At 69.7% G+C, this 229,723-nt stretch carries 202 protein-coding genes, 8 tRNA genes, 3 rRNA genes and 2 pseudogenes (1 of these 215 cut by a window edge); 124 read left to right on the forward strand and 91 right to left on the reverse strand.

Annotated elements, in window-relative coordinates; genetic code table 11:
- Window positions 1-163: 163 nt before the first annotated feature.
- The 6 genes from dnaA (at window position 164) to AMIS_RS00030 (ending at window position 7,786) form a co-directional block, all read left to right on the forward strand.
- Window positions 164-1,945 (forward strand): chromosomal replication initiator protein DnaA, encoded by a 1,782-nt coding sequence (gene dnaA / locus AMIS_RS00005; protein ID WP_014440121.1) that lies wholly within the window; start codon window positions 164-166, stop codon window positions 1,943-1,945.
- 1,222 nt (window positions 1,946-3,167) lie between these two features.
- A complete protein-coding gene (dnaN, locus tag AMIS_RS00010) occupies window positions 3,168-4,301 on the forward strand; it encodes a DNA polymerase III subunit beta (protein ID WP_014440122.1) in 1,134 nt (377 codons plus the stop codon).
- Window positions 4,302-4,340: 39 nt separating this feature from the next.
- Entirely contained in the window at window positions 4,341-5,213 is an 873-nt protein-coding gene (gnd, locus tag AMIS_RS00015; RefSeq protein WP_014440123.1) for a phosphogluconate dehydrogenase (NAD(+)-dependent, decarboxylating), read from the forward strand.
- A 3-nt stretch (window positions 5,214-5,216) separates the two neighbouring features.
- Window positions 5,217-6,347 (forward strand): DNA replication/repair protein RecF, encoded by a 1,131-nt coding sequence (gene recF / locus AMIS_RS00020; RefSeq protein WP_014440124.1) that lies wholly within the window; start codon window positions 5,217-5,219, stop codon window positions 6,345-6,347.
- Window positions 6,348-6,558: 211 nt separating this feature from the next.
- A complete protein-coding gene (locus tag AMIS_RS00025; protein ID WP_041830363.1) occupies window positions 6,559-7,161 on the forward strand; it encodes a DUF721 domain-containing protein in 603 nt (200 codons plus the stop codon).
- A 115-nt stretch (window positions 7,162-7,276) separates the two neighbouring features.
- Entirely contained in the window at window positions 7,277-7,786 is a 510-nt protein-coding gene (locus tag AMIS_RS00030; RefSeq protein WP_157434692.1) for a hypothetical protein, read from the forward strand.
- A gap of 126 nt (window positions 7,787-7,912) precedes the next feature.
- Here the strand turns inward: AMIS_RS00030 and AMIS_RS00035 are convergent, their stop codons facing one another.
- Complete coding sequence (locus AMIS_RS00035) at window positions 7,913-8,479, reverse strand: hypothetical protein (RefSeq protein ID WP_041829472.1); 567 nt, start codon at window positions 8,477-8,479, stop codon at window positions 7,913-7,915.
- Window positions 8,480-8,995: 516 nt separating this feature from the next.
- Between AMIS_RS00035 and gyrB the strand changes: the two genes are divergently transcribed.
- The 8 genes and pseudogenes from gyrB to AMIS_RS44905 form a co-directional block, all read left to right on the forward strand.
- Window positions 8,996-10,948: a DNA topoisomerase (ATP-hydrolyzing) subunit B gene (gene gyrB / locus AMIS_RS00040; RefSeq protein ID WP_014440128.1), complete on the forward strand. Its 1,953-nt coding sequence runs from the start codon at window positions 8,996-8,998 to the stop codon at window positions 10,946-10,948.
- Window positions 10,949-11,053: 105 nt separating this feature from the next.
- Window positions 11,054-13,567, forward strand: a complete 2,514-nt coding sequence (gene gyrA, locus AMIS_RS00045; RefSeq protein ID WP_014440129.1) for a DNA gyrase subunit A — start codon at window positions 11,054-11,056, stop codon at window positions 13,565-13,567.
- A 3-nt stretch (window positions 13,568-13,570) separates the two neighbouring features.
- Window positions 13,571-14,437 (forward strand): DUF3566 domain-containing protein, encoded by an 867-nt coding sequence (locus AMIS_RS00050; protein WP_041830365.1) that lies wholly within the window; start codon window positions 13,571-13,573, stop codon window positions 14,435-14,437.
- 79 nt (window positions 14,438-14,516) lie between these two features.
- Window positions 14,517-14,590: transfer RNA gene (locus tag AMIS_RS00055), tRNA-Ile, on the forward strand.
- 177 nt (window positions 14,591-14,767) lie between these two features.
- Window positions 14,768-14,896 (forward strand): DLW-39 family protein, encoded by a 129-nt coding sequence (locus AMIS_RS43825; RefSeq protein ID WP_014440131.1) that lies wholly within the window; start codon window positions 14,768-14,770, stop codon window positions 14,894-14,896.
- Between the two features lie 10 nt (window positions 14,897-14,906).
- A tRNA-Ala gene (locus AMIS_RS00060) sits at window positions 14,907-14,979 on the forward strand.
- Window positions 14,980-15,273: 294 nt separating this feature from the next.
- Window positions 15,274-15,945: a DUF6461 domain-containing protein gene (locus AMIS_RS00065; RefSeq protein ID WP_014440132.1), complete on the forward strand. Its 672-nt coding sequence runs from the start codon at window positions 15,274-15,276 to the stop codon at window positions 15,943-15,945.
- Window positions 15,946-16,041: 96 nt separating this feature from the next.
- Window positions 16,042-16,374: pseudogene (locus tag AMIS_RS44905) on the forward strand (NUDIX domain-containing protein); the annotation flags it as partial.
- Window positions 16,375-16,442: 68 nt separating this feature from the next.
- Here the strand turns inward: AMIS_RS44905 and AMIS_RS44910 are convergent.
- Window positions 16,443-16,862, reverse strand: coding sequence for a hypothetical protein (locus tag AMIS_RS44910; protein ID WP_269447701.1), 420 nt, complete (start codon window positions 16,860-16,862; stop codon window positions 16,443-16,445).
- A gap of 125 nt (window positions 16,863-16,987) precedes the next feature.
- Between AMIS_RS44910 and AMIS_RS00080 the strand changes: the two genes are divergently transcribed.
- Window positions 16,988-17,539: a YbaK/EbsC family protein gene (locus AMIS_RS00080; RefSeq protein ID WP_041830367.1), complete on the forward strand. Its 552-nt coding sequence runs from the start codon at window positions 16,988-16,990 to the stop codon at window positions 17,537-17,539.
- Between the two features lie 42 nt (window positions 17,540-17,581).
- Here the strand turns inward: AMIS_RS00080 and AMIS_RS00085 are convergent, their stop codons facing one another.
- The 4 genes from AMIS_RS00085 to AMIS_RS00100 form a co-directional block, all read right to left on the reverse strand.
- Window positions 17,582-18,223: a DsbA family oxidoreductase gene (locus AMIS_RS00085; protein WP_014440136.1), complete on the reverse strand. Its 642-nt coding sequence runs from the start codon at window positions 18,221-18,223 to the stop codon at window positions 17,582-17,584.
- Window position 18,224: 1 nt separating this feature from the next.
- Window positions 18,225-18,659, reverse strand: a complete 435-nt coding sequence (locus tag AMIS_RS00090) for a SufE family protein (RefSeq protein ID WP_014440137.1) — start codon at window positions 18,657-18,659, stop codon at window positions 18,225-18,227.
- Window positions 18,660-18,684: 25 nt separating this feature from the next.
- Window positions 18,685-19,050 (reverse strand): CBS domain-containing protein, encoded by a 366-nt coding sequence (locus AMIS_RS00095; RefSeq protein WP_041830368.1) that lies wholly within the window; start codon window positions 19,048-19,050, stop codon window positions 18,685-18,687.
- A gap of 91 nt (window positions 19,051-19,141) precedes the next feature.
- A complete protein-coding gene (locus AMIS_RS00100) occupies window positions 19,142-20,872 on the reverse strand; it encodes a proline--tRNA ligase (protein WP_014440139.1) in 1,731 nt (576 codons plus the stop codon).
- A 135-nt stretch (window positions 20,873-21,007) separates the two neighbouring features.
- On the opposite strand from AMIS_RS00100, the gene AMIS_RS00105 reads away from it, so the two are divergent.
- The 7 genes from AMIS_RS00105 to AMIS_RS00135 all read left to right on the forward strand — a co-directional run bounded on the left by AMIS_RS00105 (window position 21,008) and on the right by AMIS_RS00135 (window position 30,418).
- Window positions 21,008-21,778 carry an SGNH/GDSL hydrolase family protein gene (locus AMIS_RS00105; protein WP_014440140.1) on the forward strand — a complete coding sequence of 257 codons (771 nt, stop codon included), beginning with the start codon at window positions 21,008-21,010 and terminating at the stop codon, window positions 21,776-21,778.
- A 65-nt stretch (window positions 21,779-21,843) separates the two neighbouring features.
- A complete protein-coding gene (locus AMIS_RS00110; protein WP_014440141.1) occupies window positions 21,844-22,743 on the forward strand; it encodes a sulfurtransferase in 900 nt (299 codons plus the stop codon).
- A gap of 99 nt (window positions 22,744-22,842) precedes the next feature.
- The gene (locus AMIS_RS00115) at window positions 22,843-24,576 is read left to right on the forward strand and encodes an HSP90 family protein (protein ID WP_014440142.1); all 1,734 of its coding nucleotides are present in this window, start codon (window positions 22,843-22,845) and stop codon (window positions 24,574-24,576) included.
- A 3-nt stretch (window positions 24,577-24,579) separates the two neighbouring features.
- Window positions 24,580-27,384 carry a hypothetical protein gene (locus AMIS_RS00120; protein WP_014440143.1) on the forward strand — a complete coding sequence of 935 codons (2,805 nt, stop codon included), beginning with the start codon at window positions 24,580-24,582 and terminating at the stop codon, window positions 27,382-27,384.
- 32 nt (window positions 27,385-27,416) lie between these two features.
- On the forward strand, window positions 27,417-28,022 hold the full coding sequence (locus tag AMIS_RS00125) for a TetR/AcrR family transcriptional regulator (protein WP_014440144.1): 606 nt from the start codon (window positions 27,417-27,419) through the stop codon (window positions 28,020-28,022).
- 185 nt (window positions 28,023-28,207) lie between these two features.
- Complete coding sequence (locus AMIS_RS00130) at window positions 28,208-29,536, forward strand: acetyl-CoA carboxylase biotin carboxylase subunit (protein ID WP_014440145.1); 1,329 nt, start codon at window positions 28,208-28,210, stop codon at window positions 29,534-29,536.
- Window positions 29,537-29,539: 3 nt separating this feature from the next.
- Window positions 29,540-30,418, forward strand: a complete 879-nt coding sequence (locus tag AMIS_RS00135; RefSeq protein ID WP_014440146.1) for a hydroxymethylglutaryl-CoA lyase — start codon at window positions 29,540-29,542, stop codon at window positions 30,416-30,418.
- A gap of 896 nt (window positions 30,419-31,314) precedes the next feature.
- On the opposite strand, the gene AMIS_RS42190 is transcribed toward AMIS_RS00135, so the two are convergent.
- Complete coding sequence (locus AMIS_RS42190; protein ID WP_157434694.1) at window positions 31,315-31,455, reverse strand: hypothetical protein; 141 nt, start codon at window positions 31,453-31,455, stop codon at window positions 31,315-31,317.
- Window positions 31,456-31,840: 385 nt separating this feature from the next.
- Between AMIS_RS42190 and AMIS_RS00145 the strand changes: the two genes are divergently transcribed.
- From AMIS_RS00145 to AMIS_RS00155, 3 genes are all read left to right on the forward strand, one after another.
- Window positions 31,841-33,025: a hypothetical protein gene (locus tag AMIS_RS00145; RefSeq protein ID WP_014440148.1), complete on the forward strand. Its 1,185-nt coding sequence runs from the start codon at window positions 31,841-31,843 to the stop codon at window positions 33,023-33,025.
- Between the two features lie 194 nt (window positions 33,026-33,219).
- Window positions 33,220-34,743 (forward strand): acyl-CoA carboxylase subunit beta, encoded by a 1,524-nt coding sequence (locus AMIS_RS00150; RefSeq protein WP_014440149.1) that lies wholly within the window; start codon window positions 33,220-33,222, stop codon window positions 34,741-34,743.
- Between the two features lie 18 nt (window positions 34,744-34,761).
- Window positions 34,762-35,919 (forward strand): acyl-CoA dehydrogenase family protein, encoded by a 1,158-nt coding sequence (locus tag AMIS_RS00155; protein WP_014440150.1) that lies wholly within the window; start codon window positions 34,762-34,764, stop codon window positions 35,917-35,919.
- 3 nt (window positions 35,920-35,922) lie between these two features.
- Here the strand turns inward: AMIS_RS00155 and AMIS_RS00160 are convergent, their stop codons facing one another.
- Complete coding sequence (locus tag AMIS_RS00160) at window positions 35,923-36,402, reverse strand: MarR family winged helix-turn-helix transcriptional regulator (RefSeq protein ID WP_014440151.1); 480 nt, start codon at window positions 36,400-36,402, stop codon at window positions 35,923-35,925.
- A gap of 115 nt (window positions 36,403-36,517) precedes the next feature.
- On the opposite strand from AMIS_RS00160, the gene AMIS_RS00165 reads away from it, so the two are divergent.
- Both AMIS_RS00165 and AMIS_RS00170 read left to right on the forward strand, forming a co-directional pair.
- Window positions 36,518-37,087, forward strand: a complete 570-nt coding sequence (locus AMIS_RS00165) for a YceI family protein (protein ID WP_014440152.1) — start codon at window positions 36,518-36,520, stop codon at window positions 37,085-37,087.
- 178 nt (window positions 37,088-37,265) lie between these two features.
- Entirely contained in the window at window positions 37,266-38,735 is a 1,470-nt protein-coding gene (locus AMIS_RS00170; protein WP_014440153.1) for a glutamate-cysteine ligase family protein, read from the forward strand.
- 5 nt (window positions 38,736-38,740) lie between these two features.
- Here AMIS_RS00170 and AMIS_RS00175 read toward each other — a convergent pair whose 3' ends face one another.
- Window positions 38,741-40,219 (reverse strand): hypothetical protein, encoded by a 1,479-nt coding sequence (locus AMIS_RS00175; RefSeq protein WP_014440154.1) that lies wholly within the window; start codon window positions 40,217-40,219, stop codon window positions 38,741-38,743.
- A gap of 142 nt (window positions 40,220-40,361) precedes the next feature.
- On the opposite strand from AMIS_RS00175, the gene AMIS_RS00180 reads away from it, so the two are divergent.
- Window positions 40,362-41,198: a PASTA domain-containing protein gene (locus tag AMIS_RS00180; protein WP_014440155.1), complete on the forward strand. Its 837-nt coding sequence runs from the start codon at window positions 40,362-40,364 to the stop codon at window positions 41,196-41,198.
- A gap of 9 nt (window positions 41,199-41,207) precedes the next feature.
- Here AMIS_RS00180 and AMIS_RS00185 read toward each other — a convergent pair whose 3' ends face one another.
- Window positions 41,208-41,510: a hypothetical protein gene (locus tag AMIS_RS00185; protein WP_014440156.1), complete on the reverse strand. Its 303-nt coding sequence runs from the start codon at window positions 41,508-41,510 to the stop codon at window positions 41,208-41,210.
- A 504-nt stretch (window positions 41,511-42,014) separates the two neighbouring features.
- On the opposite strand from AMIS_RS00185, the gene AMIS_RS00190 reads away from it, so the two are divergent.
- Window positions 42,015-42,239 (forward strand): DUF397 domain-containing protein, encoded by a 225-nt coding sequence (locus AMIS_RS00190; RefSeq protein ID WP_014440157.1) that lies wholly within the window; start codon window positions 42,015-42,017, stop codon window positions 42,237-42,239.
- 148 nt (window positions 42,240-42,387) lie between these two features.
- The gene (locus tag AMIS_RS00195; protein WP_014440158.1) at window positions 42,388-42,831 is read left to right on the forward strand and encodes a hypothetical protein; all 444 of its coding nucleotides are present in this window, start codon (window positions 42,388-42,390) and stop codon (window positions 42,829-42,831) included.
- A 69-nt stretch (window positions 42,832-42,900) separates the two neighbouring features.
- Here the strand turns inward: AMIS_RS00195 and AMIS_RS00200 are convergent, their stop codons facing one another.
- From AMIS_RS00200 to AMIS_RS00210, 3 genes are all read right to left on the reverse strand, one after another.
- Complete coding sequence (locus AMIS_RS00200) at window positions 42,901-43,515, reverse strand: hypothetical protein (RefSeq protein ID WP_231859193.1); 615 nt, start codon at window positions 43,513-43,515, stop codon at window positions 42,901-42,903.
- Between the two features lie 191 nt (window positions 43,516-43,706).
- Complete coding sequence (locus AMIS_RS00205) at window positions 43,707-44,525, reverse strand: WecB/TagA/CpsF family glycosyltransferase (protein ID WP_014440160.1); 819 nt, start codon at window positions 44,523-44,525, stop codon at window positions 43,707-43,709.
- A gap of 228 nt (window positions 44,526-44,753) precedes the next feature.
- Window positions 44,754-44,836, reverse strand: a tRNA-Leu gene (locus tag AMIS_RS00210).
- Between the two features lie 233 nt (window positions 44,837-45,069).
- Here AMIS_RS00210 and AMIS_RS00215 point away from each other — a divergent pair.
- From AMIS_RS00215 to pknB, 7 genes are read left to right on the forward strand one after another with little or no spacing between them, the layout of a single operon-like run.
- Entirely contained in the window at window positions 45,070-45,855 is a 786-nt protein-coding gene (locus tag AMIS_RS00215; protein WP_014440161.1) for an FhaA domain-containing protein, read from the forward strand.
- A gap of 5 nt (window positions 45,856-45,860) precedes the next feature.
- On the forward strand, window positions 45,861-46,343 hold the full coding sequence (locus AMIS_RS00220) for an FHA domain-containing protein FhaB/FipA (protein WP_014440162.1): 483 nt from the start codon (window positions 45,861-45,863) through the stop codon (window positions 46,341-46,343).
- Window positions 46,340-47,749 carry a PP2C family protein-serine/threonine phosphatase gene (locus AMIS_RS00225; RefSeq protein ID WP_014440163.1) on the forward strand — a complete coding sequence of 470 codons (1,410 nt, stop codon included), beginning with the start codon at window positions 46,340-46,342 and terminating at the stop codon, window positions 47,747-47,749. Before AMIS_RS00220 ends, AMIS_RS00225 begins: the two co-directional genes overlap by 4 nt.
- A 30-nt stretch (window positions 47,750-47,779) precedes the next feature.
- On the forward strand, window positions 47,780-49,285 hold the full coding sequence (locus AMIS_RS00230; RefSeq protein WP_041829475.1) for an FtsW/RodA/SpoVE family cell cycle protein: 1,506 nt from the start codon (window positions 47,780-47,782) through the stop codon (window positions 49,283-49,285).
- Window positions 49,282-50,781, forward strand: coding sequence for a peptidoglycan D,D-transpeptidase FtsI family protein (locus tag AMIS_RS00235; protein WP_014440165.1), 1,500 nt, complete (start codon window positions 49,282-49,284; stop codon window positions 50,779-50,781). The genes AMIS_RS00230 and AMIS_RS00235 overlap by 4 nt, the downstream gene beginning before the upstream one ends.
- Window position 50,782: 1 nt before the next feature.
- Entirely contained in the window at window positions 50,783-52,144 is a 1,362-nt protein-coding gene (locus AMIS_RS00240; protein ID WP_014440166.1) for a serine/threonine-protein kinase, read from the forward strand.
- On the forward strand, window positions 52,141-53,943 hold the full coding sequence (pknB, locus tag AMIS_RS00245; protein ID WP_014440167.1) for a Stk1 family PASTA domain-containing Ser/Thr kinase: 1,803 nt from the start codon (window positions 52,141-52,143) through the stop codon (window positions 53,941-53,943). Before AMIS_RS00240 ends, pknB begins: the two co-directional genes overlap by 4 nt.
- Window positions 53,944-54,035: 92 nt before the next feature.
- Here pknB and AMIS_RS00250 read toward each other — a convergent pair whose 3' ends face one another.
- The 4 genes from AMIS_RS00250 to AMIS_RS00265 all read right to left on the reverse strand — a co-directional run bounded on the left by AMIS_RS00250 (window position 54,036) and on the right by AMIS_RS00265 (window position 58,175).
- Entirely contained in the window at window positions 54,036-54,686 is a 651-nt protein-coding gene (locus AMIS_RS00250; protein ID WP_014440168.1) for an aminodeoxychorismate/anthranilate synthase component II, read from the reverse strand.
- A 4-nt stretch (window positions 54,687-54,690) separates the two neighbouring features.
- Entirely contained in the window at window positions 54,691-54,963 is a 273-nt protein-coding gene (locus AMIS_RS00255; protein ID WP_014440169.1) for a hypothetical protein, read from the reverse strand.
- Between the two features lie 3 nt (window positions 54,964-54,966).
- A complete protein-coding gene (locus tag AMIS_RS44530) occupies window positions 54,967-56,259 on the reverse strand; it encodes a class E sortase (RefSeq protein ID WP_269447702.1) in 1,293 nt (430 codons plus the stop codon).
- 1,085 nt (window positions 56,260-57,344) lie between these two features.
- Entirely contained in the window at window positions 57,345-58,175 is an 831-nt protein-coding gene (locus AMIS_RS00265; protein ID WP_231859194.1) for a DUF881 domain-containing protein, read from the reverse strand.
- A 175-nt stretch (window positions 58,176-58,350) separates the two neighbouring features.
- Between AMIS_RS00265 and AMIS_RS00270 the strand changes: the two genes are divergently transcribed.
- Complete coding sequence (locus AMIS_RS00270) at window positions 58,351-58,614, forward strand: cell division protein CrgA (RefSeq protein WP_014440172.1); 264 nt, start codon at window positions 58,351-58,353, stop codon at window positions 58,612-58,614.
- Window positions 58,615-58,772: 158 nt separating this feature from the next.
- A complete protein-coding gene (locus tag AMIS_RS00275; RefSeq protein ID WP_014440173.1) occupies window positions 58,773-60,920 on the forward strand; it encodes a (Fe-S)-binding protein in 2,148 nt (715 codons plus the stop codon).
- Window positions 60,921-60,964: 44 nt separating this feature from the next.
- Here AMIS_RS00275 and AMIS_RS00280 read toward each other — a convergent pair whose 3' ends face one another.
- The gene (locus AMIS_RS00280) at window positions 60,965-61,657 is read right to left on the reverse strand and encodes a GOLPH3/VPS74 family protein (RefSeq protein WP_014440174.1); all 693 of its coding nucleotides are present in this window, start codon (window positions 61,655-61,657) and stop codon (window positions 60,965-60,967) included.
- 86 nt (window positions 61,658-61,743) lie between these two features.
- On the opposite strand from AMIS_RS00280, the gene AMIS_RS00285 reads away from it, so the two are divergent.
- From AMIS_RS00285 to AMIS_RS00295, 3 genes are all read left to right on the forward strand, one after another.
- Window positions 61,744-63,078, forward strand: coding sequence for a hemolysin family protein (locus AMIS_RS00285; RefSeq protein WP_041829476.1), 1,335 nt, complete (start codon window positions 61,744-61,746; stop codon window positions 63,076-63,078).
- Window positions 63,071-64,129 carry a hemolysin family protein gene (locus AMIS_RS00290; protein ID WP_014440176.1) on the forward strand — a complete coding sequence of 353 codons (1,059 nt, stop codon included), beginning with the start codon at window positions 63,071-63,073 and terminating at the stop codon, window positions 64,127-64,129. The genes AMIS_RS00285 and AMIS_RS00290 overlap by 8 nt, the downstream gene beginning before the upstream one ends.
- A 123-nt stretch (window positions 64,130-64,252) precedes the next feature.
- Window positions 64,253-65,110 (forward strand): LamG domain-containing protein, encoded by an 858-nt coding sequence (locus AMIS_RS00295; protein WP_157434696.1) that lies wholly within the window; start codon window positions 64,253-64,255, stop codon window positions 65,108-65,110.
- 516 nt (window positions 65,111-65,626) lie between these two features.
- On the opposite strand, the gene AMIS_RS00300 is transcribed toward AMIS_RS00295, so the two are convergent.
- Together AMIS_RS00300 and AMIS_RS00305 are read right to left on the reverse strand one after the other, a co-directional pair.
- Window positions 65,627-65,697, reverse strand: a tRNA-Gly gene (locus tag AMIS_RS00300).
- Between the two features lie 54 nt (window positions 65,698-65,751).
- Window positions 65,752-66,258, reverse strand: a complete 507-nt coding sequence (locus AMIS_RS00305) for a pyridoxamine 5'-phosphate oxidase family protein (RefSeq protein WP_014440178.1) — start codon at window positions 66,256-66,258, stop codon at window positions 65,752-65,754.
- 75 nt (window positions 66,259-66,333) lie between these two features.
- Between AMIS_RS00305 and dcd the strand changes: the two genes are divergently transcribed.
- Window positions 66,334-66,915, forward strand: coding sequence for a dCTP deaminase (dcd, locus tag AMIS_RS00310; protein ID WP_014440179.1), 582 nt, complete (start codon window positions 66,334-66,336; stop codon window positions 66,913-66,915).
- A 17-nt stretch (window positions 66,916-66,932) separates the two neighbouring features.
- On the opposite strand, the gene AMIS_RS00315 is transcribed toward dcd, so the two are convergent.
- Complete coding sequence (locus AMIS_RS00315) at window positions 66,933-67,415, reverse strand: YcxB family protein (RefSeq protein WP_014440180.1); 483 nt, start codon at window positions 67,413-67,415, stop codon at window positions 66,933-66,935.
- A 116-nt stretch (window positions 67,416-67,531) separates the two neighbouring features.
- Between AMIS_RS00315 and AMIS_RS00320 the strand changes: the two genes are divergently transcribed.
- Window positions 67,532-67,813, forward strand: coding sequence for a YciI family protein (locus AMIS_RS00320; RefSeq protein WP_157435218.1), 282 nt, complete (start codon window positions 67,532-67,534; stop codon window positions 67,811-67,813).
- Here the strand turns inward: AMIS_RS00320 and AMIS_RS00325 are convergent.
- Window positions 67,810-68,352 (reverse strand): phosphoribosyltransferase family protein, encoded by a 543-nt coding sequence (locus tag AMIS_RS00325; protein ID WP_014440182.1) that lies wholly within the window; start codon window positions 68,350-68,352, stop codon window positions 67,810-67,812. The two genes, AMIS_RS00320 and AMIS_RS00325, sit on opposite strands and share 4 nt — an antisense overlap.
- Window positions 68,353-68,476: 124 nt before the next feature.
- On the opposite strand from AMIS_RS00325, the gene AMIS_RS00330 reads away from it, so the two are divergent.
- Window positions 68,477-69,604 (forward strand): PP2C family protein-serine/threonine phosphatase, encoded by a 1,128-nt coding sequence (locus tag AMIS_RS00330; protein WP_014440183.1) that lies wholly within the window; start codon window positions 68,477-68,479, stop codon window positions 69,602-69,604.
- A gap of 4 nt (window positions 69,605-69,608) precedes the next feature.
- Here the strand turns inward: AMIS_RS00330 and AMIS_RS42195 are convergent, their stop codons facing one another.
- The gene (locus AMIS_RS42195; RefSeq protein ID WP_157434697.1) at window positions 69,609-69,764 is read right to left on the reverse strand and encodes a hypothetical protein; all 156 of its coding nucleotides are present in this window, start codon (window positions 69,762-69,764) and stop codon (window positions 69,609-69,611) included.
- A 281-nt stretch (window positions 69,765-70,045) separates the two neighbouring features.
- On the opposite strand from AMIS_RS42195, the gene AMIS_RS00335 reads away from it, so the two are divergent.
- Window positions 70,046-71,902, forward strand: coding sequence for an acyl-CoA dehydrogenase (locus AMIS_RS00335; RefSeq protein ID WP_014440185.1), 1,857 nt, complete (start codon window positions 70,046-70,048; stop codon window positions 71,900-71,902).
- Between the two features lie 266 nt (window positions 71,903-72,168).
- A complete protein-coding gene (locus tag AMIS_RS40150) occupies window positions 72,169-74,379 on the forward strand; it encodes a S8 family serine peptidase (protein ID WP_172666553.1) in 2,211 nt (736 codons plus the stop codon).
- 7 nt (window positions 74,380-74,386) lie between these two features.
- On the opposite strand, the gene AMIS_RS00345 is transcribed toward AMIS_RS40150, so the two are convergent.
- Window positions 74,387-74,905: a SixA phosphatase family protein gene (locus tag AMIS_RS00345; protein ID WP_014440187.1), complete on the reverse strand. Its 519-nt coding sequence runs from the start codon at window positions 74,903-74,905 to the stop codon at window positions 74,387-74,389.
- A 115-nt stretch (window positions 74,906-75,020) separates the two neighbouring features.
- Between AMIS_RS00345 and AMIS_RS00350 the strand changes: the two genes are divergently transcribed.
- Window positions 75,021-75,299: a DUF6458 family protein gene (locus tag AMIS_RS00350; protein ID WP_014440188.1), complete on the forward strand. Its 279-nt coding sequence runs from the start codon at window positions 75,021-75,023 to the stop codon at window positions 75,297-75,299.
- A 40-nt stretch (window positions 75,300-75,339) separates the two neighbouring features.
- Here the strand turns inward: AMIS_RS00350 and trhA are convergent, their stop codons facing one another.
- Window positions 75,340-75,990, reverse strand: a complete 651-nt coding sequence (gene trhA / locus AMIS_RS00355) for a PAQR family membrane homeostasis protein TrhA (protein ID WP_386933781.1) — start codon at window positions 75,988-75,990, stop codon at window positions 75,340-75,342.
- A 102-nt stretch (window positions 75,991-76,092) separates the two neighbouring features.
- On the opposite strand from trhA, the gene AMIS_RS00360 reads away from it, so the two are divergent.
- Genes AMIS_RS00360 through AMIS_RS00370 form a run of 3 tightly spaced genes read left to right on the forward strand, consistent with a single transcriptional unit; the run spans window position 76,093 to window position 78,267 of the window.
- Window positions 76,093-76,698, forward strand: a complete 606-nt coding sequence (locus AMIS_RS00360) for a 5-oxoprolinase subunit B family protein (protein WP_014440190.1) — start codon at window positions 76,093-76,095, stop codon at window positions 76,696-76,698.
- A complete protein-coding gene (locus AMIS_RS00365) occupies window positions 76,695-77,525 on the forward strand; it encodes a 5-oxoprolinase subunit C family protein (protein ID WP_014440191.1) in 831 nt (276 codons plus the stop codon). The genes AMIS_RS00360 and AMIS_RS00365 overlap by 4 nt, the downstream gene beginning before the upstream one ends.
- A complete protein-coding gene (locus AMIS_RS00370) occupies window positions 77,521-78,267 on the forward strand; it encodes a LamB/YcsF family protein (RefSeq protein WP_041830373.1) in 747 nt (248 codons plus the stop codon). Before AMIS_RS00365 ends, AMIS_RS00370 begins: the two co-directional genes overlap by 5 nt.
- Here AMIS_RS00370 and AMIS_RS00375 read toward each other — a convergent pair.
- From AMIS_RS00375 to pdhA, 6 genes are all read right to left on the reverse strand, one after another.
- Window positions 78,264-80,060, reverse strand: coding sequence for an NHL domain-containing thioredoxin family protein (locus AMIS_RS00375; protein ID WP_041829477.1), 1,797 nt, complete (start codon window positions 80,058-80,060; stop codon window positions 78,264-78,266). The genes AMIS_RS00370 and AMIS_RS00375 overlap by 4 nt on opposite strands.
- 68 nt (window positions 80,061-80,128) lie before the next feature.
- The gene (locus AMIS_RS00380) at window positions 80,129-83,560 is read right to left on the reverse strand and encodes an LppU/SCO3897 family protein (RefSeq protein WP_014440194.1); all 3,432 of its coding nucleotides are present in this window, start codon (window positions 83,558-83,560) and stop codon (window positions 80,129-80,131) included.
- 336 nt (window positions 83,561-83,896) lie between these two features.
- On the reverse strand, window positions 83,897-84,034 hold the full coding sequence (locus AMIS_RS43240; protein ID WP_172666554.1) for a hypothetical protein: 138 nt from the start codon (window positions 84,032-84,034) through the stop codon (window positions 83,897-83,899).
- A gap of 201 nt (window positions 84,035-84,235) precedes the next feature.
- Window positions 84,236-85,693, reverse strand: coding sequence for a dihydrolipoamide acetyltransferase family protein (locus tag AMIS_RS00385; protein WP_014440196.1), 1,458 nt, complete (start codon window positions 85,691-85,693; stop codon window positions 84,236-84,238).
- On the reverse strand, window positions 85,690-86,679 hold the full coding sequence (locus AMIS_RS00390; protein WP_041830374.1) for an alpha-ketoacid dehydrogenase subunit beta: 990 nt from the start codon (window positions 86,677-86,679) through the stop codon (window positions 85,690-85,692). Before AMIS_RS00390 ends, AMIS_RS00385 begins: the two co-directional genes overlap by 4 nt.
- Window positions 86,676-87,818 (reverse strand): pyruvate dehydrogenase (acetyl-transferring) E1 component subunit alpha, encoded by a 1,143-nt coding sequence (pdhA, locus tag AMIS_RS00395; protein WP_014440198.1) that lies wholly within the window; start codon window positions 87,816-87,818, stop codon window positions 86,676-86,678. Before pdhA ends, AMIS_RS00390 begins: the two co-directional genes overlap by 4 nt.
- A gap of 1,278 nt (window positions 87,819-89,096) precedes the next feature.
- On the opposite strand from pdhA, the gene AMIS_RS00400 reads away from it, so the two are divergent.
- On the forward strand, window positions 89,097-89,354 hold the full coding sequence (locus AMIS_RS00400) for a hypothetical protein (protein WP_014440199.1): 258 nt from the start codon (window positions 89,097-89,099) through the stop codon (window positions 89,352-89,354).
- A 20-nt stretch (window positions 89,355-89,374) separates the two neighbouring features.
- On the opposite strand, the gene AMIS_RS00405 is transcribed toward AMIS_RS00400, so the two are convergent.
- From AMIS_RS00405 to AMIS_RS00415, 3 genes are read right to left on the reverse strand one after another with little or no spacing between them, the layout of a single operon-like run.
- Entirely contained in the window at window positions 89,375-90,559 is a 1,185-nt protein-coding gene (locus tag AMIS_RS00405) for a hypothetical protein (RefSeq protein ID WP_014440200.1), read from the reverse strand.
- Window positions 90,560-90,592: 33 nt separating this feature from the next.
- Window positions 90,593-92,245: a GTPase gene (locus AMIS_RS00410; RefSeq protein ID WP_014440201.1), complete on the reverse strand. Its 1,653-nt coding sequence runs from the start codon at window positions 92,243-92,245 to the stop codon at window positions 90,593-90,595.
- The gene (locus AMIS_RS00415; protein ID WP_041829480.1) at window positions 92,242-94,107 is read right to left on the reverse strand and encodes a GTPase domain-containing protein; all 1,866 of its coding nucleotides are present in this window, start codon (window positions 94,105-94,107) and stop codon (window positions 92,242-92,244) included. The genes AMIS_RS00410 and AMIS_RS00415 overlap by 4 nt, the downstream gene beginning before the upstream one ends.
- A 217-nt stretch (window positions 94,108-94,324) precedes the next feature.
- Between AMIS_RS00415 and dnaK the strand changes: the two genes are divergently transcribed.
- The 4 genes from dnaK (at window position 94,325) to AMIS_RS00435 (ending at window position 98,566) form a co-directional block, all read left to right on the forward strand.
- Window positions 94,325-96,181: a molecular chaperone DnaK gene (gene dnaK / locus AMIS_RS00420; RefSeq protein WP_014440203.1), complete on the forward strand. Its 1,857-nt coding sequence runs from the start codon at window positions 94,325-94,327 to the stop codon at window positions 96,179-96,181.
- Window positions 96,178-96,798: a nucleotide exchange factor GrpE gene (gene grpE, locus AMIS_RS00425; protein ID WP_014440204.1), complete on the forward strand. Its 621-nt coding sequence runs from the start codon at window positions 96,178-96,180 to the stop codon at window positions 96,796-96,798. The genes dnaK and grpE overlap by 4 nt, the downstream gene beginning before the upstream one ends.
- A gap of 103 nt (window positions 96,799-96,901) precedes the next feature.
- Entirely contained in the window at window positions 96,902-98,104 is a 1,203-nt protein-coding gene (gene dnaJ, locus AMIS_RS00430) for a molecular chaperone DnaJ (RefSeq protein WP_014440205.1), read from the forward strand.
- A gap of 21 nt (window positions 98,105-98,125) precedes the next feature.
- On the forward strand, window positions 98,126-98,566 hold the full coding sequence (locus AMIS_RS00435; protein WP_014440206.1) for a heat shock protein transcriptional repressor HspR: 441 nt from the start codon (window positions 98,126-98,128) through the stop codon (window positions 98,564-98,566).
- Between the two features lie 54 nt (window positions 98,567-98,620).
- Here AMIS_RS00435 and AMIS_RS00440 read toward each other — a convergent pair whose 3' ends face one another.
- The 4 genes from AMIS_RS00440 to AMIS_RS00455 form a co-directional block, all read right to left on the reverse strand.
- The gene (locus AMIS_RS00440) at window positions 98,621-99,067 is read right to left on the reverse strand and encodes a hypothetical protein (protein ID WP_041829481.1); all 447 of its coding nucleotides are present in this window, start codon (window positions 99,065-99,067) and stop codon (window positions 98,621-98,623) included.
- Between the two features lie 188 nt (window positions 99,068-99,255).
- Window positions 99,256-100,407 (reverse strand): cation:proton antiporter, encoded by a 1,152-nt coding sequence (locus tag AMIS_RS00445; protein WP_051042350.1) that lies wholly within the window; start codon window positions 100,405-100,407, stop codon window positions 99,256-99,258.
- A 64-nt stretch (window positions 100,408-100,471) separates the two neighbouring features.
- Window positions 100,472-100,966 carry a cation:proton antiporter regulatory subunit gene (locus AMIS_RS00450; protein ID WP_014440209.1) on the reverse strand — a complete coding sequence of 165 codons (495 nt, stop codon included), beginning with the start codon at window positions 100,964-100,966 and terminating at the stop codon, window positions 100,472-100,474.
- 55 nt (window positions 100,967-101,021) lie between these two features.
- Window positions 101,022-102,242 (reverse strand): sugar efflux transporter, encoded by a 1,221-nt coding sequence (locus AMIS_RS00455; protein WP_014440210.1) that lies wholly within the window; start codon window positions 102,240-102,242, stop codon window positions 101,022-101,024.
- Between the two features lie 131 nt (window positions 102,243-102,373).
- Between AMIS_RS00455 and clpB the strand changes: the two genes are divergently transcribed.
- Entirely contained in the window at window positions 102,374-104,962 is a 2,589-nt protein-coding gene (gene clpB / locus AMIS_RS00460) for an ATP-dependent chaperone ClpB (RefSeq protein WP_014440211.1), read from the forward strand.
- A 50-nt stretch (window positions 104,963-105,012) separates the two neighbouring features.
- On the opposite strand, the gene AMIS_RS43245 is transcribed toward clpB, so the two are convergent.
- Window positions 105,013-105,189 carry a hypothetical protein gene (locus tag AMIS_RS43245; protein WP_014440212.1) on the reverse strand — a complete coding sequence of 59 codons (177 nt, stop codon included), beginning with the start codon at window positions 105,187-105,189 and terminating at the stop codon, window positions 105,013-105,015.
- A 363-nt stretch (window positions 105,190-105,552) separates the two neighbouring features.
- Between AMIS_RS43245 and AMIS_RS40155 the strand changes: the two genes are divergently transcribed.
- From AMIS_RS40155 to AMIS_RS00485, 5 genes are all read left to right on the forward strand, one after another.
- On the forward strand, window positions 105,553-107,190 hold the full coding sequence (locus tag AMIS_RS40155; RefSeq protein WP_157434698.1) for a hypothetical protein: 1,638 nt from the start codon (window positions 105,553-105,555) through the stop codon (window positions 107,188-107,190).
- Window positions 107,191-107,401: 211 nt separating this feature from the next.
- Window positions 107,402-108,217, forward strand: a complete 816-nt coding sequence (locus tag AMIS_RS40160) for a hypothetical protein (protein ID WP_014440214.1) — start codon at window positions 107,402-107,404, stop codon at window positions 108,215-108,217.
- Window positions 108,218-108,610: 393 nt separating this feature from the next.
- Window positions 108,611-109,015, forward strand: coding sequence for a hypothetical protein (locus AMIS_RS42200; protein WP_157434699.1), 405 nt, complete (start codon window positions 108,611-108,613; stop codon window positions 109,013-109,015).
- Between the two features lie 57 nt (window positions 109,016-109,072).
- Window positions 109,073-109,450, forward strand: coding sequence for an ArsR/SmtB family transcription factor (locus tag AMIS_RS00480; protein ID WP_014440216.1), 378 nt, complete (start codon window positions 109,073-109,075; stop codon window positions 109,448-109,450).
- 70 nt (window positions 109,451-109,520) lie between these two features.
- Window positions 109,521-110,195, forward strand: coding sequence for a class II aldolase/adducin family protein (locus AMIS_RS00485; protein ID WP_014440217.1), 675 nt, complete (start codon window positions 109,521-109,523; stop codon window positions 110,193-110,195).
- A gap of 59 nt (window positions 110,196-110,254) precedes the next feature.
- Here AMIS_RS00485 and AMIS_RS00490 read toward each other — a convergent pair whose 3' ends face one another.
- The 5 genes from AMIS_RS00490 to AMIS_RS00510 form a co-directional block, all read right to left on the reverse strand.
- Window positions 110,255-111,343, reverse strand: a complete 1,089-nt coding sequence (locus AMIS_RS00490; RefSeq protein WP_014440218.1) for a DedA family protein — start codon at window positions 111,341-111,343, stop codon at window positions 110,255-110,257.
- A gap of 85 nt (window positions 111,344-111,428) precedes the next feature.
- Entirely contained in the window at window positions 111,429-113,927 is a 2,499-nt protein-coding gene (locus AMIS_RS00495) for a polynucleotide kinase-phosphatase (RefSeq protein WP_014440219.1), read from the reverse strand.
- Entirely contained in the window at window positions 113,924-115,402 is a 1,479-nt protein-coding gene (locus AMIS_RS00500; RefSeq protein ID WP_014440220.1) for a 3' terminal RNA ribose 2'-O-methyltransferase Hen1, read from the reverse strand. Before AMIS_RS00500 ends, AMIS_RS00495 begins: the two co-directional genes overlap by 4 nt.
- A 55-nt stretch (window positions 115,403-115,457) precedes the next feature.
- Window positions 115,458-115,643 (reverse strand): hypothetical protein, encoded by a 186-nt coding sequence (locus AMIS_RS00505; protein WP_014440221.1) that lies wholly within the window; start codon window positions 115,641-115,643, stop codon window positions 115,458-115,460.
- Window positions 115,644-115,765: 122 nt separating this feature from the next.
- Window positions 115,766-117,319, reverse strand: a complete 1,554-nt coding sequence (locus AMIS_RS00510; protein ID WP_014440222.1) for a COG1361 family protein — start codon at window positions 117,317-117,319, stop codon at window positions 115,766-115,768.
- Window positions 117,320-117,476: 157 nt separating this feature from the next.
- Between AMIS_RS00510 and fbaA the strand changes: the two genes are divergently transcribed.
- Window positions 117,477-118,502: a class II fructose-bisphosphate aldolase gene (fbaA, locus tag AMIS_RS00515; protein WP_014440223.1), complete on the forward strand. Its 1,026-nt coding sequence runs from the start codon at window positions 117,477-117,479 to the stop codon at window positions 118,500-118,502.
- 184 nt (window positions 118,503-118,686) lie between these two features.
- Window positions 118,687-119,130 (forward strand): hypothetical protein, encoded by a 444-nt coding sequence (locus tag AMIS_RS00520; RefSeq protein ID WP_231859195.1) that lies wholly within the window; start codon window positions 118,687-118,689, stop codon window positions 119,128-119,130.
- 65 nt (window positions 119,131-119,195) lie between these two features.
- On the opposite strand, the gene AMIS_RS00525 is transcribed toward AMIS_RS00520, so the two are convergent.
- The gene (locus tag AMIS_RS00525) at window positions 119,196-119,477 is read right to left on the reverse strand and encodes a hypothetical protein (RefSeq protein ID WP_041830379.1); all 282 of its coding nucleotides are present in this window, start codon (window positions 119,475-119,477) and stop codon (window positions 119,196-119,198) included.
- A gap of 28 nt (window positions 119,478-119,505) precedes the next feature.
- Complete coding sequence (locus tag AMIS_RS00530; RefSeq protein ID WP_041830380.1) at window positions 119,506-120,693, reverse strand: LOG family protein; 1,188 nt, start codon at window positions 120,691-120,693, stop codon at window positions 119,506-119,508.
- Window positions 120,694-120,747: 54 nt separating this feature from the next.
- On the opposite strand from AMIS_RS00530, the gene AMIS_RS00535 reads away from it, so the two are divergent.
- Window positions 120,748-121,740, forward strand: a complete 993-nt coding sequence (locus tag AMIS_RS00535) for an ADP-ribosylglycohydrolase family protein (RefSeq protein ID WP_014440227.1) — start codon at window positions 120,748-120,750, stop codon at window positions 121,738-121,740.
- Between the two features lie 68 nt (window positions 121,741-121,808).
- A complete protein-coding gene (locus AMIS_RS00540) occupies window positions 121,809-122,231 on the forward strand; it encodes a DUF3151 domain-containing protein (protein WP_014440228.1) in 423 nt (140 codons plus the stop codon).
- 3 nt (window positions 122,232-122,234) lie between these two features.
- Here the strand turns inward: AMIS_RS00540 and AMIS_RS00545 are convergent.
- The 3 genes and pseudogenes from AMIS_RS00545 to AMIS_RS00555 all read right to left on the reverse strand — a co-directional run.
- Window positions 122,235-123,413: pseudogene (locus tag AMIS_RS00545) on the reverse strand (MinD/ParA family ATP-binding protein); the annotation flags it as partial.
- Window positions 123,414-123,479: 66 nt separating this feature from the next.
- Window positions 123,480-124,445: a diacylglycerol kinase family protein gene (locus tag AMIS_RS00550; protein WP_014440230.1), complete on the reverse strand. Its 966-nt coding sequence runs from the start codon at window positions 124,443-124,445 to the stop codon at window positions 123,480-123,482.
- A gap of 1 nt (window position 124,446) precedes the next feature.
- Window positions 124,447-125,736 (reverse strand): adenylosuccinate synthase, encoded by a 1,290-nt coding sequence (locus AMIS_RS00555; RefSeq protein ID WP_014440231.1) that lies wholly within the window; start codon window positions 125,734-125,736, stop codon window positions 124,447-124,449.
- 92 nt (window positions 125,737-125,828) lie between these two features.
- Here AMIS_RS00555 and purD point away from each other — a divergent pair, with 92 nt between their 5' ends.
- Window positions 125,829-127,070, forward strand: coding sequence for a phosphoribosylamine--glycine ligase (gene purD / locus AMIS_RS00560; RefSeq protein ID WP_014440232.1), 1,242 nt, complete (start codon window positions 125,829-125,831; stop codon window positions 127,068-127,070).
- Window positions 127,071-127,184: 114 nt separating this feature from the next.
- Here the strand turns inward: purD and AMIS_RS00565 are convergent, their stop codons facing one another.
- Window positions 127,185-127,700 (reverse strand): DUF3800 domain-containing protein, encoded by a 516-nt coding sequence (locus AMIS_RS00565; protein WP_014440233.1) that lies wholly within the window; start codon window positions 127,698-127,700, stop codon window positions 127,185-127,187.
- 109 nt (window positions 127,701-127,809) lie between these two features.
- On the reverse strand, window positions 127,810-128,262 hold the full coding sequence (locus AMIS_RS00570) for an SCP2 sterol-binding domain-containing protein (protein WP_014440234.1): 453 nt from the start codon (window positions 128,260-128,262) through the stop codon (window positions 127,810-127,812).
- Window positions 128,263-128,414: 152 nt separating this feature from the next.
- Here AMIS_RS00570 and purB point away from each other — a divergent pair, with 152 nt between their 5' ends.
- The gene (gene purB, locus AMIS_RS00575; RefSeq protein WP_014440235.1) at window positions 128,415-129,836 is read left to right on the forward strand and encodes an adenylosuccinate lyase; all 1,422 of its coding nucleotides are present in this window, start codon (window positions 128,415-128,417) and stop codon (window positions 129,834-129,836) included.
- A 73-nt stretch (window positions 129,837-129,909) separates the two neighbouring features.
- On the opposite strand, the gene AMIS_RS00580 is transcribed toward purB, so the two are convergent.
- The gene (locus AMIS_RS00580; protein ID WP_014440236.1) at window positions 129,910-130,587 is read right to left on the reverse strand and encodes a S1 family peptidase; all 678 of its coding nucleotides are present in this window, start codon (window positions 130,585-130,587) and stop codon (window positions 129,910-129,912) included.
- 258 nt (window positions 130,588-130,845) lie between these two features.
- Between AMIS_RS00580 and purS the strand changes: the two genes are divergently transcribed.
- Genes purS through purL form a run of 3 tightly spaced genes read left to right on the forward strand, consistent with a single transcriptional unit; the run spans window position 130,846 to window position 134,260 of the window.
- Complete coding sequence (purS, locus tag AMIS_RS00585) at window positions 130,846-131,103, forward strand: phosphoribosylformylglycinamidine synthase subunit PurS (RefSeq protein WP_041829483.1); 258 nt, start codon at window positions 130,846-130,848, stop codon at window positions 131,101-131,103.
- Window positions 131,100-131,813 carry a phosphoribosylformylglycinamidine synthase subunit PurQ gene (gene purQ, locus AMIS_RS00590; RefSeq protein WP_041829484.1) on the forward strand — a complete coding sequence of 238 codons (714 nt, stop codon included), beginning with the start codon at window positions 131,100-131,102 and terminating at the stop codon, window positions 131,811-131,813. Before purS ends, purQ begins: the two co-directional genes overlap by 4 nt.
- Window positions 131,810-134,260, forward strand: coding sequence for a phosphoribosylformylglycinamidine synthase subunit PurL (purL, locus tag AMIS_RS00595; RefSeq protein ID WP_041829485.1), 2,451 nt, complete (start codon window positions 131,810-131,812; stop codon window positions 134,258-134,260). Before purQ ends, purL begins: the two co-directional genes overlap by 4 nt.
- A gap of 103 nt (window positions 134,261-134,363) precedes the next feature.
- Here the strand turns inward: purL and AMIS_RS00600 are convergent, their stop codons facing one another.
- Window positions 134,364-136,148, reverse strand: a complete 1,785-nt coding sequence (locus AMIS_RS00600) for a carboxypeptidase regulatory-like domain-containing protein (protein WP_157434700.1) — start codon at window positions 136,146-136,148, stop codon at window positions 134,364-134,366.
- A gap of 152 nt (window positions 136,149-136,300) precedes the next feature.
- Between AMIS_RS00600 and AMIS_RS00605 the strand changes: the two genes are divergently transcribed.
- The 5 genes from AMIS_RS00605 (at window position 136,301) to amcA (ending at window position 140,946) form a co-directional block, all read left to right on the forward strand.
- Entirely contained in the window at window positions 136,301-136,663 is a 363-nt protein-coding gene (locus tag AMIS_RS00605) for a sterol carrier family protein (RefSeq protein WP_083888552.1), read from the forward strand.
- 127 nt (window positions 136,664-136,790) lie between these two features.
- Complete coding sequence (gene purF, locus AMIS_RS00610) at window positions 136,791-138,344, forward strand: amidophosphoribosyltransferase (RefSeq protein WP_014440242.1); 1,554 nt, start codon at window positions 136,791-136,793, stop codon at window positions 138,342-138,344.
- A 34-nt stretch (window positions 138,345-138,378) separates the two neighbouring features.
- Window positions 138,379-139,530 carry a phosphoribosylformylglycinamidine cyclo-ligase gene (gene purM, locus AMIS_RS00615; RefSeq protein ID WP_014440243.1) on the forward strand — a complete coding sequence of 384 codons (1,152 nt, stop codon included), beginning with the start codon at window positions 138,379-138,381 and terminating at the stop codon, window positions 139,528-139,530.
- A 116-nt stretch (window positions 139,531-139,646) separates the two neighbouring features.
- Window positions 139,647-140,753 (forward strand): cyclophane-forming radical SAM peptide maturase AmcB, encoded by a 1,107-nt coding sequence (amcB, locus tag AMIS_RS00620; protein ID WP_041829486.1) that lies wholly within the window; start codon window positions 139,647-139,649, stop codon window positions 140,751-140,753.
- The gene (gene amcA / locus AMIS_RS00625) at window positions 140,722-140,946 is read left to right on the forward strand and encodes a multiple cyclophane-containing RiPP AmcA (RefSeq protein WP_041830383.1); all 225 of its coding nucleotides are present in this window, start codon (window positions 140,722-140,724) and stop codon (window positions 140,944-140,946) included. Before amcB ends, amcA begins: the two co-directional genes overlap by 32 nt.
- Window positions 140,947-141,065: 119 nt before the next feature.
- Here the strand turns inward: amcA and AMIS_RS00630 are convergent, their stop codons facing one another.
- Together AMIS_RS00630 and AMIS_RS00635 are read right to left on the reverse strand one after the other, a co-directional pair.
- A complete protein-coding gene (locus AMIS_RS00630) occupies window positions 141,066-141,281 on the reverse strand; it encodes a DUF3073 domain-containing protein (RefSeq protein WP_014440246.1) in 216 nt (71 codons plus the stop codon).
- Window positions 141,282-141,473: 192 nt separating this feature from the next.
- Window positions 141,474-142,538: a Glu/Leu/Phe/Val family dehydrogenase gene (locus tag AMIS_RS00635; RefSeq protein ID WP_014440247.1), complete on the reverse strand. Its 1,065-nt coding sequence runs from the start codon at window positions 142,536-142,538 to the stop codon at window positions 141,474-141,476.
- 152 nt (window positions 142,539-142,690) lie between these two features.
- Here AMIS_RS00635 and AMIS_RS00640 point away from each other — a divergent pair, with 152 nt between their 5' ends.
- Together AMIS_RS00640 and AMIS_RS41395 are read left to right on the forward strand one after the other, a co-directional pair.
- On the forward strand, window positions 142,691-143,530 hold the full coding sequence (locus AMIS_RS00640; protein ID WP_014440248.1) for a hypothetical protein: 840 nt from the start codon (window positions 142,691-142,693) through the stop codon (window positions 143,528-143,530).
- Window positions 143,531-143,811: 281 nt separating this feature from the next.
- Complete coding sequence (locus AMIS_RS41395) at window positions 143,812-144,021, forward strand: BldC family transcriptional regulator (RefSeq protein ID WP_014687221.1); 210 nt, start codon at window positions 143,812-143,814, stop codon at window positions 144,019-144,021.
- Between the two features lie 108 nt (window positions 144,022-144,129).
- Here the strand turns inward: AMIS_RS41395 and AMIS_RS00650 are convergent, their stop codons facing one another.
- Complete coding sequence (locus AMIS_RS00650; protein ID WP_014440249.1) at window positions 144,130-144,501, reverse strand: PPOX class F420-dependent oxidoreductase; 372 nt, start codon at window positions 144,499-144,501, stop codon at window positions 144,130-144,132.
- Between the two features lie 19 nt (window positions 144,502-144,520).
- On the opposite strand from AMIS_RS00650, the gene AMIS_RS00655 reads away from it, so the two are divergent.
- The 6 genes from AMIS_RS00655 (at window position 144,521) to AMIS_RS00680 (ending at window position 149,954) form a co-directional block, all read left to right on the forward strand.
- Window positions 144,521-145,297 (forward strand): class I SAM-dependent methyltransferase, encoded by a 777-nt coding sequence (locus AMIS_RS00655; RefSeq protein WP_386933769.1) that lies wholly within the window; start codon window positions 144,521-144,523, stop codon window positions 145,295-145,297.
- Window positions 145,294-145,860 (forward strand): RNA 2'-phosphotransferase, encoded by a 567-nt coding sequence (locus AMIS_RS00660; RefSeq protein ID WP_014440251.1) that lies wholly within the window; start codon window positions 145,294-145,296, stop codon window positions 145,858-145,860. The genes AMIS_RS00655 and AMIS_RS00660 overlap by 4 nt, the downstream gene beginning before the upstream one ends.
- 82 nt (window positions 145,861-145,942) lie before the next feature.
- Window positions 145,943-146,524, forward strand: coding sequence for a hypothetical protein (locus AMIS_RS00665; RefSeq protein ID WP_014440252.1), 582 nt, complete (start codon window positions 145,943-145,945; stop codon window positions 146,522-146,524).
- A complete protein-coding gene (locus AMIS_RS00670) occupies window positions 146,521-147,786 on the forward strand; it encodes a PrsW family intramembrane metalloprotease (RefSeq protein WP_014440253.1) in 1,266 nt (421 codons plus the stop codon). The genes AMIS_RS00665 and AMIS_RS00670 overlap by 4 nt, the downstream gene beginning before the upstream one ends.
- 388 nt (window positions 147,787-148,174) lie before the next feature.
- Window positions 148,175-148,696, forward strand: a complete 522-nt coding sequence (locus AMIS_RS00675) for a SigE family RNA polymerase sigma factor (RefSeq protein WP_014440254.1) — start codon at window positions 148,175-148,177, stop codon at window positions 148,694-148,696.
- Entirely contained in the window at window positions 148,689-149,954 is a 1,266-nt protein-coding gene (locus AMIS_RS00680; RefSeq protein ID WP_014440255.1) for a rod shape-determining protein MreC, read from the forward strand. Before AMIS_RS00675 ends, AMIS_RS00680 begins: the two co-directional genes overlap by 8 nt.
- Window positions 149,955-150,149: 195 nt before the next feature.
- Here AMIS_RS00680 and AMIS_RS40165 read toward each other — a convergent pair whose 3' ends face one another.
- The 4 genes from AMIS_RS40165 to AMIS_RS42205 form a co-directional block, all read right to left on the reverse strand.
- Entirely contained in the window at window positions 150,150-151,643 is a 1,494-nt protein-coding gene (locus AMIS_RS40165) for a calcium-binding protein (RefSeq protein WP_014440256.1), read from the reverse strand.
- Window positions 151,644-151,666: 23 nt separating this feature from the next.
- Window positions 151,667-151,795 (reverse strand): hypothetical protein, encoded by a 129-nt coding sequence (locus tag AMIS_RS44535; RefSeq protein ID WP_269447703.1) that lies wholly within the window; start codon window positions 151,793-151,795, stop codon window positions 151,667-151,669.
- 167 nt (window positions 151,796-151,962) lie between these two features.
- A complete protein-coding gene (locus AMIS_RS00690) occupies window positions 151,963-152,385 on the reverse strand; it encodes a permease-like cell division protein FtsX (protein WP_231859451.1) in 423 nt (140 codons plus the stop codon).
- Window positions 152,386-152,411: 26 nt separating this feature from the next.
- The gene (locus AMIS_RS42205; RefSeq protein ID WP_041829488.1) at window positions 152,412-155,120 is read right to left on the reverse strand and encodes a hypothetical protein; all 2,709 of its coding nucleotides are present in this window, start codon (window positions 155,118-155,120) and stop codon (window positions 152,412-152,414) included.
- 179 nt (window positions 155,121-155,299) lie between these two features.
- Here AMIS_RS42205 and AMIS_RS00700 point away from each other — a divergent pair, with 179 nt between their 5' ends.
- Entirely contained in the window at window positions 155,300-155,608 is a 309-nt protein-coding gene (locus AMIS_RS00700) for a hypothetical protein (protein WP_014440259.1), read from the forward strand.
- On the opposite strand, the gene AMIS_RS00705 is transcribed toward AMIS_RS00700, so the two are convergent.
- From AMIS_RS00705 to AMIS_RS00715, 3 genes are read right to left on the reverse strand one after another with little or no spacing between them, the layout of a single operon-like run.
- A complete protein-coding gene (locus AMIS_RS00705; RefSeq protein ID WP_014440260.1) occupies window positions 155,595-156,275 on the reverse strand; it encodes a DUF2786 domain-containing protein in 681 nt (226 codons plus the stop codon). The two genes, AMIS_RS00700 and AMIS_RS00705, sit on opposite strands and share 14 nt — an antisense overlap.
- 21 nt (window positions 156,276-156,296) lie before the next feature.
- The gene (locus AMIS_RS00710; RefSeq protein ID WP_014440261.1) at window positions 156,297-156,686 is read right to left on the reverse strand and encodes a hypothetical protein; all 390 of its coding nucleotides are present in this window, start codon (window positions 156,684-156,686) and stop codon (window positions 156,297-156,299) included.
- A gap of 51 nt (window positions 156,687-156,737) precedes the next feature.
- Window positions 156,738-157,136, reverse strand: a complete 399-nt coding sequence (locus AMIS_RS00715; RefSeq protein ID WP_014440262.1) for a hotdog fold thioesterase — start codon at window positions 157,134-157,136, stop codon at window positions 156,738-156,740.
- Between the two features lie 131 nt (window positions 157,137-157,267).
- Between AMIS_RS00715 and AMIS_RS00720 the strand changes: the two genes are divergently transcribed.
- Window positions 157,268-157,516 (forward strand): hypothetical protein, encoded by a 249-nt coding sequence (locus AMIS_RS00720; protein ID WP_014440263.1) that lies wholly within the window; start codon window positions 157,268-157,270, stop codon window positions 157,514-157,516.
- A 435-nt stretch (window positions 157,517-157,951) separates the two neighbouring features.
- Here AMIS_RS00720 and AMIS_RS00725 read toward each other — a convergent pair.
- The 7 genes from AMIS_RS00725 to AMIS_RS00755 all read right to left on the reverse strand — a co-directional run bounded on the left by AMIS_RS00725 (window position 157,952) and on the right by AMIS_RS00755 (window position 162,705).
- Window positions 157,952-158,028: transfer RNA gene (locus AMIS_RS00725), tRNA-Phe, on the reverse strand.
- 13 nt (window positions 158,029-158,041) lie between these two features.
- Window positions 158,042-158,115: transfer RNA gene (locus AMIS_RS00730), tRNA-Asp, on the reverse strand.
- 41 nt (window positions 158,116-158,156) lie between these two features.
- Window positions 158,157-158,229: transfer RNA gene (locus AMIS_RS00735), tRNA-Glu, on the reverse strand.
- Between the two features lie 170 nt (window positions 158,230-158,399).
- Window positions 158,400-159,554: a MerR family transcriptional regulator gene (locus AMIS_RS44915; RefSeq protein ID WP_386933785.1), complete on the reverse strand. Its 1,155-nt coding sequence runs from the start codon at window positions 159,552-159,554 to the stop codon at window positions 158,400-158,402.
- Window positions 159,555-159,558: 4 nt separating this feature from the next.
- Window positions 159,559-160,128 carry an isopentenyl-diphosphate Delta-isomerase gene (gene idi / locus AMIS_RS00745; RefSeq protein ID WP_014440265.1) on the reverse strand — a complete coding sequence of 190 codons (570 nt, stop codon included), beginning with the start codon at window positions 160,126-160,128 and terminating at the stop codon, window positions 159,559-159,561.
- Window positions 160,125-161,606 (reverse strand): phytoene desaturase family protein, encoded by a 1,482-nt coding sequence (gene crtI, locus AMIS_RS00750; protein ID WP_014440266.1) that lies wholly within the window; start codon window positions 161,604-161,606, stop codon window positions 160,125-160,127. Before crtI ends, idi begins: the two co-directional genes overlap by 4 nt.
- Before the next feature lie 31 nt (window positions 161,607-161,637).
- Window positions 161,638-162,705, reverse strand: coding sequence for a polyprenyl synthetase family protein (locus AMIS_RS00755; RefSeq protein ID WP_014440267.1), 1,068 nt, complete (start codon window positions 162,703-162,705; stop codon window positions 161,638-161,640).
- Between the two features lie 68 nt (window positions 162,706-162,773).
- Between AMIS_RS00755 and AMIS_RS00760 the strand changes: the two genes are divergently transcribed.
- The 7 genes from AMIS_RS00760 to rrf all read left to right on the forward strand — a co-directional run bounded on the left by AMIS_RS00760 (window position 162,774) and on the right by rrf (window position 173,015).
- Complete coding sequence (locus AMIS_RS00760) at window positions 162,774-163,661, forward strand: phytoene/squalene synthase family protein (RefSeq protein ID WP_014440268.1); 888 nt, start codon at window positions 162,774-162,776, stop codon at window positions 163,659-163,661.
- Complete coding sequence (locus AMIS_RS00765; protein ID WP_014440269.1) at window positions 163,661-164,992, forward strand: cryptochrome/photolyase family protein; 1,332 nt, start codon at window positions 163,661-163,663, stop codon at window positions 164,990-164,992. The genes AMIS_RS00760 and AMIS_RS00765 overlap by 1 nt, the downstream gene beginning before the upstream one ends.
- A gap of 115 nt (window positions 164,993-165,107) precedes the next feature.
- On the forward strand, window positions 165,108-166,457 hold the full coding sequence (locus AMIS_RS00770; RefSeq protein ID WP_014440270.1) for a dihydrolipoyl dehydrogenase family protein: 1,350 nt from the start codon (window positions 165,108-165,110) through the stop codon (window positions 166,455-166,457).
- Between the two features lie 35 nt (window positions 166,458-166,492).
- Window positions 166,493-167,347 (forward strand): Rieske 2Fe-2S domain-containing protein, encoded by an 855-nt coding sequence (locus tag AMIS_RS00775; protein ID WP_014440271.1) that lies wholly within the window; start codon window positions 166,493-166,495, stop codon window positions 167,345-167,347.
- A gap of 457 nt (window positions 167,348-167,804) precedes the next feature.
- Window positions 167,805-169,319 (forward strand): 16S ribosomal RNA (locus AMIS_RS00780).
- A 356-nt stretch (window positions 169,320-169,675) separates the two neighbouring features.
- Window positions 169,676-172,798, forward strand: a 23S ribosomal RNA gene (locus AMIS_RS00785).
- 100 nt (window positions 172,799-172,898) lie between these two features.
- A 5S ribosomal RNA gene (gene rrf, locus AMIS_RS00790) occupies window positions 172,899-173,015 on the forward strand.
- The 16S, 23S and 5S rRNA genes sit together here, the layout of an rRNA operon.
- A gap of 112 nt (window positions 173,016-173,127) precedes the next feature.
- On the opposite strand, the gene AMIS_RS00795 is transcribed toward rrf, so the two are convergent.
- Complete coding sequence (locus AMIS_RS00795; RefSeq protein WP_231859197.1) at window positions 173,128-174,285, reverse strand: phytase; 1,158 nt, start codon at window positions 174,283-174,285, stop codon at window positions 173,128-173,130.
- 175 nt (window positions 174,286-174,460) lie between these two features.
- On the opposite strand from AMIS_RS00795, the gene AMIS_RS00800 reads away from it, so the two are divergent.
- Window positions 174,461-174,532, forward strand: a tRNA-Lys gene (locus AMIS_RS00800).
- A gap of 492 nt (window positions 174,533-175,024) precedes the next feature.
- Here the strand turns inward: AMIS_RS00800 and AMIS_RS00805 are convergent.
- The 5 genes from AMIS_RS00805 to AMIS_RS00825 form a co-directional block, all read right to left on the reverse strand.
- Window positions 175,025-175,243, reverse strand: a complete 219-nt coding sequence (locus tag AMIS_RS00805; protein WP_014440274.1) for a type II toxin-antitoxin system HicA family toxin — start codon at window positions 175,241-175,243, stop codon at window positions 175,025-175,027.
- Window positions 175,243-175,455, reverse strand: coding sequence for a type II toxin-antitoxin system HicB family antitoxin (locus AMIS_RS00810; protein WP_014440275.1), 213 nt, complete (start codon window positions 175,453-175,455; stop codon window positions 175,243-175,245). Before AMIS_RS00810 ends, AMIS_RS00805 begins: the two co-directional genes overlap by 1 nt.
- A 211-nt stretch (window positions 175,456-175,666) precedes the next feature.
- Complete coding sequence (locus tag AMIS_RS00815; protein WP_014440276.1) at window positions 175,667-178,492, reverse strand: stealth conserved region 3 domain-containing protein; 2,826 nt, start codon at window positions 178,490-178,492, stop codon at window positions 175,667-175,669.
- Window positions 178,489-179,472, reverse strand: a complete 984-nt coding sequence (locus tag AMIS_RS00820) for a hypothetical protein (RefSeq protein WP_014440277.1) — start codon at window positions 179,470-179,472, stop codon at window positions 178,489-178,491. The genes AMIS_RS00815 and AMIS_RS00820 overlap by 4 nt, the downstream gene beginning before the upstream one ends.
- Window positions 179,465-180,100, reverse strand: a complete 636-nt coding sequence (locus AMIS_RS00825; protein ID WP_014440278.1) for a hypothetical protein — start codon at window positions 180,098-180,100, stop codon at window positions 179,465-179,467. The genes AMIS_RS00820 and AMIS_RS00825 overlap by 8 nt, the downstream gene beginning before the upstream one ends.
- 87 nt (window positions 180,101-180,187) lie before the next feature.
- Between AMIS_RS00825 and AMIS_RS00830 the strand changes: the two genes are divergently transcribed.
- Together AMIS_RS00830 and AMIS_RS00835 are read left to right on the forward strand one after the other, a co-directional pair.
- Window positions 180,188-181,780 carry a stealth family protein gene (locus AMIS_RS00830; RefSeq protein WP_231859199.1) on the forward strand — a complete coding sequence of 531 codons (1,593 nt, stop codon included), beginning with the start codon at window positions 180,188-180,190 and terminating at the stop codon, window positions 181,778-181,780.
- 148 nt (window positions 181,781-181,928) lie between these two features.
- A complete protein-coding gene (locus tag AMIS_RS00835) occupies window positions 181,929-183,401 on the forward strand; it encodes a PIG-L family deacetylase (RefSeq protein ID WP_014440280.1) in 1,473 nt (490 codons plus the stop codon).
- A gap of 252 nt (window positions 183,402-183,653) precedes the next feature.
- Here AMIS_RS00835 and AMIS_RS00840 read toward each other — a convergent pair whose 3' ends face one another.
- Window positions 183,654-184,460, reverse strand: coding sequence for a L,D-transpeptidase family protein (locus AMIS_RS00840; RefSeq protein WP_014440281.1), 807 nt, complete (start codon window positions 184,458-184,460; stop codon window positions 183,654-183,656).
- 129 nt (window positions 184,461-184,589) lie between these two features.
- On the opposite strand from AMIS_RS00840, the gene AMIS_RS00845 reads away from it, so the two are divergent.
- Both AMIS_RS00845 and AMIS_RS00850 read left to right on the forward strand, forming a co-directional pair.
- The gene (locus AMIS_RS00845; protein ID WP_014440282.1) at window positions 184,590-185,219 is read left to right on the forward strand and encodes a CGNR zinc finger domain-containing protein; all 630 of its coding nucleotides are present in this window, start codon (window positions 184,590-184,592) and stop codon (window positions 185,217-185,219) included.
- A 227-nt stretch (window positions 185,220-185,446) separates the two neighbouring features.
- A complete protein-coding gene (locus AMIS_RS00850; protein WP_014440283.1) occupies window positions 185,447-186,361 on the forward strand; it encodes a zf-HC2 domain-containing protein in 915 nt (304 codons plus the stop codon).
- Window positions 186,362-186,422: 61 nt separating this feature from the next.
- On the opposite strand, the gene AMIS_RS00855 is transcribed toward AMIS_RS00850, so the two are convergent.
- The 3 genes from AMIS_RS00855 to AMIS_RS00865 all read right to left on the reverse strand — a co-directional run bounded on the left by AMIS_RS00855 (window position 186,423) and on the right by AMIS_RS00865 (window position 187,643).
- A complete protein-coding gene (locus tag AMIS_RS00855; protein WP_014440284.1) occupies window positions 186,423-186,656 on the reverse strand; it encodes a hypothetical protein in 234 nt (77 codons plus the stop codon).
- 63 nt (window positions 186,657-186,719) lie between these two features.
- Window positions 186,720-187,169 (reverse strand): large conductance mechanosensitive channel protein MscL, encoded by a 450-nt coding sequence (mscL, locus tag AMIS_RS00860; RefSeq protein ID WP_041830387.1) that lies wholly within the window; start codon window positions 187,167-187,169, stop codon window positions 186,720-186,722.
- Between the two features lie 120 nt (window positions 187,170-187,289).
- Window positions 187,290-187,643, reverse strand: a complete 354-nt coding sequence (locus AMIS_RS00865; protein WP_014440286.1) for an STAS domain-containing protein — start codon at window positions 187,641-187,643, stop codon at window positions 187,290-187,292.
- Between the two features lie 174 nt (window positions 187,644-187,817).
- Between AMIS_RS00865 and AMIS_RS00870 the strand changes: the two genes are divergently transcribed.
- The 9 genes from AMIS_RS00870 (at window position 187,818) to AMIS_RS00910 (ending at window position 196,252) form a co-directional block, all read left to right on the forward strand.
- Window positions 187,818-188,675, forward strand: a complete 858-nt coding sequence (locus tag AMIS_RS00870) for an STAS domain-containing protein (RefSeq protein WP_014440287.1) — start codon at window positions 187,818-187,820, stop codon at window positions 188,673-188,675.
- Between the two features lies 1 nt (window position 188,676).
- On the forward strand, window positions 188,677-189,096 hold the full coding sequence (locus AMIS_RS00875) for an STAS domain-containing protein (RefSeq protein ID WP_014440288.1): 420 nt from the start codon (window positions 188,677-188,679) through the stop codon (window positions 189,094-189,096).
- Window positions 189,093-189,497 carry an ATP-binding protein gene (locus tag AMIS_RS00880; RefSeq protein ID WP_014440289.1) on the forward strand — a complete coding sequence of 135 codons (405 nt, stop codon included), beginning with the start codon at window positions 189,093-189,095 and terminating at the stop codon, window positions 189,495-189,497. The genes AMIS_RS00875 and AMIS_RS00880 overlap by 4 nt, the downstream gene beginning before the upstream one ends.
- On the forward strand, window positions 189,494-190,525 hold the full coding sequence (locus AMIS_RS00885; protein ID WP_014440290.1) for a SpoIIE family protein phosphatase: 1,032 nt from the start codon (window positions 189,494-189,496) through the stop codon (window positions 190,523-190,525). The genes AMIS_RS00880 and AMIS_RS00885 overlap by 4 nt, the downstream gene beginning before the upstream one ends.
- Window positions 190,522-191,874 (forward strand): sensor histidine kinase, encoded by a 1,353-nt coding sequence (locus AMIS_RS00890; protein ID WP_014440291.1) that lies wholly within the window; start codon window positions 190,522-190,524, stop codon window positions 191,872-191,874. The genes AMIS_RS00885 and AMIS_RS00890 overlap by 4 nt, the downstream gene beginning before the upstream one ends.
- Window positions 191,871-193,424 carry a fused response regulator/phosphatase gene (locus tag AMIS_RS00895; RefSeq protein WP_014440292.1) on the forward strand — a complete coding sequence of 518 codons (1,554 nt, stop codon included), beginning with the start codon at window positions 191,871-191,873 and terminating at the stop codon, window positions 193,422-193,424. Before AMIS_RS00890 ends, AMIS_RS00895 begins: the two co-directional genes overlap by 4 nt.
- 64 nt (window positions 193,425-193,488) lie before the next feature.
- The gene (locus AMIS_RS00900) at window positions 193,489-194,028 is read left to right on the forward strand and encodes a PadR family transcriptional regulator (protein ID WP_014440293.1); all 540 of its coding nucleotides are present in this window, start codon (window positions 193,489-193,491) and stop codon (window positions 194,026-194,028) included.
- Window positions 194,025-194,711 (forward strand): ABC transporter ATP-binding protein, encoded by a 687-nt coding sequence (locus AMIS_RS00905; RefSeq protein ID WP_014440294.1) that lies wholly within the window; start codon window positions 194,025-194,027, stop codon window positions 194,709-194,711. The genes AMIS_RS00900 and AMIS_RS00905 overlap by 4 nt, the downstream gene beginning before the upstream one ends.
- Entirely contained in the window at window positions 194,708-196,252 is a 1,545-nt protein-coding gene (locus AMIS_RS00910; RefSeq protein ID WP_014440295.1) for an FtsX-like permease family protein, read from the forward strand. Before AMIS_RS00905 ends, AMIS_RS00910 begins: the two co-directional genes overlap by 4 nt.
- 132 nt (window positions 196,253-196,384) lie before the next feature.
- On the opposite strand, the gene AMIS_RS00915 is transcribed toward AMIS_RS00910, so the two are convergent.
- A complete protein-coding gene (locus AMIS_RS00915) occupies window positions 196,385-198,448 on the reverse strand; it encodes a S9 family peptidase (RefSeq protein ID WP_014440296.1) in 2,064 nt (687 codons plus the stop codon).
- A 137-nt stretch (window positions 198,449-198,585) separates the two neighbouring features.
- On the opposite strand from AMIS_RS00915, the gene AMIS_RS00920 reads away from it, so the two are divergent.
- Window positions 198,586-199,713 (forward strand): FAD-binding oxidoreductase, encoded by a 1,128-nt coding sequence (locus AMIS_RS00920; protein ID WP_157434701.1) that lies wholly within the window; start codon window positions 198,586-198,588, stop codon window positions 199,711-199,713.
- A gap of 167 nt (window positions 199,714-199,880) precedes the next feature.
- On the opposite strand, the gene AMIS_RS00925 is transcribed toward AMIS_RS00920, so the two are convergent.
- From AMIS_RS00925 to AMIS_RS00935, 3 genes are all read right to left on the reverse strand, one after another.
- Complete coding sequence (locus tag AMIS_RS00925) at window positions 199,881-200,495, reverse strand: dihydrofolate reductase family protein (protein ID WP_014440298.1); 615 nt, start codon at window positions 200,493-200,495, stop codon at window positions 199,881-199,883.
- A gap of 61 nt (window positions 200,496-200,556) precedes the next feature.
- Window positions 200,557-201,114 carry a dihydrofolate reductase family protein gene (locus AMIS_RS00930; RefSeq protein ID WP_014440299.1) on the reverse strand — a complete coding sequence of 186 codons (558 nt, stop codon included), beginning with the start codon at window positions 201,112-201,114 and terminating at the stop codon, window positions 200,557-200,559.
- A 35-nt stretch (window positions 201,115-201,149) separates the two neighbouring features.
- Window positions 201,150-203,228 carry a SpoIIE family protein phosphatase gene (locus tag AMIS_RS00935; protein ID WP_157434702.1) on the reverse strand — a complete coding sequence of 693 codons (2,079 nt, stop codon included), beginning with the start codon at window positions 203,226-203,228 and terminating at the stop codon, window positions 201,150-201,152.
- Between the two features lie 60 nt (window positions 203,229-203,288).
- On the opposite strand from AMIS_RS00935, the gene AMIS_RS00940 reads away from it, so the two are divergent.
- From AMIS_RS00940 to AMIS_RS00955, 4 genes are all read left to right on the forward strand, one after another.
- On the forward strand, window positions 203,289-207,692 hold the full coding sequence (locus tag AMIS_RS00940) for a HAMP domain-containing protein (RefSeq protein ID WP_014440301.1): 4,404 nt from the start codon (window positions 203,289-203,291) through the stop codon (window positions 207,690-207,692).
- Window positions 207,693-207,740: 48 nt separating this feature from the next.
- Window positions 207,741-208,289, forward strand: a complete 549-nt coding sequence (locus tag AMIS_RS00945; protein WP_014440302.1) for a response regulator — start codon at window positions 207,741-207,743, stop codon at window positions 208,287-208,289.
- 121 nt (window positions 208,290-208,410) lie between these two features.
- The gene (locus AMIS_RS00950) at window positions 208,411-209,949 is read left to right on the forward strand and encodes a pectate lyase (RefSeq protein ID WP_231859200.1); all 1,539 of its coding nucleotides are present in this window, start codon (window positions 208,411-208,413) and stop codon (window positions 209,947-209,949) included.
- A 105-nt stretch (window positions 209,950-210,054) separates the two neighbouring features.
- Window positions 210,055-210,927, forward strand: a complete 873-nt coding sequence (locus AMIS_RS00955; RefSeq protein WP_014440304.1) for a hypothetical protein — start codon at window positions 210,055-210,057, stop codon at window positions 210,925-210,927.
- A gap of 73 nt (window positions 210,928-211,000) precedes the next feature.
- On the opposite strand, the gene AMIS_RS00960 is transcribed toward AMIS_RS00955, so the two are convergent.
- Window positions 211,001-211,327 (reverse strand): STAS domain-containing protein, encoded by a 327-nt coding sequence (locus AMIS_RS00960; RefSeq protein ID WP_014440305.1) that lies wholly within the window; start codon window positions 211,325-211,327, stop codon window positions 211,001-211,003.
- A gap of 124 nt (window positions 211,328-211,451) precedes the next feature.
- Between AMIS_RS00960 and hemL the strand changes: the two genes are divergently transcribed.
- From hemL to ccsB, 6 genes are read left to right on the forward strand one after another with little or no spacing between them, the layout of a single operon-like run.
- Window positions 211,452-212,789: a glutamate-1-semialdehyde 2,1-aminomutase gene (gene hemL / locus AMIS_RS00965; RefSeq protein ID WP_014440306.1), complete on the forward strand. Its 1,338-nt coding sequence runs from the start codon at window positions 211,452-211,454 to the stop codon at window positions 212,787-212,789.
- A gap of 2 nt (window positions 212,790-212,791) precedes the next feature.
- Window positions 212,792-213,448 (forward strand): histidine phosphatase family protein, encoded by a 657-nt coding sequence (locus AMIS_RS00970; RefSeq protein ID WP_014440307.1) that lies wholly within the window; start codon window positions 212,792-212,794, stop codon window positions 213,446-213,448.
- On the forward strand, window positions 213,445-214,053 hold the full coding sequence (locus tag AMIS_RS00975; RefSeq protein WP_041830389.1) for a TlpA disulfide reductase family protein: 609 nt from the start codon (window positions 213,445-213,447) through the stop codon (window positions 214,051-214,053). Before AMIS_RS00970 ends, AMIS_RS00975 begins: the two co-directional genes overlap by 4 nt.
- The gene (locus tag AMIS_RS00980; RefSeq protein WP_014440309.1) at window positions 214,053-214,862 is read left to right on the forward strand and encodes a cytochrome c biogenesis CcdA family protein; all 810 of its coding nucleotides are present in this window, start codon (window positions 214,053-214,055) and stop codon (window positions 214,860-214,862) included. Before AMIS_RS00975 ends, AMIS_RS00980 begins: the two co-directional genes overlap by 1 nt.
- Entirely contained in the window at window positions 214,859-216,466 is a 1,608-nt protein-coding gene (gene resB, locus AMIS_RS00985) for a cytochrome c biogenesis protein ResB (protein WP_014440310.1), read from the forward strand. Before AMIS_RS00980 ends, resB begins: the two co-directional genes overlap by 4 nt.
- Window position 216,467: 1 nt before the next feature.
- A complete protein-coding gene (gene ccsB / locus AMIS_RS00990) occupies window positions 216,468-217,430 on the forward strand; it encodes a c-type cytochrome biogenesis protein CcsB (RefSeq protein ID WP_014440311.1) in 963 nt (320 codons plus the stop codon).
- Between the two features lie 90 nt (window positions 217,431-217,520).
- Here ccsB and AMIS_RS00995 read toward each other — a convergent pair whose 3' ends face one another.
- Window positions 217,521-218,195 (reverse strand): hypothetical protein, encoded by a 675-nt coding sequence (locus AMIS_RS00995; RefSeq protein ID WP_014440312.1) that lies wholly within the window; start codon window positions 218,193-218,195, stop codon window positions 217,521-217,523.
- A gap of 82 nt (window positions 218,196-218,277) precedes the next feature.
- On the opposite strand from AMIS_RS00995, the gene AMIS_RS01000 reads away from it, so the two are divergent.
- The 5 genes from AMIS_RS01000 to AMIS_RS01020 are packed head-to-tail and all read left to right on the forward strand — an operon-like array spanning window position 218,278 to window position 222,833.
- Window positions 218,278-219,738, forward strand: a complete 1,461-nt coding sequence (locus AMIS_RS01000; protein WP_014440313.1) for a menaquinone biosynthesis decarboxylase — start codon at window positions 218,278-218,280, stop codon at window positions 219,736-219,738.
- On the forward strand, window positions 219,735-220,622 hold the full coding sequence (mqnP, locus tag AMIS_RS01005; RefSeq protein ID WP_014440314.1) for a menaquinone biosynthesis prenyltransferase MqnP: 888 nt from the start codon (window positions 219,735-219,737) through the stop codon (window positions 220,620-220,622). The genes AMIS_RS01000 and mqnP overlap by 4 nt, the downstream gene beginning before the upstream one ends.
- A 31-nt stretch (window positions 220,623-220,653) precedes the next feature.
- Entirely contained in the window at window positions 220,654-221,160 is a 507-nt protein-coding gene (locus AMIS_RS01010) for a SigE family RNA polymerase sigma factor (RefSeq protein ID WP_014440315.1), read from the forward strand.
- On the forward strand, window positions 221,147-222,193 hold the full coding sequence (locus AMIS_RS01015; protein WP_014440316.1) for a hypothetical protein: 1,047 nt from the start codon (window positions 221,147-221,149) through the stop codon (window positions 222,191-222,193). Before AMIS_RS01010 ends, AMIS_RS01015 begins: the two co-directional genes overlap by 14 nt.
- A gap of 16 nt (window positions 222,194-222,209) precedes the next feature.
- Window positions 222,210-222,833 (forward strand): UbiX family flavin prenyltransferase, encoded by a 624-nt coding sequence (locus AMIS_RS01020; protein WP_014440317.1) that lies wholly within the window; start codon window positions 222,210-222,212, stop codon window positions 222,831-222,833.
- On the opposite strand, the gene AMIS_RS01025 is transcribed toward AMIS_RS01020, so the two are convergent.
- Complete coding sequence (locus tag AMIS_RS01025; RefSeq protein WP_014440318.1) at window positions 222,830-223,105, reverse strand: BldC family transcriptional regulator; 276 nt, start codon at window positions 223,103-223,105, stop codon at window positions 222,830-222,832. The genes AMIS_RS01020 and AMIS_RS01025 overlap by 4 nt on opposite strands.
- A 211-nt stretch (window positions 223,106-223,316) precedes the next feature.
- Here AMIS_RS01025 and AMIS_RS01030 point away from each other — a divergent pair, with 211 nt between their 5' ends.
- Window positions 223,317-223,766: an Lrp/AsnC family transcriptional regulator gene (locus AMIS_RS01030; protein WP_014440319.1), complete on the forward strand. Its 450-nt coding sequence runs from the start codon at window positions 223,317-223,319 to the stop codon at window positions 223,764-223,766.
- A 9-nt stretch (window positions 223,767-223,775) separates the two neighbouring features.
- Here AMIS_RS01030 and AMIS_RS01035 read toward each other — a convergent pair whose 3' ends face one another.
- The 4 genes from AMIS_RS01035 to AMIS_RS01060 form a co-directional block, all read right to left on the reverse strand.
- Window positions 223,776-224,393 (reverse strand): putative glycolipid-binding domain-containing protein, encoded by a 618-nt coding sequence (locus AMIS_RS01035; protein ID WP_014440320.1) that lies wholly within the window; start codon window positions 224,391-224,393, stop codon window positions 223,776-223,778.
- 268 nt (window positions 224,394-224,661) lie between these two features.
- Complete coding sequence (locus AMIS_RS01040; RefSeq protein ID WP_231859201.1) at window positions 224,662-226,473, reverse strand: DEAD/DEAH box helicase; 1,812 nt, start codon at window positions 226,471-226,473, stop codon at window positions 224,662-224,664.
- A gap of 297 nt (window positions 226,474-226,770) precedes the next feature.
- The gene (locus AMIS_RS41405) at window positions 226,771-227,367 is read right to left on the reverse strand and encodes a hypothetical protein (protein ID WP_051041786.1); all 597 of its coding nucleotides are present in this window, start codon (window positions 227,365-227,367) and stop codon (window positions 226,771-226,773) included.
- A 1,281-nt stretch (window positions 227,368-228,648) separates the two neighbouring features.
- Window positions 228,649-229,723, reverse strand: the 3' portion of a protein-coding gene (locus AMIS_RS01060; RefSeq protein WP_014440324.1) for a C40 family peptidase. 710 nt of this gene lie beyond the right edge of the window; the window shows 1,075 of its 1,785 coding nt (coding positions 711-1,785); its start codon lies beyond the right edge, outside the window; the stop codon is at window positions 228,649-228,651.

Here is a 229,723-nt window from a genome sequence, read left to right on the forward strand (position 1 = left end):
TGTGGATAACCTGTGGATAGCCGGTGGCGCCGTGCGTGTTCAGCACCTTGACTGGACATGGTTGAGGGCCGAGCGGTGCCTGTACGGGGCGTCGTCAGCGTCCAGGCGGAAAGGCCGGATACAAGGTCCACCGGGGGTCGGTGGCGATGGGGGTGGCGCGGCGGTGGCCGATCAGGTCGACCTTGGTGAGGTGTGGAAGGCAACTCTGGGTGAGTTGTCCGACGAGATCGCCTCACCGCAGCAGCGCGCCTACCTTCAGCTGGTCCGTCTCCGAGCGATCGTCGAGGACACCGCTCTGTTGTCGGTTCCGGACGCGTTCACCCGTGACGTCATCGAGTCCCGGATGCGAGGCGCGATCACCGAGGTGCTGACCCGCCGGCTGAGCCGGCCGATACAGGTCGCGGTCACGGTGCGCCCGCCGGAGGACGGCTCGGGCATCCCCGGCACGGTCTACGGCACGCCGATAGACGCCGCGCCGACGCCGCTGGAACCGCAGCCACGTCACTACGCCGACCCGCCCCGGTATGACGACCAGCCGCGGTATGACGACGCCGGCCCGTACCAGCCCGAGCTCCCCGGATATCCGGGACAGCAGCGGTCCCCGGAGCCGTACCCGACCGGTTCCGCGCAGCATTCGCGTACCGTGCCCGCCGCCCGCGACGGCCAGGAGACGCTGTTCGCCGACCCGATGCCGCCGCAGCTCCCGCAGCCGCCGATGAACCGGCCGCCCACCCGCCCGGTGGAGAAGGCCGCGGAACCGCAGGCGCCGGACGACTCGGCCCTGCCGCGCGCCACACCCGACGCGGCGCAGCGCCGGCCGGAGATGATGCCGCCGACCCGCGGTGACAACGGTCCCGGCCGCCCGCCGGTCGACCTGCGCGGTCCCGGCGCCTCGCCGCGTCCCGGTGGCAACGACGGCAACCGTCTCAACCCGAAGTACATGTTCGAGACGTTCGTCATCGGCTCGTCCAACCGGTTCGCGCACGCCGCGGCGGTCGCCGTCGCGGAGTCACCGGCGAAGGCGTACAACCCGCTGTTCATCTACGGCAGCTCGGGGCTGGGCAAGACGCATCTCCTGCACGCGATCGGCCACTACGCCACCACACTGGGCCACGCCCGCTCGGTGCGCTACGTGTCGACCGAGGAGTTCACCAACGATTTCATCAACAGCCTGCGCGACGACAAGACCCAGGCGTTCCAGCGCCGGTACCGCGACGTCGACATCCTGCTGATCGACGACATCCAGTTCCTGGAGAACCGCGAGCGGACCCAGGAGGAGTTCTTCCACACCTTCAACACGCTGCACAACGCGAACAAGCAGATCGTGATCAGCTCGGACCGCTCCCCGCGCCAGCTGGCCACTCTGGAGGACCGGATGCGCACCCGCTTCGAGTGGGGCCTGCTCGCCGACATCCAGCCACCCGATCTCGAGACCCGCATCGCGATTCTGCAGAAGAAGGCCGCCCAGGAGCGGATGTACGCCCCCGACGACGTCCTCGAGTTCATCGCCTCGCGCGTCTCGAGCTCGATCCGCGAGCTCGAGGGTGCTCTCATCCGGGTCACCGCGTTCGCCAGCCTCACCCGGTCCCCGGTGCAGCTCTCCCTGGCCGAGGAGGTCCTCCGCGACTTCATGCCGGACGGCGCCGGACCGGAGATCACCGCCGACCAGATCATGGTCTCCACCGCGGACTACTTCGGTGTCTCCCTCGAAGACCTCCGCGGACACTCCCGCAGCCGGGTCCTGGTCAACGCCCGCCAGGTGGCGATGTACCTCTGCCGCGAACTGACCGACCTCTCGCTGCCCCGCATCGGCCAGGCGTTCGGCGGCCGCGACCACACCACCGTCATGCACGCCGACCGCAAGATCCGTCAGCACATGGCCGAGCGCCGCTCGCTCTACAACCAGATCGCCGAGCTGACGAACCGTATCAAGCAGAACACCTGACCCATCCGGTACGAGCGGATCCGGCCGGCCAACCGCAGCGTGACGGCTGGACGGCCACTCCGGCAGGGACCTCAGGGTCGGTCCGGCCCTCACCCGGCTTCCGGCGGGCCTGCCCACTCCGGCGTTCCGAGCCCCCGCGTTTCCACAGAGCCCGGCACACCGATGCCCGGCCCGTAAGCCGCCGCCCACAGGCCGCGCGACAACGCCGCTCTCGTGGGCCGCGCGACAACGCCGCCCACAGGGCCGCTCAACGCTCCCCACATGGTTGTGCACAACCCACAATTCCCAGCTCAGCGCCCATCGGGAACGAGTTGTCCACAGGCTGTGCGCCACCGATCGTCCCTGTTGATCACCAGGTTTGGGGACAGCCACCACGGTCGGCCACGCCCCGACGCGTTACCCACAGGCCCCACGAACCACATTGGCCACATATACACAGGCCCTTGACCAGCGCCTATGGCAAAACCGGTCGAGTTATCCACCGCTTATGCACCGGGTTCTCCACAAGTTATACCCAGATCATCCCAGCTCAGCCCGGATATCGACGCTCATCACAGTTAGTTTTCACGCCTGCCAAAACACGACTTGTCAACGTCGGAACGGGTCAGTTTCGTGCCAACGTTGTCCACACTAATCCACAGGCGTCCACAGGCTCTGTCCCCAACCGGTGGACAACAGGCGACACCGGAATCCACAGATGTGGACCGACCCTGTGGAAATCGATGTGGACAGACACTGTGCGTCACAAACTTGTCCACTGCCTGTGGACGCCTGTGGATTTCCTGTTGAAGGTTCTGGGGACAACGACACGGTCGCGTCCCAGCGTTATCAACAGGGCGGTGGATGAAACCGGTGGACAACCTGGGGACAGCCTGGGGACAACGGTGGACAACCGTCGGTCAGGTCCACGACTGTGGACACAGACCGGGGTTTGTACCCTGGTTACCCACATGTGAATCACCGGTGGATAACTCTCTCACCAGCGAAAACGCCGGTTCTCCACAGAATCCACAGCACCGATGAAGACGACTAGTTATCTCTTTAATAGAGAACAAAAAACAATCATCAGCGTTGGGGAAGGTGTGGATGAGCCGGATCCGGCTCTGAAGCCCCATCCGCTCGACTGCTCGGCACCGAGGGTCGGGCGCGCACGAAGACGACCCGAGCCATAGAGTTCAGTGGGGTCTACGCCCCCGTAAGAGGAAGCATCGCGGAGGACAGCATGAAGTTCCGGGTGGAGCGAGACGCGCTTGCCGACGCCGTGGCCTGGACAGCCAAGAGCCTGCCGAGCCGGCCGTCGGTTCCGGTGCTCGCCGGTGTCCTGCTGCGGGTCACGGACGGGCGGCTGCAGGTCTCAGGATTCGACTACGAGGTCTCGAGCCAGGTGAGTGTCGAGGTTCAGGCGGACGCCGACGGCGCCGCGTTGGTCTCCGGCCGCCTGCTCGCCGAGATCACCAAGGCACTGCCCGGCAAGCCGGTGGACATCGCCGCTGTCGGCGCGCATCTGGAGCTGGTCTGCGGCAGCGCCCGTTTCACGCTGCCCACGATGCCGGTGGAGGACTACCCGACGCTTCCGGAGATGCCGTCCAGCACCGGCACCGTCGACGCCGCTACGTTCGCCTCAGCGGTCGCCCAGGTGGCCATCGCGGCCGGGCGTGACGAGACGCTGCCGATGATGACCGGTGTGCGGATCGAGCTGAACGGCACCTCGATGGCGATGCTGGCGACCGACCGCTACCGGCTCGCGATGCGCGAGATCGAGTGGAACCCGGACGACCCGGAGATCAGCATCAACGCTCTGGTCCCGGCGAAGACCCTCAACGACACCGCCAAGACGCTCGGCCCGCTCGGTGGCTCGGTGACCCTGGCTCTCGCGCAGGGCAGCGCCGGTGAGGGCATGATCGGTTTCGCCGGTGGCACCCGCCGCACCACGAGCCGCCTGCTGGACGGCGCGAACTACCCGCCGGTGCGCTCGCTCTTCCCCGCCTCGCACAACGCCGAGGCCCGGGTCGCCGTCTCCGCCCTGGTCGAGGTCGTGCGCCGCGTCGCGCTCGTCGCCGAGCGCACCACCCCGGTGCTGCTGAGCTTCAGCGAGGACGGCCTGGTGGTCGAGGCCGGCGGCACCGAGGAGGCGCGCGCGAGCGAGGCCATGGAGGCCACCTTCACCGGTGAGCCGCTGACGATCGGGTTCAACCCGCAGTACCTGATCGACGGCCTGCAGAACCTCGGCGCACCGACCGCGGTGCTCTCCTTCGTCGACGCCTTCAAACCCGCTGTGATCTCCCCCGCTGCCGAAAGTGGCGAAATCATCTCGGGTTACCGCTATCTGATCATGCCGATCCGGGTGACTCGCTGATACTGGGCTTGAAGCAATCGCACATCTAGGGAGAACACCATGCAACTCGGCCTGATCGGTCTCGGCCGAATGGGTGGCAACATGCGGGAACGACTGCGTGCCGCGGGGCACGAAGTCGTCGGATTCGACCACCATCCGGACAAGCGCGACGTCGCCAGCCTGGCCGAGATGGTCGAGAAGCTCGCTGCGCCTCGCGTGATCTGGACCATGGTGCCCGCCGGCCAGATCACCGAAGACACCATCAACGAGCTCTCGGGGCTGCTCTCCGAGGGCGACATCATCATCGACGGCGGGAACTCGAAGTTCACCGACGACGGGCCCCGCGCCGAGCGCCTGAAGGCCAAGGGCATCCACTACCTCGACGTCGGCGTCTCCGGCGGCGTCTGGGGCATCACCAACGGCTACGCGCTGATGGTCGGCGGTGAGGCCGCCCAGGTCGAGCACTGCAAGCCGATCTTCGAGGCGCTCAAGCCGGCCGGTGAGTTCGGCTTCGCGCATGCCGGCACGCACGGCGCCGGCCACTACGCCAAGATGATTCACAACGGCATCGAGTACGGGATGATGCAGGCGTACGGCGAGGGTTACGAGATCCTCCTGGCGTCCGAGCTGGTCGACAACGTGCCGGCGGTCATCAAGAGCTGGCGCGAGGGCAGCGTCGTCAAGTCCTGGCTGCTCGACCTGCTCGACCGTGCGCTCGACGAGGACCCGACGCTGGCCAACCTCAAGGGCTACGTCGAGGACACCGGCGAGGGCCGCTGGACCGTCGACGAGGCCGTCCGCCTCGCCGTGCCCGCCCATGTCCTGGCCGCCTCGATCTTCACGCGTTTCGAGTCCCGCCAGGACGACTCGCCCGCGATGAAGGCCGTCGCCGCGCTGCGTCAGCAGTTCGGCGGCCACGCCGTCAAGCGCTGATCCATGCACGTACGCCGGGTCGAGCTCACCGACTTCCGTTCCTACGAGCGGGTGGCCGTGGATCTCGAACCCGGCGTGTCCGTGCTGGTCGGCCAGAACGGCATGGGCAAGACCAACCTCATCGAGGCTCTCGGCTACGTGGCCACCCTGGACAGCCATCGGGTGGCCACCGACGCGCCCCTGGTCCGGGCCGGTGCGACCTCGGCCGTGATCCGGTGCGCGATCGTCCACGATGGACGTGAGCTCCTCGTCGAGCTGGAGATCGTCCCGGGCAAGGCCAACCGCGCCCGCCTCAACCGCTCACCGGTGCGCCGCCCGCGCGAGGTGCTCGGCGCGCTGCGCATGGTGCTGTTCGCCCCCGAGGACCTGGAGCTGGTCCGCGGTGACCCGTCCGAGCGCCGCCGTTACCTCGACGACCTGCTCGTCGCCCGCCAGCCCCGGTTCGCCGGGGTGCGCGCCGACTACGACCGGGTGGTGAAGCAGCGCAACGCCCTGCTGCGGACCGCGTACCTGACCCGCAAGGTCGGCGGTTCGCGCGGCCAGGACCTGTCCACGCTCGCCGTCTGGGACCAGCACCTGGCCCACCACGGCGCCGAGCTGCTGGCCGGTCGCCTGGAGCTGGCCGCTGCGCTGGGGCCGCACCTGACCAAGGCCTACGACGCGGTGGCGGCCGGGCGGACGTCGGCGTCGATCGCGTACGCGTCCCGGCTCGGCGAGTCACTCACCGCCGACCGGCCGGCGCTGCAGGAGGCGCTGCTGGCCTCGCTGGAGGAGCGCCGCACCGCGGAGATCGAGCGGGGCACCACCCTGGTCGGCCCGCACCGCGACGACCTGTCGCTGAACCTCGGCGACCTGCCGGCGAAGGGCTACGCGAGCCACGGGGAGTCGTGGTCGTTCGCGCTGGCGCTCCGGCTGGCCGCCTACGACCTGCTGCGATCGGATGGGATCGAGCCGGTGCTGGTCCTCGACGACGTCTTCGCCGAACTCGACTCGGGCCGCCGCGAACGCCTCGCCGCGCTCGTCTCCGACGCCGCGCAGCTGCTGGTGACCTGCGCCGTCGCGGAGGACGTGCCGGCGTCGCTGCGCGGCGCCCGCTACGACGTGACGATCGGGGCGGTGGACCGTGCCGGCTGACCAGGAACGGTCATCAGGGTCCGGCAAGAACTGGCCCGACGAGGAGTGGCCCGAGGAGGAGTGGGCGACCGAGGAGCCGGACGTGCCCTACGAGCCGCCTCAGCTCTTCGGTGAGGCTCTCAGCGATCTCCGGGGCGGGTCGGGTCCGGGTCGGCGGCCCACCGGACGCTCCAGTGCGGCTGAGGGCGAAAAGCGCAGTCATGCACAGCCTGTGGACAACTCAGCGGGCCCGTCCACGGCGGTTCCGGGCGGCGAGGGGCAGCCCGGGACGGTTCGGGATGGGGAAGGGCAGCCCGGGACGGTTCCGGACGGGGAAGCGCTGGCCGGGCCGGAACTCGCCCGGGCTGTGCTGGACGCGGCGCTGGCGCGGCGGCGGGAAGCGGCGAGCAAGCCCCGCAAGCGCCGGACCGGCGGTGGCGAGCGGCGGCTGCGCGGCTATTCCGGGCCGGGACCCGACCCGCGCGACCCGCAGCTCTTCGGCGACATGCTGGAACGGCTGATGAAGGCCCGGGGCTGGGAGAAACCGAAGGCCGAGGCGACGGTCTTCGGCTCGTGGGAGAAGGTCGTCGGCCCGGACATCGCCTCGCACAGCCGTCCGGTGAAGCTGGAGAACGGCGTGCTCACCGTCGAGGCGGAGTCCACGGCCTGGGCCACCCAGCTGCGCATGCTCGCCGCGCGGCTGCTGCGCCAGATCGCCGGCGAGGTGGGCAACAACGTCGTCACGAAACTGAACATCCACGGTCCGGCGGCGCCCTCCTGGAGCCGCGGTCCGCGCCGGGTGCAGGGCCGGGGACCGCGCGACACCTACGGCTGAGACCCACCCGCGTGGGGAGGTGGGGCGCGCTCCGCACCCGCGATCCACACGCGGCCGGGCTTCCCGGCTGTGTGCGGAACCCGGGACGCGCGGCAAGCGTCGGAGATGCATGATCATGCGTCGGATTCTGGTTCTGCTGCTCCTGGTGATCGGGCCCGTGCCGTTCGCGGCGGAGGCGGCCTGGGCGTGTTCCTGCGGTGGCGACGGCGGGATCGCGAAAGCCCAGCTGGCGTTCGACGGAGTGGTCCGCTCGGTGGAGTCCGGCGACGGCCTGCAGCGGGTGCGGTTCGCCGTCGGCACGGTTCTGAAGGGTGAGGCGGGCGCCGAGGTGACACTGACCACTTCGGACAACGAGGCGTCCTGTGGATATCGGTTCGACGAGGGCAAGCGGTACCGGGTCTATGCATTCTCCGGGACCACGTCGCTGTGCAGCGGGAACGAGATCCTGGCCGCCGCGCCCGCAACGACAGCGCCTGCAACGACAGCCCTCGCGACGACAGCGGCCGCCGAGGACCCGAGCGGCACCGATCGCACCCTCGTCTTCGGGATCGGTGCCGGACTGGTCGCACTCTTCGTCGGGTTCGGGGTGACGATGCTGGTGCGATACCCGCGTGGCAGGGACTGAGAGGAGAGGGAGCGCAACCGCTCACTCAGGTCGCGCGGCCCGGCGAGCGCAGCGATGCCGTGCCGCGCCCTCGGCGGGAGCGACGGTCTGTACGCCCCACCCCGCTACGACAGCCAGATTTTGATCTCAGTAATCGGCGAAGACGGCGAAGCCTCGCTCGGCGCAGCGGCGGTAGAAACCGGCCAGGATGACGAGCTCGGTGCGGGCGAAACTCCAGTGCGGGGCGTTCCCGGCGTCGTCGCGCAGGGCGGCGAGACGGTGCTCGAGCCAGCGCAACTGCTGGTCGGCGAGGCGGCCGCCGGCGATCGCGGTGCGCATGACGGCCGCGACCGTGTCGAAGGTGACGAGGTCGCCGAACTGGTCGTGACCCTCGACGAAGCGCTCCAGGCCGCCGGCGATCCAGGCGCACCCGTCCGGGTCGATCACCGGGTCCTCGTCCTCGGCGGCCGCGTCGGTTGCGTAGAGCACGCCTTCCAGGCCCAGGAGCAGGTCGACCAGTTCGGTGTACGCGGTCGCGCGCACCGTGCCGGTCTTGGCGATGTGCAGCGCCAGGGCACCGGTCGGCGCGGCGATCTCGGGCCGGTCGGCGATGCTGGCGAAGTCGACGAACTCAGCGGGCGCGACCGGGTCGTAGTACTGATTGGTTCGCGGCCAGTGCACGGCGACGTTGTCCAGGCCCTTGTCGTGAGCCATCGGGGCCACCCCTCCTCGGACTGTCATGCGGCTTTCCGGCGTAACCGGCCCGCGCGGGCGAGGTTACGACACCAGCCCCTGCCGCTGTCGAGCAGTGTCGCAGTGAGTGCCCGTCCGGCACGGCAGCCACGCCCTACACATGAGGCAGCCGCAGCACTTGCCATTGCGGTGGGCGGTAGTTCCGTGTAGGGGAACACGTGGGATCGGGCTCAAATCGCGCTACGGGACTCTCAGGCACCCTGAAGGGGTGCCGCACCCTCGCCAACTCGTGTCGGCGGAGTAGAATCGACAGCGACCGGGAAAACTGTGCTCGACGGAGCTTCGTCACTCTGCGCGGTTTTTCCAGCCGATCACGATCCGCGGGCCGTCCGCGGCGACCGGCGCGCACGGTTCCACCGGTGGTCCGCTTCTTCCCCGCGGGTGTTTTCCCTGGTGCCACGCGTGCGCGCGGCTGCTGCCGACGCCTGCCAACCCCGCTGCGGGGCCGATGGGTCCGCAGCGAGAAAGTGGCCGAGGGTGTCAGAGAAGAAGCAGGAGTACGGTGCCGAGTCGATCACCGTGCTCGAGGGCCTCGAGGCAGTCCGCAAACGTCCCGGTATGTACATCGGTTCCACCGGTGAGCGCGGTCTGCACCACCTGGTCTGGGAGGTCGTGGACAACGCCATCGACGAGGCGCTGGCCGGCTACTGCGACACCATCGATGTCGTCCTGTTCGCCGACGGCGGGGTCTCGGTCACCGACAACGGCCGTGGCTTCCCGGTCGACCTCCATCCGAAGCTGAAGAAGCCGGGTGTCGAGGTTGCGCTGACCGTGCTGCACGCGGGCGGCAAGTTCGACAACCAGGCCTACAAGGTCTCCGGTGGTCTGCACGGCGTCGGCGTCTCGGTGGTCAACGCGCTCTCCACGAAGATGGCCGTCGAGATCCACAAGGCCGGCTTCGTGTGGCGGCAGAAGTACGACAACTCCAAGCCCGGCCCGCTGGACAAGGGCGAGACGACCGACAAGACCGGTTCGACCGTGCAGTTCTGGCCGGACCCGGACGTCTTCGAGACCGTCGAGTTCGACTTCCAGACGATCTACCGCCGCCTCCAGGAGATGGCCTTCCTGAACCGCGGGCTGACCATCAACTTCACCGACGAGCGGCCGGTCTCGGCCGACGAGAACGGTGAGGCCCGCAAGGTCACCTTCATGTACGCGGGCGGCATCGCCGACTTCGTCCGGCACCTCAACGCCACGAAGAGCCCGATCCACAAGTCGGTGATCGAGTTCGGCGCCGAGGACGACGCCGCAGGCATGGGCGTCGAGGTCGCGATGCAGTGGAACGAGTCGTACGGCGAGTCGGTCTACACGTTCGCGAACCGGATCAACACGCACGAGGGCGGAACCCACGAGGAGGGCTTCCGCGCCGCGCTGACGACGATCGTCAACAAGTACGGCATCGAGAAGAAGTTCCTCAAGGGCGACCAGAAACTGTCCGGTGAGGACATCCGCGAGGGTCTCGCCGCGATCATCTCGGTGACTCTGCGGGAGCCGCAGTTCGAGGGCCAGACCAAGACGAAGCTCGGTAACACCGACATGAAGAGCTTCGTGCAGAAGGTCGCGAACGAGCAGCTCGCCGACTGGTTCGACCGCAACCCGGCGGACGCCAAGCTGATCATCACGAAGGCGGACCAGGCGGCTCGCGCCCGGATCGCCGCGCAGCAGGCGCGCAAGCTGGCCCGGCGCAAGTCGCTGCTGGAGTCCGGTTCGATGCCGGGCAAGCTGGCCGACTGCCAGTCCACCGACCCGCGCGAGACCGAGCTGTTCATCGTCGAGGGCGACTCGGCCGGCGGCTCGGCCAAGTCCGGCCGGGAGAGTCGCATCCAGGCGATCCTGCCGATCCGCGGCAAGATCCTGAACGTGGAGAAGGCCCGGATCGATCGGGTGCTGAAGAACAACGAGGTCCAGGCGCTGATCACGGCGATGGGCACCGGCATCCACGACGAGTTCGACCTCACGAAGCTGCGCTACCACAAGATCATCCTGATGGCCGACGCCGACGTCGACGGCCAGCACATCCAGACGCTGCTGCTCACGCTGCTGTTCCGATTCGTGCGGCCGCTGGTCGAGCATGGTCACGTCTACCTGGCCTCCCCGCCGCTCTACAAGATCAAATGGAACAAGCGGGGTGACGACGCGCAGTACGCGTACTCGGACCGCGAGCGGGACGGCCTGATCGCGCTGCGCCAGCAGAAGAAGCCGAACGCGAAGCCGGACGACATCCAGCGGTTCAAGGGTCTCGGCGAGATGAACTTCCAGGAACTCTGGGACACCACGATGAACCCCGACACCCGCACGCTGCGCCAGGTCACCCTGGACGACGCCGCGGTGGCGGACGAGTTGTTCAGCGTGCTGATGGGTGAGGACGTCGAGGCGCGGCGCTCGTTCATTCAACGCAACGCCAAGGACGTTCGCTTCCTGGACATCTGAGCCGGCGCGTATCCACAGCGTGTAGGTACTTTCCACAGTGTTATCCACAGCAGTTTGTCGGTTTTTGCCGCACTTGCCTGGAATCACCTTGAGTAAGGGTTAACAGTGACTGACACTCCCGAGCCCCCGGACGGCGACGAGACCCAGGACGATGCCGTAGGCGGTGTGGCCCAGCGCGTCGAGCCCGTCGGCCTCGAAGTCGAGATGCAGCGCTCGTACCTCGACTACGCCATGAGCGTGATCGTCGGCCGTGCGCTGCCCGACGTCCGCGACGGTCTCAAGCCCGTCCACCGCAAGATCTTGTATGCGATGTACGACTCCGGCTTCCGCCCGGACCGCGGCTACGTGAAGTGCGCGCGTGTCGTCGGCGACGTGATGGGCAACTACCACCCGCACGGCGACTCGTCGATCTACGACGCCCTGGTCCGGATGGGCCAGCCGTGGTCGCTGCGTTACCGGCTGATCGACGGCAACGGCAACTTCGGTTCACCGGGTAACGACCCGGCGGCCGCCATGCGGTACACCGAGGCGAAGCTGTCCCCGCTGGCGATGGAGATGCTGCGGGATATCGACGAGGACACCGTCGATATGCAGGACAACTACGACGGGCGTACCAAGGAGCCGACGATCCTGCCGGCTCGGTTCCCGAACCTGCTGGTAAACGGCTCCGAGGGCATCGCGGTGGGCATGGCCACCAAGATCCCGCCGCACAATCTGCGCGAGGTCGCGGCGGCCGTGCAGTGGTGCCTGGACAACCCGGAGGCCGACGAGGTCACGACGCTCGAGGCGCTGCTCGAGTTCGTCAAGGGTCCTGACTTCCCGACCTACGGCCTGATCGTCGGCCAGCAGGCGATCCAGGACGCATACCGCACCGGTCGTGGTTCGATCCGGATGCGTGCGGTCGTCGAGGTCGAGGAGGACGCACGTGGTCGTCCCTGCCTCGTGGTGACCGAGCTGCCGTACCAGGTGAACCCGGACAACCTGGCCGAGCGGATCGCGGAGCTGGTCAAGGAGGGCAAGCTCACCGGCATCGCCGACATCCGGGACGAGTCCTCCGGCCGTACCGGTATGCGGCTGATCCTGGTTCTCAAGCGCGACGCGGTGGCCAAGGTCGTGCTGAACAACCTCTACAAGCACACCCAGCTGCAGGAGACGTTCGGCGCCAACATGCTGGCGCTGGTCGACGGCGTGCCGCGCACGCTGAACCTGGCGCAGTTCATCAGGTACTACGTCGAGCACCAGATCGAGGTCATCCGCCGGCGGACCGCGTACCGCCTGCGCAAGGCCGAGGAGCGCGCGCACATCCTGCGCGGTCTGGCCAAGGCGCTCGACATGCTCGACGAGGTCATCGCCCTGATCCGGCGCTCGCCCACTGTGGAGGACTCCCGTCAGGGCCTGATGCAGCTGCTCGACGTGGACGAGGTGCAGGCCACCGCGATCCTCGACATGCAGCTGCGCCGCCTGGCCGCCCTGGAGCGGCAGCGGATCGTCGACGAGCTCGCGAAAATCGAGATCGAGATCGCCGACCTCAAGGACATCCTCGCGAAGCCGGAGCGGCAGCGGGCGATCGTGTCGGACGAGCTCGGCGAAATCGTTCAGAAGTACGGCGACGACCGGCGCACCCAGATCATCCCGTTCGACGGCGAGGTCTCCATGGAGGACCTCATCGCGCGCGAGGACGTTGTGGTGACGATCACACGTACCGGTTATGCAAAGCGCACGAAGACCGATATGTACCGTTCGCAGAAGCGCGGCGGCAAGGGTGTGAGCGGCGCGACGCTGCGCCAGGACGACATCGTCTCGCACTTCTTCGTGATCTCGACCCACGACTGGATCCTGTTCTTCACGAACAAGGGCCGCGTGTACAGGGCAAAGGCGTACGAGCTGCCCGAGGCGAGCCGGGTGGCGAAGGGTCAGCACGTCGCGAACCTGCTGGCGTTCCAGCCGGATGAGCAGATTGCCCAGATTATCCAGATTCCGAACTACGGGGTGGCACCGTACCTTGTGCTCGCCACTAAGAATGGTCTCGTGAAGAAGACCCGCCTGGAGGAATTTGACTCCAACCGCAGCGGTGGCATCATCGCCATCAACCTGCGGGAGGATGACGAATTGGTGGGCGCGGCGCTGGCTGCTTCCGAGGACGACCTGTTGCTGGTCTCCAAGAAGGCGCAGGCCATCCGCTTCAACGCGACCGATGAGGCCCTGCGGCCGATGGGCCGCGCGACCTCCGGTGTGATCGGCATGCGGTTCGGTGACAACGACGAGCTCCTCGCCATGGAAGTGGTGCGCGAGGGCATGGATGTGTTGGTCGCCACGAACGGTGGGTATGCGAAACGCACGCCGATCGAGGAGTATCCGGTACAGGGCCGTGGCGGCAAGGGTGTCCTGACCGCCAAGATCACGGAGCGTCGTGGTGGACTTGTCGGTGCTCTGGTGATCAGCCCGGAGGATGAACTGTTTGCCATCACCAGCAATGGTGGTGTCATCCGGACTCCCGTGAAGCCTGTACGGCGCACGAGGGATCGGAACACAATGGGGGTCAAGCTGATGGACCTCCCTGAAGGTGTAACCATCGTGGCGCTTGCTCGCAATGCCGACGAGCCTGACGAACAGGACTAGTTGATGCCGGAGACACAGGCGAAGTCGGGGGGCCCGGGGAGCTCAGCGACTCCGGACGATGCGGCGAAAAAGGACGCAGCCGCACCGAACGGGCGTGAGAGCACAGGGCGCGCCGCTGTCCCCGCCGATGCCCAGTCCCCGCCGAAATTCACCCGGGCGCCCGGCATGCCGCCGCCGCCCGGTGAGCCGGCCGGAGACGGGAAAGCGGCGGGCGGCCCCTCCGTGGTGAAGGGCTCCGCCGCCGTGCCGGTCGTCACCAAGGGCAAGGGCGCCGCACCGGCCGCCAGCCGGCCCGCGACCGCCGCACCGGGCCAGGGGCAGGGCCAGACCGGCCCGCAGCAGCGCCCGTCCGGGACTGCCGCACCGGCCGCGCCCGGCGCTGCCAAACAGCGCTCCGGTCCGCCGGCCGCGGGGTCGGCAGCCGTCGGCGCCGCCCGTGTCTCCGAGGCGGTTCGCTCCGCGCGTTCCACGGTCTCCTCGGCCGCCGCGCGTGGCCCCCGCCGGGCCCGCCTGAACCTCAAGCGGATCGACCCGTGGTCCGTGATGAAGTTCGCATTCGCGGTCTCCATCGTGCTGTTCATCGTGGTCGTGGTGGCGACGTCGGTGCTCTACCTCGCCCTCGACACGATGGGCGTGTGGAGCTCGGTCAACACCAGCCTCAAGGACCTGGTGACCGCCAGCGGTGGCACGGAGAGCAGCTCCGGCGGCTCGTTCCGGATCACCGCCTGGGGCGTGATCGGCACGTCGATGCTGATCGGGGCGGTCAACGTCGTCCTGTTCACCGCGCTCGCCACCCTGAGCGCGTTCATCTACAACGTCTGCGCCGACCTCGTCGGCGGCATCGAGCTGACGCTCGCCGAACGGGACTGACGACCCTGGGTCGGGTTGCGAGCCACCCCGCTTTGGAGGCTCGCAACCCGATGCGGTAACGTTCCTCTCGCAGTTGAGCGGGGCTATAGCTCAGTCGGTTAGAGCGCAGAGCTGATAACTCTGAGGTCGATGGTTCGATTCCATCTAGCCCCACGAGCGGCAAGGGGTCCTGTGTTCGCGGAAAGCGCGAGCCAGGACCGCTCGTCATTCTGCCGGGGGGCCGAGCCCCCCGAACCCCCACGGTGCGTTCTGGTTGCGCTGGCCGGTTGGTTGCGCTTTCCTTTGGTACGGGGGGAAGTCTGCTCGACGCCTTCTTAGGGGGATGTGCTCGTGCTGAAGAAGCTTCTGATCGTGGCCGGCGTTGCTGGGGCGGCTTACCTGGTCGTCAAGAAGGTCAAGGAGTCCAGCGACGAGCGCGCTCTCTGGCACGAGGCCACCACTTCGCCTGATCTTCGCTAGTTCGTAGCGAGGGGCCCTAGCTCAACTGGCAGAGCACCGCCTTTGCAAGGCGGGGGTTAGGGGTTCAAGTCCCCTGGGCTCCACTTTCAAGTTTGGTTGGCCGGCTCGGCATCTCTCGTCGAGAGCGTGCAGCCGTGTTCAACGATCAATTCGGGTCGTCGCGCGCTGTGGGGTTCTCCGGCGCTGTTCTGATCAGTGCGGGGGGTTCGCGGACGGCGGCGTCCCGGGTGCTCTGGTTCGAGGCGCTCTGGGACACCGGACGGGTCCGCAAACCGGAAACGAGTCGATGGACGGCATGGTCGCCCGCCTGGACGGGTCTTGACGCCGCCGTTGAGTGCGGGTCAGCCCCGCGAGCGGACCTTTGGTTGACTGTCGCCGTGAAACGCCGCTCAGCCCTCCTGCTGCTCACCCTCACCGGCCTGGCCGGCTGCGCCGACGCGGAAGCGGTCGTGCCCGACGCCGGCGCCTCGGCGATGCCGTCCGCCGATCTCCGCTGGCCGCTTCGGGAGCCCGACCTGGCTGCCGGTTTCTGCTTCACGCTGGTCCAGGGCTTCACGCCGAAACAGGTGATCGACCGGCTCGGCGGCAAGGAACTGGAACGGGTCAAGTGGGCGCAGCTCGTCGGGCCCGGTGACGGCGAGGCCGGCGCCGCGCGGCGCTACTTCGTCGGGCTGACCCGGTTCGACGACTGGACGCTCATCGCGGAGGACGCCGGTGACCTCGGCGTCACCGAGGAGATCGTGCGCCCGCTCTCGGAGGGCCGCCGCGTGCTGGCCTACCGCAGCGACGCCACCGGGCGGGGACGCCTGCTGGTGATCGAGGACGGGGAGGTGCTCCTCGACTTCGACTCCGGAACCCCGGAACGCTGGGGCGGCAGCCAGCCGGGCGACTTCGTGCCGGCCATGCGGACGGCAGGCCTTCTCGGGGGTACGGACGTGACGGAACCCACGGGACCCGCGTTGTCGTTCCTGGCTGACCGAACGGGCGTCACGTTGACTCGGGAACAGCTCAACGAGCGTACATATCTGCTGGTCACCGTCCCTAAGTAGAAGATGACCATTTGCCCTTTCTTCGATGGATGAAGTTATCCACAGGGGAATGAATGAGTTCTGCGGGGCACGGTGTCTCCGGTTAGCCTGCGATTCGTGAGCGAACGAAGACGGGCAGCTGCCGTGATCGTGCGGGAGGGTCGTGTGCTGATGGTGCACGAGCGCAGCCGGCGATTCGGTGGCGGCGAGTGGTGGACCCTGCCGGGAGGCGGTCTGCGACCCGGTGAGACGGCCGAGGAAGCGGTGCGGCGCGAGGTCTTCGAGGAGACCGGGCTGATCGTCGGCGACGCCCGCTACGTGCTGGAGATGCCCTATCCCTCGGGCATGACGTCGGTCTTCGCGGTGACGGTGGCGGACGGCGAGCCACGTGTCGGCCACGACGACGGGTTCGGGCCGGAGCCGCTCGGGGTGGACTGGTTGCCGGTCCCCGAGCTGCCGATCGAGACGCACGGTGTGCCGGTGCCACCGCTCATGGTGGTGCTGCCCACCATCGCCGATCACACGGACGGCGTGACGTCCGCCGGTGACGGCTCGGCGACGGGCGCCGAGTCGGCTGCCGGGGCCGGCGAGGGGACGAACGGCGCGGCAAGCGTGCGCAGGCGCTCCACGACGAAGTAGGCGCTCGACGCTGCGTACCCGGGGGCCAGCACGCAGCCGAGGATCAGCACCGGCCGGGAACCGACGGCGATCAGAGCCGCGGCGCACGCGGCCCAGCAGGCGAGCAGCACCGCGTTGACGGTGTCGTGCCGCGCCCAGCCCCGGGCCCGGCGGCGTGCCTGGCGCTGGATCTCGACGACGAGGGCGTGCGCCATCCCGGCAGCCAGCAGAGCCAGCAGCGCGGTGGCGAAGTACGAACGATGGCCGCCGGCGACGGCGACCAGGGCAGTGGCACCGGTGAGCAGGGCGAGGCCACTCACGGTCCCGACGCGTGCTTTCCGACGGTCCTCCACAAACCCATTAGCTCGGCATGATCAGCCGAAATCTGAGGAGTCCCGCCCCGACTGTTGGAGATCCACTGTCCGGGGCAAGGATGTCCGACATGATGGGAAGTTTGCAGACCGAATCCGCACAGTCCCGCCTCGACCTGCTCGCCCCTCCGGTCGCGAAGGCCCTGGAGGTCTGGCCGGTGGAGGCACCGATCGACGCCGATCAGGTGCTGGTCGCCCCGATCGACCCGACGCTGGCGGACACGGCCGCCTTCTGCGAGGCGTACGGCGTAGGGCTGCCCGAGTCCGCGAACTGCGTGATCGTCGCCGGTCGTCGTGGCGACGTCACCCGCTACGCCGCCTGCGTCGTCCTCGCCACCACCCGCGCTGACGTGAACGGTGTCGTGCGCAAGTACCTCGACGTCCGGAAGGCGAGCTTCGCGCCGATGGACGAGGCGGTGTCGCTGACCGGCATGGAGTACGGCGGTATCACGCCGATCGGCCTCCCGGCGTCCTGGCCGATCCTGGTCGACTCCCGGGTGATCGCCACCCCGCACGTGATCATCGGTTCCGGTGTGCGGCACAGCAAGATCGCGATCGCCGGCCCGGCTCTCGGCGCCCTGCCCGGCGCCGAGGTCATCGATGGCCTGGCCCGCGAGGTCGGGTGATCCCCGTCGATGTCGTTCCACGTGAAACGACATCGACAAACGTCATGCTGCGGCGTCGGCCGCCTCGCGTCGGGTGATCTCCTCGAACGCGGCGAGCAGCGTCGGCGTCTCCTGTGCGCCCTGCACCGCGTACTTCCCGTCGATGACGAACGAGGGGACGCTCGTGATGCCGAGCTCCCGCGCCTCGGTCAGATCGACCTGCACCGCGGCGCTGCCGGCATCGGTCATCAGGTAGTCCCGCGCCGCGCCCTCGTCCAGGCCGATCGAGCCGGCCACCGCGGCGAGCGCGTCCGCCGAGCCGATGTCGACGCCGTGGGTGAAGTGAGCGGCCTGAAGGGCGTCGAGCATGTCGGCCTGCCGCTCCCGGGTCGCCGCCCACGCGATCAGCCGATGCGCGGTGAACGTGTTGGCGGCGATCGCCCGATCGAAGTCCAGGGTCAGACCCTCGCCGGCGGCGATCGCGGTGACGTGCGCGAACATCTCCTCCGCGCGCTGCCACCCACCGAACTTGCCGGCCATCACCTGCTTGATCGGCAGCGGCTCCGGCACCGGGCTCGGGTCCAGCTGGTAGGCGCGATAGGTCACCGTGACACTGCCGTCGAACGCGTGCACGGCCTTCTCGAGCCGGCGCTTGCCGATGTAGCACCACGGGCAGATCACATCGGACCAGACCTGGATGTCCACGTCACCCCTCCGCGGAAGAAGCGGCCACCTGACGCTTGAGCCGCGCCAGGATCGCCGTGCCACCCCGGATCCGCAGCGGGCTGATCGCCTGAGCCAGCCCCATCCGAGCATAAAGATCATCGGGTACGGCCAGAACCTCGTCAGCGGTCGCCCCGGCGAGGCCCTCGGCGAGGATGCCGGCGAAGGCGCGCGTGGTCGGCGCCTCCGGCGGGCAGTCGAAGTGGGTCACCACCGAACCGTCGGCCTGCACGGTCGCCTGGAGGAAGAACTGCGTCTGGCACTCCGGCACCTGTTCCATGCCCTCGTGACCGGCAAGCTCGGCGGGCAGCGGCGGGACCGCGTCCGCGAACTCCAGCAACATCTCCAGGACCACGTCCCGGGGAGCGGAGGCGAACTCGTCGACGATTTCGGCAAGCTTCGGTGGCATGTCAGTCACAGGACCGACCCTACGCGTGCGATCTTCAGGCCGCGGCCGACGTGGGCAGGAGTGCCACGTCACTCAGGCTGAGGATGCCCACCACCTTGCGGTCCGCGTCACAGACCAGCAGCCGGCGCACGCCCCGGTTGCGCATGGCCTGCACCGCCTCCTCCACAGTGGCGCTCTGCTCGATCATGATGAGTTCCCGGGTGGCGATGTCGCCGAGCCGGGTGGTGGCCGGCGGCAGGTGCTCGGCTATCGCCCGGACCACGATGTCGCGGTCGGTCACGATCCCGGCCATGGTCGGGCCGTGGGTCACCACGACGTCGCCGATCCCCTGGTCGCGCATCGCCTGCGCGGCCTCGTCGAGGGGGGTGTCCTCGGGCAGGTAGACCACCTGCCGTGTCATCGCATCCGCGACCAGCCTGACCACGTCTCGCCCCGATCCGCCTCGTCGTTGCTCAAGCTTCCGCTTCACCCAGCTCCCGGTCACGAAACGGTTACCCGAGCCTTGCGGTGATTACACCCGCGATGTCCACAAGGGGCAATTCCCGTCGCTCTCCGGTGCGCCGGTCGCGAAGTTCGCCGTACCCGTCGGTGAGCCGGCGGCCGACCACGACGGCCTGCGGGATCCCGATCAGCTCGGCGTCGGTGAACTTCACGCCGGCCGAGATGTTCGCCCGGTCGTCGACGAGCACCCGCAGGCCCGCCCGGGACAGCGTCGCGCCGAGGGTGAGCGCGGCATCGACCTGCCCGTCCTTGCCGGCCGCCACCACGTGCACGTCGGCCGGAGCCATCGACCGCGGCCAGACCAGCCCGCGCCCGTCGTGGTGCTGCTCGGCGATCGCCGCCACGGCTCGGGACAGCCCGATGCCGTAACTGCCCATGGTCGGGCGGACCGGCTTGCCGTCGGCGGCCAGGACGTCGAGCTTGAAGGCATCGGTGTACCGGCGGCCGAGCTGGAAGATGTGCCCGATCTCGATGCCGCGCCGGATGGTGAGCGTGCCGTCCGCGCACCGGGGGCAGGGATCGCCGGCCCGCACCTCGGCGGCCTCGATCGTGCCGTCCGGCGTGAAATCGCGGCCCGCTACCACGCCTGTCGCGTGCCGGCCGGGCTCGTTGGCGCCGGTCAGCCACGCGGTGCCGTCGGCGACGCGCGGGTCGGCCAGGTAGCGGACCTTCAGGCCCTGCGGGCCGATGTAGCCCTTGACCAGGTCGGGCCGTGCCGCGAAGTCGTCGAAGAGGGTGGCGGTGGCCGGGGCGAGCGCGGCGTTGAGCCGCTTCATGTCGACCTCCCGGTCACCGGGCACGCCGATCGCCAGCAGCTCCGGCTCGCGGCCGGGGTGGTGGACGGTCACCACCACGTTCTTCAGGGTGTCCGCCGCGGTCCAGTCCGCCCGTCCCCGGAGCCGGTGGGCGTTGGCGTGATCGACGAGGGAGGCGATCGTCGGGGTGTCCGGAGTGTCATGGACCTCCAGCGAGAGATCGGACGTGCCGGTGACACTCACCGGCGTCGTCACCGCCTCGGTATTCGCGGCATAGGAACAGGCCGCGCAGCCCACGAACGTGTCCTCGCCCACCTCCGACGTGGCGAGGAACTCCTCCGAGGCGGAACCGCCCATCGCGCCGGAGACCGCCGAGACGATCGTGTGCTCCAGACCGAGACGTTCGAAGACCCGCTGGTACGCCTCGCGCATCCGCTGATAGGCCTCGGCCAGACCGGCGTCGGTGAGGTCGAACGAGTAGGCGTCCTTCATCAGGAACTCGCGGCCGCGCAGCAGACCGCCACGGGGCCGAGCCTCGTCCCGGAACTTCGTCTGGATCTGGAACAGGACCAGCGGAAAGTCCCGGTACGAGCTGGTCAGGTCCTGCACGAGCAGGGTGAACATCTCCTCGTGCGTCGGGGCGAGCAGGTGGTCCGCCCCGCGCCGGTCCTGCAGCGTGAAGATGTCGTCCCCGTACTCGGTCCAGCGCCCGCTCACGTCGTAGGGCTCACGCGGCAGCAGGGCCGGGAACGAGACCTCCTGCCCACCGGCCGCGGTCATCTCCTCGCGGACCACCGCGGTCACCCGGTCGAGGACCAGCTTGCCCAGCGGCAGCCAGGTGTAGCCGCCCGGCGCGGCGCGGCGGATGTAGCCGGCGCGCAGGAGGAGCCGGTGACTCGGCGCCTCCGCGTCCGCCGGCTCCTCACGAAGGGTCTTGAGCAGCAAGGTGGACATTCGAAGCAGCATGTCCGGAGCCTAGGGAATCAGGTGTTTTGGAGCACTCGCTTTAGCTCGTGTCGCCATCGTCACGTAGACGGCGGTTCCCTGTTCGGTGAAAAACTTGCCTATCAAGCAAAGCTGAACAGCCGTTAGGGGGAAGCCATGGCTTGGCGCAGCTTCGTGGCAATGGGGGACAGCTTCACCGAGGGCATGTCGGACGCGTACCCGGATGGTTCCTACCGCGGGTGGGCCGATCTGGTCGCCACCCGCCTGGCGGTCGACACCGGACCCGGGTTCCAGTACGCGAACCTCGCGATCCGCGGCCGCCTGCTCGACCAGGTCCTCGCCGAGCAGCTGGAACCGGCCCTGAAGATGCGACCCGACCTGGTCGGCTTCGCGGCCGGCGGCAACGACATCCTGCGGCCGAAAGCCGATGCGACGGCGCTCGTCGCGCGGATCGAGCCGGTGATCGCGCGGATCCGGGCCACCGGCGCCGACGTGATCCTCTTCCGGTTCGCCGACGTGGCGGCGCACATCCCGGGCGGCCAGCGGATGATCGGGGCGCGGGCGGCGGCCCTCAACGACGGCACCCGTGAGATCGCCGAGCGGCACGGCGCGTACCTGATCGATCTGTTCGCCGACGACGCCTACCTGCACCCGGACATGTGGAGCGACGATCGTCTGCATCTCTCCGAGGCAGGTCATCGCCGGGTCGCCGGGCACGTCCTGAACTCGCTCGGCGTCGGCGTCGACGAGGAATGGATGCTGATCCCGCCGGCGCCGCAGCCGACGCCGTGGCGGCTGGCGCGCAGCGCCGACCTGCGCTGGGCCAGGCAGCACCTCGCTCCCTGGGTGAGCCGGCACCTGCGCGGGCGCTCCTCCGGTGATCTCGTCACGGCGAAGCGACCGGTGCTGACACCGTTCGGTGAATAGGACGGGTCTTCAGTCTGTTCAAGGGTGGTGGGCGGGGCGGTCGGAGGGCGACTAGCGTGAAGCTCATGTCCGTTTCGAACGATCCGGCGCAGGCGCTTCAGGCGTACGCGCACCCCGACAAATTGGTCACCACCGAGTGGCTCGCCGCCAACCTGGACACGCCCGGCCTGGTCGTCGTCGAGTCGGACGAGGACGTGCTGCTCTACGACACCGGGCACATCCCGGGCGCGGTCAAGGTCGACTGGCATCTTGAGCTGAACGACCAGCTCACCCGGGACTATCTGGACCCGGCCGCGTTCGCCGCGATGTGTGAGGCCAAGGGCATCGGCCGTGACGACACGATCGTGTTCTACGGCGACAACTTCAACTGGTGGGCGGCGTACGCGCTCTGGGTCTTCAGCCTCTTCGGCCACCGGGACGTGCGCCTGCTCGACGGCGGGCGGCAGAAGTGGGCGGCCGAGGGTCGTCCGCTGACCCGGGACAAGACGACCCGGCCCCGCGCCGAGTACCCGGTGCCGGTCCGCAACGACGCGGAGATCCGGGCGTTCCGTGACCAGGTGATGGGTCACATCGCGACGGGCCGGCCGCTGGTCGACGTCCGTTCGCCGCAGGAGTACACCGGGGAGCTGACCCACATGGCGGCGTACCCGCAGGAGGGCGCGCTGCGCGGCGGGCACATCCCGGGCGCGGTCAGCAAGCCGTGGAAGTCCGCGGCGAACGACGACGGCTCCTTCAAGCCGCACGACGAGCTCGTCAAGATCTATCAGGACGAGCTCGGGCTCGAGTCGGCGGACGACATCATCGCGTACTGCCGGATCGGCGAGCGGTCGTCGCACACCTGGTTCGTGCTGCACCACCTGCTCGGATACCCGCAGGTCCGCAACTACGACGGTTCCTGGACGGAGTGGGGCAACCTGGTCCGCGCGCCGATCGCCAAAGGATCCGAGCCCGGTGGATTGAGCTGAGTTAGGCCTTGGACGGCCTTTAGTCCGTTTCCGGGTGGTGGGTGGGGCGGTCGGAGGGGGTACCGATTTTGTCGGTGCCGCCCGGTAGCGTCCCCGATCGTGAGCAACACGTTCCAGGTCGATCTGCGAGGGATCGTCGATCTCCTCAGCCACCACCTCTATGCGAGCCCGCGCGTCTACATCCGCGAACTCCTGCAGAACGCGGTCGACGCGATCACCGCGGTCGGTCCCGATCACGCCGGCCGCGTGGAGATCGTCACCGGCGACGGCCTGCGGATCAGCGACAACGGCATCGGCCTCACCGAGGCGCAGGTGCACGAGCTGCTGGCCACCATCGGGCGCAGCTCCAAGCGCGACGAGCTGGGCTTCGCCCGGCACCAGTTCCTCGGCCAGTTCGGCATCGGCCTGCTCTCCTGCTTCATGGTGGCCGACGAGATCCGGGTGCACACCCGCCGGGGCGACGCCCCGCCCGTGCTCTGGACGGGTCATTCCGACGGGCGCTACGAGGTGGGTCCCGGCCCGGAGCGCGAGCCGGGCACCACGGTCACCCTGCTGCCGCGCCGCGGCTCCGAGCACTTCCTCATGGGTACGACGGTGACCACCCTCGCCGGCCTCTACGGCTCCCTGCTGCCGGTCACCGTGACCGTCGACGGCCAGACCGTGACAGGCGACGTCCTGCCCTGGGATCGTCCGCAGGCCGAGCGCCGGCTCTACGCCGAGGCCACGCTCGGGTTCCGCCCCTTCGACGTGATCGACCTGAACGTTCCGGCCGCCGGGCTGAGCGGCGCCGCGTTCGTGCTGCCCACCCCGGTCAACCCGGCGAGCCGTGGCGGCCACCGGGTCTACCTGAAACGCATGCTCCTCTCGGAGAACGTGGAGGGCCTGCTCCCGGAGTGGGCGTTCTTCGCCCGCTGCGTGGTGGACAGCAGCGAGCTGCGGCCGACCGCGAGCCGCGAGGCGCTCTACGACGACGGCCAGCTCGCCGAGACCCGCGACGCCATCGCCGACCAGCTGCGCGGCTGGCTGGCCCGGCTCGCCGCGACCGACCCGCGCCGCCTCGGCGAGTTCCTGCGCATCCACCACCTCGGGGTGAAGGCGCTGGCCCTGCACGACGACGAGATGCTGCGCCTGGTCGAGCAGTGGTACCCGATGCAGACCAACATGGGTGAGATCACGCTGGCCGAGTTCCGCGCCCGGCACGGCGTGCTGCGCTACGCCGCGACCGACGACGAGTTCCGCCAGCTCGCCGCGGTCGCCGCCGCCCAGGACCTGGCGCTGATCAACGGCGGTTACGTCTACGACGCCGACCTGATCGAGCGGCTCGCGGCACTTGACGCGGAGGTCCGTGCCGAGCGGCTGGACCCGTCCGACCTGTCCACCCGGTTCCTGCCGGTGGAGGCGGAGGTGGAGTTGCGGCTGCGCCCGTTCCTGGCGGCCGTGCAGCGCCGGCTCGACCGGCTCGGGTGCGAGGTCGTGGTCCGCGCGTTCGACCCGGTGACGCTCCCCTCGCTCTACCTGGTCAGCCGGGCGGCCGCGTTCCACGAGGACTTCACGGCCAGCCGGTCGCAGGCCGACGACCTGTGGGGCGGCGTGCTGGACGCGCTGTCGCAGACCGTCCCGACCGACCGTCCCCAGCTCGTCCTCAACCACCGCAACCCGCTCGTCCGGCGGATCGCCGCGCTCGGTGACGACGAGCTGGCCGGCCTGGCCGTCGAGTCGCTCTACGGCCAGGCGCTGATGCTCGGCCACCACCCGATCCGGCCGAACGACGCGGCCCTGCTCACCACGTCGCTTCTCGGTCTGCTGGACCGTGCCGTGCCCGGGGAGGCCTGAGAGATGAAGACCGCCGAAGAGCTCTGGGACCTGCTGCACCAGGCGCACGAGCTGCCTTACGGCGCGGCCCAGATCGCGCTGGTCGAGCAGGTCCTGCGGCACGTCGACACGGCGGGCGACCCGGCGCTCGCGTTCTACTCGCGCCTGCTCGCCACGACGGCGTACATCTACGGTGGCGAGCCGGTGAAATCCTTCCCCACCTTCTCCTGGTGCGTGGCCGACTTCGACCGCAAGCCCGCGCCGTACCACGAGCGCTGGACGCACAACCTGCTCTGGCTCTTCAAGAACATGGTCAGCATGCTCACGAAGTTCCCGGAGATCCCGCTCGCCCGGACACACGCGGTCCTCGACGACATGGAGCGGCGTTACCGGGAGCACGGCCGTGGCATGCAGGCCGTCTACAAGCACCGTTACCTGGTCGCCGAGCACGTCGGGCAGACCGAGGAGGCGCAGGCCTGGTTCGACAGGTGGCAGGCCGCTCCCCGCGACGAGCTCTCCGACTGCGCCGGTTGTGACCCGAGCTCGCTCGCCAACCACCTGATCGGTCAGGGCCGGTTCACCGAGGCCGTGGAGCTGGCCGAGCCGGTGCTCGCCGGCGACCTGTCCTGCAACGAGCAGCCGCAGAGCATCCTCAGCGAGCTGATGGTGGCCTACCTGCGGTCCGGGCACCCGGCCGAGGCGGCGGACGCGCACCGCCGGTCGTACCTGATCGAGCGGAACAACCTGGCCGACCTCGGCGGCATCGGCGACCACATCGCGTTCTGCGCGCGCAGCGGCAACGAGCACCGCGGCCTGGAGATCCTGCAGCGCCACATCGACTGGCTCGACCGTGCGCCGTCGCCGTCGTCGGCGATGTGGTTCGCGGCGTCGTCGTCACTGCTCCTGCGACGGATCACCGAGCGGGGGCACGGTGACGCGGTGATCCGGCGTACCGGCAGGCCGGAGGTCACGGCTGCCGAGCTGGCCGGGGAGCTGTCGGCCTTCGCGGTCGAGACCGCGTCCCGTTTCGACGCCCGCAACGGCACCACCCATCAGAGCGAGCTGATCCGGCGCGAGCTGGACGCCGAGCCGTACGAGACGGTGGTCCAGCTCTCCGCGACGGCCCGGCCCACCGCCGCGGCGGGCCCGATCGCCGCGCCGCCCGTGCCGGTCGTGACGGCCGTGGAGCCGCCCGCCGAGATCCCGGCCGAGGCGTCCCTGGCCGAGCTGCTCGACCTGGCCGAGCGCTACCAGGAGGACGACCGCGAGACCGCGCTCGGCGAGGTGGTGGACGCGATCGGCGAGCGGTTCGCCGTGCCGGAGGAGCCGCTGCTCGCGGCCCGGCTCTGGGCACTGCGGGGATACCGCCTTCCGGATGAGGCCCACGCCGAGACGATCGCCGTCTGGGAGAGAGCGGCCGGCCTCTTCACCGAGGCCGGCGAGACCGGCGAGGCGATCTCGATGCGCGCCCGGATCGCCGCGGAGCGGGCCAAGGCCGGCGAGCTGGACGGCGTGGTCGAGGCGATTCAGGCCGCCGTCGACCATCAGGAGAAGCACGGTGACGCGGCGGAACGGGCGAGCGCCTGGCTGCGCCTGTCCGGTGTGCTCGTCCACCTGGAGAGGCTCGACGAGGCCACGGCCGCGGGCGACCGTGCCGACGAGTGCGCGGCCGCGTCGGGGGAACCGCGCCGGGTGGCCTACCACGCGTTGATGCGGGCCCGGACCCGCGCGATGACGCACCGGCACGCGGAGGCGGCCGAGGCGGCCCGGGCCGCGTGGGACTTCTACCGCGAGCACGGGCCGGCCGGGTTGAGCGCCAACGCTGCCATGGTCTTCGGCCAGCTCGCCGAGGACCCGGCCGAGGCGCTTGCGGCGTTCGACGAGGTGGTGGCCGCGGATCTGCCCGGCCTGGCGTTCCCCGTCCGGATGCAGCGGGGTCGTGCGCTGCTGCTGCTGGACCGGGCCGGCGAGGCGATCGGCGATCTGGTCGAGGCGGTGGCGCTCAGCACCGAGCAGGGGATGGCCGAGTCCGGGGCGTTCGCCCGGCACGAGCTCGCCCAGGCGTACCGGATGACCGGGCGCACGGCCGAGGCGATCGAGGTGGCGGAGGAGGCGCTGCTCGGTTACGAGCGGTTCGAGGCGGAGCAGCGGGCCGACGACTGCCGGTTCCTGCTGGCCGGCCTCTACGAGGCGTTCGGCGACCGGAACCGGGCGCTCGCCGGTTACCGCGACTTGATCGAGCGGCTCGCGGACAACCCGGCAGGCCGTGGGCAGATCGCCGAGCGGGCCGGTCAGCTGCTCTACGACATGGACCGGGACAGCGAGGCCGCGCTGACCTTCCAGGCGGCCGCCGAGGCGCTGCGCGAGTCCGGCGACCTCGCCGGTGAGCTGCGGTTGCTGCGCCGGCGGCTGATGGCGCTGAACTACGCCGACGAGGTGCCGGCCGCCGAGGAGCTGATCGGCCTGGTCGCCCGGCGATACGCGGAACTGCCCGCCGAGCCGGCCGCCGAGCCCGAGGTGAAGTGGGAGCGGGCGATCTTCGCGTTCGAGACCGGCAACCTGCTGATGCGCCGGGACCGGTTCGCGGAGGCGGTGCCGCACCTGCGCGGCGCGCCGGAGCTTCTTCGCGAGATCGGGGCGATCCAGGACGCCGATCGGGTGACCTGCATGCTCGCCGAGGCGCTTCTCCGATCGGGCTCACCGGAGGAGGCGGAGGAGATGCTGGACACGTTGATGGCAGGCCTGGCACCGGATGCGCCGGCGCGGAGCCTGGCCGAGGAGCTCCGCACGGAGGCCCGCGACGCGAAAAAGGGGCTGAACGACCGTTAAGTAAGGGCTTGACTCCGGGTTACAGTGGCGAGGTGACGACGGTAGAACAACGGCACCGGACCACCCCTCCGGCGCCACGGCGGCGGTCTCGCCGCGACGAGATCCTGGAGATCGCGGTGGGCCTGTTCGCCTCCCGCGGCTATCACGGCGTGTCGATGGATGACATCGGCTCCGCCGCCGGCGTCACCGGCCCAGCCCTCTACCACCACTTCGCCGGCAAAGAGGCGATGCTGGTGGCCGCGCTGATCCCGGTCAGCGAGGGCCTGCTGGAGGGCGGCCGGGAGCGGGTCGCCCGGCACTCGGAGGACGCGGAAGCCGCGCTCGCCGACCTGATCGACTTCCACGTGGACTTCGCGCTCGAGAACCCCGCGGTGATCGCGCTCCATCTGCACGAGCTGGACCGGCTGCCGGACGAGCCGCGCCGGCAGATCCGCCGCCTGCAGCGCCTCTACGTCGAGGAGTGGGTGGCGGTGCTCTCCCGGGTGCGGCCCGAGCTGGCCGCACCTGAGGCGCGGGTGCTGGCGCACGCGGCGTTCGGCCTGATGAACTCCACGCCGTTCCTCGGCGGCGAGGTGGACCGCCGGCGCCGTGCCGACCTGCTGCGCGAGGCCACCATCCACGCCCTCGCCGGCCACTGACCCGAGCACCTCGCCGCGATCCGGACGCGCCGAGCACCTCGCAGCGATCCGGACGCGCCGAGCGCAGCTGACGCGCGGCCGGCGGGTGCCCGAACAGCAACTTGAACACTCGTCACTGCCGGCGTCGCTCCACCACGGGCGGGGCCGGGAAGCGCCCCACAAGGGCCGGACCGCAAAGGAGCGGAATGATCGAGTCGTTGCTCGTCGCGAACCGGGGGGAGATCGCCCGCCGGATCATCCGGACCGCCAACCGGCTGGGAATCCGGACGATCGCGGTCTACTCGGAGGCCGACGCTGATCTGCCGTTCGTGCGGGAGGCCGACGAGGCGGTCGCCATCGGCCCGGCCAATCCGGCACAGAGTTACCGCAATGCCGACGCGATCATGGCAGCCGCCAAGTCGACGGGCGCCCGGGCGATCCACCCGGGCTACGGCTTCCTGAGCGAGAACGCCGACTTCGCCCGTACCGTCGAAGCCAACGGCCTGGTGTGGGTCGGACCCGGCGCCGAGGCGATCAGCGCGATGGGCGACAAGATCAATGCTCGGAATCTGATGGCCGCGGCCGGCGTGCCGGTCGCGCCCGGGTCGCCGGACCCGGCGGAGACCGCCGACGCCGCGCTCGGGGCGGCGGCCACGATCGGCTTCCCGGTGATGGTGAAGGCCGCGGCGGGCGGCGGCGGCATGGGCATGTCGGTCGCGACCGACGAGGCTGAGCTGCGCAAAGAGTTCGAGAAGGTGCGCGCTTTCGCGGAGCGGATGTTCGGCGACGGATCGGTGCTGATCGAGCGCTACTTCCCCCGGGTGCGGCACGTCGAGGTGCAGATCCTCGGTCTGGCCGACGGCCGGGTGGTGGCGCTCTCCGAGCGGGAGTGCTCGGTGCAGCGCCGCAACCAGAAGCTCGTCGAGGAGGCGCCGTCCCCGGCCGTCTCTCCGGAGCTGCGGGAACGACTGCTGGCGGCGGCGGTGAAGGCGGGCGAGGCGGTCGGCTACCGCAACGCGGGCACTGTGGAGTGTCTGTTCGACCCGGCCACCGGTGATTTCTTCTTCCTGGAGATGAACACCAGGCTGCAGGTGGAGCACCCGATCACCGAGTTGATCCACGGGATCGACCTGGTTGAGCAGCAGTTGCGGATCGCTTCGGGACTTGAGCCCACGCTCCAGGAAGGACAGAAGGGTCACGCGATCGAGCTGCGGATCAACGCGGAGGACCCGAAACGGTTCCTCCCCGGTCCGGGCAAGGTCGCGACCTGGGTGGAGCCTGCGGGCGAAGGGGTGCGGGTCGACTCCGGGTACGCCGAGGGAACCACTGTCACCCCGTTCTACGACTCGTTGATGGCGAAACTGATCGTTTTCGGCGCGGACCGGGACGACGCGCTGGCGAAGGCCCGGGGCGCGGTGGCCGGCTTCCAGATCGCCGGCCCGAAGAACAACCTGCCGTTCTTCGCCGAGTTGCTGGAGAACCAGGAGTTCCTCTCCGGCGACTACGACACCGGCATCGTCGCGCGGATGAGGTGAGTCATGACTTTCGTCAGTATTCGTGAAGTCGCTCCCCGGGACGGCCTGCAGAACGAGGACCCGGTCCCGGCCGACGCCAAGGTCGCGCTGATCGACGCGTTGGGCCGGACCGGCGTGCGCCGGATCGAGGCGGTCTCGTTCGTGCACCCCAAGGCCATCCCGCAGATGGCCGACGCGGACGAGGTGTGGTCCCGGATCGAGCGGAACCCGGACGTCCGTTACTCGGCGCTGATCCCGAACACGCGTGGTGCGCAGCGGGCGATCGCCGCCGGGTTCCGGGAGATCGAGGTGGTGGTGTCGGCGAGCGACACGCACAACCGCCGCAACCTCAACCGGTCCACCGAGGAGTCGCTGGACGACATCACCGGACTGATTCCGCTGGTCCACGAAGCGGGCGCGACCCTCGAGGTGATCGTCGCGACGAGCTTCGGCTGCCCGTTCGAGGGCGACATCGATCCGGCGCGGGTGGCGGGCATCGTGGCTCGCGTCCGCGCCGACGGCGCGGACCGCATCGCCTTCGGCGACACGACGGGCATGGCGACCCCCCGCCGGGTCCGTGACCTTCTCTCCGAGGTACGGCCTGACCTGCTGCACTTCCACAACACCAGGGGTACGGGTCTCGCGAACATCCTGACCGCCCTGGAACTGGGGGTGACCGAGTTCGACGCGAGCGCGGGTGGCCTCGGCGGCTGCCCCTACGCGCCGGGCGCCTCGGGCAACGTCGCCACCGAGGAGGTGGTGCACATGCTGCACGACATGGGGATCGATACCGGAATCGACCTGGAGCAGTTGATCAAGGCGGCTGAGCTGGCCGAGAAGATTGTCGGGAGGCCTCTTCCGTCGGGCGTTCTGCGGGCCGGACCCCGTACCCGGGTGGTGTGATTCCCGGGTCCTTTCCCTGGACCATTTTTCCGATTTGTGTGCGTGACTTCTCGTTCGCTCGCGTCGTTACCAATACCGAGTGGCAATTTCGCCCTGTTCCGTGTGAATAGGGCGAATCGGCCACCGGTTGGTGTCGACGGCGAGGGGTAGATCATGGTGGACGGGAAGGCTGGGCGCGGACCGCGCACGGCATGCCGGTCCCTGTCGATCCCCGGCGGCGGCTCCCCGCTCATGCCGTCCCCGAACCAGGGGGCGGAGCGGCGTGCGGAGCGCCGCGCACAGAACACCGGTTCTCGGTGGGCCGTGCGTGCACTCGTCGTCGGCGGACTGGCCGGGGCGGCCTGGCTGCTCACCGGCACCGCCGCACACGCCGCGGACCACGGCGGCGGGCCTGCCGGCTCGCCGGACGGGTCCGCGTCGCACCGTGTCGCGCCGGTGTCCGGCGGCGAATCCACGGTTCGCGAACTCCTGGAGGCGGCCGTCCAGCCGCTGGAGTTCAGGTACACATCGCAATGCCACCGGCGTGTCGTGACGTCGATTCTCGCGACAGCGGAACGGGTGCTGTCCGGGCCGGTGGAACTGCCAGCCGAGGTCATCTACGACGGAATCGCGATCGACGCGTACCCGTACGGTGCGGAACCGCACCGGAAGCCTGCCCCCTCGCGGACCAGCGGAGGATCGGCGGACGACCGGAAGCGGCACCGACCGGCGGCGCACGCCGCGGATCCCGTCACCGCGCCGGAGACCAGGCAGCCCGACGCGGAACTCCCGCTGTCGGATGCCACCGAGCCGGCCGCTGTGTCACCGGTCGCTATGTCACCGGTCGCTATGTCACCGGTCGTTGGCTCACCGGTCGCTGTCTCATCGGTCGCCGGGCCATCGGCTGCCGGCGGCGCTCAGGCGGCGCCCACCTCGGCGAGCACCAGCACCAAGGCCTCGCGCGACACGGCCGGCCACACGCCGGCGCGGTACGCGAAGGCCCAGTCCCGGTCCTCCGTCCACCGCCGGGTCCCGGCCGCACGGCCGGCCTCGCCCAAGACGGATCGCGAGGACGCACCCGTTCAGAACGGGCCCGAGCCCGCACGGATGAACCTCGGGACTGTCAGTGGCATCCCGGCCAACGGGTCGGGATCCTCCCCGGAAGTCGGCCCGGTGGCCGTGCTTCCGCCTCGGGTCGGAAACGGCGCGGTGGACAACCACCGATTCCCGTTCGCGACCGATGTCGTAGCCCGGCGAAACGACGCCGTGGCACCTGACGTCTTCCCTGACTAGTGCGCTCATCCGCCGGTCGCCCGGCGGGCCCACGATTCCGGAACCGCTTGCGCACAGGCGGCGAATCAGCCCTTTCCCGCGCGACTCACGGCACCGCATCGCACATCGATCTTTTATCGCTGATTATTCGTGAAAGGCATTTCTTTCCAGATGAAGAAGACGTGGGTTCGTAAGACGCTCAGCATCGGCGTGCTCGCCGCCGGTGCCCTGCTGTTCGGCCCGGCCGCGGCCGCCCAGGCGACCGGTGGCAGCTCGTTCGGCCACCAGCCGGCCGGCGGTTTCGGGCACCTGGCCCAGCAGACGAGCGGGCACCACGGGCTGAACCCGTTGCACGGTCTCCCGAGCACGCATCAGATGCTCCCGAGCCTGGGTAAGCACTTCGGCCAGAGCTCGCACCAGGGTTTCACCGGCGGCAACCTGCACCAGGGTTTCACCGGCAGCAACCTGCACCAGGGTTTCACCGGCAGCAACCTGCACCAGGGCTTCACCGGCCAGGGCGCGCACCGGGGCTTCACCGGCCTCGACGGCCTGGGCCACCACCTGGGACAGAGCCAGACCACGCACCGGACGCTGGTCGTGCACCAGCCGATCACCACGCACCGCAGCTACGACCCGGGGCACAGCTTCGGCGGCCAGCACGGCGTGGGTGACCTCACCAGCCTGATCCACGGCCGGAGCATGCCGAGCCACACCGGGGACTCCTGGGTTCCCGGCGGCCACGTCCCGCAGGACCTGATCGGCCACCACGGTGACGTGCCGGCCGGCCCGGACAGCATCGGGTTCCCGAACGGCGGCCAGGTGACCATCCCGGTGAACTTCTGCGGCGCCTCGCTCGCGTTCTTCGGGACCACCTACAACAGCGCCAGCTGCGCTCCGGTCAAGAACGTCTCGGCGGTCGCCGGCCAGCAGAACACCGTCCCGGGCGGCCAGAACGTCCCCGTTGACCAGACCCCGGACGACTTCGGCGACCAGACGCCGGACGACTTCGGCGACCAGTCCCCGGACGACCTCGGCGACGAGCTGCCGGACGACACCGGTGACGTGCGTGGCGACCAGGGCTACGACGACGCGGGCGAGCTGCCGGACAACGCCGGTTACGGCGACGAGGCGCCCGACGCGGTCGACAACGCCGGTTACGGCGACGAGGCGCCGGACGCCGTGGACCAGCCGGGCAACGCGATGAACGACGACAACGGGTACGGCGGCGAGCTGCCGGACCAGTACACCGGCAACAACGGCGGCCGGGAGAGCACCCTGAGCCGCCTCACCGACGTCGGCGGCATCCGCAGCGCCGGCCTCGGCGGCGGCCTCGGGCTGATCAACAGCCTGCGCTGACCCGGGTCGCGCCGTCCCGGGCGTGATCGGTCCCGCCGGTGCGTCCTCCACTGCGCCGGCAGCACCACAGCGAACGGGAGCTCCGTATGGGGCTCCCGTTCGTCGTTGCCGCCGACTGCTCGATCGGCTAGCCTAACGTTCGTTAAGTTCTCTAACGATCGTTAAGGGTCTGGCGATCGGGATGCGGAGGAACGATGGACGGCGACGCGCTCGCGGCTGCTCGCAAGCGGGTGCTGGCCGGCGGCGCCGAGAAATACCACGCCGCCAATGCCGCCAAGGGCAAGCTCTTTGCCCGTGAGCGGATCAGCCTGCTGGTCGACGAGGGCACGTTCGTCGAGGACGGTCTCTACGCCAACAGTCTCGCGGACGGCCTGCCCGCCGACGGTGTGATCACCGGATTCGCGCGGATCGACGGCCGGGACGTCTGCGTCATGGCCAACGACTCCACGGTGAAAGCCGGTTCCTGGGGCGCCCGGACCGTGGAGAAGATCGTCCGCATCATCGAGCGGGCGTACCGCGACAGCGTCCCGATGATCTACCTGGTCGACTCGGCCGGCGCCCGGATCACCGACCAGGTCGACCTCTTCCCCGGCCGCCGCGGCGCCGGCAAGATCTTCCACAGCCAGGTCCGGGCCTCCGGCGCGATCCCGCAGGTCTGCGCGCTGTTCGGACCGTCCGCGGCCGGCGGGGCCTACATTCCGGCCTTCTGCGACGTGGTCGCCATGGTCGAGGGCAACGCGAGCATGTACCTCGGATCCGACCGGATGGTCGAGATGGTCACCGGGGAGAAGACGACTCTCGAGGCCATGGGCGGCGCGCGGGTGCACTGCACCGAGTCCGGGGTGGGTCACTTCCTCTGCAAGACCGAGCGCGAGGCGCTCGACGTGGTGCGGACCTACCTGTCGTACCTTCCGTCGAACTGGACGCAGCAGCCTCCGGCGGCTTCCGCCACCGATTCCTCCGGGGTCGATCTCGGCGGTCTGGTTCCGGCCAGCGAGCGCCAGGCCTTCGACATGCGGAGGTACGTCAAGGGGCTGGTCGACAAGGATTCGTTCTTCGAGATCCAGGCCCTCTGGGCCCGTGAGCTGACCATCGGCTTCGCCCGCCTGAACGGCGAGGTGGTCGGCGTGGTCGGCAACAACTCGATGTTCAAGGGCGGCGTGCTCTTCGTCGACTCGGCGGACAAGGCCACCCGGTTCGTGCAGCTCTGCGACGCGTTCAACGTGCCGCTGCTCTTCCTCACCGACGTGCCCGGTTTCATGGTCGGCACGGCCGTCGAGAAACAGGGCATCATCCGGCACGGCGCCAAGATGATCACGGCGATCTCCGAGGCCACGGTCCCGAAGATCTGCGTGGTGGTCCGCAAGGCGTACGGCGCCGGCCTCTACGCGATGGCCGGGCCGGGCTTCGACCCGGACGCCACCATCGCGCTGCCCACCGCGAAGATCGCGGTGATGGGCGCCGAGGCCGCGGTGAACGCGGTCTACGCCAACAAGATCGCCGCGATCGAGGACCCGGACGAGCGGGCCGCGTTCGTGGCGGAGCGCCGCGCCGAGTACGAGCGCGACATCGACATCATGCGTCTGGCCAGCGAACTCGTCGTGGACACCGTCGTCGAGCCGGCCGATCTGCGGGCCGAGCTGGTCCGGCGGTTCGCCGCCGCGCGAGGCAAGGACCGCTCGTTCTCCCGGCGCCGGCACGGCGTCACTCCTGTTTAGATCTTGAGAGAGGCAGTCATGGTCGACTTCCGTCTCGGCGACGAGTACGAGGAACTGCGGACCAGCGTGCGCGAGTTCGCCCGGGAACAGATCGCCCCGGTGATCGCCGAGCACTACGAGAACGAGAAGTTCCCGTACGAGATCATCCGGCAGATGGGCAAGATGGGCCTTTTCGGTCTGCCGTTCGACGAGAAGTTCGGCGGGATGGGCGGCGACTACTTCGCGCTCTGCATCGCGCTGGAGGAGCTGGCCAGAGTGGACAGTTCGGTCGCGGTCACGCTCGAGGCGGGGGTCTCGCTCGGCGCCATGCCGATCTACCGGTACGGGACGGACGAGCAGAAGCGGCAGTGGCTGCCCCGCCTGACCAGCGGTGAGGCGCTCGCGGCCTTCGGGCTGACCGAGCCGGGCACGGGTTCGGACGCGGCCGGGACCACGACGCGTGCGGTCCTCGACGAGACGACCGGCGAGTGGGTGATCAACGGGACGAAGGCGTTCATCACGAACTCCGGCACCGACATCACCTGCCTGGTCACCGTGATGGCGGTGACCGGGACGAACCCCGACGGCTCGAAGGAGCTCTCCACGATCATCGTGCCGGCCGGCACCCCGGGGTTCACCGTGGCGCCGCAGTACTCCAAGGTCGGCTGGTGCGCGTCGGACACCCACGAACTGTCCTTCGACGACGTCCGGGTGCCGGCGGCGAACCTGCTCGGCGAGCGCGGCCGCGGCCTGGCCCAGTTCCTGCGCATCCTCGACGAGGGCCGGATCGCCATCGCCGCTCTCGCGGTCGGGCTGGCTCAGGGGTGCGTGGACGAGTCGGTGTCGTACGCGAAGCAGCGCACCGCCTTCGGCCGGCCGATCGGCGACAACCAGGCCGTGTCCTTCCTGATCGCGGACATGGATCTGCGGGCCCACACGGCGCGGCTCGGCTACTACGACGCGGCCTCCCGGATGCTGGCCGGCGAGGACTTCAAGCGGTACGCGGCGATCGCCAAGCTGAACGCCAGCAACGCCGCCATGGAGAACAGCCGGTACGCCACCCAGGTCCACGGCGGCTACGGCTTCATGAACGAGTCCCCGGTCGGCCGCTTCTACCGGGACGCCAAGATTCTTGAGATCGGCGAGGGCACCTCCGAGGTGCAGCGGATGCTGATCGCCCGAGGCCTCGGCCTCTGAGCGTCAGGCCGCCGCCTCCTCGCTGCCGGCCACTGCGCACGGGTTCACCGCATCGCGGATCGTGCGCAGTGAGCCAAGCGTCTGGTCGAGCTGCTCCGGTGTGAGCAAGCCGACATACCACTGCTGGACGAGCTCGAGGTGCCCCGGCAGAACCGCGTCGAGCCGCTCCAGGCCGGCCTCGGTGATCACCGCGTACGAGCTGCGCCGGTCCGTCGCGCACGCCTCGCGCCGGACCAGGCCGCCGCGCTCCATCCGGTCCACGACCCGCGTCACGCCGCTCGTGGAAAGCGTCGTCTGACCTGCCAGGTCGGTCATCCGCAGCTGGTTGCCGGGCGAGCGGGCGAGGCGCATCAGAACCTCGAACTCGACCGGGGACAGGCGGTGCTCGTCGAACTGGGTGGCCAGTCGGTTCATCAAACCCGTGTACGCCTCGGCGAGCAGGCCGATCGCGGTGAGGCGCGGGTCGTTCAGGTCGGTGTTCACACGATCAACAGTAGCAGGCACTTGACAGGGGGAATATTGCAGCGCATATAGTTGCTCCGTCAGACAAGCAACGCCGCACAGGCATCCCGTTCAGGTTTCGAAAGAAGGAACAGTCATGACCGTCAGCACTCGTGAGTTCGAGGGTCTGCAGATCCCGGCCGCCGGCACCTATGAGCTGGACGCCGCTCACAAGCGTGTCGGCTTCGTGGTCAAACACCTGATGGTGAGCAAGGTCCGCGGTCAGTTCGCCGAGGCCAGCGCCACCATCACCATCGGCGAGAACCCGCTCGACTCCTCGGTCACCGCGTCGATCAAGACCGCGAGCGTCGAGACCGGCCAGGTCGACCGGGACAACCACCTGCGTACCGGTGACTTCTTCGAGGCCGAGAAGTACCCGACGATGGAGTTCCGCAGCACCGGCATCAAGTCCCACGCGGGCGCCGAGTTCGTCCTCGACGGTGAGCTCACCATCAAGGGCGTCACCCGCCCCGTCGAGCTGGTCGTCGAGTTCGAGGGCGCCACCACCAGCCCGTACGGGCAGCACCTCTTCGGCTTCAGCGCGCACACCGAGATCGACCGGGAGGACTGGGGCCTGACCTACAACATGGCCCTGGAGACCGGTGGCGTGATGATCGGCAAGAAGATCAAGATCGAGATCGAGGGCGAAGCGATCCTGCAGGCCTGATCCGGCCTCTCGCGCCTCTCGCGCCGCTTCACCAACGCGCCGTCCGGCATCCGGGCGGCGCGTTGTCGTCGTGTGGCGGTCGCCGGTCGAGGGTGGCAATGTGTACCGAACGCGAGTGTTCGTTCACAGAGCGGTGATCGACGTCCGTTTCGTCCGCCGGCCATCCCCGGGAGGGCACATGGGCAAGGATGTGGTGAACGCCGTCTTCACCGCGCAGGATCGGGTCGCGTTCCGTCGCAAGCTGCGCGGTTGTCTGGACGCGCTGGGCCGGATGCTCGACACGGCCGCGTTCGACGACTCGGCGCCGATGACCGGCCTGGAGATCGAGATCAACCTGGTCGACGGGGATGCCGGGCCCAGTATGCGGAACTTCCAGATACTGGCGGAATTGGGCGACTCGCGATTCCAGCCGGAGCTCGGCAAGTTCAACATCGAGCTGAACGTGCCACCCCGGTCGATCGCGGGAGGTGGGCTCGACGCGTACGAGAGCGATATCTTGAATGGTTTGCGTGCCGCCGCGGAGTGCGCGCGCAAGAACGAGAGCCGCCTTGCCCTGATCGGCATGCTGCCCACCCTCACACAGTCCCACCTGGTGCCGGAGAACCTCTCCGTCGGCGAGCGTTTCACGGCCCTGAACAGCGAAATCGTCGCCTCCCGCGGCGATGATTTCCGGATCGACATCGAGGGCGCCGAACGGCTGAGCGCCACGAGCGAATCGATCGCCCCCGAATCCGCCTGCACGAGCGTCCAGTTCCACCTCCAGGTCACGCCGGAGGCCTTCGCGCGATCATGGAACGCCAGCCAGGCGATTGCCGCGGTCCAGGTCGCATTAGGAGCAAATTCTCCCTATCTGTACGGGCGGAGACTCTGGGCGGAGACCAGGATCGCCTTCTTCGAACAGGCGACCGATGCCCGCCCCGACGAGTTCAAGGCCCAGGGGGTGCGCCCTCGCGTGTGGTTCGGCGAACGCTGGATCGAATCGGTCCTCGACCTGTACGAGGAGAACGTCCAGTTCTTCCCGCCGCTGCTTCCGGAGATCCACCCCGAGGACCCGGCCCGTGTCCTGGACGCCGGTGCGGTCCCCGGCCTGTACGAGCTGCGCCTGCACAACGGAACCGTCTACCGCTGGAACCGGCCGGTCTACGACGTGGCGGACGGGCGGCCGCATCTGCGCGTGGAGAACCGTGTGCTGCCGTCCGGCCCGACCGTCGTCGACCTGCTCGCCAACGCGGCGCTCTATTTCGGGCTGGTCCGCGAGCTGGCCGAGGCGGAATCGCCGGTCTGGGAGCGGCTGGCGTTCGCCGACGCGGCGGCGAACTTCCAGGCCGGCGCCCGGGACGGCATCGAGGCGGTGATCCGCTGGCCGGGGCGCGGCGAGGTTCCGGTCGTCGAGCTGGTGCTGGACGAGTTGCTGGAGCTCGCGCATGCCGGCCTGGACCGCTTCGCGGTGGACCCCGCGACGCGGGATCGTCTGCTGGGTGTGATCGAGAATCGGTGCCGCAGCCGCCGTAACGGGGCGACGTGGCAGGTGGAGGCGGTGTGCGCCGGTGAACGGCGGGGCCTGAGCCGGGAGGCCGCGGTGCGCGAGATGACCCAGCGCTACGTCGAGCTGCAGCGGCTGAACGAGCCGGTGCACACCTGGCGGTGACGCGGTCACTTCTCGCGGGACGTGTCCTCCGGGGAGGGATTGATACGGGCGACCGTGGGGTTCGCCGGAGGCGGGGTGATCGTGGAGCGCGGGGTGCCGCCCTCGGGCTTGCCGGTGTCGCCCTTGCGGCCGGTGGTCCGCTTCGCCGGGTTCCGGCTCGGCCGGGCAGCCGCAGCGATCTCCGGATCGGCGTACGCGGCGGAGGCGCCCGGCCCGGCCGGCTCGTCGCGCGCGCCGGCCGTGTCCTTTGTGGCCGAGGCCCCGGTCGGTGCGGGCTTCGCGCGGCCCGTCGCCTTCGCCGGATCGGTGGCCTTGGCGGGAGTCGGCTGCGGTGACGGCGTTGCGACCACCGGACTGGTCGGCGAACCCGCGGGCGCCGACGGCGGCGGCCCGATCGGGGTCGGTGCTGACGGTGGCGCGTTCACCGGCTTGGGCGCCGCCCGCGATGCGTGCGATGACTGCCGGGGAGCCGGTGCGGGCCGGGGCCCAGGCTCGACAGGCGCGTCCGTTCCGGGGATCGGTCCGTCACCTGCGGTGATGGCGGGATGCTGCGGTTCCTCGTCGCTGTCCGCCTCGGTGGGCGGGGCGGTCACCGGGTACAGGTCGGGGCGGGCTCGCCGGGACTGGCGGGACTGCCCGATCGCCGCGGTCAGCGCGGAACCCGCCAGGCCGGCCAGAACGGCGTAGGGCGCGATCAGGTACGCCGACTGCAGCGGGCCGGTGGCCGTGGTCAGCGCAGCGGCCAGGACCAGGAACGAGAACGCGACGAGCAGCGGGCCGACCGCGCCCGAGACCGCGGTGCCCAGTCCGGTCTCGCCGCGGCGGGCGGCGGGCCACGCGGCGATCATGCCGATCACGAAGGCGGCGGTCAGGGTGAGCAGGGCGCTGGGCCAGTAGATGCCGCCGTACCGGATCGGGCTCACCGATTCGACGAACTGCCAGCTGGTCAGGTAGGTGGCGATGTCACGGCCGGTCACCAGCTCGGTGATCACGCCGGCGACGGCCAGCGTCCACAGCCACAGCGCGGTGCCGATCAGGTTGGCGGCGACCGGGACGGACGAGACGGCCCAGAACGCCACGATCAGACCCGCGAGGAGGCCGGCCAGGGCGTATCCACCGGCCATGAGCTGCGGGGACAGGGCGTCGGCCCGCACCGCTGACCGGGCCGGGAGCGCGACCAGCGCGACCGCGACGAGGGCGCCCGCCGCGGAGGACGTGGCGAGGGCGAAACGCCAGAGGGCCCGCCAGCGGCCGGGCCGGTCCGGGCGGAGGCGGCCGGCGACGACCGCGCCGAGGACCGTCGCGCTCGCGGTGATCCAGGTGGCCCAGCCGAGGCTGCCCAGCCAGACACTGTCCGATTCGGTGGCGGTGACCGGCCACACGAGCACGCCCAGGCCGTAGCCGAGGCCCAGTTGCGCGGCACCCGCGCCGGCCGCGATTCCGGCCGCCGTGGCGGCCTGTGATGTCCAGCCCTTCTCGGCCATGCCGCGCACTGTACTGGCACTCACCGATGTCTGCGAAACGCCTGGCAAGGTTGCATTCAGCCGGAAAACTGCGTGTAGACCCAAGATTCGATACCTTGACGCTGCGACGAGCACGGACGTGCGGACCGAAGGGAAACCGGCGATGGCCGACGAGCGCCCCCCGGAGCGGGACGAGACCCGCCCGATGGAGTCCGTGAGCCCGCCGGACGAGACCCGCCCGATGGACGCCGTGCACCCTACGGGCGACGCATCGGCGGACGAGTCCCGCCCACTGGACGAGGCCCGCCCACTGGATGAGACGCGCCCGATGGCGGCCGCCGACGCCACGCGAATTCAGCCGTCCGATGGCCCCCGATCGGATGACCGGGACCACGCGATCTGGACCGGCCGCGCCGAGGTGCGGGCACCCCGGCCGGGCCCCGAGTTCTACGAGAGCGACTGGGCGGACCCCGCTGCCCGCGAGCCGCAGGGCCGCTGGTGGGCGCCGATCGCGGTGGGTAGCGCCGCGCTGGTGCTGCTCGGGCTCCTCGGCTTCGGCATCGCAATGATCGTGCGCAGCTCCGGCGGGGAGACCGAGACGCCGGCGACGACCCCGGCCACGGTGTCGACGACGACGACCCGGAAGACCGCGGCCACGTCCGCCCCCACCACGACCGTCGCGACGACCTCACCGACACTGGCCACCACCGAGCCGACCACCGACCCGGCGAATGCCGAGGTCACGGTGCCGGCGCTGCGGGGCATGCCGCTGGCCGACGCGCAGGCCGCGCTGCAGCGCACCGGGCTGACTTTCCGGGTCATCCAGCGGGAGAGCGAGGCGGAGCCGGGCACGGTGATCAACAGTGATCCGCCGGAGGGCAGCCTCGTGCCCTCCGACACGCGAATCACCCTGGTCGTCGCGGCCGCTCCCGCGACCAGCCCGGCCACCACCGCGACCACCACGCCGGCCGGGGAGGCCGGGGAGATCGGCGGGGACTAGACCGGCAGGTCAGCGGTTGGTGCGCAGCGTCCGGGCCGGCGTCACGCCCGGGCGGGCGGCGGGCTGACGGGCGTTGCGTGCCCGTGGATCGGGCGCCTTCCCGACCGGCCGCAGACCGGCGACCTGCACGAAGATGGAGCGGCGTTCGACCGCGTCACCGGCCGAGTTGAGCTCGTAGCCATCGAGCCAAACCCAGCCCTCGTACGTCGGCCAGTCGTGCACCCGGATGACCCGGAACAGCATCGGTGATGCGAATTGGACGCTCGCCGCCTTTGTCACGTGGATGACATCACCGGACCGAGGAAGAACCACGTCATCTCCTGCCCTGAGACTCGTGTGTGGTGGATTCTTGTGACAGATGCACCAGTGTGCCCCGTTGATGCACCTTTGCAACCCTTCGACTGTGCCAACCATCGAAGAATGTTGCGGAACGTCACCATCGCCGATCGCGCCACCCACATCAGGGAAGGCAGTCCATGTAGGACTGCCGGTGGCTCGGCGCCCCGTTTCGGACGTCGTTTTGATGTGTAATGCCAGACTTGGATGCTTCACTCAAGAACGTTAAGTGATGCAAGCCATACGGAAAGATTGCACCACCCGTTCTGTCGATGCAAGTTGCATGTCAGCCTTCCGTGATCCTCCGTGATCATCGGGCCCGACTGGTGATCCACAGCGCGCGACGGCATTTGCACCATTCGTCCCTCCCGATGGAATGACGGATCGGTAATCGCCCTCGGAGTCCGCGTCCGTACCGGAAAGCGGTCGTTACTGATTCAGGACGATCCAATCGATCTCTGGGCGCGCGGAGGAGACACTGTGGAATTCGAGACAAAAGGACTGCGGGTCGACCTGAGCCGCGCCGAGTGGTTCACCAGCACCCGAAGCGGTCCGGACGGTGACAACTGCGTCGAGGTGGCGTTCGTCGGTGAGGCGATCGCGGTGCGCGACTCCAAGAATCCGGCGGCCGCCACACTGATCTTCACCACTGCGGAATGGGACGCGTTCGTCGGTGGCGCCAAGGACGGCGAGTTCGATCTCTGACCGTTGCGCCACGGCCGGCTCGATCGAGCCGGCCGTAGTCATTTGCCCGATTTTCCCGTCGCCCGGCGGGTGTCTCCTCGTTGATTGCCGTAAGCGCGGACCGGACCGCGCTCACCGGCGGTTTCACCGAACGAGGCAAGGCAGAGAGATGACAATTGGCTCCGAGAACCTCATCAACGGTTCGTCGACAGCGCAGGACCGGTTCAGCGGCGGTGTGAGCGCGTACCGGCAGAATCGGCGGGACGCGCTGACCGCCGACGCCGACGGGGAACTGTTGTCCCGTACCAGCTCGGGCCTGCCGACCCGCTCGCCCGGCCGCTCGCACAGCATCGAGCCGACCAGCGCCCTGGATCGCGCGGCCAAACTTCCCTCGCTCGACCTGCAGGGTCTGACCGAGCCGGTCTTCTCCGCGAACACCACCTGGGCGGACTCGCCCAGCCAGTCGATGGCCGACCACCCTCTGCTGCGCGGGCTGCTCCACGAGCTGCCGACCCGTGGTTCGCTGCCGCCCTCCGACTGGCTGGACCGCTGGTTCGAAGCGGCCCGGTCCATCCTGGAGCTGCTCTACCAGCAGGAGGCGAAGCGGCATTGAGGAGACCGGCTGGCTCGATGAGCTCGCCTCGTTCCGAGGCGGACGGCGCTGACAGCCAGCCGGTGGACCTCAGCGAGCGATTGCCGGCACCTGGTCCCGGCTCGGCACGCGACGGTTCAGCGGCGCCATCACCAGCGGCGCGAAGCGGCTGTGCCGGAGCCCGGCCCGGATCCCGATCGCCACGACGGCGACCGCAACGAGGGTGATGGCCACGCCGGCAACGGCCGAGGCGCCCCCCGCAGGCACCTCGACGAGTCGCGCGGCGATCGGAACGCCGACCAGGGCAGCCACGCCGGTGATCTGCAGCGGCGCCGCGACCAGCGGATGTGCCGCGGCGGCGCGCAGGGCCGGAGGAACCGGCGCCAGCGGCGCGGTCGCGAAAGCGCCGGCTCCGCGCCTGACCCAGCCGAGGCGGCGCAGGGTGGCGGTCAGAACGATCAGAGCGGGTACGGCCGGAAGCAGCGCGGCGGTCGGCGCCGAGGAGATGCCCGGCACCAGTCCGGTGATCACGGGAACCGCGACGAACGCCGTGGCGCCGATGCCGACCAGGGCGGTGAGCAGCACGGCACGGCGGCGCAGTTCGCTTGCCGTGCCGGCGGTGGGCAGCCCGTCGACCAGCAGTCCGGCGGCGAGCCAGACGGCGGCGAGGGTGCCGATCAGGATGATGTCCACAACGGTGTCCACATCGACAGCGTTCACCGATTCGCGGCCTGCCGAAACCGGGATATGCCCGGAACACGCACCCGTAGGGGACGCGTCGCTACGCTGCGCACCGGGCCGGACACACGTGGTTCGCAGCCCGGTGGGCAATGTGGACCTATGTGATCAATCTCTGGGTGATCGGCGTCCCAGTGTCGGGTGCCGGACCGTGATGATCAGACAGCGAACCCGTGGACCGGCTCGGTGGCCGGCGCGGGCGGCGTGGCCTTCCAGAGGCCGAGCTTCTGCGCGGCGAGCCGGCTCAGGTATTTCGGGTTCAGGATGATGTAGCGCTTCCACAGCCGCTTGGGCTCGAGGCCGAGGCGCCACAGCCACTCGAGGGCGTACTTCTGCATCCACGCGGGCGGGTTCTTCAGCAGGCCGGCGTGGTAGTCGAAGGCGGCGCCGACGGCGAGCAGCGGCATGTCGAGCAGCGGCCGCATCGCGTACGTGAAGATCTCCTGCCGCGGGCAGCCGAGCCCGACCAGGGTGATCCGCGCGCCGGACGCCTTGATCCGCTCGGCGATCTGCTCCTCTTCACCCGGCTGCGCCGTGCGGAACTTGGAGGCCTCGACGCCGACGATCTTCAGGGCCGGGAACATCGCCATCAGGGCGGGGACGAGCCGGTCCAGCGTGGGCTGCGTCGACCCGTACAGATAAATCGGAAGGCCCTCGGCCGCGGCCCGCTCGACCACCTTGAGGGTGAGCGTGGGTCCGTACACCCGATCGGTGAGCCCAGCGCCGTGCAGCGTGTTCAGTGCCCACCGGACCGGCTGCCCGTCCGGCGTGACGAGATCGAACGAGTTCAGCCGGGCGTTGTGCGCCGGATCCTCGACCCCGGTCATCACCCCGTGCACGGCCAGAGCGGTGACCGCGAACCCCCGGTGCTCCCGAGCCGCCGCCACAATCTGCTCAGTGGCAGTCGCATAGTCCGTCACATCAACAAGCACGCCCAGCACATTGCGCTTGCCCCGAACAGTCCCGGTGACACTCACGACCCCACCCCAGACAGACCTAAGACCCCAACAGTGGCGGCGAGCATAACGCCCACCCCCAGATCACCCTTAAGGGTCACAACCCGTACAGGGGAGAAATGATGCCCAGCCACCCACCAAGCGCAACAGAAACGCACCGTGGGGGGTTCGGGGGGGCTCGGCCCCCCCGGGTAAATAACGAGGGGCCGCGGTTGGCGCTTTCCGCCAACACACGGCCCCTGCAACTCGTGGGGATGGGGGGAGTTGAACCCCCACGTCCTTTCGGACACACGGACCTGAACCGTGCGCGTCTGCCATTCCGCCACATCCCCATGTGACTTGCCGCCAAGATCATATACATGACCTCGTTGGCCTGAAGCCGGCGGGTTGGGCCTGCTTCTTTGTTACTGGCTGCGACAGACTACGCTGTCGCACGTCACCAAGCGAGTTGATATCGCCCCGCGACGCAGGAAACATTAGCACGACGTCGAGGGGCGTCATACGAGGGTCAGAAGTGCCGGCTGCTGTTGGGCTACGGATGCGCAAGCGGCCGCCGGATACCATCATGTCCTCGGAACCCGAGGAGGAGCCGGTGAGCGTGCTGCAGCGCTTTGAGAAGCGATTGGAAGGCCTGGTCGAGGGGGCCTTCGCGAAGGTGTTCAAGGGTGTCGTGCACCCTGTGGAGATCCTGAATGCCATGCAGCGGGAGGCCGAGGCACACAAGGCCATTCTCGCCGGTGGCCGCACCCTCGTGCCCAACCGCTATGTGATCGATCTGTCGCCCTATGACCACAGCCGGCTGGCGCCGTACGCCGCGGCTCTGGCGCAGGAGCTGGCGCAGTCCCAGGCCGAGTTCATCGGTGAGCAGGCCTGGACGGTGTACGGCGACGTGATCGTGGAGATCGAGCGGGGCGACGGACTGGACACGGGCATGTTCCGTGTCACCGCGGAGGTGTACACCGGCGGCGAGGTCGCGCCGGTGCAGCAGCCCGCGTACGACGCCGGCCCGCAGTACTCGCCCTACGACCAGCAGGGTGGCTACCCGCCGCACGGCGGCCACGGCGGCCCGCGCAGCGTCGGCCTGGTGTCCGGTGACGGCCGCACCTACCCGCTGCAGATGGGCTCGACCGTGATCGGTCGTGGCGACCAGGCGAACCTGCGCCTGCCGGACGTCGGCATCTCGCGGCGGCACGCCCGCCTCGACTACGACGGCAACCAGGTCGTGCTCACCGACCTCGGTTCGACGAACGGCACGATGGTGAACGGCCAGCGTGTCTCCGCCGTCGCGCTGAACCCGGGCGACATGATCCAGCTCGGGACGACCACGCTCACCTTCCGAGTGGACGGCTAGTCACCTTGCCCGAATTCGTACTTACCGTCGCCCGTTTCGGCTTCCTCGTCCTCTTGTGGATCTTTGTGTTCACAGTGGTCGGGGTGATCCGGCGGGACCTCTTCTCCGGTGCCCGGTCCAAGAGCATCGTCGCCAGCCCTCGGGGGGTGGGTGGCGCGGTGCTTCCGGGCCGGCCGGCAAAGGTGAAACGCGGTAAGGCGGCACGGCAACTCGTCGTGACCGCCGGCCAGCTGGCCGGCACCAGGATCACACTCGGTGAAGCGCCGATCACGATCGGGCGCGCTGAGGACTCGACGCTCGTCATCACCGACGACTTCGCCTCCGCGCGACACGCCCGGCTCGTCCCCCGCGATGGCCAATGGTTCGTCGAAGACCTCGGCTCGACCAACGGCACCTACCTAGATCGCGGTAAGGTCTCCGGGCCCACTCCAGTCCCCCTTGGCGTACCGATCCGCATCGGACGCACTTCTCTCGAGTTACGGCCATGACCCTGACCCTGCGCTATGCCGCTCAGAGCGACCGCGGTCTGATCCGAGACCTCAACCAGGACTCCGTCTACGCCGGGCCGCGGCTTCTTGCTGTCGCCGATGGCATGGGCGGCATGGCCGCCGGTGACGTGGCGTCCAACATCGTCATCGCCGCGATGGCGCCCCTCGACGACGACGTCCCCGGTGACGCCATGGTTGATGCGCTGCGGCACGCCGTCGGCACTGCCAACCAGCAGCTGCGCGACACCGTGGACGCCAACCCTCAGCTCGAGGGCATGGGCACCACGCTGACCGCCGTCCTCTTCTCGGGCAGCAAGTTCGGCATGGTGCACATCGGCGACTCCCGGGCCTACCTGCTGCGCAACAACGAGTTCGCGCAGATCACAAAGGACGATACGTACGTCCAGATGCTGGTCGACGAGGGCCGGGTCAGTCCCGAGGAGGCGAGCAGCCATCCACAGCGCTCCCTGCTCACCCGGGCGCTGGACGGCCGCGACATCGACCCGGAGTACTCGGTGCGCCAGGTGCTCAAGGGCGACCGGTACCTGATCTGCAGCGACGGTCTCTCCGGGGTGGTCAGTGCCGAGACCATCGGTCAGACCATGCGCGAGCTCGCCGACCCGAAAGCCTGTGTCGAGCGGCTGGTGCAGCTGGCCCTGCGCGGCGGCGGCCCGGACAACATCACCGTGGTGATCGCGGACGCGACCGACGCCGACATCATGGAGCAGGCCCCGATCGTGGGTGGCGCCGCGTCGATCGACCGCGGCAACACCACCGTCGCGGACAGCTCGACCTCGGCGGCCCGTGCCGCGGCGCTCAAACCGCCGCGTCCGGCTCAGCCCGAGCCGACCCCGGCCAGCAGTGGGTACGAGCCCGAGCCGGCCGGCCACCCGGTGCGCACCACGCTGATGGTGCTGCTGCTGCTCGGCGTGCTGGGCGGTGGTCTCTGGGCCGGCTGGAAATACACCCAGGGGCAGTACTACGTCGGCGCGACCGAGGCGGGCCAGCTGGCCATCTTCCAAGGCGTCCCGGGTCAGATCGCCGGTCTTGACCTGTCCACCGTGAGCGAGACCAGCGCGGTCCGCCTCGACGACCTGACTCCGGTCGCACAGGAGCGGGTGCAGCAGGGCATCCACGCGGACAGTCAGAGCGAGGCGCGGAACACGCTGACCGAGCTGACCAACGACGAGCCCACCAACTCGAACCTGAAGCCGGTCTGCAACGTCGCCAGCACCGCGCCGACCACCACAAGCTCGGTTGCCCCCGCGGTCGGGGGCAGCGCCAAGCCGACGGCTCCGCCCTCGGCCACCCCGTCGGCTCCGGCTTCGGCCACCGCCGTCGCCACCCAACCGTCCGTAAGCGCTCCGGCCACCGTCGACCCGGTCGGCTGCCGGACCGTCAACTGACGTCCGGCCTACACGTCTGGGGATTCATCTTTGACCGCGCCCGCCGTACCGGCTCCGCCGCCCGCCTCCACGGGCGAGATGTCGCGTATCCCGACGGGATGGAAGACACGCCGCAACGCCGAGCTCGGGCTCCTGGCGTTCGCCATGGTGATCGTCGCCGTCTTCGGCGCGACCGTCGAGGCCAACCAGTTCGGCGAGATCCGGATGACCGCCTGGATCCCGGCCGCGCTGGTCGGCATCCTCTTCCTCGGGCTGCACGTGGTGGTTCGCTACACCGCGCCGTTCGCCGACCCGGTGCTGCTGCCGGCCGTCGCGTTGATCAACGGCATCGGCGTGGCGTTCCTCCGTCGTCTCGACCTGGCCCGCGCGATCGCGCAGAAACAGCCGGAGCCGGGGATCTTCGCCGGCACCGGCGGACGTCAGCTGGCCTGGACCCTCGCGTCGCTCATCCTGGCGGCGGTGCTGCTCCTGCTGATCCGGGACCACAAGATCGTTTCTCGGTACGCGTACACACTCGGCCTGGTCGGCATCGTGCTCGTGATGTTGCCGGCGGTGCTGCCGCCGAGCATCTCCGAGGTCAACGGCGCACGGCTGTGGATCCGTTTCGGGTCGTTCTCGATCCAGCCCGGTGAGTTCGCCAAACTCGCCCTCGTCTCGTTCTTCGCGTACTACCTGGTGCGCAAACGAGAAGTGCTCTCGCTGGCCAGCCGGCGCTTTCTCGGCATCGACTTCCCGCGCGGCCGCGACCTCGGTCCGGTCGTCACGGTCTGGCTGCTGAGCCTGCTGGTCCTCGTCTTCGAGAAGGACCTCGGCACCGCGCTGCTGTACTTCGGGCTCTTCGTGGTCACCCTCTACGTCGCCACCGAGCGGGCCAGCTGGCTGATCATCGGTCTGCTGCTGTTCTTCGGCGGCGTCTACGTGGCGTACCTGCTGGGCGCCTCGGTCGGCGGTCCGTTCGCGAACTTCTACGACCGGGCCGAGGTCTGGCTGGACCCGTTCGCCCTGGAGAACTACGAGCGGGAGAGCGGCAGCAGTTACCAGCTCGTGCAGGGCCTGCTCGGCCTCGGCACCGGTGGCCTCTTCGGCGCCGGACCGGGCGCCGGATCGCCGGGCAAGGTGCCCGAGGTGCGGACCGACTTCATCTTCGCCGGCCTCGGTGAGGAGATCGGGCTCTTCGGCCTCGCCGCGCTGCTGGTGCTCTACCTGCTGATCGTCGAGCGTGGCCTGCGGGCCGCGCTGGCGGTGCGCGACTCGTTCGGCAAGCTGGTCGCCGGCGGCCTGGCCTTCACGCTCGGCCTGCAGGTCTTCGTGATCCTCGGTGGCATCACCGGCCTGATCCCGCTGACCGGTCAGACCACGCCGTTCCTCTCCGCCGGTGGCTCGTCACTGATGGCGAACTGGTTGTTGATCGCGATGCTCTTGCGGATCTCGGACGCGGCCCGCCAGCCGGTGACCGGGGCCGGGCCGGAACGACCCGGACCGAAGAAGGCACCCACCCAGCTCCACGGCGCCATGACGGAGGTGATCAAGCCGTGAACGCACCCCTGCGCCGCTCCGGCGTGGTCATCCTGGTTCTGTTCGGCCTGCTCTTCGCGAACCTCAACTGGGTTCAGTTCTACAAGGCCGACGAGTACCGCACGCACGACTTCAACAGCCGGGTCGTGGTCGCCGAGTACGAGACGCCGCGTGGCGTGATCGAGGCCGGTGGTCAGGCGCTCGCGCAGAACAAGACGACCGACGACGAGCTGAAGTACCTGCGCACGTACCCCGAGGGGAAGATTTACGCGCCGGTGATCGGCTACAAGCCGGTGATCATCGGCGCAACCGGCATCGAGGCGAGCGAGAACGACTTCCTCTCCGGCGCCAGCGACAAGCTCTTCGCGGACAGGCTCAGCAGCATGTTCACCGGTGACAACCCCGGTGGCGGCAACGTGGTGCTGTCGCTGAACACGAAGGCGCAAGAGGTCGCCTGGAAGCAGATGACCGACAACCAGCGTGGCGTGACGAAGGGCGCGGCGGTCGCGATCGACCCCGGCACCGGCGCGATCCAGGCGATGGTGTCGATGCCGAGCTACGACCCGAACCCGCTGGTCAGCCACGACACGGAGGCGGCTTCCAAGGCGTACAACGCGCTGGTGAAGGACAAGGACGAGCCGCTGATCAACCGTGCGGTCGGCGCGACCCTGCCGCCCGGCTCGGTGTTCAAGGTGATCGTCTCGGCGGCCGCGCTGCAGAACGGCTACAAGACCTCCACCGAGATCGAGGCGGGCAGCGTCTACCGCGAGGGCGGCGCCACGATCCGCAACTCCGAGGAGGAGGTCTGCCCCGGCTCGCAGGTCACCCTCAAGGAGGCGCTGACCGAGAGCTGCAACACCGGTTTCGCCCGGCTCGGCGTCGCGCTCGGCGCCGACAAGGTGAAGGACACCGCGAAGGCGTTCGGCTTCGAGGACGACACCATCAAGGTCGGCGACCTGGACAGCAAGAGCGGCCTCTCGGTCGCGGCCAGCCGCACCGGCGAGATCGCGAACCCGGACGGCACCACCGACACCGCGGCGCTCGCCCAGTCCTCGCTCGGCCAGCGCGACGTCCGGATGACCCCGCTGCAGGGCGCGCTGATGGCAGCCACGGTGGCGAACGGCGGCCGGCAGATGCGGCCCTACCTGGTGCAGAAACTGCTCGGCCCGGACCGCCGGACGATCTACACGGCGGAAGCGGAGAAGCTGCGCGAGCCGATCACGTCGGGCGTCGCGGACGACCTGCGCGACATGATGGTCAGCGTCGTCGAGAACGGAACCGGAAAGCGGGCCCGGATCGAGGGCTTCACGGTCGGCGGCAAGACCGGCACCGCGCAGAACGCGGAGGGCGCGAACCCGCACGGCTGGTTCATCGGCTTCGCCTTCGACGAGAGCGGCAAGGCCGTCTCGGCGGTCTGCGTCATGCTGGAGAACGTGCCCGGCGGACACGCGAGTGCCGAGGCTGCCCGGATCGCCGGGCTCATCATGAAGGCCGCGGCGGGCCGGGGAGGGGACTGAGATGATCCGCCCGGGGGTCACGCTCGGTGGGCGGTACCGCTTGGATGAGCGGATCGCCGGCGGTGGCATGGGTGACGTCTGGCGTGGCACCGACGAGGTGCTGGGCCGGACCGTCGCGGTCAAGATCCTGCTACCCGCCCTGCTGGACGAGCCGGGCTTCGCCGAGCGGTTCCGCGGTGAGGCGCGGACCATGGCCACGATCAACCACCCGGGCGTCGTCGACGTCTACGACTACGGCAGCGACCAGCAGCTCGCGTTCCTCGTCATGGAGTACGTCGAGGGCGACGCGCTCTCCCGGACGCTGAGCCGGGTGGGCCGGTTGACGCCGGCCCGGACCATGGCGCTCGTCGCGCAGGCCGCCGACGCGTTGCAGGCAGCGCACGCGAACGGCATCGTCCACCGCGACGTCAAACCCGGCAACCTTCTGGTACGGCCTAACGGCACCCTGGTCCTGACGGACTTCGGCATCGCGCGCTCGGCCCTCGTCGGGCAGCTGACCGTGGCGGGCGCGGTGCTCGGCACGGCGTCGTACATCTCGCCGGAGCAGGCCGCCGGCGACGTCGCCACGCCGGCGTCCGACGTCTACGCGCTCGGGGTCGTCGCGTACCAGTGTCTTTCCGGGCATCGGCCGTTCGACGGCGCGACCCCGATCGAGATCGCCATGAAGCACGTCCGGGAGAGGCCCCGGCCGCTGCCCGGCGACATCCCGCCCGCGGTGCGCGCCATTGTGGACCGCGCCATGGACAAGGACCCGTCCGGTCGCTGGCCGAGCGCCGCCGCGATGGCCTCGGTGGCCCGGCAGGCCGCCGCGTCGCTGACCACCACGGTGCAGCCGCCGATCTCCTCCCCGCCGAACTCGGCGCCGCCGCACGCGCAGCCCCGGCACCCCGGGCCGCCGACGTCCCGGCCGCAGTCCGGAGCCGCCGCGCGCGCCTCGGTGCCCCGGCCGGTCTCCGGCGCTCGGGGCGCGGCCTCGGTGCCGACGTCACCGTCACCCCAGATGCACGCGGGGCCGATGCCGCCGCCGTACCGGCCGCAGTCCGGGCCGCCGGCCAACGCCTATCCCTCTCCCGCCTCACCGGCCGCGAAGCCGGAGAACACCTTCGGGCGCCAGGTCCTGGTCGTGCTGGCCGTGGTGCTCGCCCTTCTCGTCCTCCTCTGCGCCGGGGTCATCTCTTTCCTATTACGAGATGGCAACGGCAGCAGCGCCGTAGGCAGCACGCTGGGCTATCACAGCAGCTCTGCGGCTATCCTCCGCTCGGGCGTGGTTGCTGACCCTGTGTCGGTGGCGTCGTACCGTCTTATGAAGGCCGATGCCCAGCTCGGCCGGATCCGACTGAACGAAGGACAACAGACGTTATGACGGCGCAGGCCCGCCTGCTCGGTGGCAGGTATCAGGTCGGCGAGCTGCTCGGCTACGGCGGCATGGCAGAGGTGCACCGCGGGCGCGACCTGCGCCTCGGCCGTGACGTGGCGATCAAGATGCTGCGCACCGACCTGGCCCGGGATGCCACGTTCCAGGAGCGGTTCCGGCGTGAGGCACAGAACTCGGCGGCTCTGAACCACCCAGCGATCGTCGCCGTCTACGACACGGGCGAGGAGACCTCCGCCACCGGCGAGCGGCTCCCGTTCATCGTGATGGAGTTCGTGAGCGGCCGCACCCTCAAGGAAGTCCTCGCCCAGGAGCAGCGCCTTCAGCCGCGGCGGGCACTCGAGATCATCGCGGATATCTGCGCGGCGCTGGAGTTCAGCCACCGGCACGGGATCATCCACCGGGACATCAAGCCCGGCAACGTGATGATCACGCAGAACGGCCAGGTCAAGGTGATGGACTTCGGCATCGCCCGCGCCCTGGCCAGCGGCGCCACGACGATGACGCAGACCAGCGCGGTGATCGGCACAGCGCAATATCTGTCACCCGAGCAGGCGCGCGGCGAGTCCGTCGACGCGCGCTCCGATGTGTACGCGGCGGGCTGCGTCCTCTTCGAGCTGATCGTCGGGCACCCGCCGTTCGTCGGGGACAGCCCGGTCAGCGTGGCGTACCAGCACGTCCGGGAAGACCCGAAGCCGCCGAGCTCGATCGTCCGCGACCTGCCGCCGGACATCGACGCGATCACGCTGAAGGCGCTCGCGAAGAACCCGCTGAACCGTTACCAGTCCGCCCAGGAGATGCGCGCCGACGCGCTGCGTGCCGTCTCCGGCCGCCCGGTCATGGCCACCCCGGTGATGAGCCAGGCCGAGACCGTGGCGATGACCGCCGGCCCGCGCCAGTGGCAGCCGCAGGCAGCCACCACGATGCAGCGCCCGATCCCCGCCGGGGTCGCGCCGCAGGGCAAGCCGGAGAACAAGTCGTCCTGGGTGATGGCCGTGCTGGCCGGGCTTAGCGTGCTCGTCGTGATCGTCCTGGGCGTCGCGCTCGCGATGAGCCGCGACCGAGACAACACCGAGGACACACCGGCGGTCGCCACGGTGACGATGCCCAACCTGGAGGGCCTCACCGAGGCGGAAGCCCGCAAGGAGCTGGACCAGCAGGGCCTCAACAACCGGACCGCGCAGGCCCCGACGACGAAGCAGGACTGCACCGGAACGGTGGTCAAGCAGTCCCCGGATCCGAACACGCAGATCGAGGTCACCGCGGCCGTCAGCTACCAGCTGTGCAACGCGCCCGACGAGGTCGAAGTGCCGACCGGCCTGGTCGGTGGCACGTCGAGCGCAGCAGAGGCGGCGCTGGTCGCCAAGGGCCTCAGGGTGGACTTCCGTGAGACCGCCAGCCCTGAGCCGAAGGGCCAGGTGCTCTCCGTGGAGCGCGCCGGCAAAGAGGTCGAGCCCGGCACCACGATCACCGTGAAGATCTCCGACAACAGCCAGACCCTGGTCCCGGACGTGACGGGTGTGTCGCAGGAGGTCGCCAACGACCGGCTCGAGCAGGCCGGTCTCAACGGCACCCAGGGCCAGAGCATCCAGGTCGAGGGTGGCACCCCCGGCGACGTCGCGAAGCAGAGCCCGGCCGCCGGCAAGAAGGTCGACAAGGGCAGCAGGATCACCCTGACCATCGTCGCCGAGCCGAAGACGGAAAGCCCGAGCCCCGACCCCTCCCTCAGCGAGACCCCGCCGGGCGAGGGCGACGGCGATGGTGAAGGCGGCGGCACCACCGAGCAGTAAGCAGACACGAAAAGGCCGGTGTCCCGCCTGGGGCACCGGCCTTTCTGCTGTTCGTGCCGGTTTTTGTTCGTGCCGGTTTTTGTTCGTGCCGGTCAGGCGGTGGCGAACGCGGAACGGCGGCGGGTCTCCACCTCGGCCGCCAGCGCCGGCGCCTTCTCCAGGGCGGCCTCCAGGCCGCAGGAGGCCAGCCAGTTCGCCAGCATTGTGTGGCCGCCCTCGGTGAGCACCGACTCCGGGTGGAACTGCACGCCCTCGATCGGAAGCTCGCGGTGCCGCATCGCCATCACCACACCCGATTCGGTACGCCCGGTCACCTCGATCTCCGCCGGAAGCGTCTCCGGAAGGACGGCGAGGGAGTGGTACCTGGTCGCGGTGAACGGATCCGGCAGTCCGGCCAGCACACCCGTCCCGGCGTGGTGCACCTCGGAGGTCTTGCCGTGCAGCAGCTCGGGCGCGCGGGTCACCGTGGCGCCGAACGCCGCCCCGATCGCCTGGTGACCAAGGCAAACCCCAAACATCGGGAGCTTTCCGGCGTACGCCTTGATCACGTCCATCATGATCCCGGCGCGCTCGGGTGACCCCGGACCGGGCGAGAGCAGCAGACCGGCGGCGCCGAACTCGCCGACCTCGTCGACCGAGATCTCGTCGTTGCGCCGCACCTCGCAGTCCGCCCCGAGCTGACCGAGGTACTGGACCAGGTTGAAGACGAACGAGTCGTAGTTGTCGATGACCAGGATGCGCAACTCATCACCTGCTGGGGCGTTCGCTGGGGTGGGGTTCGTTGGACTCGGTGCTGTACGGCAGTTCCTCCGGGGCGCCCTCGTCACCGGGGATGCCCGTCTCCGAACCGTCCTGCCCGGTGCCCGACTCCACCTGCACGTCGTCGAAGGGCAGCAGCGGCGTGGCCCAGGGGAAGACCACGTACCAGAGCAGGGCGCCCGTCGCCGCCACGAGCGCCAGCGACAGGGTCAGCTTGCTCCAGACGGCACCCGGGAGCTTGCGCCAGATCCAGGCGTACATCGGTCAGCTTGCCTTCATCTCGGCAGGCATTCCGGCGTCCGGCTGGGCCTGGTCGCGGGGAGTCTTGCTGGCCAGCTCGGCGTGCACGATGAGCCGCTCGTAGTTGTTGAACTTCGGGTTGCAGGTGGTGAGCGTCAGCAGCGCCTTGGTCGGCTTCGCCTTCGGCTTGCCGGGCACGGCGGCGACGACCTCGACCTGGGTGGGCTTGACGACTTCGAGGTCGTAGACCTTGTAGACGTACCAGCTGTCGCGGGTCTCGACACCGATCACGTCACCGGACTTCAGCTCGTCGAGCCGCCAGAAGATCTTCTTGATCCGGTGGCCGGCGACCGAGAAGTTGCCGACCTCGCCGGGCATCGCGGTCTCGGGGTAGTGGCCCGGCGCGTACTTGATGTCGGCCGGCTGGACGCCGTCGACGACCACCCACTCCTTGTCGAACTTCGGGATGTAGAGACGTCCGACGAGGCTGTCACCCGGCGCGGCCGGGCCCTGCGGGGTGCTGGCCGTCGGCGCGACGGTCGGGTCCGCCCAGGCCTGGTCGAGCTCCTGAGCCAGGTGGTCCTGCTCGGACTGCACCTTGGCCGAGTTGCCGAAGACCTGATAGCCCGCGAAGAGCAGCACGATCAGACCGAAAGTGATCATTACTTCGCCGGAGGTGCGGATACCGGTGCGGATCCGCGAGCCGACCGTGGGCCGGGTCAGCTCGGAGTAGACGCTCTTGTAGCCCTCGCCGGTCTGCTCCGGCCGGAGCTTGACCACCCGCTCGCCGCGCTTCGGCTTGTCGGCGTCCTCGTCCTCGGCCGTCGGCGGCACGTCCTCCGGGCCACCGGGCCGGACGGCGGGGGTGGCGCTGACCGAGGCCGCGCCGAGCGTCGCGTCGGGGCCGGCTGCCTCACGAGCGGCCTGCGCCGCCGCACCCGGCGGCAGAACGGTGAGCTTGCCGGGAACCGGCGCGCCCGGAGCCAGCGTGGGCAGCATGCCGGTGGGTGCGTCGATGGTGCGGATGACGGTGGTCGGGCTGGGGTCACGGGTGGGTCCGACGGCGCCGTTGGCGGCCCAGGCGGGCGGTTCCTCCCGGCCCACGGCCCCGAGCATCGCGGTGGCGTCAGCAGCCCCGCCATGCCGACCCGCCGACCCCTGCGGCACACCGCCAGCCGGCATCGCGCCCTGCGGCACACCGCCGGCCGGGATCGCTCCCTGAGGCGCCGCGCCAGCCGGCATCGTGCCCAGCGGCACACCGCCGGTCGGCACCGCACCCGGCGGCACCGCACCCGGCGGCACCGCACCGAGTGGCATGGCGGCAGGGCTCTGCGGCACGGCAGAGTGGGTCATCGCGATCGGCGAGGTCGGCCGCTCCGATGCCGGAGCGGGACCCGCAGCGATAGGCGGAACCGGCGATTGCGGTGCCGGAATCGAGTTCCAGCTGTTGGTGCCCTCGACCGGGCTGTCCGATTCTGCACGCCTCCGCCGACCGCCGCGCCGGGTCGGAGCGGCAGCCGGCGACTGCGGATCGGCCGCCGGAGGCCCCAGCGGGCCAGCGGGCGGGGCCAGCGGGCCAGTGGGCTGGACCAGCGGGCCTGCGGGCGGCACCAGCGGGCCAGCGGGCGGGGCCAGCGGGCCAGCGGAGGGCGCCGGGGGGACGAGGGAAGACCCCGGAGTGGCAAAGGGCGCCTGCGGGGCGCCAGCGGGCGACTGAGGGCCGCCGGCAGACGGTCGGCGACCATCGGCGGGCGGCTGAGGGCTGCCCGCGGGTGACTGCGGCATGGGGGCCCACGCGGTGGTGGCCTCCCCACGACCCTCGGGGAGCAGCGGCTGCACGGGCGCCTCACCCGTGCTGATCCGAGCCGTGGCGGCCGGATCAGTCCGCGGAACCCAGGAGGGCTGCTCCGCGACAGGAGAAGTGGCGGCAGCGGCGGGAGAAACGGACCGCGGCATGGCGGGCGGCTCGGACGGCCGGCCCGCCGGCGGACGGATCGGGGCCGTCGGCCCCTCGCCGGGTACTGAAACCGGCTCAGGGCGCACCGGAATGGCTGCCCGCCGCCGCGCGGCCGCCGCAGCGGCACTCACCTCGTCCGGAGTCGGGAGATCGGGAGTCGAGAGATCCGGAGTCGGAAGATCCGGAGTTGCGAGATTCGGAGTTGCGAGATCCGGCGTCGGGAGACCAGCCGAAGCGGGAGGTGTGGGGCCCGCGGGCGGGACCGGGCGCGCCGAGCGGGCTCCGACGTTGGCGCCGAGGCCGACCGGGGGCGACAGCGGGCCGCCGGGCACGCCGTCGTCCGAAGCGTCGGACACGCGTGGGATGTAGGCCGTCTGGCCCTCGTTGTCAGGGGCGCGGTGGCGGCCCTTGCCGGACGGGGTCTCCGGGTAGTCAGGGGGAACCATCACCGGGCAGCCTGCGCCGATCGGAGGTCGGTCGATCCGTCGTACGCCCGCACTGTCACGTTCTTCTCCACCTTTTCCGTGTAACCGAGCCCGAAGTCGGCGACGGCCTCGCGGAACTGCCTGACTCCTTCTGCCGAGTCCAACGCACGATCCATGGCTGTGGGTTCGCCAATCGCCGTGATCTTGAACGGTGGCGAGAAGACCTGGCCGTGAAGGAGCAGCGTATTGCCGACACAGCGTACCGCGCTCGTGGAGATGACGCGGACATCCATGATCGTCATCGCCTCGGCGCCACCTGCCCAGAGAGCGTTCACGACGGCCTGGACGTCACCCTGGTGGACCACCAGATCGTCGTTGTCGGGCGCGTTCTCGGCGAAGTCCGAGCCGCGCCGGGGCGAGTCGTCGAGGGTGACGGTGATGCCCGGTCCGCGCAGCGCGGTGAAGCCGGCCGGCTGGCGGATCGCGTCCGCGTTCTCGCTGGCGATCTTCACCGGCTGGTCGACCTCGGCGAGCCGGGCGGTCTCCTCGTCGACCTCGGCGAGCAGAGCGGCGGCCCGTTTCTCGCTCACGGCCAGGCGGTCCCGTTTCTCGGCGATCAACTGGGTCAGTTGCGGCCTCCGGTCGTCCCGCAGTGCCGTACCGTCTGCGGTTGTCGCCGAGGTGGTGAAGAGCAGACCCGCAGCCAGCGCGATGAGCGGGACCCCGGCGGACCAGATCGATTTTTTCGCGCCGCGCCGTGGCCGGAGGCCGCGCGCGGCACGCCGCAGCACGAGCCGCCAGGAGGGCCCGACAGCGCGGTCATCGCTGCCGCCACCCGTTGAAAACACCACCCCAGACCCCCTCAGAACCCGACGCCGGGTATTTTCCTCGCCCGGCGGGTGCCTGTCTGTGCGCCGCCTTGACTACGCTAGCTGTCGAACAGTATTCGCCACGGGCAGCATTCGGGACCTCCGGAGCCGCTCAGCGGTGGGTTGTTCACCACTTGTTGCCCTTCAGGAGAGCACCGTGCCGAAGTCTCAGGTTCGCAAGAAGAAGGTCTACACCCCGCCGGCGGACATCCGGCCGGCGGCGGCTGGGGCGTCCAAGAAGCCAAGCCCCGCATGGATTCCATTCACCGCGGTTGCCCTGATCGTCATCGGCATCGCCTGGCTGGTCGTCTACTACCTGTCGTCCCAGCAGTGGCCGGTCGAGAGCTGGCGTTACTGGAACCTCGCGGTCGGTTTCGGCTGCATGGTCGCCTCGCTGGGCCTCCTTTCCCGCTGGCGTTGATCACGTCCGCTTCCTGCGGATACGTGAAAAACAGCCAAAGTGAGCGCACCCCCGGTCGACGTGGGGTGCGCTTTACCTTGACGGACTGGTGTGCGCCCGTCTATTACTCGTGGGTAACATAGGCGGACGGCTCCGCCGACCAAGGAGGCACAAACGAGATGGGCGTTCCACAGATAGTCGCCACCGTCCTGGCGGGGGCCATCACCGTGGTGGCCGTCTACCTCGCGGTCAAGGCCGTCCTGACGATCACCTCGGTGATCCGCCGGGGCCAGCCCGCGCCGGAGCGGTTCACCGATCCGAAGACGCGGACCACGACGATGCTGACCGAGACGGTCGGCCACACCAGGATGCTCAAGTGGAGCGCGATCGGCGCCGCCCACTGGTTCGTGATGTTCTCGTTCATCATCCTGTCGCTGCTGGTCCTCGAGGCGTACTTCGAGGTCGCGGCGCCGGCGATGGGCCTGCCGATCATCGGGCACTGGACGATCTTCGGTCTGGTCACCGAGTGGTTCGGGATCCTCGGCACGATCGCCATCCTCTACCTGGTCTTCGTGCGCCAGCGGGAGAAGCCGGGGGCGAAGAAGCGCAGCCGGTTCCTCGGTTCGACCATGTGGCAGGCGTACTTCGTCGAGGCCGTCATCGTCGGGGTGCTGATCTTCGGCTTCCTGATCCGCGGTTTCAAGGTCGCCACCGACCACTTCGAGTACCCGCTGTGGGCCACTCCCGTCAGCCACGCCGTCGGCTCGATCCTCCCGGCCTGGGAGGACGGCGCCACCTGGATGGCGCTCATCAAGATCTGCATCTCGATGACCTGGCTGATCACCATTTCGCTCAACCCGACGATGGGCGTGGCCTGGCACCGGTTCCTGGCCTTCTTCAACATCTACTTCAAGCGCAGCCCGGAGAAGCCGGCCGGTTCCGGTCTCGGCGCGCTGAAGCCGATGATGAGCGAGGGCAAGCCCCTCGACTTCGAGGAGGCCGACCCGGAGAAGGACCTGTTCGGCGTCAACCAGGTCGAACAGTTCACCTGGAAGGGTCTGCTCGACTTCTCCACGTGCACCGAGTGCGGCCGCTGCCAGTCGCAGTGCCCGGCGTGGAACACTGCCAAGCCGCTCTCCCCGAAACTCCTGGTCCTCAGTCTGCGCGATCACGCGTACGCGAAGGCTCCCTATCTTCTGGCCGGTGGCGGCAAGGACCTGATGGGTGAGGAGAAGGCGACCGAAGCGCAGCTCGCGCACATGGACGTCCTCGCGCTCGCCGAGGGCAACCGGCCGCTGATCGGCACCGCCGAGGACCAGGGCGTGATCGACCCGGACGTGCTCTGGTCGTGCACCACCTGCGGCGCCTGCGTCGAGCAGTGCCCGGTCGACATCGAGCACATCGACCACATCGTCGACATGCGCCGGTACCAGGTGCTGATCGAGTCCAGCTTCCCCAGCGAGGCCGGCGTCATGCTGCGCAACCTGGAGAACAAGGGCAACCCGTGGGGCGCCCCGCAGAACACCCGCGAGGACTGGACCAAGGGTTTGGACTTCGAGGTGCCGCGGGTCGGCGAGGTCGAGGACTTCGACTATCTGTTCTGGGTCGGCTGCGCCGGCGCGTTCGAGGACCGGGCCAAGAAGACCACCCGCGCGGTCGCGACGCTGCTCAACGAGGCCGGCGTCAACTACGCCATCCTCGGCGAGGGCGAGACCTGCACCGGCGACCCGGCCCGCCGCATCGGCAACGAGTTCATCTTCCAGATGCTCGCCCAGCAGAACGTCGAGACGCTGAACGAGGCTTTCGGGGATCAAAAGACGAAGCGGATCGTCGCGACCTGCCCGCACTGCTTCAACACGCTCGGCAACGAGTACGAGCAGCTCGGCCTCAAGGTCGAGGTCGTGCACCACACCCAGCTGCTGGCCCACCTGGTCAAGGAAGGCAAGCTCACCCCGGTCCAGCCGATCGACGGTGACATCACCTACCACGACCCGTGTTACCTGGGCCGGCACAACCGGGTCTTCGACGCCCCCCGCGAGGTTCTCGGCGAGACCGGCAACCTCATCGAGATGCCGCGCAACTCCGAGCGGTCCTTCTGCTGCGGCGCCGGCGGCGCCCGGATGTGGATGGAAGAGCGGATCGGCAAGCGGATCAACGTGGAGCGCACCGAGGAGGCCCTCGCGACCGGCGCCAAGACGATCGCGGTGGGCTGCCCGTTCTGCTACACGATGATCGGCGACGGGGTCACCGGCAAGGGCAAGCAGGAAGAGGTCGAGGTCGTCGACGTCGCCACGGTCCTGCTGCGCTCGCTCAAGCAGGACGCCTGATCTTCAGGTTTCACATGAAACGGCCGCTCGCGAGGGCGGCCGTTTCACGTTCCTCCGCCTCCGCCTCCGCCGTCTCCACCCCCGCCACCGTCGCCACCGCTCGCGTCCGCCACGACGGCGATGGTGACGGCCGCCTGCACCGCCTGGATCGCCTTGCGTACCGCGGCGGCCGCCCACTCGCCCTCGCTGAGCTCCTTGAGTCGCGTCTTGAGCAGCTTCCGGTCCAGGTCCGGGAAGAGCTTGCGCTCGATCTCGACGGCGGCGATCAAAGAACACATCGCATGGGTACGGGGTTCCGCCCGCGTCCCGAGGATCGCCGACCGGATCCGATCCCGAGCCGAGGCACGGGCCGGCGGCTCGACGTCGTGGGCCCACGGGTACCGCACCCGCGGAAAGACGACCAGCACCTTGCTGCGCTCCACCCGCAGGATCTCGCCGGTCACCAGCCGGTCGAGCACCTGCGGCTGGACGCCCTTGGACAGACCCGTCACCCAGTGACCGGCCTTGCGGCCTTTCGGGTCGTCGCCGATCCGGATCAGCGACGCGTCGACGATCGGGTCACCGACCGGAGAGCGATCGATGACCACGACTTTCTTGTCCGCCACGTCGATCCGCTCGGCCAGGGCCAGCTCCGTCAGGATCGCGCCGCCCAGGGCGTAATTCAGCCGCGAGGTATCGGCGATCCGGCGGCCGAGTTGATCGTGTGCGAGAAGCATGAACTCGTCGAGGAGGTTCATGTCCCAACGGTAGTGGGCCTTGTCACGGCCACGGTTGGTCCCGGATGGCCCGGATCCGGCAGAATGATGGCCGAGGTGAAGCGATCATGGACGGCCTGTTCCTGAGCGCGGTGCTCCCGCTGGTGGCTTTCCTGCTGCTGACGGGTGGCAACGCGTTCTTCGTGGCCGCCGAGTTCGGGCTGGTCACTGTCGACCGGGCGGAGATCGAGCAGCGTGCCATGGCCGGCGACCGCCGCGCGCGCACGGTCCGCAACGCCCTGCACGGACTCTCCTTCCAGCTCTCCGGCGCCCAGCTCGGCATCACGCTGACCGCGCTGCTCACCGGTTACCTGGCCGAGCCGGCGCTCTCCGAGCTCTTCACGCCGATCGTGGAGCCGCTGGCGGGCTCGGCGACCGGCACCGTGACGCACATCTGCGCGCTGGTCGGGGCCACCCTCTTCTCGATGCTCTTCGGTGAGCTGGTCCCGAAGAACGCGGCGCTGGCCCGCCCGATGCGGCTCGCGCTGCTCACGTCCGGGCCACTGCACGGTTTCTCCACGCTCTTCAAATGGCTGATCGCCGCCCTCAACGGGACGGCGAACTGGCTGGTCCGCCGCCTCGGCATCGAGCCGCAGGAGGAGCTGGCGAGCGCTCGTTCCCCGGAGGAACTGGGTCTGCTCGCCGCGATCAGCGCACAGGCCGGGGCGCTGCCCGACGAGACCGCGACGCTGCTGCGCCGGACCATCCGCTTCGGCGAGAAACGCGCCGCCAAGGCGATGACCCCGCGCGTCGACGTGGTCGGCCTGAAGACCACGGCCAGCATCGCTGACCTGATCACGGTGGCTCAGCAGACCGGGCACACCCGCTTTCCGGTGTACGAGGAGACGCTCGACGTGGTCATCGGGGTGGTCGGCGTGAACGAGGCGATCGGGGTCCCGCCCGAGCGCCGCGCCGCGATCAAGGTCGCGGCGGTCGCGAAGGAGCCGGTCTACGTCCCGGAGAGCCTCGGCCTGGACAAGGTCCTGGAGGCCCTGCGCGCCGCCGACGCCGACCTGGCGATCGTGGTCGACGAGTACGGCGGCACCGACGGCGTCGTGACGGTCGAGGACCTGATCGAGGAGCTGGTCGGTGAGATCGCCGACGAGTACGACACCGACCTCGACGAGACCGGCAGCCAGGAGTTGACCGCGCCCGGCGGCGAGAAGACGTTCCTGGTCGACGGGCTGCTCCGCGAGGACGAGGTGCTGGAACAGACCCGGTTCCGCCTGCCCGAGGGGCCGTACGAGACCCTGGCCGGCTTCCTCCTGGCCCGCCTCGGGCACATCCCGGTGGTCGGGGAGTCGCTGGAGGAGGACGGGTGGGAGTTCACCGTGATGGAGGTCGACAGGCACCGCATCGAGCAGGTGCGTGTCGTCGCCCCACCGGAGCCGTCCGATGACTGAGCTGCTGTTCGTCGCGGTCCTGCTGATCGGCAACGGCCTCTTCGTGGGTGGCGAGTTCGCGCTCATCGCCTCCCGGCGCACCGCCCTGGAGCCGCTCGCCGAGACGTCCAAGGCGGCCCGCTGGGCGCTCTCCGCGATGAGCCAGATCCCGCTGATGATCGCCGGCGCGCAACTCGGCATCACGATCTGCACGCTGGTGCTGGGCGCGCTCGCCGAGCCGACCGTCGCGCACCTGCTGGAGGGACCGTTCGCGGCGACCGGCCTGCCGGAGAACGCCGTACACCCGGTGGCCTTCGTCTTCGCCCTGGTGATCGTGACGTTCCTGCACACGGTCATCGGCGAGATGGTGCCGAAGAACATCACGCTGGCCGGCCCGGAACGCTCGGCGCTCGTCCTGGGCCCCTTCATGCTGGCGTTCTGCACCGCCACGAAACCGCTGCTGAACGCGATGCGCTGGGCGTCCCGGCTGATCCTCAAGCTCTGGAAGATCGAGACCACCGACGCGGTGAAGACGGTCTTCACGGCCGAGGAACTGGCCGGCATGGTCACCCAGGCCCGCAGCGAGGGCCTGCTCGGATCGGAGCAGTACGCCCGGATCCACGCCGCGCTCGGCCTCAACGACCGCACCGCCGCCGACACGCTGCTGCCGTGGTCACGGGTGACGACGGTGGCGGCCGACGTCTCGCCGGCCACCCTCGAAGCGGTGGCGACCCGCAGTGGCCGCTCGCGCTTCCCGGTGGTTCAGCGCGACACCCGGCGGGTGCTCGGATTCGTGCACGTCAAGGACGTTCTGGGATTCACGGCGACGCAGCGCCGGCTGCCCGTCCCGGCCGAGGTGATCCGCCCGCTGGCGGTGGTCGCGCCGGAGCGGAGCCTCGCCGACCTGCTGCTCACCATGCGGCGCGACCGGCTGCACATCGTCCTGGTGAGCGACGGCCGGCGGCCGCTCGGCGTGATCACCCTGGACGACGTGCTGCACGCGGTGGTGGGTGAGCCGGCCGGTGCCGCGAGTGCGGCGGGCGTGACGGGTACGGCCGCGAAGACCCGCTGATCGGGGGAATTCCGGAGGTTTACCGGCGAGGTCGTCGGTAGATCGGCTGAACGCTTACGGGTGCAATCGCGCGCGCTCGGAGTTTCAGTGGAGAGCGCGCGTGCTAATCCGGACAATAACCACATGCTTGACGAAAGACGGCGTGTCGGTCCGGTCGGCGCCCTGTCAGCGGCGCTCGTCCTCGCCTGCACATTTCTGTTGATCACACACCTTCCGGCGCGAGCCGACAAGAACACCGCACGGAGATCACTCGCAGGGGGCACTCTTGCCACCATCCGGACGGTTCCCGGTCCGGCACGACCAGCGGCCGACCCGGGCCGGATCGGTGTCGCCCCCGGCCCGCTGACCGTGGCGTACGGCTTCGACGACGGAGTCCGCCGCCCGATCGTGGACCGCAACGGACGGCATGTGCTGCGGCCGCTCGGGCAGAACGGGGGCACGCTCCGACTCGTACCCCAAGGCCGTGGTCTTGCCGTTGACTATCCGGAAAGGTGCACGCTTCCGCTGGAGCGTGACTGTCCCCGGGCGATCCTGGAAGGGTTCCGCGACGACACGCTGAACCCGGGCCGGCGTCCGGTGCGGTACGGCGCGTCGGTGCTGATGACCCACGCCGACCTGGCCGACGGCGCCAACGTGCTGCAGAAGGGGTACTCGGTCGGCGGGGTCAGCCAGTTCAAGCTGCAGGTCGACCACCGGCAGGGCCACCCGAGCTGCGTGATCGCCGGCCAGTCCGCCCGGATCTACCGCGCCGAGCCGCTGCTCGACGTGGCCGACGGCACCTGGCACGACCTGGAATGCCGCCGAACCCCCAACCGCCTGCTCATGATCGTGGACGGCATCCTGCGCGCGTGGGTGGCGATCCCCCCGCTGCTGACCATCGCCAACGCCGAGCCCCTCCGAGTCGGCGGCAAGGGCGCAGCCCCCGGAAACGACCAGTTCGCCGGCGCCATCGACAACGTCTTCGTCAGCATCACCGCCTGACCCCGCAGCCGCGCCGGGGAGGTCCCCCACGGACCTCCCCGCGGCGCCACCTGCTCGCGGCGCCACCTGCTCGCGGCGCCACCTGCTCGCGGCGCCACCTGCTCGCGGCGCCACCTGCTCGCGGCGCCACCTGCCCGCGGCGCCACCTGCCCGCGGCGCCATCTCCCTGCGGCGCCACCGGCACGCGGAGCCGTCGCCCTCTGCAGAGCCGTCGCCGCGACGCTTGGTCGTCCCCGCAGGGCGCGGGCCGAGACCGGGAGGGCGCGGTCCGAGACCGCGGGGCGCGGGCCGGGAGCGCGGGATGCAGTTCGGGACCGCGGGGCGCAGACCGAAACCGTGGGACGCAGCCCGGACCGTGGGACGCGGAGGCGAATGAAACGCGTACCAAGAAGGAAGAGAAACCCCCCACCCAGGCGCAAGTGAACCGCACCGTGGGGGTCTGGGGGCTCGGGCCCCCAGGCAAAAAGCGAGGGGGCGCCGTCCACGCTTTCCGTGGACACACGCCCCCTGCCACCGAGCGGGTGACGGGAATCGAACCCGCACTGTCAGCTTGGGAAGCTGATGTTCTGCCATTGAACTACACCCGCAAGCGGCCCCACTGTACCTGATTATCCAAGTCCGTGGCGGAACCGCCCCCGCTGTCAGCTCGCGACGGCCAGGGTGCGGCGTAACTTGCGGGGGGCCCGCCAGGTCTGGGCGAAGGCGGGGGCGAACGGTGTGGCGGCGAGTGGGAGCGCGCCGGCCGGGCCGTGGTGGCGGAGCATGGCGGTCTCGACGGTGAACTCGAAGAGGCGCCAGTCGACGTCGGGTGAGGCGTGCAGGGCGCCGGCCAGGTGGGTGATCGTCAGCGGGTCGCTGACCGGGACGGCGCGGCCGGTGAGGGTGGCCTCGTCGTCGTTGTCCTCGGGCGGGTAGGAGTGCAGCGCGTATCGCCCGTCACGCTCGAGGTCGCGGCGCTTGGGTGAGTCGACTATGAAGCAGTAGAGCCCCTCGTCGGTGAAGACCGGTGAGACCGGGTGGACTCGCGGGCCGCCGTCGGGGCGGACGGTCGCGAGGTAACCCATGCCGGGGCCGTATTGCTGCAGGAGCGCACGGATGCCGGCGGCGAGCATCGGCTCGGCGGCGGCGAAATCGGACCAGGAAGCCATGCCGCCATTCTATCGAACATATGTACGACACAGCCACTGAACACGCCGATACGGGCAGGTCGGTATGGTGTTGCGATGCTGCTCTCCGACCGTGACCTGGTCCTCGAAATCAAATCGGGCGACCTCTCGCTGGAGCCGTTCGAGCCCGCGCTCATGCAGCCGTCCAGCATCGACGTGCGGCTGGACCGGTTCTTCCGGGTCTTCAACAACCACCTGTACACGCACATCGACCCGGCCGAGCAGCAGGACGAGTTGACCGCCGAGGTCGAGGTGGCTGACGGTCAGCCGTTCGTGTTGCATCCGGGTGAGTTCGTGCTGGCGTCCACCCTTGAGGTGATCAGTCTCGGTCAGCAGTTGGCCGCTCGGCTGGAGGGCAAGAGCAGCCTGGGCCGGCTCGGGCTGCTGACCCACTCGACGGCCGGGTTCATCGACCCGGGCTTCTCCGGGCACGTCACGCTGGAGCTTTCCAATGTGGCAAATCTGCCGATCAAGCTCTGGCCGGGCATGAAGATCGGTCAGCTGTGCATCTTCCGGCTGTCCAGCCCGGCCGAGCACCCGTACGGGTCGTCCGTCTACGGCTCCCGTTACCAGGGGCAGCGTGGCCCGACCGCGAGCCGGTCGGCGCTGAACTTCCGCACGTGGCCGACCGGCGGGTAAGGGCCGGCTGAGAGCGGCTATCCGGCCCGCCGGTGCACGTGCAGCCCGCGGTCCGAGGCGAGACTCAGGATCTGGTTGACCTGGGCGGTGGTCAGCCCGGCCGTGGGAACCGGCAGGAACCGGGCGTCGACCAGCCCGAACAACAGCTGGCCGGGCAGCTCGTCCACCGATCGGATGGCCGGCCACGCGTACGAGTGACGGCTCTCCTCGTCAGCACTGGCCACCCCGCCGTCGCTGATCTCGTAGGTGGTCACGTGGCCGGTGCGCATCTGCCGGCGGGCGTTGCTGTTGAGCAGGATCAGCGGGACGCCGACGGCGAGCAGGGCGCCGGCCGCCAGCAGCACCGGGTTCAGGTCACCGGTGGTCAGCAGGAGGAATGCCGCGCTGAGGAGCCCGGCCCAGCCGGCGCACCGGGCCAGCAGCACCGGCCGGCGCAGGCCGCGCCGGACCGCGGCCGCGATCAGGGCCGGGTCGGGAGCTGCGGTCAACTGGATCTGCACAGGTCAAAGGTAGCTTTTGTCCGGGGCAAATCGTCACCATACGGACGGTGCCGGGGTCGCTCCGATCGGGGGATGGACGCCGTCCGCGCGGATCTACGATGAGCAGCGTGTATCTGATGATTTCGAAGTACCTGAAGCCGCTCGCCGAGGTGGACGCCGCCCGCGAGGATCACCTGACCTTTCTCGCCGGCCTGGAGGAGCGGGGTCTCTCGGTGACCGCCGGCCGTCAGGAGCCGGCGGTGGGCGGCATCATCCTGCTGGACGTGGACACCGAGGCCGAGGCGCACGAGCTGATCGCCCAGGACCCGTACGTGCAGCGCGGCCTCGCCGAGTACACGGCCACCGGCTGGCACCCGACCCGTGGCGCGCTCGCCGGATACCAGCGGAACCGGCCCTAAGGGTCGAGATCCGACCCGGACAGCAGGCTCCGGATGGTCAGCTCCGCGGTGACCGCCGGCGGGCACTCGTCGTAGATCACCGCGGTGCCGACGTACCGGCTGCCGGCCAGGGTGCGCAGGCCACGGGCCTGCGCCCCGGTCGAAGCCCAGTCGTCGACGATGAGCACGCGATCGTCCGGGGCGAGCAACCGGTCCCGGATGCCCAGGTGCTGCACGTCGCCTCGATGATCGGCCGGCACCTCGGCCCAGATCATCGGCTCGGCGATCGGCCGGCGCGCCCCGGCCCGGTACGCCTCCACGAACCCGACGCCGAGCGACCGTGCCACCAGTGGACCCAGAAGGAATCCGGTGACCTCCGGTGAGACCACAACGGTCGGACGCTCTGACCGGAAAAGATCAGCCAGGGCGGGGCCCAGACCGTCCAGAATCCTCGGCTCGCGCCACCAGCCGGAGCGGTCACTGACGAGGTATTCGCTGTTCGGGCCGGGATTGGTCCAGCGGAACTCGGAACGCAGAAGATCACGGAGATCGGTGGTCACGTCGACATCCTGTCACCGTGGACCGGTTCTGCTTGGACCGACCGAATGACGCCGGCACTGCCGGGTGGGCAGAACCACCTCAGCCTAGGGGTCAAGATGATGCCTGACATCACGTCCATCGGGCATGCTGTTCGGCGGAGCCATGCCTACTTTGCTGCCGGGCCGACGCCCGATGAGCCCCGGGAACCGCGCCGGCCTCGGCGCGGCCCTCGTGCTGCTCGCTGTGGTGTCCGCCGTGGAGCTCGCCGACGGCCGGACCGCTGAGTTCGTCGGCCTGCTGGCGGCCGTGCCGTTCCTCGCCGCCGTCTTCGCGGTGTGGCAGGTGGTTCTCGGTGCCGGGGTGGCCGCCACGGTGGTCGGCGGGGTCTACCTGGGCATGGCCGGCACGCCCGGCATGGCCGGTCTGGTCAACCTGATGGGCATCATCCTGGCGACCGGCGTCGCGGCGGCCGGCGCGACGATCCGGCAGCGCCAGGCGGACCGGATCGCCGAGCTGCTGCGGCTCGCCGCCGTCGCCCAGCAAGCGGTGCTGCGCCCGATCGGGCCGCAGGTGGGAGCGCTCTCGGTCGCTGGGCGGTACATTTCGGCGACCGCCGCGGCGGACATCGGCGGCGACCTCTATGAAGCTCTCAACACGCCGTACGGGGTTCGCATCATCATCGGTGACGTGCGCGGCAAAGGGCTCGACGCGGTTCGGCTGGCGAGCATCGTGCTGGGGTCGTACCGGCATGTCGCGTACGAGCGGGCCGATCTCAAGTCGATCGTGGCCGACCTGGACCGTGCGGTGGCCCGTAGCGTCGGCGACGAGGACTTCGTGACCGCGGCCCTCGTGGAGGAACGCGGCGGCACCCTCACCATCGTCAACTGTGGACATCCGGCGCCGCTGCTGCTGAGGCGCGGCCGGGTCATCCCACTGGAACCGCCAGCACCGGCTCCGCCGCTCGGCTTCATGCCCGAGGTGAAGGCGCGGGTGGAGCGGCTGGAGCCCGGCGACCGGCTGCTGCTCTTCACGGACGGGCTCGGCGAGGCCCGGCGCGAGGGCGAGTTCTTCCCGACCGCGGACCGGGCATGGCGACTGCTCGGGCACGGCACGGTCGGCGACGGCCTGGCATCGCTCGAGACGGCGCTCACCGACTGGGTCTACGGCCGGCTCGAGGACGACATCGCCCTGGTGCTGCTGGAATATGTGGGCTCGGACGGCGACGCTGCCGTCTCCGTGCCCAGTTGGGAAGTCGGGGCGGCCGGAAGCTGAGCCGTCAGGCCGCGCTCTCCTCCGGCTCGGCTGGAGCCGCCGGCGAGGTCGGCGCGGGAGTGGGCGGGACCGTCTCGGGCTGGCGATGCCGTCCGACGTAATTGCGGGGCTGGTTGGCCTGGCGCGGCTCCGGAATCAGGCTCTTGATCGTGGCGAACATGGCGTCCCCCTGGGTTCGGCGAAACGTTCTTCGCTGTCTATCCGGTGAAACGATCCTCTTCGACGGGCGATACGTGGTTCCGGAGTCGAAGTCCGCAAATGGCCGAACGGTTGTCAGGTAAGCCACCTGATCGGTGGGGTTTGAGCCACGAACCGACGGACAACGCCCCCTACCCGGTGGGTTCGACCGGAAACCCTGCCCGGCTTGTCGGTTGCTACCGATGGGTAATACAGTGGGGTTACTGACGGGTAACTCGCGTCCGGAGAGCGGGGCCAAGCACGATGACGCACTACAAGAGCAACCTTCGGGACCTCCAGTTCAACCTGTTCGAGGTCTTCGGAGCCGAGAAGTCGCTCGGCCAGGCGCCGTTCGACGAGTTCGACCTGGAGAGCGCGCGCGACGTGCTCGCGGAGGTCGACCGGCTGGCCCGCGAGGATCTCGCCGCCAGCTACGCCGACGCGGACCGCAACCCACCGGTCTTCGACCCGGCGACGCACACCGCGCCGCTGCCGGAGTCCTTCAAGAAGTCCTACGAGACCTTCATGGCGTCCGAGTTCTGGCGGCTCGACCTGCCGTCCGCCCTCGGTGGCACCCCGGCGCCGCGCAGCCTCGTGTGGGCCGTCGCCGAGCAGATCCTCGGTGCGAACGCCCCGATCTGGATGTACTCGTCCGGTCCCTCCTTCGCCCACGTGGCCTTTGTCGAGGGCACCGACGAGCAGAAGGAGTGGGCCAAGCTCTTCGTCGAGAAGCAGTGGGGCTCGACGATGGTGCTCACCGAGCCGGACGCCGGCTCGGACGTGGGTGCCGGCCGCACCCGCGCCATCCCGCAGCCGGACGGCTCGTGGCACATCGAGGGCGTCAAGCGCTTCATCACCTCGGGTGAGCACGACCTGACGGACAACATCATCCACTACGTGCTGGCACGCCCGGTGGGCGTCGAGGGCGTCGGCGGGCCCGGCACCAAGGGCCTCTCGCTCTTCATCGTGCCGAAGTACCACTTCGACCCGGCGACCGGCGAGCTCGGCGAGCGCAACGGCATCTACGCCACCAACGTCGAGCACAAGATGGGGATCAAGGTCTCCAACACGTGTGAGATGACCTTCGGCGAGCACGGCACCCCGGCCAAGGGCTGGCTGCTCGGCGAGGTGCACCAGGGCATCCGGCAGATGTTCATGATCATCGAGAACGCCCGGATGATGGTCGGCACGAAGGCGATCGCGACCCTGTCGACGGGTTACCTCAACGCGCTGGAGTACGCGAAGAACCGCGTACAGGGCGCTGACCTGGTGCAGAACGGCGACAAGGCCGCGCCGCGCGTCACCATCACCCACCACCCGGACGTACGCCGCTCCCTGCTGCTGCAGAAGTCGTATGCCGAGGCCCTGCGTGCCCTGGTCATCTACACCGCGACCTGGCAGGACAAGATCGCCATCGCGCAGGCCGCCGGTGACGAGAAGACCGCCAAGATCGCCAGCAAGATCAATGACTTCCTGCTGCCGCTCGTCAAGGGCGTCGGCTCGGAGCGGGCGTACGAGCTGCTCGGCCATGAGTCGCTGCAGACCTTCGGTGGCTCCGGCTTCCTGCAGGACTACCCGCTCGAGCAGTACGTGCGGGACGCGAAGATCGACACCCTGTACGAGGGCACCACCGCGATCCAGAGCCTCGACCTGATCTTCCGCAAGATCGTCAAGGACAACGGCCGGGCGCTCGGCACGATCGCCGCGGAGATCCAGGGCTTCGTCGAGAGCGAGGCCGGCAACGGCCAGCTCAAGGAGGAGCGGCTGGCGCTCGGCAAGGCGCTCGGCGAGATGCAGCAGATCCTCGGCACCACGCTGGGCTGGCTGCAGGAGGTCCAGGGCGGCCAGGCCCGGGAGCTCTACAAGATCGGCCTGAGCTCGCGCCGGATCCTGCTCGCCCTCGGCGACGTCGTGCTCGCCTGGCTGCTGCTGCGCCAGGCCGAGGTGGCGCTGAACGCGCTGAACACCGAGGTGTCGGAGGCGGACAAGGCGTTCTACACCGGCAAGGTTGCGGCGGCCCGCTTCTTCGTCCGCGAGATCCTGCCGCGCATCGGCGCCGACCGTCGCATCATCGAGAACACCAACCTCGACGTCATGGACCTTCCCGAGGAAGCGTTCTGATTTAGATCTTTTCCCACTCTCCTGAAAAGACGAAGGCCGGCGGACAACGATGTCCGCCGGCCTTCGTCGTTACCGGGCCGGCAAGACATCCGGGTATGTGCTGAAAGTCAACACCAAGAAGCAGAAAAGACCATGAAGGTACGGGTTCGGGTCTACGACAAGCTTGCGAATGTCACCACCACGACGACCAGGACCTGGCGTCGCTGACTTCGATCTATATGATCGGCGTTCGTCCTTTCCAGACATTGGCCACGGGGGTGCCATCGTTGCGTACCGTTTCGTTATCTCTTGCCGCCGTTCTGCTGGCCGGAGTGTCCGCCACAGCGGCGACACCGGCGGTAGCGGCGCCGTCCGACAGACCCTGGCTGGGGTACACCATCGGCCTCCAGCCGAACGTCAAGCCGTTGGAGCTGCTCAAGCGGCTCGACATCCAGCCTTCTGGGGCTTTGGAGTGGGTCACCGGGCTTAACGCCGTCTCGGGTGGCCTCTTCTATGAAGGGCACTACTCCTCGGTTCTGACGAAGCTGCAGGCCGATCCGGATGTCCGCTTCGCGGAGCTCATGGCCTTCACCGACTCGAACGAGTCGTACTGGAACCCGTTGACCGGCCGCGAGCTGGACACCGTCCAGCTGCCGCACGGCAAGACCGGTACCGAGGACGTCACCGTCGCGGTGCTCAACACCGGTGTCACGCCGAACCGGGACCTGCCGGAGAGCCGGCTGGTACCCGGCTTCAACACGCTCGATCTGCCGTTCGTCGGTCATGAGGACCTCCCTCGTCAGGGGAGGAGCACCAAGGACGACGGCGGCTTCGGGACGATGACGGCGGGGATCATCGCCGGCGACTCGGGCATCTGCCCGAGCTGCAAGATCATGCCGGTGAAGGTCTCCTTCGCGGACCCGGGCCGGGTCACCGGATCGGCCTCCGATCTCGCCGCCGGCATCGTCTGGGCGACTGATCACGGCGCCGACGTCATCACGACGCCTGCCGTGGTGGACCGCGAGAGCAAGCTTCTCGCCGAGGCGATTCAGTACGCCCTGAACGAGAAAGTGCTGGTCGTCGCGTCGGCCGGCAAGGACATCTATGACGGCCGCCAGGTCCAGCCGGCGGCTACCGAGCAGGTGCTGTCGGTCAGCGCCGTCGACACGTCGGGCCGGGTCACCGGACGCTACGGCTCCAACACCGGTGGCAGCCGCTGGATCGACGTGGCCGCGGCCGAGGGTGCACCCGCGGTCAACCACCTCGGCGCGTCGTCTCAGCTCGACGGCGTGGAGGGGGCCACCGCAGTGGTGGCCGGCACCGCCGCCCTGGCTTTCTCGATGCAGCCCGGAGTGAAAGCCGACGAGGTGCGGCAGTCGATCGTGGACACCGCGATCCCCGCCGGTCTGCCGGTCCTGAACGCCGGCCGCGCTGTCCACAAGGTGGCCGGCAACGACACCGCCGACCCGGAGATCACCTCGACCGGCCTCACCGCCAACCAGTTGATCTCGAAGCCGATCGACGTCCGCCCGGTGGCGACCGACGACTACGGCATCGTGCTCACCGAGTTGACGGCCGGCGGCAAGACGGTCACGACGCGGAGCCCGTGGGAGACGCTGCGGTTCACCCCGCCGGCCGGCTTCTCCGGCGACCTCGCCGTGTCGCTGCGCGTCACCGACGTCGCGGGCAAGACCGCCGGGGCGACCACGGTCGTCAAGGTCGACACGGTCGGCCCGACCGGCAGCTTCGTCTCGCCGGCCGCCGGCGCACGCGTCCGGGGCGCGGCGAAGGTGGTGTTCCGCGGTTCGGCGGACGTCGCCTCCGCCAAGGTCAACGGCGTGGCGATGAAGAAGTCCGGCGCCGACTGGACGGCCAGCGCGACGCCGAACCGCGGAAACCTCGTGGTCGAGGCGGCCGACCAGTACGGCAACGTCAGCCGGTTCACCCGTGCCGTCGTGGTCGACAACGACGGGCCGACCGCCACCGCTGTGAACCCGAAGCAGAACACCCGGGTCCGTGGCACGTTCACCACCTCGCTGAGCGGTGTGAAGGACGCTTCCGGAGTGGCCAAGGCCGAGCTGTGGGCGAACGGCAAGTACCTGGGCGCGGGCTACTCCAAGAAGGTTGCGACAGGTAAGTCCAGCGGCAACGTCAAGCTGGTCTGGAAGCTGACCGACAAGCTGGGCAACTCCCGCTCGTACACCCGGATTGTGATCGCCGACAACAAGGCGCCGAGCGTGTCGATCACCAAGGCCCCGAAGAACAAGGCCAAGGTGAAGGGCACGGTCAAGGTCTCGGTGAAGGCCTCCGATGCCTCCGGCATCGCGCGGGTCGAGCTGATCGTGAACGGCAAGGTGGTCGCGACGGACAAGACCTCCGGGTACGTCCTGAGCGTCAACACCAAGAAGCAGAAGAAGTCGATGCAGGTGCGGGTCCGGGCTTACGACAAGCTCGGCAACGTCACCTACACGACGACCCGCACCTGGTACCGCAAGTAGGACCGGTTCAGCCCCGGGCGGTGTGCCGGCGGAGCAGGCGCATCGCCCCGGGTTCGACCGATGACCACGGTTTCTCGCCGCTGTGCACGGCGATCCCGGAGGTCTTGATCTCCACGACCGTGCCTTGGAACTGGTCGTCCGGCAGCATCAGCGCGGACACTTCGGACATCGTCGGGTTGTGGCCGACGATCAGGACCGTCCGGACCGTGTCGGGGACCGCGCGGAGCAGGTCGAACACCTCGGTGCGGCCACCCTCGTAAAGACCCTCTTCATACCGGACCTCGGGCGCGCCGTGCGGGTGCTCGCCCTGCACCAGCGCGATCGAGGCGGCCTGCCAGGTCTGCCGGGTGCGTTTCGCCGGCGAGCAGAGGACCAGGTCCGGGTGCAGCCGGGCGTCGGCCAGCCAGGCGCCCGCGGCGTCCGCGTCGGACTCCCCGCGATCGGTGAGTGCGCGGTCGAAGTCGTCGAGGTCGCCGGGCGTCTCAGCCTTGGCGTGGCGCAGCAGGATCAGCGTTCGCGTGGTCATGGGAACCAGCTTGCCTGATTGGAATTTCGGCCGGGCGGGTAAACGGTCGTCCGACGCATTCACCACGGTCGAGCGCTGACGCTCGGTCGAGCGGACACCACCCGAGGAGGGTCCGATGGGCATCGGCGCAAGCATTTTCCTGCTGGCTCTGGGGGCGATCCTGGCGTTCGCCGTGGAGGCGGACATCAGTGGCCTGGACATCAGCGTGATCGGCTGGATTCTGATGGCCGCCGGCCTGGCCGGACTGATCATCACGCTCTGGTTCTGGAACAGCCGCCGCCGCACGGTGGTGACCCGGACGCAGCAGCCGGTTGCCGGTGCCGGGTACAGCGAGTACCGCGAGGTCCGCCGGAACGACGACGTGCCCCCGCCGCCGCCCCCGGCCTACTCCTGATCAAACAATGAAAGCCCGGGTCCGATGCGGACCCGGGCTTTCATGCATATAGCGCGAAATAAATCGCGATGTGGTGGCAGATCGCCGCCACCAGCGTGCAGGCGTGGAAGAACTCGTGGTGGCCGAAGACGGTCGGCCACGGGTTCGGCCGGCGCAGAGCGTAGAAGACCGCCCCGACCGTGTAGATCAGGCCACCGACCACCATCAGGACCAAGCAGGTCACGCTGACGTGCAGAATGTCCGGGATGATGGCGACCGCGACCCAGCCGAGCGCCACATAGAGCGGCGCTCCCACCCAGCGGGGCACGTGCGGCCAGATGACCTTCAGCGCGACACCGCCGAGAGCGCCGATCCAGACCAGGCTGAGCATCAGCGTGGCCTTGCTGTCGCTCAGGAGCAGCACACAGAACGGCGTGTAGGTGCCGGCGATGAAGATGAAGATCATTGAGTGATCCATCCGCCGCATGATCTGGTAGCCGCGTTCGCTCCAGACCCGGCGGTGGTACAGCGCGCTGACGCCGAAGAGGCCGCAGACGGTGATGCTGTAGATCAGGCAGCTGATGAACGGGCCGATGCCGGGGCGGCTCCACGCGATCGAGCAGAGCACGATGCCGCAGACGGCGGCGACGAAGAACGCGTACTGATGCAACCGGCCGCGCAGACGCGGCTTGCCGAGGTCGGCCGGCTTCATCCGGAACGGGGTGGGTGCTGTCACGGGTTCCAGGTTACGGCACCGTAGGTTACTAATGGGTAGTGACGCCGGATACGACAGGCCATCCCGGATGATTTCCTCATGAAGGTAAGACGTGTGGGCGCCTCAGCGCTACTGATCGAGTGTCCGGACGCCACCCGGGTGGAGGATTGGCGCGCCGAGCTCTGGCGCCGCCGGGAGACCGGTGAACTCGAGGCCGTCGACATCGTCCCGGGCGCCCGCACGGTCCTGCTCGACGGCGTTCCGACCGGCACCGAGGAGCGCCTCGCCGGATGGGAGCCCGCGCCCGGCGGCACGCGTGATCCCGGCCCGCTCGTCGAGGTTCCGGCCACGTTCGACGGCGCGGATCTGCCGGACGTCGCCGAGATCTGGCAGGTCTCCGTCGAAGAAGCCGTGAAACGCCTGGTGGAGACGCCACTGACCGTCGCGTTCTGCGGCTTCGCTCCGGGTTTCGCCTATCTGCGCGGACTTCCCGAGGCCTGGTCGGTGCCCCGGCTTCCGGCGCCCCGCCCGCGCGTCCCGGCCGGATCGATAGCTCTCGCCGCCGGCTACGCCGGCATCTATCCCACGGCCTCGCCGGGCGGGTGGCGGCTGGTGGGCCACACCCCATTGACGATCTTTGAGGTACGGCGGGAGCAGCCCGCCCTGCTCACCCCGGGAACGCGCGTGAAGCTGGTGCAGCAGTGATCACCGTGCTGCGGGCCGGCCCGCTCACCACCGTGCAGGACCTCGGCCGGCCCGGATACGCCCACCTCGGTGTCCCCCGGTCCGGTGCGCTCGACATTCCCGCGCTGCGCCGGGCCAACCGCCTCGCCGGGAACCCGGACGGCACGGCGGCGCTGGAGACCACCCTGATGGGCTGCAGACTGCGGTTCGAGGCGCCGGCCACCGTCGCGGTGACGGGTGCGGTCGCCACCGTGAAACTGGATCGGGAGCCGGTCAGTGGCCCGGTCGTCGACGTGCCGGCCGGTGGTGTGCTGGAGATCGGCCGAGCGGTACGGGGCGTGCGCTCCTACCTCGCCGTGGCCGGTGGGATCGCCGTCGAAGCGGTGCTCGGCAGCCGGTCCACCGACACCCTGGCCGGAATCGGGCCGGAGCGGCTGGCCGACGGCATGACGCTGCCGGTCGGGACGGTCTCCGGTGGGGTGGACGGCGTTGCCGGGGACGGGTCGCCGATCGGCGAGGAGATCGAGCTCGGGGTCCGGCTCGGGCCGCGGGACGACTGGTTCGACGTCGCGGGACTGTTCGGTACCCCGTACACGATCAGTCCGATGAGCAACCGCGTCGGGGCCCGGCTGGCCGGCACCGCCGTGACCCGCGCCCGGGCCGGCGAACTTCCCTCCGAAGGCGTGGTGCTCGGCGCCGTGCAGGTGCCGGCGGACGGGCAGCCGATCGTCTTCCTGGCCGACCATCCCACCACCGGGGGATATCCGGTGATAGGCGTGGTCGGCGACGTCACGCCGCTCGCGCAGGCCCGGCCGGGGACTACGGTACGTTTCCGTGACCTCGATTGATCTCAACGCCGACCTCGGTGAGGGATTCGGCGCCTGGACACTCGGCGACGACGACGCCCTGCTCTCCGTCGTGACCTCGGCGAACGTGGCGTGCGGCTTCCACGCCGGCGACCCGTCCACGATGCGCCGGGTCTGCCGGACGGCAGCGGAGAACGGCGTCGCGGTCGGCGCGCAGGTCGGCTACCGGGATCTGGCCGGTTTCGGTCGGCGGCGGATCGAGTACGCACGGGACGAGCTGCGCGACGACATCCTTTACCAGGTCGGCGCGCTGGAGGCGTTCTGCCGGGCGGCCGGTGATCGGGTGCGTTACCTGAAGCCGCACGGCGCCCTCTACAACACCGCGGCGGTCGACCCGGTGCAGGCCGGCGCCGTGGTCGACGCGGTGCTCGCCTGGGACCCGGCGATGCCGGTGCTCTGCCAGCCGGGGTCGGTGCTGGCGGTGGCCGCGGCCGAGGCCGGGCTGACCGTGGTCGGCGAGGGATTCGCCGACCGTGGGTACTCGGCGGACGGCCGGCTGGTGCCACGGTCGGCCGCCGGCGCCCTGGTCCATGCGCCGGGTGATGTGGTGGAGCGTGCCGTGCGGATGGCGGTCCGGGGTGAGGTGGTCGCCGTGGACGGGACCGTCGTGCCGTGCCCGGTCCGGTCGATCTGCGTGCACGGGGACACACCGGGAGCGGTGGAGCTGGCCCGCGCGGTCCGGGCCGGGCTTGCGGGCCAGCTTCACGTCAAGCCGTTCGTCTAACTCCCGTCCATGCCGCGGAGGATCAGCGGTAGCCGGTTCGGGGCGGCCGGGTCGATCACGATCGGGACGCCCCAGTCCTGACGGGTCAGGTGGCAGGCGCCGAACTCCGCGTCCACGTCGCACGTCGCCGCCTGCGCGACCACCTGGAGCACACCCTTCGGCACGTCCGGGTTGAGCACCAGCGTGCGGGAGAGATCCGTGGTGACGCCGGCGCCGTCGAGCAGCAGCTCGGCGGGTGAGGCCGACACGGTGAGCCGTAGCGGTGAGCCGAACTGGCTGTCCAGTTTCTGGCCCGGCGCCGGCGTGAAGATCACGTCGAGGGTGACCTCGCCCGGCGACAGGTGCGACGGCGGGCGCTCGGTCTTGTGCCGCTCGCCGCTGACCGTTTTCACCACGCCGGGCGCGAGCCGGGTCAGCCGGTGCGCTGCCGACTCCACGACCAGCACCTCGTTGTCGCTGGTCACCAGCACGTCGCTCGGCTCGGCCAGCCCGGAGTCCACGGTGGAGACGGCATCGGCCGCCGGGTCGAAGCGGCGGACCGCACCGTTGTACGTGTCGGCGACCAGCACCGAGCCATCCGGCAGAGCCGCCACACCGAGCGGGTGCTGGAAGAGCGCCTCCTCCGCCTTACCGTCCACGTGACCGAAATCGAACAGGCCCTGGCCGACCGCGGTGTGCAGCACGCCGTCCTCGACGTAGCGCAGCGCCGACGTCTCGCTGTCCGCGATCCAGAGACGCTTGCCGTCCCGGCTGACCGACAGGCCCGACGGCTGGGCCATCCACACGTCCGGCAGGGGTCCGTCGCGCAGCGCCTCGACCGTGGTGCCGGCGTAGACGCCGACCGTGCGCTTGATCGGGTCGAACCACCAGAGCTGGTGGATGCCGGCCATCGCGATGATGACCTTGTCGTCGAACCACGCCAGGTCCCACGGGGAGGAGAGGTCGGCGGCGAGCGCGTCGTGCGGGCGGTCGTCCACCGTGGAACGCCACGGCTTGCCGGAGCCGGCCACCACGTGGATCTCGCCGGTCTCGGTGCGCAGGGCCCGCAGCTGGTGGTTCACGGTGTCGGCGACGATGACGTCGTAATTGGTGATCTTGGAGATCTCGGGCGGCAGCTGGACCATGCCCTGCGGCTCGCTGAACGGCTCGTTCCGGTTCTCGCCGCCGAACCGGCGGACCAGCGTCTCGCCGTCCCGCTCCAGCTCGACGATCGAGTGCCGGGCCGAGTCGGAGACCAGCAGATTGCCGTTCGCCAGCTCGATCGCCTTGCCGGGGAAGCGGAGCAGACCCTCCGGCACCGGCGGCGGAACGAACGGCCCGTCGCCGCGGTGCAGGGTGCCGTCCGCCTCGTGCTTGACGATCAGCTCGTCGATCAGCCGGGACAGGCCCTCGGCGTGGCCCTCGCCGGCCATCGAGGCAACCAGGTAACCGGTCGGGTCGACCACGGCCAGGGTGGGCCAAGCCTTCGCGGCGTACTGCTGCCAGAGGTGCATGTCGCCGTCGTCGACGACCGGGTGGTGCACGCCGTACCGCTCCACGGCGGCGGCCAGGGCCACCGGGTCACGCTCGTGCTCGAACTTCGGGGAGTGGACGCCGATCACCACGATGGCGTCGCCGTACTTCTCCTCCAGCGGCCGCAGCTCGTCCAGGACATGCAGACAGTTGATGCAGCAGAACGTCCAGAAGTCCAGAATAAGGATCTTGCCCCGCAGGTCGGCGAGGGTCAGATCCTTGCCGCCGGTGTTGAGCCAGCCGCGGCCCTTGAGTTCGGGCGCACGCACGCGAGAGTTCATGACGCCCATCGTGCCTCACGGCCGCGGTCCCGCCCACCGGCGGGACCGCAGCTGTGATCAGGCTTTACTCAGGCCTTCGGCTTCAGGCACAGGACCTGGTCGCCGCCGTCCTTCGGCACCACGATGTACGGCTGGGCCTGGTCGGCGCACTGCTCCTTGGCGCCGGCGATCGACACGACCTCGAACGCGCCGGCGGTCGAGCAGTCCGCCTTCACCGGCTTGTTGCCCGAACTCCGGGTCACGCAGTCACCCTGCGCCACGTTGAACTCGTCGTCACCCGAGATCAGGTAGACCAGGCCGAACACCAGCGCCAGCAGCAGACCCGCGCCGAGCACGACCGCGATGGTGACCGGCACGGTGCGCACGTTCACCTTCGGCGAGGCAGGCGCCGGCGGCTCCTCCGCCTTGAACTGCTCGAACCGGTCCTGCTCGTCCGGACCCGGCCAGCTCGTCGTGTCCTCCGGGCCAGGCGGCGTAACCGTGGCCCGCGCCGCCGGGCTGCCCGGGTAGACACCGGGAGCCGGCTCGCCCGGCATCGGCGGCAGGGCGGGCGCCGGAACGTACGGGTTGCTGCCCCGCCCGGAGACGTCCGTGGTGAGCTCGCTGAACTGGTCCGGCGACGCGCCACGGCCGGCGAGGTCGGTGGTGAACTCGTTGAACGGCGGACCGGCCGGGTCGCCGGGGCGAGCCGGGGAACCGGGGGCGCCGAACGCCGGGCCACCCGACGACGGGAACTGCGGAGATCCGGGCATCGAGTACGGGGATCCGCCCGAACCCGGGAACGGCGGCGCGCCCGGAGTGTCCTGCGGTGCGATCCGCGCGCTGGCCGAGGCACGGGCCGACGCCCGGGCAGGGGACTGTGGCGCGACGCCCGGAGCTTCGTTGCCGAAACCACCGTCACGCTGCGGGAACGGGACGCTGCCGAAGCCACCGCTCGGTTCGGAGCCGTTGTCGTCGGCCCGCTGCCCGTAGGCGTCGTCGGCCCGCTGACCGTATGCGTTGTCGTCTGCGCGCTGGCCGTAGGTGTTGTCGTCGGGCCGCTGGCCGTAGGTGTTGCTCTGCGGGGCGTCGCCGGGCCGGGGGCCGAACGGGCCCGCGTCGCCGGGGTGCTGGTCTTCGCCGGGGCGCTGGCTTTCACCGGGATACTGGCTTTCACCAGGGCGCTGGCTTTCACCAGGGCGCTGGCTTTCACCAGGGCGCTGGCCGAACGGGTTCTCGGCGCCGGGCTGCTGCGGGTAGCCGCGCTGCGGAAGCGGAGCCGCCGCGAAGCCGCCACTCGGCTCGTCGTCGGTGCGCTGTCCGGGGCCGGGGAAACCGGAGCCGTTGTTCGAGGGGTGACCGCCGGGCGGCGTGAACCGGTCCTGCTGGAACGAGCCGGAGGGCTCGTCCGCGTCCGGCCGCGGCGGCGCGAACGGAGCGCCGAACGGTGCTTCGTTCCGCTGCGCGGCGAACGGCGCGTCAGCCAGCGGCGCGGAGAACGGAGACTCCGCTTGCTGCGCGGAGGAAGCATCCTGCTGCGGCACGCCGTAGGGGGAATCGCTCTGCTGCGTCCCAAAAGGAGCATTGGGCTGCTGCGACCCGAAGGGAGCGTCGGTCTGCTGCGTTCCGTAAGGCGCGTCGGCCGGCCGGGACCCGTAAGGAGCCTCGGCCTGCTGCGCTCCGTACGGCGCGTCGGTCTGCGGCACACCGTAGGGCGCGTCGGGCTGCTGTGCCCCGAACGGCGCGTCGGCCTGCGGCGTTCCATAGGGCGCGTCCGGCTGCTGGCCTCCGAAAGGCGCGTCCTGGTGTTGCGGCGCGTTCGGCTGCTGCGGGAACGGTGAGTCCGCGTGCTGCCCGGCACCGGCCGGGGAGAACGGCGCGGCCGGGAACGCGCCGGACTGCTCGCTGTCGGAGCGGTCCTCGTCGCTGGTCTCCAGCTCGGCCGGGGGTGTTGCGGCGGGACGGCCGTAGACCCGGGCTTGAGGAGCGGGTGCCGGTGGCGGGAGTTCGGTGGCGTCGACGCGGGCGCCGGGCACCGACGCGCTGGCCGTCACCGGGCGGGCCGAGCCGACCGCGGGGCGTTCGCCCGGGTCGCGCGGCTGCGGCACGGCGCTGCCGGAAGTCGGCGCGGGCGCCGGAGGGGGAGTCGGCGCGCCACCGGTGCCGAGTGCGGCACCGGGCACACGCTGCGGGAATCCGGAACCACCGGCAGGCTCGGCGTCACGGTCGGCGGAAGCCTCCGGACCGGCCTCAGCCGACCCGAACCCGCCACCGGCCGGCGAGGCGTTCCCAAAGCCGTTCGCGGACTGCGGCGCGTTCCCGAACGGGCCGTCCGCCTGCTGCGCGGACCCATAGGTGCCACCGGACTGAGGCGCCGGCGGGAAACCCGGGTCGGACTGCTGCGGGGATCCGTATGCGCCGCCGGACTGCGGGGCGGAACCGTAGGTCCCACCCTGCTGCGGAGCGGAGCTGAACGGCTGCGCGCTCCCGTCACCCTGCGGGGCGGAGCCGAACGGGTCACCCTGCGGGGCGGAGCCGAACGGGTCACCCTGCGGGGCGGAGCCGAACGGGCCGCCGAACTGCGGCTGCCCACCACCGGGCACGGCGCCCGGCTCCGACGGGGTGCGGGACGGGAGGTCCACGCCGGCGCCGTCGTTCTCGATGGCTGGGCCGGCCGGCGTGCGCAGCGGGAAGCCGCTGCCGTCGCCGCGCCGGGTCGGGAAGGCGGCCGGCCGGCTCGGGTCGGAGCTCTCGGGGGCGGCGGCGGTGCGAGCGTTGTTCTGCATCCAGCTGTTCTGTGCCGGGCCCGCGGTGAAACCGCTCGGGCCGGAAGAGTCGGGGAGGTCGGTGAGGCTGGCGCCGGGCACGCGCACCGGCTGGTCACCGAAAGCGGAGAAACTGGTGCCGCCGGAGTCGTCCGAGGCCGGAACGGAAGCGCCCGGGGTGCGTGTGGGCAGCCCACCGGGGCCGCTGGAACCAGCGGAGGCCTGGGCCGGGGGAGCGGCCGGCGGAGTCCAGCCGGCCTGCCCGGGAGTACCGGAGCCAGCGGGCGCGCCCGGGAAGCCGGAAGCCGGCGATCCATAGGGCGCCGCACCGGGAGTGACCGGCCCATAGGGCGAGGCGGTCGGCTCGCGGCGGGGCAGCTCGTTCTCCTCGGCCGGCACGCGGGCCGAACCATACGGAGTGCCGGCCGGCTTGGGGCCGGCGCCGAACGCGGCGACCTGCGGGACCACGAACGGCGAGCCGCCGTTCGGCGTGGCCTGCGGCGGAGGGCCGTAGGAGGTGGGGACGTTGTCGGCCGGCGCCGGGGCGGATGCCCGACCGGCCGGTCGCTGACCATCGGACTCGGACGGGAAGCCACCTGAGCCGCCGGGCGGGAAGCCACCCGAGCCGTCGGGAGAGTAGCCACCCGGACCGCCGGGCGAGTAACCCCCCGAACCGTCAGGCGAGTAACCGCCCGAACCAGGTCCGCCCGACGTGGCTTCGGCCGGCTGACCGGCGTGGTGCCCCTCGGACGTCATACGCGCCTCCTCGTTTCTGCGGCCGTGCCAGCTTTGCACGGACGCGGCCCCGCCGGCGTCCTTCCGCCGAAGGGCCGTGCCAGCTCTCCGGCCAGGCCGTGCTGGGGCCCGGATCAGCAAGCCGCCGGTGGCCCCGGTCCCCCTCGCCGACCGGCCGCGCCGGCTTGAGGACCGTGCCCAACCGTACCGGGCGTCGGCGACCGGAGGAATCCCGGTGTACGCCCCGGAGGGACCGGTGTCCGATCTTCAAGAGTGGTTTTTGACACGAAAAGGCCCGTCCGGATGATCCGGACGGGCCGTTCGTTGCTCATAACCCCTCGAAGATGCGCCCTTGGTTCAGCTGGGCTGCCTCTGCGAGAAGAAGGCGATCTCGTCACGCATCGCCTGCGTGGGCGCCGACTGCATGGCGCGGTCGATGGCGCGGTTCTGGCGGCTGATCATCCGACGCCGGCGGATGCGGTCGATCATGCTCATGGCCCTGCTTCTTTCCCCGGCTCTTGGCCGGCCTTGCTCATGACGAGCGCGACCGGTCCCGCTTGTGGCGGTCACCTCGGCGCACGTCTCGGTGTTGATCCGAGTATGCGCCTCCAATGAGGAGCTTTCCAAACTATTTGGGGGTGAGCTGGGTCATCTGCTTACGGATCGAAGGTCCGCACCCGTCCGGGCCGAAAGAATCTATCCCCAGGTGAGCATCGCCGTCTTCGGGTCGGAGAGGAAGGCGCCGACGTCCCGGAGGAACTTCGAGCCCAGTTCGCCGTCGATGATCCGGTGGTCGAAGGAGAGCCCGAGGGTCGTGACCTGGCGAATCTTGATCTTGCCGTTGTGCACCCACGGTGTCGGCCGGATCGCGCCGAGGGCCAGGATCGCCGACTCGCCGGGCGGCAGGATCGGCGTGCCGGTGTCGACGCCGTACACGCCGACGTTCGTGATCGAGAACGTGCCGCCGGCCATGTCGGACGGCGGCGTCTTGCCCGAGCGGGCCTTCCGGATCAGGTCGTTGAGCGCGGTGGCCAGCTCCGGCAGGGCGAGCCGGCCGGCGTCCTTGACGTTCGGGACGATCAGCCCGCGCTCGGTCGCGGCCGCGATGCCGAGGTTCACGTACTCCTTCACGATGATCTCGCCGGTCTCGCCGGACCAGGTGGAGTTGACCATCGGGTATCGCTTGATCGCGAGCAGCACGGCTTTCGCCACGAGCAGCAGCGGGGAGATCTTCTGCTCGGCGAACTCGGGCCGGCCGCGCAGTTTCTCCAGCGTCTTCACGGTCCGGGTCACGTCGACCGTGAGGAACTCGGTGACGTGCGGCGCGGTGAACGCGGACGCGACCATGTTGGCCGCGGTCAGCTTCCGCACTCCCTTGATCGGGATCCGCTGCTCCCGCGACCCGGTTTCCGCGGCGCCGTTCAGCGCGGGCGCGGGGGTCAGGTCCGGCTCGGCGACGGCTTGCGCCACTGCCTTCTGTACGTCGTCGCGCGTCACCGACCCGGACGGGCCGGTGCCGATGATCGTTGCGAGGTCCACGCCGAGATCCCGGGCCAGTTTGCGGACCGGCGGTTTCGCCAGAACCGGTCCACCCACGGTTGCCGTGATCGGGGCGGGCGCGGGCCGGACGGGTTGCGGCGTTTCCTGCGATGCCATCGCGAGCGGGACGGCCGGGATGCCGGGAGCCGCCGCAGGCGGGGTGGCCGCCGTTGCGTTTGTGGGAGTCGCAGGCGTACCCGATCGGGGTCTTCTCTTTGCGGTTGTGGTTTTCGGGCCGTAACCGACGAGCACCGCCGTGCGGCCGCCCGGAGCCGGACCACCGATGAGGCCGGCCTCCGGGTCGTCACCTGCGGCGGGAGCGGATGGGGCGGATGCGGGTTCGGCGATCGGGCCCGCGCCGGGATCGGTGTCGATCGAGATGATCGGCTTGCCCACCTCGACCACCGTGCCGGCCTCGTGGAAGATCTTGGTGACCACGCCGGCCCACTTGGCGGGGATCTCGACTGCTGCTTTCGCCGTCTCCACCTCGACGATCGGCTGGTTCAGCTCGATCGTGTCGCCGACCTTGACGAGCCAGGCCAGGATCTCGCCCTCGGTGAGGCCTTCGCCCAGGTCGGGCAGGTTGAATTCCTTGATCCGGGACATCGGCGTCACCAGCCGAACGCGCGGTCGACGGCGTCCAGCACACGGTCGAGATCGGGGAGGTACTCCTCCTCGGCCCGTGCCGCCGGATAGGGGATGTCGTAGCCGGTGACCCGTAGGACCGGCGCCTCCAGGGAGTAGAAGCACTCCTCGGTGATCCGGGCGGCGAGTTCCGCGCCGAGGCCCAGGTTGCCCGGCGCCTCGTGCACGACGACCGCGCGGCCGGTCCGCTTCACCGACTCGAAGATCGTCGGGTAGTCCACCGGGGAGAGCGAGCGCAGGTCGATGACCTCCAGCTCACGGCCGTCCTCGGCGGCGGCCGCGGCGGCGTCCAGCGCCACCTTGACCATCGGGCCGTAGGCGAGCAGCGTCGCGGCCGAGCCGGGCCGGGCCACCCGTGCCGCGTGCAGCGGGAAGGCCCCGGACAGCGGCGCGTCGAGATCGACCGCGCCCTTCTCCCAGTACCGCCGTTTCGGCTCGAAGAAGACGATCGGGTCGTCCGAGGTGATCGCCTGCTGGATCATCGAGTACGCGTCCGCGGGGTTGGCGCAGGTCACCACCTTGAGACCGGGGGTGTGCGCGAAGTACGCCTCGGGGGACTCGGAGTGGTGCTCGACAGCGCCGATGCCACCGCCGAACGGGATCCGGATGACGATCGGCAACCGCACGTTGCCCTTGGAGCGGTAATGCATCTTCGCGACCTGGCTGACGATCTGGTTGTAGGCCGGGAAGACGAAGCCGTCGAACTGGATCTCGCAGACCGGCCGGTAACCGCGGATCGCGAGGCCGACAGCGGTCCCGATGATGCCGGCCTCGGCGAGCGGGGTGTCGATCACCCGGTCCTCGCCGAAGTCCTTCTGCAGGCCGTCGGTGATCCGGAAGACACCGCCGAGCTTGCCGACGTCCTCCCCCATGATCACTACCTTGGGGTCGTTCTCCAGCGCGCGGCGCAGGCCGTGGTTGAGCGCCTTGCCCAGGTTGATCGTCTCGGTCATCAGTGCCCACTCCCCTCGAACGAAGCCTGGTATCTGGCGAACGCGTTCCGCTGCGCCGCCACTTCCGGCGAACCGTTCGGATAGACGTGGTCGAACATGGCGACCGGTTGCGGATCGGGCATCGCGAGGACCCGCTCGCGCAGGTCCAGGGCGAGCGCGCCGGCGGTCTCGTCCACCTCGCCGAAGAAGTCGTCGCCGGCCAGCTGCTGCTTGGTGAGGAAGGCCTTGAGCCGCTTGATCGGGTCTTTCGCCTTCCAGGACTCGACCTCGCTGGAGATGCGGTAGCGGGTGGGGTCGTCGGAGCTGGTGTGTGCGCCCATGCGATAGGTGTACGCCTCGATCAGGGTCGGGCCCTGACCGGTACGGGCGTTGTCCAGCGCGGCGCGCGTCACCGCGTAGGTCGCGAGCACGTCGTTGCCGTCGACCCGGATGCCGGGGAAGCCGTAACCTCCGGCGCGCTGGTAGAGCGGGACGCGGGTCTGGCGCTCGAGGGGCTCGGAGATCGCGTACTGGTTGTTCTGGCAGAAGAAGACGATGGGGGCGTTGAAGACGCCGGACCAGACGAACGATTCGTTGACCTCGCCCTGGCTGGTGGCGCCGTCCCCGAAGTACGCGATCACGGCCTCGCCGTCCGTGCCGCCGGTCTTGCCGTCCATCGTGACGCCCATGGCGTACCCGGTGGCGTGCAGCGTCTGCGAGCCGATCACGATCGTGTAGGTGTTGAACCGGAACTCGTTCGGGTCCCAGCCGCCCTGGTCGACGCCGCGGAACAGGCCGAACGGCATGATCGGGTCGATGCCGCGGCAGTAGAGGACCCCGTGCTCGCGGTAGGTGGGGAACGCCATGTCCTGCGGGCGCAGCGCGCGGCCGGAACCGACCTGCGCCGCTTCCTGACCGAGCAGGCTGGCCCAGATGCCGAGCTCGCCCTGCCGCTGCAGGGCGACGGCCTCCGCGTCGAGCCGTCGGACGGTCACCAGATCCCGGTAGAGCTCCCGGTACTCCTCGTCGCTGAAATCGACGGTGTAGATGCTTCCGTCGGCGGTGGTCGCGCTGTCGATGCGCTCGCCGTCCGGGGTCAGCAGTTGGACGAAGCCGCCGGCCGGAACGTCGTTCCCGGCTTTGTCGCGCTCGCCTTTCGCCATCCGTGTCTCCTGTTTCCTCTCTGCGCCCGCGGCGGGTGTCTCCCGGCCACGCGGCTGACCACTGGGGCTGGCCGCGCCTGGCCCGGGTGGGGTTGCCGCGCGGCATGTTCCGGCTGCTCGTACTGCCGGGACGACCCGCCGAAGCCCCGCTGGTTGGCGAAAGGCGACGGCGGCGGTGCCGTCGACCCCATCCTGACAGAGGGAGTGACCTCGGTTACAGACTGCGTGGATCACAAATAGAGGTTTTCTCCTGACGCATCGTTAACGGTATTTGTCCGATTTAGTGGTCTTTGTGCTCTCACTCTAGTACGAATGGCTCCGCTGTGCCGCTGCCGAATGCGGAATGCATCGTTGCGTCAGTTGTCCGGAACGGATCCAGATGGATCTTTGTTCGTGCAGTTCGAACTGGGAGCCTTGCGTGCCGCACCTGCCCGACGACGACCACTTCGCGCCGCCCCCCAAGGTGCTGCGCAAGAGGATCGACGGGGTGTATCGCGAGGACCACGGATTCGCCGGGCCGACCCGCCGTTACGTGATCATGGTGGCGCTTCTGGTGGGGCTGGCCTCGGTGCCGACCCTCGCCGTGCTGACCACCGGTTCGCGTGAGATCTCCGGGCGGGATCGGCCGGGCGCCATGGACGTGCCGTTCCTGCCGCCGCCGGCCACCGGACCGGTCGGTCCGCCGGCCTCCGCGCCGGCTTCCCCCTCGCGGTCACCGTCTCCTCAGGCCGGTGCCGCGCCTTCCGCTACGGGACCGGGTCTGACCGATAAAGATCAGACCCAGCGGGGGTACGGGGTTAAGAGAGCACCGCGTCCGGCGAAGAAGCGGGCCACGGGGGTGACGGAAGAGCCGGCGATTTCGAATCCTGCGAAACCCCGCAAGAAGCCGTCCGATCGTCGGCGCTCTCCGGATCGCCAGGATTCGCCTCCTGATCGTCAGGGCCGGTCCCCTCATCGTCAGGACCCGTCCCCTGCCCGTCAGGATCCGTCCCCTGCCCGCCGCAGTCCGCCGCCGAGCCGTCCCCGCAGCCCTCGGATCCGGGATTTCCCGGTGCTCCGCGGTCTGCCCGTGGTGCCCGAGGACCACGACGTGAACCGGCCCGGGAAGCCGCGCGGATTTCCCACCGTGCCGGGCCTCCCCGACGTGCCGGACGAGGAAGAGCCCGAACCGCATTGGCGGCGCTGTGCGGCCGCCACGTCCCGGGAGAACCCGTCCCGGCACCGAACAGTCCACAGCGGCCGGTCGCCCGACCGGTCCGAGCCAGCCGGAGAACGACCATGGCCGATCGCCCGTACAACATCCGACCAGCCCGCATCCTCGAACAGAGCTACCCGGAGCGCGGACTCAACGTGCACCGGCTGCTCACCCAGCCCCGATCCAGCGAGGACCGGATGGTGAACCGCCCTTACCACGGCGCGCACCGGGCGGAGCACGCCGACACCGACGACTGGAGCGAGGCAGCCTGGCAGCGGAGCACCCGGGTGGGCCGCCACCACGTCGAGCCGACGAACGACCACTACTCGAACCGCCGCTGAGCAGGACCCTCGATGACGGCCTAGTCGTCGCGGTTGGCCTCCAGCCAGGCCTCGATGGCGGACGTGTCGCTCGGGTCGACGCCCTCGGCGATCAGCTGGGCGACCGCCGCCGTGGCCGGGCTGCGGCGCTCACCGGTGCTGTAGAGCCGGGCGAACTCCGGGACCAGCTCCTCCACCACGGACCTGGTCTGGTCGATCGCGGCCGCCGGCAGTCCCCGCTTGCGGCCCGCATAGGCCGTCCAGGCGCGGACCACCTGCGGCAGCATCGCGGCGTCGTCGATGTCGAGCACGGCGCGCCGGTGCACCCAGTCCAGCAGGAACAGCCCGGCCACGGCCGGGCTCCAGCGCAGCGGGTCGCCGCCGGGCAGCGAGTCCGCGTGGTCCAGGATCAGGCTCAGACAGAAGCCGAACGAGTTGAGGTCCGCGTCCGGCAGGCCCTCGGCGGCGGCCTCCGGCGAGTCGGCGAAATCCCGGGCCAGGTCGCCACCGGCCAGGCCGCCGGACGGCTCCTCCAGCGGCGGCGTGGTCAGCTCCGGCAGCAGGGCCAGCCGGGCGGCGGCGAGCGCGCGGTCGGTGGCGATCGAGCCGTCCGAGGGCAGCTCGCTCAGGTCGTCGGTGATCTCCAGGTGGCGGCCGACCTCGTCGCGCAGGCGGCCCGGGTCCTCGGTGCGGAACCAGATCAGCTCGTCCGCCTCGCAGAGCGAGCGCACCTGGCTGAGCAGGGTGTCGGCCGCGGCGGTGACGAACAGGTCCTTGGTGATGCCGATGTTGTGGTCGACGACCGCCACCACCGCGTGCTCCGGCCCGCCGTCCGAACTGTCCTCGTAGGCGAACGTAACGACGTAGGAGGTCTGGTCGCCGTAGACGTCCCCGTACGCGAAGCAGCCGGTGGGGCGCACCCGGCCCAGCTGAGCGCCCCAGGACGGCGCCCGGTCGTCGTGGCCGACCGCCGCGGCGCCGTCGGCGTCCGGCACCAGGGCGGCGAAGACCTCCCGGATCGTCACCGCCTCCGCCACCGGGCCGGTCTTGCTGAGGAACTGGCCCACGAAGTCGCGCACCGCATCGGCCCGGTGCCGGTCGGCCACCTGGTAGACGCTGCCCAGCAACGCCGCGCCGAGCATCTCCGCGTCGAGCGCGCAGCCCAGCTTCGTGACATCGCGGGCCGCGTGCAGAACGGCCTCGTACGCGGTCTGGGGTGCCGGCATGTCGCGAGCCTACGCCCGGGACACCTGGCTGACCTACTCCGAACGCACCACGCCGAGCGCTTCTCTCGCCTGGGCGTAGGCGTTCAGCACCTCGCGGACCGGCGCCACCACGTGCCCCCGGGCCACGTCGGTGACCGCGGACCGCAGTCGCTGCTCGGCGCGGCGCCGGGCGCGGCGGGCCCCGGCCGCGATCAGGGGCTTCAGCAGCAGCCACAGGAACAACCCGGCGAGCAGGCCGCCGAGCAGCAACAACGTCGGCAGCGGGACCGCGCCCACCATCGGGTTGTCGAACTCTGGCAGGCCGAGGGCGCGGACCGCGTACCCGGCGATCAGCCAGCCGAGGCCGGCCACCGCGGTCGCCAGCAGCACCCACTGCAGCGCGCCGATCACCCGCCACCAGACCGGGGCCTTGGTCACGCCGAGATCGGTGGTGGCGACCGCCCGGTCCAGCGCGTCGGGCAGATCGTCGGCCCGGGACCGGGCCGCGGTGGTCAGCGCCGGCGCCCAGACCTCGGGCAGCGGCGCGGCAGCCCGGCTGGCGACCGCGCGGACCGAGATGCCGACCGCGGACCGTTGCGCGGCGCCGGCGGCCGGGACAGAGGTGCGCGGCACGATGTCGGTGGAGACCGGGTCGGTGGCGGGTTTCTCGCCCAGGTGCAGCCGGCGCAGCGGGTCCGGCCGCAGCCGGCTCAGCCCGCGGACCAGCGGCCAGCCGGTGGCCGCGGTGGCCCGCTGCCGGTACGCCTGAGCCGTCGCGTCGGCCACCGCAGGCACCCCCGCCGACGCCGCGAGGGAGTCGGCCAGCTGGCGGACCGTGCTCCGGTCCACCTCGTCCTCGGCGGCCGGCGGGCCGATCGTGGCGGCCAGCTCCTCGCCGACCGTGTCCAGGTCAGCGGCGAGACGGCGCAGCGCGGCCTGCCGGGCGGCCACCGTCGTCTCCAGCGCCTCGCGCAGCTCGGTGAGCATCCCCGGCTGTTTCGCCGAGGAGGCGAGCACCGGCGTGCCGCCCAGCCCGTCCTCCTCGAGCAGCCGGCCCAGATCGTTGAGCACCACCTCGGTGTCGCCGGGGCTCAGCCGGTCCGCCTGGTTGAGCACCACGATCGTCACGCCGGCGTGCGAGCTGAACTGCGAGAGGTACGCCCGGTGCAGCACCCGGTCGCCGTACTTCTGCGGGTCGACCACCCAGACGATCTGGTCGACCAGCCCGAGCAGGCGGTCCACCTCCAGCTGGTGCGCGCGTTCCACCGAGTCGAAGTCCGGCAGGTCGAGCAGCACCAGGCCGTGCAGGGCCACCTCGTCGTCGCCGTCCAGCGCGCTCTCCCGGACGAATCGCTGCCGCGGCAGCACCCCGATCCAGTCGAGCAGCCGGTTCGCCGGCTCCAGCGGGCCCCAGACGCAGGCGTGCGCGGTGCCCGTGGTCGGCCGCCGCACGCCGACCTGCGAGAGCTTGAACCGGGCCAGGGCGTTGAACAGGCTGGACTTGCCACTGCCGGTGCTGCCGGCGAGCGCCACCACGGTGTGGTCCAGGGAGAGCGAGAGCCGGTTGCCGGCCCGTTCCACAAGCGTGTGGGCGGTGACCAGCTTGCCGTCCGGCAGGTACGGCCCGGTGACCCGCAGGAACCGGGACAGCGCTTCGAGCCGTCGCGCCAGATCCTGGGCGTCCACTCTCTTCTCCACGACGTTCATTGCCCCGACCCGGTCAACGCTAGTTCCTTCCTTGCCGCCTCCACCTCGGCGCCGACCCGGCGCAGCAGCGCGCCCGGCTCGGCCTCGAGGCGTACCGTCGCGGTCCGCTCGGTGAACCGGGCGGCCTCGGCGGCGAGCAGATCATCCACCCGGGCCAGCAGCTCGGTGCGGGCGCGGGTGGCGAGCGTGCGGATCGCCTGGTCGCCGAAGACCGCCTCGAGCACCTTCTGCGCGGCGACCGCGCTGCCCGCGCCGGCCGCGACCTCCAGGCCGGTCGGTATGAACGCGGTGGTGGTGAAGACCGCGATCATCACGGCCAGGCCGACGCCGTTCACCGCGTAGGCGGCGCCGCGGGCCACGGTGCGCTTGTCGGCGGCTTCCCGGCGGACCACGTCGAGGACCCACTGCTGCCAGTCACGGACCAGGCGGTCGGCGAGCTGCGGCAGGTTGTCGGAGGCTTTCTGCAGACCCGGCTCCAGCAGGGCGGCGCCGGCCGGGTGCGACTGCCAGGCCGCGTACGCCTGCTCGGCCGCGTCCGCCGCCACCCCGCGCAGCAGGGTGACCAGCTGGGACTCCATCGCGACCTGCAGGTTCCGCCCGGGCGCCGGCCGGCCGCTGATCGCCGCGACGAGCCGGTCCCGCAGGTGGCCGACCCGCGACTCCAGGCTGCGCAGGAACTCGCCGGTGCCGATGAACTCCTGCCAGCGGGCCAGCACCTCGCCGCGGAGCAGCCGGCCGTCCTGCAGGCCCTCCTCGGTGGTGCGGCGGGCGTTGCGGTACGCCGCCTCGACCCGCTCGTCCAGCGTCTGCGCGGTGCGCATCTGCTCGTCGGCCGCCTCGGCCAGCCCGTGCAGCGCCGGCGCCAGCGCGCCGAGCGCGCCGTCGAGGGTCTGCCGGACCACCGCGGCGCGGGCGTTCGCGTCCGCGGAGAGCTGGGAGAACCACTGTCGCATCGGGCCGACCGCGGCTTCCGGCAGCAGCCCGTTTCCGCCCAGAGGGGTTTCCGGGATGACGAAGAGGGGCGCGGAGCCGAGGTCGCGGGCGGTGAGCATCTCGCCGAGGTGGGCGGCGACCTCGGCGGCCGCGTCGACCGGGACCCGGTCCAGCACCAGGGCGATCACGGTGCCGCGCAGCCGGGCGGTGGTCAGCAGCTCCCACGGGACGGCGTCCGCGTACCGCGCGGCGGTGGTGACGAAGAGCCAGAGGTCGGCGGCGGCCAGCAGTTGTGCCGCGAGCTTGCGGTTGTGGTCCACGACCGAGTCGATGTCGGGCGCGTCGAGCAGCGCCACGCCGGGACCGATCGACGGCGCGCCGACGACCTGCAGCGCGTTCGGATCGGTGCTCTGCTCACCCGTCCGGACCAGGCCGGGCAGCAGCCCGCCGCGGCCGAACCAGTTCAGATCCGACGGGTTCGCCACCAGCACCGGTGACCGGGTGGTGGGCCGCAACACGCCGGCGGTGCTCACCGGTGCCTGGACCAGGCTGTTCACCAGGGTCGACTTGCCCGCGCCGGTGGATCCGCCGACGACCACGAGCAGCGGGGCGTCGAGTCGCGCCAGGCGGGGCAGCAGATAGTCGTCGAGCTGAGAGAGCAGCGCCGCGCCGACCTTCCGGGCCTCGTCGGCGGAGGGCATGACCAGGGGGTAGGAGACCGCGCCCAGCGCCGAGCGCAAACCACTCAGTGCCGTGGCAAGGCGTCCCAAAGCGGGAGGAATGCCATTTTCCTGGTTTACCGGCCGGCCTTGGTCACTCCCCGTACGCTCTGATGGGCCACCGCTGACCTGGCTCTTTTCCTCCGTTGCGGGCTCGTCCGATGCGGCGGAAAGGGCCGACGGACCGACCGCGTCTCCGTGCGTCGTCACGGGTAAAGCGTGCACGATCTATGCACCCAGGACAACGGGTCCCGGTATGCCGTGACCGGACAGGTATGTAGGTGATTTCCGAATCACCCACCTCACAGGCCGACTTGCGTCGCTCTGGCTCAACTTCGATTTGACGTTCTCTGTCACCGTGGCATCATTGAGTCGGTTCCACTCAACCCTGGTACGAACCAAGTCGGTTAGCGAAGCGAGGAACACCATGGCACGTGCGGTCGGCATCGACCTCGGCACCACGAACTCCTGCGTCAGCGTTCTGGAAGGAGGCGAGCCCACCGTCATCGCCAACGCGGAGGGCTCCCGGACGACTCCGTCGATCGTCGCCTTCGCCCGCAACGGCGAGGTGCTCGTCGGCGAGGTCGCCAAGCGTCAGGCGGTGACGAACCCCGACCGGACCATCCGCTCGGTCAAGCGTGAGGTCGGCACGAACTGGTCGATCGACATCGACGGTAAGAAGTACACCCCGCAGGAGATCTCCGCGCGGGTTCTGATGAAGCTGAAGCGCGACTCCGAGGCGTACCTGGGCGAGACGATCACGGACGCCGTGATCACCGTCCCGGCGTACTTCAACGACGCCCAGCGTCAGGCCACCAAGGAGGCCGGTGAGATCGCCGGTCTGAACGTGCTGCGGATCGTGAACGAGCCGACCGCGGCCGCTCTCGCCTACGGCCTGGACAAGGGCTCCAAGGAGCAGACGGTTCTGGTCTTCGACCTCGGCGGCGGCACCTTCGACGTCTCGCTGCTCGAGCTCGGCGACGGCGTCATCGAGGTCAAGTCCACCTCGGGTGACAATCACCTCGGTGGCGACGACTGGGACCAGCGGATCATCGACCACCTGGTCAAGACCTTCCGCGGCGAGCACGGCATCGACCTCTCCCAGGACAAGATGGCCCTGCAGCGTCTGCGTGAGGCCGCGGAGAAGGCGAAGATCGAGCTCTCCGCCGCGACCACCACCAGCATTAACCTGCCCTACATCACGGCCGGCGCGAACGGCCCGCTGCACCTCGACACCTCGCTGAGCCGGGCCGAGTTCCAGCGCATGACGCAGGACCTGCTCGACCGCTGCAAGGGCCCGTTCGAGTCCGCGATCAAGGACGCCGACGTCAAGCTCTCCGACATCGACCACGTGATCCTGGTCGGCGGCTCGACGCGTATGCCGGCGGTCACCGAGCTGGTGCAGAGCCTGATCGGCCGCGAGCCGAACAAGGGCGTCAACCCCGACGAGGTCGTCGCGGTCGGCGCGGCCCTGCAGGCCGGTGTGCTCAAGGGCGAGGTCAAGGACGTCCTGCTGCTCGATGTCACCCCGCTCTCGCTGGGCATCGAGACCAAGGGCGGCATCATGCACAAGCTGGTCGAGCGCAACACCACCATCCCGGCGCACCGCTCCGAGGTCTACACCACGGCTGACGACAACCAGCCCTCGGTGCTGATCCAGGTCTACCAGGGCGAGCGCGAGATGGCGGCGTACAACAAGAAGCTCGGCACCTTCGAGCTCAGCGGCATCGCGCCGGCCCCGCGCGGCGTCCCGCAGATCGAGGTCTCCTTCGACATCGACGCGAACGGCATCGTGCACGTGTCCGCCAAGGACCTGGGCACGGGCAAGGAGCAGAAGATGACGATCACCGGCGGCTCCGCGCTGCCGAAGGAAGACATCGAGCGCATGATGCGCGACGCTCAGGACCACGCGGACGACGACAAGAAGCGCCGCGAGGACGCCGAGGCCCGCAACCTGGCCGAGCAGCTGCAGTGGCAGACCGAGAAGTTCCTGGCGGAGAGCGGCGACAAGCTCCCCGAGGAGAACAAGAGCAAGATCAGCGAGGCTCTCGGCGAGCTGCGCGGCGCCCTCGGCGGCACCGACATCGAGAAGATCAAGTCGGCGCACGAGCGGCTCTCGCAGGTCTCCCAGGAGGCCGGCTCGCTGCTCTACTCGCAGGGTGAGGCCCCGCAGGCCGGTCCGGAGGCCGGTGGCGCCCCGGGTGGCGCGACCGGTGCGGGCCCGTCGGCCGGCGGCAACGACGACGTCGTGGACGCCGAGATCGTGGAGGACGACAAGAAGTGACAGCCAAGGACGACGACAACGACGGTCAGGCGACCGAGCGGGAAGTCATCCAGGGCGAGATCGACGAGTCGGCCGAGGAGACTCCCGCCGGGGAGCCGGTGAACCAGCCGGTCGGCGCACATCGCGCCCCCGAGGAGGAGGACGAGAGCCCGGTGTCCGAGGACGCCACAGCCACTGCAGCAGGCGCCGAGTTGGGCGCGCTGCGCAGTGAGCTCGACGAGCGGACCCACGACCTTCAGCGGGTCACCGCGGAGTACGCGAACTACCGCAAGCGGGTCGACCGCGACCGGGGCGCCGCGGCGGAGCAGACCACCGGCACGGTGCTCACTGCTCTGCTGCCGGTGCTCGACGACATCGACCGGGCGCGCGAGCACGGCGACCTGGTCGGTCCGTTCGCCTCGGTGGCGGAGCAGCTCACCGCGGTGACGGGCAAGCTGGGCCTGGTCGCGTTCGGGGAGAAGGGCGACGCGTTCGACCCGAACCTCCACGAGGCGGTCGCGCACCAGACCTCCGCCGACGTCACGGAGCCGACCTGCGTCGAGGTGATGCGCCGCGGTTACAGCCTGGGCGAGCGGCTGCTCCGCCCGGCCATGGTCGCGGTCGCCGATCCTGAGTGAGCAGGCCCTGAGTGAGCCGGACCGGAGTGAACTCTGTGTCGTGCCCCGCCCGCCGGTTCGCCGGCGGGCGGGTCCTCACAGCGAAGTCGAGGAGGTGGACTGAATGAGCTCGAAGGACTGGCTCGAGAAGGACTTCTACGCCGTGCTCGGCGTGAACAAGTCCGCCTCACCCGACGAGATCAAGAAGGCGTACCGAAAGCTCGCCCGGGACCTTCACCCCGACCGCAACCCTGGCAACAAGGAAGCGGAGGAGAAGTTCAAGGCGGCCTCCGAGGCCTATGACGTGCTCGCCGACGACAAGAAGCGCAAAGAGTACGACGAGATGCGCTCGCTGTTCGGCTCGGGCGCGTTCCGCCGGGGCGCACGTCCCGGCGGCGGCACCCAGTTCGACCCGTCCGACCTGTTCGGCGGGTTCAGCGGCGCTGCGGGTGGCGGGGCCGGTGCGGACCGCCGGTTCGGCGGCACCGGCTTCTCGGACATCTTCAGCTCGATCTTCTCGGGCGGCGGCGCGGGCGGCCCCGGTCCGGCCGCGGCACGGCGTGGCCCGCAGCGCGGGCGTGACGTCGAGACCGAGGTGACACTCGACTTCGTCCAGGCGGTCCGCGGCACCACCCTGCCGCTGACGTTGCGTACCCCGGGCGCCTGCGACACCTGTCGCGGGTCGGGGGCGAAACCCGGCACGACACCGCGGGCCTGCCCGAAATGCCAGGGCACCGGCATGATCTCCAGCAATCAGGGCTCGTTCAGCTTCTCCGAGCCGTGCCGGGACTGCCAGGGTTCGGGCAGCATCGTGGACGAGAAATGCCCGGAGTGCCGGGGGTCCGGCGGGGTCACCAAGACCCGGACGATCAACGTGCGATTCCCGGCCGGCGTGGCCGACGGTCAGCGCATCCGGCTCAGCGGCCGGGGCGAGCCGGGCGACCGCGGTGGCTCGGCGGGCGACCTCTACGTGCAGGTCAAGGTGCGGCCGGACGAGTTGTTCGGGCGCAGCGGCGACGACCTGACGCTGGCCGTGCCGATCAGCATGGCGGAAGCCGTTCTCGGCACCGACCTGAAGGTGCCCACCTTGGACGGCCCGGTCACCCTGCGGGTGCCGGCCGGCACGCCGAGCGGTCGCAAGCTGCGGGCGCGGGGCAAGGGTGTGGTGCGCAAGGAGGGCCAGGCCGGCGACCTGATCGTCACGGTCGACGTGCAAATCCCGGCGGTCGTCAGCGACGAGGCCCGGGACGCCCTGGAGAAATTCGCGAAGCTCACCCCGCCCCCGGGGCGCGAGCGACTCGACGCCCGGATGCGCCGGGCTGGTTAGGACCCTCACGGGAGGTGGCACATGTATGAAGAGATCCACGTCTCGACGGAAGCCTCCGACGCGAAGGTTTTGATCATCTCGGTTGCCGCACGGCTTGCCGGGATGCACCCGCAGACGCTCCGGCAGTACGACCGGCTCGGGCTGGTGCAGCCGGGCCGGGCGGGCGGCGGGGGTCGTCGGTACAGCGAACGGGACGTCGCGCTGCTTCGCGAGGTGCAGCGGCTCAGCCAGGAGGACGGCGTCAACCTGGCCGGGATCAAACGCATCATCGGGCTGGAGCAGCTCGTCGGCGACCTCCAGCAGCAGCTGGCGGAGCTGGCGGAACAGCTCGACGCGGCGTACGACCGGATCGCCCAGCTGGAGGCGATGCGCAGTCCGTACGCCGGCCGGGACCTTGTTCGCCAGGAGACCCACTCGACGGCGCTGGTGGTGTGGCGGCCGCGCCGCTCCCCGGACAAGTGAACGGCGGCCTCTCGATCGAGAGGCCGCCGTTCACCACCTGTAGTCACTAAGTTATTACCGTCGGTTGAAGAGTCCCAGCCGGCGCGGGTGGCGGACCAGGCCGCCCTCCATCCAGTCGTGGTGATCGAAGAGCTCAGGCCGGGTCATCAGCACCCGGCAGTTGTGCGCCCAGATCTGCATCGGCTCGTCGCCGACCTCCTCGGCGCGCTCCACGAACTTCTTCAGCCGGCGTTTGCGCTGTCCGCTCGCGTTCTGCCGCACCCCGTCCGCGGCGTAGATGTACATGCAGTGCTGTGCGAATCGCCGCGCCGGGCACTGCCGGTCCATGGCCAGCTCGAACAGGGTCGGGCCGAGCACGTCGCCGGAAATCAGCAGGTCCCAGTCGCGCGGCATGGTGTTCAGCGGGACCGACTCAGGGTGGTACGCCCACGCCTGAAGCTCGTCCGGCCGGGGATCGACCGGATTCCCGAATCCGAGGAATGTTGCTTCACGCACGCTCACGCCGCCGCCTCACTCATGCGTCCGCCCCGCGGGTCCGGCCTCACTCCACCGGTCACGGGCATCGAACGTCCCAATACTCAGAGTCGTCGCTCCGAGACGGTAGCGCGCTGAGTGTTTCAGCGGAAGTGTCAAGGCTTCACATTCAGATACTGGACAGTAACTTTGGGCGTTCCCTCTGGAGACGGGCGTCACTCCGGTGTCGGCAGGGGTTTCGCGCGTGCCGCCTGGGCCGCCATCCGCTTCCGGACCAGGTTCTTGAACCACTGGTAGTCGGGCAGCCGGGCCAGCATCGGCCCGGTCACCACGGTGATCAACACGTACGCGGTGGCGAGCGGGGCGAGCCGGGCGTCCACCCCGTACGCGACCGCGAGGCCCGCGATGACCACGGAGAACTCGCCGCGCGGCATCAGCGCGAGACCGGCACGGACCTGGCCGGGCAGCGCGATGCCGGCACGCCGGGCGGCCAGATAGCCCGTGAGGACCTTGGTGAACATCGTGAGCACGGCCAGCGCGAAGGCGGGGAGCAGCACGGCCGGCATGTCGGCCGGATCGGTGGAGAGCCCGAAGAAGACGAAGAAGACCGCCGCGAACAGGTCACGCAGCGGGGAGAGCATCTGGGTGGCGTGGTGCGCGACCGGGCCGGAGAGCGCGATGCCGACCAGGAACGCGCCGACCGCCTCGGAGACCTTGAGCTCGCCGGCCACCCCGGCGATGAACAGCGTCAGGCCGAGGACGCTGAGCAGCAGCGCCTCCGGGTCCTTGACCGAGATGAATCGGCTGATCTCACCGCCGTACCGGATCGCCACGACCAGCACCGCCACCACCGTGACCACCGCGACGCCGAGCGTGGTCAGACCCGGGACCAGCCCGCTGCCGGCCAGCACCGCCGTGGCGATCGGCAGGTAGAAGGCCATCGCCAGGTCCTCGATCACCAGGACCGAGAGGATCACCGGTGTCTCCCGGTTGCCGACCCGGCCCAGATCGCCGAGCACCTTCGCGATCACGCCGGACGAGGAGACCCAGGTGATGCCGGCCAGCACCAGCGCCGCCTCCCAGCCCCACCCGAGCAGCAGCGCGAACGCCGCGCCGGGCAACGCGTTCAGCAGCATGTCGATCAGGCCGGCCGGCGCCGCCGCGCGCAGGTTGTCCACCAGCTCGTCGGCCGAGTACTCCAGGCCGAGCATGACGAGCAGCAGCACGACGCCGATCTGGGCGCCGATGCCGATGAACTCCTCGCTGGCCGAGAGCGGCACCAGCCCGCCGTGCCCGAACGCGAGCCCGGCCAGCAGGTAGAGAGGAATCGGGGACAGGCCGAACCGACGGCCGATCCGGCCCAGCATGCCGAGACCGAAAAGCAGCGCGCCGATCTCGATGAGCAGGATCGTCGTGTCGTGCTGCACTGGCTCAGCCGTCGTCGCCGGCCAGGATGGCTGTCACGCCGTCCAGGCCCTGCCGGGTGCCGACCGCCACGACCACGTCGTTCGTTTCGAATCGGAACGAGGGCTCGGGGGAGGCGATCACCTCCCGGTCGCGCAGCACCGCCACGATCGACGCACCGGTCCGGCTGCGGGCGCGGGTGTCACCCAGTCGCCGGCCGACGAACGGGGAGCCGGCGGGCAACGCCACCTGCTCGGTGAGCAGGCCCGCGGCCTGCTGCCGCAGACCGGCGAGCTGCCCCAGCATCAGGGACGCGCCGAGGACGTCGGCCAGGGCCTCCGCCTCGTCGTCGGTGAGCGGGATCGAGGCCAGGCTCGCGTCGGGGTCGTCCACGTCGTACAGCACCAGGTCGCGTCTGCCGTTGCGGTGGGAGACCACCCCGACGGTACGGCCGGAGGAGGTCACCAGGTCATGGCGGACGCCTATTCCCGGCAGCGGAGTCTGTTCCACCCGTACGCGCACGATCTCTACGGTAGCCCCCAGGCGGCCCGTTCCCGCCCGGAAACAGACATCGTGATCATTGCGCCTGCTCAGCGACCTTTTCCGGGATGCCGGCGCCGGGACCGGACGGCTCCGGGGCGGTCCTCGGGCGGGCCACGACGAGCAGGAGCAGGCCGAGCGCGACGAGGATCAGATTCATCAGGTACGCCAGCCGGAACCCGTACTGCTGCGCCAGCCCGAAGAGCGGGGCGGCCAGGATGTTGCCGATCGGGAAGGTGTTCGTGAACATGGTCGTCGCCCGGCCCGGGAAGCGCGGCATCATGTCCTGCACGTAGGAGATGCCCAGGCCGGAGGTCGCCGCGATGAACACGGCGTTCGGGAGCTGTGCGACGGCGAGCATCCAGACGGAGCTCGCCGTGACCGTGAGCACGTGGTAGACGACCGCGCAGGCGGTACCGCCGATGATGATCAGCCGCAGCGGCACCCGGGTGGAGAGCCAGCCGAAGCCGAGCATCAGCGGGATCTCCAGCGCCGCGCAGAGCCCGAGGAGCAGGCCGGCGTCGCCGACCGAGCCGCCCAGCTCCGCGCTGAGGTAGAGCGGCAGCGCCTGCACGCCCAGGACCATGGCGGTCTGCAGCAGGACGAAACCGGCCAGGATCACGAAGAGGACGCGCGGCGCCTTGCCGGAGACCTGACGGCCGTCGTGTGACGCGGCCGGCGCCTCCACCTCGGGCAGCCAGCGGATCGCGACCAGGGCGGCGATCAGGTACGTGATCGAGGCCGCCCCGAAGACGAACTCGAAACCGCCGGTGGCGAGCAGGGCGGCGGCGAGTGACGGGCCACCGACCCAGGCGACCGAGAAGACCGTGCGCAGGGTGCTGATCCCCATGGCCGCCCGGGCCGGATCGTCGCGTTGGAGCACCTGACGGGCGTACGCGAAGGATTGTGGGAAGAGGGACCCGGCAATCGCCGTCGCCGTCGCGGTGAGCGCGAGCAGCACCCAGTAGTCGCGGACGACGGCGGTGAGGCCGCTCCCGGCACAGCCGGCGAGCGCCGCGATGATCAACAGGGTGCGACGCATCGGACGCCGGTCGGAGATCCGGCCGATCGCCCAGGACATGAGGACGCCGGAGAGCGACGACACCACGAGGAAGAAGGTGACCTGGATCGGAGTGGCGTCGACCGCGGTGCTGAGGAAGAGCCCGACGAAGGGCCCGACCACGGCGGTGGCGATGCCGGTGGTGAGGAAGACGAGACCGAGCGGAAGGAGCCGTCGCGTTACTTGGGGCAGCGACACAGTTCGTACGTTACGGGTTCTTTCCTGTTGTTGCGCCGCTCCGGTGGTGGCCGTCACGCCTTTTCCGCGCGCGCTAAAGTTGAGTTGCTTACGCTCAAGTCTGCTTGACTGGGATCCGTTCAGGGGAGCACATGAACACCGAACGCTTGACCACCAAGAGCCGCGAAGTGATCACCACCGCGGTCGCCGACGCCGGCAGCCGCGGGCATGCCACGGTCGAGCCGTGGCACATGCTGCTGTCGCTTCTCGACACCGGCGGGTCGACCGCGACCGCGCTGCTGCGAGCGGTCGGGGCCAACCCCGCTGACGTGCGCCGGGCCGCCGCCCGAGCACTGGAGCAACTGCCGTCCGCCCGCGGCGCGAGCACCGCGGAGCCCAGCCTCTCCCGCGAGTTCGTGAACGCGATCGGGTCCGCCGACCTGATCGCCAAGCCGCTCGGCGACGAGTATGTGTCGACCGAGCACCTGCTGGCCGGCCTGGCCCGGGTCGGCGGCGCGGTCGGCCAGGCCCTGCAGAGCGCCGGCGCCACCGAGGAAGCGCTGGTCGCGGCGTTCCCCCAGGTGCGCGGCGGCGAGCGGCGGGTGACCACGGCCGACCCCGAGCAGACCTACAAGTCCCTGGAGAAATACAGCGTGGACCTCACCGCGCTGGCTCGGGACGGCAAGATCGACCCGGTCATCGGCCGGGACGCGGAGATCCGCCGGGTGGTGCAGGTGCTCTCCCGGCGTACCAAGAACAACCCGGTGCTGATCGGTGAGCCGGGCGTCGGCAAGACCGCGATCGTCGAGGGCCTGGCCCAGCGGATCGTCGCCGGCGACGTGCCGGAGACGCTGCGCGACAAGAAACTGGTCTCGCTCGACCTCGGCGCGATGGTCGCCGGCGCGCAGTACCGCGGCCAGTTCGAGGAGCGGCTGAAGAGCGTCCTGGAGGAGATCCGCGGCTCGAACGGGCAGGTCGTCACGTTCCTCGACGAGCTGCACACGGTCGTCGGTGCCGGCAAGGGCGAGGGCTCGATGGACGCCGGCAACATGCTCAAGCCGATGCTGGCCCGGGGCGAGCTGCGGATGGTCGGCGCGACCACGCTCGACGAGTACCGCGAGCACATCGAGAAAGACCCGGCCCTGGAACGCCGCTTCCAGCCGGTCGTCGTCGGCGAGCCGACCGTGGAGGACACCATCGGCATCCTGCGCGGCCTCAAGGGACGTTACGAGGCGCACCACCGGGTGCAGATCACCGACGCCGCGCTGGTCGCGGCGGCCAGCCTCTCCGACCGTTACATCAGCGACCGGTTCCTGCCGGACAAGGCGATCGACCTGATCGACGAGGCCGCGTCCCGGCTCCGCATGGAGATCGACTCCCGGCCGGTCGAGCTGGACCAGCTGCAGCGGCAGGTCGACCGGATGCGGGTGGAGAAACTGGCGCTCAGCAAGGAGACCGACCCCGCGTCGGTGGCCCGGCTGGAGCGGCTGGACCGGGACCTCGCCGACCGCGAGGAGGACCTCACCGCGCTCACCGCCCGGTGGGAGCGCGAGCGCGGCGGGCTGAACCGGGTGGGTGAGCTGAAGAAGCAGCTCGACGAGGCGCGGGCCGCCCAGGAGCGGGCCCAGCGCGACGGCGACCTGCTGGAGGCCTCCCGGCTGCTCTACGAGGTGGTCCCCACCCTGGAGAAGGAGATCCAGGCGGCGTCCGACGCCGAGGACGAGCGGGACGAGCCGCCGATGGTCAAGGAGGAGGTCGGGGCCGACGACATCGCCGAGGTCGTCTCCGCGTGGACCGGCATCCCGGCCGGCCGGATGATGGAGGGCGAGACCGCCAAGCTCCTGCGCATGGAGGAGTCGCTGCAAGGCAAGGTGATCGGCCAGCGGGAGGCGGTGGCCGCGGTCGCGAGCGCGGTCCGCCGCGCCCGGGCCGGCATCGCCGACCCGGACCGGCCCACCGGCAGCTTCCTCTTCCTCGGCCCCACCGGCGTCGGCAAGACCGAGCTGGTGAAAGCGCTGGCCGGTTTCCTCTTCGACGACGAGCGGGCGATGGTCCGCATCGACATGAGTGAGTATGGGGAGAAGCACTCGGTGGCCCGGCTGGTCGGTGCGCCGCCCGGATACGTGGGGTACGAGGAGGGCGGCCAGCTGACCGAGGCGGTGCGGCGCCGGCCGTACAGCGTGGTGCTCCTGGACGAGGTGGAGAAAGCCCACCCGGACGTGTTCGACCTGCTGTTGCAGGTGCTCGACGACGGGCGGCTCACCGACGGCCAGGGCCGGACCGTCGACTTCCGCAACGCGATCCTGGTGCTCACCTCGAACCTCGGCTCGGCGAACGCCGACTTCACGATGGGCGACGAGGAGCGCCGCGACGAGGTTCTCGCGGCGGTCCGGGCGCACTTCAAGCCGGAGTTCCTGAACCGGCTCGACGACATCGTGGTCTTCCACGCGCTCACCAAGGCGGACCTGACCGCGATCGTCGACATCCAGCTCGGCCGGCTACGCGACCGGCTCGCCGAGCGCCGGCTCAGGCTCGAGGTGATGCCCGAGGCGGTGGAGTGGCTCGGCGAGCACGGGTACGACCCGATCTACGGCGCCCGCCCGCTGCGCCGCCTGGTCCAGTCGACGATCGGCGACCTGCTCGCCAAGGCGCTGCTGAGCGGCGAGATCCGGGACGGCGACGTGGTGCTGGTCTCGCTCAGCGAGGGCAAGGACGGCCTGGCCGTCCGGCGCGGCGTCTGAGCTCTCGTGCACAAGAAAACGGCCCCGGGTCTCCCCGGGGCCGTTTCCTTCTAGCTCTCCACCTCCCGCTGCCGGTAGGCGTGTGTCATCAGGACGTCCGTGATGGCGTGCTCGCCGTCAGCGGACCAGATCCGTATGCCGTCGCGGTGCAGTTGGTAACGGACGTCTTTGAACCGCGTCCGGGTGTCGTCATGGTGAACGACGGTCAGGGTGTCGGCGTGGGGCATGGGACTCACCGGTCCTTGTCAGCTCTGGGGCAGCCGCGGTGTGGTCACGCGGCCCGCCTAATGGGATGGGTGCCCGAAACCGGTCTGCCTCGGCCCCGGAGATGCGTGCGCGGGGCGGGCGACTCGTGTCACGGGCAGGGCGGTCCGCCGGAGGTCTCTGCTGCCAGCTGGACGCCACGAAATCGAAGTGTAGGCGGGCGCGTCATGGTGTGCCGCCCCCTGAAAGAGCGACGTTTCCGGGGTCATCGTGTCGTTTCGCCGGTACGTCGTCGCCCGATGCTGCCACATCGTCGCTGACCGTGAGGTGCTGTCGCGTGATATGGCCTCCGACCGATACCGTAAATGGATCTAGAGGAGGGCAGTGTGACCGTACCCATATATCCCACCCCAAACCCGGCACCCGCCGCGCGTCCATCGCGCCCGGGCGTCGTCACCACGTCGTCATACCTGCTCTATGGCGTGGCGTTCCTGCAGGTGCTGAACGCGATCGCGGCGCTGCTCACCATCGGCGCGGTCCAGGACGCCTACCGGGACGCGTACGCGGGGTCCGATCTCGCCAGCGAGGGCGAGACCATCGCGGCCGTCGTGATCGTGATCCTCGCCCTGATGTACGCGGTGCTCGCCGCCGGGCTCGCCACCCTGTCCTACTTCAACAGCCGCGGTGCGAACGGCTCCCGGATCACGACCTGGGTGTTCGCCGGCATCGGCCTGTGCTGCAACGCGCTCGGCCTGACGAACGCGGCCGGCGGGGCGGTCAACTCCAGCGAGGGCGCGGGCCTGCCCAGCGACGCCCAGGTCGACGCCGCGGTCGCGGACTCGATGCCCGGCTGGTACGAGCCCGTCCTCTGGACCCTCACCGTGCTCACCGTGCTCGCGCTGATCGCGGTGATCATCCTGCTGGCGCTGCCGGCGGCGAACGCCTTCTTCCGCAAGCCGGGAACCGGGTATCCCGGGTACGGGGGTTACGCGGGATATCCGCAGCCCGGTGGGTTGCCGCCCGGTGGGTTCCCGCCCGGTGGGGGTTACCCGCCGGCCGGTGGTCAGCCGCAAGGTTTCCCGCCGCCGGGTGGGTATCCGGCGCCCGGTGGTTACCCGCCGGGACAGCCGACCTACGGGCAGCCGTATCCGGGGACGCCGGGTAGCGGGGCGCCCGGGGGCGCGGAAGGTGGGTATCCGGGGTCGTCGGCGCCGAGTTCGCCGGGGCCGTATGGGCCGCCTTCCTCCTCCTACGGGCCGCCGCCGTCCTATGGGCCGCCTGCCGGCTCGCCCTCCTACGGTCCGCCGCCTGGGCAGTCGCCCTATGGGCCGCCGCCTGGGCAGCCCTCCTACGGTCCGCCGCCTGGGCAGCCGCCCTACGGTCCGCCGCCCTACGGTCCGCCGCCTGGGCAGCCGTCCGGGCCGCCTGCTGGTCCGCCTTTTTACGGTCCGCCGTCCGGGCCTCCGGCGTTCCCGGGTCAGCCCGGAGCCGGCCAGCCGCCGCATCCGGGGCAGCCGGGCGAGGCGAGCCACTTCGGAACGCCGGAACAGTACGGTCAGCCGGGTCAGCCGGCGCCGGGGCTTCCGCCGTATCCGGGGCAGGCCGGAACCGACGCACCCGGCACCCCACCGACGAGCGCACCTCCCGCGCCGTTCACCCCGGCGCCTCCCGCGCCGTTCACTCCAGCGGCTCCGCCCGCGAGCCTGCCGCCGAGCGACCCGTGGGCCGCACCGCCCCCGTTCCCGGCCGGCGGCCGGCCGGAAAGCGACCCCACCGGCGAGCCGGGCACCGACCCCACCGCCGCGCGGAACGCCGACCCTGCCGTCCGGCAGAACGCCGACCACACCGGCGCGCAGAACGCCGACTCCACCGGTACGGGGAACGCCGACTCCCCCGGCACGGGGAACGCCGACCGCACCGGGTCGCAGGATGCCGACCGCACTCGCCAGCTGGGCGACGGCTCGATGGGCGGGTCCGACCGTGACCGGCCGGAGAGTGAGCAGCCGCCGCGGCCACCTGCCTGAGCCGCCCACCCGGCCCACCTGAGATCTGACCCGGACCGGCCCGCCGACATCGGCGGGCCGGTCTTCCATCGGTGGCCCTCGCCGCACTCGGCACCGGGAAGCCAGCCCTCGGACGGCCGCTGCGTGTTCCGTGCGGGGTGGGCGGTCCGGCCACGTGTGCGCGCTGCAGCGGGTAGGTTTTGGCCAGCCGATCCACTGCGGGAGATCATCGATGTCGTATGCCGCCCAGCCGCCCGTTGCCGCGCCCCCGCAGAGCATGCCCGGCGCGCCACCGGGGCCCCGCCGGCCGGCCGCCGTGACGACCGCTGTCGCTCTGCTCTGGACCATGGCGGTCGCCGGGTTCGTCTATGCGGCGGGGATGGTGGCTGTCACGCCCGGAACCGTCGGCCGGTTCCGGGACGCCACGTCGGGCTCCGAGGTCGCGGAGAACTTCATCGCCGTGATCTGGCTGGACTCGGCGGTCGGCGCGGTGGTCGCCCTCCTGATCGTGGCGCTCTTCGTGGTGCTCGGTCTCGGCCTGCGCCGGGGCAGCCGGGTGGCCTGGGGCGTGACGCTCACCGCCTGTGCGCTCGGCGTGCTCGGCGGGTGCGGGTCGGTGGCGGCGATCGGCACCCAGCAGTCCGGTGACGCGTTGACGGGTTCGCTCGGCGAGGCGTTGAACGAGGCCTATCCCGCGGGCTGGATCGGTCTGAACGCCGCCGTGGCGGTCGCGCAGGTGATCGCGTACCTGATGGTGGGTTTTCTTCTGCTCCTTGCTCCGCGTGCCTTTTTCAACGGCGGCGGCGCTGCCGCGGTGCCCCCGCCGGGTGGGATGCCGCCGGCCGGTTTCGGGTACGCGATGCTACCCGTATACCCGCCGAGTGAGTCGCCCGTCACAACTTCTCCGTGGGCCGCGCCACAATCGGCGGATCAATACTCCCCTTCGGATCAATCTCCGTCCGATGCGGATCAGAACGTGGTTCACCCTGCGGCGCAGAAGCCGGCGCCCCGTCCGGAAGACGAGTTCTGGTCACGACCTTCCGAGTGAACTCGCCGGTAACAAACGCAATCCGGTCGGGTATCGACGACTGTGGGTCACTCGAACGGGTACAGACGGTTTCTGCGAGCGTCACCCGATCGGCTGTCCGGATAGATGTTGGTCGTCCGGACGGTGGGTGTTTTCGCCTGGACGGACAAACGTGATTTCCGGCTCTCACAGGAGTCTCACAGCCCATCCACCAGGTGATCCTGAGGTGCGTAGAGGTACCGTGGCGACGTTACCTGCTTTGAGCTGCATCTATGGTCGGGGGAAAGGCTGACGTCCCATGGGCGATTGGTAAACCTTCTTTACAGAGGCTGGCAATGCCCTGGGTCAATAGTTCCGTTCCGCCCCGGCGGGGCGAAAGATTCCGGTTTTAGTCCAGCCAGTACGCTCGATGTCATGGAAGCACGGCACGACCTGGGTAAATTCATCACTGAATTAGCCGTCGCGCAGCGTGGCGTCGTGCTTTCATCGGGTCGTGAGCTGTTGGGTTCGGAGAGTGGCGTCCAAAAGATCGCGCAGTGCCGCGTGATGGTCTCGATGCGTTCTGTTGCGGGTCATCGTCCGAGATCGGTGAGCCGAAACAATCGACGAATTGACAATGTGGGCCGCCTCACTCCGGAGACGGGGATCGAGAGCTCGACACGGATCGGTCGCGACCAGATGGCGGCTGAGGCGTTGCAGGAGGCAGAGACCGAAGTCGGTGTCGCAGGTTTTGGACGAGCGGATGCGGGAGCGGTGCGGTTTGCCGGCTCTCTCGGCCGGTCGGCCGTCCCGGCGATCGATCTCGGCCTTACGGCCTGAAAGTTAGCCGGTTCGTCCCTGCACACATGCAGGAGAATCGATGCAGTTGGTGGAAGGATGGAGATCGTGGGAACTGCGTTGGCGGAAATGACTATGCCTCAGATCTCGCCGCTTGCTGGCGAGCCGATTGAACGCGCTGACGCCGAGCGCCTGGCGGGAGTGCTGAAGGCGCTCGCCGACCCGGCCCGGCTGCGGCTGCTGAGCCTCATTCAGTCCGCGACTGATGGCGAAGCGTGCGTCTGCGACCTGACGGCCCCTCTGGGCCTCTCGCAGCCGACCGTGAGCCACCACCTCCGGATTCTGACGGAGGCTGGTCTGCTGGAGCGCGAGAAGCGCGGTGTCTGGGCGTACTACCGCCTGGTGCCGACGGCGATCGCGACGATTGCGGACCTGCTCACCCCGCCGCGCAAGCGGGCCACCAAGAAGGCCCGCTGATCCGTTGGGAAACGCCTGGCGTCACTGAAACATGGGGGCGTGACGCCAGGCCGAGGTTCAGGAGGAACGGGTGAACTACGTTCCCGGCGACCTGCGTGACCAGCTCGCACACGTGGGTTACGACGTGGTGCAGGCGGGCCTTGTGTGCGGGTCGGGCGGCAACCTGTCCGCCCGCATCCCCGATGAGGACGCCCTCTGGGTCACCGCGAGTGGCTCCTGGCTCGACCGTCTGAGCCGCAACACCTTCGCGCCGGTCCGCATCTCCGACGGCGAGCCGGCCATGGTCGGCACCACGCCGCCGCCGAGGATCGAGCCGACGAGCGAGCTGGCTCTGCATCTCGCTCTCTACCGTGCCCGCCCGGACGTCAACGCGGTGATCCACCTGCACCCGCAGACGGCCCTGCTGCTGGACGCCCTCGGCGAGCACATCCGGATCGTCACCACCGACCACGCGTTCTACCTGCGGCGGGTGTCGACGGTTCCGTTCCGGCTGCCGGGCAGCACCGAGCTGGCGTCGCTGACCGCGGCGATGGCGGCTGACGGCACCGACTGCCTGGTGCTCAGCCAGCACGGCTGCGTCGTGATGGGCGACTCCGTCGAACTGGCGCACAAACGGGCTCGCAACCTGGAGGAAGCGGCCTCTCTGACCTACCGGGCCCTGACGGCGGGCCGGCTGGAGAACCTCCGGGACTGTCCGGAAGAGTTCCTGGACCGGCTGCACGGCTCCACCGCCGTCACGGTCTGAGAAACGCGAAACGGCCCGGCACCCCTCGCGGTGTGCCGGGCCGTTTGTCGTGGACCGGATCAGCGTGGCCAGTTCTGGTTCTGCTGCCCATAGGGGTCCTCGCCGGAGGCGGGCGTGCCGTAGACCGCTCCCGAGGACGGCGGCGGGTACTGCTGGCCGCCGTACTGCCCGGTGGGCTCGTCGTAACGGTCCTGCTCGCCGTACTGCGGCTGGCCGTAGCTCTGGGAGTGGCCGTAGCTCTGGGGCTGACCGTGCGTGGCCTGACCGTGCGAGGGCTGACCGTGCGTCTGGGGCTGACCGTAGGCCGGGGACTCACCGTAAGTCTGCGGCTGGCCGTAGGTCTGGCCGCCGTAGGGCTGCTGCTGGTGGTGCGGGTGGATCTCCTCGTGGGCGGCGTCCGCGGCGCCGGCGACGGTGGCCACGGCGACCACGCCGAACGCCTCGGCCGGGCCGGGGCCGTCGGCGGGAGCGTTCTTCTTGTGCTTCCGCTCGCGGAGGATCTCGATCAGGATCGGCAGCACCGAGATCAGGACGATCAGCACGACCACCGGCAGGATGTAGTGGTCGATCTTGTCACCGATGGCGTCGTAGATCTGCTGGGCCAGCAGGTAACCGATCAGGATGATGCCGTCGGTCCAGAGGATCGCGCCGACCACGTTCCACACGAAGAACTGGCGGGCGGGCATGCCGAGGGTGCCGGCGACCGGGTTGAGGAACGTCCGGACGACCGGGATGAACCGGGCGAGCACCACGGCCTTGGCCGGGCCGAACTTCTCGAAGTAGTACTCCGCCTTCTCGACGTACTCCTTCTTGAAGAGTTTCGAGTCGGGCTTGTCGAACATCCGACGGCCGTATCGGGCGCCCAGCCAGTGCCCCAGCTGGGCGCCGATGATGGCGCAGATCGGCGCGCCGATCAGCAGCCCGGCGATCGGCAGCTTCGCGCCGCTGCCGAAGATCGAATCTGCCACCGAGGAGGCCGCGACGCCCGCCAGGAACAGCAGGGAGTCCCCCGGGAAGAAGAAGCCGACCAGCAGGCCGGTCTCCGCGAAGAGGATGGCCAGAACGCCGGGCAGCCCGAAGGTCGACAGCAGATCCTTCGGGTCCATCGGGTTCAGAGCAAGCTGCTCGGTGAGCGCATGGATGTCCACGAGGAGCCAGGGTACCGGCCTGCTCAAGCCGGTACCTGTATGAATCCTGTGGATACCGTTTGCTCGTCAGAAAGTCACCCGGTGGTCACAACCGCGGGTCGACCGGCTCGGACTCGGCCGCCAGGATGGCGAACACGAGTTCGTGCACACGCCATGCCGGCGCGCCCTCGGCCAGTCGATCCAACGCGGCCAGACCGAGGCCGTGCTCCCGCAGCGCGAGCGCCCGTTTGCGGCCCAGGTTCCGCCCGCGCAGCCGCTCCAGCTGTTCCGGGCGGGTGTACTCGGGACCGTAAATGATCCGCAGGTACTCCCGGCCGCGGCACTTCACGCCCGGCTGCACGAGCCGGCCCGACGCGTCCGTCGCGCCCAGCCCCGCCCACGGTTTGACCACCATGCCCTCGCCACCCGCGGCGGTCAGCGAGAGCCACCAGTCGGTCGCGGCGGCCTCCGCCGCCGGGTCGTCCAGGTCGACGGTCATCCGCCGGGTGGGTGTGAACAGCTCCGGGTCTGCCGCGACCAGGCGGTCCGCCAGCGCCAGGTGCCAGTCATGGTCCTTCCCCCGGTACGCCTGACCGGCGCCCGCCAGCACGGCGAACGGCGCGAGAGTGACACCGGTGAGGCCGTCCGTGGGTTTCACGTAGGACCGGTACGCCGCCGAGTAACCATCGATCTCCGTCGCGCGCAGTTCGAGCCGGTCCCGCAGCGCCGCCACGTCCAGCCCTCGGGCCGCGGTCCGGTCGAGCACGGCCAGCGCCGCGGGCAGGGCGGACCGTCCGGCCGCGCCCACACCGGCGTAGTGGTCCCGGATCAGCGAGCCGGCCTTCGCCGACCACGGCAGCAGCTCGGCGTCGAGCAGCAGCCAGTCGGTCTCCAGCTCGGCGAAGAGCGGCGCCGCCGCGGCGCGGACCCGGGCGAGAAGAGGCTCGTCCAGCTCCGGACCGAAGAACGGCCGTCCGGTACGCGTCCAGATGGCGTCCCCGGCGCCGGCGGCCGAGACCCGCACCACGGCCCGCGAGCCCATGTGCTTCTCCTCGCAGACCACCCGGCTCACCCCGGCGGCCCGCAGATCGGCGAAGGCCGACGACGGGTGCTCGAGGTATCCGTCCACGGTCGAGCTGGAGCAGGGCGCCATCGTCGGCGGCAGCCACACCAGGGTCTCCGGGTCGACGGCGAACCGGCCCATCACCTCCAGGGCGGCTGCGGCGTTCTCGGCGGGGACGGTGGTTCGCCCGTACCCGTAATCGATGTGACGACGGCCCGTCACGTCCGCGATGTCCAGACCACCATCGGGTTTTGTCGCGACAGCGACCAGGGGGCGCACCGGCGCGTAGTACTCCTTCGCGGCGGGGACCGCGACCAGCTCGCGCGACGGCCAGCGCAGCGCGGTCAGCGAGCCGCCGAAGACGCAGCCGGTGTCCAGGCAGATCGTGTTGTTGATCCACTCGGGCACGGGCGTCGGCACGTGACCGTAGACGACGGCGGCCGAGCCACGGTATTCCTTCGCCCAGGGGTAACGGACCGGCAGGCCGTACTCGTCGGTCTCGCCGGTGGTCTCGCCGTAGAGCGCGAAGCTGCGCACCCGGCCGGACGCCCGCCCGTGGTACGCCTCCTTCAGGCCGGCGTGCGCGACCACGAGCTTGCCGTCGTCGAGCACGTAGTGGCTGACCAGGCCCTCGATGAAGGCTTTCACCTCGGCGACGAACTCGTCCGGCTCGGCGGCGAGCTGCTCCAGCGTCTCCGGCAGGCCGTGGGTGAGCTGCACGTTGCGGCCGTTGAGCTTGCGGGCCAGTTTCTGCTCGTGGTTTCCCGGCACGCAGATCGCATGACCGGCCGCGACCATGCCCATCACCAGGCGCAGCACGCCCGGGGAGTCCGGCCCGCGGTCGACCAGGTCGCCGACGAAGACGGCCTTGCGACCCGGCTCGGGGTGCACGGCGTCCACCGGGCGGCCCTGGTCGTCGCGGATCACGGTCCAGCCCAGCTTGCCGAGCAGCAGCTCCAGTTCGGCGCGGCAGCCGTGCACGTCGCCGACGATGTCGAACGGCCCGTGCTCGTCACGGCGGTCGTTGAAGAGCTTCTCGTACCGGATCTCGGTGTCGGCGATCTCGTCGACGCCGCGCAGCACGTGGATCTTGCGGAAGCCCTCGCGGCTCAGCTGGTTGAGTGAGCGTCGCAGGTCACGGTGCATCCGGGTGAGCACCTGGCGGCCGAACGTGCGGTCCGCGCGGGCCTGCGTGCGCTCCCAGGCCAGGGACTCCGGCACGTCCAGCACGATCGCCACCGGCAGCACGTCGTGCTCCCGGGCGACCTTGACCAGCCCGGCCCGGGCATGCGACTGCAGGTTGGTGGCGTCGACGACGGTGAGCCGGCCGGCCGCGAGACGCTTGCCGGCCACGTAGTGCAGCACCTCGAAGGCGTCCGCGGACGCCGACTGGTCGTTCTCGTCGTCGGCGACCAGGCCGCGGAAGAAGTCCGAGGAGAGCACCTGGGTGGATTTCCAGTGCTTGCGGGCGAACGTCGACTTGCCGGAACCGGAGATGCCGACCAGTGCGACGAGGGCGAGGTCGGGAACGTCGATGATCATGCGGACACCTCGGTGCTGGTGAAGTCGGTGCTGGTGATTTCGGTCTTCGTGGCGTCGGTCTTCGTGGCGTCGGTCTTCGTGACTTCGGCCTTCGTGAAGAGGGCGAGCTGGGTCGGTGCGCCGGTGACCTCGTGGTCGTCGCCGACGCCGCGGATGGTCACCGTGTAGCCGTGCTCGGCGGCGACCCGGCCGGCCCAGTCGGCGAACTCGGCACGGGTCCACTCGAAGCGGTGGTCCGAGTGGCGCATCCCGGTCAGCCCTTCGTAGTGCACGTTGTACTCGGCGTTCGGCGTGGTCACGATCACCGCTTCGGGCCGCGCGTGCCCGAAGACGGCGGTCTCCAGGGCCGGCAGCCGGGGGAGGTCGACATGTTCGATCACCTCCATCAGTACCGCCGCGTCGAAGCCGCGCAGCCGGTCGTCGCGGTAGGTGAGCGCGGTCTGGATCAGCTTGACCCGGCCCTGCTGCCGCTCCGGGAGCCGGTCCAGCCGCAGCCGCCGGGCCGCCTGCTCCAGCGCCCGGCTGGACACGTCCGCACCGACGATCTCGGTGATCGAGCGCTGCTTCATCAGCGCGGTGAGCAGCGCGCCTCCGCCGCACCCGAGGTCGAGCACCCGGGTGGCGGCCACCTCGGTCAGCGCGGCGAGGACGGCGTCGCGCCGGTGCTCGGCGAGCGGCGCCCGGCGCGGCACCGGCAGCTCGGCCTCCTCCTCGATGGCCGGCTCCTCGCCCGCGTCGAGCAGCTGCAGCGCGGTGGTCGCCAGGGACTTGCGGTGCGCCAGGTATCGGCGGGCGATCAGCACCTTCTCCGGGTGGCCGGCGAGCCAGCCCTCGCCGGATCGCAGCAGTTTCTCGATCTCGTCCGGGGCGACCCAGTAGTGCTTGCCGTCGTCGAGCACCGGCAGCAGTACGTACAGGTGGTTGAGGGCGTCGGCGAGCCGGAGCTCACCGGAGAGATGCAGGTCGACGTATCGGCTGTCGCCACTGGGCTGCCCCGCCGGGGAAGACCGAAACAAAACCGCACCAATCTCCGGCTCGAACGGGATCGGGTTGGCCGTCACCGTCCAGCCGAGCGGGGCGAAAAGGCGGGTCACCAGGTCGGTGGTGCCGCGCAGCACCGGCACGTGGATCTCGAGCGGGATCGGCGTGGCGGCCAGCTCCGGCCGGTCCTTCGACGCGCCGCGCAGGGCGCTGCGGAACACCTTGGCGAGGGCGCTGGCCAACAGGCTGGAGGCCGCGTACGGCCGATCGTTGACGTACTGACTCAGCTCGAAGGCGTCCCGCTGGGCCCGCAGCAGCCGGGGGTCGACGTCCAGCAGCAGCGCCGCGGTGCACCTGTCCTCGGTCGCCTCGGGGTACATGACATACGCCGTACCGGTGGGCACGTCGAAGGAATGAACCTTCTCGAGGGGCTTGACCAGCAGGTATCCGAGGTCGGTCGCGGGCCGGTGAGTGGTCGTCAGGGTGAGCAGCACCCGTTGATCGTCTCAGTGGCCGTCCACCCGGTCGAACGAAAATCGCCGCCGGAGCTCAGCGGTAGTCGTCGTCGAACGCCACGGTCCGGCCCTGCTCCTGAGCGTCCCACTCGTTGGCGTCGGCGACCACCGGGATGTCCTCCCACTCGTCGTCCTGCCAGCTCGGGACGGCGGCCACCGCCTGCTCCGCCGCGTCCACCTCAGGGGTCTCCAGGTCGAGGTGCTCGATCGGGTGCGTCATGGCCGGCTCCCTTCGCTCGTCGCCGCCTCGTGGCGAGGCGGCGCCCCGCCCCGTCTCCTATGGTGCGGCTTCCCCGGTGAAGATGCCGCGCAAACCGGCACGTGTCGCCGGATCCTCGCGCTTCAGCCGACCGGGCCGGAGCGACGGCGGGACATGAAGCGGACGATCGTGCCCACGCCGAGCAGGAGCAAACCGCCGGTCAGCAGGCCGCCCGGCCCGGTGATCGGCAGGTCGTCGCCGCCCGCGACGTCGATCGTGATCGACGCCGTGTCGTTGTCGCTCTCCCCGCTGTCGGAAAGCTCCTGGACCTGCACCGAGCCCTTCTTGCCGGGTTTCTTCTCCACCTGGACGACGAAGTCGTAGACCTCGCGGCCGCTCGGTTCGAGTGACTCCACCGTCGCGCAGGCGAACCGGTTCGTGTCCTTGCCGTAGCAGACGGCCTCGCCGCTGCCGTCCACGTACGTGTGCGGCGGCAGCTGAACGTCGAAGATCACGTGGTTGTTCTCGAAGAGATCCGGATAGAGACGCCCGGGTCCGTTGTTGACCATGCCGACCTGAATGTCCGTCGCGCTCCCGGCCGCCGCCGTGACCTTGTCGCCGACCGCGGCGAAGTCAGCGATCGCCCCGCCGGCGACCGCCACGGTCACCGCGGCGGTGTTGTTGGTGTAGTCCAGGTCGACCTGCGGCGTGCCGGCCGCCGAGGCGACCTGGGTCAGGGCCAGCTCGCCGCCGTCGCCGGGCTGCCGGTCGCCGAAGATCTCGTCGAGCAGCTCGTCCGGCCAGGACGCGACGAGGTCGTCCCACTCGGTCGACGAGGTCCAGGAGAACTCGCTCTCCAGCTTGCTGCCGTCGATCGCGTCGTCGGGTATGCCGAGCCCGAACGGTTCGGCGAGTTCGTAGGTCGTACCCGGTTGAAGGGTGGTGTCGAAGGTGCAGATGACCGCGTTGCCGTATTCGCAGTTGCTGTACCTCGTGCCGGTCAGCACGTCCGGGCTCACGCCGAGGAACATGCTGATCCCGTCGGCCACGGTGCTGCCGGCGTTGCTGATCCGCCCGGTCAGCTCGGCGGTCTCGCCGGGAGTCGACTCGACCGCGTCGCCCTCCAGCGCTTCGAGGTTGATGCCCTCGCCGACGCGTACCGGGGACTCGCTCGTGCTCTCCGCGCCGTCGCCGACCGACGCGGTGACCTTGATGACGCCGGCGTCGCCGGCTTCGGCGTCCGCCTGCGGCTTGACCCCGAAGTAGCCGAGGCCGAACAGCGGCGCGGTGCCCTGCAGGTAGACCTGGACGCTGCACACGAACGTGGATCCGCTGGCCGTGCAGCCCTCGTCGGACGGCGCCGCGCTGGACGTGACGCTCACCGGGTCACCCGCGGTGGACAGGCTGCCGAGCCCGACGCTCTGAACCGCCTCGGTCAGCTCGACCTCGGCGAACGACGCGATCCCGGAGTAGTCGACGGTGTAGTCGACGACCTGGACGCCGGACGTGTCGCCCATGTCGACCGCCGCCCAGAGCAGCGCCTCCTGTCCCTCTCCGCCCGGTGCGAGGGTGAGTTGCTGGAAGCGGGGGGCGATGGTGGCCCCGGTCGCGGCGGCGATGGCCGGAAACGGACAGCAACCGACGGCGAGCAGGACCGCGGACGCAGTGGTCGCGATCCGCCCGGCAAATGCGGACATGACATGAAGGTTATTCGTCGCTTATCCCGGATATGCCGGAATAGCGGTCCGAGTTTCGGGGCGATTTCCGCTACGCACCGCAACTGCGGAATACTGCCTGCTGGAGGACAGCGCGGTCCTGCCCTCTGCTTCCCGTTCCAAGAGCAAGGAGCGCCCGATGCCTATCGCTTCCCCCGAGGTCTACGCCGAGATGATCGATCGTGCCAAGGCTGGCGCGTTCGCATACCCGGCGATCAACGTGACGTCCTCGCAGACCCTCAACGCGGCCCTGCAGGGCTTCGCGGAGGCCGGCAGCGACGGCATCGTCCAGATCTCCACCGGTGGCGCGGAGTACGCCTCCGGCCCGACGATCAAGAACATGATCACGGGCGCGGTCGCGCTGGCCGAGTACGCCACCGAGGTCGCCAAGAACTACCCGATCAACATCGCGCTGCACACCGACCACTGCCCCAAGGACAAGCTGGACAAGTACGTCCGTCCGCTGATCGCGATCTCCCAGGAGCGCGTCAACAAGGGCCTGGCCCCGCTGTTCCAGTCGCACATGTGGGACGGCTCGGCCGTGCCGCTGGACGAGAACCTGCAGATCGCCGAGGAGCTGCTCGCCGCGTCCGCCGCTGCGAAGATCATCCTCGAGATCGAGGTCGGCGTCGTCGGTGGCGAGGAGGACGGCGTCTCCGCCGCGATCGACGACAAGCTGTACTCCACCGTCGAGGACGGCCTGGCCACCGCCGCCGCGCTCGGCCTGGGTGAGAAGGGCCGCTACCTGACGGCTCTGACCTTCGGCAACGTGCACGGCGTCTACAAGCCGGGCAACGTCAAGCTCCGCCCGGAGATCCTCAAGGAGATCCAGGACGCGATCGGCGCGAAGTACGGCAAGGAGAAGCCGCTCGACCTGGTCTTCCACGGTGGCTCGGGCTCGCTGCTCTCCGAGATCCACGGCGCGCTGGACTACGGCGTGGTGAAGATGAACATCGACACCGACACGCAGTACGCGTTCACCCGCCCGGTCGTCGACCACATCATGCACAACTACGACGGTGTGCTGAAGGTGGACGGCGAGGTCGGCAACAAGAAGGCGTACGACCCGCGCGCCTGGGGCAAGCTGGCCGAGAACGGTCTGGCCAAGCGCGTCGTCGAGGCCTGCGAGCACCTCCGCTCGAGCGGAACCACTCTCGCGAAGTAATTCGATCCGGCAGCGGCCGGTCCCCGTACGCGGGGACCGGCCGCTGTTGTCTTGCGTGGTTACACAGCGACATGGGTACGATCAGACGTTCAAGATCGGCGGGACGGTGATCGTGCTCGGCATCGAAGGCTGGAAACCCGAATGGCATCACGATGCCGAAGCCCTCGCCGCCACTCATCGACACATGTTTGTGCGGCTCATCGGGCGCAAACTGCGATCAAGCTGGCTCATGTGGGACGTGGCCCAGCGCGGCTGGTTCGCGGACGGCCCGGTGATCCTGGACTTCGGCCTCAGTCATGTGGAGATCACGCACCGTAAGTTCGACGAGTGCGCGATCACCTGGGATCAGATCGACATGGCCCGGTCGATCGACTGGTATGAACACTTCGACTGGCGCTCCGACCCGCACGCCGCGCTGCGCAAGGCCCGCGGCCGCCCGCTCCGAGCCGTCAACATCATCGAGCGGACGACGTCGGCGGACTGGCGGCCCCGGGTCCTGCATGCCGTCGAGTTCCTGTTCGACGGGGCGCGGCTGGCGGTCTACAACGCGATGGACGAGAACGGTCTCACCGACGTGCCGGAGGCCGACCTGCCGGCCGTGCATTGGCGCCGCGTGCACGTCGCCTGAATCGCCCCGTCCGCCGGCCCGGCCGCGCCCCAAGGCCGCACCAGCGCGCCCTCAGCGGCCAGGCTTCAGTCGCCGCCGCCACCCCCACCGCCGCTGTCGCCGCCTCCACCGCCGGAGTCGGAGGAGCCCCAGCCGCCGCCGGAATCCGAGGAGTCCCACCAGCCGCCGGAGTCCGACGAGCCGCCGCTCGAGTGCGACGACCCGCCGCTCCGTGACCGGGTGTGCCGCGCCGGACCGTAATCGCGCCCGCGCCGCGCGGCCCGGAAGATCAGCACCGACGCGGTGATCACGATGCCGGCGACGACGAGCGCCACGAGGGCGATGAAGACGACCACGAAGCTCACCATGTCCGCAGTGTGCGGCATGCCCGCCAGGTCACCCGCCCAGCGCCGCCGCGGCCTCGTCCAGCGAGTCGGTGACAACGATCAGGCCGGACTGGTCGCCGTGCGGCGAACGGGCCAGCAGCGGCCGCAGCAGCTCCACCACCGGCAGCGCGGACCAGTGCTCGACGCCGAGGAACACGTACGCCCCGGACGGCCCGTCAGTGGCGTAGAACGTCTTCGTCGCGGCCTGGAAGATCTCCTGGACGGTGCCGGCCCAGCCCGGTGCGAAGACGATGCCGCCGCGGGCCAGGCGCAGGATCGAGTCTTCCCGTACGGCGTTGGAGAAGTACTTCCCGATCTGCCCGGCGAACAGATTGGCCGGCTCGTGACCGTAGAGCCAGGTGGGCAGGGCCAGCCCGCCGTGCTGGAGGCGGCCGGCCAGATCGAGTGCGGGCAGCGGGTACGCCGCGCGCACCGCCAGCGCCGCAGCCGTGTACGGGTCGTGGTCGAGGAAGTGCGGCGCCGCGGAGAGCGTGTCGATCGCGGCGGCGAGTTCCGATCCGGTACGGGACGCGAAGTACGCGCCGAGGTTGGCCGCCTCCATCACGCCCGGCCCGCCACCGGTCACGATCAGCCGCCCGTCGCCGGCCAGCCGCTGTGCCAGGGAGGCTGCCATCCGGTACGCGTCGGACCCGCGCGGCGCCGCGTGCCCGCCCATGATGCCGATGGCGCCGCGGTGACCGTGCACCGCCGCCCAAGCCGCCAGCGCCTTGCCCAGCGCGTTGTCGATGCCGGCGTCGTGGAGCCGCTGCGCGAGCGCCTCCCGGATGTCCGGCACCGCGCCGCCGTGCCGGCCGAAGTGGTCCCAGACGAGCGTGTCGTACATCCCGGCGAAGCCGGACTCGGTGAAGCCGGCGGAGAGGTCCTCGGGCGTGTAGAGGACGGCCGGGTGGGTCGGGTAGGGCAGGCCGTCGAGCGGCGGCACCACGTGTGCGCCCCGGCGGATCAGGTCGGTCTCGACGTCGGGTCCGGAGAACTCGCAGCCGACGAAGAGCGTGTCGTGGACGTCGACGCCGGACAGGTCCGGCGGGTCGCGGTCCAGTCGCAGGCCGAGGACGACCAGGCCGGCGAGGCTGCGCTTGGGGAGGAGGGCGTCGAGTTCGGCGCGGGACTCGACCTCGAACTCGGTCGCGTCGAACGGTTCGTCGCCACCCAGGACGGGTTGGAGGGGATCGGGCATGTCGTCCATCTTCCGCGATTCCCACCACATTGACGGACTACCTAGAGTTGTCCCATGCGTGCTGCGTCGGGATCGCTCTTCGGGTTGGCCTACGGGGATTCACTCGGCAAGCCGACCGAGTTCCAGAAGTACGCGGACATCGTGGCGAGGTACGGCCCGGCCGGCCCACGGCAGCTCGAGGGCGAACCGGCGCTCGTCACCGACGACACCCAGATGGCGCTGGCGGTCGGTGAGGCGCTGCTCGAGGTGCGTGGTGCGCTCACACCGGCGACGTTCGAGCCGGTCCTGCGCCGCCGGTTCCTGGAGTGGGCGGCCAGCCCGGAGAACGACCGCGCCCCCGGCATGACCTGCCTGCGGGCGTGCGCGGCGCTCGCCGACGGGCGGCCCTGGACGAAGGCGACCCAGGCCGATTCCAAGGGCTGCGGCGCGAACATGCGGGTCACCCCGATCGGCCTGGTCCCGGGGCTGAGCGACGCGCAGCGGTCCGGCGCCGCCCAGCTTCAGGCAGCACTCACGCACGGTCACCCGACCGGCCTCGCGGCGAGTGAGCTCACCGCGTACGCCTGCTTGTGGTTGAAAGACGGCCTGGCGCCCAACCGGCTGCTCGCCGCCCTGCGGGAGCGCTGCGAGGAGCAGCGTGAGATCTATCACGGGGACTGGCTCGGCGAGCTGTGGCAGCGACCGACGGTGACCTCTCCGGAGGAGTTCATCGCCCGCGGGTGGGACGAGTGCGCGGCCGCGCTGGACCGGGTGGAGGCCGCGCTGGCGAGCGGCGTGCACGACGGCGACCCGTGCCTCGTGACAGGCGCAGGATGGATCGCCGAGGAGGCGCTGGCGACCGCGCTCTACGTCTATCTGATCTCCCCGGACGACCCGGTCGCGGTCCTCGGCCGCGGTGCGGCCTCGTCCGGCGACTCCGACTCGATCGCCTGCCTGGCGGGCGCGTTCGCCGGTGCCTCGCTCGGCCTGGGCGCCTGGCCGGCCGAGTGGCAGACCCAGATCGAGTACGCGGACAGACTGTTCCGCCTCGGCAAAGCGTGGGATTGATCAGCGATTCATCTCCGAATCGCCTGTCGTAGCGGAATTAACCCCCGCGGGACGGGTTGAATGAGGTCATGCAGAACCTCCTTCCCGAGCCTCCGGCCACGCTCCTGCCCGCCGACGCGGAGGCCGACCAGGCCATCGCCGCCGCCGCTGCGGCAGGCACCGCCGAGGCGCACAAGGCGGTCGCCGCCAAGTACCCCGCTTACAGCGCCGCCTGGGCGCCGCTGGCCTCCGAGGCGCTGGACAAGGGCGACCCGGTGACCGCGTACGCCTTCGCCCGCACCGGTTACCACCGCGGCCTGGATGCCCTGCGCCGCAACGGCTGGAAGGGTCACGGCCCGGTGCCGTGGGCGCACGAGGCGAACCAGGGTTTCCTCCGCTGCCTGCACGCTCTCTCGCTGGCCGCCGCCGCGATCGGCGAGGCCGACGAGGCGGCCCGCTGCGCCCAGTTCCTCCGGGACAGCGACCCCGCCGCCGCCGACGCCCTCACCTGATCGTCACAGGCCCTCGGCGACGGCCGCGGCGATCTTGAGCCAGGCGTCCCGGGTGTTCGTGGAGAGCGCGCTGTAGCGCAACGGCTCACCCGAGTCGATCAACTTCTCGTACGGCGCCAGCAGCACCGAGCGGGTTCGCGCCGCGAAGTGCTGCTGGATCGCCGGAAGGTCGATGTCCTTGCGGGTCGGCGGCATGGTCACCACGGTCACCGCCTGGCGGACCAGGCGCCGCCGGCCGCTCTGCTCCAGATGGTCGAGCATCCGGGCGGCGGTCTCGGCCGAGTCGTTGCGGGCCGACATGGTGATCACCAGCTGATCGGTGGCGTCCATCGCTGCCTGCCAGTTCTCCGCCCGGACGTTGTTCCCGGTGTCCACGAAGATCAGCTTGTAGAACCGGCTCACCACGTCTCGGATCTCGGCGAACGCCCCGGCGGTCAGCATCTCCCCGGCGGTCGCCGACTCGTCCGAGGCGAGCACGTCGAACATCCCCTCGCCCTGCGAGCGGACGTACTGCGAAAGGTCGCCGACCCGGCCCTGCGCGCCCTGGAAGAGGTGCAGGTCGCGCATCATGTCGCGGACCGTGCGGGAGTGGAAGTCCTGCTGCGCGCGCATCCCGAGGGTGCCCTGGGTCTCGTTGTTGTCCCAGGCCAGCACGTAACCGCCGCGCTTCTGGCCGAACGTCATGGCGAGCAGCAGCACCGCGACCGTCTTGCCGGCGCCGCCCTTCGGATTGACCACGGTCACCTGCCGCAGGCCGCCGAAGTTGCGCCGGACCGTCTCGACGTCCTGTTTGTACTCCAGCTCGCGCTTGCCCGGTGGCAGCTTGACCAGGCCGAGCGTGCCTTTCTGGAGCAGCGCCCGCGCGCCCATCGAGGCGGTCTGCCGGGCCGGCCGGGCGAGCCGGCGACGGGCGAACTCGTCGGCCGTCGGGGTCTCGCCGTCGCCGTCACCCAGCTCCGGGAACGGGTCCTCCACTCCGGACGGCTCGCCGGTCGGCACCGCCGGGACCGGCCGCTGCAACGGCTGGGACCACGGTGAGGCCGCTGCTGGGGGACGCTGGGCGGGCACGCCCGGCCGGGACACCCCGGGCTGCACCTCCTGCGCCGAGGGATCGGGCTCCCCGGTCCAGAACGGTTCGACGTCCCGGGCCTGAGGAGCCCTCTCGGTGAGCTCGTCCTCCACGGATGCGACCTCCCGTACAGACATTCGCCAATCTTCACTGAATGTCCGGTCAGCGTCGCACAGAGATCAGCCCGCGTACACCGCCCAGGCACCCGGTTCGGTCCACCAGGATCGCTTGCGACTGGTCGATCCCGCCACCCCGTCATCGAGAAACTGCAGGTCACCCTCGCGAGGAAGGACCGAGACGGCCCGTCCGCGAGCGCGACGAACCTCGATGCGTACGGACGTGCCCTTGAATCGTTTCTTCACCACGATGGGCACGGCGACCGCCACCTCGACCCGGCCGTCGGTGGGGTCGCCGTCGGTCAGCAGGCGGAAGCCGTCGAACTCGGCGTAACCACCCGCGTTGCCAACCGCGCAGGCCAGCACCGGCTCCTCCCCGTTGGTGAGCAGGGCGTCGTCGACCTCGACCCGGCCACGCCACGGGACGGCCCGGCCGTTGTCGTCGGCGCCGCCGAGCAGCGCGCCGTCCAGCGTGACCGAGCCGCCGTCGTTGCGCAGCAGGTCGAGCCGGCGGACCGGGCCGGTCAGCACGGCGGCGGCGACCTCCTCCGGCGTACGCGGAAGACCCAGCTGCCCGGCGAGGTCGCCGGTGTTGCCCGGATCCAGCGGGAGGATGGCGAGCGGCGGCAGGTCCGGCACGGTCCGGGCCATGGACAGGTCGGCGGGACGCTTGCTGGGCGGCGGAGCGTACCGCCGGACCAGCCGGCGCACGACGGCGCGCAGCTGGCCGTCGGTGGCGCTCGCCACCACCAGCCGCAGCGTGGTGTCCGGATCCGGCCAGGTCAGGCCGTCCGGCCGGGCAGGGCCGTCGAAGCGGGCCAGGACCGCGTCGATCTCCTGATCAGAAGCGGCCATGACCGTCTCGACCTTGGCGCCCGCCCTGCGCAGGGCGTCGGCACAGGCCAACACCGGGGTACGCGGGGCGCAGACCGTGGCGGCCGCCGAACCGCCGCAGCTGTCACCGCACCCGCCGCACCCGTCGCCACCCGCGGCCTTCTCGACCAGGCTGAGGAGGATCACCTCGAGCATGTCAGGCCTCGAGGACCGAGTGCCGCTCGATGACCGCCTCGCGACCGGGGCCGACGCCGACGATCGAGATCCGCGCGCCGATCCGCTGCTCGACGAACTCGACGAAGCCCTGCGCCTCCTTGGGCAGCTCGTCGAAGGTGCGGCAGCCGGAGATGTCCTGTTTCCACCCGGGCAGCGTCTCGAGGATCGGCTTGGCGTGGTGGAAATCGGTCTGGTTGACGGGCATCTCGTCGTGCCGCACGCCGTTGACCTCGTAGGCCACGCAGACCGGGATCTCGTCCAGCCCGTCGTAGTTGTCCAACTTGGTCATCGCGAAGTCGGTCACGCCGTTGATCCGCTGGGCGTACCGGCCGATCACCAGGTCCAGCCAGCCGATCCGGCGGGGACGGCCGGTGGTCGTCCCGTACTCATGGCCGACCTTGCGCAGGTAGTCGCCGACCTCGTCGTGCAGCTCGGTCGGGAACGGGCCCTCGCCGACGCGGGTGGTGAAGGCCTTGAGCACGGCCACCACCCGGTCGATCCGGGTCGGCGGGATGCCGGAACCGGTGCAGGCGCCGCCGGCTGTCGCGTTCGAGCTGGTCACGAACGGGTATGTGCCGTGGTCGACGTCGAGCAGCGTGGCCTGACCGGCCTCGCAGAGCACGACCTTGCCGTCGTCGATCGCGTTCGACAGCTCCAGGGCGGTGTCCGCCACGTAGGGCCGGAGCCGGTCGACGTAGGACAGCAGCTCCTGGACCACGTCCTCGACCTTGACCGCGCTGCGGTTGTAGATCTTGGACAGCACCTGGTTCTTCAGGACCAGCGCCGCCTCGACCTTCTGCCGCAGGATCGACTCGTCGAAGAGGTCCTGGACCCGGATGCCGACCCGGTTCATCTTGTCGGCGTAGGTCGGGCCGATGCCCCGGCCGGTCGTGCCGATCCGCCGCGCGCCGAGGAACCGCTCGCTGACCTTGTCGAGCGACCGGTTGTAGGACGCGATGACGTGCGCGTTCGCGCTGATCCGCAGGCGCGACGTGTCGATGCCGCGGGCCTCCAGGCCGTCGATCTCCTGGAACAGCACGTTGAGGTCGACGACGACACCGTTGCCGATCACAGGTACGACGCCGGGGGAGAGAATTCCGCTCGGCAGGAGGTGGAGCGCGTACTTCTCGCCGTCGATGACGACGGTGTGGCCCGCGTTGTTGCCACCGTTGAACTTGACCACGTAGTCCAGCCGGTCGCCCAGCAGGTCCGTGGCTTTGCCCTTGCCCTCGTCGCCCCACTGGGCGCCGACCAACACGATCACCGGCACTTTGAGTGATGCCCTTCCTCAAGGTTGTACCTGGAGGAGACCCGGGTACTGCCGAAGTTTACGCGACGGTGACACCGGTAGGATGGGCCGTCGTGCGCGTACTTCTGATCGGCTCCGGTGGGCGCGAGCACGCGCTTGCCGTCGGGCTCGCCGCCGACCCGTCCGTCGACTTCCTGGCCGCCGCGCCGGGCAACCCGGGTATCGCCGGGATAGCCGAGCTGCACGAGGTGAACGCCACCGACCCCGCCGCCGTCGCCGCGCTCGCCGTCGAGCTGAGCGCCGACCTCGTCGTGGTCGGCCCGGAGGCCCCGCTGGTGGCGGGCGTCGCCGACGCGGTCCGGGCCAAGGGCATCGCGGTGTTCGGCCCGTCCGCCGCCGCCGCGCGCCTGGAGGGGTCCAAGGCGTTCGCGAACGAGGTGATGGCCGCCGCCGGTGTGCCGACCGCCCGGTCCTTCGCCGGTGACTCGCTTCCCGAGATCAAGAAGGCTCTGCTGGAGTTCGGCGCGCCCTACGTGGTGAAGAACGACGGCCTGGCCGCAGGCAAGGGTGTCGTGGTCACCTCCAGTCTCGATGACGCTCTCCGCCACGCCGAGGAGTGCGGCACGGTCGTCATCGAGGAGTTCCTGCCCGGCCCCGAGGTCTCGCTCTTCGTGGTCACCGACGGCACCGCCGTCGCGCCGCTGATGCCCGCGCAGGACTTCAAGCGACTGAAGGACGGCGACGAGGGCCCGAACACCGGCGGCATGGGCGCCTACGCGCCGCTGGACTGGGCACCGGCCGACCTGGTCGAGCGGGTCGTCCGGGAGACCGTCGAGCCGACCCTGGCCGAGATGCGCCGCCGGGGCGCCCCGTTCTCCGGCCTGCTCTACGTCGGGCTCGCGCTCACCCCGGCCGGCCCGAAGGTGATCGAGTTCAACGCCCGCTTCGGCGACCCGGAGACCCAGGTGGTGCTGGCCCTGCTGGACACGCCGCTCGCCGGTCTGCTCAACGCGGCGGCCACCGGCCGGCTGGCCGAGCACCCGCCGCTGGCGTGGAAGCCCGGCGCGGCGATCACCGTCGTGCTGGCCAGTCACAACTACCCGGGCACGCCGCGTACCGGTGACGTGATCGAGGGCGCCGAGGCACCCGGCGTCATCCACGCCGGCACCGCCCGCCGCGCCGACGGGGCGCTGGTCTCGGCGGGCGGCCGGGTGCTGAGCGTGACAGCCGCGGGCGAGGACCTGCGCGCGGCCCGCGAGGCGGCCTACGCCCTGGTCGATCGGGTACGCATGGAGGGCGCCCAGTACCGGAGCGACATCGCCCTGAAGGCGGTCGAGGGCCAGATCACCCCGTGACCGCCGGTTTGGACGTCTCGCACCCGTCCGGCTGACGGACCCGGCCAGATTCATTGCGTTTCTGGTTGACGGGATTAACCTGGTCAGTAGGAAGTTGCGGCTTCCGACCCAGCCTTAGGCCCCGCCGGAGCGCGGGGCCTTCGTGCGTTCCGGCGCGGGTTGCGGATACCAGCAGTGCTGGTGACTGATCTTCGGTGCGATGCGGTCCCAGAGAGCTGCGTTGGCGCGGGTGGCCCGGCTGTCGGACTCCGTATGGGTCTGGATCCGCCGGTAGAGGAAGACGACCAGGTCGATGGCCTGCACCAGCCGGGACGCCGACGACGGCGCGAAGTGCATCGTGTCAACGATGCGGGTGAGCCTCCGGCCGCGGTACCCGTGGGTGCCGTACCTCAGATAGCCGTGCAGGTCGGCTCGCGCGCGGACGGGCACGCCGGTCCACCACCCGCTGCCGTTGAACAGCTCATATCCATGAAGTTCGGCTTCCTCGGGAACACCGAAGCTTTTGACGGCCTTGATCACGGCTGCGTCGAGGGCGGCGGTGAGGGCCTGGGCGCCGGGGCCGTCGCAGAGCATCGCCGCCATGTAGTACCAGTCGGCGCTGTAGGACTCGTCGACGTAGGCCAGGAGCACAGCGGAAGGCTATCCCCGGGTGGCCGGGCTCGTCGTGGCCCTGACGGGTGATTCGGGCGCGGTGGGGTTCGGCCGGCGCTGGCGACGGAACCCCACTCGCGTACGAAGGTCAGGCCTTGGGGATGTCGAAGAGCTTGGCGATGCTGGCGGCCAGCGACAGGTCGCCCTTTGCCTTGATCTTGCCGGTCATGAACAGCATCATCGGGTTGCCGTCGCCGGAGACGGTCTTCAGGAACGTGACCGCGTCCATGGTCATGGCCAGCTTCGGCTCGCGGACCGGCTGGTTGGTGACGGTGCAGGCGCCGTTCTCGATCACGGTCTCGTAGGTGTCGCTCGCGCCGTTCGCGCCGCCCGTGATGATCCAGTGGATGACGGCCGAGGTGGTGCCGGCCCGGTCGGCGCGGAACAGGGTGGGCATCCGGTTGAAGACCTCGTCGAGGATCTTCGGGCGTACGTCGGACGACATCACCTCAGCGATCTTCGAGTCCGGAGTGGACTTGACGAGCTGGGAGAACTCCTTGGGGCCGATCGACGAGAGCGACTCGGGGCTGAAATCAGTCATCAGTGGACCTTTCGGGATGATCGTCTACCTACTCGCCAGTAACCTTAGCGAGGTTGCTCGGCCTTGTGCAGTGTGCCAGTCGAGAACCCGGCCTCGCCGGGTGCGGCGCAGCCAGGGGTGACCGCCGGGGCGGCCGTGAAAGAATCGGCGTCGTGACCATCCCGAACGTGCTTGCCGCCCGTTATGCTTCCGCCGACCTCGTCGCGCTCTGGTCCCCGGAGGAGAAGATCCGGATGGAGCGGCGGCTCTGGCTCGCCGTCCTGAAGGCCCAGCGCGACCTCGGCGTCTCGGTGCCCGAGGGCGCCGTCGAGGCGTACGAGGCGGTGCTGGACCGGGTCGACCTGGCCTCCATCGCCGAGCGCGAGCGGGTCACCCGGCACGACGTGAAGGCCCGCATCGAGGAGTTCAGCGAGCTGGCCGGCTTCGAGCAGATTCACAAGGGGATGACCTCCCGCGACCTCACCGAGAACGTCGAACAGCTGCAGATCCGGGCGTCGCTCGAGCTGATCCGCGACCGGGTGGTCGCGACGCTGGCCCGGCTCGCCGCCCTCGCGGTGGAGCACTCCGACCTGGTGATGACCGGCCGGTCGCACAACGTGGCGGCGCAGGCCACCACGCTCGGCAAGCGGTTCGCCTCGGCGGCCGAGGAGCTGCTCATCGCGTACGAGCGTGTGGACGACCTGATCGGCCGGTACCCGCTGCGCGGCATCAAGGGCCCGGTCGGCACCGCGGCCGACCAGCTGGACCTGCTCGACGGCGCGGCGGAGAAACTCGCCGAGCTGGAGTCGCGGGTCGCCGGCCACCTCGGCTTCGCCCGGGTGCTCGCAAGCGTCGGCCAGGTCTACCCGCGCTCGCTCGACTTCGACGTGGTCTCGGCGCTCGCCCAGATCGTCGCCGGCCCGTCGTCGCTGGCCACCACGATCCGCCTGATGGTCGGCCAGGAGCTGGTGACCGAGGGCTTCAAGCCCGGCCAGGTCGGCTCCTCGGCGATGCCGCACAAGATGAACACCCGGTCGTCGGAGCGGGTCAACGGGCTCGCGGTGATCGTCCGCGGTTACCTGTCGATGGTCGGCGAGCTCGCCGGTGACCAGTGGAACGAGGGTGACGTCTCCTGTTCGGTGGTGCGCCGGGTCGCGCTGCCGGACGCGTTCTTCGCCACCGACGGGCTGTTCCAGACGTTCCTCACGGTGCTCGACGAGTTCGGGGCGTACCCCGCGGTGATCGCTCGTGAGCTGGACCGGTTCCTGCCGTTCCTGGCCACCACGAAGATCCTGGTCGCGGCGGTGCGCAAGGGCGTCGGCCGGGAGGTCGCGCACGAGGTGATCAAGGAGCACGCGGTCGCCGTGGCGCTGGCCATGCGGGAGAAGGGCGTGGCGGTCAACGACCTCTTCGACCGGCTCGCCGACGACGGCCGGCTGCAGCTCTCGCGTGCCGAGATCGACACCCTGGTGGCGGACCGGGCGGCCTTCGTGGGCGCGGCGCCGGCCCAGGTGCAGGCGGTCGCGGCGCGGGTGGCCGAGATCGTGGCGAAGAACCCGTCGGCCGCCGGGTACGCCCCCGCCCCGATTCTCTAGACACATGGTGATGGCGCCCGGCGAGGCCGGGCGCCATCCAAGGCGCCGAGGATGCGGCACCTTTCGCGTGGGTCTAGACGCCGGCGACAGACGTGATCCACGCGCGGTTGTAGGCCACCGATCCGTAGTACTGGCGGCTCGTGCCGTCAGCCGTCGACGCCACGCCGACCTGGGCGCCGTTGTACACCTGGGGGCCACCGGAGTCGCCGCGCCAGGCGTTTCCGTTGATCCGGGTGCTGCCGATCGCCCGTCCGCCGTACGCGTCGGTCTGGTTCGTCGAAGTGACCTGGACCGTGGCGGTCTTCAGGACCGTGGAGGCGGAACAGCCGGAGTAGCAGGTCATGCCCCAGCCGTAGATCGAGTTGGTCGAGCCGACCGGCGGGTAGGCGCTGGAGAGCGGCATGTAGGTGGTGCTGACCGACTGGCTCAGCCGCATCAGCGCGAGGTCGTAGCGGGTCGAGGTGGCCGCGACGGTACGGGTGACCCCGCCACTTGTCCGATTCACGCTCCCGACCCGGACCGACATCGTGCCGCTGATGCAGTGCCGCGCGGTGAGCACGTAGTTCGCCGAGATGATCGTCCCGGAGCAGGTGAAGCTGCCGTTGCTCAGCACGGCGGCGGCCCACGGCGCGGAGGAGACCGTGCCCCCGCCGATGATGTACGGGGTGATGTCGTCGTCCGCGTGTGCAGCGGCCGGCGTGACAAGCGCGGCGGCGAGGCCCGTTACGGCGGCCAGGAGTCGAATGCGCACGTCGAGATTCCTTTCTGGGGATCGGGTCGACGGAGGCGCGCGCGGTAGTGAATCGAATTCGATGGATGCACGGTAAGGCATCAGCGGGCCCGGCCCTACCATTCAATCGACACCTATCACGGTGTGATGACCCGCGGATCAATGGGAGATTCCCTGCTCAATGACCGTTACGTCGGTTGCTCCGCACCGGCCCGTGGGTTGCGGACCGACTTGACCAGGTAGGCTTCGCGTGCTTACACCTATCAGTCAGGAGTGCCCGTGGCTCGCGTCGTGGTCGACGTCATGCTCAAGCCGGAGATCCTGGACCCGCAGGGTCAAGCAGTGGCAAACGCACTGCCCCGGCTCGGCGTCACCGATGTCTCCTCCGTCCGTATCGGCCGCCGAATCGAGATTGATTTCGCCGGCGAGCCCGACCTCGATCGGGCTCGCGAAATCGCCGACAAGCTGCTCGCCAACCCGGTGATCGAGGACTTCGAGATCCGTGTGGTCGAGAGCGCGGCGGCGGAGGTCGCCTGACCATGCGGATCGGTGTGGTGACCTTCCCCGGCTCGCTGGACGACGGGGACGCCGCCCGCGCCGCCCGGATCGCCGGCGCTGAGGCCGTGCGGCTCTGGCACGGCGACCCGGACCTGCACGGCGTCGACGCCGTGGTCCTGCCCGGCGGTTTCTCGTACGGCGACTATCTGCGCTGCGGCGCCATCGCGCGATTCGCTCCGGTCATGGAGTCGATCATCGACGCGGCCCGCGGCGGCCTGCCCGTTCTGGGCATCTGCAACGGTTTCCAGGTCCTGTGCGAGGCGCACCTGCTGCCCGGCGCGCTGACCCGGAACCAGCACCTGCACTTCCGCAACCGGGACCAGTGGCTGAAGGTCGAGGCGACGAACACCGCCTGGACCAACCGGTTCACGCCCGGCCAGGAGATCCTCATCCCGGTTAAGAACGGCGAGGGCTGCTTCGTCGCCGACCAGCACACGCTGGACTCGCTGGAGGCCGAGGGCCGGGTGATCGCGCGCTACGTCCGCGGCAACCCGAACGGCTCCCAGCGCGACATCGCCGGGATCACCAACGAGGCCGGCAATGTCGTCGGCATCATGCCGCACCCGGAACACGCCGTGGAGGCGCTGACCGGCCCGTCGCTCGACGGCCTCGGCTTCTTCACCTCCGTCCTGCAGGCCCTGGCGGGGGCGTCCGCGGACGGTCAGCTCGCAGGGGGACAACAGCGATGACCACGCAGCCGGAGACTGTCTCCAGCGACGCGGCACCGACCAAGCAGAGTGGCTTCGCCGCTACAGACGTGCTGGTCAACGAGTTCTCGGACGGTCCGGACACGGTCGAGAAGGCGCAGGGCTCGCCCGACGAGCTGCAGCCGCACGCCGAGCTCGGCCTCAAGGACGACGAGTACGAGCGGATCCGTCAGATCCTCGGACGGCGGCCCACCGCCTCCGAGCTCGCGATGTACTCGATCATGTGGAGCGAGCACTGCTCCTACAAGTCGAGCAAGGTGCACCTGCGCCAGTTCGGCGAGAAGGTCCCGGCCAACACCCGGATGCTCGCCGGCATCGGCGAGAACGCCGGTGTGGTGCAGATCTCCGACGAGCTCGCGGTGACCTTCAAGGTCGAGTCGCACAACCACCCCAGCTACGTGGAGCCCTACCAGGGCGCCGCGACGGGCGTCGGCGGCATCGTCCGGGACATCCTGGCGATGGGCGCCCGGCCGATCGCGGTGATGGACCCGCTGCGGTTCGGCGCGGCCGACCACCCGGACACCGCCCGGGTGCTGCCCGGCGTGGTCGCCGGCATCGGCGGGTACGGCAACTGTCTCGGCCTGCCGAACATCGGCGGCGAGATCGTCTTCGACCCGTCGTACCAGGGCAACCCGTTGGTCAACGCGCTCAGCATCGGTGTTCTGCCGGTCGAGCGGCTCCAGAAGAAGGAAGCCACCGGCACCGGCAACATCGTCGTGCTGCTCGGCGCGCGGACCGGCCGGGACGGCATCGGCGGTGTCTCCGTGCTGGCGTCGGCCACCTTCGACGAGGAGGCCGAGCAGCGCCGCCCGTCGGTGCAGGTCGGCGACCCGTTCATGGAGAAGCTCCTGATCGAGAGCTGCCTCGAGCTGTACGACGCCGGCCTGGTCAGCGGCATCCAGGACCTCGGTGGCGCGGGCCTCACCTGCGCGCTCACCGAGACCGCCGCGGCAGCCGGCACCGGCATGCGGGTCTGGCTGGAGCGGGTTCCGCTGCGCGAGGCCTCGATGTCGCCGACCGAGATCCTGGCCAGCGAGTCCCAGGAGCGCATGCTCCTGATCGTCACGCCGGAGAACCTCGACAAGGTGCTGGCCATCGCCGAGAAGTGGGGCGTCTGGGCCACCGCGATCGGCGAGGTCACCCCGGCCGGCGCGGACGGCACCCCGGGCCGCCTGGTGATCAGCTGGAACGACCACGTCGTGGTCGACGTGCCTCCGGGCTCGCTCGCCGACGACGGTCCGGTCTACGCCCGCCCGCTGCGCGAGCCGGGTGACCTGATCCTGCTGCAGGCCGACCGCGCGGAGACCCTGCCGCGCCCGTCGACCGGTGACGAGCTGCGCGAGACCGTGCTGCGGATGGTCGCCTCGCCGAACCTGTGCGACAAGACCTGGGTCACCGAGCAGTACGACCGGTACGTCCTCGGCAACACCGTCCTGGCGCAGCCGGAGGACTCCGGCGTGCTCCGGATCGACGAGGAGACCGGCCTCGGTGTGGCGCTCTCCGTCGACGGCAACGGCCGGTTCGCCCGGCTCGACCCGTACGAGGGCGCACGTCTCGCTCTGGCCGAGGCGTACCGGAACGTCGCCGTCACCGGCGCCGAGCCGGTCGCGGTGACCGACTGCCTGAACTTCGGCTCGCCCGAGGACCCGGCCGTGATGTGGCAGTTCGCCGAGGCCGTGCGCGGTCTCGCCGACGGCTGCCTGCAGCTGGGCACCCCGGTCACCGGTGGCAATGTCAGCTTCTACAACCAGACCGGCGCCGCGGCGATCCACCCGACCCCGGTGGTCGGCGTGCTGGGCGTCTTCGACGATGTGGCCCGCCGCATCCCGATGGGCTTCCCGCCGCCCGCCAAGGCCGGTGGCGACCTGGTCTACCTGCTCGGTGAGACCCGCAACGAGCTCTCCGGCTCGGAGTGGGCGTGGGTGACCCACGGTCACCTCGGTGGCAAGCCGCCGAGGGTCGACCTCGCGGCCGAGCAGACGCTCGGCGCCATGATGGCCCGGGCCTCGAAGGCCGGGCTGGTCAGCTCCGCGCACGACCTCTCCGACGGCGGCCTGGCTCAGGCGCTGGTGGAGAGTTGCCTGCGCCGGGACGTCGGCGTGAAGGTCAGCTTCCCGCAGGACGGTGTGTCGCCGTTCGTCCAGCTGTTCAGCGAGTCGGCCGGCCGGGCCGTGGTCGCCGTTCCGCGTGGGCACGAAAAGGCGTTCCTTGCCCTGGCCGCCGAGTTCGGCGTGCCGGTGACCGCGCTCGGTGTGACCACCGAGGAGCAGTCGCTGCAGGTGCAGGACCAGTTCACGATCGGTCTCGGCGAGCTGCGCGAGGCCTGGTCGGGGACGCTGAAGAAGCTCTTCGGCGGCCCGGCTGAGGCGGCTCCGGCCGAGGGCGAGGTCCGCTCGGTCACGCTGGAGCTGACCGACCCGAACGGCTGATCGTTGGTCGCCGGGGGCCGCGAGCCCCCGGCGGCCATCAAAAAAGGCCATCAAAAAAGGCCCTGTGCGATCACTCGCACAGGGCCTTTCTCAGTTCTGCGGGTCAGCCGTTCCAGTCGCGGTTCTGCGGCGGGCGCTGCTGGCCGTAACCGTTGTAGCCCTCCGGGTCGTCGTAACCGGGGTGCTGCTGGTCGTACCCACCCTGGGGGCCGTAACCGCCCTGAGGCTGCTGCTGGTTGCCGTAGCCGGGCTGCTGCTGCTGTTGCTGCTGGTCGTAACCGCCGTAGCCGCCGCCCTGCTCGTACCCGCCCTGCTGGGCGCCGTAGCCGGCCTGCTGGTCGTAGCCGCCGCCGTAACCGGGCTGCTGCTGGTCATAACCGCCGTAACCGGGCTGCTGCTGCTGGTCATAGCCACCGTAGCCGCCGCCCTGCTCGGGCTGGTAGAGGCTGGTGTGCTCGTCGTAGCGCTGCGGCTGCTGGGACTGCTCCGGCTGGTACAGGCTGGTGTGCTCGTCGTACCGCTGCTGCGGCACCGCCTGGCCACCCGCGCCGTACCCGCCGTCCTGCTGGCCGTACTGCTGCTGCTGACCGCCGTACGCCCCGCCGCCGTAACCGCCGCCCTGCTGAGCGGGGTCGGTCCACTGGTTGGCGCCGGCGTAACCGCCCTGCGGGGGGATCGGAGCGCCGTACGGGTCGGGGAACTCGTCCTCGACGACCGGCCGGTGCACCATCGTCGGGGCGTCGCCGATGCCGCCGCCGCCCATCGGGGCGACCATCGTGGCGTCGCCACCGCGGCCGGCTCCGACCGGAGCGGCCACCCGGGTCGCGTCGAACGGGCTGCCACCCTGCGGGCCACCGCCCGGGCCGGCCCCGCCGAGCGGGTCGTTCGAGTCGTCGTCGCCGCCACCGGCGTTCTTCCGCCGCATGATCACCAGGACGATCGCGCCGATACCGGCGGCCACGAGCAGCACGCCCATGACGATGAGCAGCCAGTTGATGCCGCCCTCGGACTCGTCGGAGACCGGGTTCGCGGCGACCGGCGCCTGCGTCTCGGCGGTCTCCTCCTCGGCCGGGTCCTCGGTGACCTCCTCGGTCGGCACCGGGCTGGCCGAGACGCTCGTCGACGGGGTCGGCGAGGGGCTCTCGGCGGCCAGCTTCTTCAGCGTGATCGGCACGTTGACCGACCCGCCGGCCTTGCCCTGGACCGTGACGGTGGTGGAGGTGTAGCCGTCCTTCAGCGCGCCGACGGTGATGCTGCCGGGCTCGATCGGCTTGTCGTCCGAGGAGATGAACGAGTAGCTGCCGCTGCTGTTGGTGGTGGTGCCGTACGAGTGGCCGGCCGCGTCCTGCATCGCCACGTCGACGCCGGCGATCTTCTTCCCGTCGCCGTCCTTGATCTTGCCGGAGACCCGGGTGACCACCTGCGGCTTGTCGGCGCCCTTGACCGTGACGGTCTGGCTCGCCGAGTTGGACTCGCCGTTGATCGTCGCGGTGACCGTGACGGAGATGTCCTTGCTCTGGCCGGCCGCGACCGACGGGGCGGTCAGCGTCGCGGTGAAGCCGGCGGGCTCGGCGCCGATCTGCTTGACCGAGCTGCAGTCACCGCTGCAGCTCATCCCGCTGACCTTGATGGTGGCGCTGCCGGCCTGCTGCTGCTGGCCGCCGCCCTCTTCTTCGCCCTCGTCGTCGCCACCGCCAGACCCGGGGTTACTGATGGTGTACTGCATGGTTACAGTACTTCCCGTGGCCACCTCGGTTGACGAGACGCTCGTGATCTTCACGTCCGGTGGGCCTGCCAGGGCAGCCGTCTGCACGCCGGCAACGAGGCCGACGACCAGGGCCAGGAACGCACCGGCCTGGGTCGTCCTGGCGCGTAGGTGCGTTGTCACATCCACCACCTTCCGGGTCGCGCGGTCCCCGGTTTCGGCGACCGGCAGATCCCGCGACTTGAACACCGTCGGCCACTATGCCTTGTCGCACGTCACTTTCGCGACCCAGGGCGGTGTGCCGTTGTCTACAAACCGAGTCGTATCGTCCCGACGTGTCCCCTCCGCACAATAAATCCGAGTCGGTGAACCAGGCCCTGGACGCGCTGGACCAGGGCCTCGAACCTGAACGCCCGGTCTTGCGTGACGCTGTCCGAGCTCTGCTGACCGTGTTGTCCCAACGAGCTCCTGGCCGTTCGGTCGAGGTGCGAATTCCACCTTTCGGCGCGATTCAGTGCGTCGCCGGACCGCGGCACACGCGCGGCACACCGCCCAATGTGGTCGAAACGGATCCGATGACCTGGCTGCTCCTGGCTACCGGACGCCTGGAGTGGGCGGAGGCGGCGCGTGACGGTCGTCTCCGGGCGAGCGGCATCCGCACCGATCTCTCGGAGTATCTGCCGCTCAGCGGAGAGTGAGGCGGGAATGAGCGAGGGGCCGCTGCCCTTTACCTCGCGTACACTGGTCGGTCGGAGCGGACCAGCTAGTTCGAGCAGATCAGCGCTTCGAGCGATTCACGCAGATCCGACACGAGGGAGCAAGCAGGTGCCCCGAGGCGACGGCCTACTGACCGACGATCTCGACCCCCAGGAGCGCGGCCCCCAGGATGCCTGTGGCGTCTTCGGCGTCTGGGCTCCCGAGGAAGAGGTCGCGAAACTCACGTACTTCGGGCTCTACGCCCTGCAGCACCGAGGTCAGGAAGCTGCCGGCATCGCGGTGAGCGATGGCTCCGGCGTGGTGGTCTACAAGGACATCGGCCTGGTCTCCCAGGTCTTCGACGAGCCGACCCTGGCGAGCCTGCGCGGCCACCTGGCGATCGGCCACGCGCGGTACTCGACGACCGGCGGCTCCAACTGGGAGAACGCGCAGCCCACCATCCGGGCCACGCCGGCCGGCACGACGATCGCCCTGGCGCACAACGGCAACCTGGTGAACACGGCTGAGCTCGCCAAGGAGGTGGCCGACCGCGGTCTCGAGGTGGGCGACTCGACCTCCGACACCGCGCTCGTCACCACGCTGCTCGCCGGCCGCCCCGACCTCTCGGTCGAGGCCGCCGCCCTGGAGCTGCTGCCGACCCTGCGCGGCGCCTTCAGCTTCGTCTTCATGGACGAGCACACCCTCTACGCCGCCCGTGACCCGCAGGGCGTGCGCCCGCTGGTCCTGGGCCGGATGGAGCGCGGCTGGGTGGTCGCCAGCGAGACCGCCGCGCTGGACATCACCGGCGCGAGCTTCGTCCGCGAGGTCGAGCCCGGCGAGATCATCGCGATCGACGAGCACGGCCTGCGGTCCAGCCGGTTCGCCGCGCCGGAGCCCAAGGGCTGCCTCTTCGAGTACGTGTACCTCGCCCGCCCGGACACCACGATCGCCGGCCGCAACATCTACTCGGCCCGCGTCGAGGTCGGCCGCAAGCTGGCCCACGAGCACCCGGTCGAGGCCGACCTGGTGATCGGCGTCCCGGAGTCCGGCATCCCGGCCGCCATCGGGTACGCGGAGGCCTCCGGCATTCCGTACAGCGCCGGCTTCATGAAGAACGCGTACGTCGGCCGCACCTTCATCCAGCCGTCCCAGACGATCCGCCAGCTCGGCATCCGGCTCAAGCTGAACCCGCTGCGCGAGGTCGTCCGGGGCAAGCGGATCGTGGTCATCGACGACTCGATCGTCCGCGGCAACACCCAGCGCGCCCAGATCCGGATGCTGCGCGAGGCCGGTGCCCTGGAGATCCACGTGCGGATCTCCTCGCCGCCGGTGAAGTGGCCGTGCTTCTACGGCATCGACTTCGCGACCCGCGCCGAGCTGATCGCGAACGGGCTGGAGATCGACGGCATCCGCCGCTCGATCGGCGCGGACAGCCTGGGCTACGTCTCGCTGGACGGCCTGATCCAGGCGACCGAGCAGCCGAAGACGCGGCTCTGCATGGCCTGCTTCGACGGGCAGTACCCGATCGAGCTCCCGGCCGGGGACCTGATCGGCAAGCACGTGCTGGAGGGCGTCGGCAAGCGTGCGAGCATGCCCAACGCCACACCGGACCAGGCGACCGCGGCGGTGGCCGACCTGGAGTCGGACTACGAAGCCGCGAACGCGCTGCTTCATCACCCGTGACCTTTCGAAACATAGAACCGCTAAGGGGAGAACCGTGACGCACGTGTCCGAGCGCAACAGTGCCGGATCGAACGGCGCCGAAGGCGCGGACCGCCAGCCGTGGACGGCCGGTGCGGGCCGCGGGCCGCGCAAGCGCTCGGCGACGTACGCGGACGCGGGTGTCTCGATCCACGCGGGTGACCGTGCGGTCGAGCTGCTCAAGTCGAAGGTGAAGAAGACCACCCGGCCCGAGGTGATGGGTGACCTCGGCGGCTTCTCCGGTCTGTTCAAGCTGAACACCGCGAAGTACAAGAGCCCGGTCCTGGCCTCCTCGACCGACGGCGTCGGCACCAAGCTGGTCATCGCGCAGCAGCTCGACATCCACGACACGATCGGCATCGACCTGGTCGCCATGGTCGTCGACGACCTGGTGGCCTGCGGCGCCGAGCCGCTGTTCCTGCTCGACTACATCGCCTGCGGCGAGGTCGTGCCGGACAAGGTCGCCGAGATCGGCGCCGGCATCGCGGACGGCTGCCGGTACGCGGGTTGTGCCCTGCTCGGTGGCGAGACCGCCGAGCACCCGGGCGTGCTGCGCCCGGACGAGTACGACGTCTCCGCGACCGGCGTCGGCGTGGTCGAGGAGAGCGAGATCCTCGGCAAGGAGCGGGTCGAGATCGGCGACGCCGTGATCGCGATGCGCTCCTCGGGTCTGCACTCCAACGGTTACTCCCTGGTCCGGCACGTGCTGCTCGGCGCCGGCCGGATGCGCCTGGACACCGTGGTCGACGACTTCGGCACCCAGCGCACGCTCGGCGAGGAGCTTCTCACGCCGACCAAGATCTACGCCAAGGACTGCCTCGGCCTGATCGAGGAGACCGACGTCCGGGCGTTCTCGCACGTCACCGGCGGCGGCATCCCCGGCAACCTGAACCGGGTCCTGCCGAGCAACCTGGACGCCGTGGTGGACCGCTCGACCTGGCGCCCGCAGCCGATCTTCGACCTGATCCAGGCGAAGGGCCGCATCGAGGACTCCGAGATGGAGGCCACGTTCAACATGGGCGTCGGCATGTTCGCGGTGGTCTCGTCGGACGACGCGGACCGGGCGATGGCCTACCTGACCGGCCGTGGCGTCGAGGCCTGGCAGGTCGGCGAGGTCATCGAGGGTTCCGGCGAGGTGCAGATGATGGGCTCCTACACCCGCGGCTGACCTAACGGACAAAACGTGAAATGATCCGTGTGTGTCGATGTCCGGCACATGCGGATCTTTCGTATTGGTAGACCGCGAGGCCTAGTGTGCGTGACATGACCGGTGCGTGGAGTGGGATGCGCGGCATCTCCGCGGTGCCCAGCTACGTCGTCATGCAGCCCACTACGCTGTGCAATCTCGCATGTGGGTACTGCTACTTACCGTTCCGGCGGGACAACCTGAAGATGCCGGTCGAGGTCGCTGAGAAGGTCGCTGCGTCGGTGAGCGGTTTCGCCCGTACCCAGCAGAGGTTTTCCGTCGTCTGGCACGGCGGTGAGCCGCTGGCGGCGGGCCTGGACCACCTGGCCGCGCTCTTCGCGCCGTTCGGCGCGTCGGTCGAGCACCACGTGCAGACGAACGCGACGCTGATCGACGACGCCTGGTGCGAGTTCTTCCGGGAGCACGACGTGCGGGTCAGCGTCAGCGTGGACGGGCCGCGTCAGCGCAACGGCGACCGGGTGGACCGCGGCAACCGCCCGGCCTACGACCTGATCGTCAAGGGGATCGACACGCTGCGCCGGCATGACATCCCGTTCTCGGCACTCTGCGTGGTCAGTGATCCGCGACCGGGCGTGGCGACCGAACTCTACGACTACTTCCTCGACCTCGGTTGCGAGGTGCTCGGGATCAACGTGGAGGAGCTGGAGGGGGTCAACACCCGGCTCAACCGCCACGACCCGGCCGCGGTGAGCGCGTTCTGGGCCGAGCTGGTCGGCGCCTGGCGGCAGGCACCGCGGATCCACCTGCGCGAGGTGGAGTGGTCCCTGCGGTACGCCGCGGCGGTCCTCGACGGCACCGCTGACGAGCTGCTGCCCCGCCGGCTCGACCCGATCCCGACCGTGGCGCACGACGGCTCGGTGGTGTTGCTCTCGCCCGAGCTGGCCGGGTTCTCCGACCCCCGGTACGGCGACTTCGCGAGCGGCAACGTGTTGCGGACACCACTCACCGAGATCTTGGCCGGAGCGGCCGGCACACCGTGGATCGCCGAGTTCCTGCGCGGCATCGAGTCGTGCCGGAACAGCTGCCCCTACTTCGGGTTCTGCGGTGGCGCGCATGCGGCCAACCGCTACTTCGAACACGGCAGGTTCGACGTCACCGAGACGGACCACTGCCGGAACAGCAAGATTCGCCTACTGGAGGGAGTGCTGGACCATGCCCGAGATCATGAAGCCACGGCTGTCTGACGGCGTGGAGGATCCGGTCACGGCTCGGGTGCACGAAACCCGGGCAGGATTGACCGCGCTCATCGCGGAGGCGGACGTCGCCCGGCAGCAACGCGCCGAGCAGGCACCCTCGGACAGTGGCACGGCGGTGTGCGCCTGGAACCACTTCGAGAACATTCCTACGTTCTACAACTGGAACAACCGGCCGCGCTGAAGCCCGCCCGGTCGAAGCCCACGCGGGGATCACCCGCGTGGGCTTCGGTTCAACCGTAGAAATGTGACCGCGACTCACCGGAGCACGCGGTCAGGCCGCGTGCTCTGTGCTACTGCGGGTCAGCGCCTTGTCGGCGACCAGGTATCCCGGTCGTCATCCGCGTCGTCGTCCTCATCATCATCGACGAACTCGTCGTTGTCGTCGTCGAAGTGATGATTCGACTTACCGGCACTCGCCAGTTCGCGCTGCAAGGCGGTGAGGTCGGTGTTGGGGGAGTGATACTTCAACTCCCGCGCCACCTTCGTCTGCTTGGCCTTAGCACGGCCGCGCCCCATGGCTCGACCCCCTCGCACAGAATTCGGGGCAGCCCGAAGGCGGGCCCCGATGACGTCAGGCATCTCTCGTGGGTCTTACGGTACATGGACGACGGCGCGTTCGGCACCTCGGGTTGCGTGTGACACTGCCGCGCGTCGCGGTTTGGCCCTTCGACGGCCGATCCGCGGACGCGCGGCAGGTGTTCAACCGGCTCAGTTCAGGTAAATCGCCCGCAGACGACCGACCTCGGCCATCCGCCGCTCGGCGAGGCGGTCGGCGGCCACGGCGGGCGGGACGCCCTCGTCGCCGGCGAGCGCCAGGATCCGCCGGGTGGTCTCGAAGATCCCGGTGGCCCGCAGTTTCGCCCGCTCGAAGTTGAAGCCCTCGATCTCGTCGGCCACCTGGATGACGCCGCCCGCGTTCACCACGTAGTCCGGCGTGTAGAGGACGCCGCGCTCCTCCAGGAGCTTGCCGATGCCCGAGTGAGCGAGCTGGTTGTTCGCCGCGCCGGTGACCACCTTCGCCCGGAGGACGCCGACGGTCTCGTCGTTCAGCGCGCCGCCCAGGGCGCAGGGCGCGTACACGTCGATGTCGGACGTGATCAGCGCCGTGGTGTCCGGAACCAGCTGGACCGACGGGTGGGTGGTCCGGGCCCATTCCAGGGCTGCCTCGTTCACGTCGGTGGCGACCACCGTCGCGCCGTCCTCCACCAGATGGCCGGTCAGGTACTTCCCTACCTTGCCGAGGCCCGCCACGCCGACCGTGCGGCCGCGCAGCGACGGGGTGCCCCAGGTGTGCTCGGCGGCGGCGCGCATGCCCTGGAAGACGCCCCAGGCGGTGAGCACCGAGGAGTCACCGGCGCCGCCGTGCTCGACGCTGCGGCCGGTCACGAACCGGGTCTCCCGGGCGATCACGTCCATGTCGGCGACGTAGGTGCCGACATCGCAGGCGGTGTAGTAGCGGCCGCGCAGCGACTCGACGAAGCGGCCGTACGCCCGGAGCAGGCCTTCGGACTTCACCCGGGCCGGGTCGCCCCAGATCACTGCCTTGCCGCCGCCCAGGTCGAGACCGGCCAGAGCGTTCTTGTACGCCATGCCGCGGGACAGCTTCAGCACATCGGCGAGCGCGGCGGCCTCGTTCTCGTACGGGTAGAAACGCGTCCCGCCCAACGCCGGGCCGAGGGCCGTCGAGTAGATACCGATGATCGCCTTCAGGCCGGTCACCCGGTCCTGACAGAAGACGACCTGTTCGTGCCCGTCGGTGTCGAAGACGTCCATCGTCTGCACTCCTGATTCTGGTGTGACCCTCGTGGGGCCATGGCTCCGGCGGGGGTGTGCCGGATTGCAAACGAGCCTATCGGTGTGAATGCCGCACCGATTACGTCCGCGCGGGAAGTTCCACCCGAGCGGATTCGTGAAAGGATCGCGCCGTGCCGTCACTGTTCGCGTCGTACCTACGGGTCTACGAGCCACTGACCGCCTTCGACCGGGACCGGCAGTCCTTCTGGCGCCGTTACGCGAAGGAAGGCCGTGACCTCGGCCCGGTCGAGGGGCCGGTTCGCCAGCGCACCGCCGTCCTGGAGGCCCTCGGCGCCGGCTGGACCCGGCTGCCGGACCTGCCCGACGAGGCCTACGTGCTGGAGTGGGACAACTCGATCCTGGTCTGCCCGTGGAACCTGCGCCTGCGGGTCGCCGAGGCCGCTCTGACCGCCCGGGACGGGGTGCCGGCCGTGCTTGCCGACGCGTTCGTGCCGCCGATCCTGGCCGGCCAGGCGAAAGCGGTCGTGGAGGACTGGCGCAGCGGCGCCAAGGTGCTGGAGCAGGGTGTGCCCCGGGTGCACGAGCAGGTCTCCACCTGGGGCGTGCCGCTGCGCTGGTTCGCCTTCGTGGACCTGGAGGAGCGTGACATCGCGCTCAAGGCGCGGCGCCGGACGCTGCGTTACCGCACGGAGATCTCGAAGGCCCGCCGCCGGGCCCATCGGGCGGTGTCCGTGCTGCGCAAGTCGCTGGGCGACGCGCCGATCACCGAGGCGGTCGAGGAAGGCACCCGCTGGCTGGAGGAGTTCCATCCACGCTCGGTGGTGGAGCTCGACTACGGCGGCCTGGTCAACCTTCTTCCGGAGGACAAACTGACCGAGGATGATTCCCCCGGACTGGTGGCAGCCGGACTTTCGGCACTTTCTCGCGGTGACGGTGAGTCAGCAAGTGAGGCATACGAGAAGCTGGTGGCGCGGTGGCGAGCCGTCCAGCTTCTCGAGCGATGCAACTGACCAGCGGAAATGGGACAGAGGCATACGTATCTCAGCGAACGGGAGCGCTCCCGAAGCGAACACTCTTCGTAATCGCCGGTTACCGAACCGTCATAATCGGACTAAACGAGACACTATCTGGCGTATAAAACACGCAAAAATCGGGCATGCTTCATCCATCTATCTGGGGACGTTCGTCCGTTCGGCCCATGTCGGACATCGGGGACTAGCCGGACCATGAGAGACGCACCGGCCGGCGGGACCCCGGCCGATGTTTTTAGGCACCTGTGGAGGAGTGACCGATGGCATCGCGTACGCACGATCCTGAGCCGCTACTAACGCCGGCCGAGGTGGCGTCGATGTTCCGAGTCGACCCGAAGACCGTTACTCGGTGGGCGAAAGCTGGCAAGCTCAGCGCAATTCGCACGTTGGGTGGCCACCGTCGCTACCGGGAGTCGGAAGTCCGCGCCCTGCTGCAAGGGCAGATTCCGACGCAGCGTCAGGGCGACTGACCGCTTCGACCGACATCGTTGCAAGGGGCGAGCGCTGGGGAAGGCGATCGCCCCTTCTTCGTACCTTCATCTGGAACAACGAAGGACAAGATCTTCGGGTACGGGTGATCAGCTCACCAACACGACGACCGTGCCGTCCGCTCCGCGCCGAAGCCTGCTGCCGAGCACGGTGAGCCGGCCCATCAGCCCGTACTTCTTCTTCAGTGTTCCGGCGACCCGCTGGAAATCGGCCTGATCCCCGATCCGGGCGGTCGCCTCGACGGGCTCGCCGGTCGGCTTGCCGCGCATGTCGCAGGGCGCCACCGTGACCCGGCCGCTGTTGCGGATCCGCTTGACCTTGCCGCTGTCCGCCACGGTCCAGAACCCGAGGCCGCTGCCGTCGGGCACCACCCACAGCGGAGTGGCAACCGCGCGCCCGTCCCTGCGAAACGTCGTCAGCAGGGCGTATTTCTCGGATCCGAGTTGCTCCAGTCCGGCCATTCCTCAAGAGTAGATGACCATGGAGCAGCCGACGATCGGCGACGCCTTCGGTGAGATGATCCGGGACGCGTACGCGGTACGAACCGGAATCGGGCCGAGGCCGCTGGCGGGCGGACGGTACCCGCGACCGGTCATCGAAGTGATCGAGCGGGACGACGGCCTGATCAACGGGGCGCCGGCCGACCACTATCTCGACGAGCCGCAGGACTGGCCACCGTACGACCACCGCGCGATGCGGCTCTGCCGTGGCCGGGTGCTCGACATCGGCGTCGGCGCGGGCCGGTGCGCCATCGAGCTCCAGCGCCGTGGCATCGCCGTGACCGGCTTGGACACCTCACTCGGCGCGATCGAGGTGGCCCGCAAGCGCGGTCTGCGCGACACCGTGCTGAACACCGTGGACGAGTTCTCCCGCGCGGCCGTCCGGTACGACACGTTCCTGCTGCTCGGCAACAACCTCGGCCTGCTGGAGAGCCCGGAGCGGGCGCCGGTCCTGCTGGCCGGCCTGAGCCGGCTCGCGGCGCCGGGCGCCCGGATCGTGGCGCAGGGCTCGGATCCGTACGGCACGCGGGACCCGGTGCACGTGGCCTATCACGAGCGGAACCGGCAGCGCGGCCGGCTCGGTGGACAGCTGCGGCTTCGCCTGCGGTACCGGGAGATCGCCTCGGACTGGTTCGACTATCTGAACTGTTCCGTGGCGGAGCTCGAGGGGCTGCTCGCCGGGACCGGATGGCGGCTCAAATCAATCGACGAGCAGGACCGGCCGTACTACCTTGCGGTCATGGAGCAGGACACTTGACCGAACTCACCCGCGACCAGGTCCGCCTCAGCCGGCGGATGTCGATGGTGCTGCGGCATCGGCCGGAGTCAGCCGGCCTCACGCTCGACGCGAACGGATGGGTTCCCGTCCCGGTCTTCCTCGCCGCTCTCGGCGTCAGCCGCGAGGAACTCGACCTGGTGGTCGCCGGCAACGACAAGCAGCGGTTCGCCATCGCGCCCGGCCCGGACGGCGTGGACCGGATCCGGGCCAGCCAGGGCCACTCCCGGCGGGTCGCGGTGGACCTCTCGCTGCCGCCCGCGACGCCGCCCGGCGAGCTCTTCCACGGCACGCCCCGCGCGAACCTCGACGCGATCCTCCGGGAGGGCCTGCGCCCCCGGAGCCGGCATCACGTCCATCTCTCCGCCGACGTGCCGACCGCGCTGAAGGTCGGCCGGCGCCGGTCGCCGGACGTGGTGGTGTTCCGGGTGGCGGCCGGGACGATGGCCGCGGAGGGCCACGTCTTCCACCGCAGTGACAACGGGGTATGGCTGACCACCGTCGTACCGGCTTTGCACCTGTCGATAAAACGGACAAATCCGTAATCTGCCAGGTTGATCCTCCCTCCACTGTGGGCGGCCAAAGGTTCTCCGGACAACGGCCCGGAAGCGCCGTTAACTTGGACGGATGGGGAGGGTTACACGCAGTCAGCACACCGACCTTCCCAGCACTCTCGGTCTTCCCATCGCGCTCGTTCTCGTCCTCGTGCTCGCCGGTCTCGCCGTCGGCCTGCCACTGCTGGACCGGGCCGTTCCGGCTCAGCGGGCCATCCCGGCCGGGGCGCCGTACGAGGTCGGTGCCGGGGTCACCATCGTGCCGCCGCCCGGGGCGACACTCGACGTCACCGGGACCCGGCCCGGCGAGGAGCGGGGCACCGCCCTGTTCCGCATCGGCCCGGTGCGGTACGCGGTGGCGGTGCAACCCTTCGACGGCGACCTGACCGCGGCCGCGATCCGCCTGCGCCAGCGCATCACCGGCAACCGCGGTTACCAGGTGACCGGCACCCAGCTCGCGGTCTCCACAGCCGGTGGGCTCGCCGGTGTCCAGGGCGGATACACCGCGGGCGACCGCGGCGGGCGGTATGCCGTCTTCGTCGCGCACGGGCTCACCATCGAGGTCACGGTCAGTGGCGGCGACCTCGACCTGGACCGCACCCTGCCGGCCATCGACGCCAGCACCCGGACCCTGCGCTACCAGGAAGAGCAATGAGCGAAGCGGTACGTCCGGGTGGCGTCCCGGGACTGGCCCTCGCCCGCAAGCCCGCGTTCTGGGTGGTGTTCGTGCTGCTCACCGCCGGAGCGCTGCGCATCGGGCAGATCGGCGGGCGGTTCTTCGGCGCGTACCCGCTGGCGACGGTCACCGCTGTCGGGCTGTTCGCGCTCCTCGCCGTACCCTTCTGGCTCTTCGTCTCCGAGCTGGACTTCCTGGAACGGGAACCACCCAGCCTGCGGGTGGTGGCGTTCGCCTGGGGCGGCCTGGTCGCCACCACCGTCTCGATCCCGGGCAGCACCGCGCTGGAGAATTTGATCGCGAAACTGGGCTCCCCGCACCTCGCCGCCGGCTGGGGCGCCGCGCTGGCCGGGCCCACCGTCGAGGAGATCGCCAAGACCCTCGGGGTGGTCGCCATCGTGCTGATCGCGCGCGCCCAGGTGAACAGCGTGCTCGACGGCGTGGTCTACGGCGCCCTGGTCGGGCTCGGCTTCCAGATCGTCGAGGACGTGGTCTTCGCGATCGGCGCCGTCGCGCTGGCCGGGCAGGGCGACCAGATCCAGCCGGTCGTCACCACGTTCCTGGTCCGCGGCTTCCTCGCCGGCGTCTGGAGCCACACCCTGTTCGGCGCGCTGGCCGGTGCCGGCATCGGCTACCTCGTGGTCAACCCGGACCGCACCCGCCGCCACCGGATCACGATGGCCGGCCTCGCCCTGTTCGGCGCGTGGGCCTCCCACGTGCTGTGGAACTCGCCGCTCTTCCGCGAGGGCCTGGGCAACGGCGCGCTCGCCCTGCTCGCGGTCCTGGTCTTCAAAGGGCTGCCGCCGCTACTGCTGATCCTCTGGCTGGTCCGCCGGGCCCACGACCGCGAAGCGGCCTACTACGTCGCCAAGCTGGCGACGCTGCGTGACCCCGCTCTGATCACCGACAACGAGCTGCGGGTGCTGGGATCCGGGTCACGGCGCGCGGCGGCCCGCCGGCATGCTGCCGCGCAAGCCGGCCACCGAGCCCGAGCAACGGTACGGCGGTTGCAGCGTGCCCAGGCGCGCCTGGCGGTCGACCTGAGCCGTGCTTCGACACCGGTCCCCGAGACGGCGGCAGCCTCCGAGGTCCGCGCACACCGCGCCCGCCTGGAGATGCTGGGCCACCCGGAGGCCGTCGAAGGCGTCCCGTCCTGGCGGCACACCGCCTCGACGGTCGGCACGGCGGCGCTCGCGATAGCGGTGGTGTGGGCGGCGCTGTCCGCCCTCGGCGGCGGCTGATCCCCGACTGTTCACCCCGGGACACAGCCCCCGCCGCCCGTCGACGCGCGTTCAGGATATTGGAGCGGTGCTGCTGTGCGGCCTGCGCGGCCTTGGCATCAGGCGGGGGTCGGTGCAGTCATCGCCTTCCCGCGCGGAACAGCCCCTTGCGGGTGGCGCTGAAACCGGCTGAAACGCCGCGTTCGATGCATCGAACTACCCAGGCCGCGAGGTTGTACAGCGCGGCGGTTCGACTCCGATCCTGGACACCGGGCCTCTGCGGGCACTGTGCACGGTCCGCAAGCTGATCCCCCGAGGGTCTCGAAGAACAAGTTCCCGGAGCGTGACAACCTTTGATGGCCCTCACGGCGTAAGTAGTCCTCGTGAGATTCAGACCGAAGGCGCCGGGATGACGCGCGATCGCGAGGACGACGAGGTCGCGGCCTTCGTCCGGGCGCGTTACGGGCGGCTGCTCCGAACCGCCTACCTGCTGTGCGGGGATCACGGCAGAGCCGAGGACCTGGTCCAGACGACGCTGGCCAAGACGGTGATGGCCTGGTCCCGGCTGCAGCATTCCGAGAGCATCGATCACTACGTTCAGCGGGTCCTGGTCAACACGTTCGTGAGTTCGCGGCGGCGCCGGTCCTGGTGGGAGCAACCCTTCGGCCGGCTGGTGGAGAGCCGGGCGCGGGACGAGTACGCGGGAGTGGAGCAGCGCGACTGGCTACGCCGGGCGTTGAACGGGTTGCCGGCCCGGCAGCGTGCGGCGATCGTGCTGCGCTTCTACGAGGACCTGTCGGAGCAGGACACGGCACACGCGTTGGGCTGCTCGGTGGGAACGGTCAAGAGTCTCTCGTCCAGAGGTCTGCAGACCCTGCGTGCACGGTGGGCCGAGGCCGACGCGGCGGAACACGAGGTGCGATATGCATAGTCCGGCAGAACTGCGCGCCGGCCTGGTCGAACTGGCCGAGCCGGTCACACCCACCGAGGGCTACGAGCACCGGGTCCTCCGGCGGGCCCGGCGGATCCGTGGCCGGCGGCGCTTCGCCTCCGGGACGGCCGCCGCGGTGTGCCTGGCGGTGCTGGTGACGATGTTCCGGGTACTCGGGATCGGGTCGGCCGCACACCTCGCGGCAGTGCCAGCGGACGGGCCGTTCCTGGGGTGGCCGCCTGTGGGTGACGTGGACACCGGCCTCGTGCGTGAGGCCACCTCCGTGTGGGGCCGTGCTGGTCCGCACACGGGTATTCGCACTCTGGTGGCGACGCGGAACATGCATCTGCGCTCGGTGGTCGTCCTTCAGGGATACGACGAGCAGGGCACAGCACGGTTGGCGTTCTTCACCAGTGATCAGAGCGCGTCGGATGCCTTGCGGTTGCGCGCCGATCGGCCGGCGCCCGATCCGGTGAAGACGCAGGCGATCAGCCTGGTCAGTCCTCGGCTGACCGGAGCGACGGGCGAGGTCAGCACCGACGGCTGGGGTACGTACGTTCTCGCGATCGCCATGCCGGGTGTCACCACGGTGCGGGCGTCGAGTGCGGCGATCGACGTTGAGATGGTCGGCGAACCCGACGCGCCCACCAGCCGCCTCATCGTGTACAGCATTCCGCTGCAGGGGACCGCCGAGACGACGACCATCACCGGCTTCGTCAGGCCGGACCGGCCGCTTGCCCGTACCACGAAGGTGTTTGAGGTGGCGGGTGAAGGCGGTGCCGTGGGGGACGCGCGAGCCGTGCCCGCCGAGGTGACGAGCCGGACCGGTCAGCACCTGGTCGTGACGTTCGCGGAGGGTGGCGCGGTGAGGCCGGGCCAGTTCGCTGTCGTGACCGAGGGCCTGGTCGGACGCGTCGCGGCAGTCGACGAGACCCGCAGCGAAGCCACCATCGACCTGATCACCAGCCCGGCCTTCAGCGGCGAGGTGTACACCAACATCAGCGATGTGCCGGGTTCCGTGCGCGGAACCGGGGAGAAGCTCGTGATGGAGAACGTTCCCGTCGAGGGCGAGATCTACCAGGGCAACCGTGTCCTGATGCCGGATCCGTCCCAGCGGAGCAGGCAGATCGGGGCGGTCACGATCGGGCGGGCCACCACGGACAAGGCTGCGGACGCCGACACGGTGGAGCTCACGCCCACGGCGGATCTCGCCCGCCTGGAGAAGGTGTCGATCATGACGCCGTCCGCCGGCCGCTGACGCCGTGCCCGGGGCGTAAAGGACCTCGGGACGTAAAAGGGCCCGCGCTGTCACGGGGGAGACGGCGCGGGCCTGTACGCAACGATAGCCACGATCCGCGAGTTGATCGAGAGCTGGCGCCGAACACATAGGGAAACCACAGGAAAGGCGACGGCCCGGCCGCGCGGGCGACCGGGCCGTGCTGGTGTTGCGGTATTACCGGCGCGGAGCCGGGACTGGCTCGCGCTTGGCCGGAACCTCGATCTCGGAGGAGCGAGCCGAGGAAGCCGCGGAGGAGCTCAGAGCGGAGGCCGATGCGCTCGAGCCCGGCACGAGGGAGTACTCGCAGTTGGTCACCGTGGCGCCGGCGTAGGCGACGCAGTGGTCACCGATCGCGGTGTTCGTTCCGCCGTCCACCTTGTCCGTCGCGGCCGGGCTGCCGACCCAGTTGTCGTCGTCGTCCAGGCTCTCGGCGAACAGGTAGTCGTCGCCCGCCTCGCCGGCGACGACGTCGTTGCCGAGGTCGCCCCACAGGTTGTCGTTGCCGTCGCCGCCGTAGACCGCGTCGTTGCCGGTGAGGCCGTCGACGTAGTCGTCGCCGGCGCCGCCCCACTGGCGGTCGTTGCCCTCGCTGCCGAAGAGGTCGTCGTCGCCGGCGTCGCCGTAGAGCGTGTCGTTGCCCTCTTCGCCGTCGAGGTAGTCGTTGCCGGCGCCACCGCTCACGGTGTCGTCACCGGCCTCGCCCCACAGCTTGTCGTTGCCGTTCTCGCCCCACACCTTGTCGTTGCCGGTGCCGGCGAGGACCCAGTCGTTGCCGTCGCCGGTGTACAGCTTGTCGTTGCCGGCGTCGCCGTAGATGTCGTCGTTGCCGGTGCCACCGCTCAGGGTGTCGTCACCGGCGCGGCCGGACAGCTCGTCGTTGCCGTTCTCGCCGCTGATCGAGTCGTTGTGCGCGCCACCGTCGAGTACGTCGTTGCCGTCGCCGCCGCGCAGCCCGTCGTTGCCGTCCCGGCCGTACAGTTTGTCGTTGCCGGCCTCGCCGTAAACGGAGTCGTTGCCGGCGCCCGCGTCGAGCGTGTCGTTTCCGGCGCCGCCGGCCAGCCGGTCGTTGCCGGTGTTGCCGTAGACGACGTCGTTTCCGGCGTCGCCGTACGCCTTGTCGTTGCCGGCGCCCGCGTCGATCCAGTCGTTGCCGGTGCTGCCGTAGACGACGTCGTTACCGGCCTCGCCGTACACCCGGTCGTTGCCGCCCTTGCCGTTGATCTTGTCGTTGCCCGCGCCGCCGCGCAGGGTGTCGGCGCCGCCGCCACCGGTCAGGGTGTCGTTGCCGGTGCCGCCGTTCGCGACGAGCGCGACGTTGGTCTTGTTGTTCACCACGTCGTTCTTGTCGCCCAGCGCTGCGGTGATCTTGGCGGTCTTCTTCGACGTGGTGCACTTGACCTTGGTCGCGTCGACCTTCTTGCAGCCCTTGCCGGCCTTGAGGGCCACCCGGTCGTCGAGCGTCACGGTACGGCCGGAGATCGTGATCGTGAGGGCGTTCGTCGCACCCGCGGCGGCCGAGAACTGGACCGCGTTGGTGCCGACGACCTTCGCGCTGCCGGCCGCGGCCGCCTGCGCCGGCGAGGAGAAGAGCGCTGCCGAGACGACGGCGGTGGCCAGCAGGCCGATCGACGTCATCGCCCGGCGGCGGGCGAGGTGGTTGAGAAGCATGGAGATCTCCAGTGAAGGGGAAGTTACTTGGTGAGCGCCGACTCGAGACGCGCCTTCGTCTCGGTCAGGGCGGGGTTCAGGTGGCCGGACACCGTGTCGCTGCCGGTGCCCGCGTCGAGGACGTCGCTTCCGGTGCCGCCCGTCCGGTTCAAAGGAACACGCGAAATACCCCCCGTTGGGTCGGAGGGCGCGCGCCATTTCGGGCGTTCTTCCCCCGTGCTGCACATCTCAACGGATATTGATGGTTACGCCAAGACCCAAACCGCAGAACGGGACCGTACCGACGCAGTGTTCATCTTCCAGTAAGACCAGGGACTTCTCAGCACCCGATCTCGGCGCCCGGGCGGCTCGCGGTGGGCTGCATGACGACCCAGAGCCGTTCCACGCCGGGTAATTCACGAATCCTCGGAATCGGCGCGCAATCGAACTCACGCCCTTCTGAGGTCAATCGGAACGACTCGGACATGCTTTCCACCTGTACGCCGGCAACCCGTTCCGGATCGTCTTTCCATTCCTTCCGGAATCGGGTGAGCGCCTCCTCACGGCTTTCGAAGACGACCTCACCCGGCACATCGTCCAGTTCGGACCGGACAGCGGCCTTGTGCTCCTCCGTGGCGGAGTCAGCCAGCTCCACGGTGACCTCGAAGGAGCGCACCGGCGCGTACCGCCATCCGGACACGAGCATGACCGTGCTGGAGGCGGCCGCGCCGGCGAACAGCGCCGCTGCGGCCACCACCAGCATCACGAACGGGCGTCGTGGTTCGGTGCTCAGCGGACCTTCACCGCCGCACTGGTGGCGCCGGCATCCGCGTACCCGGCCTTCTTGGTGGTCACCGTGACGGTGATCTTCTTGGTGCGCCAGGCGCTCTTCAGCTTGAGGGTGCGACCGGTCGCGCCCTTGATCACCTTGCCGTTGACCTTCCACTGGTACCGGTACGAGTCCGCCTTCGGCGACCAGGTGCCGGGACTCACGGTCAGCTTCTTGCCGGCCTTGGCCGTACCGGTGATCTTGGGTTTCTTGGTGGCTTTCGGGGCCTTGCCCTTGGCCACCGCGGCGGTCGGCGCCGAGGCCGACGTGCCGGAGTAGTGGCCGGTGCGCTTCGCGGTCACCGTGACGGTGAGCCGCTTGCCCACGACCGAGGCCGGAACGGTCAATGTGGACCCGGTCGCGCCCTTGATCGCGACACCGTTTGCCGCCCACTGGTAGGCGTAGGACGTCGCGGCCGGCGACCAGGTGCCCGGCGCGACCTTGAGCACGTTGCCGACGGCGGCCGTGCCGGAGATCGCCGGACGCTTCGTAGCCTGCGGTTTCGCCTGCGGAGCGACGGTGAACGCCTTGGCGAGCACGACCGGGGACTGCCCGCCGCCGTACGGCCGGACCGTCACCGAGGCCACCCCGAGCGGCGCTCCGGCAAGGTTCACGTCGGCCGTCATGGTGGTGCCGTCCGCCGACACCGACTTGACCGTTCCGGTCACCGTCCGGCCACCCGGCAGCTTCACCTGCAGGACGTCCTTGCGGTGCAGGTTCGCACCCTTCAGCGTGATCGCCCGGACGGCACCGCCCGGCACGGCGGCCGGGTTGACCGAGGTGACCTTCACGGCGGCCGGCGCCACCCGGAACCGGTACTTGGTGACCTGCGAGCTGATGCTGCCGTTGTAGCTCTGGACGGAGAGCACGTAGTCACCCGCCGCCGAGGGGGTCCAGTTCACCGTCGCGGACTTGTCCGAATTCGCCGACACCCATCGGGGATCGTCGCCGCCGAACCAGTAACGGAAGTCGGTCACGTACGGCAGCCGCGGCCGGAAGGTGAACGTGCCCGGGACCAGCCGTGCGGCGCCGGTCGCCGGGAACTCGGCGGACGTGATGGTCGGCCCGTTCGAGACGCTCCACGACAGGCTGCCGTCGTCGGTGCTGATGCCGGCGGCGTTGCGGGCCACCACGCGGACCCAGTGCGTGCCGTACGTGGCCGGCGTGTGCTGGAAGGTGACGCTGCCGTCCGCGGCCGGCTTCAGCGTCCGCTGGGTGGCCGGGTCGTCGTTCACGCTCACCGTGTACGCGGTGACACCGGTCATCTCGGTCCGGGCGACGAACGTCGCCGTGCTGCCCGGCACGTCCCCGCCCGTCCGGGTGATCGACGGTGCGGCGCCGTCCACCGACAGGCCGATCCAGCGCGGCTGGGAGAGCGTCGCGCCCTTGCTCTGGACGTAGAGCCCGAGCAGGTCGCTGTTGTCCGCGAGCCAGTTGATGTCGGCGGTGCCGTCGGCCTTCGCCTTGACGGTGAACTTCTCGGGCGTCGGGTTCGGCGTGTACGTCGCCAGCCAGTAGACGTACTCGGTGACCGAAGAGGCCCGCGGCTTCGCGTGCAGGGTGACCCGAGAGCCGATGACGACCCTCTGGTTGAGGTCGTGGGTGATCGTCGGACCGTCGTCGACCAGGAACCGGTACGCCCGTTCCGGGGACCTGGTCCCGCCCAGGACGAGCCGCACGTACAGCGTCTGCACGCCGGCCTTGGTCGGCGCGATGCTCACCTTGGCATCGCCCTCGGCGTCGGCCGGGACGCTCGCCCAGGACCCCTCCGAGCCGATCCGCCACTCGAACGCGTCGGCGCCCTTCCCGCCGCTGAACTGGAACTCACCGGCGATGCCCACGTTGTACTGCAGGTTCGCGCAGCAGCCGGCCTCCGACGACTCGGGGTACGCCGCCGAGAACACTCCCGGGCGGGTCTCCCGGACGTTGAACTGGTAGTCCCCCCGATCGGACCAGTTGCCGGCCCGGTCGACGGCGGACACGGCGACGGAGTGGGAGCCGGACGCCGACGGCGTGAACTCGACGGTGACCGGATCGCCGAGCGCCGGAGCGTCCACCGACGACCATTCGTCGGGGTTCTGGCCCTCACTCGAATAGAACCGGTACCGGTAACCGACGGTGTCCTCGGACGCGGTGGTCAGCGTGAACCGGCCGGGAACGCCGATGCCACCCGAGTAGACCTCGCTCGGGTAATCCGCCGAGGCGATCGCCGGTGCCTCGCCACCGGTCCGGTCGACCGTGTAGTAGCAGGTGTCGCTCCACGGCGAGGAGTCCGCGCCGTCGAGCACCCGGGCCCGCCACGCGTAGGTGACCCCGTCCAGCTGCGTCTCGGGGGACTCGATCTGGACGTACAGCCGTTTGCCGGACAGTGAGTCGTCCCGGTGGAACACCGTCTCCGGGCGGTCGACGTCCCAGTACTCGAAGTCCTGCCGGGCCGTGGCGCTGACCGGCTCGCCGGAATACGTGCCGCCCAGCGTCACCGCCCGGGCGTCGTTGAGCATCTCCGGGCTGAGGTACGGCCCCGGAGCGCTGGTGGCGCACGCCTGACCGGCGGTGATCAGGTCGGCAGGCGCGCCGGCCGCGGCCGCGGCGGGTCCGGCGCCGAACCCGGCCAGGGCGCCCGAGGCGAGAAGCGAAGTGGTGGTGATCGCGACAAGACGACGGAACAAGATGGATCCTCCCCAGGATCCGGGCGGCAAGATCCACCGCGCGGTGCCGCGATCATAGGACGCTGCCGTACCGACGCGCTGCCCCGGGGAAGCAACCCGCATGAGGAAAGTGAGCCCCTTGATGGCCGCTGACCGTTCCACGAGAGTGATAGCGGTCGGATACCGAGGAGGGCGACGTCGTGCAGACTTTCACGAACGAAGCGGAACAGGCGGCCTACACCCTGGCGGAAGCGCTGAGCGACAAGGCGATGTCCTGCATGAAGAGCGCCGAGGAGGCGGGTGAGGCGTTCCGCACCGGCAAGATGGCGATGCGCCGGCAGTTCAAGGCGCGCGGACTGTCCGAAGCGGAAGCCGACATCCGCTGGTCCGGCACGTCGCAGGCGGCCCGGGCGATCGCCGACAACCAGTTCTTCATGTCCCAGGCCTCGATGTACAACAACGCCGCCGCCACCCAGTACGCCAAGGCCCTTTACCTCAAGAAGGGCTGACCTCGGGCCCGCCGAGGTGGGCCTGCTGCCCGGCACGGTAACCGCGCACCCGCCCGCTGCCCTGCAGCCGACGGGGCGGCATCTTCGCCAGTCTGGGGTACGTCTCGTCGCGTCGCCGCTCCACCAGATCGGTGCGGTCGACCAGAACCAGCTCGGCGCCGGGCGTCTCGGCCGCGGCTGCCTGTTCCGCGGACCGCAGTCGCGCGCTGACCGCCTGGCTGTACCCGACCAGCCAGGACCGCCGGTAGGCCGCCGGGTGCTCACCGAACGGCACCGGGCTCGCCGCCAGCCCGTGCGCGGCCTGCACCAGCAGCGACGTGAAGAGCAGCTCCACCCGTTCCAGGTCGGCGGCATGCCCGAACAGGTGACTCCGGGCCAGCCCGCCCCGATCGAGATGGACGACCCGGCATCGCATCGGGGCCGCCACGGCCGCGAGCAGGCCGGCCTTGTCCCGGGCGTAAGGCGGGTCGATCGTGACGATGCGGTCCCCGACCGGGTCGGCCGCCGGATCGGCGACGGCGAGCATGGCCTGATCGACGCCGTACTTCGCGATCAGCGCGGCGGCCTTCTCGGTGAACGCCTCGGCTTCACCGGGCGTGCAGGCCGGGTCCTCGGCCATCGCGAGCAGCTTGCGCACGCGGGCCAGCAGGCTTTCATCCACATCCATCGGGTACGGGTGGAGCCGGCGTCACGCGGCCCGGCGGCGCAGGGTCGCAACGGTGGATCCGGCGAGCGCCAGCAGGCAGTCCGGCAGCTGGCCGTCGGCAATCGCCGCACCGAACAGCGCCTCACCGGTGGGGAAGTCGGCGTTCACATACGCGCTGACGAAGCGGGCCACCCACCGCTTGTCGTACTGCGCGTCGTCGATGCCGGGGAACTCCAGGGTCCAGGCGCCGCTGCCGGGCAGCTGCCCGACCATCGTCGCCGCCAGGCACCATGCGACGTCCCACGCGCCGACGACACCCTCACGGTCGACGACCGCGTCGAAGGTGTCGGCCACAGCAGCGCTGTCGCCGCTGATCGCACACTGAAGGATCTGCGCGGCGTCGTCGAATGCGTGCTGTGGTACTTCGGTCACGCAAGAAAAGGTACGTCCAGCCGTCAAGGAACGCTCGCGGACTCCGGGATTTCACGCACCACGGAGCAAGCAGGTGATCCGCGCCGTGCAGACCCGCTCACCCGACTCGTCGGTGAGCACCACCTCGTACGTCGCCACCGCACGTCCCCGGTGCACCGGCAGGGCCACGCCGGTGACCAGCCCGGACCGAGCCGCCTTGTGGTGAGTGGCGTTGATGTCGACACCCACCGCGAACGGCCGGTCCACGGTCTGCCCGTGCATCACCGCGCCGACCGAGCCGAGCGTCTCGGCGAGCACGCAGGACGCGCCACCGTGCAACAACCCGTACGGCTGAGTGTTGCCCTCCACCGGCATGGTCCCGACGACCCGCTCGGCGCTCGCCTCGGTGATCGCGATACCCATCCGCTCGGCGAGCGCCCCACCGCCGTTGCTGGTGAACAGATGCTGCATGCCGTCTTCCGCTATATCCACGACGGCGTACGTTACCGCTGCTCCTTGTGCGGCCCAGCGACAACCGTCACAGGGGCAGGAGTGATCCGCCGAGGCCGCGGGTACGTGGAGGGCCCGACGAGAGGAGCACCATGAGCGAGCCGCAGGAGATCATCGAGACCCGGGGCGAGTACCGGGTGGACCTGCTCAGACAGGATGCGAACGGTGACGGTCTCACCGACGTCTGGGTCTCCGACACCGACGGCGACGGCAAGCCCGACCTCTACCAGTTCGACACCGACGGCGACGGCCTGGTCGACGTGACGATGGTCGACCTCGACGAAGACGGCACCCCGGACAAAATCGTCGACGGCGATGGCGGCCTGCCTCCAGTGGCCTGACCGCCGGCGTCACTCGTTCCCCGCGCACGTGTGAAGTTCGGCTGCGAATGAAAGGCGTCGCGCGGCGGCCGGCCGCGGGTTCCGCATGTCGGCCGGTCGCAGATCGTGGAGTTTCGCGGGGCCGGCTGGTGCTCAGTGTCGTCCGCCCGGCTTTCTGGGAGCACTGGAAGCCAGCCGGGCGGCGTGAGCTGGCTCGCAGTGCTGTAGCAGGGGCGGTCCGACAGCGCTGTGCACCAGCCGGACCAGCCGGCGCTCAGCGCGACAGCACTGGCCACCAGCCGGACCAGCTGGCGCGCAGCGCTGATCCCGGATGTGGAGTTCGGGCGGCTCGCGGGTACCAGAGGGCACCTCGGCGGCGGCGGAAAAGGGCCGGAAAGCAAAACGTCCACCGTGCGTTTCCGCAGGTGGACGGTGCTCAGTGCCCGGCGAGAGGCCTGGTGGCCAGGGGCGGGGTCGAACCGCCGACCTTCCGATTTTCAGTCGGACGCTCGTACCAACTGAGCTACCTGGCCGTGCTTGGTGTTGCGGTCCTGACGGGACTTGAACCCGCGACCTCCGCCTTGACAGGGCGGCGAGCACTCCAACTGCTCCACAGGACCTTGCTTTGGTTCCTTAGCAACTCGCGCTGCTAACTTACCAGTACCCCCAACGGGATTCGAACCCGTGCTACCGCCTTGAAAGGGCGGCGTCCTAGGCCACTAGACGATGAGGGCAACTCCGCCATCATTGCACACCTCGCTGGTGGCGAGATCGCAACGCTGGTGGCCTTCGCCTCAACCGCGTCCCGTTGAGTGCTCGCAAAGCATATGTGATCCCCCGGGCGGTCTCCAAATCGGTACCCCCCTTTTTCTCCACACGTCTCTGACCTGCAGAAACGTGGGCCTCAGTCGGAGGTTGCCCGGACGATGAGACGGACTGCGTTCGCAAGATCACCGAGGGTGGTGACGGTGGGTGGCAGGCCTTCGACGGGCCAGCCGGGGCCGGCTGCGGCGAGGATCAAGGGCGGATGGGGTACGGCCAGGATTCGCTCCAGCTGATCGACACTCCCGCTCCCCGGCAGCTGGGACCAGAGCACCACCACGACCGGCCCGGTGCGGTTCACGGCGTCCAGGAGGGCCTGTGACGGCACCCGGGCGCCCAGCAACCGCGTCGGCACCCCCTGCTCGGCCAGCGCGGCGGCGAGCGCCTCCAGCGGCAGCGTGTGCTGTTCCTCGTCGGCGGCGGCGAGCAGGGTCCGGGGTTCGCGGTCACGGGGCGGCCGGGGCACGGCGGCGAGCACCTCGGTGACGGTGCGGGACAGCAGATGCTCGACCTCGATGAACCGTGCGGTGGCTTCGTATCGCTCGCCGATGCCGATCAGCACCGGCATGATCACGTGGATCCAGGCGAGGATCACGCCGCGGCCGGTGACCGCGGCCTCGATGATGTAGCGCATCGACGGCCCGTCGAGCCGCATCGCCGCCCGGGCCAGCCCGCGAGCGGCCGGATTGGCCCGCGGTCCGAGCGGAATGGTCTGCCCACCCCCGGCCGGGGCGCCGCCTCCAAGATCGGCCGGAGCGCCGCCCACACGAGCCGCAGGCACGCAGTCCACCGGATCAGCCGGCCTCCCGGCGCCAGCAGAGGAAGCGCCATCAGAAGAAGCGCCATCAGAGGAAGCGCCAGCAGAAGAAGCGTCATCCGAGGAAGCGTCAGCAGAAGAAGCGTCATCCGAGGAAGCGCCGGAGCCGCCGGAAGCCGCGGGCGGAGAACCAGCGAGATCAGGAGCCGCGAGCCCCGGCGACCCGCCCGAGGCGTCGGGTGACCCCCCGGACATCGAAGCGTCCGACGGCGCCCGCCGTGCCCACGCAGCAGCCGCCGCCGGCGACACCCCCTGAGCCGTGAGCCGCTGCATGACCTGCAGACGGACCATGTCCTCGACGGTGTATCGCCGGTGATGCCCGGGCTCGTGCCGGCTCGGCCCGAGCCCGTACCTCTGATGCCACGTTCGCAGGGTGGTGACCGCGACGCCGAGCCGGCGCGCGGCGGCCCCCGCGCTCAGGCCCTCATTTGCCACCTGACCGCTCCGGGGACCTTTCCGACAGATGGGTAACCAGGCGGTCCGTCACACCGCCGAGCCACGGCGCGTACGTTTCCGGATCGCTCGCCAGGCGGGCGAGGAGATCCGGCACGGACACCCAGAGAAGACGTGCCACCTCGGCCGGGTCCGGCCGGAACTGGGTGCCGACCGGCAGCCGGCCGAGCAGCACGTGGTCGTACTCCCGTTCCACCCGGCCGGTCATCGGGTCCTCGGCGAAGTACGAGTACACGCCGGCTTCCACGAACGGCACCCCGGCGACGCCGAGTTCCTCACCGAGGCGCTCGGCGGCGGCACCGGCCACCGTCGATCCCGGCGCCGGATGCCCGCAGCAGGTGTTGCCCCAGCGCAGCGGGAACCGGGTCTTGGTCGCGGCCCGCTGCTGCAGCAGCACCCGGTCCTGGTCGTCGATGAGGAAGACCGAGAACGCCCGGTGCAGCTGCCCCGGGGCGGTGTGCGCGTCCGCGACAGTGGCCGAGCCCACCGTGGTGCCGGCCTCGTCGACGAGCTCGACGAGGTGGGTCTCCCGCGAACTCACCGGGCACCCCCGGTGACACGCGCGGCGGCCAGCTTGCCGGAGATCAGCACCATCGGCACGCCGACGCCGGGCTGGGTGCCGGAACCGGTGAACACGACGTTGGGCAGTGTCGGGTGCATGTTCGACGGGCGGAACGGGCCGGTCTGCGCGAACGTGTGCGCGGCCGCGAACGGGGTACCGGCGGCCATGCCCTCGTCGGCCCAGTCGGCGGGCGTGACGATCCGCTGTACCTCGACGCCGTCGCGGAACCCGATGTAGCCCCGCTGCTCGAGCACCCGCAGGATCTCGTCGGCGTACCGCTTGTCGAGGCCGCCGCGCCAGTCCATCGGGCCGGCTTCGAGGTTGGGCGCGGGCGCCAGCACGTAGTAGGTCTGCTTGCCCTCGGGCGCGTACGCCGGGTCGGTGTGGGTCGGGTTGGTCACCAGCAGCGAGGGGTCGCTCATCAGCAGGCCCTTGTTGATGACCTCGTCGAACGTACCCTTCCAGGCTTTTCCGAAGTGGATGTTGTGGTGCGCGATCTTCGAGTAGGCGCGGTCCGAGCCGATGTGCAGGACCACGCAGGACGGCGAGTAGCGCAGCGGGCGGCGGCGCTTGCCGGGCAGCAGATCCCGGTACGCGATCGGCAGGTCCGGGTTGAGCACGACGACGTCGGCGGGGATGTGATCGCCACCGGCCGTGACGACGCCGGTGGCCCGGCCGTTCGTGGTGAGCACGCGCTCGACGGTGGTGTCGTACCGGATCGTCACGCCGTGCTTCTCGGCCACCGCGGCCATCGCCTTCGGCACCGCGTGCATGCCGCCGACCGGGAAGTAGACCCCGGCCACCGAGTCGAGGTACGCGATGACGGCGTAGATGGCGAGCGCGTCGTGCGGCGCGAGCCCGGCGTACATCGCCTGGAACGAGAAGATCCGCTGGGTGCGCGGGTCCCGGAAGAACTGCTCGATCTTGGGTTGCATGCGCCGGAACGCGCCCATCCCGAGCAGCTTCAGCAGGCCCACGTTCACGAGGTCGAGCGGGGTGTCGAGGTTCTTGTCGATGAAGTCGTCGCGTTCCAGCTGCCAGAGCCGCCGGGTGTAGTCGACGAACCGCAGGTAGCCGTCGGCCTCCCGGGCGCCGCAGACCCGGGCGATCTCGGCGGCCATCCGGGTGGTGTCGGTGCGGATGTCCAGGGTCGAGCCGTCCGGGTAGTACGCCCGGTACGCCGGGTCGAGCGGCCGCAGCTCCAGCCAGTCCTCGAGTTTCTCGCCGACCGCGGCGAGCGGCTCGGCGATCAGTTCCGGCATGGTCAGCACGGTCGGCCCGGTGTCGAACTCGTAGCCGCCGACGGAGAGACGGCCGGCTCGGCCGCCCGGTATCGGTTCGCGTTCGACGACGGTGACCTGCCGGCCGGCCGCAGCGAGATGAAGAGCGCAGGCGAGGCCGCCGAGGCCGGCGCCGACCACGACGACCCGGTCGGTGGGTCCGGTCACTACACGCACGAGGGGAGCTCCAAAGAGAGGGGGGAGAACATCATGCCGGTCGCTGCGTCGCGGCGGTTGCCAAGTCGATGAGGGCGGCGCGCGCGTCCGGGTGAATCGGTGCTTCGGAGAGAGCCGCCAAGCCTTCGTCCACCCGTACCCGGATCATCTCTTCGATCCGGCGCGGCGCGCCGGTCTCCGCGATGATCTGCGCGCGCCTGGCTATGTCGCCGTCGGCGAACGCGGCGAGCTGGGCGTCGGTGGACATCCGGCGGGCGAGCATGAGCAGGGTGGTGGGCTTGCCGGTTCGCAGATCGTCCGCGGCCGGCTTGCCGGTGACCGCCGGGTCGCCGTAGACGCCGAGCATGTCGTCACGCAGCTGAAAGGCTTCGCCGATGGTGGTCCCGTAGACCCGGAACGCCTCGTCGAGCCGCCGGTCGCCGCCGGCCAGCGCCGCGCCGAAGGAGAGCGGCCACTGGATCGTGTAGCTCGCCGTCTTGTGCCGGGCCACGGTCAGCGCCCGCTCCACCGACCAGGAAGCGGGGTCGCTCTCGCCGAGAACGTCGAGGTACTGCCCGGCGATCGCCTCGACGCGCATCCGGTCGTAGCGGTCGCGCACCTCAAGCAGGGTGGCGGCGGGCAGCCGGGTGCGGCTCAGCAGCTGGTCGGCCCAGACCAGGCAGAGGTCGCCGACCAGGATCGCGGCCGAGCCGCCGAAGTGCTCGCCGTGCTGCGAGGCGAAGATCCGATGAGCGGTGGGACGGCCGCGCCGGGTGTCCGACTCGTCCATCAGGTCGTCGTGGACCAGCGCGAACGTGTGCATGAGTTCGAGAGCGCCGAAAGCGGGTAAGACGGACTCGACCGGCTCGGTGGGGCCGACGACGCCCCGCCACCCCCAGTACGCGAACGTCGGCCGCAGCCGTTTTCCACCGGCCATGACGAGGTCGCGGGCGGTGCGGGCGAAACCGCCGAGCGCCGGGTCGACGGCATCCAGGGCAGCGATCTGAGAGGCGAGGAAGTCGGCGAGGGTCCCCTCGACGGCGCCGATCAGCGCTCGTTGCGAGACCGACTGGCGCGGGATCGCTTCGCAGCGACTTCCCTCGAGGGTGTGATTGGCCACGCGGAATACCGTACCCTAACTTCTTGAAGTTGCGTCGATTCGTGCGTCGATTTTGCCGGAGGCCCGGGATGGATACCGATTTGGCGGCTGCCTATGAGCGCTGCCGTGAACTGCACCGAGAGCACGGGCGGACGTACTACCTCGCGACCCGCTTGCTACCTGCCTGGAAGCGCCGGCACGTCCACGCTCTGTATGGATTCACCCGATATGCGGACGAAATCGTCGATCGCACCGAGTCCCGGCCGTCGGCCGAGCGGGCCGCGCTGCTCACCGAGTGGTCCCAGGAGTTCCTGGCCGGGCTGCGCGGGGAGCCGACCGCCGACCCGATCCTGCCCGCGGTGCTGCACACCATCGCGGTCTTCGACCTCGACCTCGAAGATTTCGAGAAGTTCCTGCGCAGCATGGCGATGGACATCACGGTCACGACGTATCGGACCTACGACGACCTGCTGGATTACATGGAGGGCTCGGCCGCCGTCATCGGCACGATGATGCTGCCGATCCTCGGCTCCTCCGACCCGGTCGCCGCCCGCGAGCCGGCCCGCCAGCTCGGGTTCGCCTTCCAGCTGACGAACTTCATCCGGGACGTCGCCGAGGACCTCGACCGCGGCCGCGTCTACCTGCCCGAGGAGCACCTGGAGGAGTTCGGCCTGACCCGTCGCGTCCTGCAGCGCCGGATCGCCACCCCGGCGGTGAAAGCGCTGATCAAGGCGGAGGTGGCCCGGGCCCGGGAGCACTACGCCGCCGCCGCGCCCGGCATACCGATGCTCGAGCCGGCCTCGCAGGCCTGCATGCGCACCGCGTTCCAGCTCTACGGCGGCATCCTCGACGAGGTCGAGGCGGCCGACTACGACGTCTTCGCCCGCCGGGCCACCGTGCCCAACCGCCGCCGGGCCGCCGTCGCGGTCCGCAGCCTGCTCACCCGGCCGGGTACGCCGATCGCGAGCGCGGCCTGATGGACACGGCAGTGGTCCTGTTCACCCGGGACCTGCGCGTGCACGACAACCCCGCGCTCGCCGAGGCGTGCGCGGGGGCGGAGCGGGTGATCCCGCTCTACGTCCTCGATCCGACGCTGGCCGGGCTCTCCGGCAACCGGTCGCGATTCCTCCATCAGTGCCTGGCCGACCTGCGGGAGCAGCTCCGGGAGCGCGGTGGTGACCTGGTCGTCCGCACCGGCGATCCGGTTGCCGAGGCGATCCGGGTGGCCCGCGAGCACGACGCCGCAACCATTCACCTGGCGGCCGACGTCAGCGGGTACGCGCGCCGCCGGGAACGCCGGCTCACCGACGAGGGCGAACGGCACCGGATCGCGGTCCGCCTTCACCCCGGCGTGACGGTCGTGGATCCGGGCGTGCTCCGGCCGGGCGGCGGAGGCGACTGCTACAAGGTCTTCACCCCGTACTTCCGGATCTGGTCGCAGACGCGGTGGCGCGCCGAGGCGCCCGTGCCGCAGCGGGTCACGCTTCCGGACGGCATCGCGGCCGGGCACCTTCCGGCGATCCCGGACGGCGACTCCCCCCATGCCGCCGAGGGCGGCGAAACCGTCGGCCGGCGCCGGCTCACCGCCTGGTTGAGCTCGATTGACGGGTACGGGATAGACGCGTACCCGGATGTGCACGACGACCTGCCGGCCGACCGGACGAGCAGGCTCAGCCCGTACCTGCGCTGGGGTTGTCTCTCCCCGCTGGCTCTCGCCGAGGCAGCCCGGACGCGCGACGCCGAAGCCTTCGTCCGCCAGCTCTGCTGGCGCGACTTCTACTACCAGGTCGCGCGGGTGTTCCCGAAGCTGTCGACCGAGCCGCTGCGGCCGGGCGGCGACCGGGGCTGGCGATACGACGAGGACGCGCTCGCGCACTGGCAGGACGGGCTCACCGGCGTCCCGGTCGTCGACGCCGGGATGCGCCAGCTGCGCGCCGAGGGATGGATGCACAACCGGGCCCGTCTGATCACCGCGGCCTTCCTCACCAAACACCTGGGCCTGGACTGGCGGGCCGGCGTCGACTGGTTCTTCCGCTGGCTGATCGACGGGGACGTGCCGAACAATTCCGGCAACTGGCAGTGGGTGGCCGGAACGGGGAACGACACCAGGCCGGGACGGCGGTTCAATCCGATCCGGCAAGCGCTCCGATTCGATCCCGAAGGCGTGTACGTTCGGCGCTACGTACCGGAGCTCAAAGGCATCGACGGCCCGGCCGTGCACCAGCCATGGCGTCTGCCCAAGCCGGTCCTCGACTATCCCGGGCCATTGGAGTCCCACCGGGACGAGGCGGTGTGGCTTCGGGGTTGAATTCCCGCCCGGTTCGCCGGGTGGGGTTGAGCGGGGCTCGCCGGTGTTGCGTCCGTCAAAACGTTCAACCGGTGGGCCCCGCGACGCTACCGCCTTCAGTGCTTAGCTGGACGGCATGGGCGAAGCACGGCAAGTAGATGTAGTGGTTCTCGGTCTTGGCGTCGGCGGCGAGGAGGTCGCCGGGCGGCTCGCCGCGGCCGGTCTGAACGTGGTCGGCGTCGAGAACAACCTGGTCGGCGGTGAGTGCCCGTACTGGGGCTGCATACCCACGAAGATCATGGTCCGGGCCGGATCGGCGCTGGCCGAGGCACGGCGGATCCCCGGGCTGGCCGGCACGGCGACCGTCGAGCCGGACTGGGCGCCGGTCGCCAAGCGGATCCGCGACGAGGCGACCGACGACTGGAACGACAAGGTCGCCGTGGATCGATTCACCGGCAAAGGCGGCCATTTCGTACGGGGGACGGGTGTCATCACCGGACCGGGGCGCGTCCGAGTCGGTGACGAGGAATACAGCGCCTCCCGTGGCGTCGTCGTCGCCACCGGAACCGCGGCGGTCATCCCGCCGATCGACGGTCTGGCCGGCACGCCGTACTGGACGAACCGGGACGCCGTGGAGACCGCCACCCTGCCCGGCTCGCTGCTGATCCTCGGCGGCGGCGCGATCGGCACCGAGTTCGCGCAGGTCTTCGCGCGCTTCGGCGTTCAGGTCACGATCATCGAGGGGTCCGACCGGATCCTCGCCATGGAGGAGCCGGAGTCGTCCGCCGTGGCTGCGGCGGTGCTGGCAGCGGACGGGGTGACCATCAAGCTCGGTGTCCACGCCTCCGCCGTCGCGCACTCCCCGGAGGGTTTCGCCGTCACGCTCACCGACGGCTCGACGGTGACCGGCGAGAAACTGCTCGTCGCGACCGGCCGCAAGGCTCGCCTCGGCGAGATCGGCCTGGACCCCGCGGAGCGTTTCCTCACCACCGACGAGCGGATGCGCGCCGGCGACAAGCTCTGGGCGGTGGGCGACGTCACCGGCAACGGCGCGTTCACCCACATGGCGATGTACGAGGCGGACATCGCGGTCCGCGACATCCTCGGGCAGGGCGGTCCCGGCGCTGACTACCGCGCCCGGCCGCGTGTCACCTTCATCGACCCGGAGATCGGCGCGGTCGGACTCACCGAGAAGCAGGCCCGTGACGCCGGCCTCGACGTGCGGGTCGGGCACGTCCCGCTCTCCGCGACCTCCCGGGGCTTCATCCACGGCCCGGGCAACGAGGGCTTCATCAAGGTGATCGCCGACAACGCCACGGGTGTGCTGGTCGGCGCGACCACGGCCGGGCCGGCCGGCGGCGAGATGATCGGCGCGCTGTCGGTGGCCGTGCACGCGGCGGTACCGATCGAGACGCTGCGGAGCACCATCTGGGCGTACCCCACGTTCCACCGCGGCATCGGCTCCGCAATCGAGGCGCTTGCCTGAGTTTGGGGTGTCCCGGCCGGGGAACGCCTTTTGACATGTTGCGGCAGGCGATCACCCGGCTCGAACAGACCGAAGCGCTCGACGGCGCCAGCGACGCCATCCAGTCGGCGGTGAGTTCCGCGGTCCGCCCACGCGGGCTGCGGGACCTCCTGCACGGCACGAAGATGGGCCATCCGCTGCACCCGGCGCTGGTGCAGGTGCCGGTCGGCGCCTTCATCTCGGCGGCGGTGCTGGATCTGGTGCCGGGCGCCTCGAAGGCGGCCACCACGCTCATCGCGGTGGGGACGGCCGCTGTTCCGCCTGCCGCGATCGCCGGCTGGGTGGACTGGTCGGAGATGACCAAGGACCGGCGGCGCGTCGGGCTCGTCCACGCCGCCACCAACCTGGTCGCTACCGCCCTCTACGCGAGTTCGCTGGTGGCCCGGCTCACCGGGCACGCCGGTCGCGGCCGGGCACTGGCCTATGCCGGGCTGTCGGTTGCCGGAGCGGGCGCTTTCCTGGGCGGTCATCTCTCGTACGCCCAGGGCGGGGCGATCAGCCATGCGGCGCCCGAGGTCGCTCTGGTCCCGGAAGAGTGGACCGCGGTGAGCTCGCTGTCGTCGCTCCCGGATCGCAAGGTCACCGTGCGCAAGGCCGGGGACGTGCCGGTTCTGCTGTACCGCCGTGGCGATCAGGTGTCCGCGCTGATCGAGCGGTGCTCACACGAGGCGGGACCGCTCGGCGAGGGCGAGGTGATCGGGAGCGGTGCGAACGCGTGCGTGGTGTGTCCGTGGCACGGGAGCACGTTCCAGCTGAGCGACGGACGGGCCGTGCACGGGCCGGCCGGGAACGATCAGCCGGTCCTGCCGGTGCGGGTCCGCGAGGGCATGGTCGAGGTCCGCCGACCGTAGATCGTCGATATACCTGCGCTGACCTGCGAGAACGCGAGACACTGGGACCCGATTTGGAGAGCGGGAAACCAGCGGGTAATGTTTTCCGAGCCGGCAGGGAAACGGGCGAGCAAGCGGATCGGAACTTCAGATCAGCGCAGCGGCCGTCCTGCCAAATCCTTCGAATCGGATCCACGGCGTAGCTGTGGGCTGTGCCGAGGGACGTACTGGGCTAGATCGGCACCAACCGGGATAAACCGGTTGACAACGCCGGGAGGGCCTAGTAAAGTAGAGCGAGTGCCCCGGGGGCGGGCCGCGAGAGCGGTTCGAACGAAGGTGTGCGGTTGTTCTTTGAGAACTCAACAGGGTGCTTGATAAGCCAGTGCCAATTATGGCAATACCCCGGCCTGTCTTCGGATGGGTTGGAGATTCCTTTGGCAACATATCATGTTGCTGGGAATCAGATTTTCCACAGATTTTGTTGGAGAGTTTGATCCTGGCTCAGGACGAACGCTGGCGGCGTGCTTAACACATGCAAGTCGAGCGGAAAGGCCCTTCGGGGTACTCGAGCGGCGAACGGGTGAGTAACACGTGAGTAACCTGCCCCGAACTTTGGGATAACCCTCGGAAACGGGGGCTAATACCGAATACGACACGCCTTCGCATGGGGTGCGTGTGGAAAGTTTTTCGGTTCGGGATGGACTCGCGGCCTATCAGCTTGTTGGTGGGGTAATGGCCTACCAAGGCGACGACGGGTAGCCGGCCTGAGAGGGCGACCGGCCACACTGGGACTGAGACACGGCCCAGACTCCTACGGGAGGCAGCAGTGGGGAATATTGCACAATGGGCGGAAGCCTGATGCAGCGACGCCGCGTGAGGGATGACGGCCTTCGGGTTGTAAACCTCTTTCAGCAGGGACGAAGCGCAAGTGACGGTACCTGCAGAAGAAGCGCCGGCCAACTACGTGCCAGCAGCCGCGGTAAGACGTAGGGCGCGAGCGTTGTCCGGATTTATTGGGCGTAAAGAGCTCGTAGGCGGCTTGTCGCGTCGAATGTGAAATCTCGGGGCTCAACTCCGAGCTTGCATTCGATACGGGCAGGCTAGAGTTCGGTAGGGGAGACTGGAATTCCTGGTGTAGCGGTGAAATGCGCAGATATCAGGAGGAACACCGGTGGCGAAGGCGGGTCTCTGGGCCGATACTGACGCTGAGGAGCGAAAGCGTGGGGAGCGAACAGGATTAGATACCCTGGTAGTCCACGCTGTAAACGTTGGGCGCTAGGTGTGGGGACCCTCTCCGGGTTTCTGCGCCGCAGCTAACGCATTAAGCGCCCCGCCTGGGGAGTACGGCCGCAAGGCTAAAACTCAAAGGAATTGACGGGGGCCCGCACAAGCGGCGGAGCATGCGGATTAATTCGATGCAACGCGAAGAACCTTACCTGGGTTTGACATCGCCGGAAAACTCGCAGAGATGTGGGGTCCTTCGGGGCCGGTGACAGGTGGTGCATGGCTGTCGTCAGCTCGTGTCGTGAGATGTTGGGTTAAGTCCCGCAACGAGCGCAACCCTCGTCCCATGTTGCCAGCATTCAGTTGGGGACTCATGGGAGACTGCCGGGGTCAACTCGGAGGAAGGTGGGGATGACGTCAAGTCATCATGCCCCTTATGTCCAGGGCTTCACGCATGCTACAATGGCCGGTACAAAGGGCTGCGATACCGTGAGGTGGAGCGAATCCCAAAAAGCCGGTCTCAGTTCGGATCGGGGTCTGCAACTCGACCCCGTGAAGTCGGAGTCGCTAGTAATCGCAGATCAGCAACGCTGCGGTGAATACGTTCCCGGGCCTTGTACACACCGCCCGTCACGTCACGAAAGTCGGCAACACCCGAAGCCGGTGGCCTAACCCGTAAGGGAGGGAGCCGTCGAAGGTGGGGCTGGCGATTGGGACGAAGTCGTAACAAGGTAGCCGTACCGGAAGGTGCGGCTGGATCACCTCCTTTCTAAGGAGCATTCTTCTGCCGAAAGGTGGACAGAAATCCTGCGGTTCGCGAATGACGAATCGAGGAGCTCATAGGCGGAGACACTGGCTAATTAGATCTGGCAACGGCCGGCATCGCTAGTACAGCCTTCGGGCGTGGAACGTGGGTTGGTGCGGCTGGAATCTGGTGATGAGCACCCTGTTGGGTATCTGAAAGAACAACCTTGCCGGCGAGGCCGGTGGTTGTTTTTCAATGCCAGGCGCGATCTGGGAATTCATACCGCTCGGTTCTGCCGGGGTTTGGTGGGTTTCTGGTCGGATCGCGGGTTGGTCGTTGGTTGAGAATTGCACAGTGGACGCGAGCATCTTGTTTTCTGTGGTTAAGTTGTCAAGGGCGAACGGTGGATGCCTTGGCACCAGGAGCCGATGAAGGACGTGGGAGGCCGCGATAGGCCTGGGGGAGCTGCCAACCTAGCTGTGATCCCAGGGTGTCCGAATGGGGAAACCTGGCACGAGTCATGTCGTGTCATCCGCACCTGAATTCATAGGGTGTGTGAGGGGAACGCGGGGAAGTGAAACATCTCAGTACCCGTAGGAAGAGAAAACAACCGTGATTCCGTGAGTAGTGGCGAGCGAAAGCGGACGTAGCCTAAACCGGATATGTGTCATAGCTGTCAGGCGTTGCATTTCCGGGGTTGTGGGACCTGCTTATCAGGACTGACATTCTGATGAAGAGTTACAAAGTTATAGGTTAGTTGAACGGTGTGGGAAAGCCGGCCGTAGAGGGTGAGAGCCCCGTAAGCGAAAATCTATGACCTCTTTGCAGTGTTCCCGAGTAGCAGCGGACTCCTAGAATCTGCTGTGAATCTGCCAGGACCACCTGGTAAGGCTGAATACTTCCTGGTGACCGATAGCGGACAAGTACCGTGAGGGAATGGTGAAAAGTACCCCGGGAGGGGAGTGAAATAGTACCTGAAACCGTTCGCCTACAATCCGTCGGAGCTTTAGCGGTAGTGATACTGCGGGGTGACGGCGTGCCTTTTGAAGAATGAGCCTGCGAGTTAGTGGCATGTGGCGAGGTTAACCCGTGTGGGGTAGCCGTAGCGAAAGCGAGTCTGAATAGGGCGCCCAAAGTCGCATGTTCTAGACCCGAAGCGGGGTGATCTAGCCATGGGCAGGTTGAAGCGTGGGTAAGACTACGTGGAGGACCGAACCCACCAACGTTGAAAAGTTGGGGGATGACCTGTGGTTAGGGGTGAAAGGCCAATCAAACTCCGTGATAGCTGGTTCTCCCCGAAATGCATTTAGGTGCAGCGTCGCGTGTTTCTTGCCGGAGGTAGAGCACTGGATGGTCTAGGGGGCCCACAAGCTTACTGAAATCAGCCAAACTCCGAATGCCGGTAAGTGAGAGCGCGGCAGTGAGACTGCGGGGGATAAGCTTCGTAGTCGAGAGGGAAACAGCCCAGATCGCCAGCTAAGGCCCCTAAGCGTGTGCTAAGTGGAAAAGGATGTGGGATCGCATGGACAACCAGGAGGTTGGCTTAGAAGCAGCCACCCTTTAAAGAGTGCGTAATAGCTCACTGGTCAAGTGGTTCCGCGCCGACAATGTAGCGGGGCTCAAGCACACCGCCGAAGCTGTGGCATTCACACATTAACTCCGCCAGTTGGCTTGACCGGCTGGTGCAGGTGTGTGGATGGGTAGGGGAGCGTCGTGTTGCGGGTGAAGCGGCGGAGTGATCCAGCCGTGGACGCTACACGAGTGAGAATGCAGGCATGAGTAGCGAATGAAGGGTGAGAACCCCTTCCGCCGGATGACCAAGGGTTCCAGGGGCAGGCTAATCCGCCCTGGGTGAGTCGGGGCCTAAGGCGAGGCCGAGAGGCGTAGTCGATGGATAACGGGTTGATATTCCCGTACCCGCGTAGAAGCGCCCAAGACGAACCTCATAGTACTAACTACTTGATCAATTCAATGGCTTCGGCCGGCGATGCGGGAGACTAGGACCTCTGTGGGTAGTAGTTTAGCGATGGGGTGACGCAGGAAGGTAGATGAGCCCGGCCGGTGGTTGTGCCGGGGTAAGCGTGTAGGCCGTACCGTAGGCAAATCCGCGGTGCACATGGGCTGAGACGTGATGCCGAGCCGTTCTGGTGAAGTCATTGATCCTATGCTGCCGAGAAAAGCCTCTAGCGAGCTTCGAGCGGCCCGTACCCTAAACCGACACAGGTGGTCAGGTAGAGAATACCGAGGCGACGGGTGAACTGTGGTTAAGGAACTCGGCAAATTGCCCCCGTAACTTAGGGAGAAGGGGGGCCGGACGCGTGAAGCCCTTTGCGGGTGGAGCGTGGTATGGCCGCAGAGAGCAGGGGGAAGCGACTGTTTACTAAAAACACAGGTCCATGCGAAGTCGTAAGACGATGTATATGGACTGACGCCTGCCCGGTGCTGGAACGTTAAGGGGACCTGTTAGCCCGTGAGGGCGAAGCGGAGAACTTAAGCGCCAGTAAACGGCGGTGGTAACTATAACCATCCTAAGGTAGCGAAATTCCTTGTCGGGTAAGTTCCGACCTGCACGAATGGCGTAACGACTTCCCCACTGTCTCAACCACAGGCCCGGCGAAATTGCAGTACGAGTAAAGATGCTCGTTACGCGCGGCAGGACGGAAAGACCCCGGGACCTTTACTATAGCTTGACATTGGTATCCGAATTTAATTGTGTAGGATAGGTGGGAGCCGGTGAAGCTCGGACGCCAGTTCGGGTGGAGGCATTGTTGAAATACCACTCTGTTGGGTTTGGGTATCTAACTTGCGGCCCTGATCGGGTCGAGGGACAGTGTCTGGTGGGTAGTTTAACTGGGGCGGTTGCCTCCTAAAGGGTAACGGAGGCGCCCAAAGGTTCCCTCAGCCTGGTTGGCAATCAGGTGTTGAGTGTAAGTGCATAAGGGAGCTTGACTGTGAGACTGACGGGTCGAGCAGGGACGAAAGTCGGGACTAGTGATCCGGCACTTGCGTGTGGAAGCGGTGTCGCTCAACGGATAAAAGGTACCCCGGGGATAACAGGCTGATCTTCCCCAAGAGTCCATATCGACGGGATGGTTTGGCACCTCGATGTCGGCTCGTCGCATCCTGGGGCTGTAGCAGGTCCCAAGGGTTGGGCTGTTCGCCCATTAAAGCGGTACGCGAGCTGGGTTTAGAACGTCGTGAGACAGTTCGGTCCCTATCCGCCGTGCGCGTTGGATACTTGAGAAGGGCTGTCCCTAGTACGAGAGGACCGGGACGGACGAACCTCTGGTGTGCCAGTTGTTCTGCCAAGGGCACGGCTGGTTGGCTACGTTCGGAAGGGATAACCGCTGAAAGCATCTAAGCGGGAAGCCTGCTTCGAGATGAGGTATCCCACCACCTTGAGTGGGTAAGGCTCCCAGGAGACTACTGGGTTGATAGGCCGGAGATGTAAGCACGGTAACGTGTTGAGTTGACCGGTACTAATAGGCCGAGGGCTTAACCACTCTAAACATTGCGCTTGCGTCCACTGTGTGATTCACAGCAAACGAACAACCACCCCGGTTGAGACACATCGGGTTGCTGGTTTGTTCTGCTGAAGGCTGTTTCGGTGGTCATAGCGGTGGGGAAACGCCCGGTTACATTCCGAACCCGGTAGCTAAGCCCTCCAGCGCCGATGGTACTGCACTCGGGAGGGTGTGGGAGAGTAGGACGCCGCCGGACTCAACGTAGAAAAGGCCCACCCGGGCGACCGGGTGGGCCTTTTTCTGTTTGGTCAGAAGTAAGCATGATGAAGGCGCCGGCTGCGAACAGCCGGCGCCTTCTCTGTTTGATCTCAGGACAGGTTCAGTGACCGCCAGTCCACGAACTTGAAGTTCGTGGAGACGCGGCCGTCGTCAGGCTTGTTCTCGCCGTCGTGGAGGACCAGGAGTCCCTTCGGGTACCCCGGGAGGGACACCGCGGTCGCTGCGGCGCCGTCGGAGTGCTGGACGCCGTCGACGCGGGAACCGTCGGTCACCGAGAACACCTTGACCGGCCGGTTGGTGCGGCGGTCGTAGACGAAGAAGCGGCTGTCACCCTGGCTCGACACGATCACGTAGCCGTCGCGCCGGCCGGTCGGGTAGATCGTGGCACCCTCGACGTCAGCGGTGATCCGTCCACCGAAGCCCGGGTCGTTCGCGGTGTCCAGGATGCACTCCTCGGACTCCGGGTCGAAGGTGGCCGGCACACCGAACTCCGCGACCCGCTCCACGATCCGCGGCACGCTGCTGAAGTGGCCGCCCTTCAGATCGATGCGCCACAGGGCCACGTCCTCCTGAGCGGCGTAGAGCACCCCCGCCTCGGCGTCCACCACCATGCCCTCGACCTGCGGGTCCTCGCCGGGCTCACCGCACGGCGCCCAGCTGGTGCCGTTGGGAAGGCGGAACTGGCGAGGAAGGTCCAGCGTGTCGGTCGTACGGTAGGTGACCTTGCCGTTCTTCTCCTCCAGCCGGAAGATGCCGAGACGCGTGCTGTGGCGGCGGCTCACCACGGCGTAACGGTCGTAGAGGGCCAGGCCGTAACCGGTGGCCTGCTCCTCCACCTCGGCCTCGTCCTTCGCGAAGAGCAGCGGCACGTTCGCCGCGGTGATGTCGGTGAGGCCGGACGCCTCGATCTTGTAGATGCGGAGCTTGTCCAAGCCGCGATCGGTCACCACGGCAAGGTCGACCGTGCGCTTGCCGAGCTTGAAACCGGTCAGGACGTCGACGTTGTTGAAACGGCCGCCCTCGGGAGTAGCGATTGCCTGCACCTCACGGCCGGTCAGGTCGTAGACCCGGAGCCCGCCGTTCTTCGCGGTGCCGATCACCAGGCTGCGGCGCTTGTCCGCCCTGTTGATCCAGATGGCTGGGTCGTCAGCGTCGGCGTCACCGCCCGCCTCATCGTCGAAGAGCGACGGCGTCTCCACCGTCGCGGTGATCTCCCGGGGCGGGCGCTGAGTGGCTTGAGCGGGCACCGCGGAAAACGTGGTCAGTGCGACTAGAGCGGCAATGCCGGCAGTCCGATGCATGAGATCAAAGCCTTCCTGATCAAGCTGACCGCCGGGTGGCCGGTGCTTTAACAGCGTGCGCGTGAGACAGGGTGGGTGCAAGATGTCGTAGCGGATCGAGGAACGGTAGGCTTGCATCCGCGGGCCGCTAGCTCAATGGCAGAGCTGTGGACTTTTAATCCATAGGTTCAGGGTTCGAGTCCCTGGCGGCCCACCTTTATCTCCCTGGGGGCGACCCCCAGACCCCACGGTGCGGTGGTGCGCTGTCGGGGCGGGTTCGGGCTGGGTGGTGTGGCCCAGCTTCGCGCCGCTGTGCCGCCGGTCGGCTGAACTGCGGGCTACACCAGCGAGTCCACGGCGAGAAGAAGAATCCACGCCGGGAAGCTGCCGCCGAAGCAGATCAAGCCACCCAACCGTGCGGAGCGGTCAGTTTCGCCCATCGTCGAACGGCACGATGAGTCGTTGGCGTTGGTCGTGCCGGTCGAGCAGCAGCGCACGGTTGGATCGCGCTTGCCAGATCATTGTGTGGTCGCCGAGCAGCGAGGACAGCTCGCTGCCGGGTACGTTGAGCGCGACGAGGCACCGATCAGTTGACCGGAACCGCGTCGGCTGGATGTGCGGGCGCGGTTAACCTTTTGATCGTCTTGCTGGCTCCGCCTCCGAGCGCCGTGAGTGCGGTGCATCCGTCCTGAGGGAGAGGACGAGCTCAGGGGGCGAGTTGGTCGATCGTCATGCCGACGTCGCTGAGAATGCCGCGCAGGGTTCCTTTGGCGACGTCGCGGTTGCCGTGCACTGGCACGGTGGTTCCACGTCCGTCCGGGTGGCGCATGATGTTGTGGCTGCCGGCGACTCTTGCGATCTTGAAGCCATGCCGCTCCAACGCGCGGACGATACGGGTGCCGGAGACGGATGGAAGCGGAGGCATCAGGCCGCGACGGTGATGGAGAGCTCGCGAGGTGCACCGAACTCCTCGATGAGGCCGGTCAGCGCCTCGCGGAGGTCCTCCAGTGCGGCTTCCTCGGTGTCACCTTCGCCGTGGGCTCCGAGGCCCGGGCGCAGCTGGGCGTGGGCGCACCACACGCCGTCCTCGTCGCGCTCCACGACGACCGGCACAGTTACCGTGCGAGAGTCGGCCATGGGCCCACGATAGCGCGGATGGGCAGTCGGCCGTCAGTCCGTTCCTGGCTGTTTCGATCTCCGTGAGCTGGTCAAACGTTCCGGGAGCGGGTTGCCGGCGATGAGGGTTGGGTGGTTCGCATGGTGCAACGTCCGGCCCACTTCAGCTAACGAGAAACCCGCGTCCTGGCAGTCCAGGACGCGGGTTTCTTGGTCAGGGCCACTGAGCGGTTCAGCCGCGGCGGTTGCGTGCGGAACCCTTTTCGAACTGGCTGGGGATCGGGAAGTACGCGGCCAGGAACGCCTCGATGATGCGCGCCTGATCCTCCGGCGGGATGTCGCTGTCGTGGTAATCGTTCAGGCAGAAGACGTCCTGGGCACGCTTCTGCAGCAGAGCCTTGAGCCGTGGCTGGTGTTCGGCCAGGCCCACGTTGATGAAGCCGCAACGGATGCTGCCTTCGACGGCCCGACCGGTCACCAGGCCGTAGTGATGGCCCAGCGACGACAGCATGGAGACGTCCGCCGTGGACCTGATGCGCGCCTGGGCGGTCAGCTGGACGGCAGCCGAGAACTCGTCCTCGATGGCGGACAGCGTGCTCCGGCGGTGCGCGTGGGGCGTGTGCAGGAAGCCGTGCGTCAGCGTCCGCCCGTACCCCTGCTCCAGGAGGGCCCGGTTGTTCTTGGCCGCTACCGCGTACGCCTCATCGGTGTCGTTGATCGGCGTGAGCGGGATCTGGGTGCGGCTGCCGAAGGTCTTCGGCAGCCCGCCCGCGTTGAAGAACATGTTCGGACCCAGGAGACGGCCGAAGAACACGTCGTCGTTCAGGTAGAGGAAGTGCTCGGAGAGGCCCTCGATGTGGTGCAGCTGGGTCTCGATGGCGTGCGAGTTGAAGGTCGGCAGGAAGCCGGGCTCGCTGAAGATCTCCCGGTGGTCCACGACCCGGATACGCGGGTGGCTGGTGTCGAGCCATTCCGGGGTCTGGCCGTCGGTGACGATCCAGATCCGGTTCACCCACGGAGCGAACAGGTCGATGGAGCGCAGCGAGTACCGCAACTCGTCGCGGCTCCGGAAACGGGCCGTGCTCTCGTTGGCGTGGTCGCCGGTGTAGCGCTCACCGAGGGCGTCCGCCTTGCGCCGCAGCCACGCCGGGTCGTCGCCGTCGACCCAGGTGTAGACGGCGTCGATGGGGAAGGTCAGGTCGCTGACCAGTTTGTGGGTGAACGGCTTGACGGTGTGGTACTCGCGGCCGCCGATGTTGATGAGCGCCGGCGTGAGGGAAGACGCGGCGAGCGGGTTGCCGGCCAGGGTGGGCGCGGGCCCGCTCAGTTCGGCGCCGTCCTCGGAGGTCACCCAGAACTCGAGCTCGCATCCGTAGATGGCGCCGAGCCGCAGCGTCCAGCTCCCTGTGATGATCGGCTCGAAGATGCGGACCGAAGCGGCGGTACGGAGCTGCTCGACAGTGTCGCTGAATGCCGCCGGCCAGTTGCCGAGGGTGCGATGCCGGCCGTCGAACGCTTCGATGTAGGCCGGGCGGTGCCGGGCAGCCTGCCCGAGCGCGGTGAGCGCGGCTACCCGGTCCTCGTCGCGGACGGCGACCCGGTACGTCGGGTTCGTCTGCCGGACGAGGAAGTAGTCGACGCCCGCGGCCTCCAGAGCGGTGACGGTGAGGTCGAGGTTGGCTTTCGCCGTCTCGTAGGGCGCGGTGTCGTCGCGGACCTGAGTCAGCTGACCGCGGCTCCACACCAGGTCGGAGTAACGTGCGTTTACCTCAGCGGTCCAGGTTTCGATCTCCGAGTCGGCCGTCGTGACCGGCGGGGTCGTCGCGACCACACCCGTGGCGGTGCTCTGCGCCTGGTGCAGGGCGAGGGCGAAGGCTCGCCGCTCCCGCCAGCCGGGGCCGTCCTGTCCGGTGAGCAGCTCGGTGTAGAGCCGCTCCCACTGCGTCATCACCACGTCGGGGGAGAACCGTTCGACCTCGACGGCGGCGGTTTCGCCGAGGTCGTGCCGGAGCTGCTCGTCCTCGATCACCTCACGGAGGGCGGCGGCCAGCGCGTCGATGTCGGCGGGCGGGACCAGGAAGCCCGTCCTCCCGTGTTCGATGATCTCGCGCGGGCCGTTCGGGCAGTCGTAGGAGACCACCGGCACCCCGGCGGCCATCGCTTCGACGATGGTGAGCCCGAACGACTCCACCCGCGACGTCACCATGGCGACCGAGGCCTTCGCCCACTCGTTCTCGATGGTGGTCGTCGGTCCCATGAGCTGCACCTGCTCGCCGAGGCCGAGGGCGGCGATCTGGTTCTCCAGCTCGCCGCGGGCACCGTCCCCGAAGATGCGCAGCGACCAGTCCGGATGGTCGGCCGCGAGCTGCGAGAAGGCGCTGACCGCGTGGCCGAACTGCTTCTCGCCGGTGAGCCGGCCGGCCATCACGACGCTGGGATTGGTACGGCTCGACCGAGGCCGGTACCCGTCGTCGATGGAGTTAGGGATGATCTCCAGCCGAGGCGAGGCGTCGCCGAACCGGGACGCGAACCAGGCCCGGGTGGGTTCGGAGAGCAGCACGATCGCATCGAGACGGGCGGAGAAGATCTTCAGCGGGTTGCCGGACGAACCGCGCAGCTCCGCGACCCGGTGCTCCTGGTGGACGGTGACGACCCGCCGCGGTACCAGCTCCGCCATCACGGCCATCAGCGCCGGGGTGGTCGACACGACGATGTCGGCGGTGGTCTCCCGCAGCACTCGTTCGAGTTCCAGGTCGGAAAGCCGGGTGAACGCCTGCTCCCACTCGGGGCGCACGAGCTCGGACCGGGTGGCCGACAGCACCCGGCAGACCTCGTCGCTCAGCTCGCGACCGGCCGGGCGGTGCAGGGCGTCACGGGTGTCGACCAGGTAGGTCATCCGGACGCGGGGGTCGACCTCGAAGGCCGGCACGTCCCGGGTACGGAAGACGCTCACCACTTCGATCTCGTGCCGCTGAGCCAGCCAGTTCGCCTGTCGCAGCACCGCGCGCTCGGTGCCGCCCATCGCGTCGCCCCAGGTGAGCAGGAAAGTAATCTTCATGATTCGCCGTTCGCAGCAAGGAGACCGATGGGGCGGCAGGACACCGTGAGGCTGCCCGCCGGCGTGTAGTAGGGACGGAGGCTGACCGCGAGTCCGGGCGCCGCCCAGACGATCCCGGTCGGCGGCACCAGCACGGGCTTCGGATTGACCACGTCGTGCAGGAAACGGCCGACCCGCAGCCGGCGGTTGCCGGTGCGCACGTGGACGTCGAAGAACGTCTCCTTCGCCGGCCCGCCCAGGACGGCGAGTTCGTGCAGCGGGATGTCGCACCACACCACCCCGTCGGTGGTGGTCGCCGCCACGCGGGCCCGCCCCTCACCGGTGCGGGCGGTGAATTCCACCGCCTTGGGAGGTTCGTCGCAGGAGACCAGCCGGATGCCGATGCGGGCGCCCAGCCAGCCGACACTGATCACGGCGACCTCGGCCAGAGGCTCCGGTGGCGTCACGGCCAGTCCGAGCCGGCCGGTCGCGGTGAGGCGGGCCTCGTACCGGTTGCCGGTGACCGGGTCGGCCGGTGCGGGTACGGTCGGCCCCTCGGACTGCTGAACCGGCGGACTCTGCACGACCGCGTACGACGTCGTGCCGCCGGTGGTGTGCACCACCGCTTCGAGAACCCAGGGCGCGCCCGGCTGCAGGCCCAGACCGCGGGGCCCGTCCGCGAGCAGCGCGGTCGCCTCGAACGAGCAGCCGCCACCGGCCTGCGCACGGATCCGCGCCGGAACGCTGTGCCGGACCCGGCCGCGCCGGATCCGGAGCTCGGCTCCGGTCACGCCGGCCGCGGCGACGGCCGGGAGCGGAATTTCGATGTTGAGCGTGCGCCCGTCCAGCACCCCGAGGAAGCGTGCCGAGACGGCCGGACCGCGACGCATCGCGGAGCCCAGGGCGCGGGCCGGCCCGTCCAGCCGCACCACCACCTGACGCAGGCTGGGCATGCGGCGCAGCCGGCGGAGGGCTTTGCGGTGCAGGGTGGTGTCAGCCACGGGAGACTCCTGTCTGGGGCAGTTCCGCCCAATCGCCGAAGCCGGCGTCGCCGGTGCTCGTCTGCCGGGCGACGCGGAGCACTCCGTCGCATCCGAAGACGGCGAGCACCAGGCGTCCCTCCGCGTCGGCCGCGATCGCGGGGGATCGGAGGAACATCCCGCCGGCGGATTCCCACTCGGTCGACATGCCGCTGCCGGTGGGCTGCCGGGACAGGCTCAAGATGCCTTCGTCGTCGCGGTGGGCCAGCAGTGTCACGCCGTTCGGCCGCGGCACAGAGAACGCGGCGACCGGCCCGAACCCGCCGCGTCCCTGGATGACAGCGGGCTGGGTCGGCCAGTTGCCTTCCCGGGTCTGCCGCAGGATGGTGACGTCGCCGTGGTCACCGGCCCGGTAGACCAGCAGGAGCCTGCCGTTGTGTTCCCGGGCCACCGAGACCGGGCCGGTCGCGGCCCGGCGCAACATCACGGCCGGCCGGGAGAACGTGCCGTCCTCCTCCTGGTCCCAGCGCACGACCGTACGGTCGGTGCCGGCGAACAGGCTGATCCGGCCGGTCGCGTTGGTCGCGACGGCCAAGCCCTCCTGCACGGTCTCGCCGCCGAGGTCGGTCCAGGTGTCCCAGGTGTCCAACGGTCCCTGCCTAAACCTGCGCCGGCCGGATCGATGGTTTCGGTCCGGGACGCCGGTGAGGCCGTCCGCGCGCGGGTGATACCGGACATGACGCCCTCCGCCGCCTGGCGGCAGAACCTGGACGCGGTCGTCGCCGTGCTGGACCGCGCCGGCATCGACTACTTCTGCCTCCGGCCGGTCAACAACCTGCACAGCTCCATAGCGATCAACGCGCGCGACCGCGACCGGACCCTCGCCGTCCTGCGCAGCGACGGCGAGCTCGCGACCGCCCAGATCCGCACCGGCAGCGTCACCGACGCCGGGTTCTCGGGGGGTCGCGGCAAGAACGCCGTCCAGGTGTTCTTCCCGGTCACCAGCCCCTACGGGACGACCGTCCTCGGCAGCGGCTCGGCCTGCGAGATCGAGTTCTGGAAGACCCAGAAGGGCGAGGGCGGCGCACCCCCCACGATCGTCGGGCCGCGGCGCAACGCGGTGGCGTCGGAACTGCCGGCCGAGGCGGATTACCGCCTGGTCCCGGCGATCACGCTGAACCCGATGATGCCGGTCGACGAACCGCCCCGGTACCGGACCCGCTCGGAATTCGCCATGGTGCCGGCCGAGGACGTCCGCTTCCCGATCGACGTGGTCTACACGTGGGTGGACGGCAACGACCCGGACTGGGTGGCCCGCAAGAACTCCTCGCTCACCGCGTTCGGGCGCGAGCAGATCAACACGATCGCCACGAACGACTCCCGGTTCATCAGCCGGGACGAGTTGAAGTACTCGCTGCGGTCGATCGTGGCGTACGCGCCCTGGGTCCGGAAGATCTTCCTCGTCACCGACGATCAGATCCCGGCCTGGCTGGACACGTCCGACCCCCGGCTCACCGTGGTCAGCCACCGGGAGCTGTTCGGCGACACCGGCGTGCTGCCGACGTTCAACTCGCACGCCATCGAGTCCCGGCTGCACCGCATCCCGGGCCTGTCCGAGCACTTCATCTACTTCAACGACGACATGTTCCTGGGCCGGCCGGTCTCCCCGGACTCGTTCTTCCACGCCAACGGCATCGCCAAGTTCTTCCAGTCGAAGGCGCAGCTCGACGCGGGCCCGGCAACCAAGTTCGACGCCCCGGTGACCGCGGCCGGCAAGAACAACCGCCGGCACATCGCCGAGCGCTTCCACCGCGGCATCACGCAGAAGATGCAGCACGTGCCGTACACGCTGCAGAAGAGCGTGCTCGAGGAGATCGAGAAGTGGCTCCCGGACGAGGTGCGGCAGACCGCCGAGCACCCGTTCCGGCACCCGGGCGACCTGTCGATCCCGTCGTCGCTGCAGCACTACTGGGCATACCTGACGAGGCGGGCGGTGCCCGGCTCGATCAAGTACACGTACGCCGACCTGGCGCACCCGTCCACGCCGGTACAGCTGGCGTTCCTGCTGGCCCGCCGGCACTGCGACGTCTTCTGCCTGAACGACACCGACTCGGCCGCGGTCGCGCACAGCGAGCAGGCCGCGATGATGGCGGACTTCCTGCCGCAGTACTTCCCGTTCCGGTCCCCGTTCGAGCTGCCCGACGACGTGGCCGCCGAGCGCGCGAAATTCAGCGCCACCGAGCTGGGCCGCGCCGCGCAGCAGAGCCGGGTCGGCGCCCGTATCCCGCAGCAGGGCACCTACCAGTCCCGGGCGCTGCAGCACGACTGATCCGCGATCGGGTTCCGCCCTCCACGGAGCAGCCATCGAAGGCTCCGTGGATGCCTAACAGATCGACTTCCCGGGTCGATCCAGAAGCCGGTCTCTCCGGGCGGGGCCCGCGAATCGGTTCTGAGTCGGTTTTCGAGGAGGTAAGTCGTTGTCGCTGTTCCAGCGTAAGCGGGGGGTACGGTTCACGGCCGCGTGGCCGTCCGGCTCGCACGTCCAGATCGTCGCGCACTGCGACGACGACCTCTACTTCATGAATCCCGCGCTGTTCCACGCCGTCCGGGCCGGCGCGCCGTCAACCTCGGTCTACCTCACCGCCGGTGAGGCCGACGGCCGTAATGCCCCCTCCGACGCCCCGGATCGCGGGAACCACCCCGTTGACCACGCCGGTTACGCGGCGGCACGCCGCAACGGCATCCGGTCCGCCTACGCGCAGATGGTCACCGGGAACCGGGACAGCCGGTGGACGACCCGGCCGGCGACGTACGTCGGTGTCACCGTCGACGTGTCGGTGCTGGACGAGGCGCCGCACGTACGGCTCGTCTTCGTCAGCCTGATGGGGCAGGAGGCCGCCCGTCGTGGCGACCCGTCCCGGGCCATCGACGCCCTCTGGCGCGGCGACATCCCGGACCTGACGATGCTGGTGCCCACCGGCAGCACCGTGCCCCGGCAGGAACTGAGCCGCGACGACCTCATCGACGTGCTGCTGGCGATCCTCGCCGAGACCCGCCCCACCGTGGTCCGCGTGATGGACCCGGACCCCGATCACACGACGTACGAGCGTGGCGTACGAATCAACTACTCCGACCACTCCGGGCACACCGCCGCGGCGCACTTCGCCATGTACGCGGTCCGGCGCTTCGAGCGGGACCAGTCCCGGAACGTCCTGGTGGAGAGCTACCGCGGTTACTACAACCGGCACTGGCCACGGAACCTGACCGCCGCCGCGTTCCAGACGAAGCTCGAGTTCCTCGACACCTACGGTGGCACGCACGGCGACCGTACCGGCGAGATCGGCTGTGGCGACTACATGGTCGGCGACAAGGCGAGCACCACCGGCTACGGGCAGAGCACCACGCAGCGTTATCCCGGCACCACGTCGTGGCTGCGCCGGCTCGCCGACGGGCGCCTTGCCGCGTTCGCCGTGCTCGGCGGTCACGTGCACGTCTGGCAGGAGACCGCACCCGGCAGCGGCACCTGGGCCGCGCCGGTCCTGCTCCCCGGGCACGGCGATCTCACCCCGCACATCGACGTGACGGCCGGCTCGGACGGACGGCTGCACCTGGTCGGCGTCCGCCAGCCGCTGACCCCGTCACCTCTGGGACAGCACCGGATCATCGTGGTGGCCACGCAACCTGCTCCCGGCGCTCCCTTCGGCGGCTGGACGGAACTCGGCAACCCCGCCGACGACGCGGCGGACCGCACGCTGCGGATGCGGGAGATGGGCATGCCGGTCGCGGCCGTCCGCCCCGACGGGATGCTGCAGATCTTCGTCCGGAACTTCGGCCGCGGGGTGAGCAGCCGTGTCCAGAACGGCCCGCCGGGTAAGACGACGGACCAGCCAGAGCTGACGGTTGGGCGGAAGGAGTTCGACCAGCTTGAGCCGGTAGTCCTTCGGCAGTAGTCGGTAGAACCGTAGCGCGATCATGCGGCATCCAGCATCGTCGCCATGGCGAGCAGCGCAAACCGCCGGCTCGCGAGCCCGTTAGAGTTACTAGAAGACAACTCAGCCTTCCCCCCGTGCACCGCCGTGACGGCCGGAGGTCGACATCGGGCGTCGATCAACGTGGCCGTAGCGAGTTGACAGGGTAGTTGCAGTCTCTTCGTGAAACAAATCCACGTATGGTAGGTGGCCGGCCGGTTACACAGAGCTTGCCTAATAAACCCACACGCGGGTCTTGACCGGAATTTCGTCATGGGACCACAGCCAGTTCATCGCGGCGATGGACACACGGGCACAGCCGTGTGAGGCGGGGTGGGCGGGCACGCTCGGGGCGCCGTGCACCGCGATCCCGCCGTTGAAGTATTTCGGCCGCCACAGCAGCCCCAGCGGGGCGTTGCGCCACCCGTCGATCTGCCGGCTCACCCGGAACCTGCCGCGTGGCGTGTCCGCGAGATAGGTCTCGCCGTCCTGCTCGTAGTACTCGTTCGACCCGGTGGACGTGTTGAAGATCTGCTCGACCCGGCCGTCCTGCACGAGCAGGAGCAGCTGGCGTTTCAGATCGATCTCCACGAACTTGCCGCTCGTCGATTTCGCCGCCGGGCGCACACCACGCTCCAGTGCCTGGTGTGTCCGTGGGCCGACCACGCCGTCACGGCCCAGTTTCGCGGTTTTCTGCAGCGCGAACACCGCCTGCTGGGTGGTCGAGCCGAACTTGCCGTCCGGCTTGCCGTTCCAATAGCCCAACGCCGTCAGCCGGTTCTGCAAGGCCAGCACCTCGGCGCCTTCAGCGCCGGGTCTCAGCTTTTTCGGCGGTCCTTCCGGTGAGGCGGGCGTCGCCGCGGCCGAGGAGGTGGGTGCGGCCGGCGAGGCGGGCCCGGCCGAGGAGGTGGGCGCGCTCGACGCCTGCGAGGGTACGGGGGAGGCCGCCGGCCCCGTCGCCACCGGATCGGACGGGTCGCAGCCCGCGACGAGGGCCGACGCGGTGGTGAGGGCAGCCGTGATCAGCAGGGCTCTGCGCACGGGAACCTCCTCCCCTCGCTGGTGGTGGCGTCAGTGTAGAGACACATGTCCACCGATCCACCGAAGATCACCGATTGATCACTCCGCCGGGGCAGTCGATCTCATAAAAGAGCCGAGTAGTCTTTGGCTATGTCATGGAAGGCGAGCGCGCGGCACGGCGTCCGGGAGGCGCCGGGCGGTTTCGCGCTCGTCCAGGAGTTGCTGAACACGCGCGGCACGATGGCGTACGGCGCTGACCTGCTGGTCTCCGGGGAGGACGCACAGTGGTGGGTGACCGACGCGCTCGGCGCCTGGTCCCGGGTGTCCGGGTTGCCGGCGCCGACCCTGCTGCTCTCGGCCGGCGACCTGCGCTCGCTGCGCCGGCTGCGGGTGGCGTTCGAGCAGGTGGTGCTCGCCGGGGCGAACCCGGAGCGGGACAGCGCGCTGCCGCCGGCCGACGTGCAGGTGAGCCTGGTTCCGGACGCCGACGGCTGGGTGCGCGTGGTGCCGACCGGCCGGGGCGTCCGGTGGTTCGCCTCGGCGCTCTGGGCCGAGGCGCTGCAGGCGCAGCAGGCCGGGGTCTGGCCGAGGCTGAAGCTCTGCCACAACAACGCCTGCCGGGCGGCCTTCTTCGACACCTCACGCAACAACAGCGGCGTCTGGCACGACGTCAGCACCTGCGGCAACACGGCGAACCTGCGGGCGTTCCGGGAGCGGCGCCGCCTGCTGGGAAATTCCGGTGGTCAGCGGGCCGGCGTTCCCGGTCCGGAGCGGCGCTGATCCGGTGGTCAGCGGGCCGGCGTTCCCGGTCCGGAGCGGCGCTGATCCGGTGGTCAGCGGGCCGGCGTTCCCGGTCCGGAGCGGCGCTGATCCGGGCCTGATCCGGCCTGATCCCGGCTGATCCCGGGCTGCTTCGGACCGGTTTTCGGGCGATCGTGGCACGCCGGGGCCGTAACCCGGCTGGTCCCGCTGGGAACTTCGCCGCCGCGACGGGCGACTATTGATTCATGGCATGTGAGCGGTGGCGCGAGATGCTCTCCGCGCAGTTGGACGGCGAGGACGACCCGGTCATGCGGCCGCTGGTCGACGAACATCTGGCCGGGTGCGCCGGCTGCCGGGACTGGCTGGACCGGGCAGCGGCGGTGAACAGGCTGACGCGTACCCATGCGGTGCCGTCCGTGCCGGACCTGACCGACGCCATCCTGGCGGCCCTGCCGCCGAGCCCCGCGCCCGCGGCCGCCCGATCCGCCGACGCCCGATCCTCGGATGCCCCGGCCGTGGGCGCCGGTTCCTCGGCCGGTCGGTCCCCGGAGGCGGCCGGTCGGTCCCCGGAGGGTGTGCCGGCGCGGAGGCGGTGGCGGCTGCCTGTCGCGGCGCTGCTCTACATCGCCCTGGCGCTGGTCGGCACGGTCCAGCTGATGCTCGGGCTGACCCAGGTCGGCGGCGGGGTGAGCGCCGCGCACGACCACGCCGGGCTGAACGCGACGCCGGGTCACCTCTGGCACGAGTCGGCCGCCTGGAACGTCGCGATCGGTGCCGGGTACCTCTTCATCGCACTGCGCCGGACCCGGCCGACCGGCCTGCTGCCGACGCTCACCGCGTTCGTCGCGATGCTGCTGCTGCTCTCGGTCAACGACCTCACCGGCGGCCGCGTCGACGTGGCCCGGCTGGTCGGCCACGGCTTCGTGATCGTCGGTTACGTCCTGGTGGTGGCGCTGGCCCGGGGTGTGGGCGGGGCGGCGCGGCCACCCGGCGCCCGGATCGGCACGGGCTGGCGAGCACGGTTCGACCCGGACAGCGAGCCCACCGTCCCGGGCGCCGAGCCCACCGGCCCGGCTCGCCCCGGCCTGCGCCTGCTGCCCCCGCTGCCGCCCTCGGGTCCGCTGACAGCCCGAGCTCCCCACGAAGACCGGGCCGCCTAGCGTGCGGGCCCGTCCGCTCGCTCTCCGAATCCCCGCGATGTTGGAGAGTGAGCGGCGAGGGTCAGCGGGCCGGCGGGCGGACCGAGAGCTCGCGCCACTCGTCCGGCCCGTTCAGCATGCCGCGGACCATGTCGAGGGCCGCGTCCTCGCCGTCGAACTCGAAGAAGTGGGAAACGCCGTCGGAACCGCCGGCCCGCTGCTCGACATACCACTGGTCACCGCTGACCCGTAAGTAGACGTCTTTGCGGGCCAGCCGGCCCCACTTGCCGTTCCACCAGTGCTTACGCTGCTCCATCCCGGCACTGTATCGAACAAATGTTCGAACAGTGCCGGGGAGGCGGATCTTTTTCGTTGTCCGTCAGCGAGGCGGCTGCTGCGAGTGCCGGCCGAGCACCTCGTCCAGGGCGCTGTTGGACACCTGGTGGCCCTGGCCGCGCAGCAGCGCGTCGCGGATCTCGGTGAGCAGCTTGACCTCCTCGCTGGGCGCCTTCGGCGGCGGCTCCTCGCCGCGGCGGCGGCGCTCGGCGAGCCGGTTCAGCGGGAACACCACGAGGAAGTAGAGCACCGCGGCGGTCAGCAGGAACGTGATCAGCGCGTTGATGAACGACGCGTAGTCGAACGGAACCTTGTTGATCTCGAACGTGCCGGCGGTGAGGCCGGTGCCGCCGCCGAGCAGCTGGATCAGCGGCTTCAGGAACGCGTTGGTGAAGCTGGTCACCACCGTGGTGAAGGCAGCGCCGATGACGACGCCGACCGCGAGGTCGACGACGTTGCCGCGCATGATGAAGTCTTTGAAACCTTGGAGCATCTTGCTCACGGGCACTCCCGGGGGGCCGAAGTTCATCCGGCAACGGACGTGCCCGCCACCGGTCGGCGACAAACTACGCCGACCGGTCCCACCGTGTAACTTTCCGGCGCGCGTGGCGCGTCAGTCGAGTGCCGGCTCCTCGGCGGTGACCGCCTCGTCCACCGTGGGGTAGGTGTGCAGCACCTCAACCAGGCCGCTCACCTCGAGGATGCGCAGCACACCCCGCTGCGGAGCGGCCAGCCGGACCGTGCCGCCGGCGTCGTCGGTGCTGTTCTTCGCCCGCACGAAGACCGAGAGGCCGGTGGAGTCGCAGAAGGACACCTCGGCGAGGTCGAAGATCAGGCGGGTCCGGCCCTTCTCCAGCAGATCACTGATCTGATCCTGGAGCTGGGGGGCGGTCGCCATGTCAAGCTCACCAGCGACCGACACGACAACCATGTCGCCGCGCTGTTCCGTTTGTACCGTCAGGGACATTCGCCGACCTCCAGTTATTGCTGAACGGTACTCCACGTACCGGGGGATGCGCAGAACCGGACCCGGCACGTGTTGTTCCGTGGCCCGGCCTAATAGTTGGTCTACAGCAAGTAACGGACCTTCTGATGGTAAAGTCCGGCCGTTGCGCACGGATCGTGTGGTGGGGAGACAGTGATGCCGCTGAGTTCGGACGAGGCGAGGCGGTTCGCCGACCTGCTGAAAGAACACGCGGAGTCACTCACTGCGCGATGGGCCGAGTTGGCCGGCGCCGGCCTGCGCGGCCGTCTCAGCGGCGCCGAGCTGCGGCGTCAGGTCGAGGACTTGCGGAAGGGCTTCGCGGAGGCGCTCAGCGCCGGATCGGTGGACCTGACCGACGAGCGTTCGGCCGAGCTGCGCGCCCAGCTCGGTGAGCTGTCCAGCCACCGGGCCCGGCAGGGTTTCACCGCCACCGAGACGGCGGTCAGCATCTACGCGTTCAAGGACGCGGTGCTCGAGGTGCTCGGCGACGGCACCGACGCCGGCACGCTGCGGGACTACGTGGCGTTCTCCACGTTCGTGGACCGGGCCGCGCTGTTCACCTTCGACAGTTACGTGAAGGTGCGCGAGGGCCTCATCGCCGACCAGGCCGAGCAGCTTCTGGAGCTCTCCACCCCGGTGGTGAAGCTGTGGGAGGGCGTCGTGGCGGTGCCGCTGGTCGGCACGCTCGACTCGGCCCGCGCCCAGGTGGTGATGGAACGGCTGCTGCAGACCCTGGTGGACACCAGCTCGCCGTACGCGATCATCGACATCACCGGTGTCCCGGCCGTCGACACGCAGGTCGCCCAGCACATCCTCAAGACCGTGGTGGCCGCCCGGCTGATGGGCGCGGACTGCATCATCTCCGGCATCCGCCCGCAGATCGCGCAGACGATCGTGGCGCTCGGCATCGAGTTCGGCGACATCGCGACGAAGGCCTCGCTCGCCGACGCCCTGCGCTACGTCCTGGGCAAGACCGGCAGCCGATCCCTTCCCGCCAAGCGCGCGGAGCGCTGACGTGGAACGCGTCCCGGTCCTGAAGATCGGTGACATCCTCCTCGTCTCGATCCAGATCGACATGGAGGACCAGGTCGCGCTGCAGTTGCAGGAGGACCTGGCCGAGCGGATCGTGGCGACCGGCTGCCATGGCGTGATCATCGACATCAGCGCGCTCGACATCGTCGACTCGTTCGTCGGCCGTACGCTCGCCACCATCGCCTCGGTCTCCCGGGTGCTGGACGCCGAGACCGTGGTGGTCGGCATGCGCCCGGCCGTGGCGATCACCCTTGTCGAGCTGGGTCTGTCGCTGCCCGGGATCCGGACGGCGCTCGACGTGGAGCTGGGCATCGAGATGCTGGCCCGCGCCCGTCAGGACAGCGACCCGGAACCGGACTTCGACGAGGATGAGCCTGACACGGCAGCGGTAACCACGCCGTGACCGAGGAGAGCCAGCGGCTTCCGGTTTCGACCGACCAGGACGTGGTCCGGGTCCGGCAGCTGGTGCGTACCGTCGCGGTCGCGGTGAAGCTGTCGCTCGTCGACCAGACCAAGCTGGTCACGGCCGCGAGCGAGCTGGCGCGCAACACCCTGGTCTACGGTGGTGGCGGCGAAGTGATCGTGAGCCGGGTGCAGAGCGACCGCCGTCCCGGTATCAGGATCGTCTTCGCGGACCAGGGCCCGGGCATCGCCGACCTGGACCTGGCGCTCACCGACGGTTACACCACCGGCGGCGGCCTCGGCCTCGGCCTCAGTGGCGCACGTCGCCTGGTCGACGAGTTCGAGATCCAGACCGAGGTGGGTAAGGGCACGACAATCACCGTTACCAAGTGGTGCCGATGAGCGGAGACACGGTGGTATCGCTGCCCGAGGAGTTGCTCGGCGAAGGAGTCTGGTTCCGGGTCGAGGAGGCGGTCACCGCCGCCGCGGTCCGCCGAGCCGCCGAGCGTCTCGCCACCGATCTGGGCATGCCGGACCGCCGTGTCGCCGACCTCTCGATCGTCGCCGCCGAGGCGGCCGGCAATCTGGTCAAACACGCTGATCAGGGCCTCATCCTGGTACGCGCGGTACGCACCGCGGAACACGCCGGCGTCGAGATCATCGCGTTGGACAGCGGCCCCGGCATCGCCGACGTGGACCGGGCCATCGGTGACGGGCACTCCACGGCCGGGACCCTGGGCATCGGGCTCGGCGCGATCCTGCGCCAGGCCAGCCGCTGGGACATGTACTCGCAGCCGGGCAGGGGCACGGTCCTGGCCGTGCAGGTGTGGCCGGTCGCGCCGCCGGCGCCGGGCTGGGTGGCGGGTCTGACCCGGCCGCTCCCGGGCGAGACGGTGAGCGGGGACGCGTACGCGGTCCGCCAGGACGGTGACCGGAGGCAGGTGCTGGTCTGCGACGGCCTGGGGCACGGCGGTCTCGCGGCGGCCGCGTCCCACGAGGCGGTGCGGACCTTCCTGTCCGGCGCCTTCGCCCCGCCGGCAGCGACGGTCGACGCCCTGCACCGGGCTCTCAATCACACCCGCGGCGCCGCGCTCGCGGTCGCCGAGCTGGACACCTCGGCCGGCCTGGTCCGGTACGCCGGGCTGGGCAACATCGCCGGTACCGTGCTGGCGCCGGACGGCACCCGGCGCGGCATGATCTCGATGCCCGGGATCGCCGGTCACCAGCGCCGCCAGGTCCGTGAGTACGACTATCCGCTGGTCCCCGGCGCGGTGGTGCTGATGCACACCGACGGCGTGGTGGACCGCTGGAACCCGAGCGACTACCCCGGCCTGCTGACCCGCTCGCCCGAGGTGATCGCGGCGACCGTGCTGCGGGACGCCGGAACCCGCCGTGACGACGCCGGCGTCCTGGTGGCGCGCCCGTCATGACCGGACCGACCGGCGAGCCGCTGATGAGCATGCGCCTGCGGGTCGAGCAGGACATCTTCGTGGTGCGGCAACTCGGCCGTGAGGTGGCCCGCGCGGTCGGCCTGGAGTCACAGGACCAGACCCGGTTCGCCACGGCGCTCAGCGAGGTGGGCAGGGTCCTGCTCGCTGCGGGCCCGGACGCTGAGGTGGTGTTCAGCGCCAGGCCGTACGGGGTACCTACGCTGCACGTGACGATGGCGCATCCGGTCCGTGGCGAAGCGGACCGGCTGGCCCCGCAGTTGCAGCAAGTCGGCCGGCTGGTCGACACGATGGAGGTCGACGATGGCAGTACCGGCACGGTCGTACGGATGGCTCGGCGTCTGCCGCCGGGTGCTTCGGAGCTGACGCCGGCCCGTATGGACGAGATTCGCTCCGGGCTGGCCGGCCATGTTCCCGGCAGCCCACTCGACGAGCTGGCGGTCCAGAACCAGCAGCTCATCGCGGCGCTGGACGAGGTACGTGCCCAGCGCGACGACCTCGCTCGGCTCAACGCCGAGCTGGAGGAGACGAACCGCGGCGTGATGGCCCTCTACCACCAGCTCTCCGAGGAGCTGGAGGAGACGAACCGCGGTGTCGTGGCGCTCTACGCCGAGCTGGACGAGAAGTCGGTGCAGCTGCGGGCCGCGAGCGAGGCGAAGAGCCGGTTCCTGGCCAACGTGAGCCATGAGCTGCGGGCGCCGGTCACCGCGATCATCGGGCTGGGCCGGTTGCTCACCGACTCCGGCTCGGACGACCTCACCGAGGAGCAGAGCCGCCAGGTCGATCTGATCCGCACCTCGGCCAGCGACCTGCTGACCCTGGTCAACGGCCTGCTCGACCTCGCGAAGGCGGAGGCCGGCCGGATCGAGCCGAACTGGTCCGAGGTCGACCTCAGGGCGATGTTCGGACAGCTCCGCGGCACGTTGCGGCCGCTCGCCACCCGGCCCGAGGTGGACTTCGTGATCGACGAGCCGGCCGTGCCGTCGCTGCGCTCCGACGAGGTCCTGCTCGCTCAGGTGCTGCGCAACCTGCTGACCAACGCGCTGAAGTTCACCGAGTCCGGCTCGGTGCGGCTGAGCGTGCGCCCGATCGGCGGCGACGTCGAGTTCTCGGTCGCGGACACCGGCACGGGCATCCCGCCGGAGCTGCACGAACGGGTCTTCGAGGAGTTCTACCAGGTGCCCGGCAGCAAGCCGGTGAGCGGCCGGGGCACCGGCCTCGGCCTGCCCTACGCCCGCCGGCTGGCCGGGATCCTCGGCGGTGGCCTGCGGGTCGACTCCGAGCCCGGTTCCGGCAGCACCTTCACCCTGCGCCTGCCCGCGACGTCATGAGCGCCGGCGTGCAGAGCAAGGTCCCGGCTACGGTGATGGTCGTCGACGACAGTGCCACGAAACGGTACCTGCTGGTCAGCTGGCTGACCCGGGCCGGTTTCGCGGTGCTGGAGGCGGAGACCGGCGGCGAGGCGCTGGACAAGCTCGTCGACGCCGAGGCCGACCTGGTCGTGCTGGACGTGAAGCTCCCGGACATGAGCGGCTTCGAGGTCTGCGAGCGGATCAAGACCGATCAGCGGTACGGGGTTCTGCCGGTCATCCACGTGTCCGCCCATGCCGTGGACGTGAACGACCGTACCCAGGGCCTGAACCGGGGTGCGGACGCCTACCTCGTCGAGCCGATCGAGCCGGACGAGCTGATCGCTACCGCACAGGCCGTGCTGCGCTACTACCGCGCCCGCCGTCGGGCCGAGCAGCTCGCGGAGCGGATGGTCCGCCTCGCCGAGACCACCCTGGCGATCAACTCGGCGGGCACCCTGACCGATCTGCTCGCCGCGGCGGCCGAGGGCGCGCAGGACATCTTCGGTGGTCCGGTCATGGTGGTCGCGGACACCTCCGAGGGCGAGAGTCTGGCCGCGGCGGGACAGCCCGCACGGGTACGGCCGTGGACCGTCCCGGAGCACGCGGTGGCCGTCGGGTCGCTGGTGCGCACCGACGAGCCGGCCGACTGGGACATGGTCGACTGGCCGGCGGGTGACACGGTCGCGGTCGCCGCGGCCCGGCTGCGCGCCGACCGGCCGCCGGTCTACGTCGCGGCGCCGGCAAGCACCCAGAACTCGGGTTTCCCGGTGTTGCGGCAGCTCTCCCAGGCGGTCGCCGCGGCCGTGGAGGCGCAGCGCTCCTTCGACGAGGAGCACCGGATCGCTGTCACGCTGCAGCGCAGCCTGCTGCAGTCGGAGCTGCCGAAGGTGCCCGGTGTGGAGCTCGCCGTGCGGTACGAGCCGGCCGGCGCGCAGACCGAGGTGGGCGGCGACTTCTACGAGCTGACCGTGCTCGGCGGCGAGCTGCTGGTGGCGATCGGTGACGTGGCCGGGCACTCGCTGCACGCCGCCACGGTGATGGCCGAGCTGCGGCACGCGGTCCGGGCGTACGCGGTCGAGGGCCATCCGCCGGGCGAGGTGCTGGAGCTGGTCAACCGCTTCATGCGCACGGTCCTGCCGGACGACTCGGCGACGCTCTGCCTGCTCACCCTGGACCCGGTCACCGGCCGGATCCGGATGGCCAGCGCCGGCCACCTGCCGCCGCTGGTGCACACCGACGGAGAGGCGCGGTTCCTGTCGCCGCGCGGCGCGCTGCTCGGCATCGCCGCGCCGCGCCGGGCCGAGCTGGAGTTCACCCTGCCGCCCGGTGGCACGCTGGTGCTCTACACCGACGGCCTGATCGAGCGGCGGGACACGGACATCGACGTGGGCCTGCGCGCCTTGTCGGCGATCGCCGGCGAGGTCGAGCCGGACCTCGACGCGTTCTGCTCCCGGCTGCTCACGCTGCTCGCGGGCCCCGGCGAGCAGGCCGACGACATCGCCGTCGTGGCGCTGCGCCGCAACGCCTGATTCCTTCACGCCTCCGGCGAGGCACAGTTGACGACTGCTATTCACTCAGTGAATAGTACGACCCATGTCCACCGCACATGTCCTCCTCGGTCTGCTCGCCGGCGGCCCGCGGCATGGCTACGACCTCAAGCGGGCACATGACGAGCGCCTGCCACAGGCAAAACCCCTGGCGTACGGGCAGGTCTACGCCACGCTCGGCCGGTTGGAGCGGGACGGCCTCGTCGAGCAGTCCGGCCAGGAGCAGGAGGGCGGCCCGGAGCGCACGTCGTATGCGCTGACCAAGCTCGGCCGCGAGCGCCTGGACACCTGGCTCACCGAGGTCGAGCCGCCCGCGCCCTATGTCACCAGCACCCTGTTCAACAAGGTCGTCGTCGCTCTGCTGGCCGCCGACGCCGACCGGGCCCGGCAGTACCTGACCGCCCAGCGAGCCGTCCACATGGCCCGGATGCGCGAGCTGACCCGGACCAGAACCGGGCCGGGCACGACGGTCGGCGACGTGATCGCCGCCGACTACGCCATCGGGCATCTCGACGCGGACCTGCGCTGGTTGCAGACCACCATGGCCCGGGTCGCCGAACTGCAGAAGGAAGTGACGACGCCATGACCGCTCACCTGCTGACCGCCACCGGCGTGCAGAAGAACTACGGGCCCACCCAGGCACTGCGCGGGGTCGACTTCAGCATCGCGGCCGGCGAGATCGTCGCGGTGACCGGGCCGAGCGGCTGCGGCAAGTCCACCCTGCTGCACTGCCTCGCCGGGATCCTCCGCGCCGATGCGGGCGAGATCCGCTACCGCGACCAGGACATCGGGCTCTTCTCCGAGGCGGCGCGGTCCCGGCTGCGCCGGTCCGACTTCGGTGTGCTGTTCCAGTTCGGGCAGCTGGTGCCCGAGCTGACGGCCGCCGAGAACGTCGCCCTTCCGCTGCTTCTTGCCGGTTCGGGGCGGCAAGAGGCGCGGAAGGCGGCGATCGGGTGGCTGGACAGGTTCGGGGTGGCCGACCTGGCCGACAAGCGGCCCGGCGCGATGTCGGGCGGGCAGCAGCAGCGCTGCGCCGCGGCACGGGCCCTGGTGACCGAACCGCAGGTGATCTTCGCGGACGAGCCGACCGGCGCGCTTGATCAGCTCAGTGGTGAGCAGGTGCTGGGCGCGATGGTTCAGGTGGTGCGCGACCAGGGTGCGGCCGTCGTGCTGGTCACCCACGAGGCGACGATCGCGGCGTACGCGGACCGGGAGATCGTGCTCCGTGACGGCGCCGTGGATCCGACCGGGCTCGGGGTGACGCCGTGAGGCTCTCCACCCTGGTCCGGCTCAGCCTCGCCGGGAACCGGACCGACCGGCTGCGCACCGCGCTGACCGCCGCGAGCGCCGCGCTCGCGGCGGTGGCCCTGCTCGCCGCCGCGGCGGTGGCCTCGATCCGGGGCGGCGACCTGATCGACGACCCGGAGAGCCTGCGGACCCGCACCCCCGGCAGCGAGCACTACGCGAGCGCTCTGCTCGCCGAGGGCGGCCTGCGACCCGGCGTGATCTTCACGATCCTGATGCTGGCGCTGCCGGTGCTCGCGCTGGCCGGCCAGTGCATCCGGCTCGGTGCGCCGGCCCGGGACCGGCGGCTCGCCGCCCTCCGGCTCAGCGGCGCGACACCGCGGCAGACCGTGCTGATCGCGGGTGCGGAGACCGCGGCGGCAAGCCTGCTCGGCTCGGTGATCGGGCTCGGGGTCTTCGCGGTGCTGCGCGCGACCCTGGACCCGCGGTCCGCCGACGGGCGGCTCTGGCTGCCGGTCGACGTGGTGCCCGACCCGCTGCTCGTTGTCGGGGCCCTGCTGCTCGTGCCGCTGCTCGCCGGTGCGATCGGTGTGCTGCTGATGCGGCGCGTCGTGATCACCCCGCTGGGCGTGGTGCGGCGGCTGCGGGAGAAGGGCCCGTGGCCGTGGCCGGGCGTGCTGATCGGCGTCGGGCTCGTCGCGTTCATCGGGCCGGAGGTGCTTCCCGACGACCGGGCCGCCGGGCTGCCCGAGCAGGCGCCGCTGTACTTCATGGCGGTGGGTGTGCTGCTCGCGACGTTGGGCGTGATCCTCGGCGTCGGCTGGATCTCGTACACCGCCGGGCGGCTGCTGCGGCGGTACGGGAAGGGCGCCGGCACGCTGCTGGCCGGCGCGCGACTGATGGCCGACCCGTGGAACGGCAGCCGCACGCTCGGCGCCCTTCTGGCCGCGATCGTGGTCGGCGCCGGCACGCTGAGCTTCCGGACCATGCTCGTCACCGATTTCGAGGCCTCGGCCCGATACGAGGAGATCATCGAGGGCACCGACTACTCCGGGTACGGCAGCGTCAGCGACCTGGGCTTCTACCTCGGCGCGATTCGGCTGCTCATGGTGGCGGTGTCGATCGCCGTGGCCGTCGCGGCGGCCGGTGTGCTCATCGCGTTCGTCGAGGGGATCGTGGCGCGGCGGCGGACCTACGCGGCGCTCACCGCGACCGGCGTGCCGCGCCGCACGCTGACCTCGGTGCTGCTCTGGCACACGTTCGTGCCGCTGATCCCGGCGCTGCTGGTGGCCCTCGCGACGGGCGCCGCGCTGTTCCGGATGACCGGAACCGAGATCACCCTGGGCGCGCCCTATCAGCAGTGCGTCGATCCGAACCCGGTGAGCTGGGAGACCTGCGCGAAGGAGACGGTCGTGCCGCCGACGCTCGTGGTGCCGGTCCCGATCCCGTTCGCCGACCTCGCCCTCCTCGGGGGCGGCGCGCTCGCCGCCATGCTCCTGGTCGTCGGCGTGTGCGCGGTGGTGCTGCGGACCAGCGCCGATCTGGAGGAGCTTCGGGTGGGCTGAGAGCGCGCGAAGGTTGGGGGCGCCGGGCCTTGCGCCCGCATCCGGGCCGGATGCGGGCGCAACGGCCGTGCGTGGCACCCGGGTCGCCTGGACTCTCGGGGGCCTTTTTCCGCTCGTACCAAAGGGGGTTTCTCAGACGGCCTTGACCACGTCCAAGATCCAGGAAAGCACGAAGGCCTCCTCTTTCCAGGAGTCGTAACGGCCGCTGGGGCCGCCGTGGCCCGCGCCCATCTCGGTTTTGAGCAGGTACGTGCCGCCGGGGGCGACCGCGCGCAGGCGGGCGATCCACTTGGTCGGCTCGTGGTAGAGGACGCGCGTGTCGTTGAGGCTGGTCACCGCGAGGATCTGGGGATAGTGCAGTTTCGCGACGTTCTCATAGGGGCTGTACGACTTCATGTACGCGTAGACCTCGGGGGACTCGAGCGGGTTGCCCCACTCCTCCCACTCGGTGACCGTCAGCGGCAGGCTCGGGTCCAGGATCGACGTCAGCGGGTCGACGAACGGCACCTCCGCGACGATGCCGGCGAACGCCTGCGGAGCGAGGTTCGCGACCGCGCCCATCAGCAGGCCACCTGCCGAACCGCCCCGCGCGACCAGACGCGACGCGGACGTCCAGCGGGCCCGGACCAGGGCCTCGGCGCACGCCACGAAGTCGGTGAAGGTGTTCTTCTTCGCCAGCATCTTGCCGTGCTCGTACCAGCGACGGCCCAGCTCGCCGCCGCCCCGCACGTGCGCGATGGCGAAGACCACGCCCCGGTCGAGCAGGCTCAGGCGGGCGATCGAGAAGTACGGGTCGATCGAGTGCTCGTAGGAGCCGTAGCCGTAGATGACAGCCGGGTTGTCGCCGTTGCGCTGCGTGCCCTTGCGGGCGACGATCGAGATCGGCACCCGGGTGCCGTCCGGCGCGGTCGCCCACTCGCGGAACTGCTCGTAATCGGCCGGGTTGTAGCCGCCGAGCACCGGCTTCTGCTTGCGCAGCGTCATCGCCCGGGTCACCAGGTCGACGTCGAACACCGACTCCGGCGTGACCAGCGAGGTGTAGCTGATCCGGACCGAACTCGTGTCGTACTCCGGGTTTCCGGCCAGCCCGACGCTGTAGATCGGCTCGGGGAACGGCATGTCGTACCGATCGGTGCTGCCGTCGGTCATCACTCGCAGCCCGGTCAGGCCGTCCCGGCGCAGCGACACCACGACGTGCCGGGCGAACGCGTCCACCGACTCCAGACGGGTGCCCGGCTCGTGCGGGATCAGCTCGATCCACTCACCCGGGTTGTCGACCGACGTGCAGGCCAGCGCGAAGTCCTCGGCGTCCCGGTTGTGCAGGATCAGGAACCGGTGACCGTGGTGCTCCAGGCTGTACTCCACGCCCTGGACCCGCTCGGCGATCAGGGCCGGCTCCGCCTCGGGACGGTCCGCGGGGATCACCCGTACCTCAGAAGTGATCTTGCTCTGCGCGTCGATGACGATGAACTTCTCGCTGCGGGTCAGGTCGACGCCCACCCAGAAGCGCTCGTCCGGCTCCTCGTAGATGATCGTGTCGGTGGTCTCGCCGACCACGTGCCGCCACACCCGGTACGGCCGCCAGGCCTCGTCGACCGTGATGTAGAAGAGCACGCTGCCATCGGCCGACCAGGCGCTGCCGTAGAACGCGTCGCTGATCTCATCGGCCAGCACCTCGCCGGTGCGCAGATTCTTGATCTTGAGCACGAACCGCTCGTCGCCGGCGAAATCGGTGGAATAGGCGAGCCAGTTGCCGTCCGGGCTCACGTCGAACGTGCCCAGGGCGAAGAACTCCTTGCCCTCGGCGAGCTCGTTGCCGTCGAGGAGGACTTCCTCTCCCGGCTTCTCCGCGTCCATGGGCGGGTCGGTCTCGCCGGGGCGCACCGGCACCCGGCAGTGAATCCCGTACTGCTTGCCCTCGACCGTGCGCGTGTAGTACCAGTGGGCGCCCTTGCGGGTCGGCACCGACAGGTCGGTCTCCTGGGTCCGGCTGCGGATCTCCTGGAAGACCTTCTTACGCAGGTCGTCGAGGTGCGCCGTCGCCCTCTCGGTCCAGGCGTTCTCGGCCTCCAGGTACGCGATTGTCGCCGGGTCCTCTTTGTTCATCAGCCAGGCGAACTCGTCAGTGACCGTGTCGCCGTGGAAGGTGCGCTCAGAGGGCGACTGGTGGGCCGTGGGAGGCGCTTCGATCGTCACATGAAATACGTTACCGGCCGATTGGTCCGCGAAGAGTTTCTTACACACGCCGACTCCCCTGATTAGAACATGTGTACGATGTGCCAGAGTGGACGATCTTCAGGGGGTCTCTAACTCCGTAAGGGGGAGGCATCGGTGTGAGTGATTCCCTTCTGGATGCACTCGTGGATATCTGCGGTCCCGGCTTCGCGCGCCCGGCCCGCACCGTCGACCAGGCCGCCGGCCGCCGCGCCCGCTTCGTCGCGCAGCCGGCCACGGCCACATCGGCCGCCGCGGTCCTGCGGCTCGCGGCCGAGCGCGGGCTGTCGTTCCGGGCGCGGGGCGCAGGCACAAAGATCGATTGGGGTACGCCCCCGGCAGGTCTCGACATCATCGTGGACACCGGCCGGCTGAACGGCATGTGGGACCACCGGGATTCGACGGCCGTGGTCGCCGCCGGCACACCGGTCTCCGCAGTTCAGGCCGCGCTGGCGCTCAAAGGTCAGCGGCTCGCCGTCGACCCGCCGTCACGCGGGGCAACCGTCGGCGGGATGCTGGCCGTCAACGAGTCCGGGCCGCTGCGGCACCGGTTCGGGAGCCCGGCCGCGCAGACCGCCAGCGTCTCGTTCGTCTCCGTCGCGGGCTCGGAGGAGACCTCCGACGGTGAGGACGGGCGACCCGGCATCGCCGAGATCGACGGCGTGCTCACCTCGGCGGTGCTGACCGTGGAGCCGCTGCCGGCGGCGCGGCGCTGGGTCGGGCGGACCGTCTCGACACCCGCCGAGGTGGACGATCTCGTCTCCTCGGTGCTCGCTCAGGACGTGTCACCCAGCGGCATCGAGGTCGACCTGCCCGGCGCCGGTGGTGGCGTGCTCGCCCTGCTGCTCGAAGGCGCCGAGTCCGAGGTCACCGGGAGCGCCGACAAGGTCGCCGGCGCGTGGGGCGGCGGTGCCGTGGTGGCGTCGTCGGCGCCGTCCTGGTGGGGGCGGTACCCGTTCGCGGAGGGTGACGTGGCCGTGCGGATCGCCGTGCAGCCGCGACATCTGCAGGCCGTGGCGTACTCGCTGCGGGACGCGGCCGGCGGGGCTGTCGCGATCCGGGGGTCGGCCGGGGTCGGGGCCGTGCATGCGGTGCTGCCCGGTGAGCTGGGGGTGACCCGGGTGCGGGAGATCGTCACGGCTCTGGAGCAGGTGCTGATCGCACGGCGGGGGAGGTTGGCCGTGGTGGCGGCGGCGCCGGAGATGGCGGTGCAGCTGCCGATGACGGAGACACGCGAGTTGTTCTGAGCGCACGCCGCTCACGCGGCGTGCGCTGGGCGGCGTCGGCCGCGCGGCGACTCCTGGGATCCTGGCAAGTTCTGGTTGTCACGGGGGCAGAACTTGCCACGGTCTCGTGGAGTTGCCGTGCGGCGGCGTTCTCGGCGGCCGCCATGCCCCGCGCGGCGACCCGGGGATCAGCCTAAGGACGGGATTCGGGTCACTGCCTCCGCTGCCAAGTGACGACCCAGGCGCGCCACATCGCCGACCGCATAGGTCAGGTAGGCGAACTGGCCCACCTCCCGCACCCCGGTGAGGATCAGGTCGTCGACAAGCAGCTTGCGGCGTAGCAGCGGGGCGCCGTCGCCGAGGATCGCCGGGGCTATGCCGAGGATGATCTCGTCGAGGAGGCCGTGGTCGACGAACTGGCTGACCAGGTTGCCGCCGCCGGCCAGCCAGACGTTCTTGCCCTGGGCGGCCACCACCATCGCCTCGTGGACGCGGCGGACGTCGCCACTGATCATGAAGACGTTGGCGTCCGGCACGGGCGGCAGGTCACGGTGGGTGAAGACCCAGCACGGCACGTCGCCGTACATGTCGTGCCAGTTCTCCGGCTCCTCGAGCAGGTTGTCGTTCTTCAGCACCCACTCGTAGGTGGTCGCGCCCATGGCGAACGCGCCGACGCCGGCGAAGAACTCGCCGAACGGGTTGGCGGTGCCCTCGTCAACCTCGAAGAGCCAGTCCAGCGAGTTGCTCTTGTCGGCGATGAAGCCGTCGATGCTGGTGGCGGTGTAGTACTGCGTCTTCGCCATGACCAACACGATGCCACGACTCAGGCGACAAAAGGGGCAGATCGACCAGAGTTGAGAACGGTCAGCTGGGCTTGGACACGTCATAGGTGAGGTAGGCGAACTGGCCGATCGGCCGCGCCCCGGTCAGCGTGAAGCGGGACGACGTGATGCGCCGGGGCAGCACCGGCGCGCCCTTGCCGAGACTCACCGGGGCGACCCCGAGGATCACCTCGTCGAGCAGGCCCTCGTCGGCGAACCGGGCGACCAGCTCGCCGCCGCCGACCAGCCAGATGTTCTTCCCCTGGGCCGCCGTCACCATCTCGGCGTGCACGGGCGCCACATCCCCCCGTACAAAATGAAGGTTTGCTCCGGGGATGGCCGGAAGCTCGCGTGAACTGAAGATCCAGGCGGGAGTGTCGCCGTAGGGCTCGATCCATTTCTTCGGATGCTCGAGCGCGTCCTCGTGGGCGAGGATCCACTCGTAGGTGGTGGAGCCCATCGCGAACGCGCCGATGCCGGCGAAGAACTCGGCGAACGGGTTCTCCCCGCCCTCGTCGACCTCGAAGAGCCAGTCCAGCGAGTTGTGCTCGTCAGCGATGAAGCCGTCGATCGTGGTCGCGGTGTAGTACTGCGTCTTCATGCCGCCGACCCTCTCACGAGGATCTGACAGAAACCTCAGGCATCGTTGCGGAGCACCAGGATCGCGATGTCGTCCCGCGGCTCCTCGACCGAGAAGTTGATCGTCGTCGAGCGCAGCCGGGCCGCCATCACGTCCGCCGGATAGCCGGCCAGCGGCGCGGACGCCTCCCGCAGCCGGTTCGAGCCGAACAGCTCGCGGCCGCGGCGGCGCTCGGTCACCCCGTCGGTGTAGAAGATCAGCGAGTCGCCCGGATCGAGCGTGACCACCACGTCCGGTGAGGTGATCGTCTCCAGCAGGCCGAGCGCGGTGCCGCCCTCACCGACGAACGACGTCTTGCCGTCCGCCCGGACCAGCACGGCGCGGTCGTGCCCGGCGAGGTGCAGGCAGACGCCGAGCGACGTGCCCTTGCGGGTCACCGAGGCCATGGCGAGCGTGCAGTACCGCCCGCCGCCGCGCTGCACCAGCGTCCGGTTGACCCGCCAGAGGATCTCGCTCATCGCCTTGCCGTCGTCGACCAGGATCCGGATCACGTCGCGGACCAGGCCGGTCACGGTCGCGGCTTGCACGCCCTTGCCGGAGACGTCGCCGACCACCACCAGATGTTGATCGGTGCCGAACGGGACGACGTCGTAGAAGTCGCCACCCACCTCCGAGCCGGTCGGCACGTACTCCGCGGCGAACCCGATGCCTTCCACGTGCGGCAGTGCCGGGGGAAGAAGAGAGGCCTGGAGGGTACGGGCCACCGTGCGCCGCTCGTCATGGATGCGCGCGTTGTCGATGGCGAGGGCCGCCCGCCGGGCCACGTCCTCCAGCACCGCGACCTCGTCGGCGTCGTGCCGGTGTTTCGGGTGCCGCCCGACCGCGAGCGTGCCGAGCCGGGTGCCCCTGGCGACCAGCGGCACGGCGTAACCCTCCGAGGGCGTACCGAACATGACCTGGGTGCCGAGCCGGGACGCCTCCTCCAGCCGGGCCAGGATCGACTCCGGCCCGGTCTCGGCGAGCGACGAGTGCAGGTCAGCGAGCTGGGACTCCTCGGCGTGGGTCGCGGCGGCGAGCTGGAGCCGGCCCCACGCGTCGGTGGTGTGCACCGCGCACCACTGGCCGAGCCTGGGCACCACCAGCTGCGGGATCAGCGCCATCGTGAGGTTCACGTCGAGGGATTGCGCGAGCAGCTCGCTGGCCTCGGCGAGGAACGTGATCCAGGTCTGCCGGCGGACGTCGGCGCGGCGCAGCCGGTCATTCTCCAGATGCAGCGAGAACCGCTCGGCGACCATCGTGGCCAGGGCCTGCGCATATCCCACCGGGGAGGCGTCGAGCTCCAATTCACCCGAGTACGGCCGGTGCACGTCGAGCGGAACCCGGATTGTGTCGGCGTTGTCCCGCGGGGCCCGCCCGTACCGTGCCAGCAGTTGCCGGCCCATGCCGTCGCCGCGGTCGAGCCGCACCACGCCGCCGGCCGCGCCGGTCAGCCGGGCCAGCCGGGAGAGCAGATCGGCGGCGAGGTCGGCCAGGCCCTCGTCGGTGTGCCTGTCGTTGCCGCTGCGCAGCAGCCCGGTGAGGGCGCCGAGGCTGGGCGACTCGCCGTGCTGGGGCAGCCGGATCTGTGCGGCGCCGCTGCCGGACCGCTGGTCGAGCCGGAACCAGACGCCTTTGCCGTCGCCCTCGTGCACGGTGCCCCAGCGACTCGCGAAGTGGTCGACGAGCAGCAGGCCACGGCCGCGCTCGGCGACCTCGCCGATGTCCGGGCTCTCGTTCTTGGGCCCGACCGCGAGCTGCTCGACCGGGCCGGGCGCGAAGTCGGTGACGGTCACGGTGAGGCCGCCCGCGTCGGCGGTGACCTCTATCTCCAGCTCGGTGTTGGCGTGCACCACCGCGTTCGTGGAGAGCTCGGTGGTGAGCAGCAGCGCTTCGTTGAGCAGGCTGACGAGCCCGGTCTCCTCCAGCACGGAGCGGACGAGTGCACGGGCGGCCGCCGGGGTACGACGATCATTGGGCAGCCGGGTTCTGCGCACCAGGGCATCCAGCGACGCACCTGTGGGAATCGTTCCGACCTCGGCTGGCACCCATGCATCCTCTCCTGCCGGTGGGTGTATGCACAAAGTCGTCTCTCGCATTGACCCGGTCGGGCGAGAGAGGATAGGGAACCCCGGCAGGAGACAGCGAGTGAGGACAGCATGACTACGGCCCACGAAGCCAGCGTCGGCGTGCCCGACGAGACCGTTTTGCTCGGTGAGCTCGCCGACGCGTTGCGCCGTGTGCGCCGCGGCGATCTCAAGGTTCGGCTGCCCCGGCGCAGCGGGATGGCGGGCGCGGTCGCCGAGGCGTTCAACGAGGTCGTCTCCCTGCAGGAACGGCAGAACCTCGACCTGCGGCGGATAAGCCGGATCGTCGGGCGCGACGGCCGGCTCACCGAGCGCCTCGACGAAGAGGGCCTGGACGGCTCCTGGGCGGACAGCGTCCGCTCGGTCAACTCGCTGATCGACGACCTGGCCCGGCCGACCACGGAGATCTCCCGGGTCATCGTGGCGGTCGCCGAGGGTGACCTGTCGCAGCACATGGCGCTGGAGATGGACGGCCGGCCGCTGCGCGGCGAGTTCCTCCGGATCGGCCGCACGGTGAACACGATGGTGGACCAGCTGTCGTCGTTCGCCGACGAGGTCACCCGGGTGGCGCGCGAGGTGGGCACCGAGGGGGAGCTGGGTGGTCAGGCGGACGTCCGGGGCGTCGCCGGCACCTGGAAGGACCTCACCGACTCGGTGAACACGATGGCGTCCAACCTGACCCACCAGGTGCGCTCGATCTCCCAGGTGGCGACCGCGATGGCCCGCGGCGACCTGTCGCAGAAGATCACCGTGTCGGCGCGCGGCGAGGTGGCCGAGCTGTCCGACACGATGAACGGTCTCACCGACACGTTGCGGCTCTTCGCCGAGCAGGTCACGCGGGTGGCGCGCGAGGTGGGCACCGAGGGCAAGCTGGGCGGTCAGGCCGAGGTGCCGAACGTGGCGGGCACCTGGAAAGACCTCACCGACAACGTGAACTCGATGGCGTCCAACCTGACCAGTCAGGTGCGCAACATCGCCCAGGTCTCCACGGCGGTCGCGAAAGGTGACCTGTCGCAGAAGATCACGGTGGCGGCGCAGGGCGAGATCCTCGAGCTCAAGGACACCGTGAACACGATGGTGGATCAGCTGTCGTCGTTCGCCGACGAGGTCACGCGTGTGGCGCGCGAGGTGGGTTCGGAGGGCCGGCTGGGCGGTCAGGCCCAGGTCCGAGGCGTTTCCGGTACGTGGCGTGACCTCACCGAGAACGTGAATCAGCTCGCCGCCAACCTGACCGCGCAGGTCCGCAACATCTCCCAGGTCTCCACGGCGGTCGCCAAGGGTGACCTGTCGCAGAAGATCACGGTCGACGCCCGGGGTGAGATCGCGGAGCTGAAGAACACCGTGAACACGATGGTGGATCAGCTGTCGTCGTTCGCCGACGAGGTCACGCGTGTGGCGCGCGAGGTGGGTTCGGAGGGCAAGCTCGGCGGTCAGGCCCAGGTCAAGGGCGTTTCCGGTACGTGGCGTGACCTCACCGACAACGTGAACTACATGGCCTCGAACCTGACCAGTCAGGTCCGCAACATCGCGTCGGTCACCACCGCGGTGGCCAAGGGCGACCTCGGCCAGAAGATCACGGTCGACGCCCGCGGCGAGATCCTGGAGCTGAAGTCCACGGTCAACACGATGGTCGACCAGCTGTCGTCGTTCGCCGACGAGGTCACCCGCGTGGCCCGCGAGGTCGGCACCGAGGGCAAGCTCGGCGGTCAGGCCCAGGTCCGTGGGGTCGCCGGCACGTGGCGCGACCTGACCGACAACGTGAACTCGATGGCGTCCAACCTGACCAGCCAGGTCCGTAACATCGCCCAGGTCTCCACCGCGGTCGCGAAAGGTGACCTGTCGCAGAAGATCACGGTCGACGCGCAGGGCGAGATCCTCGAGCTGAAGAACACCGTGAACACGATGGTGGATCAGCTGTCGTCGTTCGCCGACGAGGTCACGCGTGTCGCGCGCGAGGTGGGTTCGGAGGGCAAGCTCGGCGGTCAGGCCCAGGTTCGCGGGGTCGCCGGCACGTGGCGTGACCTGACCGACAACGTGAACTACATGGCCTCGAACCTCACCGGCCAGGTCCGCAACATCGCCTCGGTCACCACCGCGGTCGCGAAGGGCGACCTCGGCCAGAAGATCACGGTCGACGCCCGCGGCGAGATCCTGGAGCTGAAGAACACCGTGAACACGATGGTGGATCAGCTGTCGTCGTTCGCCGACGAGGTCACGCGTGTCGCGCGCGAGGTGGGTTCGGAGGGCAAGCTCGGCGGTCAGGCCCAGGTCAAGGGCGTTTCCGGTACGTGGCGGGACCTCACCGACAACGTGAACCAGCTCGCCTCCACGCTCACCATCCAGCTGCGCGCCATCGCCGAGGTGTCCACCGCCGTGACCCGCGGTGATCTCACCCAGAGCGTCGCGGTCGAGGCGCAGGGCGAGGTGGCGGAGCTGAAGGACAACATCAACCAGATGATCGTCACGCTCCGCGACACCACCAAGACCAACGCGGAGCAGGGCTGGCTCGACTCCAACCTGGCCCGGATCGGTGGCCTGCTGCAGGGCCAGCGGGACGTCGGCGAGGTCTGCCGCATGATCATGACCGAGGTGACGCCGCTGGTGGACGCGCAGCTCGGCGCGTTCTTCCTGGTCGACAACGAGGAAGCGGTGATGCGGCTGCGGCTCAACGCCGCGTACGGATACGTCGCCCGCGACCACGAGGTCACGTTCGGCCCGGGTGAAGGGCTGGTCGGGCAGGCCGCGGTGTCGCGCCGGACGATCCGGGTCCGCGCCACCCACGACGGCATACTGACCATGCGTTCCGGGCTGCTCGCCATGCCGCCGAACGACCTGGTGGTGCTGCCGGTCCTCTTCGAGGGCGAGATGCTCGGCGTGATCGAGTTCGCGTCGGTGGCCGCCTTCTCCGGCCTGCACCTCACGTTCCTGGAGCGGCTGGTCGCCAACATCGGGATCGCGCTCAACACGATCCAGGCGAACCGGCGTACCGAGGAACTGCTCACCCAGTCGCAGCGGCTGGCCCGGGAGATGCAGGACCAGTCGGCCGAGCTCCAGCGCACCAACGCCGAGCTGGAGGACAAGGCGAAACTGCTCAGCGATCAGAAGGCCAACATCGAGCTGAAGAACCGGGAGATCGAGCTGGCCCGGCTCGGCCTGGAGGAGAAGGCGCAGCAGCTCTCCCGCGCCAACACCTACAAGTCCGAGTTCCTGGCGAACATGAGCCACGAGCTGCGGACGCCGCTGAACTCGCTGCTCCTGCTGGCCCGGTTGCTCGCTGACAACACCGAGCAGAACCTCACCAGCAAGCAGATCGAGTTCGCCCGGACCATCCACAGCGCCGGTTCCGACCTGCTGTCGCTGATCGACGACATCCTCGACCTCTCCAAGATCGAGGCGGGCCGGATGGACGTCGAGCCGGACGTGGTCGACTTCGACGGCATCCGCAGTTACGTCGAGCAGGCGTTCCTGCCACAGGCTGAGGACAAGGGCCTGGAGTTCCGGGTCGACGTGGCGCCCGAGCTGCCCGAGTCGATCGTCACCGACCCGCAGCGCCTCCAGCAGATCCTGCGCAACCTGCTCTCCAACGCGGTGAAGTTCACCGACAGCGGCTCGGTGACCCTGAGCATCTTCCCGGCCTCACCGGACGTCGATCTGGACGCACCGTCGCTGCTCTCGGCGCGGAAGGTGGTCGGGTTCGCGGTCACCGACACCGGCATCGGCATCTCGGACGAGAAACTGGCGATCATTTTCGAGCCGTTCCAGCAGGCCGACGGCACGACCACCCGTAAGTACGGCGGCACCGGTCTGGGTCTGTCGATCAGCCGGGAGTTCGCGGCGCTGCTCGGCGGCACGATCACGGTGGCCTCGGTGCCGGGTGGCGGTTCCACCTTCACCCTCTACATGCCCGAGGCGCTGGTGCCGGACGCCATCCCGATGCCGGCGCTGCCGCCGGTGCCGGCGAAGGCGGTCTCGGTCCGCCCGGCGACCTCCCTCGACATCCCGCTCATGGAGCTGCCGCAGCTTGCCGCGCGGCAGGAGGAGAAGAAGCCGGCGATGACCCCGGCCGGCCGGCAGCTGGACGGCGCGACCGTGCTGATCATCGACGACGACGTGCGGAACGTCTTCGCGCTGACCAGCGCCCTGGAGATGCACGGGCTGAACGTCCTCTACTCGGACAACGGCGTCGACGGCGTCCGCATCCTGGCCGAGCACCCGGAGGTCGACATCGTGCTGATGGACGCGATGATGCCCGACCAGGACGGCTACGAGACGACCCGGGGAATCCGACGCAATCAGCGTTTCCGGGACCTACCGGTAGTCTTCCTCACGGCGAAGGCGATGCCCGGCGACCGGGAGTCCGCTCTCGCCGCCGGCGCGAGTGACTACATCACCAAGCCGGTCGATCTGGATGAACTGATCGAGCTGATGGCGCGCTGGGTGAACGCTAAGGAGAACACGGCACCGGAACACGGCTGAGAGCAGCCCGGAGCAGGACTCGAACCGAACTGTGTGAGGTGGATACGCGTGGGTGAGCGCGCCAAGGCGCTTCTGGTCGACGACCGGCGGGACAACCTGCTGGCCCTGGAAGCGATCCTGCAAGGGCTGCCGGTGACCGCGGTCGCCGTGGAGAGCGGGGAGGCGGCCCTCAAGCAGTTGCTCACCGACGACTTCGCGGTGATCCTGCTCGACGCGCACATGCCCAACATGGATGGGTTCGAGACGGCCAGCCACATCAAGCGGCGGGAGCGGACCCGGCACGTACCCATCCTGTTCCTGACCGCTGCCGACCGCGATGCGCAACTCGCGCTCCGGGGTTACGCGGTCGGCGCCGTGGATTACCTCACGAAGCCGTTCGACCCGTGGGTGCTGCGCGCCAAGGTGTCGATCTTCGTTGAGCTCTGGACGAAGAACCAGCAGCTCAAGGCCCAGGCCGAGGCGTCGAAGGAGCGGGAGACGCAGTGGCTCCAGCTCACCGAGACGATGGATGAGGCGGCTCGGGTGCTGCGGGCCGGCGGCCCGGAGGCCGCCACCGAGGCGCTCGATCTGCTGGAGAAGGCCCGCTGGGGGAGCTGAGGTGCCGGTGTGACCTGAGTCACGCTGAACAACCTCGGCGGGCAGCCGCGCCACTACCGGGACGTGATCGCTTGATCATGCGGTCTTTCTTCCCCTGAGTAGGAGCAACATGCGGCACGCAATGCCTCCCACTGCCTCGGATCGCCGCCGGCGCCGCCGGCTGGTCACGGGCCTCGGCGCTGCCGGTGCTGCCGGTGCGGTCACCGCGCTGGTCGCCGTTCTCGTCCCGTCGGCCTCGGCCGCCACCCTGCTGTCCGAGGACTTCGAGGACGGCGCGAGCGGCTGGTCGAAGTCCGGCGGCACCTGGTCGGTGGTCACCGACGGCTCGAAGGTCTACCAGCAGGCCAAGGCCGACAGCGAGCTGGCCCGCGTCTTCGCCGGTGAGACCTCGTGGACCGATTACTCGGTGCAGGCGAAGGTCAAGCCGATCACCCTCGGCAAGGGTCTGGCCGGTATCGCGGCCCGGGCCAGCAGTGCCTCGAACATGTACCGCCTCGCGCTGACCTCGGCCGGCAAGGCCGAGCTGCAGTCCGTCAAGGGCAGCGCGGTCAGCGTGCTCGGCTCGGTGGCGGTCAGCAACCTCACCGCGTGGCACACCCTGCGCATCGACGCCTCGGGCAGCACCGTGACCGGTTACGTGGACGGCACGAAGGTCGCCGCCGGGACCGGGACGCTGGCCGGCGCCGGCCGGGTCGGCCTGATCACCAGCTACGCGTCGGCCTCGTTCGACGACGTCGCGGTGAACCCGGTGACCGCCGCGCCCGCGACGCCGCCGGTCACCGCGTCGGCCTCGAAGACCGCCACGGCCGCCCCTTCGGCGTCGAAGACCGCTACCGCGTCGCCGTCCGCGTCCAAGACCGCTACCGCGTCACCGTCGGCCTCGAAGACCGCCACGGCGTCGCCGTCGGCGTCCAAGAGCGCGACCGCCGCCCCCACCCCGACCGCGACCGCCACCTCCGGCTCGGGCACCAGCCCGACCGCGGCGTGGCCGACCGCGACCAGCAGCAAGCCGGTGACCGCGACGATCCCGGTCTCCGGCACGCTGGACGGCGGCAACGTCCGCTACTACGGCAGCGGCGCCCTGGGCGGCGACGGCCAGGACGAGGGCCAGGACCCGATCTTCAAGCTGGCCGACGGCGCGGTGCTGAAGAACGTCATCCTCGGCGCCCCGGCCGCGGACGGCGTGCACTGCTCCGGCTCCTGCACCCTGATCAACGTGTGGTGGGAGAACGTCGGCGAGGACGCGGCCACCTTCAAGGGTGGCGCCTCGGCGACCTACACCGTCGACGGCGGCGGCGCTCGCTCCGCCGATGACAAGGTCTTCCAGCACAACGGCGGCGGCACGCTCACCATCAAGAACTTCCAGGTCTCCGACTTCGGCAAGCTCTACCGGTCCTGCGGCAACTGCTCGACCCAGCACAAGCGCGCCGTCGTGGTGCAGAACGTGATCGCCACCGCCCCGGCGAAGAGCCTGGTCGGCGTCAACGCCAACTACGGCGACACCGCCACGCTGTCCAAGATCACCATCGTCGGCGACGACAAGCTGGACATCTGCGTCCGCTTCACCGGCAACAACACCGGCAAGGAGCCCACCAAGATCGGCTCCGGCCCGGACGGTGTGACCTGCAAGTACAGCGAATCCGACGTCACCTTCAAATGATGTGCCGGATGGCCGCCGGACACCCGGGTCCGGCGGCCATCCGAGTCGATGAGCCGGCCTCCTTCAAAACAGGCCCCTAGAGATCCACGGTTGGAGGGCGGCGCCATGAGGCTCATCGACGACGAGTTGCGCGCGGCACTGCGCGCGGAAGCGGTCCGGCACCGCCCGGACCGCGAGCTGATGCTCGACCGGATCACACAGACCGCGATGCGCAACCAGTTCGCCCGGCACCGGGCCGTGCCGCGGCTGCGGATCACCGGCGCCGCCGTCGCGGTGGCCGCCGTTCTCACCGGCGGTGGATTCGCCCAGTGGGCGCTGGCCGGGGACGGCGCGCCCCCGCCGGCGCCGCCCGCTCCAGCCGTGAGCGCCTCGGTGGCGCCGCCGGCCTCGCTGTCCCCCTCCCGTACGCCGTCCCCATCCCCCTCGGCCTCGCATGCGCCGTCATCCCCGCCCGCGAGCGCCGCAACGAAGGACGCGAGCGCCGCAACGCCGGACGCGAGCGCCGGGACCAGGGAGAAGCCGCGCGGTTCATCCCCGGCCGGGTCGGCCCCGGCGACCAGCGCGTCCCCGTCGGCCGCGGGCACGACCGACCCCGCCGTACGCGGACCGCTCTGGTCGGACGGCTCGATCGACGCCTCCGGCGCTCAGGGCACCGGTGTGGTGACGATCCGGACCACCCAGCGGCTCACCGCACTGGACGTGACGATCCGGGTGGCGCGAACCCCCGAGCTCGTCTCCCGCGGCGGCAGCGAGCAGGTCCCCGGCGCGAGCGTGACGAGCACCGTCACCGCAGAGGCGGACGCGCTGGTCTATCGCTTCCAGCTCTCCTCGGGCGACACTCTGGACCCGGGAACGTACGTCTTCTACGCGCGCTACACCTTCGCCGAGGGCGGCCGGGACGCCCGCGCGGACGCCTATGCCGCGACGGCCGTCACCGAGAGCGGCGCCACCGTGAACGTCACCGGATCACTCGGCTGAGGACAGTTCCACGGCCGACCGCGCTCTCAGGAACTCCCCAATCGCGATGTGACACCATCGCGGTATGTCGGGCTCAGGCTGTACTGCTGATCATCAGTGCGCTGCGCAGACCGGTGATGTCCAGCACCCGCATCAGGAAATCGCCCACGTTGGCGAGGGCCAGCACAGTCTGCGCATGTTGCGCCTTGCGGCTCAGCACCACCAGCGTGCCCAGACCCTGCGAGTCACAGAACGTCACACCGGCCATGTCGAGCACGATCCGCGACGGCGGCTCGGCGAGCAATTCGTTGACGACCGTGGACAGCTCGGTGACCGTGAGCACGTCGATTTCCCCGGCGAGCGCGATGACGACCTCGTCGGGGGCGCGATGAACCGCGATGGACAGCTCCGGTCGCTCCACGCGAGTCAGCCTATCCTCTTACACGCGGTTCGGCCCGTTCGGCGCGGTCAGACCGGGCGCATCCGGACATCTCCCGGAGACGTGAGCAACCCTCTCGAGATACTCGCCGTACGCCGCTGACAGAATGGGAACCGCTGTGACCACGACATATCCCACCGCGGATCTTCCGTACCCGGAGGATGCCCCGGTCTCTCAGGCCCTGTTCGACCGTGCCCAGGCCATCGTGCCGGGCGGGGTCAATTCACCTGTGCGTGCCTTCCGGGCGGTCGGCGGCACGCCCCGATTCATGGTCTCGGGCAGCGGTCCGTGGATGACCGACGCGGATGGCCGGCGCTACGTCGACCTGGTCTGCTCCTGGGGTCCGCTGATCCACGGGCACGCCCATCCGGAGATCATCGAAGCGGTGCAGCGGGCCGCCGCGTCCGGCACCAGCTTCGGTACGCCGACGGCCGGTGAGGTCGACCTGGCCGAGGAGATCGTCCGCCGGACCCCGGTCGACGAGGTGCGCCTGGTCAACTCCGGCACCGAGGCGACCATGACGGCGATCCGGCTGGCCCGGGGCTACACCGGCCGCTCCAAGATTGTGAAGTTCGCCGGCTGTTACCACGGTCACGTGGACGCGCTGCTCGCCGCGGCCGGCTCCGGCGTCGCGACGCTCGGCCTGCCCGACTCGCCCGGTGTGACGGGCGCGGCCGCCTCCGAGACGATCGTGCTGCCGTACAACGACGTCGACGCCGTGATCAAGGCGTTCGAGGTGGACGGCGCCGAGATCGCCGCGATCATCACCGAGGCGGCGCCCGGCAACATGGGCGTGGTCACGCCCAAGGACGACTTCAACGGCAAGCTCGCCGAGATCGCCCACCGGCACGGCGCGCTGCTGATCATCGACGAGGTGATGACCGGTTTCCGGGTCTCCGCCGGTGGCTGGGCCGGGCTGCACCCGGTCGACGCCGACCTCTTCACCTTCGGCAAGGTGATGGGCGGTGGCCTGCCCGCGGCGGCCTTCGGCGGACGCCGGGAGATCATGTCCCGGCTCGCCCCGGCCGGCCCGGTCTACCAGGCCGGCACCCTGTCCGGTAACCCGCTCGCGTGCGCGGCCGGGCTCGCCTCGCTGCGGCTCGCCGACGACGCGACCTACAAGCGGCTCGACGAGCTGGCCGGCACGGTCGGGTCGCTCGCCTCCGACGCGCTGACCGCCGCGGGCGTGCCGCACCGGCTGCAGTACGCCGGGAACATGTTCTCGATCTTCTTCACCGACGCCGAGGTCGTCGACTACGACTCCGCGAAGACGCAGAACGCGGCCGCGTTCAAGGCGTTCTTCCACACCATGCTGGCCCGCGGCGTCTACCTGCCGCCGAGCGCCTTCGAGTCGTGGTTCGTGTCGACGGCGATCGACGACGCAGCGCTGGAACAGATCGCCGCGGCGGCGCCGCACGCGGCCCGAGCGGCAGCGGGAGCCTGATTTTGTCCGAGCCCACCAAGACCACGGTGCACGTGCTCCGGCACGGCGAGGTCTTCAACCCCAGCAAGATCCTGTACGGCCGGCTGCCCGACTTCCACCTCTCGGAGCTCGGCCACCAGATGGCCAAGGCCGCCGCCGAGGTGCTGGCCGGCCGGGACATCACGCACGTGGTGGCGAGCCCGCTGGAGCGCGCGCAGGAGACGGCCGCGCCGTTCGCCGCGGAGTTCAAGCTGGAGACGGCGACCGACGTCCGGCTGATCGAGAGCGCGAACTACTTCGAGGGCAAGCGGGTCTCGGTCGGCGACGGCGCGTTCAGCAACCCCCGGCACTGGTGGGTGTTGCGGGACCCGATCACCCCGTCCTGGGGCGAGGCGTACCTGGTGATCGCGCAGCGGATGTTCGCCGCGGTGCAGGCGGCCCGGGTCGCGGCCGAGGGCCACGAAGCGGTCTGCGTCTCGCACCAGCTTCCGATCTGGACACTGCGACGGTACGTGGAGGGCAAGCGCCTCTGGCACGACCCGCGTAAGCGTCAGTGCGGGCTGGCCAGCCTCACCTCGTTCCGCTTCGAGGGGTCCAAGGTGGTCGGTGTCGACTATTCGGAACCGGCCGCGCACCTGGTGGCCCTCTCCGCGACCGCCAAGACCGCCAAGGGGGCCTGACCGTGCGCCGCCTCCTGGCCGTCACCGTCGCAGCGGTCGCCGCTGCCGGGCTTCTGGCCGGCTGCGGCGAGGACAAGAACTGGACGAAGAACTGCGACACCACAGCGAACCTGGTGTTCGAGTGCACCGCGGAGAACCGCCCGCAGGTCTCCGACATCAGTGGTGAGCTGCTCGACGGCGGCAGTTATCGGGTCGCGGACGACCGTGGCAAGGTCGTCGTGGTCAACTTCTGGGGCTCCTGGTGCGCGCCGTGCCGTGCCGAGGCGGACGACCTGGAGAAGACCTACCAGGCCACCAAGGCCAAGGAGGTCGTCTTCATCGGGGTGAACAACCGGGACGACCGGGACTCGGCGATCAACTTCGAGCGGGGCCGGGTCACGTACCCGAGCATGTTCGATCCGGACGCGAAGCTGGCCATCCAGTTCGACCCGACCCAGGCGAGCACTCCCGGCACGCTGATCCTTGACCGGCAGGGCCGGATCGCGGTCGCCATCCGCCGCGCCACCACGCTCGCCGAGCTCCAGCCCCTGGTGGAACGGGTGGCAGCCGAGGCCCTTCCGACCGCCCCACCCGCCACCCAAAAGCGGACTGAAGGCGGCGCCTGATGGGCGACGCCTTCCAGAACACGGCCCTGAGCGGTCCTTTGCTACTTGCGATCGGCGCGGCCATGATTGCGGGTCTGGTGAGCATCCTTTCGCCGTGCGTGCTGCCGCTCGTGCCCGGCTACCTGTCCTACGTGACCGGGCTGGCTGGTAACGACCTGGAAGCCGCGATCGGCACGGGCCGCCCGGCCGAGAGCGGCACCACGATCACGAAGACGCGGACTCTGGCGCTCAAGGGTCGGGTGCTGCTCGGCAGCAGCCTGTTCGTGCTCGGTTTCGCGGTGGTGTTCACGCTCCTCACCACATTCATCGCGAACATCGGCTTCACCCTGAAGACCCACCAGGACGTCCTCAACATCGTGCTCGGCGTGCTGCTGATCGTGCTGGGGCTGGGTTACCTCGGCCTGATTCCGGGCCTGCAGCGCGAGGCCCGGTTCAAGAAGCTGCCGGCCGCCGGACTGCTCGGAGCGCCGGTTTTCGGGGCGATCTTCGCGGTTTCCTGGATCCCGTGCATGGGCCCGACCCTGAGCGCTGTCTACGCGCTCGCGGCTACCAGCGGGAGCACCGACCGCGCGGTGATCCTGGCGCTTGCCTTCAGCCTCGGCCTGGGCATCCCCTTCATCCTCTTCGGGCTGTTCTTCCGCCGGCTGCTCGGGGTCTTCCAGGCGATCCGCCGCAACAGCAAGTGGGTGACCCGGATCGGCGGCGCGCTGCTGATCCTTATCGGTGTCACCCTCGTCACCGGGCAGTGGAACTACTTCCTCGCCTGGTTGATGACTACCCTCAACTTCGGTCAGGAGCTGTACCTGTGACCGTCGTCGAGGATCGCCCGGTGACCGCCGAGCCACCGCCGCCGCGCCGGGTCAACCCGGTCTGGGCGCTGCTGCGCAACTCCTGGCGGCAGCTGACCAGCATGCGTACCGCGCTGATCCTGCTCTTCCTGCTCGCCGTCGCCGCGGTGCCCGGCTCGATCTTCCCGCAGCGCTCGGTGAACCGGGAGAACGTCTCCGAGTACTTCACGGCGCACCCGAAACTGGCGCCGGCGCTGGACCGGTTCTTCGCGTTCGACGTCTACTCGTCGCCGTGGTTCGCCGCGATCTACCTGCTGCTCTTCACCTCGCTGATCGGGTGTGTGCTGCCACGGCTGCGGGATCACATCCGGGCGCTGAGGACCGTACCCCCGGAAGCGCCCAAGCGGATGGACCGCCTGCCGCAGCATGCCGCCGGGCTGGTGGGGCCGGAGGGCCCGGCCGAGACGGCCGAGAGCATCGCGCGGACCCTGCGCCGCAAATGGTTCCGGACCAGGGTGCGCGAGCTCCCGGACGGCGGCTGGGCGATCTCTGCGGAGAAGGGTTTCCTGAAGGAGACCGGCAACCTGATCTTCCACATCGCGATGCTGTCGGTGCTCGTGGGTGTCGGTTTCGGTCATTGGTACGGGTGGCACGGCAACCGCCTGCTCGTCGGCGGCAATGATCAGGGGTTCTGCAACGCGATCACGCAGTACGACGACTCGGCGCTCGGCCCGCAGCTCGACGCCAGCGATCTGCCGAACTTCTGCATGAAGCTGACCGACTTCGAGGCCACCTACCAGAGCACCGGGCAGCCGAAGTCGTTCAACGCGACGGTCGCGGTGACCGAGGACGACGGCCCCGCGAAGATCCGATCGTTCACGGTCAACGACCCGCTGCGGCTCAAGCACGCGAACGTCCACCTGCTCGGCCAGGGCTACGCGCCCGAGCTGAAGTACACCGACCGGTACGGCATCTCGCAGACCAAGGTCGTCCCGTTCCTGCCGGTCGACGGCATGCTGACCAGCGAGGGCGTCGCCCAGTTCGCGGACGTCAACATCGACCCGAAGACCAACAACCGGGACGAGAAACTGCAGGTCGGCTTCGAGGGCGTGTTCCTGCCGACCGGTGACACCGACGGCAGCGCCCGCTCGCAGTTCCCGGCGCTGAACAATCCGGTGCTCTACCTGACCGCTTACCGCGGCGACCTCGGGCTGGACGTCGGCATCCCCGGCTCGGTGTACGCGCTGGACCGCGACCAGATCGACAGCGGCGCGCTGAAGAAGCTCGGCGGCGACCGGCCCTACGCGCTCAAGCAGGGCGAGAAACTGACCCTGGACGACGGCACGACCCTGGAGTTCGTCGGGGTCCGTGAGTTCGCCACCCTCTCCATCCGGTACGACCCCACCCAGTTCCTGCTGCTCATCGGCTCGGTGCTGGGACTCGTCGGTCTGATGCTCTCGCTCGCCGTGCACCGGCGCCGGGTGTGGTTCCGGGTGCTCCCGGCAGCCGGCGGCGCCGCGGGGAGTAGCGTGATCGAAGCCGGTGGTCTGCCTCGCACCGACTATCCCGGGTTCGGCGACGAGTTCGCGGCGCTGACCCGAAGTTATAAGGAAGGGACGCCCTGAGATGGCGGAGCTGTCCAATCAGCTGATGGCCTTCACCGTGCTGGCCTACCTGGCCGCCATGATCTGCTACGCGGCGGAGTACGCGTTCGGCAAGCGCAGCCACGTCGGCCGGGCGGCGACGCGTGAGCTGGTCGGCGCCGGTGCCCCGGTCGAGTCCGCGGCGCCGGTCGTGCAGAAGGTGCCCGTGGAGAAACCGGGCCGCGGTGAGCTGGCCGGCCGGATCGCGGTGATCTTCACAGTCCTCGGCTTCGCGCTGCACCTCGGCTCCACGGTCACCCGCGGCGTCGCCGCCGGCCGGATGCCGTGGGGCAACATGTACGAGTACATCCTCTCCGCGAGCCTGGTCGGCGCCGCGGTCTGGGTGGTCGTGCTGCTGCGCAAGCCGGCCCTGCGTCACCTGGGACTCTTCGTCTCGCTCACCCTGGTGGTGCTGCTCGGCGCGGCCAGCCTGATCGCGTACACGCCGGTCGGCCCGCTGGTGCCGGCGCTGAACTCGTACTGGTTCGTCGTCCACGTGTCGACGATCATCGTCTCGTCCGGCATCTTCCTGTTCGGCGCGGTCCCGGCCGCGATGTTCTTGATCAAGAACGGGTACGACGAGGGCAAGCGCAGCTTCCCGTACACGCTGGGCAAGCGGGTCGGCGACGCGTCCGCGCTGGAGCGGCTGACCTTCCGCCTGCACGCGTTCGCGTTCCCGCTCTTCACGTTCGGCGCGCTGATCGCCGGTCCGCTGTGGGCCGAGGCGTCCTGGGGCCGCTACTGGGGCTGGGACCCCAAGGAGGTCTGGGCGTTCATCTCCTGGATCGTCTACGCGGCGTACCTGCACGCCCGCGCCACGCCCAGCGTGAAGCGCACGGTGGCGACGTGGATCGCGCTGCTCGGCTTCGTGACGATGCTGATGAACCTGTTCGGTGTGAACCTGTTCTTCGAGGGCCTGCACAGCTACGCCAACGCCGGCGACTAACCTGACCGGGCGGCTGGCGCCGCACGGTCCGGCTCGGGCGGCTGGCGCCGCACGAGCCCACGGGTCATGCTCACCCCCGGTACGCGGTTGTCAACAGTCTCCCGCGGTCCAGGTGTCGTACCTGGTGACCCAGTCCAGGCACAGGCCGCCCCGGCTCATCCGCTGACCCGGGGCGGTTCCGGTCAGGGTGCCGACGTCCTCGCGCCAGTACCGTGCCGGCCCGCCGTCGGTGGGTTTCAGCTGCACGTTGTCGACGGTCAGCTTGGGCACGTCGATGCGTACCGCCGGTTTCTTCGGGTCGGCGTGCACCTCGACGTACTGCTCGATGTTGGCGCTCGACCCGACCGGAAGCTTCTCCTTGGTCAGCAGGACCCACTTGTTGTTCCAGAAGAGCCAGGCCTGCCAGACGCCGTCGGCATCGGTGTGCAGGTCGACCCAGACCTTGTCACCCGGCTTGATCGGGTATTGGTCGTAGAACTGCCAGGCGTTCGTGTTGGTGTTGAACGTGTAGACGCGCTGCTTGCCGGGGTTGGACCAGCCGGTCTCCGCCCAGCCGACCTCCAGCCATGAGATCCGGCCGCCGCCCATGTCACGTTTCGCCATGAACCGGCTCGCCACGAAGTCGTAGGTGTTCGGGCGTACCGCGACGTCCACCACCGAGATCCGGCCGGAGACGCCACTCCACTCGCCGCTGGTCCCGGCGCCCAGGTGGTGGTACCCACCGGGAGTGGTTAGTCCGACCAGCGCCACGGCAAGGAGCTTCACGAAGCGGTCAACGGGAGTGCCCAATCACTAGTGACGGGACCTGCCAGGCGGCTCGCAGTGATCCGGTGCCAGACTGAGAGGCATGGCGCCGCGTGGATTCCCCTATGCCGATCTGCAGAGCTTCATCGCCGCCCTCGAGAAGGCGGGTGAGCTGCGCCGGATCAAAGTCCCGGTGGACCCGACGCTGGAGATCAGCGAGGTGGTGACCCGGACCGTGCGGGCCGGGGGGCCGGCATTGTTGTTCGAACGGCCGACCCGGGGCGAGATGCCGCTGGTGATCAACCTGTTCGGCACCGAGAAGCGGATGGCGATGGCTCTCGGCGTCGACCACCTCGACGAGATCGGCGAGCGGATCGGCGCGCTGGCCAAGCCGGAGCTCCCGGTCGGCTGGTCCGGCATCCGTGAGGGCATCGGCAAGGTGCTCCAGCTCAAGTCGGTCCCGCCGAAGAAGGTGAAGACCGCGCCCTGTCAGGAGGTCGTGCTCAAAGGCGACGAGGTCGACCTGGACCTGCTGCCCGGCCTCAAGGTCTGGCCGGGTGACGGCGGCGTCTTCCACAACTTCGGGCTGACCCACACGAAGCACCCGGAGACCGGCAAGCGCAACCTCGGCCTCTACCGCCTCCAGCAGCACTCCAAGAACACGCTCGGCATGCACTGGCAGATCCACAAGGACTCCACCGCGCACCACGCGGTCGCCGAGCGGCTCGGTCAGCGGCTCCCGGTCGCGATCGCGATCGGCTGCGACCCGGTGGTGACGTACTCGGCGAGCGCGCCGCTGCCCGGCGACATCGACGAGTACCTGTTCGCGGGCTTCCTCAAGGGCGAGCGCATCGAGATGGTGGACTGCCTGACCGTCCCGCTGCAGGTGCCGGCGTCGGCGCAGATCGTGCTGGAGGGTTACCTGGAGCCCGGCGAGCGCCTCCCGGAGGGGCCGTTCGGTGACCACACCGGCTTCTACACCCCGGTCGAGCCGTTCCCGGTGCTGCACGTCGAGACCATGACGATGCGCAAGAAGCCGATCTACCACTCGATCGTCACGTCCAAGCCGCCGCAGGAGGACCACGGCCTCGGCAAGGCCACCGAGCGGATCTTCCAGCCGCTCCTGAAGATCCTGATCCCGGACATCGTCGACTACGACATGCCGGCCGCCGGCGTCTTCCACAACTGCCTCATCGTCTCCATCCGCAAGCGGTACCCGAAGCACGCGCAGAAGGTGATGAACGCGGTCTGGGGCGCGCACCTGATGTCGCTCACCAAGCTGATCGTGGTGGTGGACGAGGACTGCGACGTGCACGACTATCGGGAGGTCGCGTTCCGCGCGTTCGGCAACGTCGACTACTCCCGCGACCTGCTGCTCACCGAGGGACCCGTGGACCATCTGGACCACGCCTCCTACCAGCAGTTCTGGGGTGGGAAAGCGGGTGTCGACGCCACCCGTAAGCTGCCCGCCGAGGGTTACACCCGCGGCTGGCCGGAGGAGATGACCATGTCGCCCGAGGTGGTCAGTCTGGTGGACAAGCGCTGGAAGGAATACGGGATATGACGGCAGCCGTGGAGAAACCGGGGAAGGTGAAGGCCTTCCTGCGGCTCGTCATGATCGAGCACTCGATCTTCGCGCTGCCGTTCGCGTACCTCTCCGCGCTCGTCGCCATCGACCGGGACGGCACCGGCCGGCACTGGGCCGATCTGGTGCTGGTCACGATCGCGATGGTCTCCGGCCGTACCTTCGCGATGGCGGCCAATCGCATCCTGGACCGCAAGATCGACGCGCAGAACCCGCGCACGCAGAACCGGGAGCTGGTCACCGGCGCCGTCAGCGTGCGGACCGCGTGGACCGGCGCGCTCGTCTCACTGGTGATCCTGGTGATCGCGGCGGGCCTGCTCAACCCGCTCTGCCTGGTCCTCTCGCCGCTCGCCGTGATCCCGCTGGTGGTCTACCCGTACGCGAAGCGGTTCACGAACTTCCCGCACTACGTGCTGGCGCTGGCGCAGGCGGTGGCCCCGGTCGGCGCCTGGCTGGCGATCACCGGCACGTTCGAGGGCTCCGGGCCGGCGTGGGTGCTCGGCGTCGCGGTGGGTCTGTGGATCGGTGGCTTCGACATCATCTACGCCTGCCAGGACGTGGAGGTGGACCGCCGGATCGGGGTGCACTCGACGCCGGCGCGGTTCGGCGTGCCGCTGGCGCTGAAGATCTCGACGGTGACCCACGTCCTGAGCTTCGCGCTCTTCGTCTGGTTTGGTCAGTGGGCCGGCCTGAGCTGGCTCTGGTGGATCGGGCTGCTCCTCACCGGCGCCGGCCTCGTCTACCAGCACGTCGTCGTCACCCCCACCGACCTCTCCAAGGTCAACCGAGCGTTCTTCACCGCGAACGGCTTCATCGCGATCGCGCTCTTCGTCTTCGCCCTCCTCGACCTGATCCTGCTGTAACCGAATCGGTCCATCTCTCCGTCTTATCCGCGTGAGCGATAGAGAGGCCGAGTTCCGGGAGTTCGTCGCCGCGCGCATGGAACCCTTGCGCGGGCTGGCGTACCTCACCTGCGGCGACTGGCAGCTGGCCGAGGACGCCGTCCTGGCCGCCCTGCCGAAGCTGTACGCGAAGTGGAACCGCATCGACAACCACGACGCGTACGCGCGTACCGCGGTGGTCCGGGCCGCGATCGACGAGACCCGCCGCCCGTGGTGGCGGCGGGAGCGGTCGCACAGCGACGCGCTGCCGGAACGCGCCGAGCCGGACTCCACCCAGGCGGTCCACGACCGGCTGCAGATGCGGTCCGCGCTGCGGCAGCTGCCCCCGCGACAGCGGGCGGTGCTGGTGCTGCGATTCCTCGAAGGGCTCAGCGTGGAACAGACCGCCGCGGCCCTGAGCTGCCCGCAGGGCACCGTGAAGGTCTACACCGCGCGTGGTCTCGCGACGCTCCGCCACATCATGGGCGCGGACCTGGAGGCACCCTATGCGACTCTCTGAGCTTCTCGAGGAGGCCCGGGCGGACGCGCCGCCGTCCCGCCTCGGCATCGACGACCTGGTGGCCGCCGGCCGGCGCCGGGTCCGTCGCAGGAACACCGGGTGGGCGATCGCGGCCGTGGTGGCGGTAGCCGCCGCGATCGGGGTGCCGCAGATCGTCGCCCGGCCGGCTTCAGCGCCGTCGCTTCCGGCGGCGACGCCCACCACGTCGGTGGCTCCCACCACGTCGGTGGCTCCCACCACGTCGGTGGCGCCCACCTATTTCACATATGACACGACCTTCCATGGGTACGAGGTCGACGGCTTCCGGATCGACGACCCGGCCGCCATGCAACTGGCGTGGACGTCAGCGGTAATCCGCAAGCCGGGTGCCGAGGACAGCGTGGGCAACGTCCTCGCTTATCAGCCCGGCGTCGAGCCGTTCCCGATGGACGGCGTGAAGAAGGACGACACCGAACCGATCGGGAGCCGTCCCGCGTACTTCACGGTCGAGGAGAGCGGCTCGAAGACGCTGCACTGGAAGTACGCGGACGACGGCTGGGCACAGGTGAACTCCGACGGGATGACCAGGACGCAGATGCGTCGGGTGGCCGAGGGTTTCCGGCCCGGCGGTGGCAAGCCGCTCAGGACGGCCCTGCGCGCGTCCTACATCCCCGACGGCTATCACCTGATCTCGGCCGGCGTCGATCACGCCTATCTCGTGACCGAGAAGATGGTCCGGCTGATGTACGACTCCCCGTACCGCAGCCTCCCGCCGGGAGCCGTCAAGCCGCTCATCATGATCTCCCTGGAGGAGCTCCGCACGGGCGACTCATCGGACGCCACCACGAAGCCCTCCTGCGACGCCGAGGGCAACGTGTGCAGCGTCCGGATGAAGGGCGGTGGTCATGCGCTGACCGTCTCCGGTCAGGGCCCCGACCTCGCCGAGATCCGCCGGGTCTTCGAGTCCGTCGACCTCGCCGACCCGGACGACCCGCAGTCGTGGGTCCCGGTGGATGAGGCGTTCCCCACCTCGGTACGGGTGACGGCCGGCTAGCGGCACACTTGAGGACATGCGCGAACCCTGGATTGTCGGCGTCTCCGGCGCCTCCGGCACCCCGTACGCGAAAGCGGTGATCACCGGACTGCTGGACGCCGGCGAGTCCGTGGACCTGGTGATCTCCCGGGCCGCCCGGCTGACCCTGCTGGACGAGACCGGCGCCACGGTCCGCGACGCGCACTGGAAGGACGACGTCTCCGCCTGGCTCGGCCGGGATCTGGGTGACCTGGCGTACTGGCCGGCCGGTGATCTGGCCGCCGGACCGAGCAGCGGGTCGTACCCGGTTCGTGGCATGGCGGTGGTCCCGGCGAGCACGGCGGCGTGCGCCGGGATCGCCATTGGACTGTCGAAGGATCTGCTGCAACGCGCGGCGGAGGTGAACCTCAAGGAACGGCGACGCACGGTGGTCGTTCCCCGAGAGACGCCGGTTACGCGCAGTCACCTCGAGCACCTGATCGCGCTCCACGATGCCGGTGCGGTGGTCCTGCCGGCGAGCCCGGGTTTCTATGGGTCCGGGGCAGGCGCCACCGCACAACAATTGATCGACTTCGTGGCCGGAAAGGTGCTGGACGCGCTGGGCGTACCGCACACGCTCTTCCGCAGATGGACCGGCGAGATCGGCGAGGGACGCGCCTAGCGCAACCCGTTGGGCGGGCCGTAACCCGCTCCCGGGTTCGTCGGCCCGTTGTTACGTGGCTTGTTGGCGGCGTCGTCCTCGCGCATCTCCTCGATCACGCCGTCGCCTTCCAGCAGCGCCCGGACCTCGGACTCGCGGAATCGGCGGTGTCCACCGGGAGTACGGATGCTGCCGATGCGCCCGGCTGCGGCCCAGCGCGTAACGGTCTTGGGGTCGACGCGGAAGAGCGCGGCCACCTCGCCCGGCGTCAGCAGACGATCTCCAGTGTCCACAACCCCCTCCTCGTGTGTGTTCTGGAGCGGCCGGTGGTCACGCTGAGTGTCGGCTTGCTCGATCGGGACGTAAAGCCATTAGAGCACCGCCCCCGAACCAAGTCCGTGAAATGCGGAAAAAGCCCCGATTGCGACAACGGTCATTATCCTGCCGCCCATTCGCCGCTACCGGGCGTGAAGAGTCAAGCGCCACCCGATTAGGGTTTCAGTCATGGACTCCATCGACCTCAAGCTGATCGACCTGCTACGAGAGAACGCTCGCTCGTCGTACGCCGAACTCGCTCGCAAGGTCGGGCTCTCCGCCCCCGCGGTGCACGAACGTGTGGGTAAGCTCGAGACCGCCGGCACCATCCGCGGTTACCGGGCCGACATCGACCATGAGGCGGTCGGCCTCGGTGTCACCGCGCTCATCGGCATCATCGAGGACTCCGGCGCCGACACCGACGACGTGCTGGCTGCGGTGCGCGCCATGCCCGAAGTGGAGAGCTGCTACTTCATGGCCGGGGTCGAGTCGTACCAGCTCACCGTCCGGGTCGGTTCGATCGCCGAGCTGGAGCAGCTGATCGTCCGGATCAACCGCACGCCCGGGGTCGCGTCGACGCGGACCGCGATCGCGCTCTCCACCAAGTGGGAGAACCGGCCCCAGCCGGGCCGGGCCTGAGATACCGTTCTAGCGGCGAGTGGCCAAACCGGGGTAATCCCGCACGAAACCCTCATCGTCGAGCGTCAGATCGGCGCTGAACGTCTCGCTGGCATAGCGCACCCGATCACCGCCGAGCGGTGTGTAAATCTGGTCGGCCTGCACCACTTCGAGACTCGGCACCAGAACCCAGGCGACGCTGAGCCGATGCGCCACGCCGCTCTCCGCGGTCAGCAGGCCCAGCCGGCGGATCGGCAGCGTGTTCGTGAGCGGGGAACCGCCCAGATCCACGTCGAACGCGCCGTAGAGCAGATCCGGGTCCTCGCTGCCCGGCAGCCCGGCACGAGCGTGTCCGGCCGCCACCAGGGCCGCGTCCAGGTCGCCCTGCTCGGAGGCGGTGATCCGCCAGCGCCCGGCGGCCAGCTCCAGCCGGACGCCGCGCGCCCAGCCCGCTCCCTCGGCCCGCACGTCGAACCGGGTGGTGACCCAGTCCTGGTCGGTCTGCAGCTCGTAATGGCACGCGTACGGCACCGGGTCGACGGCCAGGGCTGTTCCGTGCGCATAGAGCCCGGTGCGGTCCGCCAGCAGGGCGTGCTCGGCGCCGGGCACGTCACGGCGCTCCCAGAACAACGCGGTGGGCAGCGGCATGCCGGTAACGTACCCGTTCCGTGGCCGGGCTTCCCGTTTGACGCGGCCTTTGCGCCTTTCTTGCGCTTTTCCTTTGGTACGGGGTTTGCATGCCTCCCCGAGAAGCCGCGCGGCCGTCTGCCCGGTCCGGGCCGCAGCGCGGGCGCCGGGACACGGAGAAACGCAAGGCCCGGCACGTCACGTGCCGGGCCTTGCGTTTTATTCAGATGCTCACTGAAGCGGTTTTTGTGGCTTCAGAGGTTTATGCGATCGCAGTTCGTTGGGATGCTCAGTAGCTGCGGGCCGGGCGCGGCGAGCCGAAGCGGCCCGACGGTCCCTCGCGGCGGTCGCCACGACCGGCGTCCCGGCGCTGACCGGCCGGACGGTCACCGAAGTGACGGTCGCCGCCCCGGTCACCACGCGGCGCACGGTCGCCGAAGCCACCACGGTCGCGGTCACCGAAGCCACCACGGTCGCGGTCACCGAACGAACGCTGCGGACGGTCCCCGTACTGGGGGCGGTCGCCGTGCTGCGGGCGGTCACCGTGCTGCGGACGGTCGCCGTACTGGCCACGCTCGCCGGCCGGGCGGTCACCGTACTGCGGGCGGTCACCGTACTGCCGGTCGCCGGTCGGACGGTCACCGAACGGCCGATCTCCGTAGGAACGGCGCGGCCGGTCCCCGAAACGGTCGTTGCGGTCGCCGTAGGAACGCTGCGGACGGTCACCGTAGCCACCACGCGACGGCCGGTCGCCGAACCGGCGCGGACGGTCGCCACGCTCACGCCGCGGCTCCGGCTCCTCCACCACCGGGACGCCGCTCGGCTGGCGAGCGCCGGTGATCTCGGACAGCTTCTCGTCACCGACCCGGACGCGGGTCTCGGCCGGCGCGACGCCCGCCTTCGACAGCATCGCCTGGGTGGTGCGGCGCTGCTTCGGCAGAACCAGCGTCACGACCGCGCCGGACTCGCCGGCCCGGGCGGTGCGACCGGCCCGGTGCAGGTAGTCCTTCGGGTCCTTCGGCGGGTCCACGTGCATGACCAGCGAGATGCCGTCGACGTGGATGCCACGCGCTGCCACGTCCGTGGCGACCAGGACGTTCGTCCGGCCTTCCTTGAACTCGGCGAGCGTGCGGGTGCGGACCCGCTGGGTCTTGCCGCCGTGCAGCGCGCCGGCGCGGACGCCGACCGCGGCAAGCTGCTCGACCAGCCGGTCCACGCCCATCTGGGTGCGGGCGAAGACGATGGTCTTGCCCTCACGGTTCGCGATCCACGAGGTGATCGGGAACTTCTCGGCCGGCGGGATCAGCAGCATGTGGTGATCCATCGTGGACACGCTGGCCTCGGCCGGCGCGGTCGAGTGGGTCACCGGGTCGTGCATGAACCGCTGGACCAGGGTGTCGACGTCACCGTCCAGAGTGGCCGAGAAGAGCAGCCGCTGCGCGTCCGCCGGGGTCTTCGAGAGCAGCTCGGTGACCTCGGGCAGGAAGCCCATGTCGGCCATCTGGTCGGCCTCGTCCAGCACGGTGATCTCGACGTCGTCGAGCCGGCAGGCCCCACGCTCGATCAGGTCGCCGAGCCGGCCCGGCGTGGCGACGATCACCTCGACGCCGCGACGCAGAGCGTCCATCTGCCGGTCGTACGGAACGCCGCCGACGGCGGTCTTCAGGAAGACGCCGACCGAGCGGCCGATCGGCATCAGCGAGTCGGCGACCTGCATCGCCAGCTCACGGGTCGGAACGAGGATCAGAGCCTTCGGGTAGTGCGGGCGGGCCTTGCCGCTCTTCGCGATCCGGGCCAGCACGGGCAGGCCGAAGGCGAGAGTCTTGCCGGAGCCGGTCTGTCCGCGGCCCAGCACGTCACGGCCGGCGAGCGCGTCCGGAACGGTGGCGGCCTGGATCTCGAACGGGGTGGAGATGCCCTCACGGTTCAGCACGCGGACGATCTCGGCGGGAAGGCCCAGGTCGGCGAAGGTGCGGACCGGCGCGGTCTCCTCGACAGCGGCCACCGGGGTCTCGTCACCGGCGACAACGGTCTCTTCGATGGATGTTGCGGGGGTTTCGTTTACGGACGGGAACGTGCTGGGATCAGCGAAAGTGGTCAAGAGAACCTCTCTACGGGGGCGCATGCTCGCGAATGGCCCGCCGCGGCCTGATGCGACCGCTCGCTGAAATGCCCGCAAGAACGCCCGTGGCGCGCACCGGGTGGGCACGCCGCGTGAATATCTGTCATTAGTGTACGGGTCAACGGTTGTCCCACCGACCGCATTCCCGGCTGGTAGTGGGCAGGCTCACCCCGCAGCACAACCCTGCAAGCTTAGGCCCCCATGCCCGCACGGGCAAACACGCTGCGCAACCAGCCACCCGTCCGTGCCGGAATGTGGCACGGATCGCTACCGAACTCAGTTGGACATGTTCTTGACCATGTCGGTGAACGCGTCACCCGCCGTGAACACGAAGATCAGGCTGATCGTCACCAGCAGGCCGAGCACGGCGAGCATCGCAATGACCACCTTCAAGTTGCTCCGCCGCTGGTCAACCGGGGCGTCGTGCCACCCCTGAGCCAGGATGTGCCCGGTCAGCGAACCGGAGTTCTCCACCGGGTCCATGCTGACCGGCATGGTCATGTCGATCGACGGGTAGCCCCCGGTGCCGTACAGCGTCCCGCCGGCCTGCCCCCGCTGCTGCGGCACACCGTTCGGCACCGGCGTGGTGGGCGGGGCGCCGACACCGAACTGAAGCCCGGTCGGAACCGGCTGAGTCATGTCGCTGGAGACCGGCTGGGTCATGTCACCGGAAACCGGCTGCGTCATGTCGATGTTCTCCGGTGCGGACGGGAAACCCGGGTACGGCTTCGAGGCGGGCGTGCCATAGGTGGTGGACGAAACCGCACCGGAGCCGGCTCCGGACGACTGCCCGCTGGGCCTGGAGGCGGGCGGCATGCCGGCGGGCCCGGCCGTGGGCGGCAGGGTGTAGGCCGGCAGACCGTTTCCGATCATCGGAGGCGGCGGCACTATCGGCGGGATCGGCATCGGGCCCGGCGGCACCGGGCTCGGCCCAGGACCGGGCGGAATCGGACTGGGACCCGGGCCGGGTGGCACCGGGTTGGGCCCCGGACCCGGAGGCACCGGGCTGGGGCCGGGACCCGGAGGAACCGGGCCGGGCGGCACCGGGCTGGGCGGCACGGGGCTGGGCGGGCCAGGGTTCGGCCCGGGGCCAGGGGGGACGGGCGCGGGTGGCACCGGGCCGGGCGTGGGGACCGGCGGATGCGGTCCCGGCTCGGGGCTGGGGCCAGGGGGAGGCGGCACCGGGCTCGGCGCGGGGCCGGGCGGAAGCGGTGTCGGAGCCGGCTCGGGTTCCGGGTCGGGCGCGGGCTCGACCGGTTTCGGCCGCGCCGGGATCGGCTGAGGCCCCGGCTCCGAGGGCTCCGAGGGCTCCGACGGCTTCGAGGGCTCCGAAGGCTTCGCGGGCGAAGGATCCCCGGGCTCCGGCTCGGATGGCGACGGCTTGCCGGGCACCGGCTCAGAGGGCGACGGCTCGCCGGGCTCCGGCTCGGAGGGCGACGGCTCGCCGGGCTTCGGCTCGGAGGGCGACGGCTCACCAGGCTCAGGCTCGGCCGGCGCCGGCTCCGCGACCTTGGAACCGTTCGAGCTGGGCGTCTCGGCCGGCTGCGGAGCGCCGTAGACCGCCGGAGTGCCGGCGGAGTGCACCTCCCCGGCCTCAGGCCGGATGGCGCCGGGCACGGACGCCCGGGCCGCGTCAGCAGCCGGCGCCGCCGAAACAGGCCGAACAGATCCACCCGTAGAGGGAACCCCAGAAACCGGCGCCGACCCGCTGAAGGGCGCGGCTGAGATCGGAGCCGGCGCGGCTGAGACCGGCGCTGACCCGCTCACGGGTGCTGCGGAGACCGGCGCTGAGGCGGACACGGGTGCTGCGGAGACCGGCGCCGAGGCGGACACCTTCGGGGCTGGACCGGATGAGCCCCACAGCGTTCCGGGCGCGGGCGGGGGCGGCGGGGCGTACCCCTCACTGTCGGCCGCCGGCGGCCGCGCGGCGGACGGCGTGCCGGTCTCGCCGTCCCGGGTCGCCTGCTGCTCGTCCATGGGTCCTCCCGACCACCGCTGCCGACGGTTCGGACGTCGGGCGCTGACCTTAACCGTGCCACATCAGCTTGCGTGAGCACACCCGGCGTCAGACTCACTCACCGGGCTACGGGTGTCCGATGGGTGGATGGCCATTTCGGACGGATTTTCCGCCGGGCATATCGGATTAATCACGGACTAATCGCTAGAGGACGAACTGGACCCCGAGGGCGAAACCGACTCCGAATCGGCCGAGGCGCTCGACTCGGCGGTGCTGCTGGACGAAGTCGTCTTCGTGGCGCTGCTCGACGTGGTGGTCTCCGTGGCGGGAGCCGAGGTTGTCTCGTCCGGTTTCGGCTGAGTCTGCGGCTCGGTCGTCGAGGGCTCGGTCACCGGTTTCGACGGCTCGGTCGACGTGGGCGGCTCGGTCGACGGTTTGGTCGGCGGCGTGGAGGTGTCCACGGGCGGGGTGGACGGCTTGGACGGCGGCGTCGAAGGGCTCTTCGGCGGGTCGGACGGCTTGGACGGCGATGTCGAGGGGCTCTTCGGCGGCGTCGTCGTCTTCGAAGGCGTCGGGTTGGAGGGCGACGTCGTCTTGCCCGGGGTCGCGCTGGTGCCCGGCACCGGCGTCTTCGACGGTGTCGAGGAGGGCGAACCCGGCGTGGTCGGGTCGGTCGTCACCGGCTCGTCCGGGTCGGGAGCGCCGAGGTCGGGCGTCTCGACGTCGCCCTCGATCGAGCCGAAGATCCGGGTGGCCGCGAAGAGGCGGCTCCACCGGACCGGCGTGAGTCGCACGTTCAGCCCGGTGCGCGGGGCCTCCACCATCATGCCGTCGCCGGCATACATCGCGACGTGGTGAATGCCGGTCCAGCTGTTCGACGAGCTGAAGAAGAGCAGGTCACCGGGGAGCAGCGAGTAACGGGAGACCGCCCGGTCGCGGGTCTGGTAGTACTGGTCGCGGGACACGCGGGTGAGCGGGTATCCGACACCGGGCGAGCGGTACGCCGCGTACATCAGGCCGGAGCAGTCGTACTGATCCGGGCCCTCCTCGGACCACACGTAAGGATCGCCGCGCTGCGCCAGCGCGAACTCCAGCGCCTTGATCGCCCGAGGGTCGGCGCCCCGGCCGGCCTCCGCGCCCGTGAGGTACTGCGAGCCGAGGGCCTGGTCGGTCGCGTTCTGCGTGGTCTCCGCGGCGTTCAGCTCGGTCGCGTTCGCGGTCTCGAGTTTCTGCTGGGCCGCCTGCTTCTTGGTGAGCTGGCCGCTCAGCTTG

Source organism: Actinoplanes missouriensis 431, assembly GCF_000284295.1.
Classification (GTDB): Bacteria; Actinomycetota; Actinomycetes; order Mycobacteriales; family Micromonosporaceae; genus Actinoplanes; species Actinoplanes missouriensis.

What these genes read in the sequence shown, in the direction of transcription:
- AMIS_RS00280 (WP_014440174.1), bottom strand. Translation starts at nt 61,657, where the DNA reads ATGAACCTCCTCGACGAGTTCATGCTTCTCGCACACGATCAACTCGGC.
- AMIS_RS00505 (WP_014440221.1), bottom strand. Translation starts at nt 115,643, where the DNA reads ATGACGCACCCGATCGAGCACCTCGACCTGGAGACCCCTGAGGTGGAC.
- AMIS_RS00770 (WP_014440270.1), top strand. Translation starts at nt 165,108, where the DNA reads ATGGGCGAAGCACGGCAAGTAGATGTAGTGGTTCTCGGTCTTGGCGTC.
- AMIS_RS00510 (WP_014440222.1), bottom strand. Translation starts at nt 117,319, where the DNA reads ATGTCCGCATTTGCCGGGCGGATCGCGACCACTGCGTCCGCGGTCCTG.
- purL (WP_041829485.1), top strand. Translation starts at nt 131,810, where the DNA reads ATGACCACGCAGCCGGAGACTGTCTCCAGCGACGCGGCACCGACCAAG.
- AMIS_RS00435 (WP_014440206.1), top strand. Translation starts at nt 98,126, where the DNA reads ATGTATGAAGAGATCCACGTCTCGACGGAAGCCTCCGACGCGAAGGTT.
- AMIS_RS01015 (WP_014440316.1), top strand. Translation starts at nt 221,147, where the DNA reads ATGCGACTCTCTGAGCTTCTCGAGGAGGCCCGGGCGGACGCGCCGCCG.
- AMIS_RS01030 (WP_014440319.1), top strand. Translation starts at nt 223,317, where the DNA reads ATGGACTCCATCGACCTCAAGCTGATCGACCTGCTACGAGAGAACGCT.
- AMIS_RS00335 (WP_014440185.1), top strand. Translation starts at nt 70,046, where the DNA reads ATGACGCACTACAAGAGCAACCTTCGGGACCTCCAGTTCAACCTGTTC.
- AMIS_RS00135 (WP_014440146.1), top strand. Translation starts at nt 29,540, where the DNA reads ATGACTTTCGTCAGTATTCGTGAAGTCGCTCCCCGGGACGGCCTGCAG.
- mscL (WP_041830387.1), bottom strand. Translation starts at nt 187,169, where the DNA reads ATGCTCCAAGGTTTCAAAGACTTCATCATGCGCGGCAACGTCGTCGAC.
- AMIS_RS40160 (WP_014440214.1), top strand. Translation starts at nt 107,402, where the DNA reads ATGTCGTATGCCGCCCAGCCGCCCGTTGCCGCGCCCCCGCAGAGCATG.
- dnaK (WP_014440203.1), top strand. Translation starts at nt 94,325, where the DNA reads ATGGCACGTGCGGTCGGCATCGACCTCGGCACCACGAACTCCTGCGTC.
- AMIS_RS00275 (WP_014440173.1), top strand. Translation starts at nt 58,773, where the DNA reads ATGGGCGTTCCACAGATAGTCGCCACCGTCCTGGCGGGGGCCATCACC.
- clpB (WP_014440211.1), top strand. Translation starts at nt 102,374, where the DNA reads ATGAACACCGAACGCTTGACCACCAAGAGCCGCGAAGTGATCACCACC.
- dnaJ (WP_014440205.1), top strand. Translation starts at nt 96,902, where the DNA reads ATGAGCTCGAAGGACTGGCTCGAGAAGGACTTCTACGCCGTGCTCGGC.
- AMIS_RS00715 (WP_014440262.1), bottom strand. Translation starts at nt 157,136, where the DNA reads ATGCAGCATCTGTTCACCAGCAACGGCGGTGGGGCGCTCGCCGAGCGG.
- AMIS_RS00295 (WP_157434696.1), top strand. Translation starts at nt 64,253, where the DNA reads ATGCTTGACGAAAGACGGCGTGTCGGTCCGGTCGGCGCCCTGTCAGCG.
- AMIS_RS00805 (WP_014440274.1), bottom strand. Translation starts at nt 175,243, where the DNA reads ATGCCTCCGCTTCCATCCGTCTCCGGCACCCGTATCGTCCGCGCGTTG.
- AMIS_RS00495 (WP_014440219.1), bottom strand. Translation starts at nt 113,927, where the DNA reads ATGATCATCGACGTTCCCGACCTCGCCCTCGTCGCACTGGTCGGCATC.
- AMIS_RS00935 (WP_157434702.1), bottom strand. Translation starts at nt 203,228, where the DNA reads ATGCGAGAGACGACTTTGTGCATACACCCACCGGCAGGAGAGGATGCA.
- AMIS_RS42200 (WP_157434699.1), top strand. Translation starts at nt 108,611, where the DNA reads ATGGAAGCACGGCACGACCTGGGTAAATTCATCACTGAATTAGCCGTC.
- AMIS_RS00480 (WP_014440216.1), top strand. Translation starts at nt 109,073, where the DNA reads ATGGAGATCGTGGGAACTGCGTTGGCGGAAATGACTATGCCTCAGATC.
- recF (WP_014440124.1), top strand. Translation starts at nt 5,217, where the DNA reads ATGCACGTACGCCGGGTCGAGCTCACCGACTTCCGTTCCTACGAGCGG.
- AMIS_RS00380 (WP_014440194.1), bottom strand. Translation starts at nt 83,560, where the DNA reads ATGACGTCCGAGGGGCACCACGCCGGTCAGCCGGCCGAAGCCACGTCG.
- AMIS_RS00100 (WP_014440139.1), bottom strand. Translation starts at nt 20,872, where the DNA reads ATGCTGCTTCGAATGTCCACCTTGCTGCTCAAGACCCTTCGTGAGGAG.
- dnaN (WP_014440122.1), top strand. Translation starts at nt 3,168, where the DNA reads ATGAAGTTCCGGGTGGAGCGAGACGCGCTTGCCGACGCCGTGGCCTGG.
- AMIS_RS00550 (WP_014440230.1), bottom strand. Translation starts at nt 124,445, where the DNA reads ATGCTCGAGGTGATCCTCCTCAGCCTGGTCGAGAAGGCCGCGGGTGGC.
- AMIS_RS00525 (WP_041830379.1), bottom strand. Translation starts at nt 119,477, where the DNA reads ATGGTGAGCTTCGTGGTCGTCTTCATCGCCCTCGTGGCGCTCGTCGTC.
- AMIS_RS00890 (WP_014440291.1), top strand. Translation starts at nt 190,522, where the DNA reads ATGACCGGACCGACCGGCGAGCCGCTGATGAGCATGCGCCTGCGGGTC.
- AMIS_RS00285 (WP_041829476.1), top strand. Translation starts at nt 61,744, where the DNA reads ATGGACGGCCTGTTCCTGAGCGCGGTGCTCCCGCTGGTGGCTTTCCTG.
- AMIS_RS00570 (WP_014440234.1), bottom strand. Translation starts at nt 128,262, where the DNA reads ATGACTGATTTCAGCCCCGAGTCGCTCTCGTCGATCGGCCCCAAGGAG.
- AMIS_RS00030 (WP_157434692.1), top strand. Translation starts at nt 7,277, where the DNA reads ATGCGTCGGATTCTGGTTCTGCTGCTCCTGGTGATCGGGCCCGTGCCG.
- AMIS_RS00080 (WP_041830367.1), top strand. Translation starts at nt 16,988, where the DNA reads ATGGGAAGTTTGCAGACCGAATCCGCACAGTCCCGCCTCGACCTGCTC.
- AMIS_RS00940 (WP_014440301.1), top strand. Translation starts at nt 203,289, where the DNA reads ATGACTACGGCCCACGAAGCCAGCGTCGGCGTGCCCGACGAGACCGTT.
- AMIS_RS00105 (WP_014440140.1), top strand. Translation starts at nt 21,008, where the DNA reads ATGGCTTGGCGCAGCTTCGTGGCAATGGGGGACAGCTTCACCGAGGGC.
- AMIS_RS00445 (WP_051042350.1), bottom strand. Translation starts at nt 100,407, where the DNA reads ATGCTGGGCCGGATCGGCCGTCGGTTCGGCCTGTCCCCGATTCCTCTC.
- AMIS_RS00665 (WP_014440252.1), top strand. Translation starts at nt 145,943, where the DNA reads ATGGGGAGGGTTACACGCAGTCAGCACACCGACCTTCCCAGCACTCTC.
- AMIS_RS00690 (WP_231859451.1), bottom strand. Translation starts at nt 152,385, where the DNA reads ATGCTGGTGGTGGCCGCAGCGGCGCTGTTCGCCGGCGCGGCCGCCTCC.
- AMIS_RS00360 (WP_014440190.1), top strand. Translation starts at nt 76,093, where the DNA reads ATGAAGGTAAGACGTGTGGGCGCCTCAGCGCTACTGATCGAGTGTCCG.
- AMIS_RS00305 (WP_014440178.1), bottom strand. Translation starts at nt 66,258, where the DNA reads ATGGCTTCCTGGTCCGATTTCGCCGCCGCCGAGCCGATGCTCGCCGCC.
- AMIS_RS00170 (WP_014440153.1), top strand. Translation starts at nt 37,266, where the DNA reads ATGGGCAAGGATGTGGTGAACGCCGTCTTCACCGCGCAGGATCGGGTC.
- AMIS_RS00180 (WP_014440155.1), top strand. Translation starts at nt 40,362, where the DNA reads ATGGCCGACGAGCGCCCCCCGGAGCGGGACGAGACCCGCCCGATGGAG.
- AMIS_RS00520 (WP_231859195.1), top strand. Translation starts at nt 118,687, where the DNA reads ATGTTTGTGCGGCTCATCGGGCGCAAACTGCGATCAAGCTGGCTCATG.
- pdhA (WP_014440198.1), bottom strand. Translation starts at nt 87,818, where the DNA reads ATGGCGAAAGGCGAGCGCGACAAAGCCGGGAACGACGTTCCGGCCGGC.
- AMIS_RS00320 (WP_157435218.1), top strand. Translation starts at nt 67,532, where the DNA reads ATGATTTCGAAGTACCTGAAGCCGCTCGCCGAGGTGGACGCCGCCCGC.
- AMIS_RS00195 (WP_014440158.1), top strand. Translation starts at nt 42,388, where the DNA reads ATGACAATTGGCTCCGAGAACCTCATCAACGGTTCGTCGACAGCGCAG.
- AMIS_RS00895 (WP_014440292.1), top strand. Translation starts at nt 191,871, where the DNA reads ATGAGCGCCGGCGTGCAGAGCAAGGTCCCGGCTACGGTGATGGTCGTC.
- pknB (WP_014440167.1), top strand. Translation starts at nt 52,141, where the DNA reads ATGACGGCGCAGGCCCGCCTGCTCGGTGGCAGGTATCAGGTCGGCGAG.
- AMIS_RS01035 (WP_014440320.1), bottom strand. Translation starts at nt 224,393, where the DNA reads ATGCCGCTGCCCACCGCGTTGTTCTGGGAGCGCCGTGACGTGCCCGGC.
- AMIS_RS00290 (WP_014440176.1), top strand. Translation starts at nt 63,071, where the DNA reads ATGACTGAGCTGCTGTTCGTCGCGGTCCTGCTGATCGGCAACGGCCTC.
- AMIS_RS43240 (WP_172666554.1), bottom strand. Translation starts at nt 84,034, where the DNA reads ATGAGCATGATCGACCGCATCCGCCGGCGTCGGATGATCAGCCGCCAG.
- AMIS_RS00955 (WP_014440304.1), top strand. Translation starts at nt 210,055, where the DNA reads ATGAGGCTCATCGACGACGAGTTGCGCGCGGCACTGCGCGCGGAAGCG.
- AMIS_RS00865 (WP_014440286.1), bottom strand. Translation starts at nt 187,643, where the DNA reads ATGTCCCTGACGGTACAAACGGAACAGCGCGGCGACATGGTTGTCGTG.
- AMIS_RS00215 (WP_014440161.1), top strand. Translation starts at nt 45,070, where the DNA reads ATGTCCTCGGAACCCGAGGAGGAGCCGGTGAGCGTGCTGCAGCGCTTT.
- AMIS_RS00705 (WP_014440260.1), bottom strand. Translation starts at nt 156,275, where the DNA reads ATGGATGTGGATGAAAGCCTGCTGGCCCGCGTGCGCAAGCTGCTCGCG.
- AMIS_RS00110 (WP_014440141.1), top strand. Translation starts at nt 21,844, where the DNA reads ATGTCCGTTTCGAACGATCCGGCGCAGGCGCTTCAGGCGTACGCGCAC.
- AMIS_RS00050 (WP_041830365.1), top strand. Translation starts at nt 13,571, where the DNA reads ATGCCGGAGACACAGGCGAAGTCGGGGGGCCCGGGGAGCTCAGCGACT.
- mqnP (WP_014440314.1), top strand. Translation starts at nt 219,735, where the DNA reads ATGACGGCAGCCGTGGAGAAACCGGGGAAGGTGAAGGCCTTCCTGCGG.
- AMIS_RS00855 (WP_014440284.1), bottom strand. Translation starts at nt 186,656, where the DNA reads ATGGAGCAGCGTAAGCACTGGTGGAACGGCAAGTGGGGCCGGCTGGCC.
- AMIS_RS00175 (WP_014440154.1), bottom strand. Translation starts at nt 40,219, where the DNA reads ATGGCCGAGAAGGGCTGGACATCACAGGCCGCCACGGCGGCCGGAATC.
- AMIS_RS41405 (WP_051041786.1), bottom strand. Translation starts at nt 227,367, where the DNA reads ATGATCGGAAACGGTCTGCCGGCCTACACCCTGCCGCCCACGGCCGGG.
- AMIS_RS00405 (WP_014440200.1), bottom strand. Translation starts at nt 90,559, where the DNA reads ATGCCGGCACCCCAGACCGCGTACGAGGCCGTTCTGCACGCGGCCCGC.
- AMIS_RS00155 (WP_014440150.1), top strand. Translation starts at nt 34,762, where the DNA reads ATGGTCGACTTCCGTCTCGGCGACGAGTACGAGGAACTGCGGACCAGC.
- AMIS_RS44530 (WP_269447702.1), bottom strand. Translation starts at nt 56,259, where the DNA reads ATGCCACTCGGTGCGGTGCCGCCGGGTGCGGTGCCGCCGGGTGCGGTG.
- AMIS_RS00980 (WP_014440309.1), top strand. Translation starts at nt 214,053, where the DNA reads ATGGGCGACGCCTTCCAGAACACGGCCCTGAGCGGTCCTTTGCTACTT.
- AMIS_RS00150 (WP_014440149.1), top strand. Translation starts at nt 33,220, where the DNA reads ATGGACGGCGACGCGCTCGCGGCTGCTCGCAAGCGGGTGCTGGCCGGC.
- AMIS_RS00950 (WP_231859200.1), top strand. Translation starts at nt 208,411, where the DNA reads ATGCCTCCCACTGCCTCGGATCGCCGCCGGCGCCGCCGGCTGGTCACG.
- AMIS_RS00930 (WP_014440299.1), bottom strand. Translation starts at nt 201,114, where the DNA reads ATGAAGACGCAGTACTACACCGCGACCACGATCGACGGCTTCATCGCT.
- AMIS_RS00925 (WP_014440298.1), bottom strand. Translation starts at nt 200,495, where the DNA reads ATGGCGAAGACGCAGTACTACACCGCCACCAGCATCGACGGCTTCATC.
- AMIS_RS00885 (WP_014440290.1), top strand. Translation starts at nt 189,494, where the DNA reads ATGAGCGGAGACACGGTGGTATCGCTGCCCGAGGAGTTGCTCGGCGAA.
- AMIS_RS00900 (WP_014440293.1), top strand. Translation starts at nt 193,489, where the DNA reads ATGTCCACCGCACATGTCCTCCTCGGTCTGCTCGCCGGCGGCCCGCGG.
- AMIS_RS00720 (WP_014440263.1), top strand. Translation starts at nt 157,268, where the DNA reads ATGAGCGAGCCGCAGGAGATCATCGAGACCCGGGGCGAGTACCGGGTG.
- AMIS_RS00905 (WP_014440294.1), top strand. Translation starts at nt 194,025, where the DNA reads ATGACCGCTCACCTGCTGACCGCCACCGGCGTGCAGAAGAACTACGGG.
- AMIS_RS00850 (WP_014440283.1), top strand. Translation starts at nt 185,447, where the DNA reads ATGGCATGTGAGCGGTGGCGCGAGATGCTCTCCGCGCAGTTGGACGGC.
- trhA (WP_386933781.1), bottom strand. Translation starts at nt 75,990, where the DNA reads ATGAAGCCGGCCGACCTCGGCAAGCCGCGTCTGCGCGGCCGGTTGCAT.
- AMIS_RS00775 (WP_014440271.1), top strand. Translation starts at nt 166,493, where the DNA reads ATGTTGCGGCAGGCGATCACCCGGCTCGAACAGACCGAAGCGCTCGAC.
- AMIS_RS00145 (WP_014440148.1), top strand. Translation starts at nt 31,841, where the DNA reads ATGAAGAAGACGTGGGTTCGTAAGACGCTCAGCATCGGCGTGCTCGCC.
- amcA (WP_041830383.1), top strand. Translation starts at nt 140,722, where the DNA reads ATGCCCGAGATCATGAAGCCACGGCTGTCTGACGGCGTGGAGGATCCG.
- AMIS_RS00675 (WP_014440254.1), top strand. Translation starts at nt 148,175, where the DNA reads ATGACGCGCGATCGCGAGGACGACGAGGTCGCGGCCTTCGTCCGGGCG.
- AMIS_RS00535 (WP_014440227.1), top strand. Translation starts at nt 120,748, where the DNA reads ATGCGTGCTGCGTCGGGATCGCTCTTCGGGTTGGCCTACGGGGATTCA.
- AMIS_RS41395 (WP_014687221.1), top strand. Translation starts at nt 143,812, where the DNA reads ATGGCATCGCGTACGCACGATCCTGAGCCGCTACTAACGCCGGCCGAG.
- AMIS_RS40165 (WP_014440256.1), bottom strand. Translation starts at nt 151,643, where the DNA reads ATGCTTCTCAACCACCTCGCCCGCCGCCGGGCGATGACGTCGATCGGC.
- AMIS_RS01000 (WP_014440313.1), top strand. Translation starts at nt 218,278, where the DNA reads ATGGCGCCGCGTGGATTCCCCTATGCCGATCTGCAGAGCTTCATCGCC.
- AMIS_RS00635 (WP_014440247.1), bottom strand. Translation starts at nt 142,538, where the DNA reads ATGGACGTCTTCGACACCGACGGGCACGAACAGGTCGTCTTCTGTCAG.
- AMIS_RS00350 (WP_014440188.1), top strand. Translation starts at nt 75,021, where the DNA reads ATGGGCATCGGCGCAAGCATTTTCCTGCTGGCTCTGGGGGCGATCCTG.
- AMIS_RS00345 (WP_014440187.1), bottom strand. Translation starts at nt 74,905, where the DNA reads ATGACCACGCGAACGCTGATCCTGCTGCGCCACGCCAAGGCTGAGACG.
- ccsB (WP_014440311.1), top strand. Translation starts at nt 216,468, where the DNA reads ATGGCGGAGCTGTCCAATCAGCTGATGGCCTTCACCGTGCTGGCCTAC.
- AMIS_RS00330 (WP_014440183.1), top strand. Translation starts at nt 68,477, where the DNA reads ATGCTGTTCGGCGGAGCCATGCCTACTTTGCTGCCGGGCCGACGCCCG.
- AMIS_RS00530 (WP_041830380.1), bottom strand. Translation starts at nt 120,693, where the DNA reads ATGCCCGATCCCCTCCAACCCGTCCTGGGTGGCGACGAACCGTTCGAC.
- AMIS_RS00815 (WP_014440276.1), bottom strand. Translation starts at nt 178,492, where the DNA reads ATGAAGATTACTTTCCTGCTCACCTGGGGCGACGCGATGGGCGGCACC.
- AMIS_RS00240 (WP_014440166.1), top strand. Translation starts at nt 50,783, where the DNA reads ATGATCCGCCCGGGGGTCACGCTCGGTGGGCGGTACCGCTTGGATGAG.
- AMIS_RS00400 (WP_014440199.1), top strand. Translation starts at nt 89,097, where the DNA reads ATGGCCGATCGCCCGTACAACATCCGACCAGCCCGCATCCTCGAACAG.
- AMIS_RS00375 (WP_041829477.1), bottom strand. Translation starts at nt 80,060, where the DNA reads ATGAACTCTCGCGTGCGTGCGCCCGAACTCAAGGGCCGCGGCTGGCTC.
- AMIS_RS00650 (WP_014440249.1), bottom strand. Translation starts at nt 144,501, where the DNA reads ATGGCCGGACTGGAGCAACTCGGATCCGAGAAATACGCCCTGCTGACG.
- AMIS_RS00760 (WP_014440268.1), top strand. Translation starts at nt 162,774, where the DNA reads ATGGATACCGATTTGGCGGCTGCCTATGAGCGCTGCCGTGAACTGCAC.
- AMIS_RS00845 (WP_014440282.1), top strand. Translation starts at nt 184,590, where the DNA reads ATGTCATGGAAGGCGAGCGCGCGGCACGGCGTCCGGGAGGCGCCGGGC.
- AMIS_RS42195 (WP_157434697.1), bottom strand. Translation starts at nt 69,764, where the DNA reads ATGTTCGCCACGATCAAGAGCCTGATTCCGGAGCCGCGCCAGGCCAAC.
- AMIS_RS00655 (WP_386933769.1), top strand. Translation starts at nt 144,521, where the DNA reads ATGGAGCAGCCGACGATCGGCGACGCCTTCGGTGAGATGATCCGGGAC.
- AMIS_RS00095 (WP_041830368.1), bottom strand. Translation starts at nt 19,050, where the DNA reads ATGACACGGCAGGTGGTCTACCTGCCCGAGGACACCCCCCTCGACGAG.
- hemL (WP_014440306.1), top strand. Translation starts at nt 211,452, where the DNA reads ATGGGAACCGCTGTGACCACGACATATCCCACCGCGGATCTTCCGTAC.
- AMIS_RS00830 (WP_231859199.1), top strand. Translation starts at nt 180,188, where the DNA reads ATGACGCCCTCCGCCGCCTGGCGGCAGAACCTGGACGCGGTCGTCGCC.
- AMIS_RS00765 (WP_014440269.1), top strand. Translation starts at nt 163,661, where the DNA reads ATGGACACGGCAGTGGTCCTGTTCACCCGGGACCTGCGCGTGCACGAC.
- AMIS_RS00670 (WP_014440253.1), top strand. Translation starts at nt 146,521, where the DNA reads ATGAGCGAAGCGGTACGTCCGGGTGGCGTCCCGGGACTGGCCCTCGCC.
- AMIS_RS01020 (WP_014440317.1), top strand. Translation starts at nt 222,210, where the DNA reads ATGCGCGAACCCTGGATTGTCGGCGTCTCCGGCGCCTCCGGCACCCCG.
- AMIS_RS00810 (WP_014440275.1), bottom strand. Translation starts at nt 175,455, where the DNA reads ATGGCCGACTCTCGCACGGTAACTGTGCCGGTCGTCGTGGAGCGCGAC.
- AMIS_RS43245 (WP_014440212.1), bottom strand. Translation starts at nt 105,189, where the DNA reads ATGCCCCACGCCGACACCCTGACCGTCGTTCACCATGACGACACCCGG.
- AMIS_RS00540 (WP_014440228.1), top strand. Translation starts at nt 121,809, where the DNA reads ATGCAGAACCTCCTTCCCGAGCCTCCGGCCACGCTCCTGCCCGCCGAC.
- fbaA (WP_014440223.1), top strand. Translation starts at nt 117,477, where the DNA reads ATGCCTATCGCTTCCCCCGAGGTCTACGCCGAGATGATCGATCGTGCC.
- AMIS_RS00130 (WP_014440145.1), top strand. Translation starts at nt 28,208, where the DNA reads ATGATCGAGTCGTTGCTCGTCGCGAACCGGGGGGAGATCGCCCGCCGG.
- AMIS_RS00225 (WP_014440163.1), top strand. Translation starts at nt 46,340, where the DNA reads ATGACCCTGACCCTGCGCTATGCCGCTCAGAGCGACCGCGGTCTGATC.
- gnd (WP_014440123.1), top strand. Translation starts at nt 4,341, where the DNA reads ATGCAACTCGGCCTGATCGGTCTCGGCCGAATGGGTGGCAACATGCGG.
- AMIS_RS00035 (WP_041829472.1), bottom strand. Translation starts at nt 8,479, where the DNA reads ATGGCTCACGACAAGGGCCTGGACAACGTCGCCGTGCACTGGCCGCGA.
- AMIS_RS00410 (WP_014440201.1), bottom strand. Translation starts at nt 92,245, where the DNA reads ATGAACGTCGTGGAGAAGAGAGTGGACGCCCAGGATCTGGCGCGACGG.
- AMIS_RS00120 (WP_014440143.1), top strand. Translation starts at nt 24,580, where the DNA reads ATGAAGACCGCCGAAGAGCTCTGGGACCTGCTGCACCAGGCGCACGAG.
- AMIS_RS00870 (WP_014440287.1), top strand. Translation starts at nt 187,818, where the DNA reads ATGCCGCTGAGTTCGGACGAGGCGAGGCGGTTCGCCGACCTGCTGAAA.
- AMIS_RS00165 (WP_014440152.1), top strand. Translation starts at nt 36,518, where the DNA reads ATGACCGTCAGCACTCGTGAGTTCGAGGGTCTGCAGATCCCGGCCGCC.
- amcB (WP_041829486.1), top strand. Translation starts at nt 139,647, where the DNA reads ATGCGCGGCATCTCCGCGGTGCCCAGCTACGTCGTCATGCAGCCCACT.
- AMIS_RS00630 (WP_014440246.1), bottom strand. Translation starts at nt 141,281, where the DNA reads ATGGGGCGCGGCCGTGCTAAGGCCAAGCAGACGAAGGTGGCGCGGGAG.
- AMIS_RS00255 (WP_014440169.1), bottom strand. Translation starts at nt 54,963, where the DNA reads ATGTACGCCTGGATCTGGCGCAAGCTCCCGGGTGCCGTCTGGAGCAAG.
- dcd (WP_014440179.1), top strand. Translation starts at nt 66,334, where the DNA reads ATGCTGCTCTCCGACCGTGACCTGGTCCTCGAAATCAAATCGGGCGAC.
- AMIS_RS00680 (WP_014440255.1), top strand. Translation starts at nt 148,689, where the DNA reads ATGCATAGTCCGGCAGAACTGCGCGCCGGCCTGGTCGAACTGGCCGAG.